General features: G+C 60.4%; 215 protein-coding genes, 1 other RNA gene, 2 pseudogenes and 1 riboswitch (2 of these 219 cut by a window edge). Of the genes and pseudogenes, 103 read left to right on the forward strand and 115 right to left on the reverse strand.

All coding sequences use genetic code 11. From position 1 onward, the window contains the following. Both ASE80_RS10850 and ASE80_RS10855 read left to right on the forward strand, forming a co-directional pair. Positions 1-478 carry the 3' portion of a serine/threonine transporter gene (locus tag ASE80_RS10850; protein WP_056858909.1) on the forward strand. Its footprint begins 827 nt before the window's first position, so only the last 478 of its 1305 coding nucleotides appear in the window; its start codon lies beyond the left edge, outside the window; it ends in the stop codon at positions 476-478. A gap of 286 nt (positions 479-764) precedes the next feature. Continuing rightward, positions 765-1082, forward strand: coding sequence for a DUF3509 domain-containing protein (locus ASE80_RS10855; RefSeq protein ID WP_056858910.1), 318 nt, complete (start codon positions 765-767; stop codon positions 1080-1082). On the opposite strand, the gene ASE80_RS10860 is transcribed toward ASE80_RS10855, so the two are convergent. Beyond that, positions 1079-1567 (reverse strand): phosphate-starvation-inducible protein PsiE, encoded by a 489-nt coding sequence (locus ASE80_RS10860; RefSeq protein WP_056858911.1) that lies wholly within the window; start codon positions 1565-1567, stop codon positions 1079-1081. The two genes, ASE80_RS10855 and ASE80_RS10860, sit on opposite strands and share 4 nt — an antisense overlap. A gap of 299 nt (positions 1568-1866) precedes the next feature. Here ASE80_RS10860 and ASE80_RS10865 point away from each other — a divergent pair, with 299 nt between their 5' ends. After that, complete coding sequence (locus tag ASE80_RS10865) at positions 1867-2127, forward strand: YebG family protein (RefSeq protein WP_003188807.1); 261 nt, start codon at positions 1867-1869, stop codon at positions 2125-2127. A 55-nt stretch (positions 2128-2182) separates the two neighbouring features. Here ASE80_RS10865 and ASE80_RS10870 read toward each other — a convergent pair whose 3' ends face one another. After that, complete coding sequence (locus ASE80_RS10870) at positions 2183-3202, reverse strand: Glu/Leu/Phe/Val dehydrogenase family protein (RefSeq protein WP_056858912.1); 1020 nt, start codon at positions 3200-3202, stop codon at positions 2183-2185. 187 nt (positions 3203-3389) lie between these two features. Here ASE80_RS10870 and ASE80_RS10875 point away from each other — a divergent pair, with 187 nt between their 5' ends. Further along, positions 3390-4193: a SirB1 family protein gene (locus ASE80_RS10875; protein WP_056858913.1), complete on the forward strand. Its 804-nt coding sequence runs from the start codon at positions 3390-3392 to the stop codon at positions 4191-4193. A gap of 195 nt (positions 4194-4388) precedes the next feature. On the opposite strand, the gene ASE80_RS10880 is transcribed toward ASE80_RS10875, so the two are convergent. From ASE80_RS10880 to hmgA, 4 genes are all read right to left on the reverse strand, one after another. After that, positions 4389-5759, reverse strand: coding sequence for an MFS transporter (locus ASE80_RS10880; protein ID WP_056858914.1), 1371 nt, complete (start codon positions 5757-5759; stop codon positions 4389-4391). A 137-nt stretch (positions 5760-5896) separates the two neighbouring features. Further along, positions 5897-6532, reverse strand: coding sequence for a maleylacetoacetate isomerase (gene maiA, locus ASE80_RS10885; RefSeq protein WP_056858915.1), 636 nt, complete (start codon positions 6530-6532; stop codon positions 5897-5899). A gap of 12 nt (positions 6533-6544) precedes the next feature. Next, positions 6545-7831, reverse strand: a complete 1287-nt coding sequence (gene fahA / locus ASE80_RS10890) for a fumarylacetoacetase (protein WP_056858916.1) — start codon at positions 7829-7831, stop codon at positions 6545-6547. 3 nt (positions 7832-7834) lie between these two features. Beyond that, complete coding sequence (hmgA, locus tag ASE80_RS10895; RefSeq protein ID WP_056858917.1) at positions 7835-9118, reverse strand: homogentisate 1,2-dioxygenase; 1284 nt, start codon at positions 9116-9118, stop codon at positions 7835-7837. Positions 9119-9238: 120 nt separating this feature from the next. On the opposite strand from hmgA, the gene ASE80_RS10900 reads away from it, so the two are divergent. Continuing rightward, entirely contained in the window at positions 9239-10018 is a 780-nt protein-coding gene (locus ASE80_RS10900) for an IclR family transcriptional regulator (protein ID WP_056858918.1), read from the forward strand. Between the two features lies 1 nt (position 10019). On the opposite strand, the gene dacB is transcribed toward ASE80_RS10900, so the two are convergent. From dacB to ASE80_RS10935, 7 genes are all read right to left on the reverse strand, one after another. Further along, a complete protein-coding gene (gene dacB / locus ASE80_RS10905; protein ID WP_056858919.1) occupies positions 10020-11477 on the reverse strand; it encodes a D-alanyl-D-alanine carboxypeptidase/D-alanyl-D-alanine endopeptidase in 1458 nt (485 codons plus the stop codon). Between the two features lie 276 nt (positions 11478-11753). After that, entirely contained in the window at positions 11754-14168 is a 2415-nt protein-coding gene (locus ASE80_RS10910) for a TonB-dependent siderophore receptor (protein WP_056858920.1), read from the reverse strand. Between the two features lie 109 nt (positions 14169-14277). After that, entirely contained in the window at positions 14278-15213 is a 936-nt protein-coding gene (locus ASE80_RS10915; RefSeq protein WP_056858921.1) for a glutathione S-transferase family protein, read from the reverse strand. Between the two features lie 75 nt (positions 15214-15288). After that, positions 15289-15564, reverse strand: a complete 276-nt coding sequence (locus tag ASE80_RS10920) for a GIY-YIG nuclease family protein (RefSeq protein WP_025855645.1) — start codon at positions 15562-15564, stop codon at positions 15289-15291. A gap of 36 nt (positions 15565-15600) precedes the next feature. Next, positions 15601-16071, reverse strand: a complete 471-nt coding sequence (locus ASE80_RS10925; RefSeq protein WP_056858922.1) for a nuclear transport factor 2 family protein — start codon at positions 16069-16071, stop codon at positions 15601-15603. A 90-nt stretch (positions 16072-16161) separates the two neighbouring features. Continuing rightward, the gene (locus tag ASE80_RS10930) at positions 16162-16797 is read right to left on the reverse strand and encodes a response regulator transcription factor (protein ID WP_056858923.1); all 636 of its coding nucleotides are present in this window, start codon (positions 16795-16797) and stop codon (positions 16162-16164) included. Positions 16798-16996: 199 nt separating this feature from the next. After that, entirely contained in the window at positions 16997-17815 is an 819-nt protein-coding gene (locus tag ASE80_RS10935) for a response regulator (RefSeq protein ID WP_056858924.1), read from the reverse strand. 393 nt (positions 17816-18208) lie between these two features. Here ASE80_RS10935 and ASE80_RS10940 point away from each other — a divergent pair, with 393 nt between their 5' ends. From ASE80_RS10940 to ASE80_RS10980, 9 genes are all read left to right on the forward strand, one after another. Next, entirely contained in the window at positions 18209-18832 is a 624-nt protein-coding gene (locus ASE80_RS10940; protein WP_056858925.1) for a DUF1120 domain-containing protein, read from the forward strand. A 15-nt stretch (positions 18833-18847) separates the two neighbouring features. Continuing rightward, positions 18848-19465: a DUF1120 domain-containing protein gene (locus ASE80_RS10945; RefSeq protein WP_056859197.1), complete on the forward strand. Its 618-nt coding sequence runs from the start codon at positions 18848-18850 to the stop codon at positions 19463-19465. Between the two features lie 42 nt (positions 19466-19507). Then, complete coding sequence (locus ASE80_RS10950; RefSeq protein WP_056858926.1) at positions 19508-20122, forward strand: DUF1120 domain-containing protein; 615 nt, start codon at positions 19508-19510, stop codon at positions 20120-20122. A gap of 12 nt (positions 20123-20134) precedes the next feature. Continuing rightward, complete coding sequence (locus tag ASE80_RS10955; protein WP_056858927.1) at positions 20135-20752, forward strand: DUF1120 domain-containing protein; 618 nt, start codon at positions 20135-20137, stop codon at positions 20750-20752. Between the two features lie 3 nt (positions 20753-20755). Then, a complete protein-coding gene (locus ASE80_RS10960) occupies positions 20756-21430 on the forward strand; it encodes a DUF1120 domain-containing protein (RefSeq protein WP_056858928.1) in 675 nt (224 codons plus the stop codon). A 33-nt stretch (positions 21431-21463) separates the two neighbouring features. Then, the gene (locus ASE80_RS10965) at positions 21464-22168 is read left to right on the forward strand and encodes a fimbria/pilus chaperone family protein (protein WP_056858929.1); all 705 of its coding nucleotides are present in this window, start codon (positions 21464-21466) and stop codon (positions 22166-22168) included. A 118-nt stretch (positions 22169-22286) separates the two neighbouring features. Then, on the forward strand, positions 22287-24740 hold the full coding sequence (locus ASE80_RS10970; RefSeq protein WP_177336514.1) for a fimbria/pilus outer membrane usher protein: 2454 nt from the start codon (positions 22287-22289) through the stop codon (positions 24738-24740). Positions 24741-24751: 11 nt separating this feature from the next. Beyond that, positions 24752-25891 (forward strand): DUF1120 domain-containing protein, encoded by a 1140-nt coding sequence (locus tag ASE80_RS10975; protein WP_056859198.1) that lies wholly within the window; start codon positions 24752-24754, stop codon positions 25889-25891. Positions 25892-25916: 25 nt separating this feature from the next. Next, positions 25917-26561: a DUF1120 domain-containing protein gene (locus tag ASE80_RS10980; protein WP_056858931.1), complete on the forward strand. Its 645-nt coding sequence runs from the start codon at positions 25917-25919 to the stop codon at positions 26559-26561. On the opposite strand, the gene ASE80_RS10985 is transcribed toward ASE80_RS10980, so the two are convergent. Both ASE80_RS10985 and ASE80_RS10990 read right to left on the reverse strand, forming a co-directional pair. Beyond that, positions 26558-27823, reverse strand: a complete 1266-nt coding sequence (locus tag ASE80_RS10985; protein WP_056858932.1) for a CynX/NimT family MFS transporter — start codon at positions 27821-27823, stop codon at positions 26558-26560. The two genes, ASE80_RS10980 and ASE80_RS10985, sit on opposite strands and share 4 nt — an antisense overlap. Continuing rightward, positions 27813-28472, reverse strand: a complete 660-nt coding sequence (locus ASE80_RS10990; RefSeq protein WP_056858933.1) for a FadR/GntR family transcriptional regulator — start codon at positions 28470-28472, stop codon at positions 27813-27815. The genes ASE80_RS10985 and ASE80_RS10990 overlap by 11 nt, the downstream gene beginning before the upstream one ends. 159 nt (positions 28473-28631) lie before the next feature. On the opposite strand from ASE80_RS10990, the gene ASE80_RS10995 reads away from it, so the two are divergent. Then, positions 28632-28943, forward strand: a complete 312-nt coding sequence (locus tag ASE80_RS10995; protein WP_056858934.1) for a type II toxin-antitoxin system MqsR family toxin — start codon at positions 28632-28634, stop codon at positions 28941-28943. Continuing rightward, on the forward strand, positions 28940-29428 hold the full coding sequence (locus ASE80_RS11000; RefSeq protein WP_056858935.1) for a type II toxin-antitoxin system MqsA family antitoxin: 489 nt from the start codon (positions 28940-28942) through the stop codon (positions 29426-29428). Before ASE80_RS10995 ends, ASE80_RS11000 begins: the two co-directional genes overlap by 4 nt. A gap of 217 nt (positions 29429-29645) precedes the next feature. On the opposite strand, the gene ASE80_RS11005 is transcribed toward ASE80_RS11000, so the two are convergent. The 4 genes from ASE80_RS11005 to ASE80_RS11020 all read right to left on the reverse strand — a co-directional run bounded on the left by ASE80_RS11005 (position 29646) and on the right by ASE80_RS11020 (position 33815). Then, on the reverse strand, positions 29646-30410 hold the full coding sequence (locus ASE80_RS11005) for an amino acid ABC transporter ATP-binding protein (protein WP_003171943.1): 765 nt from the start codon (positions 30408-30410) through the stop codon (positions 29646-29648). 11 nt (positions 30411-30421) lie between these two features. Further along, positions 30422-31519: an amino acid ABC transporter permease gene (locus tag ASE80_RS11010; RefSeq protein ID WP_056858936.1), complete on the reverse strand. Its 1098-nt coding sequence runs from the start codon at positions 31517-31519 to the stop codon at positions 30422-30424. A gap of 10 nt (positions 31520-31529) precedes the next feature. Continuing rightward, positions 31530-32711, reverse strand: coding sequence for an amino acid ABC transporter permease (locus tag ASE80_RS11015; protein WP_056858937.1), 1182 nt, complete (start codon positions 32709-32711; stop codon positions 31530-31532). A 72-nt stretch (positions 32712-32783) separates the two neighbouring features. Further along, a complete protein-coding gene (locus ASE80_RS11020; RefSeq protein ID WP_056858938.1) occupies positions 32784-33815 on the reverse strand; it encodes an amino acid ABC transporter substrate-binding protein in 1032 nt (343 codons plus the stop codon). A 345-nt stretch (positions 33816-34160) separates the two neighbouring features. Between ASE80_RS11020 and ASE80_RS11025 the strand changes: the two genes are divergently transcribed. Together ASE80_RS11025 and rhlB are read left to right on the forward strand one after the other, a co-directional pair. Then, positions 34161-34817: an alpha/beta hydrolase gene (locus tag ASE80_RS11025; RefSeq protein WP_056858939.1), complete on the forward strand. Its 657-nt coding sequence runs from the start codon at positions 34161-34163 to the stop codon at positions 34815-34817. Positions 34818-34913: 96 nt separating this feature from the next. Continuing rightward, on the forward strand, positions 34914-36383 hold the full coding sequence (gene rhlB, locus ASE80_RS11030) for an ATP-dependent RNA helicase RhlB (protein ID WP_026013543.1): 1470 nt from the start codon (positions 34914-34916) through the stop codon (positions 36381-36383). Between the two features lie 86 nt (positions 36384-36469). On the opposite strand, the gene moaE is transcribed toward rhlB, so the two are convergent. The 6 genes from moaE to ASE80_RS11060 form a co-directional block, all read right to left on the reverse strand. Further along, a complete protein-coding gene (moaE, locus tag ASE80_RS11035) occupies positions 36470-36919 on the reverse strand; it encodes a molybdopterin synthase catalytic subunit MoaE (protein WP_056858940.1) in 450 nt (149 codons plus the stop codon). A gap of 2 nt (positions 36920-36921) precedes the next feature. Continuing rightward, complete coding sequence (moaD, locus tag ASE80_RS11040; protein WP_056858941.1) at positions 36922-37164, reverse strand: molybdopterin converting factor subunit 1; 243 nt, start codon at positions 37162-37164, stop codon at positions 36922-36924. After that, the gene (moaC, locus tag ASE80_RS11045) at positions 37161-37634 is read right to left on the reverse strand and encodes a cyclic pyranopterin monophosphate synthase MoaC (RefSeq protein ID WP_056858942.1); all 474 of its coding nucleotides are present in this window, start codon (positions 37632-37634) and stop codon (positions 37161-37163) included. Before moaC ends, moaD begins: the two co-directional genes overlap by 4 nt. A gap of 115 nt (positions 37635-37749) precedes the next feature. Further along, positions 37750-41484, reverse strand: coding sequence for an autotransporter domain-containing protein (locus tag ASE80_RS11050; RefSeq protein ID WP_056858943.1), 3735 nt, complete (start codon positions 41482-41484; stop codon positions 37750-37752). Between the two features lie 308 nt (positions 41485-41792). Next, entirely contained in the window at positions 41793-43187 is a 1395-nt protein-coding gene (locus tag ASE80_RS11055; RefSeq protein ID WP_012722339.1) for a PhoH family protein, read from the reverse strand. A gap of 339 nt (positions 43188-43526) precedes the next feature. Continuing rightward, positions 43527-44651, reverse strand: coding sequence for a polysaccharide deacetylase family protein (locus tag ASE80_RS11060; RefSeq protein WP_056858944.1), 1125 nt, complete (start codon positions 44649-44651; stop codon positions 43527-43529). A gap of 120 nt (positions 44652-44771) precedes the next feature. Here ASE80_RS11060 and yaaA point away from each other — a divergent pair, with 120 nt between their 5' ends. The 16 genes from yaaA to ASE80_RS11140 all read left to right on the forward strand — a co-directional run bounded on the left by yaaA (position 44772) and on the right by ASE80_RS11140 (position 65020). Then, positions 44772-45551 (forward strand): peroxide stress protein YaaA, encoded by a 780-nt coding sequence (gene yaaA, locus ASE80_RS11065; RefSeq protein WP_056858945.1) that lies wholly within the window; start codon positions 44772-44774, stop codon positions 45549-45551. Positions 45552-46429: 878 nt separating this feature from the next. Next, positions 46430-47746, forward strand: a complete 1317-nt coding sequence (locus ASE80_RS11070) for a nucleotide sugar dehydrogenase (protein ID WP_056858946.1) — start codon at positions 46430-46432, stop codon at positions 47744-47746. An 83-nt stretch (positions 47747-47829) separates the two neighbouring features. After that, the gene (alg8, locus tag ASE80_RS11075) at positions 47830-49311 is read left to right on the forward strand and encodes a mannuronan synthase (RefSeq protein WP_056858947.1); all 1482 of its coding nucleotides are present in this window, start codon (positions 47830-47832) and stop codon (positions 49309-49311) included. A 36-nt stretch (positions 49312-49347) separates the two neighbouring features. Continuing rightward, complete coding sequence (locus ASE80_RS11080; protein WP_056858948.1) at positions 49348-50514, forward strand: alginate biosynthesis protein Alg44; 1167 nt, start codon at positions 49348-49350, stop codon at positions 50512-50514. A gap of 9 nt (positions 50515-50523) precedes the next feature. Next, positions 50524-52047 carry an alginate biosynthesis TPR repeat lipoprotein AlgK gene (algK, locus tag ASE80_RS11085; RefSeq protein WP_236708823.1) on the forward strand — a complete coding sequence of 508 codons (1524 nt, stop codon included), beginning with the start codon at positions 50524-50526 and terminating at the stop codon, positions 52045-52047. Beyond that, entirely contained in the window at positions 52044-53531 is a 1488-nt protein-coding gene (locus ASE80_RS11090) for an alginate export family protein (protein WP_056858949.1), read from the forward strand. The genes algK and ASE80_RS11090 overlap by 4 nt, the downstream gene beginning before the upstream one ends. Then, entirely contained in the window at positions 53531-55099 is a 1569-nt protein-coding gene (gene algG, locus ASE80_RS11095) for a mannuronan 5-epimerase AlgG (RefSeq protein WP_056858950.1), read from the forward strand. The genes ASE80_RS11090 and algG overlap by 1 nt, the downstream gene beginning before the upstream one ends. An 11-nt stretch (positions 55100-55110) precedes the next feature. Then, entirely contained in the window at positions 55111-56559 is a 1449-nt protein-coding gene (locus ASE80_RS11100) for an alginate O-acetyltransferase (RefSeq protein WP_056859200.1), read from the forward strand. 8 nt (positions 56560-56567) lie between these two features. Then, the gene (locus ASE80_RS11105) at positions 56568-57677 is read left to right on the forward strand and encodes a mannuronate-specific alginate lyase (RefSeq protein ID WP_056858951.1); all 1110 of its coding nucleotides are present in this window, start codon (positions 56568-56570) and stop codon (positions 57675-57677) included. A gap of 193 nt (positions 57678-57870) precedes the next feature. After that, positions 57871-59403: an MBOAT family O-acyltransferase gene (locus ASE80_RS11110; protein WP_056858952.1), complete on the forward strand. Its 1533-nt coding sequence runs from the start codon at positions 57871-57873 to the stop codon at positions 59401-59403. 11 nt (positions 59404-59414) lie between these two features. Further along, positions 59415-60590 carry an alginate O-acetyltransferase gene (locus ASE80_RS11115; RefSeq protein WP_056858953.1) on the forward strand — a complete coding sequence of 392 codons (1176 nt, stop codon included), beginning with the start codon at positions 59415-59417 and terminating at the stop codon, positions 60588-60590. Positions 60591-60606: 16 nt separating this feature from the next. Continuing rightward, entirely contained in the window at positions 60607-61263 is a 657-nt protein-coding gene (locus ASE80_RS11120; protein WP_056858954.1) for an alginate O-acetyltransferase AlgF, read from the forward strand. Positions 61264-61449: 186 nt separating this feature from the next. After that, positions 61450-62901: a mannose-1-phosphate guanylyltransferase/mannose-6-phosphate isomerase gene (locus ASE80_RS11125; protein ID WP_056858955.1), complete on the forward strand. Its 1452-nt coding sequence runs from the start codon at positions 61450-61452 to the stop codon at positions 62899-62901. A 390-nt stretch (positions 62902-63291) separates the two neighbouring features. After that, entirely contained in the window at positions 63292-63567 is a 276-nt protein-coding gene (locus ASE80_RS11130; RefSeq protein ID WP_017138156.1) for a DUF3077 domain-containing protein, read from the forward strand. 161 nt (positions 63568-63728) lie between these two features. Next, positions 63729-64193, forward strand: a complete 465-nt coding sequence (locus ASE80_RS11135; RefSeq protein WP_056858956.1) for a hypothetical protein — start codon at positions 63729-63731, stop codon at positions 64191-64193. A gap of 14 nt (positions 64194-64207) precedes the next feature. Further along, complete coding sequence (locus ASE80_RS11140) at positions 64208-65020, forward strand: SDR family oxidoreductase (RefSeq protein ID WP_056858957.1); 813 nt, start codon at positions 64208-64210, stop codon at positions 65018-65020. Here the strand turns inward: ASE80_RS11140 and ASE80_RS11145 are convergent. After that, a complete protein-coding gene (locus tag ASE80_RS11145) occupies positions 65017-65874 on the reverse strand; it encodes a LysR family transcriptional regulator (protein WP_056858958.1) in 858 nt (285 codons plus the stop codon). The two genes, ASE80_RS11140 and ASE80_RS11145, sit on opposite strands and share 4 nt — an antisense overlap. A 111-nt stretch (positions 65875-65985) precedes the next feature. On the opposite strand from ASE80_RS11145, the gene ASE80_RS11150 reads away from it, so the two are divergent. From ASE80_RS11150 to ASE80_RS11160, 3 genes are all read left to right on the forward strand, one after another. Further along, a complete protein-coding gene (locus ASE80_RS11150; RefSeq protein ID WP_056858959.1) occupies positions 65986-67164 on the forward strand; it encodes an MFS transporter in 1179 nt (392 codons plus the stop codon). Positions 67165-67166: 2 nt separating this feature from the next. Beyond that, complete coding sequence (locus tag ASE80_RS11155; RefSeq protein WP_056858960.1) at positions 67167-67571, forward strand: hypothetical protein; 405 nt, start codon at positions 67167-67169, stop codon at positions 67569-67571. 143 nt (positions 67572-67714) lie between these two features. Further along, positions 67715-69001, forward strand: coding sequence for a hypothetical protein (locus ASE80_RS11160; RefSeq protein ID WP_056858961.1), 1287 nt, complete (start codon positions 67715-67717; stop codon positions 68999-69001). Positions 69002-69019: 18 nt separating this feature from the next. On the opposite strand, the gene ASE80_RS11165 is transcribed toward ASE80_RS11160, so the two are convergent. The 4 genes from ASE80_RS11165 to ASE80_RS11180 are packed head-to-tail and all read right to left on the reverse strand — an operon-like array spanning position 69020 to position 73777. Further along, positions 69020-69877: an efflux RND transporter periplasmic adaptor subunit gene (locus ASE80_RS11165; protein WP_056858962.1), complete on the reverse strand. Its 858-nt coding sequence runs from the start codon at positions 69875-69877 to the stop codon at positions 69020-69022. 10 nt (positions 69878-69887) lie between these two features. Beyond that, positions 69888-70088 (reverse strand): DUF1656 domain-containing protein, encoded by a 201-nt coding sequence (locus ASE80_RS11170; protein ID WP_003171907.1) that lies wholly within the window; start codon positions 70086-70088, stop codon positions 69888-69890. Further along, positions 70078-72255, reverse strand: a complete 2178-nt coding sequence (locus tag ASE80_RS11175) for an FUSC family protein (protein ID WP_056858963.1) — start codon at positions 72253-72255, stop codon at positions 70078-70080. The genes ASE80_RS11170 and ASE80_RS11175 overlap by 11 nt, the downstream gene beginning before the upstream one ends. Positions 72256-72265: 10 nt before the next feature. Beyond that, the gene (locus tag ASE80_RS11180) at positions 72266-73777 is read right to left on the reverse strand and encodes an efflux transporter outer membrane subunit (RefSeq protein WP_056858964.1); all 1512 of its coding nucleotides are present in this window, start codon (positions 73775-73777) and stop codon (positions 72266-72268) included. 182 nt (positions 73778-73959) lie between these two features. Here ASE80_RS11180 and ASE80_RS11185 point away from each other — a divergent pair, with 182 nt between their 5' ends. The 5 genes from ASE80_RS11185 to ASE80_RS11205 all read left to right on the forward strand — a co-directional run bounded on the left by ASE80_RS11185 (position 73960) and on the right by ASE80_RS11205 (position 78428). Beyond that, positions 73960-74928, forward strand: coding sequence for a LysR family transcriptional regulator (locus tag ASE80_RS11185; protein ID WP_056858965.1), 969 nt, complete (start codon positions 73960-73962; stop codon positions 74926-74928). Positions 74929-75070: 142 nt separating this feature from the next. Continuing rightward, on the forward strand, positions 75071-76045 hold the full coding sequence (locus ASE80_RS11190) for a 2-hydroxyacid dehydrogenase (protein ID WP_056858966.1): 975 nt from the start codon (positions 75071-75073) through the stop codon (positions 76043-76045). A gap of 142 nt (positions 76046-76187) precedes the next feature. Next, complete coding sequence (locus ASE80_RS11195) at positions 76188-77090, forward strand: chemotaxis protein CheV (protein ID WP_017138169.1); 903 nt, start codon at positions 76188-76190, stop codon at positions 77088-77090. 3 nt (positions 77091-77093) lie between these two features. Then, positions 77094-77576, forward strand: a complete 483-nt coding sequence (locus ASE80_RS11200; protein WP_056858967.1) for a GNAT family N-acetyltransferase — start codon at positions 77094-77096, stop codon at positions 77574-77576. Between the two features lie 108 nt (positions 77577-77684). Then, positions 77685-78428 (forward strand): YkgJ family cysteine cluster protein, encoded by a 744-nt coding sequence (locus ASE80_RS11205; protein WP_056858968.1) that lies wholly within the window; start codon positions 77685-77687, stop codon positions 78426-78428. On the opposite strand, the gene ASE80_RS11210 is transcribed toward ASE80_RS11205, so the two are convergent. After that, complete coding sequence (locus tag ASE80_RS11210; protein ID WP_056859201.1) at positions 78406-79224, reverse strand: transporter substrate-binding domain-containing protein; 819 nt, start codon at positions 79222-79224, stop codon at positions 78406-78408. The two genes, ASE80_RS11205 and ASE80_RS11210, sit on opposite strands and share 23 nt — an antisense overlap. Before the next feature lie 168 nt (positions 79225-79392). Continuing rightward, a complete protein-coding gene (locus ASE80_RS11215) occupies positions 79393-79626 on the reverse strand; it encodes a hypothetical protein (RefSeq protein WP_056858969.1) in 234 nt (77 codons plus the stop codon). 215 nt (positions 79627-79841) lie between these two features. Here ASE80_RS11215 and ASE80_RS11220 point away from each other — a divergent pair, with 215 nt between their 5' ends. From ASE80_RS11220 to ASE80_RS11245, 6 genes are all read left to right on the forward strand, one after another. Further along, positions 79842-81008, forward strand: coding sequence for an efflux RND transporter periplasmic adaptor subunit (locus tag ASE80_RS11220; RefSeq protein ID WP_056858970.1), 1167 nt, complete (start codon positions 79842-79844; stop codon positions 81006-81008). Further along, positions 81005-84100, forward strand: a complete 3096-nt coding sequence (locus tag ASE80_RS11225; protein WP_056858971.1) for a multidrug efflux RND transporter permease subunit — start codon at positions 81005-81007, stop codon at positions 84098-84100. Before ASE80_RS11220 ends, ASE80_RS11225 begins: the two co-directional genes overlap by 4 nt. 10 nt (positions 84101-84110) lie before the next feature. After that, the gene (locus ASE80_RS11230; RefSeq protein ID WP_017138176.1) at positions 84111-84788 is read left to right on the forward strand and encodes a heavy metal response regulator transcription factor; all 678 of its coding nucleotides are present in this window, start codon (positions 84111-84113) and stop codon (positions 84786-84788) included. Beyond that, entirely contained in the window at positions 84778-86142 is a 1365-nt protein-coding gene (locus ASE80_RS11235; RefSeq protein ID WP_056858972.1) for a heavy metal sensor histidine kinase, read from the forward strand. Before ASE80_RS11230 ends, ASE80_RS11235 begins: the two co-directional genes overlap by 11 nt. A gap of 358 nt (positions 86143-86500) precedes the next feature. Next, entirely contained in the window at positions 86501-87823 is a 1323-nt protein-coding gene (locus ASE80_RS11240) for an OprD family porin (protein WP_056858973.1), read from the forward strand. A gap of 172 nt (positions 87824-87995) precedes the next feature. Further along, on the forward strand, positions 87996-89492 hold the full coding sequence (locus ASE80_RS11245; RefSeq protein ID WP_056858974.1) for a diguanylate cyclase: 1497 nt from the start codon (positions 87996-87998) through the stop codon (positions 89490-89492). Positions 89493-89682: 190 nt separating this feature from the next. Here the strand turns inward: ASE80_RS11245 and lpxC are convergent, their stop codons facing one another. The 18 genes from lpxC to rsmI all read right to left on the reverse strand — a co-directional run bounded on the left by lpxC (position 89683) and on the right by rsmI (position 109202). Next, a complete protein-coding gene (gene lpxC, locus ASE80_RS11250; RefSeq protein ID WP_003171886.1) occupies positions 89683-90594 on the reverse strand; it encodes a UDP-3-O-acyl-N-acetylglucosamine deacetylase in 912 nt (303 codons plus the stop codon). Between the two features lie 112 nt (positions 90595-90706). Further along, positions 90707-91912 carry a cell division protein FtsZ gene (ftsZ, locus tag ASE80_RS11255; protein ID WP_056858975.1) on the reverse strand — a complete coding sequence of 402 codons (1206 nt, stop codon included), beginning with the start codon at positions 91910-91912 and terminating at the stop codon, positions 90707-90709. 66 nt (positions 91913-91978) lie between these two features. Beyond that, positions 91979-93244 (reverse strand): cell division protein FtsA, encoded by a 1266-nt coding sequence (gene ftsA, locus ASE80_RS11260; protein ID WP_017138181.1) that lies wholly within the window; start codon positions 93242-93244, stop codon positions 91979-91981. Between the two features lie 15 nt (positions 93245-93259). Next, positions 93260-94129: a cell division protein FtsQ/DivIB gene (locus ASE80_RS11265; protein ID WP_017138182.1), complete on the reverse strand. Its 870-nt coding sequence runs from the start codon at positions 94127-94129 to the stop codon at positions 93260-93262. A 4-nt stretch (positions 94130-94133) separates the two neighbouring features. Then, a complete protein-coding gene (locus ASE80_RS11270; RefSeq protein WP_056858976.1) occupies positions 94134-95090 on the reverse strand; it encodes a D-alanine--D-alanine ligase in 957 nt (318 codons plus the stop codon). Next, the gene (murC, locus tag ASE80_RS11275) at positions 95087-96532 is read right to left on the reverse strand and encodes a UDP-N-acetylmuramate--L-alanine ligase (RefSeq protein WP_056858977.1); all 1446 of its coding nucleotides are present in this window, start codon (positions 96530-96532) and stop codon (positions 95087-95089) included. The genes ASE80_RS11270 and murC overlap by 4 nt, the downstream gene beginning before the upstream one ends. After that, positions 96525-97595, reverse strand: a complete 1071-nt coding sequence (gene murG / locus ASE80_RS11280) for an undecaprenyldiphospho-muramoylpentapeptide beta-N-acetylglucosaminyltransferase (RefSeq protein ID WP_056858978.1) — start codon at positions 97593-97595, stop codon at positions 96525-96527. Before murG ends, murC begins: the two co-directional genes overlap by 8 nt. Beyond that, positions 97585-98802 carry a putative lipid II flippase FtsW gene (ftsW, locus tag ASE80_RS11285; protein ID WP_056858979.1) on the reverse strand — a complete coding sequence of 406 codons (1218 nt, stop codon included), beginning with the start codon at positions 98800-98802 and terminating at the stop codon, positions 97585-97587. Before ftsW ends, murG begins: the two co-directional genes overlap by 11 nt. Continuing rightward, positions 98799-100145 (reverse strand): UDP-N-acetylmuramoyl-L-alanine--D-glutamate ligase, encoded by a 1347-nt coding sequence (gene murD / locus ASE80_RS11290; RefSeq protein ID WP_056858980.1) that lies wholly within the window; start codon positions 100143-100145, stop codon positions 98799-98801. Before murD ends, ftsW begins: the two co-directional genes overlap by 4 nt. 6 nt (positions 100146-100151) lie before the next feature. After that, positions 100152-101234: a phospho-N-acetylmuramoyl-pentapeptide-transferase gene (mraY, locus tag ASE80_RS11295; protein WP_017138188.1), complete on the reverse strand. Its 1083-nt coding sequence runs from the start codon at positions 101232-101234 to the stop codon at positions 100152-100154. Beyond that, positions 101234-102604 (reverse strand): UDP-N-acetylmuramoyl-tripeptide--D-alanyl-D-alanine ligase, encoded by a 1371-nt coding sequence (locus tag ASE80_RS11300; protein WP_056858981.1) that lies wholly within the window; start codon positions 102602-102604, stop codon positions 101234-101236. Before ASE80_RS11300 ends, mraY begins: the two co-directional genes overlap by 1 nt. Next, the gene (locus tag ASE80_RS11305) at positions 102597-104060 is read right to left on the reverse strand and encodes a UDP-N-acetylmuramoyl-L-alanyl-D-glutamate--2,6-diaminopimelate ligase (protein WP_056858982.1); all 1464 of its coding nucleotides are present in this window, start codon (positions 104058-104060) and stop codon (positions 102597-102599) included. Before ASE80_RS11305 ends, ASE80_RS11300 begins: the two co-directional genes overlap by 8 nt. Continuing rightward, positions 104060-105802, reverse strand: a complete 1743-nt coding sequence (locus ASE80_RS11310) for a peptidoglycan D,D-transpeptidase FtsI family protein (protein ID WP_164488397.1) — start codon at positions 105800-105802, stop codon at positions 104060-104062. Before ASE80_RS11310 ends, ASE80_RS11305 begins: the two co-directional genes overlap by 1 nt. Next, positions 105802-106095 (reverse strand): cell division protein FtsL, encoded by a 294-nt coding sequence (ftsL, locus tag ASE80_RS11315; RefSeq protein WP_056858984.1) that lies wholly within the window; start codon positions 106093-106095, stop codon positions 105802-105804. Before ftsL ends, ASE80_RS11310 begins: the two co-directional genes overlap by 1 nt. Continuing rightward, entirely contained in the window at positions 106092-107039 is a 948-nt protein-coding gene (gene rsmH / locus ASE80_RS11320) for a 16S rRNA (cytosine(1402)-N(4))-methyltransferase RsmH (protein WP_017138192.1), read from the reverse strand. Before rsmH ends, ftsL begins: the two co-directional genes overlap by 4 nt. Then, positions 107036-107491, reverse strand: coding sequence for a division/cell wall cluster transcriptional repressor MraZ (gene mraZ, locus ASE80_RS11325; RefSeq protein WP_003171868.1), 456 nt, complete (start codon positions 107489-107491; stop codon positions 107036-107038). The genes rsmH and mraZ overlap by 4 nt, the downstream gene beginning before the upstream one ends. 355 nt (positions 107492-107846) lie before the next feature. After that, positions 107847-108200: RNase P RNA component class A (gene rnpB / locus ASE80_RS12705), an RNA gene on the reverse strand. 96 nt (positions 108201-108296) lie between these two features. Beyond that, the gene (gene rsmI, locus ASE80_RS11330) at positions 108297-109202 is read right to left on the reverse strand and encodes a 16S rRNA (cytidine(1402)-2'-O)-methyltransferase (protein WP_162238848.1); all 906 of its coding nucleotides are present in this window, start codon (positions 109200-109202) and stop codon (positions 108297-108299) included. Positions 109203-109367: 165 nt separating this feature from the next. On the opposite strand from rsmI, the gene ASE80_RS11335 reads away from it, so the two are divergent. The 4 genes from ASE80_RS11335 (at position 109368) to ASE80_RS11350 (ending at position 112814) form a co-directional block, all read left to right on the forward strand. Beyond that, positions 109368-111179, forward strand: coding sequence for a penicillin-binding protein activator (locus tag ASE80_RS11335; protein WP_056858986.1), 1812 nt, complete (start codon positions 109368-109370; stop codon positions 111177-111179). Beyond that, positions 111179-111550 (forward strand): YraN family protein, encoded by a 372-nt coding sequence (locus ASE80_RS11340; RefSeq protein ID WP_056858987.1) that lies wholly within the window; start codon positions 111179-111181, stop codon positions 111548-111550. The genes ASE80_RS11335 and ASE80_RS11340 overlap by 1 nt, the downstream gene beginning before the upstream one ends. 92 nt (positions 111551-111642) lie before the next feature. Then, the gene (locus ASE80_RS11345) at positions 111643-112236 is read left to right on the forward strand and encodes a phosphoheptose isomerase (RefSeq protein WP_007904374.1); all 594 of its coding nucleotides are present in this window, start codon (positions 111643-111645) and stop codon (positions 112234-112236) included. Beyond that, complete coding sequence (locus ASE80_RS11350; protein WP_017138196.1) at positions 112233-112814, forward strand: BON domain-containing protein; 582 nt, start codon at positions 112233-112235, stop codon at positions 112812-112814. The genes ASE80_RS11345 and ASE80_RS11350 overlap by 4 nt, the downstream gene beginning before the upstream one ends. 67 nt (positions 112815-112881) lie before the next feature. Here the strand turns inward: ASE80_RS11350 and ASE80_RS11355 are convergent, their stop codons facing one another. Together ASE80_RS11355 and ASE80_RS11360 are read right to left on the reverse strand one after the other, a co-directional pair. Next, the gene (locus tag ASE80_RS11355) at positions 112882-113661 is read right to left on the reverse strand and encodes an OmpA family protein (protein WP_056858988.1); all 780 of its coding nucleotides are present in this window, start codon (positions 113659-113661) and stop codon (positions 112882-112884) included. A gap of 243 nt (positions 113662-113904) precedes the next feature. Next, entirely contained in the window at positions 113905-114549 is a 645-nt protein-coding gene (locus tag ASE80_RS11360) for an MBL fold metallo-hydrolase (RefSeq protein ID WP_056858989.1), read from the reverse strand. Positions 114550-114685: 136 nt separating this feature from the next. On the opposite strand from ASE80_RS11360, the gene ASE80_RS11365 reads away from it, so the two are divergent. The 6 genes from ASE80_RS11365 (at position 114686) to ASE80_RS11390 (ending at position 119752) form a co-directional block, all read left to right on the forward strand. Then, entirely contained in the window at positions 114686-115276 is a 591-nt protein-coding gene (locus ASE80_RS11365) for a paraquat-inducible protein A (RefSeq protein ID WP_056858990.1), read from the forward strand. Further along, positions 115273-115917 carry a paraquat-inducible protein A gene (locus ASE80_RS11370; RefSeq protein WP_056858991.1) on the forward strand — a complete coding sequence of 215 codons (645 nt, stop codon included), beginning with the start codon at positions 115273-115275 and terminating at the stop codon, positions 115915-115917. The genes ASE80_RS11365 and ASE80_RS11370 overlap by 4 nt, the downstream gene beginning before the upstream one ends. Next, positions 115898-117547 (forward strand): PqiB family protein, encoded by a 1650-nt coding sequence (locus tag ASE80_RS11375; RefSeq protein WP_056858992.1) that lies wholly within the window; start codon positions 115898-115900, stop codon positions 117545-117547. The genes ASE80_RS11370 and ASE80_RS11375 overlap by 20 nt, the downstream gene beginning before the upstream one ends. Before the next feature lie 14 nt (positions 117548-117561). Next, on the forward strand, positions 117562-118122 hold the full coding sequence (locus tag ASE80_RS11380; protein ID WP_056858993.1) for a PqiC family protein: 561 nt from the start codon (positions 117562-117564) through the stop codon (positions 118120-118122). A gap of 115 nt (positions 118123-118237) precedes the next feature. Next, positions 118238-118723, forward strand: coding sequence for an SLATT domain-containing protein (locus ASE80_RS11385; protein ID WP_111452778.1), 486 nt, complete (start codon positions 118238-118240; stop codon positions 118721-118723). Positions 118724-118879: 156 nt separating this feature from the next. Continuing rightward, positions 118880-119752: an FRG domain-containing protein gene (locus ASE80_RS11390; protein WP_082463598.1), complete on the forward strand. Its 873-nt coding sequence runs from the start codon at positions 118880-118882 to the stop codon at positions 119750-119752. A gap of 27 nt (positions 119753-119779) precedes the next feature. Here ASE80_RS11390 and ASE80_RS11395 read toward each other — a convergent pair whose 3' ends face one another. From ASE80_RS11395 to ASE80_RS11415, 5 genes are all read right to left on the reverse strand, one after another. Then, positions 119780-122515 (reverse strand): LuxR C-terminal-related transcriptional regulator, encoded by a 2736-nt coding sequence (locus ASE80_RS11395; protein WP_056858996.1) that lies wholly within the window; start codon positions 122513-122515, stop codon positions 119780-119782. A gap of 187 nt (positions 122516-122702) precedes the next feature. Further along, positions 122703-124067: a DUF1329 domain-containing protein gene (locus ASE80_RS11400; RefSeq protein ID WP_056858997.1), complete on the reverse strand. Its 1365-nt coding sequence runs from the start codon at positions 124065-124067 to the stop codon at positions 122703-122705. Positions 124068-124110: 43 nt separating this feature from the next. Next, on the reverse strand, positions 124111-125970 hold the full coding sequence (locus ASE80_RS11405) for a DUF1302 domain-containing protein (RefSeq protein WP_056858998.1): 1860 nt from the start codon (positions 125968-125970) through the stop codon (positions 124111-124113). A gap of 334 nt (positions 125971-126304) precedes the next feature. Beyond that, the gene (locus ASE80_RS11410) at positions 126305-127987 is read right to left on the reverse strand and encodes a fatty acid--CoA ligase (RefSeq protein WP_056858999.1); all 1683 of its coding nucleotides are present in this window, start codon (positions 127985-127987) and stop codon (positions 126305-126307) included. Positions 127988-128250: 263 nt separating this feature from the next. Continuing rightward, entirely contained in the window at positions 128251-128883 is a 633-nt protein-coding gene (locus tag ASE80_RS11415; protein WP_056859000.1) for a LysE family translocator, read from the reverse strand. A gap of 87 nt (positions 128884-128970) precedes the next feature. On the opposite strand from ASE80_RS11415, the gene ASE80_RS11420 reads away from it, so the two are divergent. From ASE80_RS11420 to ASE80_RS11430, 3 genes are all read left to right on the forward strand, one after another. Then, the gene (locus tag ASE80_RS11420) at positions 128971-129933 is read left to right on the forward strand and encodes a 2-hydroxyacid dehydrogenase (RefSeq protein ID WP_056859001.1); all 963 of its coding nucleotides are present in this window, start codon (positions 128971-128973) and stop codon (positions 129931-129933) included. A 30-nt stretch (positions 129934-129963) separates the two neighbouring features. Continuing rightward, positions 129964-130962 (forward strand): class I SAM-dependent methyltransferase, encoded by a 999-nt coding sequence (locus ASE80_RS11425; RefSeq protein WP_056859002.1) that lies wholly within the window; start codon positions 129964-129966, stop codon positions 130960-130962. 50 nt (positions 130963-131012) lie between these two features. After that, positions 131013-131134: riboswitch (yybP-ykoY riboswitch) on the forward strand. Positions 131135-131222: 88 nt separating this feature from the next. After that, positions 131223-131807 carry a TMEM165/GDT1 family protein gene (locus tag ASE80_RS11430; protein ID WP_016974259.1) on the forward strand — a complete coding sequence of 195 codons (585 nt, stop codon included), beginning with the start codon at positions 131223-131225 and terminating at the stop codon, positions 131805-131807. Between the two features lie 117 nt (positions 131808-131924). Here the strand turns inward: ASE80_RS11430 and ASE80_RS11435 are convergent, their stop codons facing one another. Next, positions 131925-132743: a M48 family metallopeptidase gene (locus ASE80_RS11435; protein WP_056859003.1), complete on the reverse strand. Its 819-nt coding sequence runs from the start codon at positions 132741-132743 to the stop codon at positions 131925-131927. Positions 132744-134056: 1313 nt separating this feature from the next. Between ASE80_RS11435 and ASE80_RS31795 the strand changes: the two are divergent. Beyond that, positions 134057-134251 (forward strand): annotated as a pseudogene (locus ASE80_RS31795) (HAMP domain-containing protein); the annotation flags it as partial. A gap of 114 nt (positions 134252-134365) precedes the next feature. Continuing rightward, a complete protein-coding gene (locus ASE80_RS31800; protein ID WP_371919056.1) occupies positions 134366-135109 on the forward strand; it encodes a methyl-accepting chemotaxis protein in 744 nt (247 codons plus the stop codon). 114 nt (positions 135110-135223) lie between these two features. Here the strand turns inward: ASE80_RS31800 and ASE80_RS11445 are convergent, their stop codons facing one another. The 3 genes from ASE80_RS11445 to ASE80_RS11455 are packed head-to-tail and all read right to left on the reverse strand — an operon-like array spanning position 135224 to position 136334. Further along, complete coding sequence (locus ASE80_RS11445) at positions 135224-135844, reverse strand: SOS response-associated peptidase (RefSeq protein WP_056859005.1); 621 nt, start codon at positions 135842-135844, stop codon at positions 135224-135226. A 37-nt stretch (positions 135845-135881) separates the two neighbouring features. Continuing rightward, on the reverse strand, positions 135882-136142 hold the full coding sequence (locus ASE80_RS11450) for a putative signal transducing protein (protein WP_017138212.1): 261 nt from the start codon (positions 136140-136142) through the stop codon (positions 135882-135884). Positions 136143-136154: 12 nt separating this feature from the next. Continuing rightward, positions 136155-136334 carry a CPXCG motif-containing cysteine-rich protein gene (locus ASE80_RS11455; protein ID WP_056859006.1) on the reverse strand — a complete coding sequence of 60 codons (180 nt, stop codon included), beginning with the start codon at positions 136332-136334 and terminating at the stop codon, positions 136155-136157. 131 nt (positions 136335-136465) lie between these two features. Here ASE80_RS11455 and ASE80_RS11460 point away from each other — a divergent pair, with 131 nt between their 5' ends. Beyond that, positions 136466-137629: a 1-acyl-sn-glycerol-3-phosphate acyltransferase gene (locus tag ASE80_RS11460; protein ID WP_026013785.1), complete on the forward strand. Its 1164-nt coding sequence runs from the start codon at positions 136466-136468 to the stop codon at positions 137627-137629. Between the two features lie 124 nt (positions 137630-137753). Here ASE80_RS11460 and ASE80_RS11465 read toward each other — a convergent pair whose 3' ends face one another. Next, positions 137754-138011: a hypothetical protein gene (locus ASE80_RS11465; protein WP_056859007.1), complete on the reverse strand. Its 258-nt coding sequence runs from the start codon at positions 138009-138011 to the stop codon at positions 137754-137756. 183 nt (positions 138012-138194) lie between these two features. Here ASE80_RS11465 and ASE80_RS11470 point away from each other — a divergent pair, with 183 nt between their 5' ends. Further along, complete coding sequence (locus tag ASE80_RS11470) at positions 138195-138404, forward strand: hypothetical protein (protein ID WP_056859008.1); 210 nt, start codon at positions 138195-138197, stop codon at positions 138402-138404. Between the two features lie 72 nt (positions 138405-138476). On the opposite strand, the gene ASE80_RS11475 is transcribed toward ASE80_RS11470, so the two are convergent. After that, positions 138477-139061, reverse strand: a complete 585-nt coding sequence (locus tag ASE80_RS11475; protein ID WP_056859009.1) for a YajG family lipoprotein — start codon at positions 139059-139061, stop codon at positions 138477-138479. A 182-nt stretch (positions 139062-139243) separates the two neighbouring features. Between ASE80_RS11475 and ASE80_RS30055 the strand changes: the two genes are divergently transcribed. Both ASE80_RS30055 and mqo read left to right on the forward strand, forming a co-directional pair. Next, entirely contained in the window at positions 139244-139477 is a 234-nt protein-coding gene (locus ASE80_RS30055) for a hypothetical protein (protein WP_081321407.1), read from the forward strand. Positions 139478-140199: 722 nt separating this feature from the next. Continuing rightward, positions 140200-141708: a malate dehydrogenase (quinone) gene (gene mqo, locus ASE80_RS11480; protein ID WP_056859010.1), complete on the forward strand. Its 1509-nt coding sequence runs from the start codon at positions 140200-140202 to the stop codon at positions 141706-141708. Positions 141709-141800: 92 nt separating this feature from the next. Here mqo and ASE80_RS11485 read toward each other — a convergent pair whose 3' ends face one another. The 4 genes from ASE80_RS11485 to ASE80_RS11500 form a co-directional block, all read right to left on the reverse strand. Beyond that, positions 141801-142088, reverse strand: coding sequence for a PA4642 family protein (locus tag ASE80_RS11485; RefSeq protein WP_056859011.1), 288 nt, complete (start codon positions 142086-142088; stop codon positions 141801-141803). Positions 142089-142277: 189 nt separating this feature from the next. Then, positions 142278-142763 (reverse strand): hypothetical protein, encoded by a 486-nt coding sequence (locus ASE80_RS11490; protein ID WP_056859012.1) that lies wholly within the window; start codon positions 142761-142763, stop codon positions 142278-142280. 36 nt (positions 142764-142799) lie between these two features. Continuing rightward, entirely contained in the window at positions 142800-143267 is a 468-nt protein-coding gene (locus ASE80_RS11495; protein ID WP_056859013.1) for a WbuC family cupin fold metalloprotein, read from the reverse strand. Between the two features lie 3 nt (positions 143268-143270). Continuing rightward, positions 143271-143828, reverse strand: coding sequence for a hypoxanthine-guanine phosphoribosyltransferase (locus tag ASE80_RS11500; RefSeq protein WP_003216150.1), 558 nt, complete (start codon positions 143826-143828; stop codon positions 143271-143273). 164 nt (positions 143829-143992) lie between these two features. Here ASE80_RS11500 and upp point away from each other — a divergent pair, with 164 nt between their 5' ends. Together upp and ASE80_RS11510 are read left to right on the forward strand one after the other, a co-directional pair. Next, positions 143993-144631 carry a uracil phosphoribosyltransferase gene (gene upp / locus ASE80_RS11505; RefSeq protein WP_024073483.1) on the forward strand — a complete coding sequence of 213 codons (639 nt, stop codon included), beginning with the start codon at positions 143993-143995 and terminating at the stop codon, positions 144629-144631. A 2-nt stretch (positions 144632-144633) separates the two neighbouring features. Further along, positions 144634-145908, forward strand: coding sequence for a uracil-xanthine permease family protein (locus tag ASE80_RS11510; protein ID WP_017138224.1), 1275 nt, complete (start codon positions 144634-144636; stop codon positions 145906-145908). Between the two features lie 68 nt (positions 145909-145976). Here ASE80_RS11510 and hisC read toward each other — a convergent pair whose 3' ends face one another. The 10 genes from hisC to ASE80_RS11560 all read right to left on the reverse strand — a co-directional run bounded on the left by hisC (position 145977) and on the right by ASE80_RS11560 (position 153951). Then, a complete protein-coding gene (hisC, locus tag ASE80_RS11515; RefSeq protein ID WP_056859014.1) occupies positions 145977-147029 on the reverse strand; it encodes a histidinol-phosphate transaminase in 1053 nt (350 codons plus the stop codon). A 3-nt stretch (positions 147030-147032) separates the two neighbouring features. Beyond that, a complete protein-coding gene (hisD, locus tag ASE80_RS11520) occupies positions 147033-148352 on the reverse strand; it encodes a histidinol dehydrogenase (RefSeq protein WP_056859015.1) in 1320 nt (439 codons plus the stop codon). Positions 148353-148479: 127 nt separating this feature from the next. Then, the gene (hisG, locus tag ASE80_RS11525; RefSeq protein ID WP_003188599.1) at positions 148480-149115 is read right to left on the reverse strand and encodes an ATP phosphoribosyltransferase; all 636 of its coding nucleotides are present in this window, start codon (positions 149113-149115) and stop codon (positions 148480-148482) included. A 143-nt stretch (positions 149116-149258) separates the two neighbouring features. Beyond that, positions 149259-150524 (reverse strand): UDP-N-acetylglucosamine 1-carboxyvinyltransferase, encoded by a 1266-nt coding sequence (murA, locus tag ASE80_RS11530; RefSeq protein WP_017138227.1) that lies wholly within the window; start codon positions 150522-150524, stop codon positions 149259-149261. A 23-nt stretch (positions 150525-150547) separates the two neighbouring features. Next, a complete protein-coding gene (locus ASE80_RS11535; RefSeq protein ID WP_056859016.1) occupies positions 150548-150802 on the reverse strand; it encodes a BolA family protein in 255 nt (84 codons plus the stop codon). A gap of 114 nt (positions 150803-150916) precedes the next feature. Next, positions 150917-151222 (reverse strand): STAS domain-containing protein, encoded by a 306-nt coding sequence (locus ASE80_RS11540; RefSeq protein ID WP_056859017.1) that lies wholly within the window; start codon positions 151220-151222, stop codon positions 150917-150919. Continuing rightward, entirely contained in the window at positions 151219-151866 is a 648-nt protein-coding gene (locus tag ASE80_RS11545; protein ID WP_056859018.1) for an MlaC/ttg2D family ABC transporter substrate-binding protein, read from the reverse strand. Before ASE80_RS11545 ends, ASE80_RS11540 begins: the two co-directional genes overlap by 4 nt. Positions 151867-151877: 11 nt before the next feature. Then, the gene (mlaD, locus tag ASE80_RS11550) at positions 151878-152345 is read right to left on the reverse strand and encodes an outer membrane lipid asymmetry maintenance protein MlaD (RefSeq protein WP_005784855.1); all 468 of its coding nucleotides are present in this window, start codon (positions 152343-152345) and stop codon (positions 151878-151880) included. Beyond that, entirely contained in the window at positions 152345-153142 is a 798-nt protein-coding gene (gene mlaE, locus ASE80_RS11555) for a lipid asymmetry maintenance ABC transporter permease subunit MlaE (RefSeq protein ID WP_056859019.1), read from the reverse strand. The genes mlaD and mlaE overlap by 1 nt, the downstream gene beginning before the upstream one ends. Beyond that, the gene (locus tag ASE80_RS11560) at positions 153142-153951 is read right to left on the reverse strand and encodes an ATP-binding cassette domain-containing protein (RefSeq protein WP_005784851.1); all 810 of its coding nucleotides are present in this window, start codon (positions 153949-153951) and stop codon (positions 153142-153144) included. Before ASE80_RS11560 ends, mlaE begins: the two co-directional genes overlap by 1 nt. Before the next feature lie 287 nt (positions 153952-154238). On the opposite strand from ASE80_RS11560, the gene ASE80_RS11565 reads away from it, so the two are divergent. The 10 genes from ASE80_RS11565 to ASE80_RS11610 all read left to right on the forward strand — a co-directional run bounded on the left by ASE80_RS11565 (position 154239) and on the right by ASE80_RS11610 (position 161285). Next, positions 154239-155213 (forward strand): KpsF/GutQ family sugar-phosphate isomerase, encoded by a 975-nt coding sequence (locus tag ASE80_RS11565; RefSeq protein ID WP_056859020.1) that lies wholly within the window; start codon positions 154239-154241, stop codon positions 155211-155213. Beyond that, entirely contained in the window at positions 155214-155738 is a 525-nt protein-coding gene (locus tag ASE80_RS11570; RefSeq protein WP_056859021.1) for a KdsC family phosphatase, read from the forward strand. Between the two features lie 8 nt (positions 155739-155746). Then, positions 155747-156319, forward strand: coding sequence for an LPS export ABC transporter periplasmic protein LptC (gene lptC / locus ASE80_RS11575; RefSeq protein ID WP_056859022.1), 573 nt, complete (start codon positions 155747-155749; stop codon positions 156317-156319). Next, complete coding sequence (gene lptA / locus ASE80_RS11580) at positions 156306-156878, forward strand: lipopolysaccharide transport periplasmic protein LptA (protein ID WP_056859023.1); 573 nt, start codon at positions 156306-156308, stop codon at positions 156876-156878. The genes lptC and lptA overlap by 14 nt, the downstream gene beginning before the upstream one ends. Beyond that, positions 156878-157603 carry an LPS export ABC transporter ATP-binding protein gene (lptB, locus tag ASE80_RS11585; RefSeq protein WP_016974288.1) on the forward strand — a complete coding sequence of 242 codons (726 nt, stop codon included), beginning with the start codon at positions 156878-156880 and terminating at the stop codon, positions 157601-157603. The genes lptA and lptB overlap by 1 nt, the downstream gene beginning before the upstream one ends. 184 nt (positions 157604-157787) lie before the next feature. Beyond that, a complete protein-coding gene (locus tag ASE80_RS11590; RefSeq protein ID WP_017138236.1) occupies positions 157788-159281 on the forward strand; it encodes an RNA polymerase factor sigma-54 in 1494 nt (497 codons plus the stop codon). 75 nt (positions 159282-159356) lie between these two features. Then, positions 159357-159662 carry a ribosome hibernation-promoting factor, HPF/YfiA family gene (gene hpf / locus ASE80_RS11595; RefSeq protein ID WP_056859024.1) on the forward strand — a complete coding sequence of 102 codons (306 nt, stop codon included), beginning with the start codon at positions 159357-159359 and terminating at the stop codon, positions 159660-159662. A 9-nt stretch (positions 159663-159671) separates the two neighbouring features. Continuing rightward, a complete protein-coding gene (ptsN, locus tag ASE80_RS11600) occupies positions 159672-160136 on the forward strand; it encodes a PTS IIA-like nitrogen regulatory protein PtsN (protein WP_056859025.1) in 465 nt (154 codons plus the stop codon). A 2-nt stretch (positions 160137-160138) separates the two neighbouring features. Further along, positions 160139-160996, forward strand: a complete 858-nt coding sequence (gene rapZ / locus ASE80_RS11605; protein ID WP_056859026.1) for an RNase adapter RapZ — start codon at positions 160139-160141, stop codon at positions 160994-160996. Between the two features lie 16 nt (positions 160997-161012). Further along, positions 161013-161285 (forward strand): HPr family phosphocarrier protein, encoded by a 273-nt coding sequence (locus tag ASE80_RS11610; protein WP_017138240.1) that lies wholly within the window; start codon positions 161013-161015, stop codon positions 161283-161285. A gap of 37 nt (positions 161286-161322) precedes the next feature. Here ASE80_RS11610 and ASE80_RS11615 read toward each other — a convergent pair whose 3' ends face one another. From ASE80_RS11615 to pmbA, 6 genes are all read right to left on the reverse strand, one after another. Then, positions 161323-162216, reverse strand: coding sequence for a ZIP family metal transporter (locus ASE80_RS11615; RefSeq protein ID WP_056859027.1), 894 nt, complete (start codon positions 162214-162216; stop codon positions 161323-161325). Positions 162217-162248: 32 nt separating this feature from the next. After that, complete coding sequence (locus ASE80_RS11620) at positions 162249-162860, reverse strand: superoxide dismutase (protein ID WP_056859028.1); 612 nt, start codon at positions 162858-162860, stop codon at positions 162249-162251. 1 nt (position 162861) lies between these two features. Further along, positions 162862-163290, reverse strand: coding sequence for a hypothetical protein (locus ASE80_RS11625; RefSeq protein ID WP_056859029.1), 429 nt, complete (start codon positions 163288-163290; stop codon positions 162862-162864). Positions 163291-163317: 27 nt separating this feature from the next. After that, positions 163318-164694 (reverse strand): class II fumarate hydratase, encoded by a 1377-nt coding sequence (locus ASE80_RS11630; RefSeq protein WP_056859030.1) that lies wholly within the window; start codon positions 164692-164694, stop codon positions 163318-163320. Then, positions 164687-165082, reverse strand: coding sequence for a hypothetical protein (locus tag ASE80_RS11635; protein WP_056859031.1), 396 nt, complete (start codon positions 165080-165082; stop codon positions 164687-164689). Before ASE80_RS11635 ends, ASE80_RS11630 begins: the two co-directional genes overlap by 8 nt. Before the next feature lie 134 nt (positions 165083-165216). After that, on the reverse strand, positions 165217-166563 hold the full coding sequence (gene pmbA, locus ASE80_RS11640; RefSeq protein ID WP_056859032.1) for a metalloprotease PmbA: 1347 nt from the start codon (positions 166561-166563) through the stop codon (positions 165217-165219). 108 nt (positions 166564-166671) lie between these two features. Here pmbA and yjgA point away from each other — a divergent pair, with 108 nt between their 5' ends. Continuing rightward, a complete protein-coding gene (yjgA, locus tag ASE80_RS11645; protein ID WP_017138246.1) occupies positions 166672-167193 on the forward strand; it encodes a ribosome biogenesis factor YjgA in 522 nt (173 codons plus the stop codon). 45 nt (positions 167194-167238) lie between these two features. Here the strand turns inward: yjgA and tldD are convergent, their stop codons facing one another. The 8 genes from tldD to mreB all read right to left on the reverse strand — a co-directional run bounded on the left by tldD (position 167239) and on the right by mreB (position 178440). Beyond that, the gene (gene tldD, locus ASE80_RS11650) at positions 167239-168681 is read right to left on the reverse strand and encodes a metalloprotease TldD (protein WP_056859033.1); all 1443 of its coding nucleotides are present in this window, start codon (positions 168679-168681) and stop codon (positions 167239-167241) included. A 16-nt stretch (positions 168682-168697) separates the two neighbouring features. Then, the gene (locus ASE80_RS11655; protein WP_056859034.1) at positions 168698-169546 is read right to left on the reverse strand and encodes a carbon-nitrogen hydrolase family protein; all 849 of its coding nucleotides are present in this window, start codon (positions 169544-169546) and stop codon (positions 168698-168700) included. A gap of 48 nt (positions 169547-169594) precedes the next feature. Beyond that, positions 169595-173410 (reverse strand): YhdP family protein, encoded by a 3816-nt coding sequence (locus ASE80_RS11660; protein WP_056859035.1) that lies wholly within the window; start codon positions 173408-173410, stop codon positions 169595-169597. Positions 173411-173486: 76 nt separating this feature from the next. Continuing rightward, the gene (rng, locus tag ASE80_RS11665; protein ID WP_010213134.1) at positions 173487-174944 is read right to left on the reverse strand and encodes a ribonuclease G; all 1458 of its coding nucleotides are present in this window, start codon (positions 174942-174944) and stop codon (positions 173487-173489) included. Positions 174945-175015: 71 nt separating this feature from the next. Beyond that, positions 175016-175612, reverse strand: coding sequence for a Maf family protein (locus ASE80_RS11670; protein ID WP_056859036.1), 597 nt, complete (start codon positions 175610-175612; stop codon positions 175016-175018). Positions 175613-175663: 51 nt separating this feature from the next. After that, entirely contained in the window at positions 175664-176152 is a 489-nt protein-coding gene (mreD, locus tag ASE80_RS11675) for a rod shape-determining protein MreD (protein WP_017138250.1), read from the reverse strand. Continuing rightward, positions 176152-177216, reverse strand: a complete 1065-nt coding sequence (mreC, locus tag ASE80_RS11680) for a rod shape-determining protein MreC (protein ID WP_370694351.1) — start codon at positions 177214-177216, stop codon at positions 176152-176154. Before mreC ends, mreD begins: the two co-directional genes overlap by 1 nt. 186 nt (positions 177217-177402) lie before the next feature. Then, positions 177403-178440, reverse strand: a complete 1038-nt coding sequence (mreB, locus tag ASE80_RS11685) for a rod shape-determining protein MreB (protein ID WP_002555108.1) — start codon at positions 178438-178440, stop codon at positions 177403-177405. A gap of 210 nt (positions 178441-178650) precedes the next feature. Between mreB and gatC the strand changes: the two genes are divergently transcribed. The 6 genes from gatC (at position 178651) to ASE80_RS11715 (ending at position 183845) form a co-directional block, all read left to right on the forward strand. Beyond that, the gene (gene gatC, locus ASE80_RS11690) at positions 178651-178938 is read left to right on the forward strand and encodes an Asp-tRNA(Asn)/Glu-tRNA(Gln) amidotransferase subunit GatC (RefSeq protein WP_003188556.1); all 288 of its coding nucleotides are present in this window, start codon (positions 178651-178653) and stop codon (positions 178936-178938) included. Positions 178939-178954: 16 nt separating this feature from the next. Next, the gene (gene gatA, locus ASE80_RS11695; RefSeq protein ID WP_056859038.1) at positions 178955-180406 is read left to right on the forward strand and encodes an Asp-tRNA(Asn)/Glu-tRNA(Gln) amidotransferase subunit GatA; all 1452 of its coding nucleotides are present in this window, start codon (positions 178955-178957) and stop codon (positions 180404-180406) included. 10 nt (positions 180407-180416) lie between these two features. Further along, on the forward strand, positions 180417-181862 hold the full coding sequence (gene gatB, locus ASE80_RS11700) for an Asp-tRNA(Asn)/Glu-tRNA(Gln) amidotransferase subunit GatB (protein WP_056859039.1): 1446 nt from the start codon (positions 180417-180419) through the stop codon (positions 181860-181862). Positions 181863-181993: 131 nt separating this feature from the next. Then, positions 181994-182365 carry a septal ring lytic transglycosylase RlpA family protein gene (locus tag ASE80_RS11705; protein ID WP_056859040.1) on the forward strand — a complete coding sequence of 124 codons (372 nt, stop codon included), beginning with the start codon at positions 181994-181996 and terminating at the stop codon, positions 182363-182365. A 56-nt stretch (positions 182366-182421) separates the two neighbouring features. Continuing rightward, positions 182422-183468 (forward strand): calcium/sodium antiporter, encoded by a 1047-nt coding sequence (locus tag ASE80_RS11710; protein WP_081321413.1) that lies wholly within the window; start codon positions 182422-182424, stop codon positions 183466-183468. Then, entirely contained in the window at positions 183465-183845 is a 381-nt protein-coding gene (locus ASE80_RS11715) for a carboxymuconolactone decarboxylase family protein (RefSeq protein ID WP_056859041.1), read from the forward strand. The genes ASE80_RS11710 and ASE80_RS11715 overlap by 4 nt, the downstream gene beginning before the upstream one ends. Before the next feature lie 112 nt (positions 183846-183957). Here ASE80_RS11715 and ASE80_RS11720 read toward each other — a convergent pair whose 3' ends face one another. The 5 genes from ASE80_RS11720 to kdgD all read right to left on the reverse strand — a co-directional run bounded on the left by ASE80_RS11720 (position 183958) and on the right by kdgD (position 190604). After that, complete coding sequence (locus ASE80_RS11720) at positions 183958-184899, reverse strand: AEC family transporter (RefSeq protein WP_017138257.1); 942 nt, start codon at positions 184897-184899, stop codon at positions 183958-183960. 180 nt (positions 184900-185079) lie between these two features. Continuing rightward, positions 185080-186633, reverse strand: a complete 1554-nt coding sequence (gene garD, locus ASE80_RS11725) for a galactarate dehydratase (RefSeq protein ID WP_056859042.1) — start codon at positions 186631-186633, stop codon at positions 185080-185082. Between the two features lie 11 nt (positions 186634-186644). Then, positions 186645-188009 carry an MFS transporter gene (locus tag ASE80_RS11730; protein ID WP_056859043.1) on the reverse strand — a complete coding sequence of 455 codons (1365 nt, stop codon included), beginning with the start codon at positions 188007-188009 and terminating at the stop codon, positions 186645-186647. A gap of 183 nt (positions 188010-188192) precedes the next feature. Next, a complete protein-coding gene (locus tag ASE80_RS11735) occupies positions 188193-189638 on the reverse strand; it encodes an aldehyde dehydrogenase family protein (protein ID WP_017138260.1) in 1446 nt (481 codons plus the stop codon). A 54-nt stretch (positions 189639-189692) separates the two neighbouring features. After that, a complete protein-coding gene (gene kdgD, locus ASE80_RS11740) occupies positions 189693-190604 on the reverse strand; it encodes a 5-dehydro-4-deoxyglucarate dehydratase (protein ID WP_056859044.1) in 912 nt (303 codons plus the stop codon). Between the two features lie 236 nt (positions 190605-190840). Here kdgD and ASE80_RS11745 point away from each other — a divergent pair, with 236 nt between their 5' ends. Then, positions 190841-191995 carry a hypothetical protein gene (locus ASE80_RS11745; protein ID WP_056859045.1) on the forward strand — a complete coding sequence of 385 codons (1155 nt, stop codon included), beginning with the start codon at positions 190841-190843 and terminating at the stop codon, positions 191993-191995. 173 nt (positions 191996-192168) lie between these two features. Here the strand turns inward: ASE80_RS11745 and ASE80_RS11750 are convergent, their stop codons facing one another. From ASE80_RS11750 to rplM, 8 genes are all read right to left on the reverse strand, one after another. Continuing rightward, positions 192169-192918: a FadR/GntR family transcriptional regulator gene (locus ASE80_RS11750; RefSeq protein ID WP_056859046.1), complete on the reverse strand. Its 750-nt coding sequence runs from the start codon at positions 192916-192918 to the stop codon at positions 192169-192171. Positions 192919-193076: 158 nt separating this feature from the next. Beyond that, positions 193077-193496: a ClpXP protease specificity-enhancing factor gene (locus tag ASE80_RS11755; protein WP_056859047.1), complete on the reverse strand. Its 420-nt coding sequence runs from the start codon at positions 193494-193496 to the stop codon at positions 193077-193079. 17 nt (positions 193497-193513) lie between these two features. After that, positions 193514-194131 (reverse strand): glutathione S-transferase N-terminal domain-containing protein, encoded by a 618-nt coding sequence (locus ASE80_RS11760; RefSeq protein WP_017138266.1) that lies wholly within the window; start codon positions 194129-194131, stop codon positions 193514-193516. A gap of 149 nt (positions 194132-194280) precedes the next feature. Next, complete coding sequence (locus ASE80_RS11765) at positions 194281-195060, reverse strand: cytochrome c1 (protein ID WP_017138267.1); 780 nt, start codon at positions 195058-195060, stop codon at positions 194281-194283. Then, complete coding sequence (locus ASE80_RS11770) at positions 195060-196271, reverse strand: cytochrome b (RefSeq protein ID WP_017138268.1); 1212 nt, start codon at positions 196269-196271, stop codon at positions 195060-195062. Before ASE80_RS11770 ends, ASE80_RS11765 begins: the two co-directional genes overlap by 1 nt. Then, positions 196271-196867 (reverse strand): ubiquinol-cytochrome c reductase iron-sulfur subunit, encoded by a 597-nt coding sequence (gene petA / locus ASE80_RS11775; protein WP_003216040.1) that lies wholly within the window; start codon positions 196865-196867, stop codon positions 196271-196273. Before petA ends, ASE80_RS11770 begins: the two co-directional genes overlap by 1 nt. Positions 196868-197132: 265 nt before the next feature. Beyond that, positions 197133-197525: a 30S ribosomal protein S9 gene (gene rpsI / locus ASE80_RS11780; protein WP_003216038.1), complete on the reverse strand. Its 393-nt coding sequence runs from the start codon at positions 197523-197525 to the stop codon at positions 197133-197135. A 14-nt stretch (positions 197526-197539) separates the two neighbouring features. Then, complete coding sequence (rplM, locus tag ASE80_RS11785) at positions 197540-197968, reverse strand: 50S ribosomal protein L13 (protein ID WP_003171742.1); 429 nt, start codon at positions 197966-197968, stop codon at positions 197540-197542. Between the two features lie 248 nt (positions 197969-198216). On the opposite strand from rplM, the gene ASE80_RS11790 reads away from it, so the two are divergent. Then, positions 198217-199257, forward strand: a complete 1041-nt coding sequence (locus ASE80_RS11790) for an NADP(H)-dependent aldo-keto reductase (RefSeq protein ID WP_056859048.1) — start codon at positions 198217-198219, stop codon at positions 199255-199257. A 137-nt stretch (positions 199258-199394) separates the two neighbouring features. Here the strand turns inward: ASE80_RS11790 and ASE80_RS11795 are convergent, their stop codons facing one another. Beyond that, a complete protein-coding gene (locus tag ASE80_RS11795; protein ID WP_056859049.1) occupies positions 199395-200531 on the reverse strand; it encodes an acyl-CoA dehydrogenase family protein in 1137 nt (378 codons plus the stop codon). A gap of 220 nt (positions 200532-200751) precedes the next feature. On the opposite strand from ASE80_RS11795, the gene ASE80_RS11800 reads away from it, so the two are divergent. After that, complete coding sequence (locus tag ASE80_RS11800; RefSeq protein ID WP_177336516.1) at positions 200752-201672, forward strand: GlxA family transcriptional regulator; 921 nt, start codon at positions 200752-200754, stop codon at positions 201670-201672. A 129-nt stretch (positions 201673-201801) separates the two neighbouring features. On the opposite strand, the gene zapE is transcribed toward ASE80_RS11800, so the two are convergent. From zapE to ASE80_RS11815, 3 genes are all read right to left on the reverse strand, one after another. Further along, entirely contained in the window at positions 201802-202896 is a 1095-nt protein-coding gene (zapE, locus tag ASE80_RS11805) for a cell division protein ZapE (RefSeq protein ID WP_056859051.1), read from the reverse strand. Positions 202897-202975: 79 nt separating this feature from the next. Further along, the gene (locus tag ASE80_RS11810; RefSeq protein ID WP_056859052.1) at positions 202976-204331 is read right to left on the reverse strand and encodes a tryptophan--tRNA ligase; all 1356 of its coding nucleotides are present in this window, start codon (positions 204329-204331) and stop codon (positions 202976-202978) included. Between the two features lie 24 nt (positions 204332-204355). Further along, entirely contained in the window at positions 204356-204985 is a 630-nt protein-coding gene (locus ASE80_RS11815; protein WP_056859053.1) for an alpha/beta hydrolase, read from the reverse strand. A gap of 147 nt (positions 204986-205132) precedes the next feature. Here ASE80_RS11815 and ASE80_RS11820 point away from each other — a divergent pair, with 147 nt between their 5' ends. Then, entirely contained in the window at positions 205133-205570 is a 438-nt protein-coding gene (locus tag ASE80_RS11820) for a YhcB family protein (RefSeq protein ID WP_017138275.1), read from the forward strand. 195 nt (positions 205571-205765) lie between these two features. On the opposite strand, the gene ASE80_RS31805 is transcribed toward ASE80_RS11820, so the two are convergent. The 4 genes and pseudogenes from ASE80_RS31805 to ASE80_RS11835 all read right to left on the reverse strand — a co-directional run bounded on the left by ASE80_RS31805 (position 205766) and on the right by ASE80_RS11835 (position 209405). Then, complete coding sequence (locus ASE80_RS31805) at positions 205766-206437, reverse strand: ATP-binding cassette domain-containing protein (RefSeq protein ID WP_442962903.1); 672 nt, start codon at positions 206435-206437, stop codon at positions 205766-205768. 12 nt (positions 206438-206449) lie between these two features. Continuing rightward, positions 206450-207490 (reverse strand): annotated as a pseudogene (locus tag ASE80_RS31810) (ABC transporter ATP-binding protein/permease); the annotation flags it as partial. Positions 207491-207589: 99 nt separating this feature from the next. After that, the gene (locus ASE80_RS11830) at positions 207590-208150 is read right to left on the reverse strand and encodes a response regulator transcription factor (protein ID WP_003171731.1); all 561 of its coding nucleotides are present in this window, start codon (positions 208148-208150) and stop codon (positions 207590-207592) included. Beyond that, entirely contained in the window at positions 208143-209405 is a 1263-nt protein-coding gene (locus ASE80_RS11835) for an ATP-binding protein (protein WP_017138277.1), read from the reverse strand. Before ASE80_RS11835 ends, ASE80_RS11830 begins: the two co-directional genes overlap by 8 nt. A gap of 205 nt (positions 209406-209610) precedes the next feature. Here ASE80_RS11835 and ASE80_RS11840 point away from each other — a divergent pair, with 205 nt between their 5' ends. The 11 genes from ASE80_RS11840 (at position 209611) to ASE80_RS11890 (ending at position 226195) form a co-directional block, all read left to right on the forward strand. After that, positions 209611-210321 (forward strand): SIMPL domain-containing protein, encoded by a 711-nt coding sequence (locus tag ASE80_RS11840; RefSeq protein WP_056859055.1) that lies wholly within the window; start codon positions 209611-209613, stop codon positions 210319-210321. Positions 210322-210762: 441 nt separating this feature from the next. Next, entirely contained in the window at positions 210763-213492 is a 2730-nt protein-coding gene (locus tag ASE80_RS11845) for a hypothetical protein (RefSeq protein ID WP_236708824.1), read from the forward strand. Positions 213493-213593: 101 nt separating this feature from the next. Beyond that, complete coding sequence (locus ASE80_RS11850) at positions 213594-215195, forward strand: ABC transporter substrate-binding protein (protein ID WP_056859056.1); 1602 nt, start codon at positions 213594-213596, stop codon at positions 215193-215195. A 258-nt stretch (positions 215196-215453) separates the two neighbouring features. After that, on the forward strand, positions 215454-217082 hold the full coding sequence (locus ASE80_RS11855) for an ABC transporter substrate-binding protein (protein WP_056859057.1): 1629 nt from the start codon (positions 215454-215456) through the stop codon (positions 217080-217082). Positions 217083-217446: 364 nt separating this feature from the next. Further along, a complete protein-coding gene (locus ASE80_RS11860; RefSeq protein WP_371920493.1) occupies positions 217447-218991 on the forward strand; it encodes an ABC transporter substrate-binding protein in 1545 nt (514 codons plus the stop codon). A gap of 170 nt (positions 218992-219161) precedes the next feature. After that, positions 219162-220556, forward strand: a complete 1395-nt coding sequence (locus ASE80_RS11865) for an OprD family porin (protein ID WP_056859059.1) — start codon at positions 219162-219164, stop codon at positions 220554-220556. 80 nt (positions 220557-220636) lie between these two features. After that, positions 220637-222235: an ABC transporter substrate-binding protein gene (locus tag ASE80_RS11870; RefSeq protein ID WP_056859060.1), complete on the forward strand. Its 1599-nt coding sequence runs from the start codon at positions 220637-220639 to the stop codon at positions 222233-222235. Positions 222236-222312: 77 nt separating this feature from the next. Next, on the forward strand, positions 222313-223323 hold the full coding sequence (locus ASE80_RS11875; protein ID WP_056859204.1) for an ABC transporter permease subunit: 1011 nt from the start codon (positions 222313-222315) through the stop codon (positions 223321-223323). Between the two features lie 10 nt (positions 223324-223333). Beyond that, positions 223334-224245, forward strand: coding sequence for an ABC transporter permease subunit (locus ASE80_RS11880; RefSeq protein ID WP_056859205.1), 912 nt, complete (start codon positions 223334-223336; stop codon positions 224243-224245). A 10-nt stretch (positions 224246-224255) separates the two neighbouring features. After that, positions 224256-225224: an ABC transporter ATP-binding protein gene (locus ASE80_RS11885; protein ID WP_017138287.1), complete on the forward strand. Its 969-nt coding sequence runs from the start codon at positions 224256-224258 to the stop codon at positions 225222-225224. Next, complete coding sequence (locus tag ASE80_RS11890) at positions 225224-226195, forward strand: peptide ABC transporter ATP-binding protein (protein WP_017138288.1); 972 nt, start codon at positions 225224-225226, stop codon at positions 226193-226195. The genes ASE80_RS11885 and ASE80_RS11890 overlap by 1 nt, the downstream gene beginning before the upstream one ends. A 158-nt stretch (positions 226196-226353) precedes the next feature. On the opposite strand, the gene ASE80_RS11895 is transcribed toward ASE80_RS11890, so the two are convergent. The 3 genes from ASE80_RS11895 to ASE80_RS11905 form a co-directional block, all read right to left on the reverse strand. After that, positions 226354-226617, reverse strand: coding sequence for a hypothetical protein (locus ASE80_RS11895; RefSeq protein ID WP_056859061.1), 264 nt, complete (start codon positions 226615-226617; stop codon positions 226354-226356). A 97-nt stretch (positions 226618-226714) separates the two neighbouring features. Beyond that, positions 226715-226960 (reverse strand): hypothetical protein, encoded by a 246-nt coding sequence (locus tag ASE80_RS11900; protein ID WP_056859062.1) that lies wholly within the window; start codon positions 226958-226960, stop codon positions 226715-226717. Between the two features lie 258 nt (positions 226961-227218). Next, positions 227219-228802: a peptide chain release factor 3 gene (locus ASE80_RS11905; protein WP_056859063.1), complete on the reverse strand. Its 1584-nt coding sequence runs from the start codon at positions 228800-228802 to the stop codon at positions 227219-227221. Between the two features lie 332 nt (positions 228803-229134). Here ASE80_RS11905 and ASE80_RS11910 point away from each other — a divergent pair, with 332 nt between their 5' ends. Both ASE80_RS11910 and ASE80_RS11915 read left to right on the forward strand, forming a co-directional pair. Continuing rightward, positions 229135-229851 carry an ABC transporter permease gene (locus ASE80_RS11910; protein WP_017138291.1) on the forward strand — a complete coding sequence of 239 codons (717 nt, stop codon included), beginning with the start codon at positions 229135-229137 and terminating at the stop codon, positions 229849-229851. Positions 229852-229871: 20 nt separating this feature from the next. After that, positions 229872-230686 carry the 5' portion of a glycine betaine ABC transporter substrate-binding protein gene (locus ASE80_RS11915; protein ID WP_056859064.1) on the forward strand. Its footprint extends 79 nt past the window's final position, so only the first 815 of its 894 coding nucleotides appear in the window; its start codon is at positions 229872-229874; its stop codon lies beyond the right edge, outside the window.

A 230686-nucleotide genomic window follows, 5' to 3' on the forward strand; every position in this document is an offset into this window, starting at 1 on the left:
GGCCCTGTCGCCGGCTGACCTGGCAGCCGCCAAGGCGCAGAACATTTCGATCCTGTCGTACCTCGCCAACCACTTCCAGACGCCAGTGATTGCTTACGCCGCGCCGTTGATCGCGCTGGTGGCCATCACCAAGTCCTTTCTCGGCCACTACATCGGCGCCAGCGAAGGCTTTCAGGGTTTGATCGTCAAATCCCTGCGTGGGCGTAACCGTTCGATGTCATCCAAAGGGCTGGAACGCTGCACCGCGCTGTTCATGGTGCTGACCTGCTGGGCCGTGGCGACCTTCAACCCAAGCATCCTGGGCATGATCGAAACCCTGGGCGGGCCGATCATCGCGTGCCTGCTGTTCCTGATGCCGATGTACGCGATCCGCCGCGTGCCCGCTCTGCGCCAGTATTCGGGCCAGGTGTCGAATGTGTTTGTGGTGCTGATCGGGTTGATTGCGCTGTCTGCGATCGTTTTTTCGGTTTTGCCCTGAAATCGAACACAACCCATGACAAATGTGGGAGCGGTCTTGCCCGCGATAGCGGTCTTTCAGCCAGAAATTATTCTGCTGATACACCGCAATCGCGGGCAAGCCCGCTCCCACATGGGTAATGCAGCGCCTGGTAGAGCGCTATACGGCACGCCCCTTGCTGTACAGCTAACGAGGCAAACGGACCTTGTGAAACCTCAGCGACGGAGTGGCCGGTGGTCAGGCAATGCGAACTTAACCAGACACCGGTCGTCAATGACTGCATGTTCTTATCAGGCGGTAACGCACCATGGACAATCCTTTTCAGATCATCACTGACACCTTCACGCCCACCTACCGCGTCAACCTGAGCATCCAACGGCTCGACGGCAGCATCATGCTCACCCTCTCGGACGAGACGGGGGTGGTGGCCAAACGCATGATCAGCGCCGAACAACGCAACGACCCAGAGCGGCTCAAGCGCCTGGTGCAGAGCATTCAGTTCGGCATTGCCATTGAGCAGGGCCACAGCGCCATGGAGATTCTGGCGGTGATGACGGACGGCGACAGCCACAAATTATTGCAGCCACCGCCTACCCGCACCCTGCCGTTCAGCGTCGGGCTTTAAAGCTCGCCCTTCTCGGTTTCCAGGCTCGCCTCGCCCTTGCGACGCGGGCCTTCGACCTTCACCGACGGGAACGCCGACGAAGCGTAGCGCACCACCAGAATCGAGAACGCCAACAGCAGAATGCCGCCGCACAGGTAAATGATGCCGACGTCCGGCGGGTTGTGGTGGGAGACGTTGGAGATCAGCAGGCGCGTCAGCGCCGTGATCGCCACGTAGATCAGAAAGCGCACGGGCATGTGGTTGGTCTTGAAATAAATCCCGACCATTGCGCCCAATTCCAGGTAGATGAACAGCAGCAAGATGTCATCGATCTTGATGTGCCCGTTCTCCAGCATCCCCAAAAACTCCATCACCGCCGCCCAGGCTGTTACGGCACCAATGGCGAACAGCGCCAGGTAATGGAACGTCTCGACGAACAGATTGCCCAGCGACTCGGCCAGCCCATGGACTTGCTGACGCAGCTTTTCGGCCCAGTTGATTTTCACGATGATGCTTCCTTAGGTCGGCTCGACCGGATAATGCGGGGTGGACGTGACGGTTGTTCTGCATGCAGAAAAAAGGCCAGTGGCAGGTAAGTGAGAAGATGCCTGCAGGATATGAGGCACAAGGCCAGGATATAGATCGTTCCTACGCTCTGCGTGGGAACGATCGCAAGGCAAACCTGTATTTACGGGCTACATTAAAAAACTACTACCCAAACCCCGTGGTTTGGCTTACCCTTTTCACTGTATATGAATACAGTAGTCGCAAAAGACAACTATCGTGAAGGCATGTGAGGTGGTGAATGGCCGTCGAAGTGGTATACCGCAGCAGCCGAGATCTGGAGCGTTTGTTCATGGATAAAGCCGAAGCTGACCGTCATGACAAGATGCTTGAACTCGCTGAGTTGCTGGCAGAAGTGTTGCAAAAAGCCGTGCCGTCCCTGAGCGAGCAGCAGGTGGAGGAAGCCGGGATCTACATGGCGAAAAATCGCGATGTGTTTGCCAAGGCGTTCAAGAGCCAGCCGGACGCATTGTCCGAGTTGCTGAACCCGGCGGCAGAATAAAGCCCGAATTGAACAGGCCCTGAATCATTGATTCAGGGCCTTTTTAATGCCTGGGCTATTTGTAGAGCAGGCGCTCTGCCAACTCGTCCGCCACCCGCGCGGGTGAACGTTTTTCGGCTTGGGCGTGGGCGAAGATTTCGGTGAGGCGCGTGCCGATGTTGGACAGGTGTGCGGTGATGGCGGGCAACTCGGTGCCGGCGTGTTTGAGGGCGACGTAGATCAGGCCACCGGAGTTGATCACGTAGTCCGGGGCGTAGAGGATGCCGCGCCCTTCCAGTTGGTCGGCAATGTCCAGGGTGGTCAATTGCGCGCTGGCGGAACCGGCCACGGCGGCGCAACGCAGTTGGCCGACCGTGTGGCGGTTGAACACCGCGCCGACACCGCACGGCGCCAGAATGTCACACGGCGTGCTGAGCAACGCATCATTGGCGATGGGGTGTGCGCCGAGCTGGTCCATGGCCAGTTGCACCTTGCCATGGTCGATGTCGCTGACCAGCAGTTCGGCACCCGCCGCGTGCAGTTGTTCGGCCAGCGCAAAACCGACATTGCCCAGGCCCTGGATCGCGACGCGCAGGCCTTCGAGGTTGTCACTGCCCAGGCGCGCCATGGCGGTGGTGCGGATGCCAGTGAACACGCCCATGGCGGCATGGGGCGCCGGGTCGCCTGCGGCCGTGGTGCTGGTAACGAAACGGGTGTGTTGGGCGATGCAGTCCATGTCGGCGACCGATGTACCGCTGTCGATCGAGGTGACAAAACGGCCGTCGAGTTTTTCGATACAACGGCCGAACGCTTCAAATAACGCCGCGCGGCTTTCCACGTGCACGGGGCGGATAATCACCGCCGTGCCACCGCCCACCGGCAAGCCGGCCAGGGCGGCTTTGTAGCTCATGCCTTGGGCCAGGCGTGCGGCATCGGCCACGGCACTTTCATCGTCTGGGTAAGCAAGATAACGGCAACCGCCCAAGGCAGGGCCGAGGCGGCTGTTGTGGATGGCGATGACGGCCTTTAACCCGGTGACCGGGTCGATGCTCAGGTGCAGCGATTCAAGGCGGGTGCTGTGCATAAGCGCAAACATCAATGGGCTCCCGAATCACTTCTGGTAGAGGCCCCAGTATAGGCCTGCGGTGGAAAACTGCTGAATCACACTGGAATAAGCCGCCAGGTTTCATAGGCATCAGGACATAAGCCCGCAGGACATTTCCTAAGTTACTGGACGAAAATTCACAGCAAGGCTAAAACGTGGGCATCCGCCGGAGAATGCAATGAATCCCCGCACAGCTTTTTTCGCCTGCCTGGACCGCTCACCGCCTGCGCTGTTTGAAGCCGCGCTGTGGATGGCGGCTGAACACGATCCGAGCGTGCAACCCCTGCTGATCCTGCAAGACCTGACACTGCTGCAACAACAGGTCAGCGTAGGCATGCCCATGCTACCGGCGGATGAACTCGGTCAGCCGTTGCTGCGGCGCATGAATGACCTGGGGTTTGCCCAGGATGATTCCACACCGCTACGCCCCACCGCCGCGCTGCTCGACAAGGTACTGCTGCGCAAACGCGGCCAACCCTTGGCCATGGGCCTGATCGCGCTGGAGATGGCGCGACGCCTGGATATCCCCATGGCCGGGGTGAACTTCCCGGGCCATTTCCTTTTGCGCGTGCCTGGTGCCGATCACCTTCTGGACCCGTGTGGCGGGCGGCGCCTGTACCCCAACGACTGCCGCGAGCTGTTGCACCGCCAGTACGGGCCAAACCTCAAGTTGCAGGCCGAGCACCTGCACACCGCCGAACCGCGCGCGATCCTGCAACGGCTGTCACGTAACCTGCGCCAACTGCACCTGGCCAATGACCACCCGCTGTCGGCCCTGATCGACGCCGAGCGCGTGCTGGAGCTGGGCAACGCCAGCGCTGCGGATTACCTGGCGCGTGCCAGCCTTTACCAGCGACTGGACTGCCCGAGCGCCGAGCGCTTTGACCTGGAACACGCCCTGTTGCTGAGCGAAGACCCGATCCAGCGCCTGCGCCTGACCGAGCGGCTGGGGCATTTGCCGCCCAATACCGTGGTGCACTGAAATACTTGTTTTGGCGAGCAAGATTTATTGTGGCGAGCGGGCTTGCCCCGCGTTGGGCTGCGCAGCAGCCCCAATACAGTCACCGCATTTCTCCAGACACACCGCAGTGGCAGGTTTTGGGGCCGCTTCGCAGCCCAACGCGGGGCAAGCCCGCTCGCCACAACAAGCCAACTCCCACACTTGATCGGCATTGAATCAATGATTGGCCGGCGCCTTGAGCATTTCGCTGTGCAACGGGCCCTGCGGCGCGTTGGAGCCCGGCGAGCGCACTTGAATGATCAACAGCGCCGCAATGACCGCTGGAATCGCGCAGAAGAAGAAAATCTGCTCCACCGGGATATGCATCGCCAGCAACAGGCTGCCAAACAGCGGCCCCAGGATTGAACCGAAGCGCCCCACGCCCAAGGCCCAGCCGGTGCCGGTAGCGCGCACGTGCGCGGGGTAGAAATTACTCGCGAAGGCGTTGAGCGTCAGCTGCCCGCCAATAATGCAGAAACCGGCCGCGAACACGCAGGCCACCAGATAACGCGGGTTGTCGTGGTTCAACCCGAGCAAAATCGTGCACACCGCAGCCGCCGCCAGCACGCCGGAGAGCAACCGCACCTTGCTTTTCAGGCGGTCGGCAAACCAGGCCATGCCAATGGCGCCCAAGGTGCCGGCAAACAGGAACATCGAGGTCACAAGGTTCGCTTGCTTCAACGCCAGGCCACTTTCCAGCAGCAGCGTCGGCAGCCAGCTGATCATGAAATACAGCAGGATCAGGCTGACAAAAAAGGTCGCCCAAATCAGCAAGGTCGGACGCGCATAGCCGTTGCGAAACAGCTCCACCACCGTGAGTTTGCTGCCCAGCTCCTGAAGGTTATCCGCCTCACTCGCCGGCGGTGGCTGCCAGTCGGGCAGCATGCGCGCCGTGACCTTTTGCAACCGCGCATACGGCGGCGCATCCCGCAGCAAACGCGGCAAGGATTCCGGGAGCAACCACACCAGGAAAGGGAACAGCAGCAACGGCGTCACCCCGCCCGCCAGGAAAACCGCCTGCCAGCCGTAACCTTCGATAAAACCCGCCGCCACAAACCCACCCGCCGCGCCACCGAACGAAAAGCCGCAGGCGGCCAGGGTCACCATCAGGGTGCGCATGCGCGGCGGGGAATATTCCGACATTAACGCCATGGCGCTGGGCATCGCGCCGCCCATGCCGATGCCGCAGATAAACCGCGCAGCCATCAAGGTGGTCAGGGAATTGGCGAACACCATCAGCACGGTGAGGCTCGCGTAGATCAGCACGCAGGCGAGCAGGATGCGGCGCACGCCGAAGCGGTCGGCCAGCGGCGTTACCAGCAATGAGCCCAGGGTCAGGCCCAACAGGTTGGCGCTGAATACCGGGCCGAACGCGGCTTTTTCCAGCCCCCAATCCTTGGCCAATGCCGGCACTACGTAGCCCAGCACCTGAGCGTCATAGCCGTCGGTTACCAGCAGCAGCGCCAGCAACAGGAGAATCAACCACTGGTAGCGCGACACCGCACGGGCGTCGAGTGCCGCGCGAAAGCTGGCAATCTGATTGTGCATCGCAAGGTACCTGTTATTTTTATAAGGATGACGCGGATCAAACGGTGGGAGCTGGCTTGCTTGCTATAGCGGTGTGTCAGCCAATGAATTATCAACTGATAGACCGCTATCGCAGGCAAGCCAGCTCCTACATTGATTTAGGGGGTGTCAGGTTGATTCGCCGGATGTGCTTGCACAAACGCCGGATGCTGCGCCGCCAGCGCGGCCACTCGCCCGATACGCGGGTACGCGCCCAACGGCACCTTGAAGCGCTCGGCTGCGTACAACTGCGGGATCAGAAACGCATCGGCGATCCCCGGCTGCTCACCAAAACAAAAGCCTTCATCACCAATCAACTGCTCCACCGCGCCCAGGCCCTGGCTGATCCAATGCCCGATCCACTCGAGCACTTGCGCCTCGTCATGCCCCCATTTGCGCAGCAGGTTTTGCGTGCTGGAGTTGTGCAGCGGATGGATATCGCAGCCGATGATTGACGCCACCGCCCGCTCATGGGCACGGGCCGCAAAGTCCTTGGAGAGCAAAGGCGCCTGTGGATAACGCTCTTCCAGGTACTCGATGATTGCCAGTGATTGGATCAACAATTCACCCTCATCGGTACGCAGCGCCGGTACACGGCCCTGCGGGTTGATCGCCAGGTAGTCGGGCTGGCGATTCGCGCCGCCCGGCGGCACCAGCAAATTAACCGGCACGGCGGTAAAGTCCAGGCCCTTGAGCGCCAGGGCAATGCGCACCCGGTACGACGCCGTAGAACGGTAGTAGGTATAGAGTTGCATCGCCCTGCCCTCTTAGCGTGCTGCGCTCACGGTGCCACGGCATTCGCCGAAACCGATGGAGGCAAAACCTTCACGGTTGCAACGGGCACGCAGGATGATTTCGTCACCGTCTTCAAGGAATTTACGCACTTCGCCGGAGGCCAGTTCAATCGGCTTTTTACCGCCTTCGGTGATTTCCAACAGGCTGCCGTACTGCCCCGGTTGCGGCCCGGACAAAGTACCCGAACCAAACAGGTCACCGGCCTGCAACTGGCAGCCGTTGACGCTGTGGTGTGCAACCAACTGCGCTACGGTCCAGTACATGTGCTGGGTATTGCTCAGGGCCAAGCGGTGTTCCGGCAGGTTTTGCTCGCGCATCGCAGCGGTGGTCAGCAGCACTTCCAGCTCGATGTCCAGGCCTCCCGTGGCCTGATCACGCGTGTCCAGCAGGTACGGCAGCGGCTGCGGGTCACCTGCGGGGCGTGCCGGTTGGGCCTTGCGAAACGGCTCCAGGGCTTCGGCGGTGACCACCCACGGCGAGATGCTGGTGATGAAGCTTTTCGACAGGAACGGGCCGAGCGGCTGGTACTCCCAGGCCTGGATATCCCGCGCCGACCAGTCGTTGAGCAGGCAGAAACCGGCAATATGTTCAGCGGCGTCGCCAATGGCAATCGAGTCGCCCATGGCATTGCCCTGGCCGATCCAGATGCCCAGTTCCAACTCATAATCCAGGCGCGCGCACGGGCCGAAGGTTGGCTCGGCCTGGCCGGCTGGCAGCGTCTGGCCTTTAGGCCGACGTACGTCCGTGCCCGAAGGGCGAATGGTCGAGGCACGACCGTGATAACCGATCGGCACATACTTGTAGTTGGGCAGCAACGGGTTGTCGGGTCGGAACAGTTTGCCGATGTTTTGCGCGTGTTCGATGCCGACGTAGAAGTCGGTGTAATCGTTGATCTTCGCCGGCAAATGCATCTGGCAATCCGCCGCGCGGTGCAGTACCTGCGCCTCACGGGTGTGCAGCTTGCTGCCTTCGGCGAGCAGTTCCAGCAGGCGCTCGCGCAAGGCTACGCGTGGGCCACGGCCGAGTTCGAAAAAGCCGTTCAGTTGGCCACCGGCAGTGGCTTCGACCGCACGGCGTGCTTCACCTTCAAACTCGTCCAGCGCAGCGTGCAGGTCGAGAATCGAATCGCCAATCGCCACGCCACTGCGCGGGGCCGAACCATTGATGCTGAACACGCCCAGCGGCAGATTCTGCAAGGGGAAATCGCGGTGGCCGTTGGCGGAGGCTACCCAGCTGCGGGCAAGTGTTGGCTGAGTCATGGGTTATCTCCGGTTCGGGTTGAAGGTGGCGGGCAGCGAGGCCCAGCACGCGTCGTAGGAAGGTTGCAGTTGCGGGCACTCAAGGGCGAACTGTGTGGGGCGCAGCACTTGGCTGGTCTCGAACATGAAGGCCATGGTGTTATCGATCTTGTGCGGCGCCAGGTCCACGTTGATGGCTTTGGTGCAGGTCTCGCCGTCCGGGCCGTGGGCGCTCATGCAGCTGTGCAGTGACGCGCCGCCCGGCAGGAAACCCTCGGCCTTGGCGTCATAGGCGCCCTGGATCAGGCCCATGTATTCGTTCATCAGGTTGCGGTGGAACCACGGCGGGCGGAAGGTGTTTTCGGCCACCATCCAGCGCGGCGGGAAGATCACGAAGTCGAGGTTGGCCAGGCCGTGCACGCTGGTGGGCGAGGTCAATACGGTGAAAATCGACGGGTCCGGGTGATCGAAACTCACCGTGCCGAGGGTGTTGAAGCGGCGCAGGTCGTATTTGTACGGCACGTTATTGCCGTGCCAGGCGACCACGTTCAGCGGCGAGTGGTCCAGCTCGCAGGCCCACAGTTCGCCGAGGAATTTCTGCACCAGCGTGGTCGGCTTTTGGCTGTCTTCGTAGTGAGCGACCGGTGTGAGGAAATCACGCGGGTTAGCCAGGCCGTTGCTGCCGATTGGCCCCAGGTCCGGCAGGCGCAGTGGCGCGCCGTGGTTTTCCGCAACGTAGCCGCGTGCCTGGGCATCCAGCAGTTCGATGCGAAATTTCAGGCCGCGGGGCAGCACCACGATTTCCAGCGGCTCGACGTCCAGCACACCCAACTCGGTGGCGATACGCAGGCGGCCCTGCTCGGGGACGATCAACAGTTCGCCATCGGCGTTGAAGAACACCCGTTCCATCGAACGGTTGGCGCGGTAGTTGTAGACGCTGATGCCGGAGGGTTTTTCCGACCCGGAGTTGGCGACCATGCCGACCAGGCCGTCGACAAAGTCGGTCGGCTCACTCGGAATATCCAGCGGGTTCCAGCGCAAGCGATTCGGCGTGACCGCGCCCAACGGCCCACCGGCCAATTGCCGTTCCAGCTTGATAAACGCCGGGTGGTTGGCCGACGGCTGAATGCGGTACAGCCAGGTGCGGCGGGCTTCGCTGCGCACCATGGTAAAGGCCGTGCCGGAGAACAGCTCGGTGTACAGGCCGTAGGGCGCTTTTTGCGGGGAGTTCTGGCCGACCGGCAATGCGCCAGGCAACGCTTCGCTGGCGAACTCATTGCCGAAACCCGATTGGTACTCGAGGTTCATGGACCGTCCTCTGTGCGGAAGTTGTTTTTATCGTAATCCAGTTACGCATAACGTAATTTGATCATAATTCAACGTCAAGCTATAAAGACGCCCGTTCATCTCTCGGATTCTTGCCCTTCCATGGAAAAGCCCCGCGACACCGGTAAACAGAAAGTCCGCTCGGCCGAAGTGGGCACCGATATCCTCAAGGCGCTGGCCGAACTGTCCCCCGCCACCTCGCTGTCGCGTCTGGCCGAACATGTGCAGATGCCGGCGAGCAAGGTCCACCGCTATTTGCAGGCGCTGATCGCTTCGGGGTTTGCCGAGCAGAACACCGCCACCAACCATTACGGCCTGGGCCGCGAGGCGTTGCGCGTGGGCTTGGCGGCACTGGGCAGCATGGACGTGTTGAAAGTCGGCGCGATGCCCCTGGCAGAACTGCGCGATGAGTTGAACGAAACCTGCTTTCTGGCGGTGTGGGGCAACCAGGGCGCGACCGTGGTGCAGATCGAACCGGCGGTGCGTGCCGTCACCGTGGTGACGCAGTTGGGCTCGGTGCTGCCGTTGCTCAGCTCGTCCACCGGGCTAGTGTTCAGCGCTTACCTGCCCTCTCGGGAAACCGTGGAATTGCGCGAACGCGAGATTCAGGCCGGGACTGCCCATGCCCTGGCGGACGACGAGGCTTACGCCAGCGCCTGTGAACAGATCCGCAGCCGGGGCCTGCACTTTGTGCATGGTTTGCTGATGCCCGGCGTCGATGCGTTGTCGGCGCCGGTGTTCAATGCGGTCGGGCACGTGGCGGCGGTGATGACCGTGGTCGGCCCCACCTCACTGTTCCATGCCGATGAAGATGGCCCGGCGGCGCAGCGCTTGCTGGCGGCGACCCGGGCCGTGAGTTGGCGCATGGGCTATCAGCCCTGAATCACTCGTCCCAGCGTGACAGGGCCAACGCCACGCGGTTTTCCACGGCTTTGACCTGCGCGCCGCCCACCACGTAATTATTGCTCAGCATCGAGAACACCAGCTTGCGCCCTTTGGTATCGGTGATGTAACCGCTCAAGGAAGACACGCCGCCCATGGAGCCGGTCTTGGCATGCAGGTTGTTCTCGGCCGGTGTGCCGCGCAGGCGATACCGCAGGCTGCCGCCGGTCATGCGATCGGTGTTACCGGCAATCGGCAACGCGTTGTACCAGGCGTTGAACCACGGCTGTTTGCTCGCGGCCAGCAGCAGGTCGGTGAGGTTCTGTGACGACACCAGGTTACGCCGCGACAGCCCCGAACCATCGACCTGGCTCAGCGTCGCCGTGTCCAGCCCCTGGCGCTTGAGAAACCCGGCCACCGCCACCGCGCCCGCTGCCGCTGTGCCGCTGTTGGCCGTCTGGCGGCCCATCGCCTTGAGCAAGGCTTCGGACATGTTGTTGTTCGAAAGTTTGAGCAGCGGCGTAATCAATTCCTGCAACGGCGCCGATTTATGCTCGGCCAGTACCGTCACCGCCGCCGGGCTTGCGCCGCCCATCACTCGACGGCCAAGCACCGTGATGCCTTGCTGCGCCAGCGCTTGCTCGAACAGGTTGGCCACCAGTTGCGTTGGCTCCCAGACACTCACCAGTTGCTCGCTCTGTCGCCCCGGCGCCACGGCGCCACTGAGTTGCAGCAGGTTGGTGCCATGGCGACGGTTGATCCCATAGGTGTTGCCCGGCCCGCTGACAGCGCGGTTGCTCAGTTGCAGGTAATTGGTCGGCGGGAAGATATCGACACTCACAGCCTGCCCGGCCCGCGCTGGCGCCTTGGCGGTGACCAGCACGCTGCCGGCATCAAAATCGGTATTGGGCGACACGGTCAACGCCGAAATCTGCGCGCCGTAGTAGGTGGTTTCGTCGTCGTGGGACCAGTCGACACCCAGCCGCTCAGCGTCAAACCAGGTGTCATCAAACACCAGGTCGCCCTGCACCTGACGCACGCCCTGGCTGGCCAACTGCGCCGCCAATGCCTGGTAATCGGCGAACTGCATGGTCGGGTCACCCAGGCCGCGCAGGTACAGGTTGCCGGTCAGACGGTCGCCCTGGCGAATGCCGTTGCTCAACAGTTGCGTGGCGAAACGGTACTGCGGCCCGAGCACATCCATGGCCGCGGCCGTGGTCAACAGTTTGAGGTTGGAAGCCGGCACCAGCCGCGTGCGCGGGTTGTGCTGATACAGAGTGGCGCCACTGTTGGCGTCCCGCACCATCAGCGAGACCGAAGCACCCTGCAGCGCCGGGTCGGCCAGCAATTGGTCGAGGCTCTGGCCAGTAGCCGTCTTCGAAGGCGTGGCGCAACCACTCAGTAACAAACTCAAGCCCACCAGCATCGCGCTGGCGTGTATCCATCGACCCAACTGCATCAGTACCGTTTTCCCGCAAAGTATTCAGTGGCGGCAACGCTACCAGCTCAATGCCGTTGTGGCGAGCGTGGCTGTGGTGGGATCGGGGCTGTTGTGGGAGCTGGGCTGTTGTGGCGAGCGGGCTTGCCCCGCGTTGGGCTGCGTAGCGGCCCCTAGTAAGCCCACCGCATTTTTTCAGGCTTTACGCTGTGCCAGGTTTTGGGGCCGCTACGCAGCCCAACGCGGGGCAAGCCCGCTCGCCACAACAAGCTCCCTCGCCACAGGAGGTCGCTTGCCTTAGAACTGCAGGGTGCTGGAAACCGACACCTGCCGCGCATCGCCGATGGACACAAACTGCGTGTTCACCGACGAGGTGTAGTAGGTGCGATCAAACAGGTTCTTCACGTTGAGCTGGAACTTGACCTTCTGCCCGTCGATTTTGGTGTCGTAGCTGGCAAACGCATCGGCCACGGTGTAGCTCGGCAGATCGAAGCTGTTGGCTGCGTCCCCGGCCCGTTCGCCCACGTAACGTGCGCCGGCGCCCACACGCAGCTGGTCACCACCCAAGAGGCTGCCGAAGTCATACACGGCCGACAACGACGCGGTGTTTTTCGCCACGTTTTGCAGGCGATTGCCTTTGAGCGTCGGGTCTTCGGTCACCTCGGCATCGGTGTAGGCGTAGCTGCCGATCAGGCTCCAGTTGTCGGTCAACTGGCCGCTGGCGTCCAGCTCAAGGCCACGGGAACGTACCTTGCCCGCCACGCTGTAGACAGCGGCCAAACCGTCGCCGACCTGCACCAGCACGTTGCGTTTTTCGATATTGAACAGCGCCGCGCTCGCGGTGATGCGCCCCGGTATGTCGAGCTTGGTGCCCAGCTCCCAGGCCTTGGACTGCTCCGGTTCCAGGCTGCCGTCCAGCACGCTTTTGTTGGCTAACGGCGCGATGGTGGAGTTGGGTTTGAACGACTCGGTGTAGCTGCCGTAGAACGACAGTTGATCGGTGTAGCGATACACCAGACCGGCACGCGGCACCCACTTCTGGCCGTTGCCATCGGTGTTGGCGGTGAACGGCACGCCCTTGCCGGCGTATTGATCGTACATCTGGTAGCGCGCACCGCCGACCAGAATCCACTGGTCATTGAGGTGGATGGCGTCCTGGAAGAACAGCGAATCGCTGCGCAGCAGGTCGGTCTGGTTACTGTCCGGCGCGCTGACTTTGGTGCCTGCGACTTCGTTGCCATACACCGGATCGTTATAGTTGAAGACACCGCGCGGCGCCTGGCGAATCAGGTCGGCACGGTAGATCTTGCGGTACTCGTCATCCAGGCCGAACACCAGGTCGTGCTGCATGCCGCCGACATTGACCTTGCCTTCCAGGCTGGTGGTGGCGAAGCGGTCGGTGGTCAGCGCGCCTTGGGTACCGTCCATGCTGCGGGTCAGGGTGCCGTTGGGGTTGACCTTGACCACGCGCACCTGGCTGGCGTCGTAGGTTTCGCGGTTCCAGCTGTAGCCGAAGTGCGCCTTCCAGTCGTCGTTCAAGTCATGGTCGACTTCCAGGCGATACAGGTCGGAACGGCCTTGCATATTGTTGAACGGTTCATCCAGGCGACGGGTCGCGGGGATGTTCAACGGGTGGTTGGTCTTGGGGTCGATGGCGGTGCCACGGTCGAACGGCGAGAGAAATTCGCGGTGCTCATAGGCGAACACTACTTTGGTAGTGTCGCCGTACCAGGCCAGGGACGGCGCCACCAGCGTTTCGCGGTGGGTGCCGTAATTGCGCCAGTAATCTTCGTCTTCGTGGTCGACGATCAGGCGATAGGCCAGGCCGCTGTCACCAATGGGGCCGGTGGTGTCGAGGTTGCCGCCGCTGCCGTTCTTGCCGTCACCGAAGGTCGAGCCGCGCGCGGTCAACGAGGTGGACTGCACCAGCTCGGGCTTTTTGCTGACGATATTGACCACGCCGCCCGGGTCCTGGATGCCATACAGCAAAGACGACGGGCCTTTGAGCACTTCGACGCGCTCGGCGGTGGCGTTCAGCGCGCGGCCCTGCACCACGGGCATACCATCCTTCATGATCGAGCCGTTACGGTTGTCACCAAAACCGCGCAGCATCACCGCGTCCTGGGTGCTGCCGAGGGTGTTGGCCTGGGTGATGCCACTGATATTGCCCAGGGCGTCATCCAGGTTGCGCGGCTGTTGGTCACGCAGCACTTGGGCCGGCACGACGTTGACGGTTTGCGGGGTTTCCAGCAGCAGGCCGTGGGAGCGCATCACCGAGCTGGTGGGCGGCGGCTGGTAGCTGGTGGTGTCCTGGGCTTGGCTCGCACCGCTGATGGTGGTGGCGCCCAGGTTGACTGCGCCGTCGGTGGGCACAGGCTCAAGCGCCAGAGTACGGGCGTCGATCTGGCGAAAGGTAAAGCCTGAGTTGTCGAGCAGCCGTTGCAGGGCCTGGGTGGCACTCATCTGCCCGCTGACCGCCGGGGCATTGAGACCATAGGGCGCTTCGTCGGTGTAGATCACGCTGATGCCGGTTACCCGGCTGAAATCACTCAGCGCCTGGGGCAGCGGTTTGGCTGCCAGGGCAAAGTTGAACCGGGCACTTTGTTGCTCCTGCGCCTGCGCAATCGCCAGGGGCAGCAACGCCAGCCCTGATACTGCCAATACCGAGGCTCCCAGCCACTGTTTTACCCAACCGCCCGCCGTCGACTTCATGCTGTGAGAACCCGTGTAGAAAACGCTGTTAATGCGAATAGCTCGCAGTTTCAAACACTACACGGATGGGCGGGCGATTTACCTCACCTTTGTTTGCAAATATTTTTATTTATTGCGCCTGAATGCGGAAACCCATGCGCGGGAAGTGCACGTGCACAGTGCCGGCGCGTTCGTCGGTACGGCGCAGGATCAGCTCTTCACGGCCAGCGAACAGCAGCTCACCGGCAACGGGATCAACCCCGTAATCAATGGCCGCAATCGTTACCGACTGACCCGCCTTGAAACCATTCAAGTCCTCGAACTCGTCATCCGGCAATGCCGCAGGCGTGGCATTACGGGCGATCGCCAATGCTTGCTCCGCCGTCATTTGACTCGCACTGCCGTGACCAAAACCCAGTACGCGCGCCAGCCAAGCCAAGATGGCTGGATAAGCATCCACCAATGGAGCCGTCACGGGAGTGGCTTTGAGGAACCACATCGGGTGGGCCAAGGCAAAGTCGGCAATCGACGGTTCACCGAACAGAAAGTCTCCCGGCGCGTGCTGCAGCTGGAACTCCAGACGCGCCATGATCGCCGGCCATTGGTGCTTGGCCAGCTCGGCCGGGAGCTTGCTGGCCGTGCCGCCACTGAACAATGCGGCACGGTCAGCGATAAACGCCTTGATCGCTTCCGGCGGTAATTTGCCAAAGCGCACCGCCACTGACTCCGGCTGGAATACCAGGCTGACGGCATGGGCGAACACCACGCTGTCGGCCCAGGCGGCGAACGTCTGCGTGATCATTTCCTGGCCCAGCGGGAACAGCGCCGGCGAGGACGTTTCCTGCTCAAGGCGACGGGCGATCAGGGCAGTGTCGCAATAGATATCGGCGCCGACTTGCAGTACCGGGGTTTTCCGGTAGCCGCCGGTCAAAGCTGTCAAGTCGGGTTTGGGCATGACGGGTGATATGTGTACGGAGTGCCAGGACAACCCCTTGAAACCCAGCAGCAGCCTAGCTTTTTCTGCAAAGGGTGAGGTCGGGTAATGGTGCAGGATCAACTCAGACATGCCAGGCTCCGCTCGATAGGTGAGCCGCCAGCTTAGCCTGCAAAGCCCTGCGTGGGGACGATGAGAACCTATCAATCAAATCAATGAGCCACTGGCCGCCAGGCATTCCTTGGCGCTCTTCTTCAATTTCTTGATCAGCCGTTCCTGGCGCAGCGCCTCGCCCTTGGAGGCGCACTGCTCGGTGTACACCAGCGCCACGGCCGGGCTGGACAGAAAAAACCGTGCGCCCTTGCCGCTCTGGTGGGAGGCAAAGCGGCGCACCGGGTCATTGCTGATGCCGCAATACAGCGAGCCATTGGCGGCACGTACCAGGTAGACAAACCAGGGTTTGGGTTCAGGAAGATCAGTCACAGTTCATTTCGGCCAACCAGAGGAGCATCCAGCTTATCAACGACCGGCCTGAAATGCCTTCAAGCCTTTAAGCGCCTGGGCGCGCACGGCGTTTTTCAGCGCCGGCGACCAACCCAGCAGCAAGCCCTTCAAACCCAGGGCCTGGCGCGACCAGCGCCACAGGTCGAAGTGGTCGTGATGCTCACAGATCTTGCCATCACGAAACACAAAGCGTGCGCCAATGTCGTTGACCACCGTATTGCCCGTGGCGCTGAACAGGTAGGTCGCCACCCAGTGCGCACTGCCGGTGCTGTCATCGCTGCGCACATGGTCGAAGGTCAGGGAGAAGTCCTTGGCCCGCGTGGTGAGCATGCGCCACATGTCCCCGGCGTCGCGCCCGCGCAACTCGCCAAAGGCCGGGTCGCTGAACACCACGTCAGCGGTGTAGCAGGCGGCCATGGCTTCGGCGTCCAGGCGCTGGAAGGCACTGTAGAACTCGGTGATCAGGGCGTTATGGGCATCACTCATGGGCAGGCTCCGCAGGCGTCGAAAGAATAGGCGCACGATAAGCTGCCCACGCTGCGCTGGCTACTGACATTCGCCACGCAAATGATCAGCCTACGGCACCATTCCAACACTGCGAGCATAGGCGAACAGGTCAACATCGGTGGAAATACTCAGCCGTTGCATGGCCGTGCTTTTCTGCTTGCTGATCGTGGAAATACTGCGATTGACCTGTGCCGCGATCTCGCTGACGGTCATGCCGCTGGCCAGCATACGCACCACCTCGCGCTCCTTGCCGGATAATTGCGGCTCCTGGGACTGATCGCCCGTGCCCGCCTCGACCATTTGCACCCGCAGCGACTCACTGGCGAAGGTCTGGCCGGCACACACAGCCTTGATCGCCAGGGGCAGTTCCTTGGCGGAAGCACTTTTGGCCACCACCGCCTTGGCCCCATGGGCGAAGGAAGCACGCAAGGTGGCGACGCTGGCGAACATGGTCACCAAAATCACCGGCAACTGCGGATACTGGCGGTGCAACAGGCTCAACAAGCCGTAGCCATCGGCCTGCTGGCCGCCCGGCATGGCAAAGTCCGTGACGATCACATCGCACGGCGTGGTACTTAACAGGCAGAGCAGTTGATCGGGGCCATCGGCCTCAGCGACCACTTTGCATCGGCCGTGCGCCTCAATCACGACTTTCTGCCCGATACGAACAATGGGGTGATCGTCAGCAATAATTACTCGAAGCATAAATTCCCACGAATGATGGCAACTTGAATCCGCGCAAAATACCCCCGCAGGCGCTCATCAACAACCGCTAACAAACAGCCGCTGGCAGTCGCCCCCAATGTTCACTAGTTCACATTTTTTTGCCTACAGAACAACAGGAAAAAACCTACAACCAAAACTAGATCGTCGGATTGCAAACGCCTGAAGCAAATACCGTTCTTCACACCTCGGTCAGGTACTCGAGATACACCAGCAACCGGGCCAGGAACAATTCCAATTGCACCTTGTGCGCCGCAACGCCCTGGGACCGGACCTGCTCGATCAGCTTCACGGCACACGACTCAAGGCCGGTCCCGCCCAAAAACACCAGGCTGCCGACCAAACGATGCAGGCGCTCAGCAGTCAGTGGCGCGTTCAACGTCGAGCAGGCATGGCGCAATACACGATGGTCTTCCCACGCTTCCAGCAACAGGGTTTCCAACAACTGATCGACGATATCCCCACTGCCAAAGGTGGCGACCAGCGTGGCCCGGGTTGGCCAGCCGGCGCGCGGCGCAACAGTCTCCTGGGCGACGGCGCAGTCATCCACGCCCGGTAACCAACGCGCCAGCACTGCGTGCAATTGTTCCAGTGTCAGTGGCTTGATCAACCAGGCATCCATGCCGGCATCGCGGCAACGTTTGGGGCTGTCGTTTTGCAGGTTGGCGGTCAAGGCAATGATAGGCACGCGTCTCATCCCCGTGTCGCACTCATGTTGGCGAATGGCGCGGGCCATGCTGTAGCCGTCCATAAAGGGCATCTGGCAATCGCTGATCACCAGATCGAAGGGGCGACTGGTATAGGCCACCAGCCCGAGGTAGCCGTCGGCGGCCACCTCGTGTCCCAGCCCCAGTTTTTGCAATAACCCACCCAGCAACAGGCGATAGGCAGAATGGTCATCCACCACCAGCACGCGCAGGCGCCGCCAATGAAACGGAGGTGTGCCTGGCGGCTTCAGCAGGCGGCTCGCTCTTGTGGTTGAACCTACCAGCGAACCCATCGGTACCTCTATCGCGACTATTGATACGGCAGCAATCCGCAGCACTGGTGCAATAGCCCGTGAGGCCTGTCATGCAGCAATCGTCGACGCATTCTTTTGAATGCTATCGGCCGCAAACAAATAACCTTTCGAGTTAATTGAAGCCCATACAACTACTACGAAAATCCCCCCTGAATCATTGCCTTGGCGCCGCCCGGCCAATGTCGTATTAGTTGTATTTCCCCTGCGCATCCCCCTCGCTAAATTGTGCTCACCCCAAAGAGGGTCGGCTTGCCACTCCCCGGCAACAGCCAATAAACATCGAGACCGCTGCTTGGCCAACCACCCGCTCATACCGGGTCGGGCGTAGCCCTGCACGCGCCTCTATCTGCCAGTTTGCAATGGAACATTAAAATGAAGACCCCTGTATCCCTGTTGAGCAGTGCCCTGCTGCTCGTCATGACTTCCTCGGTATTGGCCGCCAGCAGCGTCGACCTGACCGTCAAAGGGTTGATCACCCCCAGCGCCTGCACACCCAGCCTGCCGGGCGATGTCGACTTCGGGAAAATCGCCTCGAAAGATCTGAATGTCGACACCCGAACCTGGCTTGAGCGCCAGACCTTGCAACTGAGCGTGAACTGCGATGCCGCGACCCTGTTTGCCATTCACCCCGTCGACAATCGCGCAGGTTCTGCCGCTTATGGCTTCGCCTTTGGCCTGGGTTTGATCAACGACACCCAGAAACTCGGCGCCTTCAGCTTGGCGTTCAGCAACCCCGTCGCCGAAACGGCCTCCACGCTGTTGGCGATGTACAACTCGGAGGGCCAGTGGACCGAGCTTTATGACGACGAGGCTATAGCGCCAAACGATTTGGTAGCACTGGGCAGCCGTGGTGACTCCGGTTGGGCACCGCACCCGATCAAGGACGCAATCATGGACGTCACTGTCGTTGCCTCGATCGAGCCTGCCAAAAACCTGACATTGACCAGCGAAGTGGCAATCGACGGTTCCGCGACCTTCGAAGTCAGGTACCTGTAAATGGACACTTTTCACATGAAGACCAGCCTGTCCCTGCTAAGCGGCGCCCTGTTACTCGCCATGACTTCATCCGCGTTTGCAGCCAGCAGCGTCGACCTGACCGTCAAAGGGTTGATCACCCCCAGCGCCTGCACACCCAGCATGCCGGGCGATATCGACTACGGAAAAATCGCTGCCAAAGACCTGAACCCCGACAGCCACACCTGGCTTGAACGCAGAACCCTGAAGCTGAGTGTGAACTGCGAGGCGGCAACGCTGTTTGCAATCAACCCCATCGATAACCGGGCTGGCACTTCAACGTTTGCCGTATTCGGCCTGGGCTTGATAAACGGCTCAGAGAAACTCGGCGGGTATGAGGTGTCGTTCAGCAACCCCGTCGCCGACCTTCCCTCGACCTTACTGACCCAGTTCGAAGGCCGTGCATGGACTGTGCTCGATCCGGAAGACTCCGTACTACCCAACCAGTTGGTCGCCCTGGGAAGCCGTGGCGACAACAGTTGGGCCCCGCACCCGCTTCAGGATGCAATCGTGGACATCTCGGTGCGTGCGGGCATCGCGCCTGCAAACACCCTGACGTTGACCAACGAAGTGGCGCTGGATGGCTCTGCGACCCTGGAAGTCATGTACCTGTAACGCCCCTTAACCCGCCCCCATGCCCGAGGAGACCCACTGACCATGAAGGTTTTTGCCACCCCCTTTATCGGCGCCTTGCTGCTCTGCCCGACAGCGTTCGCCGCCAGTAATACCGAGTTGCTTGTCCAAGGCATTATCACGCCCAGCGCCTGCGCGCCGGTGGTCTCCGGCGGCGGCAACGTCGACTTCGGCAAGGTCTCGGTCAAGGACCTCAATGCCGACACCTACACCGATCTGCCACGGGAAATTCTGCTGTTGAGCGTGCGCTGCGACGGGCCGACGTTCTTCACCCTCAACACCATCGACAACCGCGCAGGCACCACCGCCAACCACTTCAGCTGGCATGGCCTGGGCATGACGCCCAACGATGAAAAAGTCGGTGATGCCGGGCTTGGCCTCTACGCGCCGGTAGCCGACGGCGTGCCGGTGCGCACCATCACTTCCAGGGATGGCGGCGTGACCTGGATGCCCTCGGTAATGCTCAGCCACACCCTGCTGACAGCCGTTGCCAACAACGATGGCGTGATGCCGATTGCGATCCAGGAACTGGACGCCGAGATCCGCCTGATCACCCACATTGCACCCGCAAACGGCCTGACGCTGACCGACGAAGTGCCTATCGATGGCCACGCCACCGTACAAGTCAATTACCTTTAAGGAGCCGCACCGATGAAAGTACGATTGGCCACTCTGGCCGCCAGTGTATTGCTGCTTAACTCGGCGAACACGTTCGCCGCTTCCAGCGTCGACCTGACGGTAAAGGGCCTGATTGTGCCCAGCGCCTGCACGCCCAGCCTGTCCGGTGGAGGCGTGATCGACCATGGCAAAATTTCCGCCAAAGACCTGAACTCAGACCGTAATACCGTGATTGGCAACAATTCGCTGAGCATGGCAGTCAATTGCGACGCCCCTATCCTGTTTGCCTTGCACTCGATCGATAACCGCGCGGGTTCGGGTCTCGCCACGGACTACGGCCTGGGTTTTATCAACGACACCCAAAAACTGGGCCGGTATACGATCACCCTGCGCAACCCGGTCACGGGTGACGGCACAGTGGTGCAAACCATTGGCTCGTATGACCTGGAAACCTGGTACCAGGAAAGGTTCTGGGACCCAGGCATGTACATGTCCGTCGCCGCAATGGATGACGACACCCAACCCGTCCCCGTCCAGGACTTGAGCGTTGATCTGGAGGTGCAGACCATCATCAATCGCGCCGATGGCCTGGACTTGAGCAACGAAGTGAACATCGACGGCTCCGCCACCCTTGAAGTGAAGTACCTCTAACCCATGGCCGCCCATCCCTTGAACACAGTCGGGCATGGGCTGCGCCTACCTGTGCTGGTACTCAACAGGTTTGCCTGTTGCCTCGCCGCCCTGCTGTGCCTGGCCGATGCCCACGCGGCGTCGACTGTCGACCTCACGGTGACCGGCCGGGTCACCCCGGACGCCTGCCTTATCGAGTTGACCAATGACGGCACCGTCGATCACGGCAAGATTCCTTCCCACAGCCTCAACGCCGACGAGTTCACCGTGCTGCCTGTCCAGGTGCTCGACCTGCGCGTGCAGTGCGCCAGGCCGATGCTGTTTGCGCTGGTGGGCATCGATAATCGCGCCGACTCCTCGTCGGCCCCCGATTACTTCTACGGGCTGGGCAGGAACATCCACGTCCCCGAGGAGCGTCTGGGTTCGGTGGCGTTGGCCTATCGCAACGCCGTGGGCGATGCGCAGCCCATGCAGGTATTGGCTTCCAGCGACAACGGCGAAACCTGGTCACAGGAGCCCAACGCCTACCCACGTGTGTTTATGGCCTTTGCGCCAGTCGGGGACCGCCAACCGGACTTCATCGGCCAGTTAACCGTTCAGGTTCAAGTCAGCACCGCCATCAATTTTTCGCAGTACCTGACCCTGGACCAGGAAGTCCCGCTCGACGGCGCGATTGTCCTGGACCTGCGCTATCTCTGAACGATCCTCTTTTGGCCTAATGGAAACCCCGTCATGACGACGATAGTCTCAAACACCGCTGTGGGCCTTGTCGCCCTGCTGCTGATCCTTGGCAATCAAGTCAAAGCCGATGGCATGGTGCCGGATACTTCGGTGGTCATCGTGCATGAAGCCGATGGCGAAGCGGCGGTGTCAGTGACCAACACTGACAGCCAACTCGCGCTGCTGCATGTCACCTTGCAGGACATTCCTGAAGACACCGAGCCATTGCTGGTGGTGACGCCGCCGCTGTCGCGGGTCGAGGCGTCCAAATCCCAGCTGGTGCGTTTCATCCTGCAGAACCAGCAACCGCTACTCACCCAACGGCTTAAACGCGCAGTGTTCGAAGGCATGCCCCAAGGCCGTGCGGCCACCGCCGCCGGGCATGCCCGGGTGGGCGTGACCGTGCGCCAGAACCTGCCGGTGATCGTGCATCCCAAGGGCCTGGCGCCCAACCGCACGCCGTGGACCGACCTGACCTGGACCCTGCGCGACGGCCAATTGCAGGTGCGTAATGACACGCCGTATGTGGTGCGCCTGGCGCAGGAACTGCTGCTGTTGCCGGGTAACCGCAAGGCGATGCTGCCACGCACCTATGTGCTGCCGGGTGAGGCATTGAGTATGCCGGCCGGCAATGACCAGGCCACCACGGTCAGGCTGCAGCCGGCCACGGTGTATGGGTTTGCGGTCAAGGCCTACGACGCACCGATCACCCTCTGACTAAAAACCACAGGCGCCGTATACAGACCGCCGCCTGATAACGAAGTGACGGCTCATTGACCGTCACCGGAACGCCTGGGAGCACCGGGCCTGTGCGTTCACTATTCGAGTACCTTGCGTGAAAACAGTATTGAGCTACCGTGACGGCGAAGCCGTGTCTGACACCCCCGCCAACCCGGCCTTGTCGCTGGTGTTGTTGCTCTGTGCACTCGTGCCTGCCAAGGCCTGGGCCGAAGGCGCCAGCCCGTCCGGCTTCGACGCCCAAACCTTGCATCAGCGCGGCATCGACCCGCAATTGGCCAGCCTGTTGCTGGCGGCACCGCGCTTCGCCGCCGGGCGGCACACCGTCAACCTGCGGGTCAACGGCCAGCGGCGTGGCCGACAAGACCTGACCTTCGACCCACAAGGCAACCTGTGCTTCGACCGTGCGTTACTGGACGCCGCCAACCTGGTCGCCCCCAGTGACACGGTGGGCTGTGAGGATTTCCTCGCGCAGTACCCGCAAGCCCTGGTGGAGCCGGACCCGGCAACACTGACGGTGTCGCTGGTGGTGCCCACCGAAGCCCTGCGCCCTGTGCAGCAGGATATTTCGGGCTACGAGACCGGCGGTTTTGCCGGGCTGCTCAACTACGACCTCAGCGGTTTTTACAACCGCTTCGGCGATGACGCCAGCCGCTTTGGCTCAGCCAATACCGAAGTCGGGTTCAACGCCGGCGACTGGATCGTGCGCAGTCGCCAGGTACAGACCTGGCAGGATGGGCTGTCGCGCAGCACTCACCTGGAAGCCTACGCGCAACGCACCTTCGCCAGCCACCAGGCGGTGCTGCAAGCCGGGCAGATCAACCTCTATAACCCGGTACTGTCCGGTGCGCAGATCACCGGCGTGCAGGTGCTCACCGAACATGCGCTGCAAGAACAGGGCGAAGGCGCGTTGATTCAAGGCATCGCCAACAGCCCGGCACAGGTGGAAGTGCGCCAGAACGGCGCGCTGATTCATTCCACCGTGGTGCCCGCCGGGCCCTTTACCCTGAACGATGTACGCCGCTTGAACACGCGCTCGGACGTCGAAGTCACGGTCAAGGAAAGTGTCGGTGGCGAACGGCGTTTCACAGTGCCCGCGGCGATGCTCGGCCTTGGATTACCGGCGCCGGGCTATTCCGTGGCGGCGGGCCGGGTGCGCAATGTGGGTGACGCCAAGGGCGATGATCCGTGGGTGGTGAGCGCCGGCTGGACCGGCGCCCTGCACCCGCAATTGACCCTGGGCACAGGCGTGCTGGCGGCCAGCGAATACCGCTCGGCGGGCGCCAGCCTGGGTTGGTTGCCGTGGCTGGACAGCCAGATCCAGCTGTCGACTCAGCTGTCCAATTCCCAGGCGTGGGAAAAGGTCTCGGGCGTGCAGACCGACCTGTCATGGTCCCAGCGCCTGGGCGAACAGTGGTCGATCAGCGCCGCCAACTCCTGGCGCAGCGTCGGCTATCGCGAACTGGAAGAAAGCACCTACGAACGCGACGACAGCCCTGGGCGCAACAGCGAGCGTCGCAACTCACGTTATCGCGACCAGCAAAGCCTCAACCTGGGCTGGTCACACCCGCTGTTGGGCGCGTTCAGCGCCGGGGTTTCGCGCTCGGCCAATTTCGCTGGCGACAGCAGCAGTCGCGCCTTGGCGTCCTGGGGCACGAGCATCGGCGCGGTATCGTTGTCGGCCAGTGCCGAGTGGCAAATGGGCGGCAGCCAGCAACAGGACAATGCAGTCTATTTGAACGTCAGCGTGCCGCTGGGCGAAAGCCGAAGAATGCGCAGTTGGGTGCGTAACTCCGGCGGTGAAAACCGCACCGGCCTGGGCGTTACCGAGCAGATCGACGATCAACTCAGCTATCGCGTCAGCGCCGAACACGACAGCAGCGATCATCAGGTGGAAACCACTCTGGGCGTCTCGGCATTGCCGCGCTATAGCCAGCTCGATTTCAGCTACAGCCGCTCCGATGCCGAGCGTTCCAGTTACCAAGGTGGCGCGCGCGGCGGTGTGGTGCTGCACAGCGACGGCATGACCTTTTCCCCCTACCCGGTGCGCGACACCTTCGCCCTGGTGTCGGTCGGCGACATGAGCGGCATCAAGCTCAGCACGCCCAGCGGCCCGGTGTGGACCGACTGGCAAGGCCAGGCCGTGGTGCCGCAAGTCGCCGCTTATGGCCGCAGCCCGGTGGAAGTGCAGACCCGTTCGCTGCCGCGCAATGCCGATATCAACAACGGCCTGGCAATGATCTCGGCCGGGCGCGGCGCCGTGGACCGCGTGGAGTTCGGCGTCGGTCTCACCCGCCGCATGCTGCTTACCGTCAGCAACGACCAGGGTGCGCCGCTGCCGGCAGGCGCCTCCGTCAGCACGGCCAGTGGTGAGTTCGTCACCTTGGTACAGGACGGCAGCCAGGTGTTTCTACCCAATGTACTGGAGCAGCCAACGCTATGGATCACCACGCCGCAAGGCGGGCGTTGCGAGCTGCGCTACGAACTGCCGGCAAAGGCCGATCCGTCGGTGTACTTCGAAACTGCTCCCGCACGTTGCAACGTGCCTTGAGGATGTCCGCCATGCCCGTCACACCTTACTTGTGTCAACTGTGCCTGTGGCTGCTGCTCGGCGTCGCCGGTACTGCCCAGGCCCTGGAAGAATGCCAACTGAACGTCAGCGAAGCGCTGGTGGATTTCGGCCGGATGAGCCGTCTGGCGCAGAACGACAGCGCGCCGCAACGCCTGCTCGGCGAGCGGCGCCTGAGCGTGACCGTCAACTGCCCGCAAGCCGAAGACCTCAGCCTGTTCTACCGCGCCCTGGCCGCCAACCCGCAGCGCCTGCAATTTACCGAGCACGGCAGTTACGCCATCGAAGCCGGCAACGCCCTGCTCGACGGCCGTGCCGTAGAACTGGGTTTGCTGCCGGCCGCCGGCCAGGCGCCCGTCGCTGTTGGCAACGTGCTGGAGTGGCGTCCCGGCCATGGCATCGCGCCGGTCGAGCGCGGCGCGGTACTCACCGGCAACACGCTGTCGCTGCAACTGACCTTACGTGCCTGGGCCGACCTCGCCGCCACACAAGTGCGCGATGCCACCACCTGGGAAACCACCGCAGTGGTGTACGGCGCACAGCACGGGCGCTACCGCGAACTGACACTGCGTGCGCACTTTGCGCCGATCGCCTGCCTGCCCTCGCTGTCGGACCACGGCGTGGTGGACTACGGCACCCTGTATGCCAAGGACTTGAGTGCCACCAACGAATCGCCGCTGCCCACCCGCACCCTGCGCTTGAATGTGACCTGCGACGCGCCGATCCCCTTCGCCCTGCGCATGAAAGACAACCGCGACGGTTCGGCCACCGGCGGCACCGATGAAACCGCCTATGGCCTGGACCTGGACGCCAGTGGCAACAAGATCGGACGTTTTTACCTGACCATCGACCCGGCGGAGTTCAGCGCCGATACCTTTCCCACGCTGTACCGCACCGACTCCACCAGCAATGGCGTGGCGTGGAGCAGTTCCACCGCACGCCAAATCCCCATGGCCGCCAACAGCATCCTCGGTTTTACCGACAAGACCGGTGTCACCACCGGCCCGGTCGCCATCCAGACCCTGACCGGCACCCTGCGCATCAAGACTTACCTGGCGCCCATGCAAAGCCTGGATCTGCGCGAGGTAGTGCAAATCAACGGTTCCGGCACCCTTGAAATCATCTACCCCTAACCCGTCACTGCAAGGAGTCCGACCCATGAAAACCCACGTCCTCTACAGCTTGTTGTTACTGGCCTGCGCCCCCTCGTTGCTGGCTGCCTCGGCAGTGGACTTGAGCGTCAAAGGCCTGATCACGCCCGCCGCCTGTTTGCCGCAGTTCCCCGGCGGCGCCTTGATCGACTACGGCAAGATCGCCCAGCAAGACTTGAACCTGGCGACCGCCACGCGCCTGCCCGTCCAGACCCTGCGCATCGGCATCGCCTGCAACGGCCCTACCCGCTATGCCCTGCGCATGCGTGACAACCGCGACGGCTCGGCCATGGTCAACAGTGAGATTTACTACGGGCTGGGGTTTGATATCAGCGGCAACCGCTTGGGGGTGTACTCCATGACCTTCGACCCGCGCCAGACACAAGCCAGCAACACCGCGCAGATCTTCGGCACCGAGTCCACCACCGGCGGCCTGGCATGGCGCACGTCCAACCTCAACCCTATCGACATCGGCTCGCGAAGCTACCTGGGCTTTACCGAGGTCGAGGGCAGCGTCAGCGGGCCCACGGCCATCGGCACCCTGGTGGGCACCGTCACGGTGCAAACCGTGATCAACGCCCGGCAGAACCTCGATTTGAGTGTGGAAACCCCACTCGATGGTTCGGCCACGCTGGAGGTGGTGTACCTCTAGAGTTTCTCGCTGGTGACTTGGACGTAGCGCGCACGCCCGGCGCCAAGGCCCGCGACAATCGCGCCCAGGCCAATCACCGCGAAAATCCAGCCGATAGCCGTCCAGCCGCCGGTCCAGTCATGCACCAGGCCGACCGCAAAGGGGCCCATCGACGCCAGGGTGTAACCAATGCCCTGGGCCATGCTCGACAGGTTCGCGGCCACATGGGAATCACGCGAGCGCAGCACGATCAAGGTCAGCGCCAGGCTGAAGGTGCCACCCTGCCCAAGGCCGAGCAGAATCGCCCAGCCCCACAAACCGTCCAGCGGCGCATACAGGCAACCGAACAGGCCGCCGAGGGTCAGCAGCATCACCACCACAATCGCCAGGCGCTGGTCCTTGCCGCGGGTGGCCAGCCACGGTGCGGCCAGGCTACTGAGCAGTTGCACGATGATCGAGCCTGAGAGCGCCAGGCCCGCTTCGGTGGCACTCAGGCCGCGCCCAATGAGGATCGACGGCAACCAGCCGAACACGATATAGGCCAGGGACGATTGCAGCCCCATGTACAAGGTCACCTGCCAGGCCAGCGGGTCACGCAGCAAGCCCTTGACCCGATAAGCCACCTGATGGGCGCCGTGCTTTTGCCTCACTTGCGGCAACCAGAACAGGGCCGCCAGCAACGCCGGGACAACCCAGAACCCCAGGCCGATGGCCCAACTGTCGGCGAAGTGCTGACTCAGGGGCACCGTGGCCCCGGCTGCCAACGCGGCGCCCAGACACAACGCCATGGTGTAGACGCCGGTCATGGCGCCCGCCTGCCTGGCAAAATCACGCTTGACGATACCCGGCAGCAATACACCGATAATGCCGATGCTCGCGCCAGCGATCAGGCTGCCCGCGAACAAACCCACTTCACCGAACGCACTGCGCAAAATGATGCCGCAGGCCAGGGTGATCAGAATCCCCAGCACCACGCGCTCGGCGCCAAAACGTCGGGCCAGGATCGGCGCAGTCGGCGCGAACAGCCCCAGGCACAACACCGGCAAGGTGGTCAGCAACCCGGCCTTGGCCGCCGATAACCCCAGGCTGCTGGAGACTTCAGCCAGCAACGGCGACATGCTCGACAGCGCCGGCCGCAGGTTCAACGCCACCAGCACCAGGCCCAGCAGCAACAGCCACGGGCGAGCCACCGGCGGCGGGGCCTGCTGGACGGCTTCGTCATCGGCTTCGGCGTCGATCAGCAGTTCTTCGAGTTCAGTCGTACGTTTGGCTTCAAGGTTCATTGATCAACTGCCGGCAGAGGGATTTGGCGCGTTCGGGGTCTTGGTTTTCTACCGCGTCGAGCAAGGCGATATGCAGGTCGAATACCGCCTGGCGACGGGGTGAGATGTTCAGGGTCTGACGCAACTGGGCGCCGACGATGCTGGAAAAATACTGATACAGCTCGCTCAACGCCGGGTTGCGCGCGGCATCCACCAGGCGCTTGTGAAACACCAGGTCGGCGCTGATATAGGCTTCCAGATCACCGTGGTACAGCTCGCCGCTGCGCTCAAGGGCTTCACGCAACCCTTTGAGGTCGTCCTCGGTACGGCGCAATGCCGCCAGGCCGATGGCCTCCACTTCGAGAATCTGCCGCGTCTCCTGCGCCTGCGCCAGTGTGCAGTGGGACAGCGCACGCATTGTGCCCAGCGGGTCGGTCATCGAGCGCAGGTAACTGCCGTCGCCCTGGCGGATTTCGATCAGACCCGAGAACGCCAGGACGCGCATGGCCTCACGCACGGTATTACGGCTGATGCCCAGTTCGGCGGACAACTCCGGCTCGGTGGGCAGGCGTTCACCGATAGCCCATTTGCCTTCGGTAATACGCCAGCGCAGTTGCTCCAACGCTTGATCGACCAGGGAGCGTTTGATCAGAGGGGCGATGTCTGTCATGGATTTTTCACTTTCGTCCAATCATAGGATGAATTTTCCTACAGCCTATTCAGACTTGCCTACAAAGGCAACGCACTAGGGTTCATAAGCAGCAAAAGGAGCAGTATTTTCGATTGGTAAAATTACCCATATAGGGTAATTATTGGACTCAGGTGTCTTATGGAAAAGTACACACCTCACTACGATTTGGCGGTGATCAAGGCGGATGTCAGGCGACTGGGTGCAAAAGCATTCACCCGTGCAGCCAAGGAGGCGGGAAAGAATCTCGACCTCGACATCAGCGAGATGCAGGCGGTCGTTTTCAAGCTACAGAACAGGATGCTGTACAAGTCGATGACCACCTATGCGGATCACCGCGTCTGGCAGGACGTCTACCACATCCATTCACACGGTCTGGAGATTTACATCAAGGTCACTTACTGCTCCGGCAGTAACCCACCGGTGATCTCCTTCAAAGGGATGAACCTATGAACACCCAACATTGCTTCATATGCGGTGCCCCCGACGCCATGGTGCGTTTTGAGGGCCGCAGTGAAACCCTGCGCATCAAAGGCCTGGAACAGCACATTGAGGATCTGTCCGGCTGGGAGTGCCAACTGTGCGAGGACGGCATGTATGACCCCGACAGCAGCGAACGCCATGCCAAGGCAAGTGATGAGTTGCTTCACGCCGCTCGGCGGATGGTCGGCGCCGAACTCAAGCGTATCCGCCGCAAACTGCACCTCACGCAAAAAGAAACCGTGCAGTTGCTGTCCGGTGGCGGGCACAACGCATTCTCACGTTACGAACGCGGCGAAATAACGCCGCCCAAACCGTTGATGGTGTTGATGCGCCTGCTGGACCGTTACCCGCATTTGCTCGCCGACGCCAAAGAGCTGGCCGAAGGCGCAGACCTGCGCAACGCCTTTACCTGCACTACCCATAACCAAACACAGGAAGCCCTCAAAGCCTCTTGAGCGGCAAAAATAAACCCGGCACCAGGCCGGGTTTATGGGTGTTCTGCAGAGCAATGGCGATCAAATGTGGGAGCCGGGCTTGCCCGCGATGGCGGTGGGTCAGCAGCAGATGTACGCACTGCTGTACCGCTATCGCAGGCAAGCCAGCTCCCACATTGGTTTGTGTTCGCCAAAGGTTATGCAGCCTGCAGGCTGGGTTTATTGTTTCAAGCTTCGATCAATGCAGAATCTGGCTCAAGAACAACTTGGTCCGGTCATTCTGCGGGTTGTCGAAGAAATCATTCGGCGCCGCCTGTTCAACGATCTCGCCCTTGTCCATGAAGATCACGCGGTTGGCCACGGTGCGCGCAAAGCCCATTTCGTGGGTGACGCACAACATGGTCATGCCGTCTTCGGCCAGGCCGATCATGGTGTCCAGAACCTCTTTGACCATTTCCGGGTCGAGTGCCGAAGTCGGCTCATCGAACAGCATGATTTTCGGTTTCATGCACAGGGCACGGGCGATGGCCACACGCTGTTGCTGGCCGCCGGACAGTTGCCCCGGAAACTTGTGCGCCTGCTCCGGAATGCGTACACGCTCCAGGTAGTGCATGGCAATTTCTTCGGCCTTGCGCTTGGGCATCTTGCGCACCCACATCGGCGCCAGCGTGCAGTTCTGCAGGATGGTCAGGTGCGGGAACAGGTTGAAGTGCTGGAACACCATGCCGACTTCACGGCGGATCGCTTCGATCTGCTTGAGGTCGTTGGTCAGTTCCACGCCATCGACCACGATGCGGCCCTGCTGGTGCTCTTCCAGGCGGTTGAGGCAGCGGATGGTGGTGGATTTGCCCGAACCCGACGGGCCGCACAGCACGATACGCTCGCCCTGCTTGACGTTGAGGTTGATGTCTTTCAACACATGGAACTGGCCGTACCACTTGTTGACGCCCTGCATCTGGATAATGCCTTCAGGGCTCACAGGCTGTTTGATTGCTTCGCTCATAACAACAACTCCTAACGCTTGTGGCCTGTGTCGAGCTTGTGTTCCAAATGAATGGAATAGCGCGACATACCAAAACAGAAAATCCAGAACACCAGGGCGGCGAACACGTAGCCTTCAGTGGCCATGCCCAACCATTTAGGGTCGGCGGCGGCTTGCTTGACGCTGTTGAGCAGGTCGAACAGGCCGATGATGATCACAAGGCTGGTGTCCTTGAACAACGCGATAAACGTGTTGACGATGCCGGGGATCACCAGCTTCAGGGCTTGCGGCAGAATCACCAGGCCCATGCTGCGCCAGTAACCCAGGCCCATCGCCGCGGCCGCTTCGTACTGACCTTTGGGAATCGCTTGCAGGCCACCACGCACCACCTCGGCCACGTAGGCCGACTGGAACAGGATCACGCCGATCAAGGCACGCAGCAGCTTGTCGATGCCCATGCCTTCGGGCAGGAACAGCGGCAGCATCACCGAGGACATGAACAGCACGGTGATCAACGGCACGCCGCGCCAGAACTCGATAAAGGTCACGCAGACCACCCGAATCGCCGGCATGTTCGAGCGTCGCCCCAGTGCCAACACAATGCCCAGCGGCAAGGCGCCGGCGATGCCGACAGTGGCGATCACCAGGGTCAGCATCAAGCCGCCCCATTGGCTGGTGGGCACGTTGGTCAGGCCCAGAACCCCACCGTGCAGCAGGCAGTAGGCGATGATCGGGTACAGCACCAGGAAACCCAGGCCGTACACAGCCTTGCGTTGAAACCGCGAGATGAACAACGGCGCCACGCCCACGATAGCCAGCCACACGGTGAGGTCCACGCGCCAGCGCAGGTCGCCGGGGTAGTAGCCATACATGAACTGCCCGAAGCGCTGTTGAATAAACACCCAGCAGGCGCCCTCTTTGGTGCAATCGGCGCGCGTGGTCCCGACCCAGTTGGCATCGAGGATGGCCCAGTGCAGGATGGGCGGCACGATCAGGTAAATCAGGTAGAACGCCAACAGTGTCAGCAAGGTGTTGAGCCAGCTGGAAAACAGGTTGGCGCGCATCCAGGCCATCGGTCCGAAGACTTTGTTCGGCGGCGGCATATCGGGTTTGAAAGTATGCGAACTCATGTGCGTTTCCTCACCGCTCGATCAGCGCAATGCGCTTGTTGTACCAGTTCATCAGCAGGGAAATGCTGATGCTGATCGCCAGGTACACGCTCATGGTGATGGCAATGACTTCGATGGCCTGGCCGGTCTGGTTGAGCACCGTGCCGGCAAACAGCGAAACCATTTCCGGGTAACCGATACCGGCGGCCAACGACGAGTTTTTCGCCAGGTTCAGGTATTGGCTGGTCAGCGGCGGAATGATCACCCGCAGGGCTTGCGGAATGATGACCTTGCGCAGCGTCGGCCCGGGGCGCAGGCCCAGGGAGCGTGCGGCTTCGGTCTGGCCGTGGCTGACGGACTTGATGCCCGAACGCACGATCTCGGCAATAAACGCCGCCGTGTACACGGTAAGCGCCAGGGTCAGCGCCAGCAGTTCAGGGATCAGTACCCAGCCACCGACAAAGTTGAAGCCCTGCAACTTGGGCATTTCCCAATGCAACGGCGCGCCGAAGACCAAGGCACACAAGGCCGGGATCACAATGAGCAGCGCCAGGCCCGCCCAGAACTTATGGAACGGTACGCCGGTGGCCTCGAAGCGTTTGTTGGCCCACCGCGCCATCAGCACGATCGCCACAATGGCAACCACCACACTGGCCACAAACGGCCAGAACCCATCGGCAGCCAGCGCCGCCGGCATGTTCAGGCCACGGCTGCTGACAAAAAAGGTGTCACCGAAGTTATGGCTGTTGCGCGGCCCCGGCATGGTCAGGAACACCGCAAAGTACCAGAACAGGATTTGCAGCAACGGCGGGATGTTGCGGAACACTTCCACGTACACCGTCGCCAGCTTGTTGATCATCCAGTTGGGCGACAAGCGCGCCACGCCGATGATGAAGCCCAGGATAGTCGCCAGGACCACACCGATCACAGTCACCAGCAAGGTGTTAAGCAGCCCGATTACAAAAACGCGGGCATAGCTGTCCGATTCGGTGTAGTCGATCAGATGCTGAGCGATGCCGAAGCCGGCACTGCGCTCAAGAAAGTCGAAACCCGAGGTAATGCCCCGGTGTTGCAGGTTGGTCTGCGTATTGTTGAAGAGGTACCAGCCCAGCGCGACGACCGCCACAATGGTGATGATCTGGAAGAGCCACGCACGCACTTTAGGGTCGCTGAAGCTGAGCTTCTGCTTGGGTGCGCCGATTTGATTTTGCATGAAGTGCCCCGGAAAGAATGGAACAGAACATCACCCGGTGGTTGGCCCACCGGGTGATAGAACCATCAGCGATCAGCGCACAGGGGGTGCGTATTGAATGCCACCGTTGGTCCACAGTGCGTTCAGGCCACGGTCAATTTCCAGCGGGGTGCTCTTGCCCAGGTTGCGCTCGAACACTTCACCGTAGTTACCGACTTGCTTGACGATCTGTACAACCCAATCTTTTTTCACTTTCAGGTCTTTGCCGTATTCGCCATCAGCACCGAGCAGACGAGCAACGTCCGGGTTCTTGGTGGACTTGGCTTCAGCTTCAACGTTTTTCGAGGTGATACCGGCTTCTTCAGCGTTGAGCATGGCGTAGCCAACCCAGCGCACGATGGCCAGCCACTCGTCGTCGCCGTTACGCACGACCGGGCCCAGTGGCTCTTTGGAGATGGTTTCCGGCAGAACCACGTAGTCTTTCGGCGAAGCCAGTTTGCTGCGCTGTGCGTAGAGCTGGGATTTGTCCGAGGTCAGCACGTCGCAACGACCGGATTCCAGCGACTTGGCGCTTTCATCGGAGGTGTCGAAGGTGATCGGCGTGTACTTGAGGTTGTTGGCGCGGAAGTAGTCGGAAACGTTCAGCTCAGTAGTGGTACCGGCCTGGATGCAGATGGTTGCACCGTCCAGTTCCTTGGCGCTTTTAACACCCAGCTTGTTGTTCACCAGGAAGCCAACACCGTCGTAGTAGGTGATGAAGCCTGGGAATTTCAGGCCCATGCCCGCATCGCGCGAACTGGTCATGGTGGTGTTGCGCGACAGTACGTCGACTTCGCCGGACTGCAGGGCGGTGAAACGCTCCTTGGCGTTCAACTGGCTGAATTTGACCTTGGTTGCGTCACCGAACACGGCAGCGGCCACAGCGCGGCACACGTCAGCGTCGATCCCGAGGATCTTGCCGCTGGCATCCGGCACCGAGAAACCCGGCAAGCCATCACTCACGCCACATTGCACAAAGCCTTTCTTCTGCACGGCGTCCAGGGTGGCGCCAGCTTGGGCAAAACCACTGACACCCAGTACAGCAGCCGCGGAAACGATGGCCAGGGTGGATTTCAATACCTTCATTCAAACCTCCAGTTGCTCTTGTTGTGTCGGAGCTCGAACCTCAGCGCACCCTTATGAGGCGATATCGACCCGTGTTGGCTTTTTTTGGGGTCAAGCGGCATGAGGTTTTCGCGGTAATTCCAGTTGCTATCCCACAAGCGGCAGTCACTGATAGTGTTACCGTCCTAAGATAGTTCTGACATCGACCTACACATAGCAAAGCGCGTACCAGAGTGGTGGCTGAGTCGTTTCAGCCCATGGTCAATAGCAAAACATTCAACGTTGCGACATTCTCTTAACAGATCAACCCGTCGCGCACCGTTCCGACGCACCCAATCGGAGCGCACGCACATATATGGAGCAGACATGACCGAACCCTTGATTCTTCAGCCCGCCAAGCCCGCAGACGCCTGCGTTATCTGGTTGCATGGCCTGGGTGCCGATCGCTACGACTTTTTGCCGGTGGCCGAAGCGTTGCAGGAAAACCTGCTGAGCACGCGCTTCGTTTTGCCCCAGGCACCGACACGCCCGGTAACCATAAATGGCGGCTACGAGATGCCGAGTTGGTACGACATCAAGGCCATGAGCCCGGCCCGATCGATCAGCCTGGAAGAGTTGGAAGCTTCTTCCAAAATGGTTACGGATTTGATCGAAGACCAGAAGAGAACCGGAATAGACGCTTCGCGAATTTTCCTCGCGGGTTTCTCCCAGGGCGGCGCCGTGGTTTTCCACACCGCCTTCCTTAACTGGCAGGGTCCGTTGGGCGGCGTGATCGCCCTCTCGACGTATGCACCGACCTTCAGCGATGAGCTGGAGTTATCCGCCAGCCAGCAGCGCATTCCAACGCTGTGCCTGCACGGCCAATACGACGACGTGGTGCAGAACGCCATGGGCCGCAGCGCCTACGAGCATTTAAACAGCCGTGGTGTCACCGTGACATGGCAGGAATACCCAATGGGTCACGAAGTGTTACCCGAAGAGATACGCGATATCGGTGCCTGGTTGGCCGCCCGCCTGGGCTGAACACTCGCCTTTATGTAGCTGTATGACAGACGCACTACGCCGCGCCCGTTTCTTGCATTACACTGGCCGGCGTACATTCCTTAACCAATTAATGAGATCACCGTGCTCAAAGCACTTAAGAAGATGTTCGGCAAAAGCGAGGCTGAGCCGCTCGCGCCAGTTCCCAGTGCTCCCGTGCCCTCCTCCGGCAGCCGCAATGACGGCCAACAGCCCGGCCGGACCGCACCTGCCGCACAGCCGCAGAAGCCCAAGGTGACCGCGCCCGAACAGGCCCAACCTGTCGAGGCAGCCCCCGCGCCGGCACCGAAAGCGCCGCGTCGTGAACGTGCACCGAAGCCGCCCGTGACCCCGTGGAAACTCGAGGACTTCGTGGTCGAGCCCCAGGAAGGCAAAACCCGCTTCCATGACTTCAAACTGGCCCCGGAACTGATGCACGCCATCCAGGACCTGGGCTTCCCGTACTGCACGCCGATCCAGGCGCAGGTGCTGGGTTTCACCCTCGCCGGCAAAGACGCCATCGGCCGCGCGCAGACCGGCACCGGTAAGACCGCCGCGTTCCTGATCTCGATCATCACCCAGCTGCTGCAAACGCCGCCGCCCAAAGAACGCTACATGGGTGAGCCGCGCGCACTGATCATCGCCCCGACCCGCGAGCTGGTGGTGCAGATCGCCAAGGACGCCGCCGACCTGACCAAGTACACCGGCCTCAACGTCATGACGTTCGTAGGCGGCATGGACTTCGACAAGCAGCTCAAGCACCTCGAAGCCCGTCACTGCGACATCCTGGTGGCCACGCCAGGCCGCTTGCTCGACTTCAACCAGCGCGGCGACGTGCATTTGGACATGGTTGAAGTGATGGTACTGGACGAAGCCGACCGCATGCTCGACATGGGCTTCATCCCGCAAGTACGCCAGATCATTCGCCAGACCCCGCCGAAAAACGAGCGCCAGACCCTGCTGTTCTCCGCGACCTTCACCGAAGACGTGATGAACCTCGCCAAGCAGTGGACCACCGACCCGTCCATCGTCGAGATCGAAGCGCTGAACGTTGCCAGCGAAAACGTTGAGCAACACATCTATGCCGTGGCCGGGGCCGACAAGTACAAGCTGCTCTACAACCTGGTCAACGACAACGGTTGGGAGCGCGTGATGGTGTTCGCCAACCGCAAGGACGAAGTGCGCCGCATCGAAGAACGCCTGGTGCGTGATGGCGTCAACGCCGCGCAACTGTCTGGTGATGTGCCGCAGCACAAGCGTATCAAGACCCTGGAAGGTTTCCGCGAAGGCAAGATCCGCGTGCTGGTAGCCACCGACGTGGCCGGGCGCGGCATTCACATCGACGGCATCAGCCACGTGATCAACTTCACCCTGCCGGAAGTACCGGACGACTACGTGCACCGCATTGGCCGTACTGGCCGTGCCGGGGCGGCGGGTGTGTCGATCAGCTTTGCCGGCGAGGATGATTCGTACCAGCTGCCGTCGATCGAGACGTTGCTGGGTCGCAAGATCAGCTGCGAAACGCCGCCGACGCATTTGCTGCGGGCTGTGGAACGCAAACGCCCGTAAGCTGGATGCAGTAGGAAATGTGGGAGCCAGCTCCCACACAAGCCCGGCTCCCACATTTGGATCTCCTCACACCTTTAGTCAGATGCTCACTTCCAGCGCTCCGCCGCCGCGTGATCACTGCCCCGCCCTTCCACCCAGCGCGGGCCTTCAGGCGTGTTTTCCTTCTTCCAGAACGGCGCCCGCGTCTTCAAGTAATCCATCACAAACGCACAGGCATCAAACGCCGCCTGGCGATGGGCGCTGGCTGCCGCGACAAACACAATCGGCTCGCCCGGCTCCAACGCGCCGATGCGGTGCAGCACTTCCAGCTTGAGCAACGGCCAGCGCTGCTCGGCTTCCACGCTGATCTTGGCCAGGGCTTTTTCGGTCATGCCGGGATAGTGCTCAAGGAACATCCCGGACACATCGCGGCCGTCATTGAAGTCGCGTACATAGCCGACAAAACTCACCACCGCGCCCACGCCGACATTGGCGGCGTGCATGGCGTTGACCTCTGCGCCGGGGTCAAATGCCTCGGCCTGTACGCGAATGGCCATGCTCAGCCTCCAGTCACGGGCGGGAAAAACGCCACTTCATCACCGGCCTGCACCGGCTCGTCGAGGTCGCACAGTTCCTCGTTACGCGCGCACATCAAGCTGCTTTCGGTGAGCACCGCAAATTCCGGGTCAGCGGCCAACGCCAGGCGCACCTCTTCGACGGTTGCGAACTCGCCTTCCACCTCCAGCGAATCGAAGCCTGTGGCTTCGGCATAGCGCGCAAAAAACAATACGTTGATGCTCATGCCTGGTCCGCCTTGAAATGCCCGCTTTTGCCGCCAAGCTTTTCCAGCAGGCGAATGCTTTCGATGGTCATGCCACGGTCCACGGCCTTGCACATGTCGTAGATCGTCAGCGCCGCAACACTGGCGGCGGTCAGCGCTTCCATCTCTACGCCAGTCTGGCCGCTGAGTTTGCAGCGCGCGAGGATATGCACGGCGTCCACACCGTCGGCGCGCAGTTCGACCTTGACGCCGGTCAGCATCAGCGGATGGCACAACGGGATCAGGTCACTGGTTTTTTTCGCCGCCTGGATCCCGGCGATGCGGGCCACGGCAAACACGTCGCCCTTGGGGTGGGCGCCGTCGACAATCATTTTCAAGGTGTCGGGCAGCATGCGCACCCGCGCTTCGGCCACGGCTTCACGGAACGTCACAGCTTTGTCAGTGACGTCGACCATGTGGGCGCGACCTTGGGAATCGAGATGAGTCAGCACAGAGATACTCCTGATCAGGAGCGGCAATTGTAAACCTGTGAGTCAATTTTGCGCAGGGCTGTTTATCCCATGAAAAAAGGGGCGCAAAGCGCCCCTTCAAATACCAACACTTGCGTTAGAACCGGAAAGTAAACCCGGCATTGATCCCGTTGTTGTTACCCCGGTTGGACAGCAAACCGCTGTAGTTCAACGACACCAGCGTGTCCTTGGTCAGGGCCATTTCCGCACTGGCCTTGATCACTGCGCCATCGCGGGCCACAGGCACGCTGTTGACCGCAAACGCGTTGTCGCTGCCGGCAAACTTCAGCGAGGCGTCGCGATCGGTGTCGCCAAACTGATGCTCCCAGCCCAGCTCACCGCGCAACGTTACCGCCGAGGTCGAGCTGACCGGCAGTTGGGTATGTGCGCGCAGGCCCAGGGTGGAAAGCGTGGCGTCCTGGCTTTGCTTGCCGGCATGCAAGGCTGCGGCGCCGCCTTTTTCCTTGAACGAATCACTTTGGTAGTTCAGGTAGGTCAGGTTGGCGAAGGGTTCGAACTGGTTCCACTGGGTGTAACCGATCTCGGCAAACACCTGGTCGGTGCGCGCGTTGTAGTCGGCTTTGTCGTAGTCCGACTGGTTGGCGTAAGCCACGCGGCGCGAGCTGTCGATACGGTGCCAGGTGGTTGCACCGCCCATGCGCAAAGCGATCGCGTCGAAGCGTTTGCCGCCGTAGACCGACAGGTGATAGTTGTCACTGTCCGCCGATGCCGACTCGCCATTGAGATGGCTTTGGGTGTAGCCGGTGGCGGCGCCCACACGCCAGCCGTCGCCGACCTCGGTGTCGAGGCCCAGCAGCACGCCGCTGGTAGACGAGGAGTAACCGCTGGCGTTGTTGTCTCCGCTGACGTTATTGCGACCGCCCAGCAGCTGGACCCAGCCGCCGTTGTCGTGGGTGTCGATCTGCGCGCTGGAATCCAGCGCCTGAGCCTGTTGCAGACGGCCGTTGACCGCTTCACGAATGTAACGGCTGTCGGCCATTTGCGCCGCCGCCACATCCGAGTGCAGTTGCCCCGACAGTTGCTTGAATGCGGCCTGCGCCTGGGCCGCCGAGTCCGAGGCCAGCAGGCTTTCATACACCGGGCTGCCAGCGCCCAAGGCTTCGGCCGCCGTCGCCACGGCGCGTTCATTGCGGGTTTGCGCGATGCTGGCAAAGGTCGTCTGGTTACGCGCCACGGCCAGGCTGAGTTGGTTCGGCTGATAGCTCAGCTGAGTGCCGATAAACAGGTAGTTGGGCGTGATCGCTGCAAACTGGCCGTTGATGCCTTGGCTGGCGGTGAGGATGTTGAACTGCTGGCCCACCAGGCTACGGGCCTCAGTGGCCGACAGCAGGTTCGGGCTGTTTTCCAGGGACACGGTCACCACACCACCATTGAGGGTGGCGACGCCGCTGCTCTGAATCTGGTCGCTTCGCCCGTTCGGGCCGACTTCCACGGCGTATACCGAACCAGGGTTGAAGGTCACGTCGCCAGTGTGCAGCGTACCGATCGAATGGCCCGGTGCCACACGCCCGCCTGTATTCACGGTCAAGGCGCCGACCGTGCCGTTACCGGCGAGGGTGCCGCCCAACGTGGTCAGTACGCCGTTATCCGCATTGCGGGTGCCCATTGCGCTGCCATCCACGGTCACGGCGGAGGTCAACGAGCCGTCTACCGACAGCTTGCCGCCACGCACCCAGGTGCTGCCCGAATAGGTGTTCTGGCCCTCGAGCACCAGTTCGCCGTCGCCCGACTTGGCCAGGCTGCCGACGTAGGTCGCGCCGGTGAGCAAATCCTTGCCGCGTGCCAGCGTCGCCTGTTCCCGAGCGTGGCCGATTTCGTATGCAAACTGGTCATCATCAGAGGCATTGGCGGGCAAGCCGTTGACCCAGCCTTTCTGTTGCTTGGTGGCGGCCCAGGTGGCTTGTTCGGCGGTGTCTTCTACACGGCGGGCGCGGATCGCCTCATCGGAAATCGGGTTGGCCCAGATATCCCGCGTGCCGGTGGGCAATGCCACCGCCATCGAGCCGAGGAACTGCCCCGGCCCCTGCATGGCTTTTTGCAGGTTGGGCAAGCCCCAACCGCTGACCACGCCCGGCACTTGCGGCGTGCCCGGCGCGGCGTCGTGCACGGGTTGCAGGTTGTCATAGGTGCGGCCACCGGTGAGGTCGCCTACCGGCGTATCGGGACCGTCCGGCGCCTGCAGGCTGGAGGTGGTCAGCAACACATCCCGAGCCTGGCTGGCGGTCATATAGGGAAAGCGCTGAATCACCAGCGCCAGCGCCCCGGAGACGCTCGGCGCAGCGGCAGAGGTGCCGTTGGCATTGGGGATGATTCCCCCTTCAGGCCCGGTGGACGGGATGCCCGAAACGCCCATCACACACCACCACTTCGACGTGCCACAGCGGTTGTAGACCTGGGCGCTGGTCTCGTCGTAACCGGTGATCGAGAGGAACTTGCTCTCGATGTCGGGCTTGAAAAACGGCAGGTTGGCGTTGGTGTCCGGGTTGGCACCGTGGCTGTCGTTGCCGGCCGAGATAATCTGGATAAAGGTGTTTTGCCGCGCGGCGTCAGCCATCGCGTCCATCCAGGTTTTTTGCCCGGCGTGGGCCTTGTCCCAGAACGGGCGATAGGCGGCAGTCATGTCGCGCAAATTATCGGCCGCGCTGTCGCCAACGTTGCCGAAGTGGTTTTCCACGTCATTGCGCGAATTCTGCCCCCAACTCTGGTTGACGATCGACACGTTCTTCGCCGCCAGCGCGTTGTAGCTGGCCATGAACGCGTTGTAGTCCAGGTCATTGGAGCCCTGGAAACGGTTGTCGTCAGTGCCGCCGGTATTGGCGACAAAAATATTCGCGTCAAACGCGATGCCATGCATGCCGGTGCCGTTGCGGCTGGCGCCCAGCACGCCGGACATCTCGGTGCCGTGACCGTCATTGATGGTCGGGTCGTACTCACCGGAAATACTGAAGTGCTCGCCCTTCTGAAACTCGCCGTCCGGCGTGTCATGAAGGTAACGCGGGTGGGTGGCGTAATACTCGCCGGTGGAGGTCACTGCCTGCACACGGTCCTGGCCCTGGGCATTCTTGCCCTGGAACTCGACGTGTTCAGTGAGGATGCCTGAGTCGAGCACGCCGACGTTCACACCCTTGCCGGTCATGCCCAAGGCATAGGCGTAGTACGCGTTGGTGCGGTCCAGGCCGGAGTTGACCTGGGCTTCGGGGGTTTTCCAGGTTTGCGCGTTGGCGCTCCAGTCACGGGTGGCGCCAGCCCAGGATTGGCCGGCATTCAGTTGCGCGTTGAGGTTGCTGCTCACGCCAGGCTCTACGTAGGTGTAGGGCTTGGCCGCCGGCAGGTTGGCGATAATGGCCTTGGAGAAGTCGAGAATATTGGTGGTATAGCGCCCGCTGTTGCTGAACAGCCGGCTGCGGTAGTAATCCAGGCGCGAGGCGTAGTCCAGCGGTCGTTTGGTATCGCCGAGCATGGCGCCGATGGTGAGGTTTTCCGGTTGCAGCTCGTAGTTTTGCTTGAGGGCCGAATCGAACTTGCCGGACTGTGCGGCAAAGTCCTTGGCGGCCAGGTCGACGATATCGGCGTAGGCAAACCGCAGGTTTTTATACACGTCGGTATTGGGGCCAAACGAGGCGACGGCTTTCCGGAAGGCCGACTCCAGCACTGGCGAGGTGTAGGGGTTGGCGTCATCCGCCCAGGCCATGGAACCCTGGCCCAGCCACAGGGCCAAGCCAAGTGCGATGGGGCTCAGAGGTATCGATTTGAAGTCTGTAGCGCGCTTGCGTTTTTGCGACAAAGTGAAGCCATTACCTGCTGCGTCCATTTTCCTTTCCCTTTGGATATGTGCTTCGTCAATGAGCGATGTATCGGGCTTTTTGTAATAGGCAGGGTCACGCACAAGACCAACGCCGGGTCTTGAATAATCGTCGAATCAAAGCGATCGCGTTTCGACGGGGTTACGCGGTTTTCTTATAGTTTTCGGCGATAAAAAATGTAACAAAATAATTACAAAGCCTACAAGCACCCAGGACGCATTAACGAAGACAAATGTCGCCCATAACAAAAACCCCGAATTTCGCGAGAAATTCGGGGGGTTTTGTGGCATTTAGCCACTAACTACAGCATGGGCGATTACAGATGGGATTCGGCGTACTCGGCCAGAATCGAACGTGGCACCCCTTGCAGCGCGATGTGCACGCCGTTGGGGAAGTCTTTGAAGCGTTCCGTCAGGTAGGTCAGCCCGGAGCTGGTCGCGGACAGGTAAGGGGTGTCGATCTGTGCCAGGTTGCCCAGGCACACCACTTTGGAACCGGCGCCGGCACGGGTGATGATGGTTTTCATCTGGTGCGGTGTAAGGTTCTGGCATTCATCGATCAAAATCAGGCTTTGCTGGAAGCTGCGACCTCGGATGTAGTTGAGGGATTTGAACTGCAACGGCACTTTGCTGAGGATGTAGTCGACGCTGCCATGGGTGTTTTCGTCATCCATGTGCAAGGCTTCGAGGTTATCGGTGATCGCCCCCAGCCACGGCTCCATTTTTTCCGCTTCGGTGCCGGGCAGAAAGCCGATCTCCTGGTCCAGCCCCTGCACGCTGCGGGTGGCGATGATGCGGCGATAGCGTTTGGTCACCATGGTCTGTTCGATGGCGGCCGCCAGCGCGAGGATGGTTTTCCCCGAGCCCGCAGCGCCGGTCAGGTTGACCAGGTGAATGTCCGGGTCGAGCAGCGCATACAGCGCCAGGCTCTGGTAGATATCACGCGGTTTCAGGCCCCAGGCTTCCTGGTGCAACAGGGGTTCCTGATGCAGGTCGAGAATCAGCAGCTTGTCGACCTGGATCTCTTTGATCCAGCCCACAAACCCCTGTTCGTCGATAATGAATTCATTGATGTGCACGGCCGGCAGGTTGTCGATCAACTGCACCTGGTGCCAGGTACGGCCATGGTCCTGACGGGTCTCGACCTTGCTGACCAGATCCCAGAAGGAACCGGTCACGGTGTGATAACCCCGCGACAGCATCGACACGTCGTCGACGAGCTGGTCGGTACTGTAGTCCTCGGCAGCGATCCCACACGCTCGTGCCTTGAGGCGCATATTGATGTCTTTGGTCACCAGCACCAGGCGCAGGTCCTTGTCGCGCGCGTGCAGGTCGATCAATTGGTTGATGATTTTGTTGTCGTTGAGGTTTTCCGGCAGCAGGCTGTTGGGCTCGCTGCGTTTGCTCATCAGAATCGACAGCAAGCCCTTCGGCCCGCTTTTGCCACGCTGGATCGGTACGCCGACTTCAACGTCCTCGGGCGAGGCTTCACCCAGGGTCTTGTCGATCAGGCGGATCGCCTGGCGGCATTCGGCAGCCACGCTGTGGTGCCCGCTTTTGAGTTTGTCGAGCTCCTCAAGCACGATCATCGGGATGGCGACGTGGTGTTCTTCGAAGTTAAGCAGTGCGTTTGGATCGTGGATCAATACGTTGGTATCAAGCACATAAAGGATTGGCTGGTCGGAAGAAGGGTTACGTCCATGATCATCCATACTCGGTCACCTTTGTGGGAGCCATTCGACGCAATACCTGGGCGGTGCTGCGCCTCGATTCGACCACCGACTGCACCTGAGTGACGTCAAGTGCAGTGCCCACATGAGGAGTCTTGGAAGACGCCACCTGTGTTGCAGGGTTCGGCGATCTGACTTCGTAATACCGCAAAACCCATGACAGGAAAAAGCACTTTGACGTTTTTTTGAAGTTTATTTTTCAGGATGACGAATAGCACTAGCCGAGTGCCAGTGACCCCGTTAAAGTCGGAAGTCCGCCTGCATCGAAATGTCGCACAAAATCACCCCTGAAATCCCCCATCCCTAACAGGGCCGGGCACTTCAGCGAAATGCCTCCCGGCAGTCCTGCCACCCCAAGCCACTTTGCGCCGTTGCCTGCAATAACATCGGCAATGCCACCCGCGCCTTGTCCTGGGTGTCGTGAAACACGATCACGCCCTTGCGCCACAACAGCATCAACGTCAGCACCCGTTGCGCCGACTCATCGGCCTTGAGTTTGCCCGGTTCGTCCTGGGAGTCGATGTCCCACAACGCCACCTGCAAACCCTGGGACTGGAAGAAACCCTGGCTGTCGGCACGGCGCTGGCCATAGGGCGGGCGAAACAGCGGCACATAGTTTTCCGGCATCAGGTTCTGCACCAGCGCAGCGCTGCGCGTAATCGAGCTTTGCCATTCGACCCAATGGCTATGGGACCGGTATTGCCAACCCTGGGTGCCCACGCACTGGCCCTGGTACAACGCCTGCACGTCACTGGCGGAACTGCGCTCCACACGGGTTTGCAGGCTGCTGCCAAGGGCAAAGAACATAGCGTTCATCTTCTGCTTGCGCAGGTAGTCGGTGAGCCAGTCGGTATTGCCGCTGACCGGCGCCGGGCCGCCGTCGAAGGTCAGCAGGAACAGCCGGTCGTTCAACTCGTCGCCATTGCGTTCGTGGTCACCAAAACGCAGCACTTCGCTGCTGATCTGCGGGAACAGCGCGGCTTTGCGCAACAGTTCGTCCAGGTAGCGTTCATGGAAGTTATGGCTGGGCCCGGCCCAGCCTATATAGAAGGAGTTATCACTGACCTGAAACTTGCCGGCCTGCTCGCGCAGGTCGTCCATGTTTTCCACCAGGTAGCAGAACGAGGCGTCCTCTTCGCAGCTTTGCTGGGCGGCCGTGTAGTTTTCCAGCAAGCGCTGCCAAAGCTGGCGACGCAGGTCGTCGATGGCGGCCAGGTTGATGATCTTCAGGCCCAGGCGTTGTTTGAGGGCGGCCTCATCCTGGTTTTCGCTGGCCAGCAGGCTATGGGAGAACATCAGGATTTCGGCGCGTGAGGCGACATCGAACAGTGCCGGGCTGCTGAGCTTTTCGGGCCAGGTGCCACGGTCCAGGCTGGCCAGATCCACCGGCGCGGCGTTGGCGTTCAGGCACAGTAAGCAGGCTGACAATAAAAGTGCTAGGCGCACGCAGGGTCTCCCTCTCCAGAGTTACCGCCCATCATAGCGGATCGTGCCTATCGCCATCATAGGTGGAGTCAAACCACTCAACCCCCTAGAATCCCTGCCACGATTACAGGAGCCAACTTCATGCTGATGGTGATTTCCCCCGCCAAAACCCTCGACTTCGAGTCAAAGCCGGTCACCCCGCGCTTTACCCAACCGCAATACCTCGACCACTCCCAGGAACTGATCGAACAATTGCGCGAACTGAGCCCGGCGCAAATCAGCGAGTTGATGCACGTCTCCGACAAAATCGGCGGCCTCAACGCCGCCCGTTTCGGCAGCTGGACCCCGGCCTTCACGCCGGCCAATGCCAAGCAGGCGCTGCTGGCATTCAAGGGCGACGTGTATACCGGCCTGAATGCCGAAACCTTCAGCGATGCCGATTTCAGCTACGCCCAGGACCATCTGCGCATGCTCTCGGGCCTCTACGGCCTGCTGCGCCCGCTGGACCTGATGATGCCGTACCGCCTGGAGATGGGCACCAAACTGCCCAACGCCCGTGGCAAAGACCTCTACGCATTCTGGGGCACGCGCATCAGCGAATGGTTGAATGAAGCGTTGGCCGAACAAGGCGACGACGTGCTGCTCAACCTGGCCTCCAACGAGTACTTCTCGGCGGTCAAGCGCACGGCCCTGAACGCACGCATCATCAACACCGAGTTCAAGGACCTGAAGAACGGCCAGTACAAGATCATCAGCTTCTACGCCAAAAAGGCGCGGGGCATGATGAGCCGTTTTGTGATCGAAGAGCGCATCAATGATCCTGCCAAGCTCAAAGCATTTGACGTGCAGGGTTATCGCTTCAATGCGGAGCAGTCCAAGCCGGATAATTTGGTGTTCCTGCGCGATCACGCACCGGAATAGGGCCCGCTCTCACTCCGCACTCGAACTGTGGGAGCTGGCTTGCCTGCGATGGCGGAGTGTCAGGTAAAGAAATACTGACCGATCCACCGCTATCGCAGGCGAGCCAGCTCCCACAGTTTTGTCTGCATTCCACGCCTGAAAAGTCATTTGTTTGACGTCAAAAAATCCGCAGGCAGATTCCTAACGAATGTTTCACTCGACATTCGTCATTTTTTTTCGTAGTGGCACCACTTTTTTCAAACACTAGTGGCACAAAACTATCCCCTCTCTTCAACTCCCCATAACCACTCACCCAAATAGCAAGTGCTATCAATATAGTACCAGTGCCATCTTTTCTAATATTTCAAGAAATTTCCGGAAACAGGATGAGCGGCCAGGAACTTCACCCTCAAGCACCGCTCATACCACCGGTAACGAAATTCTCTGTTGCTGTAAGAGATGACTTACATGACCAACCCACGGAAGTAGCGAAGTTGTCATATTTCAACTTTGACTCAGGAGTCATATTGCCAATTGATTAGTTGATAGCGGCGACAAGGATGAATTGCCACGCACTATAAGGCCAAGGCCAAGCTTCCCCTAATGGGTCAGTGAGAGAACCCAAGGCATTGATATTTAAAGGCTATCAGCCTCTATCAAGGCCCTGAGGCACTGACGCCAGGCCCTTCTCCCAGGAAGGCCGGCTGCATTTGAGGGCAAGCTCCAATAACAAGGCCACGTTGCGCACACCTTGGGTGCACTTATTAGTCACTCGTCATTAAACATGCCTGCACGCGGTAAGTCGGCGTCTATTCGCCCAACTTTCGCGGCATCAGTGACGCTTGCAAACATGAACTCCAGCCATCTAATGGCCTGTATTAAACAAAGAGGTAATTGCGATGCGCATCAGCATATTTGGTTTGGGTTACGTTGGCGCAGTCTGTGCCGGTTGCCTGTCTGCCCGTGGCCACGAAGTGGTCGGCGTAGACATCTCCAAGGATAAGATCGACCTGATCAACGCGGGTAAATCGCCGATCGTTGAACCGGGTCTGGGCGAACTGTTGAGCCAAGGCATCGCAAACGGTCGACTGCGCGGCACGACCAACTTCGCCGACGCCATCCGCGATACCGACCTGTCGATGATTTGCGTGGGCACGCCGAGCAAGAAAAACGGCGACCTGGAACTCAACTACATCGAAGCGGTATGCCGCGAGATCGGTTTTGTCCTGCGTGACAAAACCACCCGTCACACCATCGTGGTGCGCAGTACCGTACTGCCAGGCACCGTGGCCAACGTAGTGATCCCGATTCTGGAAGACTGCTCCGGCAAAAAAGCCGGTGTCGACTTCGGCGTTGCAGTGAACCCTGAGTTCCTGCGTGAATCCACGGCCATCGCCGACTACGACTTGCCGCCGATGACCGTTATCGGCGAATTCGACAAAGCCTCCGGCGATGTCCTGCAGTCGCTGTACGAAGAACTCGATGCACCGATCATCCGCAAGGACATCGCCGTCGCCGAGATGATCAAGTACACCTGCAACGTGTGGCACGCCACCAAGGTCACGTTCGCCAACGAGATCGGCAACATCGCCAAGGCTGTCGGCGTCGATGGTCGTGAAGTGATGGAAGTGGTGTGCCAGGACAAGACCCTCAACCTGTCCCAGTACTACATGCGCCCAGGTTTCGCCTTCGGCGGTTCGTGTCTGCCCAAAGACGTGCGCGCCCTCACCTACCGCGCCAGCACCCTGGACGTGGAAGCGCCGCTGCTCAACTCGCTGATGCGCAGCAACGAATCCCAGGTGCAGAACGCCTTCGATATCGTCGCCGGCCACGACAAACGCAAAGTCGCCTTGCTGGGCCTGAGCTTCAAGGCCGGCACCGACGACCTGCGCGAAAGCCCGCTGGTGGAACTCGCGGAAATGCTGATCGGCAAGGGCTTTGACCTGAGCATCTACGACAGCAACGTCGAATACGCCCGTGTCCACGGCGCGAACAAGGACTACATCGAAGGCAAGATCCCGCATGTGTCGTCGCTGCTCAACTCTGACTTCGACGACGTGATCAACAACTCCGATGTGATCATCCTCGGCAACCGTGACGAGAAATTCCGTGCCCTGGCGCACAACGCTCCCCACGGCAAACAGGTGATCGACTTGGTGGGCTTCATGTCCCAGGCCACCAGTGTCAGTGGCCGTACCGAAGGCATTTGCTGGTAACAGCGACGGCAAGTTTCGCGCTGCACGTGTCCTGATCCCCAGCACGTGCAGTGCGGAGCCTTCTTCACCTTCGGATGACGCTCATGTCCAAGTTAAAACACGTGCTACTGCAATCCGCCGGCTGGCTGTTCTTTCTCAGCCTGCTGATGGGCCTCGCCCTGCTGCTGCCGGCGAGTACGTTCGACTCCGAGTCGAAAAATTTTATTTTCCTGATTGGCGCCGTCGGCATCTGGCGCTACTCGATGGGTGCTACGCATTTCTTTCGCGGCATGCTGTTCCTGTACGTGGTCTACCCGCACTTGCGCCGCAAGGTGCGCAAGCTGGGCAAGGCGGCCGACCCGTCCCACGTATTCCTGATGGTCACCAGTTTCCGTATCGACGCGCTGACCACCGCGCAGGTCTACAGCTCGGTGATTCGCGAAGCCATCGAGTGCGGCTTCCCAACCACCGTGGTGTGCTCGCTGGTGGAAATGTCCGATGAGCTGCTGGTGAAAAGCCTGTGGGAACGCATGAACCCGCCGGAGCGCGTAAAGCTCGACTTCGTGCGCATCGCCGGCACCGGCAAACGCGACGGCCTGGCCTTCGGTTTCCGCGCTATCTCGCGCCACCTGCCGGATGACCGCGCCGTGGTGGCGGTGATCGATGGCGACACCGTGCTCGCCGAAGGCGTAGTGCGCAAGACCGTGCCGTGGTTCCAGCTGTTCGGCAATGTCGGTGGCCTGACCACCAACGAATTCTGCGAAGTACGCGGCGGCTATATCATGAGCGAATGGCACAAGCTGCGCTTCGCCCAGCGCCACATCAACATGTGCTCCATGGCCCTGTCCAAGCGCGTGCTGACCATGACCGGGCGCATGTCGGTGTTCCGTGCCAACGTGGTCACCGACCCGGGCTTTATCGCCGACGTGGAAAGCGACTCGCTGCAACACTGGCGCCTGGGCCGCTTCAAGTTTTTGACCGGTGACGACAAGTCGAGCTGGTTCAGCCTGATGCGCCTGGGCTACGACACCTTCTACGTGCCGGACGCCGCGATCCACACCGTGGAACACCCACCGGAAAAGAGCTTTATCAAGGCCAGCCGCAAGCTGATGTTCCGCTGGTACGGCAACAACCTGCGCCAGAACTCCCGCGCCCTGGGCCTGGGAATGCGTCGGCTGGGCCTGTTCACCAGCATCGTGTTGTTCGACCAGCGCGTATCGATGTGGACCTCCCTGCTCGGCCTGACCGTGGCGATCATCGCCACCTTCAAATACGGCGGCGCGTTCATCCTCGCGTACCTGCTGTGGATCGGCATCACCCGCCTGATCCTGACCCTGCTGCTGTCGTGCTCCGGCCACAAGATCGGCCCGGCCTACCCGGTGATTCTGTATTACAACCAGATCATGGGCGCGCTGGTGAAGATCTACGTGTTCTTCCGCCTTGATCAACAGTCCTGGACCCGCCAGGACACCAAACTGACCCGCGATTTGGCCAGCTTTCAACGTTGGTTCAACACCTGGTCGTCTCGGACCATGACCTTCTCCGCCGGCAGCATTTTCGTCGCCGTGTTGCTGATGATGGTCTGACCCAGCCAAGCCTGAATTAACTAGGAAATCGAACATATGAACAGCCCAGTAAACGCCAACGTTGTCCACGAATCCGAAGCCCAGCGCCAACATGCCCGGGTCAAAATCCCGGCCAAGCTGCGTTTCTTCAACACCGACCGCACCCAGACCGAAGCACGGGTGATCGACCTGTCCGCCGGTGGCCTGGCGTTCACCGCCACTCAGCCGCTGACCGTCGGTGAAGTGCACAAGGGCCGCCTGCAGTTCGTGATCGATAACCTCGGTCTGGCGATGGATGTAGAGCTGCAGATTCGCTCCTACGACCGCCAGAGCGGCCGCACCGGTTGCCAGTTCCAGAACCTCGACGCCCAGGATATTTCCACCCTGCGCCATCTGATCACTTCGCACCTGTCCGGCGACATCGTGACCATGGGCGACGTGCTGGCCACCCTGCAACGCGACAACTTCACCAAGGCGCGCAAGGTCAAGGACGGCGGCAGCGGCATGACCGCGTTCGGTCGCTTGCGCGCGGTGGTGTTCAGCGCCGGGATCTTCATTGTCGGCCTCGCCGCGTTCGGTTTTGTGTTCAAGTCGGTGTACGGCATGTACTTCGTCAGCCACGCCCAGGCCGGCCTTGTCAGCGTGCCCGGCATGAACGTGACCATGCCGCGCGACGGCACTGTGCAGAGCCTGCTCAAAGGCGACGCGGTTGCAGCCAAAGGCGCGCCACTGGCGACGTTCAGCACCAGCATGCTCGATGTGCTCAAGGGCCATCTGGACGAAGACCAGCTGCAACCGGCCAAGGTTGAAGAGCTGTTCGGCAAGCAAATGACCGGCACCCTGACCTCGCCGTGCGATTGCGTGGTCGCCCAGCAATTGGTCGCCGACGGCCAATACGCCAGCAAGGGCGATGTGATCTTCCAGCTGGTGCCACGCGGCAGCCAGGCCAATGTGGAAGCGCGCTTTACCTATCGCCAGTTCGCTGACGTACGCCCAGGTACACAGGTGAGCTTCCAGGTCGCCGACGAAGAACAGCTGCGCACCGGCACCATCGTCAGCAGCACCAGCCTGAACAGCGCCGACTTGTCCTCCGACATTCGCGTGCAGATCAAGCCGGATGCACCGCTGGACAGCACCTATGCCGGCCGCCCAGTGGAAGTCACCAGCGACCGCGGCCCTTCGCTGAACTGGCTGATCGATAAAGCCATGGCTCACGGTCTGTAAGCGGAGGACATGCCTGTGAACCCTATTTCAAGCACAACACAGAGCACTGTGGGAGTCGGGCTTGCCCGCGATGGGATCGACTCGGTGCACCTGAAAGACCGAGTTGCCCGCATCGCAGGCAAGCCAGCTCCCACACAGAGCGGGTCGCACTTCGCCTCTGCATTCTGCACATTGGCACTGGCAGTCTCTCTGGCCGGTTGCGCCGGCCTGCCCGACCAACGCCTGGCCAACGAAGCGTTGAAGCGTGGCGACACCGTCACCGCCCAGCAGAACTACCAGCAGTTGGCAGACCTGGGCTACAGCGAAGCCCAAGTCGGCCTCGCTGACATCCAGATCACCACCCGCGATCCCGAGCAAATCCGCCAGGCCGAGGCCACTTACCGCGCGGCCGCCGATACGTCGCCGCGTGCCCAGGCACGTCTGGGCCGCCTGCTGGTGGCCAAACCCGGCGCTACCGAAGCCGAACAGCACGAAGCCGAAGGCCTGTTGAAAAAAGCCTTTGCCAATGGCGAAGGCAACACCCTGATCCCGCTGGCGATGCTGTACCTGCAATACCCGCACAGCTTCCCCAACGTGAACGCCCAGCAGCAGATCAGCAAATGGCAAGCGGCGGGTTATCCGGAAGCCGGCCTGGCCCAAGTGCTGCTATACCGCACCCAGGGCACCTACGACCAGCACCTGGATGATGTGGAGCGCATCTGCAAGGCGGCGCTGAACACCACCGATATCTGCTACGTCGAACTGGCCACGGTCTACCAGAAAAAAGCCGAGCCGGAAAAACAGGCCGAACTGCTCAAGCAGCTCGAAGCCGGCTACGCCCGTGGCACCGTCACCGCCCAGCGTGTCGACAGCGTAGCCCGCGTCTTGGGTGATGCGACACTCGGCCAGCCGGACGAAAAAACCGCCCAGGCCCTGCTGGAAAAAATCGCCCCCGGCTACCCGGCCTCCTGGGTCAGCCTGGCGCAACTGCTCTACGACTTCCCCGAACTGGGCGACGTCGACCAGATGATGAAGTACCTGGACAACGGCCGCGCCGCCGACCAGCCGCGCGCCGAGCTGTTGCTGGGCAAGCTCTACTACGAAGGCAAGTGGGTGCCGGCCGATGCCAAGGCTGCCGAAGCGCATTTCGAAAAAGCCGTGGGCCGTGAAGTCGCCGCCGATTACTACCTCGGCCAGATCTATCGCCGTGGCTACCTGGGCAAGGTCTACTCGCAAAAAGCCCTCGACCACTTGCTGACCGCTGCGCGCAACGGCCAGAACAGCGCCGACTTCGCCATCGCGCAATTGTTTTCCCAGGGCAAGGGCACCAAGCCCGACCCATTGAACGCCTATGTCTTCAGCCAACTGGCCAAAGCCCAGGACACGCCAGAGGCCAATGACCTGGCCACGCAGCTCGAAGGCCCGCTCACGCCAGAGCAACGCGCCGAAGGCCAACGCCTGGTGCAACAGGAACTGGCTACGCGCGGCACCCTGGCCCAGAGCACGCTGCAACTGCACGCCCTGCAAGAAGAAGACGGCGAGGAATCCCTATGAAGCTCAACCCATTCGTCAAGGCCGGTATCGGCCTGACCTTCGCCCTGCTGTGGTCGTGCCCGACCCTGGCTGCGCTGACCGAAGCCAAGAACTTCGGCCTGGAAGTCAAAGCCACCGCACAGTCCGAAGATGACCGAGACCTCGGCACGCAAAAAGGCGGCAACGTCAACGGCATCGGCCTCGACCTGCGCCCGTGGGTCTACGGCGAAAGCGGCGCGTGGAGCGCCTACGCCATGGGGCAGGCGGTCGTGTCGAGTGACATCATCGAGACCGACCCCCTGCAACAATCGGCCGATGACGAAAATCAGCAAACCAGCAACAACGACCGCAAGTCCAAGAAAAACTACCTGGCCATGCGCGAGTTCTGGGTCGGCTACAGCGGTTTCACGCCTTACCCGGGCGAGCTGCTCAAGCTGGGTCGCCAACGCCTGCGCAATGACGACGGCCAATGGCGCGACACCAATATCGAAGCGCTGAACTGGACCTTCGATACCACCCTGCTCAAGGCCAATGTCGGCGTTGCCGAACGCTTCAGCGAATACCGCACCGACCTCAAGGAGCTGTCGCCCAAGGACAAGGACCGCCAGCACCTCTACGCCGACGCCGCCTACCAGTGGACCCCAGGCCAGTGGATCGGCTTGCGCGCCCACCACACCCATGACAACGGTAAGCTCGACTACCCGGAACCGGGCGTAGCGACCGACTCGTTGGACAAGCGTGAAAACGGCGACCTGACCTGGCTCGGAATCGAAGCCAACAGCGATGCCTACAACTGGCGCAACACCAATACGGTTAACTACTGGGCCAGCGTCACCGGCATGAAAGGCAACCGCGACACGGTCAACGCCCTCAACGCCGACGGCACCCGCCCAACCCAGGCCAAGCGCAGCGACGACGTGAATGGCTGGGCCACTGATATCGGTGTGCGCCTGCGCCTCGACCCGCAGTGGCAAGTCGGTGCGGCTTATTCCCGTGCCAGCGCCGAGTACGAGCAGAACGGCCTGCAAAGCAACCGTTCGAACTGGACCGGCACCCAGTCACGCGTGCATCGCTTTGGCGAAGCGTTTCGCGGCGAGATGAACAACATGCAGTCCATGAGCCTGTTCGGTTCCTGGCAGCTGCGCGAGGACTACGACGCAAGCCTGGTCTATCACAAATTCTGGCGCGTCGACGGCAACAAGCCGGTGGGCAGCAACGGCATCGATGCGGTGCAGAACAACACCGACGACGTGACCGGCGCGATCCTGTCCAGCACCTCGTTACCGCTGGAAGACGGCAAAAAAGACCTGGGTCAGGAGATGGACCTGGTGGTCACCAAGTACTTCAAAAAGGGCCTGTTGCCGGCCGCCCTCAGCCAGTCAATCGACGAGCCGTCGGCGCTGGTGCGCTTTCGTGCAGGCGTGTTCAAGCCGGGTGACGCCTACGGCAGCCAGGTCGACTCGTACATGCACCGCGCGTTTGTCGACGTGATCTGGAAATTCTGATGGGAGCCTGCGCAATGAATGCTCAAAGCCTACTCGTCGCGGCAATGCTGATGGCCAGCGCCACAGCCTTTGCCGATACGGCGGCCAAGGCGCCGACCATCGCCAAGGAACTGCAACAGGCCAAGACCTACACCATTTCCAGCCCGCCGACCGCGCCGCTGGAACTGCCCAAGCCTGCGCTGCCCGACCTGACTGGCTACACCGCGGCGGCGATGGAAAAGAAGATCGTGCGCAGCAAGCCGGGCAAAGTCAGCATCCGCCGCATGATGCAGGAAGACGCGCTCAAGGACTTTATCGGTGGCGATAACAAGATGGCCGAATGGGTGGTGCGCCAGCACGGCATTCCCCAGGCGATCTTTGTCGACGACGGCTACATGAACCTCAAGGACCTGCTCGGCAAAGTGCCCAAGCAGTACCTCAGCGAAACCTCGCCGGGCGTGTTTTTGGCCAAGCTGCCGATTGTGGTCGGGCGCAAAGGCATCCTCGACATCGACAAAAAGACTCAGGAGCTGCGCCTGTCCCAGCAAGCCGGTTCGTTCCTGATCAACGACGGCCAGCTGTTTGTACGTGACACCAAAATCACCGGCTGGGACGAAAAGACCAACGGCCCGGCGCTGTTCAAGTCGCCCAAGGAGTTCCGCCCGTTCCTGCTGGCCTGGGGCGGCACCGAAACCTACATCTCCAAGACCAAGATGGCCAGCTTTGGCTACGCCAACAGTAAGTCGTACGGCGTGAGTATTTCCCAGTACACGCCGAACATGGCCAAGGTGCTCAAGCGTGCGGAACCGACCGGCTGGATCATCGATTCCGAGTTTTCGGACATGTGGTACGGCTTCTATTGCTACGAGACCACGGGGTTTGTGATCAAGGGCAACACCTACAAAGACAACATCGTCTACGGCATCGACCCGCACGACCGTTCCCACGGCCTGATCATTGCCGACAACACCGTCTACGGCACCAAGAAGAAGCACGGGATCATCATTTCCCGTGAGGTCAACGACAGCTTCATCTTCAACAACCGCAGCTACGACAACAAGCTCTCGGGCCTGGTGATCGACCGTAACAGCGTCAACAACCTGATCGCCGACAACGAGATCTACCGCAACCACACCGACGGCATCACCCTCTATGAGAGCGGCGACAACCTGTTGTGGGGCAACAAGGTCATCGCCAACCGTCGCCACGGCATCCGCGTGCGTAACAGCGTGAACATTCGCCTGTACGAGAACTCCGCCATGGCCAACGGGCTGACCGGCGTGTACGGGCACATCAAGGATTTGACCGACACCGACCGCGACATCGCCCTCGACCCGTTTGACGCGAAGGTCTCGCTGATCGTGGTCGGCGGCGAGCTGGCCGGCAACGGCAGCGGGCCGCTGTCGATTGATTCGCCATTGAGCATCGAGCTGTACCGCGTATCGATGCTGGCGCCGACCAAATCCAGCGGCATCAGCTTTGCCGGCGTGCTGGGCGATCGCCAGGAAGAGATTCTCGACCTGCTGGTGCGCCAGCAGAAAGCCGTGCTGATCGACCCTGTCGAACGCCAGACCCAAATGCAGGACTGAGGATGACCCTTATGCACCCACACATGATCAAACTGCTGAGCCTCTCGGGTCTGACCCTCGGCCTGCTGGCGGCCAGCCAGGGCGTGCGCGCCGACGAGATCAAGGCGCCGACCTTTACCGCCGAACCGTGCTGCAGCCTGTGCCCGGCCGCCCATGACGCAAAAAACTACACCACGCGTTACCAGCAGAACTTCACCACCCTGGTGCAAGCCCAGGGCGACTGGCTGTTCCGTACCCAGGAAGATTTGCGCACCGAATTCGACACCAGCCCCGCCGGCTACAAACGCATGCAGCAACTGCACGATGCGTTCAAGGCCAAGGGCGTGGAACTGGTGGTGGTCTATCAGCCGACCCGAGGCCTGGTGAACCGCAACAAGCTCAACCCCGAGGAAAAAGCCGCGTTCGATTTCGACAAGGCGCTGGGCAATTACAAAACCATGCTCGGCCGCTTTGCCAAGATGGGTTATGTGGTGCCGGACCTGTCGCCGCTGACCAACGAACAGTTGCCCGATGAACTGCCGGCCCACGATTTCTACTTCCGTGGTGACCAGCATTGGACGCCATATGGCGCCCAACGCACGGCAAAAATCGTCGGCGCCAAAGTGCGTGCGATGCCCGAATTTGCCGATATTCCCAAGCGCGAGTTCGAAACCAAACGCTCCGGGCGCATGGGCAAGACCGGCACCCTGCACAACATGGCCGGGCAACTGTGCGGCACCAGCTACGCGATCCAGTACATGGACCAATTCACCACCGAGCCTAAAGGCGAAGCCAGTGACGGTGACTTGTTCGGCGATTCGGGTAACCCGCAGATCACCCTGGTGGGCACCAGCCACAGCGGCAAGAACTACAACTTCGCCGGCTTCCTGGAACAGGAAATCGGTGCCGACATCCTCAACGTTGCCTTCCCTGGCGGCGGCCTGGAAGGCTCGATGATCCAGTACCTGGGCAGCGACGAGTTCCAGAAGACGCCGCCGAAAATCCTTATCTGGGAATTCTCGCCGTTGTACCGCCTCGACCAGGAAACCATCTACCGCCAGATGATGGCGCTGCTCGACAACGGCTGCGAAGGCAAGCCTGCGCAAATGAGCGCCAGCACCACGCTCAAACCCGGCAAGAACGAGTTGATGGTCAACAGCTCGAACAAAGACCTGCGCAACGCCAACCATCAGGTCGATATCCGCTTCGCCGACCCGTCGGTGAAAACCCTGCAAGCCACCCTCTGGTATATGAACGGGCGCCACGAGGACATCAAGATCGAGAAACCCGAAACATCCGATACAGACGGGCGTTTCGCCTTTGAACTGCGCACCGATGAAGACTGGGCCTCGCAGAACTTGCTGGCCGTGGAAGTGCAAGGCCCCGAAGCGGGCACTGCCGCGCAGAAAGTCGAAGCGAAAATTTGCACACGCAACGTGTTCCCGGCGAGCGGTCAACAGACCGCCCAGCTTGGGAAGTGAGGTTACTTATGCAGAAATTATTGATTCCAACGCTGCTGGGCCTGGCGATGTTCGCCGGTACAGTCAACGCCGCCGCACCACTGCGTCCACCCCAGGGCTATTTCGCCCCGGTGGAAGCGTTCAAGACCGGCGACTTCAAGAATGACTGCGACGCCATGCCGGCGCCGTACACCGGCTCGCTGCAATTTCGCAGCAAGTACGAAGGCTCGGACAAGGCCCGCGCCACCCTGAATGTGCAATCGGAAAAAGCCTTTCGCGACAGCACTGCCGACATCACCAAGCTGGAAAAAGACACCAGCAAACGCGTGATGCAGTTTATGCGCGACGGCCGCCCGGAGCAGCTGGAATGCACACTCAACTGGCTTACGAGCTGGGCCAAGGCGGATGCGTTGATGTCCAAGGACTTCAACCACACCGGCAAGTCCATGCGCAAATGGGCGCTGGGCAGCATGGCGTCAGCCTATGTGCGCCTGAAGTTCTCCGACTCGCACCCGCTGGCCAACCATCAGCAGGAATCGCAATTGATCGAGGCCTGGTTCAACAAGCTCGCCGATCAAGTCGTCAGCGACTGGGACAACCTGCCCCTGGATAAAACCAACAACCACTCCTACTGGGCCGCGTGGTCGGTGATGGCAACGTCCATCGCCACCAACCGTCGCGACCTGTTTGATTGGGCGGTGAAGGAATACAAGGTCGGCGCCAACCAGGTGGACGCCCAGGGCTTCTTGCCCAACGAACTGAAGCGCCAGCAACGCGCCCTGGCGTACCACAACTACGCGCTGCCGCCGCTGTCGATGATCGCCAGCTTTGCCCTGGTCAACGGTGTGGACCTGCGCCAGGAAAACAACGGCGCGCTCAAACGCCTGGGCGACAAGGTGCTGGCCGGGGTGAAAGACCCGGACATCTTCGAGCAGAAGAACGGCAAAGAGCAGGACATGAAGGATCTCAAGGAAGACATGAAATTTGCCTGGCTTGAGCCCTTCTGCACCCTCTACACCTGTGCGCCGGAGGTGATCGAGCGCAAGCACGGCATGCAGCCGTTCAAGACGTTCCGCCTCGGCGGTGACCTGACCAAGGTCTACGACCCGACGCACGAAAAAGGTAACAAAGGCAGCTGATACACAGCTGATCGTTCTCACGCTCCGCGTGGGAATGCAGCCAGGGACGCTCCGCGTCCCAAAAGCGGACGCAGAGCGTCCAGTGAGGCATTCCCACGCAGAGCGTGGGAACGATCACACAGCCTGCCCATTTCGATGGGGGGTTTGGGGGGGCTCTGGCCCTTGACTGTTGGTTAAACATGGAGAGATCGGGATGGTTTTCTCGTCCAATGTGTTCCTGTTTCTGTTCTTGCCGATCTTTCTCGGCTTGTACTACTTGAGCGGGCAACGCTATCGCAATCTGCTGCTGCTGATTGCCAGCTACGTGTTCTACGCCTGGTGGCGAGTGGACTTCCTGGCGCTGTTCGCCGCCGTGACGCTGTGGAATTACTGGATCGGCCTCAAGGTCGGTGCCGCCGGCGTGCGCACCAAACCGGCGCAGCGCTGGCTGTTGCTCGGCGTGGCTGTCGACCTGTGCATCCTCGGCTACTTCAAATACGCCAACTTCGGCGTCGACAGCATCAATGTGATGATGAAGTCGGCGGGCCTGGAGCCGTTTATCCTCACCCACGTGCTGTTGCCGATTGGCATCTCGTTCTACATCTTCGAGTCCATCAGCTACATCATCGACGTGTACCGTGGCGACACCCCGGCAACCCGCAACCTCATCGATTTTGCGGCGTTCGTGGCGATCTTCCCGCACCTGATTGCCGGCCCGGTGTTGCGCTTTCGCGACCTGGCCGACCAGTTCAACAACCGCACCCACACCCTCGACAAGTTCTCCGAGGGCTGCACGCGGTTCATGCAGGGTTTCATCAAAAAGGTCTTCATCGCCGACACCCTGGCGGTGGTGGCCGACCACTGCTTCGCCCTGCAAAACCCCACCACGGGCGATGCCTGGCTGGGCGCGCTGGCCTACACCGCGCAGCTGTACTTCGACTTCTCCGGCTACAGCGACATGGCCATCGGCCTGGGCTTGATGATGGGTTTCCGCTTTATGGAAAACTTCAAGCAGCCGTACATCAGCCAGTCGATCACCGAGTTCTGGCGCCGCTGGCACATCAGCCTGTCCACCTGGCTGCGTGACTACCTGTACATCACCTTGGGCGGCAACCGTAAAGGTACGCTGACCACCTACCGCAACCTGTTCCTGACCATGCTGCTCGGCGGTCTGTGGCACGGTGCGAACATTACCTACATCGTGTGGGGCGCCTGGCACGGCATGTGGCTGGCGATTGAAAAAGCCATCGGCCTGAATACCGCGCCACGAAGTTTCAACGTGGTGCGCTGGGCCTTCACCTTCCTGCTGGTGGTGATGGGCTGGGTAATCTTCCGCTCGGAGAACCTGCACGTCGCAGGCCGTATGTACGGTGCGATGTTCAGCTTTGGCGAGTGGTCGCTGTCGGAACTCAACCGCGCCAGCCTCACTGGCCTGCAAGTGGCAACCCTGGTGGTGGCCTACGCAACATTGGCGTTCTTTGGCCTGCGCGACTTCTACACCAACCGCCCTGCCGAGAAAGCCAAGCCTGCCGACCCGAGCCTGATCAAGGCCGTGCCTGGCGACAACCCGGACAGCATTCGCCAGCCAGGTTTCACCGTCGGCCAGGACGCCGCCGTACAACCGGCCTACTGGACCGCTGACTGGCCACGCTACGCGATGCGCGCTGCGGTGCTGCTGCTGTTCGTGGCCTCGATTCTGAAACTGTCGGCGCAGAGTTTCTCGCCGTTCCTTTACTTCCAATTCTGAGGGAGCCGACCATGACCCGTTCATTTCGCGTCCTCTATATCACGCTGTTCCTGCTGGTGCTGCTGGCCTTGGGCGCCTGGTCGACGCGCAGCTTCTTCGGTTTCAGCACCAACGCCGACGCCACCGTGCTCAACGGCCGCTGGACCAAGGCCGTCGAGACCCACTACGACGATGAGTTCCCGATCAAACGCCTGGGCACCAACCTCTGGGCGGCGCTGGACTACAAGCTGTTCAATGAAGGCCGCCCCGGCGTGGTGCTGGGCCGCGACCACTGGTTGTACAGCGACGAGGAATTCAACCCCATCGTCAACGAAGACCAGAACCTGCAAGGCAACTACGCGCTGGTCGAAGGCGTGCGCCAAAAGCTCAAGGCCCAGGGCATCCAACTGGTGATGGCGATCGTGCCGGCCAAGGTGCGCCTGTACCCGGAACACCTGGGTGAAGTGAAACCGGCGAGCATCCACGCCAATCTGTATGAGGACTTCCACGCCCGTGTGGCGGCCGACAAGATCATTGCCCCTGACCTGCTTGGCCCGCTGCAACAGGCCAAGCTGGGCGGCACGCAAGTATTCCTGCGCACCGACACCCACTGGACCCCGGACGGTGCGGAAATCGCTGCCAAACAGTTGGCCAAGACCATTGCCGACAAGACGCCGCTGAGCGGTGAGCCACAGCGCTTTGTCACCGAAGCCGAAAAAACCGAACCGCACAAAGGTGACCTGCGCCTGTTCCTGCCGCTGGACCCGCTGTTCGAAAACCTGATGCCGCCTAAAGAGCCGCTGCAAAAACGCGTCACGCACCTGGCGCAAAACAAAGGCGACGACGACCTGTTCAGCGACAGCGAAACCCCTGTGGCCCTGGTGGGCACCAGCTACAGCGCCAACCCCAACTGGAACTTCGTCGGCGCCCTCAAACAAGCCTTGCACAGCGACGTCATCAACTACTCCGAAGACGGCCACGGCCCGATCCTGCCGATGCTCAGCTACCTGAAAAGCGATGACTTCAAGAACAGCCCGCCCCAAGTGCTGATCTGGGAGTTTCCGGAACGTTATCTGCCCGTCAACAACGAAATCGGTGATGCCGACCCGCAGTGGGTTGCGCAGCTTAAACAAGCCGGTTCGCGCCAACAGAACATGGCAATCAACACCTTCAAAAAATCCGAGACGCCCGACCGGGCGCAAAACTGAAAGAGAGGTAACTCACATGACTTTCACTACAACTCCTCGTCGTCTCGCTAAAACCCTGGCTATCGCAGCCGGCATGAGCTTCGTATCGATGTCTGCCTTCGCCGGGGGCGACGCCGCCCTGTACGGCCCGACGGCACCAAAAGGCTCCAGCTTCGTGCGGATCTACAACGCATCGAACCAGGAAGTCAGCGCTACTGTCGGCGCGACCAATTTGAGCGATGTTGCGCCGCTGGCCAGCAGTGACTTCAGCTTCATGCCGGGCGGCGACTACAGCGCCAAGGTCGGCAGCCAGACCGTACCGGTCAAGCTCGCGGCCGATCACTACTACACCCTGGTTAACAGCGGCAGCGGCCAGCCGCAGCTGATCGAAGAGCCGCCGTTCAAGAACAAGCAAAAATCCCTGGTGCGTGTGCAGAACCTCAGCGACAAGGCCCTGACCTTGAAAACTGCCGACGGCAAGACCGACGTGGTCAAGTCGGTGGCCGCCAAAGGCCGTGGCGAGCGCGAAATCAACCCGGTGAAAGTGAGCCTGGCGTTGTACGACGGTGACAAGAAAGTCGGCGATGTGAAGCCGGTGGCTTTGGAACGGGGTGAAGCGGCGGTGCTGTATGTGACCGGCTCGGGTTCGAGCATTTCGCCAGTGTGGGTCAAGCGCCCCGTGTCGACCCGCTGATGATTTCCCTGAGTTGACACGCCCCTTGTGGGAGCTGGCTTGCCTGCGATGGCGGTCTTGAAGGCGCCATCGCAGGCAAGCCAGCTCCCACACTGTGCGCGTTTCGACTCAGGACCGAGACAAAAACAAGAGTGAAACGACAAACCTTCGTAGCTCTGACCCAAATCGATTCAAGGAGAAACACCCATGATCCCAGTAATCCTTTCCGGTGGTAGCGGCTCACGTCTTTGGCCGCTTTCCCGCAAACAGTTCCCCAAGCAATTCCTGGCCCTGACCGGCGAGCACACGCTGTTCCAGCAAACCCTGGAGCGCCTGGTGTTCGAAGGCATGGACGCGCCGATCGTGGTCTGCAACAAGGACCACCGCTTTATCGTCAACGAGCAACTCAGCGCCCGCAAGCTCGAATGCCAACGCGTGCTGATGGAACCCTTCGGCCGCAACACCGCGCCGGCCGTGGCCCTGACTGCGATGATGCTGGTCAACGAAGGCCGCGACGAGCTGATGCTGGTGCTACCCGCCGACCACGTGATCGACGACCAGAAAGCCCTGCAACGCGCCCTGGCCCTGGCCACCGTAGCGGCCGAGCGTGGCGAGATGGTGCTGTTCGGCGTTCCGGCAACCCGTCCGGAAACCGGTTACGGCTACATCAAGTCCAGCAACGATTCGCTGCTGCCCGAAGGCGTCAGCCGCGTGCAACAGTTCGTGGAAAAACCCGATGAAAAACGCGCCGTCGAGTTCGTCAAAAGCGGCGGTTACTTCTGGAACAGCGGCATGTTCCTGTTCCGCGCCAGCCGCTTCCTCGAAGAGCTGAAAAAACACGACCCGGACATCTACGACACCTGCGTGCTGACCCTGGAGCGCAGCGAACAGGATGCCGACACCGTAACCTTCGACGAAGCTACCTTCGCCTGCTGCCCGGACAATTCCATCGACTACGCGGTGATGGAAAAAACCCAGCGCGCCTGCGTGGTGCCGCTGAGTGCCGGCTGGAGCGACGTGGGTTGCTGGGCCTCGTTGTGGGCGGTCAATGACAAAGACGCCAACGGCAACGTCAGCAAAGGCGATGTGGTGATCCAGGACAGCCGCAACTGCATGGTGCATGGCAACGGCAAACTGGTGTCAGTGATCGGCCTGGACAACATCGTGGTGGTGGAAACCAAGGACGCGATGATGATTGCCCACAAGGACAAGGTCCAGGGCGTCAAGCAGATGGTCAACACCCTCAACGAGCAAGGCCGCAGCGAAACCCAGAACCACTGCGAAGTCTACCGCCCGTGGGGCTCCTACGACTCGGTGGACATGGGTGGGCGCTTCCAGGTCAAGCACATCTCGGTCAAGCCGGGCGCGTGCCTGTCGCTGCAGATGCACCACCACCGCGCCGAACACTGGATCGTGGTCAGCGGCACCGCTGAAGTCACCTGTGACGAAAACGTGTTCCTGCTCTGCGAGAACCAGTCCACCTACATCCCGATCGCCTCGGTGCACCGCCTGCGCAACCCGGGCAAGATCCCGCTGGAGATTATTGAAGTGCAATCGGGCAGCTACCTGGGCGAAGACGATATCGAACGCTTTGAAGATATCTACGGGCGCTCCACCCCGGTTGAACGTGGCGTGTCGGTGAAAACTATCGCGCAGTAACACGGTCGTACAAGAAGCCCTCATCCAGCCCGCTGCGTCCCCTATCCGCAGTGGGCTGGGTGGGGGCTGCTCGTTCCCACGCTCCGCGTGGGAATGCCGCCTGGGACGCTCCGCGTTCCGATTCACGCCCGGTGCATGGGTGACGCAGAGCGTCACGGGATGCATTCCCACGCAGAGCGTGGGAACGATCGACAACATTCGACTGCATTCCAAGGTTGTACCCGGTCCAACTGTGGGAGCTGGCTTGCCTGCGATGGCGTCCGAAAGCACCCCGCCAGCATTGACCCCTGCCCCCTTCCTGCCTATCCTCGCGCCTGTCACGACTCATTCGTGATGAGGTTTGACGGCCTCGCAAACTCATAGGATCCCATTTTCATCAGGAGATCCACCATGTCCAAACAAACCACCCGCCCCACCCCCTTCGGCCCCAGCGACCGCAGTGAAGAACCTCTTTTTTGCGTACAACCCGGCATTCCCATCGAACATGCACTGGAACATGCCAGCTATGTTTTAGGCACCGCGCGCGTGCTCACCTTGGCAGCTCAAGACCTGTGCACCGAACACCAGAGCTACCTGAATTGGGCCAGCCTGCAATTAGCCGAAACCGGCTTGGCATTGGTTGAGGCTTCCATCGAAGGCTTGCAGGCGGATTCTTCTGCTCAGTAAGTAAGTCTTCGCAGGCAAGCCAGCTCCCACAGTGGAACGCATTCCAACTGTGGGAGCTGGCTTGCCTGCGATGGCGCCCGCCCGATCAACACTTATCTCAAGCTACCCAATCCCACCTACGCTTAAGTTAGGATGCTCGCTCCCTATTCGAGGTGGTCTCCATGTTCTTCGGCGTTCTCCTGATCATCACCTGGCTGATCCTGCTGCTGCGCTACCCCGCCAAAGCCTTGCCGGTGTCGCTGGCCGCCGCCGTCGGCCTGGGTTGCGTCGCCATCTGGGTGGTGTGGCTGGACAGCCGCGAAGCGTCACAACTGGCGCGCCTGGAACTGCGCATCAGCTACGCGCCGCAGGAATGCCCGGCCGACCGCCCGTTGAAACTGCTGCTGATCAACGGCAACAACGTGCCGCTCACCGAGTTGCGCTGGCGCCTCGCGGCCTATGCGCCGGGCGACACGGTGAACCTGGCCGATAACGTTTATGCTGCCCCGCGCTATCGCGGCCCCGGCGAATTACAGGCCGGCGCCACCTGGGACGACTGTTTGCCCACGCCGCCCCTGCGCCCCGGCTACCGCCCGCAAACCCTGGAATTTCGCGCCGAGCACCTGCAAGGCAGTTTCTCGGACTGACAAAGGATTGATCCATGCCCAACGTACTCATCACCGGTTGCTCCAGTGGCATTGGCCGCGCCCTGGCTGACGCCTTCAAATCCGCCGGCTTCGACGTGTGGGCCAGCGCCCGTCGCGAAGCAGACGTCGCCAGCCTCGCGGCTGCCGGCTTCAATGCCGTGCTGCTGGACGTCAACGACAGCGCGGCCTTGCAGCGCCTGGCCGAACAACTCGGTGAACTGGATGTGTTGATCAACAATGCCGGCTACGGAGCCATGGGCCCGCTGCTCGACGGCGGCACTGAAGCCATGCAGCGCCAGTTCGAGACCAATGTATTTTCCATCGTCGGCGTCACCCAGGCGCTGTTTCCCGCGCTGCGGCGCAGTAAAGGTTTGGTGGTGAATATCGGCAGCGTTTCGGGTGTGCTGGTCACGCCGTTTGCCGGTGCGTACTGCGCCTCGAAAGCGGCGGTGCATGCCTTGAGCGATGCATTGCGTATGGAACTGGCGCCATTTGGCGTGCGCGTGCTGGAAGTACAGCCGGGAGCCATCAACACAAGCTTCGCGAAAAACGCCGGCGCCCAGGCCGAACTGCTGATCAACGAACAATCGCCCTGGTGGCCCTTGCGCGAAGGCATTCGTGCACGCTCCCAGGCCTCGCAGGGCAACCCGACTTCGGCCGAGCAGTTTGCAGCTCAAGTGCTTAAGGCTGTGCAACAACCAACACCGCCCCGGATGTTGCGTGCGGGCAATGGCAGCCGGGCGTTGCCGTTGATGGCGGCGTTGTTGCCCAAGGGATTGCTGGAGAAAGTCCTGAAGAAGCGCTTTGGACTATCGGGCTCACTCTAGCCCTTCATAAAATCAATAAACGCCCGCACCTTCAGCGGCAAATGCCGTGTATCCGGGTACATGGCATAAATGCCTTGCGGGGCAAACCGATGATCCGCCAGTAAGCGCACCAACCGCCCGGCGTCCAGATCGCCCTGCACCAACCATTGCGGCAACACCGCCACACCATGCCCACGCACGGCGAAGGCCTGGAGAACCGATGCACTGTCGGCCACCAGCGCAGCAGGGCCGGAACGGTATTGATGCTCGCCGCCGGCCGGGTCAGTCAGGCTCAGCTCCGTCAGGCGGCCATGGCCCAGCTTGGGCACGCGCTCCAACGCATCCAGGGTTTGCACCAGGGCAAACTTCGGCGCGGCTACGGCAAATACCTCAAAGGTCGACAGCTGCACTGCCCGGTGATTGGAGTCGAGCAGCCGCCCCAGCCGAATCGCCACGTCAAAGCGCTCGGAGATCAAGTCGGCATGGGTGGAGGATGTGGATAAGTGAATGTTCAAGTCCGGGTGCAGACGACGGAAAGCTTCGACCGCCGGGGCAACCACCGCCAGCGCGTACTCCACCGTGGTGGTGATGCGTAAGGTGCCTTTGAGTTGGGCATGTTCAGAGCGGGCTTCTTCCACTGCCAGCCGGGCTTCTTCCAGCATGCGCGTGCAACGCAGGTAAAAGCGCTCGCCGGCATCCGTCAACGCCAATTGGCGGGTGTTGCGGGTTAACAGGGTCACGCCCAGTTCTGCCTCAAGGCGCTTGAGGTTGAAGCTGACCACGGCGCGGGTCTGGCCCAGCCGGTCGGCGGCGGCGGTGAGCGAGCCGGCCTCGACCACGGCCTTGAAGGTGTCGAATCGGTCCAGGCTGACCATTGGCAGCCGCCTCCTTTGTCAAAATATTTTTGACAAACTAACAGGCAAACCGGCGTATCCCAAACCCTGCATCACGCCTACCCTGCCCGCTTCACTCGCAGAATCGCGTTTATGACCTACCGCTCGAAAGTCGCCTGGATCTTTCTACTGGGCTTTGCCCTGGACCTGGTGAACATGTTTGTCGCCACCGTCGCCTACCCGGATATCGCCCTGGAGCTGCACGCCTCGGTGACGCAATTGGCCTGGGTCAGCAACGCCTACATGCTCGGGTTGACCGTGATCATTCCCTTCAGTGTGTGGCTGGCCGCCATGCTGGGCGAACGCAACCTGATCGCCGTCAGCCTGTTGCTGTTCGCGGGAGCCTCGGTGATGGTTGGCCAGGCGGGTTCGATTGAAGCGCTGATCGGTTGGCGGTTGCTGCAAGGTTTGGGCGGTGGCCTGCTGATCCCAGTGGGGCAGGCCTTGGCGTATCGGCATTTTCCGCCCGCAGAACGCAGCCAGCTCACCGCGCGGGTGATGTCGGTGGCATTGCTGGTGCCAGCCTTGTCTCCGGCGTTAGGGGGATTGATCGTCGACAGCGTGTCCTGGCGCTGGATCTTCTACGCCAACCTGCCGCTGGCGTTGATCACCTTGCTGCTGGCAGTACTGTGGATAAAACCCGACGTGCCCGCAACGGAGCGACTGGCACTGGATGTAGGGAGTATCTTCAAGCAAATCCGCAGCCCGATGCTGCGCGTGGCGATGCTGGTTTACCTGTGCATCCCCGGCGTGTTTATCGGTACCAGCCTGATCGCCATTCTCTACCTGCGCGGCCTTGGTTATGACGCCACACAGACCGGTGCGCTGATGCTGCCGTGGGCAGTGGCGTCGGCGCTGGCGATTTACTTGAGTAAAAAACTGTTCAACCGTTGCGGTCCAAAACCTTTGTTGCTGGTGGGCATGGCTCTGCAATGCATTGGCATCCTGCTGTTGAACCAGCCAACCTGGGTGATTCCCGCCTACGCGTTGATGGGTCTGGGCGGAAGCCTGTGCAGCAGCACCGCGCAGACGCTGGCGTTTCTCGACATTGGCGCCGAGCGCATGGGCCACGCCAGCGCCCTGTGGAACATCAACCGGCAGGTAAGTTTTTGCCTGGGCGCGGCGCTACTCAGCGCGCTGTTGTCGGCCTTGGATTCCTTCGCCACAACCTTCACGATAGCCGCAGCCCTGACACTGCTGCCCCTTTTCGCGGTGCTGCGCCTGGATGCGTCCAGAGTACGGACACTGCTTCACCCTGCCAGCGAGGCATAGCCATGATTGATTACAGCGATTTTTTTGAAGAAGTGATCCAGACCCACGTCGAGATCGAACAATGGTTTGCCGGGGTTGCGCCTGAAGGCACGTTGCAGAACTTGCTCGCGCGGTTTTCGCCTGAGTTCAGCATGGTTGCGCCTGCCACCGGTGCACGGGTCAATGCGGCAGGAGTGAATGCGCTGTTCACCCGCTTGGGCGGCATGCGCCCAGGACTGAAGATCACCCTGAGCGAAATGGCCGGGATTGACCGGCATGCGCGCGGCGCCACGGTGACTTATCGCGAACACCAGATTGATGACAGCGGCACGCAGACCGATCGACGCGCAACCGTGGTGTTCGAGAAGCAGGCGAGTGGCGCGCTGTTGTGGCGGCATTTGCATGAGACCTATGTGTTACTCCCTTGAGCAAGCAATAACCCTTTAATACCTGTCAGATCTGACAGTAGACGAGGTATGCCCCCAAAGAACAGACTCAAAACTGTTGCTTCGGCTATGAACGTCCTGTGCCGACATGGCAGCGCTCCGCTGACAGATAGAGGCATACCAACATGAATGTGGCTAACGGCTCCGGCACTAAGGACCCAAGCTTTGGCGTCAATGGAGAAATCACATTATATGAGATCCTGGCGGAGCATCCTGAACTGGTCGTGTTGCATCTCTTCAAAGGGCTGACGACCGATAAGGAAGGCAACATTCTGTTCTGTGCCAACTTATTTCAACACGGCCTCAATAACATATTTGGCTTAGGCCGCTTAGACGCCAATGGCAAACTTGATAAAACGTTTGGCAACAAGGGGCTGGTTACCGGTAACTTCTTCCCCTCAGTGCCGGCCGGAGGTTCGAGGCTGACAGTCCAACCCGACGGAAAAATCCTGATGGTGGGCTGGACATGGCGTGACAAGGGCAATGGTTGGGCAGACGTGGTCGTTGCGCGCTTCGAAAGCAACGGCGCATTTGACACAGCTTTTGCCAATCAAGGCATGCGCACTCTACTCACCCATAAGGACGAAGGGTTGACGGCAGACTCGACGACCGTGCACGTACAGGATGATGGGTACATTCTGGTCAGCGCCAATTACTCCAAGCGCTACAATTCGCACTCGACAGTGGGCACTGTGTTTCGCTTGCAGCCCAATGGTAAGTTGGACACCGTTCTTAACGGCAATGGCAGACTGGACTTCAAACTGAAGAATACCGCTGCCGCGACTGCCGTTAACGCCTGTATCAGCCAGGGCCACGACCAGAAAATCGTTATTGCCGGCCATGCCCGATTCACCCCTGCACTCCATACCGCAATGTTCGCCCGCCTCAACCACGACGGCACGTTGGACGAAACCTTTGGTGATCCGCAAAACCCGGGTGTCTACCGCATACTTGACATTACCGACCACACTACCTTCAACGGTCTCACGGAGCGCGCAGACCGCAGTCTTGTAGGTGCCGGCCAAGTGGGCATGAACTATGTCGACGCTACACGCGGGTTACTGTGTGCCATTACCCCCAATGGCGCGGCGCATCAGTTGTTCAATAATGGCAAGCCCTTGGTCAGCCAATTCAATAGCGCTTACGACAATGGCTGGCACGCCATCATGAGTACAGCCGCAGGCGACCTTGTCACGGCCTCATCGGGCAACTTGATCTACATAGCCAAATTCAGCGCCGACGGCACACTGAATAATGCCTTCAACAACCAAGGCTATAACGACTTGGGTTCCCCCGCCCGAAACGACCCTGTGCTGCTAACCGAACTAGCCGAACAGAGAATCCTCATCGGTGCCAACATAATCGGTGTAGAACCAGAGGGCATAGGGTCTCTGCAGTGTTTCTTTGGATAACTTGAATATCAAGGCGACTCACAGGTCGCGATCGACAATCACGGTGCAGGTGATGCCGGCGGCCAACAACACACCCTCCGGCACTTCATCAATGTGTATCCGCACCGGCACGCGCTGGGCCAGGCGCACCCAGTTGAACGTCGGGTTCACATCGGCGATCAGCTCACGGCTTTCGGGGTTGTCGCGGTCGTAGATACCCCTCGAGATGCTTTCCACATGGCCCTTGAGCGTCTCGCCGCTCATCAGTTGCATATCGGCTTTGTCGTCGACTTTGACGTGCGGCAGCTTGGTCTCCTCGAAGAAGCCGTAGACCCAGAACGAGTTCATATCCACCACGGCCATTTTCGCCTCGCCGATGCGTGCGTAGTCGCCACGATGCACATTGAGGTTGGTGACATAGCCGTCCACTGCCGCCACCACGTGTGTGCGTTTCAAATTCAGCTCGGCGGCTTCCAGTTGCGCCAGCGCGTGCTGGTAATCGGCCAGGGCCGAGTCGGCGATGTTGCTGGCGTCGTCGCGGTTTTCCCTGGAGATCACCAGGGCGTCGAGGTCGGCACGGCGATGGGCGTTGACCTTGCGCATCTCCCAGGTGGCTTTTCGTGAAGCCACCAGCGACTGCGCCTGCTTGACTGCGATGCGGTAGTGCTCAGGGTCGATCTGCATCAGCAAGTCGCCCTTTTTCACCAGTTGGTTATCGCGCACCGGCACGTCGACCACTTCACCCGTGACGTCCGCCGCCACATTGATAATGTCGGCGCGCACGCGGCCGTCGCGGGTCCAGGGCGTTTGCATGTAATGCACCCACAGCGTGCGGCCAATCCAGATCGCCAAAGCCAGTACCAGCAAGGTCGCGAGCAGGCTGAAAAACTTTTTCATCGGGGCATTCTCAACGGTAGACGCTCAGCGCCAAGGCGCCGAACAGGCAAACGAACAGGCTCAGGCGCAACAACGCCGGGTGCCAGAAAAAACGGTACAGGTCGAACCCGGCCAGGAAGCGGTCCAGCGCCCAAGCCAGCACGGCCGCAATCAAAAACATCAGGGTCATGGTCGGCATGTACAGGCCGTGGAACGCGATTTCACGGGGCATGCGGGGCTCCTTTAAGGGCCGCCAGTGGCGATTGCGGGTCGAGCAACGAGGTGCGGATAAAGTGCAGGTAGCTCTTCACTCGGCGCAGGGCCGAGGTGTCAAAGTGCGGGGCGAAGGGTTCGTCGGTGGCCTGTACGCGGCTGATCGCGTGGTCGACGGCGATCAGGCCGCGCTCCAGGTTGCTCGCGCTGGGTTGCAGAAACAACCGCACCAGCGAGCGGCCCATCACGCGGATCGCCTGGCGCCACGGCTGGGATTCGGCATACGCCGGGTGCACCGGCAAAATCGCCTGTTCCTTGCGCAGCTCGATGATTGCGTGGCCGACCTCCAGCACCACGAACATCCAGCGCAGCAAATCACGCTGCACGTGCGGTTGGCCGGCGGCGAGGCCGTAGGCCTGGTGCAGCAAATCGCGGGTGCGGCTTTCAAAACTCGAGGCCAGGCCCTTGAGCTTGCCGCTGATCGCGTACACCACTTGCTCGCGCAGGTCCTGCTCCAGGCGGCGCCACAGCCAGCGGCTGTTGGGCGGCAGGATGATCGCGCCCGCCGCCGCGCACACCAGCATGCCGATGATCATGGCGATGTAGTCGTTGATAAAGGTGTAGGGGTTGTAGACCGTGAGGTTGTCCGGCACCGAGCCGGTGCTGAAGAAGATCAACAGGCCGACGCCCACGCCGGCATATTGCGGGCGTGAGGCCAGGAACGCGCCGAAGATGATCACCGGTGCGAGCATCACGCACAGCAGCGGGAAGCCGTCGATCCAGGGGAACACGAAGAACATTTCGACAAAGCCCACCAGTGCGCCGATCAAGGTGCCGCAGGCCATCTGGAACGCCATGCGCTTGGGGTTGGGCGTGGCGGCGGACAGGCCGACCGTAGCGGCGGCAATCAGGGTCATGGTTGCGCCGCTGGGCCAGGCGGTGGCCACCCAGTAGCTGCCCAGCACGATCAGAATGAACGACGCACGAATACCCGAAGCCGCGCAGGCCAGCCAATTGGTCTTGGGGATAAAGGTCTCGTTCCACTGTTCGCGTGCATGGCTGTGGTCGGCCAGGGAGGCGTGGGTCAGCGCGTAGTTGTGCAAGTCATCGACAAAGCGATAAAGCAGCTCATAGGCGGTATGAAAATCCAGCTGCTCGGCTTCGCTCGGGTTGCCCTCTTCAAAGGCCGCACGCAGAGCACGCACCTTGGCGGGCAGGCCGTCCTTGTAGGCGCTGAGCTGGTTGACCAGCCGTGCGGCGTCGGGGCTGGTAAGTGCCCGGCCGGAGAAGCCGTCGAGCACTTCGGCAAGGTCCTGCAGGCCGGGCCTGATCGCTGCAACCACGTGATCGGCCTCATCGGCGCGCAACCGTTCGAGCAACTGGTGCAGGGCGTTGAAACGCGTGGTGATGCTCATGAATTCGCTGTTGAGGCGGCTGAGCCGACCATTGCGCCGACGCATGTGCGGGTCTTCGAACACGGTGACGCTGCGCAACCCTTCCAGGCCCACCGCTTCAGCGATAAAGCGCACATTGCTGGCCTCGAAACCTTCACGCTGGCTGCGCCCACGCAGGCCGTCGGTGACGAACAGCGCGAACACGCCAAAACGTTGATACAAGGCGTTGCGCATCGCCGCGCTGGAGGTTTGCGGCAGGATCGCGGCGCTGACCACGGTGGAGCAGATAATCCCCAGGGAGATTTCCAACACCCGCCAGACCGCCGCCATAAACGCGCCGTCCGGGTTCGCCAGCGCCGGTAAACCCACCATCGCCGCCGTATAACCGGCCAGCACAAACCCGTAGGCGCGAAAGTTGCGATTACGCGTGGCACCCGCGGTGCAGATACCCACCCAAATCGCCAACGCGCCAAGAAACAACTCGGTGTTCTGCGCAAACAAGGCAATCAACAAGACCATCACCGCCGAGCCCGCCAAGGTGCCGAGGAAGCGATAGAAACTCTTGGCAAACACCTGGCCGCTCTGCGGTTGCATCACGATAAATACGGTGATCATCGCCGTGCGCGGTTGCGGCAACTCCAGGCGCATGGCCAGCCACAACGTCAGGAACGCAGCGATCAGCACCTTGAAGATATACACCCAGGTCACGCCGTCGCTGCGTGCCCAGTCGAAAAAACCACGGCGCCACTCAAGCGAGTGCAACCAGCGCAGCGGTGCAGGCAAGGGAGTCATTACAGTCTACTCAGTGATCGAACACGGCGAGCGCCGCCGGGGTTTTGCTCGGAAGTGTCTTGGCGTCCTGTGGTACGTCGTTGCCGGCGCCGAGCCCGCCGCCCAATGCCGTAACCAGCTCGGCATGGGCACTCAGGCGCGCGGCCTGCACCTGTTGCTCGACCTGTTGCTGGCGGAACAGCAGGGTCTGGGCGTTGAGCACATTGAGGTAATCGGTGAGGCCGCGCTGGTAAGCGATCATGGCGATGTCGTAGGTTTTCTGCGCCGAGGCCACCGACTGCGCGGCAAAGGTAGCTTGCTTGTCCATGGATTCGCGGCGGATCAACTGGTCGCTGATGCCCTTGAGCGCATTGACCAGCGTCTGGTTGTACTTGGCCACGGCGAGGTCATAACCGGCGCTGGCTTCGCCCAATTGCCCGCGCAAACGGCCGCCATCGAAGATCGGCAAGCTGATCGCCGGGCCGACGGTGTAGTTGAACTTCTGCCCGCTGAGAAACCCCAGCATCGTACCGCCGGTGGCCACATAGCCGAGGCTGCCGACCAGATCGACATTGGGGTAGAAACCGGCGTGCGCCACATCGATGCCGCGCGCCTGGGCGGCGACCTGCCAGCGGCTGGCGACCACGTCCGGGCGTTGGCCGAGCAATTGCGCGGGCAGGCTTGAGGGCAGCTTCAGCGGTGCAGCCAAGGATAAACTCGGGCGTTGCAGTTGCGCGCCTGCGCCTGGGCCTTTGCCGGCCAATGCCGCGAGTTGGTTACGGCTCAGGGCGATTTCTTCGTCGAGGGCGTCGAGCTGGCGATGGGTTTCGGGCAGCGGCGTTTCGGCCTGGCTCACGTCGAAATGCGTGCCGATCCCGGCGTTCAGGCGTTTGTTGGCCAGGTCGAGAATCTGCTGTTGCTGGGCCAGGGTGGCGGCGACGATATCGCGGTTGGCGAAGTGCAACGACAGTTGGATATAGGCGCGTACCACATTGTTCTGCAGTTCGAGCTGGGCCTGGCGCGCTTCGGCGGCGCTCATGTGCGCCAGGTCGACGGCGCGTTCGCTAGCATTGCTTTCGCGGCCCCACAGGTCGAGGGCGTAGCTCAGGCCCAGGGACGAAGTGTTGTCCCAGGTATTGGCACCGCTCAACGCGCCCGGCCCGTAGAACTGATCTTTCGGCCAGCTGTGGCGCTTGAGGGTGGTGTCACTGTTGATCTGCAACGACTCGGCCGACTCGGCAATCCCGGCCATGGCCCGCGCTTCCCGCACCCGCGCGGCGGCCATGGCCATGCTCGGGCTGTTTTGCGTGGCGAGGTCGACCCAGCGGTTGAGTTGCGTGTCGCCATAGGCTTGCCACCATTGGGTGGTGGGCCAATGGGCGTCCTGCGCGGCGCTCTGGATGGCGGCGTCGGTGGCCAGGGTATTGGCGTTGAGGGCCTGGCCTTGGGGGGCGATTCCTCCGGTTCCGATGCAGCCGCTGATTGCTAACGATAAGGCCAAAACACTGAGAGCCTTAAGCTCTCTGCTGATGCGACGCGGCACGGCGAACGAATTCCTGAGGTGGTGAGGCGGGGAAGGTGGCGCAATTCTAGGGGGCGCCATGGGGAACGATAAGCTGGCATTCCTGTGAATCTTTGTTACCGTTCAGGCGATAATCCGTTGGTAGGGATCACTGGTCGGCGTAACTTTCTGTCACAATTTGCTATCTCCCTTGAGAACACTCCATGGACACTTTGCAAAATATGCGCGCCTTCAGTTGCGTGGCCGAGGCCGGCAGCTTCACCGCCGCCGCCGTGCAACTGGACACCACCACCGCCAACGTTTCGCGCGCGGTCTCCAACCTTGAGGCCCATCTGCAAACCCGCTTGCTCAACCGCACCACTCGCCGTATCGCGCTGACCGAGGCCGGCAAGCGCTATTTGCTGCGTTGTGAGCAGATCCTGGCTTATGTCGAGGAAGCCGAGGCCGAAGCCAGCGACGCCCACGCACGCCCCGCCGGGCAGCTGAAAGTGCATACCATGACCGGCATCGGCCAGCATTTCGTGATTGACGCCATTGCCCGTTACCGTCGCACCCACCCCGACGTGACCTTCGACCTGACCCTGGCCAACCGCGTGCCGGACCTGCTCGACGAGGGTTACGACGTGTCCATCGTGTTGGCCAGTGAACTGCCGGATTCGGGTTTTGTGTCCCAGCGCCTGGGCATCACCTACAGCATCGCGTGTGCCTCGCCGGATTACGTCAAGGCCAAAGGTTGCGCACAGCGGCCCCAGGATTTGCTCAACCACGCCTGCCTGCGCCTGGTCAGCCCGGTGATCCAGCTGGACAAATGGACCTTCAACGGCCCCGAAGGCCAGGAAAGCGTGGCGATCAACACTTCGCCGTTTCTGGTCAACTCGGCCGACGCGATGAAAACCGCGATCACCAGCGGCATGGGCGTCGGCCTGCTGCCGGTGTATGCGGCTATTGAAGGTTTGCGCAACGGCTCGCTGGTACGGGTGATGCCCACCTATCGCTCGCAGGAACTGAACCTGTACGCCATCTACCCGTCGCGTCAGTACCTGGATGCGAAGATCAAGACTTGGGTGGAATACCTGAGAGGGTCGTTGCCGGAGATTCTGGCGGCGCATCAGGCTGAGTTGGTGGCGTATGAGTTGAGCGGCAGCCTCGGCGGCACACGCCTGGCGAACTGATTTTGGAAAACGGCCCCACAAACACCATCCATTTACTGTGGGTGCTGGCTTGCCTGCGATAGCATCGCCTTGGTACTGCTGATACACCGAGGCGCCAGCATCGCAGGCAAGCCAGCTCCCACATTTTGAGCGGAGTTCTGCAATGAAAAAGACTGTCCTCGCCTTCAGCCGCGTCACCCCGGAAATGATCGAACGCCTGCAACAGGATTTCGAGGTGATCGCGCCGAACCCCAAGCTGGGTGACCTCAACGCTCAATTCAATGAAGCCCTGCCTCACGCCCATGGCCTGATCGGCGTAGGCCGCAAGCTGGGGCGTGCGCAGCTGGAAGGCGCGAGCAAGCTGGAAGTGGTGTCCAGCGTGTCGGTGGGCTACGACAACTACGACGTGCCGTACTTCAACGAGCGCGGGATCATGCTCACCAACACCCCCGACGTGCTCACCGAAAGCACCGCCGACCTGGCCTTCGCCCTGCTGATGAGCAGTGCGCGCCGCGTGGCCGAGCTGGATGCCTGGACCAAGGCCGGCCAGTGGAAAGCCAGCGTTGGTGCACCACTGTTTGGCTGCGATGTACACGGCAAGACCCTCGGCATCGTCGGCATGGGCAATATCGGCGCAGCCGTGGCCCGGCGTGGGCGCCTGGGCTTCAATATGCCGATTCTGTACAGCGGCAACAGCCGCAAGACTCAGCTGGAGCAGGAGCTGGGCGCGCAGTTTCGCAGCCTGGACCAGTTGCTGGCCGAGGCGGATTTCGTCTGCCTGGTGGTGCCGTTGAGCGACAAGACCCGCCACTTGATCAGCACACGCGAATTGGGGCTGATGAAGTCCAGCGCGATCCTGATCAATATTTCCCGTGGGCCTGTGGTGGACGAACCGGCACTCATTGAAGCGCTGCAAACCCGGAAAATCCGTGGCGCCGGGCTGGATGTGTATGAGCAGGAGCCGCTGGCCGAATCGCCGCTGTTTAAGCTGAGCAATGCGGTGACCCTGCCGCATATCGGCTCGGCCACCCATGAAACCCGTGAAGCCATGGCCAACCGTGCCCTGGACAACTTGCGCAGCGCCTTGTTGGGGCAGCGCCCGCAGGATCTGGTCAACCCACAGGTCTGGAAGGGCTGACACCGATCTCATAGGGGATGGGGGCTTGTATGGGAGCTGGCTCCCACACAAGCCCAGCCCGACACAAAATCCGGTTAAAGCCTGGCTCCCCCAAGTCGATAACCTTCCATAGATCGTCATCCCTGATCCACAGAAGGTTTTTATGTCCACCACCAAAGCCCGCGCAGATTCACTCTCGCTTCTGCTCTTTACCTTGCGCAGCGGCAAGCTGATGGCCATCAACCTGCTCAAAGTCAGTGAGATCATCCCCTGCCCGCCGCTGACCAAGCTGCCGGAGTCGCACCCGCACGTCAAAGGTATCGCCACCCTGCGCGGCGCCTCGCTGTCGGTGATCGACCTGAGCCGCGCCCTCGGCGAGATGCCGCTGCAAGACCCGAACGGTGGCTGCCTGATCGTCACCGATGTCAGCCGTTCCAAGCAGGGCCTGCATGTGCAGGCAGTGAGCAAGATCGTGCACTGCCTGACCACCGACATCCGCCCGCCGCCCTATGGCTCCGGCGGCAATCGCTCGTTTATCACCGGCGTGACGCAGGTCGAAGGCGGCCTGGTGCAGGTGCTGGATATCGAAAAGGTCATCCACGGCATCGCCCCGGCCCCCGTTGAAGCGGCGCCGACCGACTTGACCATGGAAGAAGCCGAAGTACTCGGTAACGCGCGCATCCTGGTGGTGGACGACAGCCAGGTGGCCCTGCAGCAATCGGTGCACACACTGCGCAACCTCGGCCTGACCTGCCACACCGCGCGCAGTGCCAAGGAAGCCATTGATGTGCTGCTGGAGCTGCAAGGCACGGTCGAGCAGATCAACGTGGTGGTGTCGGACATCGAGATGTCCGAAATGGACGGTTACGCCCTCACCCGCACCCTGCGCGAAACCCCGGACTTCCAGGAGCTTTACGTGCTGCTGCACACCTCTTTGGACAGCGCGATGAACAGCGAGAAAGCCCGCCTGGCCGGTGCCGACGCGGTACTCACCAAGTTCTCGTCGCCCGAACTGACCAAATGCCTGGTGGTAGCCGCGCAAACTGTGGCGCAAAAAGGCCTGTAAGCGGTGGCGGAGTATTTTCAACTGCTGCGCCGCGACCTTACTACCAGCCTGCCAGCCCCGCAGTGGCCGGCCAATACCCGGCTGGATCATTACCGCGATGAGCTGGCCCCGGCCATCCATGCCGTATTGCGCATGACCCAGGAACAGGGCGGCGGCCGTGTCCCCAGCCTGACAGAGTGGCGCCGGCAGTTCATCACCGACGCCGAGTTCGATCCCACACTATGCCTGGTGGCCAGTAATGCAGACGGCATTCTGGGTGTGGCCCAGTGCTGGACCAGCGCGTTTATCAAGAACCTCTCGATCCATCCGTGCGCCCAGGGCCAGGGGCTGGGGCGTGCCTTGTTGCTGCATACCTTCCACGTGTTCAAGCAACGCGGCGAGCCCTATGTGGACCTGAAGGTACTGGAAACCAACCAGCGCGCCCGACAGTTGTATGAAAGCGCCGGCATGGTGTTTGTGCTGCGCGACCAGGTGCCCGAGGACTGACCGGCACTGGCGCATAACTTGCTTCCACTGAGCCTGAACAGTGAACAGAGGCAAAAAACCGTCACCGTTCAAGAGTGCCCTCTGACCTTGCCTGGTGACAGATCCTCCATGAACACTCACTTTTCCTGCGTCGGTTGCGGCAAATGCTGCAGCGACCATCACGTCCCCCTGACCCTCGAAGAAGCCCGCAGTTGGGCGGCTGACGGCGGTGACGTCATCGTTCTGGTAGAAGGCTTTCTCGCCAGCGGCCTGGGCTTGCCGGTGCAACAACGCGAGCATGCCCAGTTGCGCTCAGTGATGGTCCCCAGCGGCAATACCGAGGCGTTTGTGGCAATTACCTTTGCCGCCTACAACGCCGGGCGTTGCCGGAATCTTGACGAAGACAACCGTTGCCGTATCTATGAACGTCGCCCGCTGGTGTGCCGCATCTACCCGATGGAAATCAACCCGCACATTCCATTGAACCCCGCCGCCAAGGATTGCCCGCCAGAGTCCTGGGAACAGGGGCCGGCGCTGATCGTCGGCGGTGAGTTGATGGATGCCGAGCTGGCGGAACTGATCCGCCGTTCACGCCAGGCCGACCGTGACGATGTGCAGACCAAGGAGGCCGTTTGCGCCTTGCTGGGTATTCGTACTACGGCGCTCAAGGGCGATGGGTTTACCGCGTACCTGCCGAACATGGCTGCCTTCGCCCAGGCGATCGAGTGGGCGATTGGGCAACCCTCGGTGGCTAATGAGTGGGTGTTTCATGTGTCCGGCATGGACATCGCCGAGCAGGTGCTGGATGCGGGGGCGCAGATTGCCACTGAGGTGCCGGCCAACTATGCCTTTATTTCGTTGAGAGCGGCTTAGGCTCGATACGGTCAGTGTGGATGTGGGACGGTTCGTCCAGATGATAAGGCGCGAGGATCCGCTGGTATTCGCCGTTGTGCATCAATTGTTCAAGCGCGTGGTTGAGGTCGTTGCGCAAGCTGGAGTCAAACTTGCGCACCGCAATGGCAATGCCGTTGCCTAACAGCTCGCCGGACAAGGGCGGCCCCAGGAAGTCGAAATCCTGGCCATCCGGGGTGTCGAGCAGCGCCCTGCGAATTTCCACAGTGCCTTGCAGCGTCGCATCGATAGTGCCGGCCACCAGGCTGCGCGCCAGTTCGTCGTTGAGCCAGAAACTCTTGATGATGACGCCCGCCGGTGCCCACTGCGACCGCGCAAAGGCTTCGCGGTTGCTGCCCAGCAGTACACCGACACGCTTGCCCTTGAGCGAGCGTGTGTCGGGCAACAAGCCGGAATCCCTGCGGGCGACCAGACGCGTGGTAAAGGGATACAGATTATCGGTGAACCCCACCGACCGACGCCGCCCGGAGGTGGCGGCCATGCCCATGATCGCATCGAACTGCCGGGCTTCGAGGGCCGGGAAGTCTTCGACAAGCACCTGGTCGACCCAGGTGCAGCGCACATTCAACTGTGTACACAGGGCATTGCCCAAGTCGATGTTCAAGCCCACCAATTGACCTTGCGGGCTGCGACTCTGAAACGGCGGGAACTGCGCGGCAACGGCGAAGCGGATTTCGCGCCGGGGTTGATCATCGTCGGCCACGGCGTCGATCGACAGCAAGAGAGCAAGTGCTGCACACAGAGGTATCAGAGCCACGGGAAACATCCTTTTCCAGAAAGACCAGCCCTGACCACCCGGCGCGATCTAAACGGTCGGGGTGGAATCAAGGCTGTGCAAGCTTTCTAGAAACGGTCGTGGGTCTTCAATCAGAAATATCAGCAGGCGTTGTAGTCCACACCTGATAAAACGCTGATGGTTCTATTCTCAGCGTTTACCCATCGAGCGGCGAGTGCCCGGCGGTGCCATGCCTGGCGACTTGGTGTGACCGTTCTTGGCGCCATTCTTGTACCAAGGCTGGGCGGCGTTTTTGGCCCCGGCCAGTTCACCCGGCTTGAACGGAAACTTGAACGCAGGGATCTCGGCTTTTTCAACGCTTTGAGCGTCCGCCGGATCGACGAGGTCGGCCGCTTCAACAGGGGGTTGTGTCGGGGAAGTCATGGAAGCTCCGGAGCGTGCAGAAAATGAGGCGGCGGCCGGCTTGCGGGCCACGCTGGCGCGCAGTATACCTGCGCGCCTCGGATCTTTAACCACCGCCGGTACGAATGGTCGGACTTTACTGACAGCGCTGTCAGTTAGCAGTCACCGTGCTGACCGGGTTGGCGAGCTATAAAGAACCCTCACACTCCCGACCCTTTGCCCCGGCGCCACACCCCATGCACATTCAACGAAAAAACGCCCTGATCGTGGCTGCCCTGGTGGTCGTGGCAATTGCAGCCTGGGCCTTCAATCGACCGGCCAAAACCAAACTGGCGGTGCCCACCGCGATCCCGGTACGGGTGGTGAGCGTCACGCAGCAGGACATTCCGCGATTTGTCAGCGGTATCGGCTCGGTGCTGTCGTTGCACAGCGTGGTGATCCGCCCGCAAATCGACGGCATTCTCACCAAGCTGCTGGTCAAGGAGGGCCAACTGGTCAAGGCCGGTGACCTGCTGGCGACCATCGATGACCGTTCTATCCGCGCCAGCCTCGATCAGGCCAAGGCGCAGTTGGGTGAAAGCCAGGCGCAGTTGCAAGTGGCGTTGGTAAACCTCAAGCGCTACAAAGAGCTGAGCGTCGACGACGGCGTGTCCAAGCAGACCTATGACCAGCAGCAAGCCCTGGTCAACCAGCTCAAGGCCACGGCGCAAGGTAATCAGGCCGCGATTGATTCGGCCCTGGTACAGCTTTCCTACACTCAGATTCGCTCGCCGGTCACCGGCCGTGTCGGCATTCGTACCGTGGATGAAGGCAACTTCCTGCGCATGAGTGATACCCAAGGCTTGTTCTCGGTGACGCAAATCGATCCGATCGCCGTGGAGTTTTCGTTGCCGCAACAGATGCTGCCGACCCTGCAAGGCTTGATCGCCGCGCCCACAAAGGCCAGCGTCGATGCCTACATGGGCGCCGACACCGACGGCCAGACCGGCGACCTGCTCGGCGAAGGCCACTTGAGCTTGATCGACAACCAAATCAGCTCCACCACCGGCACCCTGCGCGCCAAGGCTGAATTCAATAACGCCTCGCAGCGCCTGTGGCCGGGGCAGCTGGTGACTATCAAGATCCAGACCGCCCTGGACAAAAATGCCCTGGTGGTACCGCCGACCGTGGTGCAACGTGGGCTCGACGCGCATTTTGTGTACCGCGTCAACGGCGACAAGGTTGAGATAGTGCCGGTGCAGGTGGCGTATCAGGACAGCGACGTGAACATCATCAAGGGCGTACAAGCCGGTGACGTGCTGGTCAGCGATGGCCAGTCACGGCTCAAGGCCGGCGCGCAGATCGAGGTGCTCAAAGAACCACCGCAAGTGATCCAGACCGTGCAAGCCAAGGTGCAACCATGAGCGGCAGCCGTTCGCCGTCCGCCTGGTGCGTCGACCACCCGGTTGCCACCCTGCTGCTGACCTTTGCGCTGGTGCTGTTGGGGCTGATTGCCTTCCCGCGCCTGGCGGTGGCGCCACTGCCGGAAGCGGAATTCCCGACCATCCAGGTCACCGCCACCTTGCCCGGCGCCAGCCCGGACACCATGGCCTCATCCGTGGCCACGCCCCTGGAGGTGCAATTCAGCGCCATCCCCGGCATGACCCAGATGACCTCCAGCAGCGCCTTGGGCTCAAGCCTGCTGACCCTGCAATTCACCCTGAACAAAAGCATCGACACCGCCGCGCAGGAAGTGCAGGCGGCGATCAACACCGCCTCCGGCAAGCTGCCCAGCGACATGCCGAGCCTGCCGACCTGGAAGAAGGTCAACCCGGCCGACAGCCCGGTGCTGATCCTCAGCGTCAGCTCCGACAGCATGCCCAGCACCGAGCTGAGCGACTATGTGGAAACCCTGCTGGCGCGGCAGATCAGCCAGATCGACGGCGTTGGCCAGATCAACATCACCGGCCAGCAACGCCCGGCGATTCGGGTACAGGCTTCGCCGGACAAACTCGCGGCCATCGGCCTGACCCTCGCCGACGTGCGCCTGGCCATCCAGCAGTCCAGCCTGAACCTGGCCAAGGGTGCGATTTACGGCGAGAACAGCGTGTCGACGTTATCCACCAACGACCAGCTGTTTCACCCGGAGGAATACGGCCAACTGATCGTTTCCTACAAGAACGGCGCGCCGGTGCAACTGCGTGATGTCGCCAAAGTCATCAACGGTTCGGAAAACGCCTACGTGCAGGCCTGGTCCGGTGACACGCCCGGGGTCAACCTGGTGATTTCGCGCCAGCCCGGCGCCAACATTGTCGAGACCGTGGACCGCATTCAAGCCGAGCTGCCGCGCCTGGAAGGCATGTTGCCCGCCTCGGTGCAGGTCAGCGTGTTGACCGACCGCACCAAGACTATCCGCGCGTCCTTGCATGAAGTGGAAGTGACCCTGCTGATCGCCATCTTGCTGGTGGTGGCGGTGATGGCGCTGTTCCTGCGCCAATTGTCAGCCACGCTGATTGTGTCCAGTGTGCTCGGCGTGTCGCTGATCGCCAGTTTCGCGCTGATGTATGTGCTCGGCTTCAGCTTGAACAACCTGACGCTGGTGGCGATCGTGATCGCAGTGGGCTTTGTGGTCGACGATGCCATCGTGGTGGTGGAGAACATTCACCGTCACCTGGAGGCGGGCCTGGATAAGCGCGAGGCGGCGATCAAGGGCTCCGGCGAAATCGGTTTTACCGTGGTATCCATCAGCTTCTCGCTGGTGGCGGCATTTATTCCGCTGCTGTTCATGGGCGGCGTGGTCGGGCGGCTGTTCAAGGAGTTTGCGCTGACGGCCACCTCGACCATCCTGATTTCGGTGGTGGTTTCGCTGACATTGGCGCCGACCCTGGCCGCGCTGTTCATGCGCGCGCCGACTCATCATGCCCATGACAAGCCGGGTTTCAGCGAGCGCCTGCTCGCCGGCTACGCGCGCAACCTGCGCCGCGCGTTGGCGCATCAACGCAGCATGGCGGCGATCTTCATGGTGACCCTGGCGCTGGCCGTGGTCGGCTACGTGTTTATCCCCAAGGGCTTCTTCCCGGTGCAGGACACCGGCTTTGTACTCGGCACCAGCGAGGCGGCAGCCGACGTGTCGTACCCGGACATGGTCGCCAAGCACAAGGCCCTGGCCGAGATCTTCAAAGACGACCCGGCGGTGGCCGCGTTTTCCCACTCGGTGGGCGTGACCGGCAGCAACCAGACCATCGCCAACGGGCGTTTCTGGATCGCCTTGAAAGACCGCGGTGACCGCGACGTGTCCGCCAGCCAGTTCATCGACCGCATCCGCCCCAAACTGGCCAAGGTGCCCGGCATCGTCTTGTACCTGCGCGCCGGCCAGGACATCAACTTGAGCTCCGGCCCGAGCCGCGCCCAGTACCAATATGTACTCAAGAGCAACGACGGCCCGACGCTCAATACCTGGACCCAACGCCTGACCGAAAAACTGCGCGCCAACCCGGCCTTTCGCGACCTGTCCAACGACCTGCAACTGGGCGGCAGCATCACCCACATCAGCATCGACCGCCAGGCGGCGGCACGCTTTGGCCTCACCGCCACCGATGTCGACCAGGCGCTGTATGACGCGTTCGGCCAGCGCCAGATCAACGAGTTCCAGACCGAGATCAACCAGTACCAGGTAGTACTGGAACTCGACACCCAGCAACGCGGCAAGGCCGAAAGCCTGAATTACTTCTACCTGCGCTCACCGCTGACCAACGAAATGGTGCCGCTGTCGGCACTGGCCAAGGTCGACCCGCCCAGCGTGGGGCCGTTGTCCATCAGCCATGACGGCATGTTCCCGGCGGCCAACCTGTCATTCAACCTGGCACCCGGCGTGGCATTGGGCGATGCGGTGATCATGCTCAACCAGGCCAAGAACGAAATCGGCATGCCGACCACCCTGATCGGCACCTTCCAGGGCGCCGCCCAGGCGTTCCAGAGTTCGCTGGCCAGCCAACCGTGGCTGATCCTGGCGGCGCTGGTGGCGGTGTATATTATTTTGGGTGTGCTGTATGAGAGCTTCGTGCACCCGCTGACCATCATCTCCACCTTGCCTTCGGCGGGCTTGGGCGCGTTGATCATGCTGTGGTTGCTGGGCCAGGACTTTTCGATCATGGCCTTGATCGGGCTGGTGCTGCTGATCGGTATCGTCAAGAAAAACGGCATCCTGATGATCGACTTTGCCCTGGAAGCCCAGCGCGTGCGCGGGCTGCCACCTGAGGAGGCGATTTATGAAGCCTGCGTCACCCGGTTCCGGCCGATCATCATGACCACCCTCGCCGCCCTGCTCGGCGCCGTGCCGTTGATGCTGGGCTCCGGGCCAGGCGCGGAACTGCGCCAGCCGCTGGGGATCGCGGTGGTCGGCGGCCTGTTGGTGAGCCAGGCGCTGACGCTGTTCACCACACCGGTCATATACTTGTACCTTGAGAAGTTTTTCCACAGGCCCAAACCAGCGCCGGCGCTGGCGACCACATACTAAAGGCGGGGTCATGCGCGTCCTGATTATTGAAGATGAAGAAAAAACCGCGGACTACTTGCACCGCGGCCTGACGGAGCAAGGCTACACCGTCGATGTGGCACGCGAAGGCGTCGAGGGTTTGCACCTGGCATTGGAAAACGACTACGCGGTGATCGTGCTCGACGTGATGCTGCCCGGCCTCGACGGCTTTGGGGTGTTGCGCGCACTGCGGGCACGCAAGCAGACGCCGGTGATCATGCTCACCGCCCGCGAGCGTGTGGAAGACCGCATTCGTGGCCTGCGTGAAGGCGCCGATGATTATTTGGGCAAACCGTTTTCGTTCCTCGAACTGGTGGCGCGCCTGCAAGCGCTGACCCGTCGCAGTGGCGGGCACGAGCCGGTGCAGGTCACCGTGGCCGACCTGTGGATCGACCTGATCAGCCGCAAGGCCAGTCGCAATGGCCTGCGCCTGGACCTGACCGCCAAGGAGTTCTCGCTGCTCAGCGTATTGGCACGGCGTCAGGGTGAGATCCTGTCCAAGACCGCGATTGCGGAAATGGTCTGGGACATCAATTTCGACAGCGACGCCAATGTGGTGGAAGTGGCGATCAAGCGACTGCGCGCCAAGCTCGACGGGCCGTTCGAACACAAGTTGCTGCACACCATTCGTGGCATGGGGTATGTGCTGGAGAGCAGAAGTGTCGGCTAACTCCATCGCCCTGCGCCTGAGTGGCATGTTCACCTTGGTGGCGCTGCTGATCTTCGTGTTGATCGGCGGCGCGCTGTACCAGCAAGTGGATCGCGGCCTGGGCTTGTTGCCGGGCGCCGAACTGGATGCGCGCTACAGCGTGCTGGAGTCCTCGGTGAACCGCTTTGGTACACCCGATCACTGGGCAAAAATCACCGCCAAATTGAAGTTGCTCGGCGAAGAAGACACGCGCATCCGCTTCTGGGTGGTGAGCAGCGACCCGAGCTACGAATACGGCAACCCCACTGCGCAGATCCGCGCATTCGCCCAGGGGCCGACCGGCAAGCGCGACCTGCGCCTGCCTGGGCATGAATACCCGTTTAAGGTATTGGTGAGCCAGTTCGCGGCCAAGGATCAACGCCCGTCACTGCGTTTTATGATCGCCATCGACACCGAGAACTTCCGCGCCACTCAGCACCATCTGTTGATGGTCTTGATCGGCCTGGCCTGTGTCGGCGTCGCGCTGGCGGCGCTGCTGGGCTTTTGGGTCTCGCGTATCGGCCTCAAACCGCTGGGCAAGCTCTCGGACGAAGCGCAAAAACTCGCCCCGCCCAAACTCTCCGGGCGCTTGCAGTTGTCGCCCTTGCCGCCGGAGCTGAGCCAGTTCGTCAACTCATTCAACGCCACGCTGGATCGGGTCGAACAGGCGTATTCACGCCTGGAGTCGTTCAATGCCGATGTGGCCCACGAACTGCGCTCGCCGCTGACCAACCTGATCGGCCAGACCCAAGTGGCCCTCACCCGTGGTCGTTCGGCCGAGCATTACTTCGAGGTGCTGCAATCGAACCTCGAAGAGTTGGAACGTCTGCGCTCGATCATCAATGACATGCTGTTCCTGGCCAGCGCCGACCAAGGCAGCAAGGCCACCAAACTGATCGAAAGCTCCCTGGCCGATGAAGTCGCCACCACCCTCGACTACCTGGACTTCATCCTCGAAGACGCCCAAGTCAACGTGCGCGTGCGCGGCGACGCCTTGGTGCACATCGAAAAAGCCCACCTGCGCCGCGCGCTGATCAACTTGCTGAGCAATGCGGTGCAGCACACCGCGCCGGGGCAGAACATCGACGTGAGCATTGATGTGCAGGAGCAGTGGGTGGCGATCGGGGTTACCAACCCCGGCGATGAAATTGCCAGCGAGCATTTGCCGCGCTTGTTTGAACGCTTCTACCGGGTGGACGCGTCGCGCAGTAACAGCGGCGCGAATCACGGGCTGGGGCTGGCGATCGTCAAGGCGATTGCGCTGATGCATGGCGGCGATGTGTTTGTGCGCAGTGAGGGTGGCGGTAATACCTTTGGCATTACCCTGCCGGTCTAACTCACCAGAACACCTCAAGCCAGCTCCCACACAAACCATATCCCACATGAGCCAGCTTCCCACGTAAGCCAGCTTCCACACCGGATCTCCAGCATCCTGACTGTTGCGGTTTGGGCAACAGTCATTATCTTGTTACACTCTATATCGCACCGCTCACCTGCGTTACTTTGACGCACCGATGAGCGCGACGGCGAGGCAGCTTCCCGCTCACCCGAATTTCCCTCGACTTATTTCCAGGGCTCTACACTGGGAATCTGTTCAAAGCCGCTGACTTCAGCGGCTTTTTTTTGCCGTAAAAAAAGGCCAGGCACACCCTCACGACATTGGCCGTTTTCGATTGACCAAAGGAGCTAAACCGGTGAAGAACTCGCTGACGTTCACCCCGTTATTCCTCGCGATTGCAGCAACGATCGTCCCCCTTGCCCACGCGGCAGACTCGGCCCCCGCTGACGATTTCGTCGAAGGCTCAAGCCTCAAGATCAATACCCGCAACTACTACATGAACCGCGACCGCCGCGACATTCACACCGACGACAGCAAAGAATGGGGCCAGGGTTTTATCGGCACCTTCGAATCCGGCTACACCCAGGGCACCGTCGGTTTTGGCCTGGACCTCAATGCCATGCTCGGCCTCAAGCTCGACGGCGGCGGCGGCACTGACGGTTCCAGCATCCTGCCTTACGGCAGCGGCAACGGCAAAGCGCCTGGCTCGTTCTCCACCGCAGGCGGCACCTTGAAAATGCGCGCCTTCGACACCGAGCTCAAAGCCGGCGACCTGTTCCTTAACAACCCGGTGATCGCCGGCGGCATGACTCGCATGTTGCCGCAGACGTTCCGGGGGGTGAGCCTGGCCAACCACAGTTTCGACGGCTGGATGCTCGAAGGCGGCCAGGCGAGTTTTACCAAGCTCTACAACCAAAGCGGCCACCGGCGCATCGGCACCAGCTACGGCACGTTGCCCGCCAACGCCGACAGCCAGCACCTGAACTGGGCCGGTGTGTCCTTCAGCGGCGTTCCGGGCCTGACCAGCAACCTGTACGCCTCCGAACTCAAGGATGTGTGGCACCAGTACTACTACGACCTGGACTACACCTACGCGCTGAACGACCTGGTCAGCCTCAACCCGGGCCTGCACTACTACCACACCCAGGACACCGGCCAGTCGTTGCTGGGCAGCATCGACAACAACACCTACAGCCTGCATTTCACCGTGGGCGTGGGCAACCACAGCGTCACCGCCGCGTACCAGCGGGTCAACGGCAACACACCGTTCGACTACATCACCCAGGGCGACAGCGTGTACCTGGACAATTCCCAGCAATACTCCGACTTCAACGGCCCCAACGAGCGCTCGTGGAAGCTCAAGTATGCCTACGACTTTGCAGGCCTCGGCATGCCGGGGCTGACGTCCGCCGTGTCGTACATCAGCGGCAAGACCGACCTGACCAAGGTCGACCCCAACAGCCGTGGCTACAGCGCCTGGTACAGCGCCGACGGCAAAGACGCCAAGCACTGGGAACGCGACATCGACTTGAAATACGTGGTGCAAGGCGGCAAGGCCAAGGACCTGGCCGTGCGCCTGCAATGGGCAACCAACCGCGGTGGCAACGGCTACTCGGCAGTGGACCGGGATGTGGATGAATACCGCGTGATTGTGGATTACCCAATCAACGTGTTCTGAGCTAAATCTGTCTGACGATGAATAGCTGATGTGGGAGCTGGCTTGCCTGCGATGCAGACACCTCGGTAAATCTGCAACACCGCAGCGATGCTATCGCAGGCAAGCCAGCTCCCACACCAAACCTGCGTTTGCCTACTACGCTATTGGCATCCTCGAAGCAGAAGTACGCCCGATGAGCCCAAGTCTCAACCGACCCACCCGTCGCCCGGAACGCTTGTTGATTCTGGGCAGTTGCCTGACGGTGTTCCTGATCGTGGCGATCGTCACCGCGCTGCTGATTCGCGAACATGCCAACACCTTGCAGACCGCCAAGCGTACTGCCAATAACATCACCCAACTGATCGACGCCGATGTACTGCGCAACGTCGAACTCTATGACATGGCCCTCAAGGGCTTGATCGCCGCCACCGAACGCAGCGACTTGCAGGGTGTGTCCGCCAGTATCCGCCACCTGGTGCTGTTCGATCGCTCGGCCGCCGCCCCCTTCAAGGGCGACATTCTGCTGCTGGACCCCAGTGGTGAAGTGATCGCCGACTCCTCGCTGCTCACACCCAAGACCGGTAACTTCGCTGATCGCGACTATTTTCAGGCACACCGCAGAAACCCTGAGCTGGGGCTGTATATCAGCCGCCCCTTCCTGGCCCGTTGCGTGTGTGATGACCAGTGGCGCATCGCATTCAGCCGCCGCGTGTCATCCCCGGACGGGCGCTTTCTGGGCGTGGCGGTGGCCTCGATGCGTCTGTCGTACTTCAAGCAGTTGTTCAGCGGCCTGAACATCGGAAGCAATGGCACCATCAACCTGATCAACCACCAGGGCATCCTGCTGGCGCAACAACCGCTGCTGGAAGCGGACATGATCGACAAGGACTTGAGCCAGCGCCCCAATGTGGCGCGCATGCTGCGTGAACGCGATGGCAGCTTTCGTGGCGTCTCCAGCGTCGACAACCAGCCACGGCTGTATAGTTTCTCGAATGTGGGCACCTTGCCGTTAATTGTCGCGGTGGCGTTATCCAGCGATGAAGTGTTTGCCCCATGGCGGCGTGCAGCGTGGCTGGTCAGCATGGCCACGGGCGTGTTGTGCATCGGCCTGTTGTGGCTCACCTGGATGCTGAGCAAGGAGCTGCGCCGCCGTCATCGTGCCGAGCAAGTGCTGTCAGAACTGGCAGCCACCGACGCCCTCACCGGTCTTGCCAACCGCCGCACCCTGGACCAACGCCTGCGCCTGGAATGGGACCGCGCACAACGCTCGACCGAGCCGCTGAGCCTGCTGATGATCGACGTGGACCACTTCAAGGCCTTCAATGACCTGCATGGCCATCACGGCGGTGATGAAGCATTGCGTGCAGTCGCCCAAGTCATCGAAGACAACATCCGCCGACCGGCTGACCTGGCGGCGCGCTACGGTGGCGAAGAGTTTGCGGTGGTGCTGCCGCATACCGACGCCAAGGGCGCCTGGTTGATTGCCGAACACATCCGCAGCAGCGTCGAGCATTTGCCACGGGTGGCCGGTGCGGACGGGCCGATCACGGTGAGTATCGGCATGGGCACGTGGCAAAAACGCAGCCGCATGGCACTTGAGGACTTGCTGCTCAATGCTGATCAGGCGTTGTATGAGGCCAAGCACACCGGGCGTAATCGGATTGTCGAGGCCGCAGCCGGCCAAGTCTGATCGTTCCCACGCTCCGCGTGGGAATGCAGCCCTGGACGCTCCGCGTCCCAAAGCGTGACGCAGAGCGTCAGAAGAGGCATTCCCACGCAGAGCGTGGGAACGATCGGCGCTCGGGGCGTGGGAACGATCGGCATAAAAAAAAAGGCCACCCGAAGGTGGCCTTTCAAAACTAAAGAAAGAGAGATGTTACTTACACCGCCGCAACGGGACGCATGTAAGAGATCGGTGCGGTGCTGGCATCTTCGAAGGTCACGACTTCCCAAGCGTCTGTCTGCTCAATCAACTTGCGCAGCAGCTGGTTGTTAAGGGCGTGGCCCGACTTGAAGCCTTTGAACTCGCCTATCAGGCTATTGCCCAGCAGGTAGAGGTCACCGATTGCATCGAGGATCTTGTGCTTCACGAATTCGTCTTCATAGCGAAGGCCGTCTTCGTTCAGTACACCATCCGCGTCGACCACAATGGCGTTTTCAACGCTGCCGCCGAGTGCGAGGTTGTGCTTGCGCAGGTACTCGATGTCACTCATGAAACCAAAGGTACGGGCGCGGCTGACTTCTTTTACGAACGAAGTGCTGGAAAAATCCACGCTTGCACTTTGGGTGCGGTCACGGAATACCGGGTGATCGAAATCGATCTCAAAGCTCACTTTAAAGCCTTCGAACGGAACGAAGGTGGCGCGCTTGTCGCCGTCTTCTACTGTCACTTCCCGCAGAATGCGAATGAACTTCTTGGCTGCGTCCTGTTCTTCCAGGCCGGCAGATTGAATCAAGAATACGAAGGGTCCAGCGCTGCCATCCATGATGGGGACTTCGGACGCGGAGAGCTCGACGTAGGCGTTATCGATGCCCAGGCCAGCCATGGCCGAGAGCAAGTGCTCCACCGTGTCCACTTTGACGTCACCGTTGACCAACGTGGTCGACATCGTGGTTTCGCCAACATTTTCCGCGCGAGCAGGAATCTGCACCACAGGGTCCAGGTCGGCACGAACAAACACGATGCCGGTGTCGACAGGTGCAGGTTTGAGAGTCAGGTATACCTTCTCCCCGGAGTGCAGACCTACACCTGTGGCACGGATAATATTCTTCAGGGTGCGTTGTTTAATCATGGCTTGGACCGCTTCAGCGCAAATTGCGAACTGGTATCAACAAAGGCTGGCGATAATAGCAGACCAGACCTTTGCTGAACACCAATCACCTTCATAGCCCTGATACATTCCATTAATCGGCCTGACGACGCAAGAATGCCGGGATGTCCAGGTAGTCCAGATCATCTTGCGGATTCAGGCTACGGGACGCCGCAGCACCGGCCTGAGCCTGGTTGCGCATCACGGTCGGACGGTCCAGGTCACGGTAGTTCACAGACGGCAGTTCCTGGCGCGCAGGCGCTGGAGCGGCAGCTTGCTGGCTGGCGTGGCTGTTGTGGCTGGTATGAACGGTATTGTCGATGACCTTCACAGGCTTCTCGATTTTTGCGCCCAGGCCGGTAGCAACCACGGTCACGTGCAGTTCATCGCGCATGTCCGGATCAATAACGGTACCGACTTTGACCATGGCGTGCTCGGAAGCGAAAGCTTCGATGATGCTACCCACGTCGGAGTACTCACCCAGGGACAGGTCAGGGCCGGCGGTGATATTCACCAGGATGCCGCGTGCACCTTGCAGGTTCACGTCTTCGAGCAACGGGTTGCGGATCGCCGCTTCAGTGGCTTCGCGTGCACGGTTCGGACCGCTGGCGCAGCCAGTGCCCATCATCGCCATGCCCATTTCGCTCATCACGGTACGCACGTCGGCAAAGTCGACGTTGATCATGCCTGGGCGCTTGATGATGTCGGAGATACCGCGAACGGCACCGGCCAGTACATCGTCAGCCTTGGCGAACGCGGACAGCAGGCTGGCGTCCTTGCCCAGGATGGTCAGCAGCTTCTCGTTGGGAATGGTGATCAACGAGTCGACGCTTTCAGACAGCAGACGGATACCTTCGTCAGCGATCTGCATACGCTTGCGACCTTCGAACGGGAACGGACGCGTCACGACAGCAACGGTCAGAATCCCCATTTCCTTGGCCACTTCGGCAATGATCGGGGCTGCACCGGTACCGGTACCGCCGCCCATGCCGGTGGTGATGAACACCATGTTGGTGCCTTGCAGCACTTCAGCAATACGCTCGCGGTCTTCCAGCGCGGCTTGACGGCCGACTTCCGGGTTGGCGCCAGCGCCGAGGCCCTTGGTCACGGCTGTGCCCAATTGCAGGATGGTCCGCGCGCCGATGCTTTTCAGCGCCTGGGCATCAGTGTTGGCGCAGATGAATTCAACGCCTTCAATGTTGCTCTTGACCATGTGATTGACAGCGTTGCCGCCGCCACCGCCAACACCGATTACTTTGATAACCGGGCTTGCGGGGATGTTGTCTACGAGTTCGAACATGTTCCCTCTCCTTTCGTTTTCTCTAGTTTTTTCGCCTACTACTGACTGCGGTGTTGCGGTAAATCTTTAGAAATTGCCTTTTACCCAAGCCTGCAACCGCTCGAACAACGGCGCTTTGGCTTCGTCGTCGCCGCCACGGTAGCTGTCACGGATGCTCGGGCCCGACAGGGAAATGCCGTCGGTCTGCTTTTGCAGCCCGTACAACAGCAAGCCCACGCCGGTGGAGTAAATCGGGTTGCGCACCACGTCGCCCAGGCCTTTGACGCCATGGGGCACGCCCAGGCGCACTGGCATATGGAAGATTTCCTCGGCCAGTTCGACCGCACCTTCCATCTTCGAGGTGCCACCGGTCAGCACGATGCCGGCCGGGATCAAATCTTCGTAGCCGCTGCGGCGCAGTTCAGCCTGGATCAGGGTGAACAGCTCGTCGTAGCGTGGCTCGACCACTTCGGCCAGGGCCTGGCGCGACAGTTCGCGCGGTGGACGGTCGCCCACGCTCGGCACCTTGATGGTTTCACCGGCACCGGCCAGTTTGGCCAGGGCGCAGGCGTAGCGGATCTTGATTTCTTCGGCGTACTGGGTCGGTGTACGCAGCGCCATGGCGATGTCGTTGGTGACCTGGTCGCCCGCAATCGGGATCACGGCGGTGTGACGGATCGCACCTTCGGTGAAGATCGCGATGTCGGTGGTGCCGCCGCCGATGTCGACCAGGCACACGCCCAGCTCTTTTTCGTCGTCGGTGAGTACCGAGTAGGCCGAGGCCAACTGCTCAAGAATAATGTCGTCGATTTCCAGGCCGCAGCGGCGCACGCATTTTTCAATATTCTGTGCGGCGTTGACGGCGCAGGTCACCACGTGAACCTTGGCTTCCAGGCGCACGCCCGACATGCCCAGCGGCTCGCGCACGCCTTCCTGGTTGTCGATCACGTAGTCCTGCGGCAGGGTGTGCAACACGCGCTGGTCAGCCGGGATCGCCACGGCCTGGGCGGCGTCGAGTACGCGCTCAAGGTCGGCCGAGCTGACTTCACGGTCGCGGATCGCCACGATGCCGTGGGAGTTCAGGCTGCGGATATGGTTGCCGGCCACGCCGACGAACGCCGAGTGAATCCGGCAACCGGCCATCAGCTGCGCTTCTTCAATAGCGCGCTGGATCGACTGCACGGTGGACTCGATGTTCACCACCACGCCCTTCTTCAGGCCCCGGGACGGATGCGTGCCGATACCGACGATTTCGATCACACCGTCTTCCCCGACCTCGCCGACCAGCGCCACCACCTTGGAGGTGCCGATATCGAGACCGACGATCATTTTTCCGCTTTGCACGTTTGCCATGGGTCCTGCCTCTTCTTAATTCTTCGCGACAGCGGGTTTGGCTGTCGTCGGCGCAGCTGGTTCACGCCAGCCGACGGCCAGGCCGTTGGCGTAACGCAGGTCGACGCTCGCAATGTTCGTAATCTGTTCTTTCAAGGTCTTGTCATAGATGGCAATAAAGCGGCGCATCTTTTCCACCAAGCGGTCGCGTCCCAGCAACAACTCGATGCCCGGGCCGGAACTGCCTGCCCCGGTGGTCAAAAACCAGCTGCCCCGCTCACGCAATTCCAGGCGTGCGATGGAGAAACCCAGTGGCCGCAGCATCTGGCTCAGCGCCTGGTACTGCTGCATCACTTGCTGCTGCGCCCGCTGTGGCCCGAACAACTGCGGCAGGTGCTCATAGTTGGCCACCTCACGCGGCGCGAACGCCTGGCCCTGGTTGTTCAACAGTGCGCCATCGCCCCAACGGGCCACGGGCAGTTGTTCTTCCAGACGAATCGTCACTTGGTCCGGCCATACACGACGGACTTCGGCGTGGGCGATCCACGGCATCTGTTCCAGCTCTGCGCGCATGCCCGCCAGGTCGATGGTAAAGAAGCTCGCCGCCAGGTACGGGCCGATGCGCTGCTGTACCGCTTGCTGGCTGATGTAGCTCAAGTCGCCCTGCACGCTGATCTTGGTGATCGGCCGGTCGGCATACGGCAACAGGCGTTGTGCGCCCTCGTAAGTGCCGAAGCCCAACGCCACCAGCAATACCGGCCAGAACAGCGCTTTGAGAAAACCAAAGTTGGCTTTCGGCAGGCGCGCCGACATCGGCTCTTTAGCCACCATTCGGCTGGCACCTCGAGGCACCGGCTTGCGGCTGGGCACTGGAGGTTGCTGATGACGAAGCGATGCGCCGTTCATGGGGTTAGCCTCTTGGCTCAATGCTTGCGGCCAGGATCGCCAGCACTAACTGCTGGAAGTCCAGACCGGCAGCACGGGCTGCCATAGGTACCAGGCTGTGATCGGTCATGCCCGGAGCGGTGTTGACTTCAAGGAACCAGAAATTCCCTTGGTCATCCTGCATCACGTCTGCCCGCGCCCAACCGGCGATACCCAGTGCCTCACAGGCTTTCGCCGTGAGGTCCATCAATTCCTGTTCCTTGGTTGCGTCGAGGCCACACGGGATCCGGTACTGAGTATCGGAAGCCACGTACTTGGCGTCGTAGTCGTAAAAGGTGTGGGGCGTGCCCAATGCGATAGGCGGCAATACCTGGCCACGCAGGGTGGCGATGGTGTACTCGGGACCCTGGATCCACTGTTCCACCAACACTTGCGAATCGTAGGTACTTGCCGCTTTCCATGCGTCGATCAATTCGGCGGCCGAGTTCACTTTGGCCATGCCGATACTGGAGCCTTCATGGGCAGGTTTGACGATCAAAGGCAGGCCCAGTTCCTTGGCTGCAGAAATACAATCGTCTTCGCTGCACAGCACGCTGTGACGCGGGGTTGGAATACCCAGGCTGTGCCACACCTGCTTGGTGCGCAACTTGTCCATGGCCAGTGCCGACGCGAGGATGCCGCTGCCGGTGTAAGGGATGCCAGCGCACTCCAGCAAGCCTTGCATGCTGCCGTCTTCACCGCCACGGCCGTGCAGAATGATGAAGGCACGGTCGATCTTCTCGGCCTGCAAGCGGGCGAGGAAATCGTCGCCCACATCGATACCAAATGCATTTACGCCGGCGCTTTGCAGCGCTTCGAGCACGGCATTGCCGGACTTGAGCGAGACTTCGCGCTCAGCGCTTTTACCGCCGAACAACACGGCCACGCGACCGAAGTCGGCAGGCGTGATGGTCGAGAACAGGGAGGCGTAGTCAGTGATCATTTCGACTTCCCCTTCGCAACCGCAAACAGCGGGCTGGCGAGCAGCTTGGGCGCAAGGCCACCGATATCACCGGCGCCCTGGCACAGCAGGATGTCACCGGCACGCAGCAGCGGCTTGACGATCGGCGCCAGGTCCACACCGCGTTCGATGTAGATCGGGTCCAACTGGCCGCGCTGACGGATGCTGTTGCACAGCTTGCGGCTGTCGGCGCCCGGAATCGGCTCTTCACCGGCCGGGTAAACTTCCATCAGCAGCAGCACGTTGGCATCGGCCAATACATTGACAAAGTCGTCGTACAGGTCGCGGGTGCGGCTGTAGCGATGCGGCTGGTACACCATCACCAGGCGGCGCTCCGGCCAGCCACCGCGCACGGCTTTGATAACGGCTGCAACTTCAGTCGGGTGGTGACCGTAGTCGTCCACCAGCATCACGTCGCCGCCTTCTACCGGCAGTTGGCCGTAGACCTGGAAGCGCCGACCGACACCGGCGAAACGCGACAGGCCTTCGACGATGGCCTCATCGCTGACGCCTTCATCGGAGGCAATGCAGATGGTCGCCAGCGAGTTCAATACGTTGTGATTGCCCGGCATGTTCACCGACACGTCCAACGGCTCGCGGTCAGGGCGCAGCACGGTGAAGAAGGTTTGCATGCCTTCCTGGCGCACATTGATCGCGCGCACGTCGGCGTCTTCGCTGAAGCCGTAGGTCACGGTCGGGCGTTTGACCGATGGCAGAATCTCACGCACCACCGGATCGTCCAGGCACACCACGGCCAAACCGTAGAACGGCAGGTTGTGCAGGAACTCGACGAAGGTTTTCTTCAACTTGTTGAAGTCACCGTCGTAGGTGGCCATGTGGTCTTCGTCGATGTTGGTAACGACAGCGACCAGCGGCTGCAGGTGCAGGAAGCTCGCATCACTTTCATCGGCTTCGGCGATCAGGTAACGGCTGGTGCCGAGCTGGGCATTGGTGCCGGCTGCATTCAGGCGGCCACCAATCACGAAGGTCGGGTCCAGGCCACCGGCGGCGAACACCGAGGCGATCAGGCTGGTGGTGGTGGTTTTGCCGTGCGTACCGGCCACGGCAATGCCATGGCGATAGCGCATCAGCTCGGCCAGCATCTCGGCGCGTGGCACCACTGGAATACGGCGCTCAAGGGCGGTGGCCACTTCCGGGTTGGAGGTGTTCACGGCGCTGGACACCACCAGCACGTCAGCCTCGGAGGCGTTCTCGGCGCGGTGGCCGATGAAAATCTGCGCGCCAAAAGACTTGAGGCGATCAGTGACCGGCGACTCTTTCAAGTCCGAGCCGGACACCTGGTAGCCCAGGTTCAGCAGTACTTCGGCAATCCCGCACATGCCCACGCCGCCGATGCCGACGAAGTGAATACGACGGATGCGGCGCATTTCGGGCTGCGGCATGGCTTTCTGATTCTCAACCATGGGCCACCTCCAGGCAGATATCGACCACGGTGCGGGTTGCGTCAGGTTTAGCCAGGCGGCTTGCGGTGCTCGCCATGCTGTTGAGTCGTTCCGGTTGCATCAAAACCTCGGTCAGGCGTGCGGCCAAATCGGCGGCGCCAGTCGTTCTTTGCGGCAGCAGGAAGGCAGCGCCCTCCCCGGCCAAATATTCGGCGTTGCGGGTCTGGTGATCGTCGATGGCGTGGGGCAAAGGCACCAGCAAGGACGGCAGACCGGCGGCGGCCAGTTCACTGACGGTCAGCGCACCAGCGCGACAGACCACCAGGTCGGCCCAGCCATAGGCATGGGCCATGTCTTTGATGAAAGGCTGTACGTTCGCCTCGACACCGGCCTCGCGATAGCGAGCAGCGGTGATTTCATCGTGGTTTTTACCGGCCTGGTGGAACACCTCGGGACGCAGGTCCACGGGCAGCAGCGCCAGGGCTTCGGGCAGCAATTTGTTCAGCGGCTCGGCGCCCAGGCTTCCGCCCAGGATCAGCAAGTGCGGCTTGCGCCCTTCCAGGGCCTGACGAGCAATGGCCATGAACAGTTCGGTGCGCACCGGGTTACCGGTGGTACGCAATTTGTCCGAGGCGCCGAAGGTCTTCGGGAACGCCTCGCACACCCGGCTGGCCAACGGCACCAGCAGGCGGTTGGCCGTACCGGCGACGGCGTTCTGTTCGTGCACGATCACCGGTACGCCGGCGAGCCTGGCGGCAACGCCACCCGGGCCGGTCACATAACCACCGAAACCGAGCACGCACACCGGCTTCAACTCACGAATCACTTTGCGCGCCTGCCACACCGCCTTGAGCAACACGAACGGTGCCTTGAGCAGGGACAACTTGCCCTTGCCACGCAAGCCGGTGACGTTGATCAAGTGCAGCGGCAAGCCGGCATTCGGGACCAGTTCGTTTTCGATGCCACGTGGCGTACCGAGCCAATGCACGGTGTAGCCACGGTTCTGGAATTCACGCGCACACGCCAGGGCCGGGAACACATGGCCCCCGGTGCCGCCCGCCATGATCAGCACGTTAGCGCCCATGGTTCGGCTCCTCGGCAAAATCGCTCTCGCTGAATTCCATCTCTTCGCTGCCCAGGTGAGTACGGCTCTCCCACTCGATGCGCAGCAGCAAGCCCAGGCACACGCAGCAGATAACCAACGAGCTGCCGCCGTAGCTGAGAAACGGCAGGGTCAAACCCTTGGTCGGCAAGCGACCGATGTTTACCCCGATGTTGATCAGCACCTGACCAATCCACAAAAACGCCAGGCCGTAGGCGACATAGGCTGCGAAAAACTGCTTGGCCTTCTCGGCCCAGAGACCGATGTAAAGCGCTCGCACGCAGACGAACATGAACAGTGCAACGGTGCACAGCGAACCCACGGCACCGAGTTCTTCGGCAAGCACGGAGAACACGAAGTCGGTATGCGCTTCCGGCAGGTAAAACTGCTTCTGCACGCTATTGCCCAGGCCCACACCCAGCCATCCGCCGCGACCAAAGGCGATCAGCGCCTGGGTCAACTGGTAGCCGGAGCCGAACTGATCGGACCAGGGGTCGGTAAAGGTAATCAGGCGCGCCATACGGTACGGTTGTGCTTCCACCAGCAGGTAAACCGCGACCACCGCCAGCACCACCATCATGGCGAATCGGAACAAGCCCACACCGCCGAGGAACAGCATCGCTGCCGCCGCGCCCATCATGACGACGGTGGCACCGAAGTCCGGTTCCATCAGCAACAGGCCAGCCATGGGCAGCAGCACGATGAACGGCTTGAAGAAGCCCATCCAGCTTTCGCGCACTTCTTTCTGGCGACGGACCAGGTAACCGGCGAGGTAGATCACCACGAACACCTTGGCGATTTCCGACGGCTGCACGTTAAACGCACCGAAGCCGATCCAGCGCATCGAACCGTTCACCTCTCGGCCGATGCCGGGCAGGATCACCATGATCAACAAACCAAACGCTCCGATCAGCATCAGCCAGCCCAGGCGCTGCCAGGTGGCGATGGGGATCATCATGGTGACGATGCAGGCACCGAGGCCAATCACCAGGTACACCAGGTGACGGATCATCATGTACAGGGTGTTGCCCGACTGCACCGCGGCCACTTCCGAAGACGCCGAGGTGATCATGACCAACCCCAGGCCCAGCAGCGCCAGGCAGCCGGCGAGCATCGGGAAGTCGAGGTCGATACCACGACCGGTGATGATCGGCGATGGGTACGGCTTGATGATATTTCTGAAATTCATGCCAAGGCCTCCACGGCGCGAGCGAACAGCTGGCCGCGCTCTTCGTAGTTCTTGAACATGTCGAAACTGGCGCACGCCGGGGACAGCAGCACCGCATCTCCCGATTGGGCCAGGGCCTTGCATTGAGCAATAGCATCGTCCAGCGAGGTGGCGCGCACCTGCGGTACCGCGTCGCCCAACGCGGCGGCGATCAAGTCCGAGTCACGGCCGATCAGCACCACGGCGCGGCAATGTGCAGCCACCGGGCCTTTAAGGTCTTTGAAGTCGGCACCCTTGCCGTCGCCACCGGCGATCAGCACAAGCTTGCCGTCGATATCAGCGCCAAGCCCTTCGATAGCTGCCAGTGCGGCGCCCACGTTGGTGGCCTTGGAATCGTTGTAGTAGCTCACGCCATTGAGGTCGCGCACCCACTGGCAGCGATGCTCGAGGCCGCCGAAGGTGCGCAGGCTCGAGAGCATTGCATCAAATGGCAGGCCGACGGCGTGCCCCAACGCCAATGCCGCCAGGGCATTGGATTGGTTGTGCGCGCCACGGATTTTCAGCTCGCGCACTGGCATCAGGTTCTGGAATTCGAAGGCCAGGTATTTCTCGCCGTTCTCTTCGCGAATGCCGAAGGCTTTGAAATCAGGTTTGCTCAGGCCAAAGGTCCAGCAAGGCATGCCTTCGCCCATCAACGGACGGCTCAGGGCATCCTGGCGGTTGACCACAAATTGCCTGGCACCACGGAAAATCCGGTGCTTGGCCAAGTGGTACGCCGGCAGGCCGCTGTAGCGGTCCATGTGGTCTTCACTCACGTTCAACACGGTGGCGACTTCTGCCCCCAGGTCGTGGGTGGTTTCGAGCTGGAAGCTCGACAGCTCCATCACGTACAACTCGATATCGTCACTGAGCAGGTCCAGCGCCGGCGTGCCGAGGTTGCCGCCCACGGCCACGCGCTTGCCGGCCGCAGCCGCCATCTCGCCGACCAGGGTGGTCACGGTGCTTTTCGCGTTGGAGCCGCTGATGGCCACGATCGGTGCCTTCGCGTGACGCGCAAACAGGTCGATGTCGCCGGACAGCTTCACGCCACGGGCTGCAGCGGCTTGCAGGGCCGGTGTCGCCAGGGCCAGGCCGGGGCTCACGTAGAGCTCGTCGGCACGGCACAGAAACTCGACATCCAGCTCGCTACAACGCACTTCCACGTGCGGGTAGTCACGGCGCAGCGTGACCAGCTCCGGTGGATTTTCCCGCGTATCGGCCACGGCAAACGACGTGCCCCGGTTCGCCAGGAAGCGAACCAGGGACATGCCGCTCTTGCCGAGGCCGACAACGATGCGGAAGTGGTCTGAAGCGATCAGGGACACTCGTTTCTACCTCAGTTTCAGGGTGGCAAGGCCGACCAGTACCAGAATCACGGTGATGATCCAGAAGCGGACAATCACGCGTGGCTCGGGCCAGCCCTTGAGTTCAAAGTGGTGGTGAATCGGCGCCATGCGGAACACACGACGCCCGGTCAATTTGAAGGAAGCCACCTGGATGACCACCGACAGGGTTTCCATCACGAACACACCGCCCATGATGAACAGCACGATTTCCTGGCGGACGATCACCGCGATGGTGCCCAAGGCTGCGCCCAGCGCCAGCGCGCCGACGTCGCCCATAAAGACTTGTGCGGGGTAGGTGTTGAACCACAGGAAGCCAAGGCCGGCACCGATCAGCGCGCCGCAGAACACAATCAATTCACCCGCGCCCGGCACATACGGGATCAGCAGGTATTCAGCGAATTTCACGTTACCCGACAGGTAGCAGAAGATACCCAGCGCACCACCGACCATCACGGTCGGCATGATCGCCAGACCGTCGAGGCCGTCCGTCAGGTTCACCGCGTTGCTGGAGCCGACGATCACGAAGTAGGTCAGCACCACAAAGCCAACGCCCAGTGGAATGCTGGCGTCCTTGAGCATCGGAATGATCAAGGTGGTTTCGACGGCGCTTGGCGCGGTCATGTACAGGAAGATCGCGGCGCCAAGGCCAAACACCGACTGCCAGAAGTACTTCCAGCGGCTGGGCAAACCCTTGGAGTTTTTCTCGATCACTTTGCGGTAGTCATCGACCCAGCCGATCGCGCCGAACAACAGGGTCACCAGCAGCACTGTCCACACGTAGCGGTTATGCAGGTCGGCCCACAGCAAGGTGCTGATGCCGATGGAAGACAGGATCAGCGCACCGCCCATGGTCGGGGTGCCGGATTTGGACAGGTGCGACTGCGGGCCGTCATTACGAACCGATTGACCAATTTGCAGGTTCTGCAGGGTGCGGATCATCCACGGCCCCAGGAACAGCGACAAAGACAGCGCAGTCAGCACACCCAGGATCCCGCGCAGGGTCAGGTACTGAAAGACCGCGAAGCCTTTGTGGAACTGTTGCAGATACTCAGCCAGCAGCAGCAGCATTAATGTTTCTCCGTACTTGAGCCACACAAGGCCGCGACGACGTTTTCCATCACCGCGCTGCGCGATCCCTTGATCAAAATGGTTGTTTGTTTGTCGTGTTCAGCCGCCACCAGCGCCTGGATCAGCTCGGCCTGGGTAGCGAAATGCCGCGCACCGAGGCCGAAGGCGTCAACGGCGTGGGCCATGTTCGGGCCGACGGCGTACAGCGCGTCGACTTTGCCGCTCGCGTAGGCGCCGACTTCACGGTGGGACTGTTCAGCCCAGTCGCCCAATTCGGCGATATCGCCCAGCACCAGCACCTTGCGCCCGGCGAAGCTTTTAAGCAGGTCAATAGCGGCGCAGACGGAGGACTGGTTGGCGTTGTAGGTGTCATCAATCACACGCATGCCATTGGTCGCCAGTTGTGCCACGGTGCGGCCCTTGACCGGCTGCACCGCGCCCAGGCCGGTGGCGATACCGAACAGCGATACGCCCAGGGCGCAGGCGGCAGCGGCGGCGGCCAAGGCATTGGCGACGTTATGGTTGCCCAGCAGGTTCAGTTGCACGTGCTCGCTGCCTTGCGGTGTGTGCAAGGTGAAGGACGGGCAACCACGGGCGTCGACGGTGATATCGGCTGCGTGGAAATCAGCGGCCGCGTTGAGCACGGCAAACGTCAGCACCTTGCGACCGGCGGCGCGTACACGCCAGGTCTCGAAGGCCTTGTCGTCGAGGTTCAACACAGCCGTGCCCGAGGCATCCAGGCCTTCGAGAATCTCGCCCTTGGCTTCGACGATTTTTTCCGGGCCTCCGAACTCACCCACATGGGCGGTACCGGCATTGTTGATGATCGCCACGTGGGGCTTGGTCAGCGCCACGGTGTAAGCGATTTCGCCGACGCGCGAAGCGCCCAGCTCGATGACCGCCGCCGTATGTTCCGGGGCCAGTTCGAGCAAGGTCAGCGGCGCGCCGAAATCATTGTTCAGGTTGCCACGGGTGGCGAGTACCGGCCCGCGCGTGCGCAACACGCCGGCGAGCAGTTCCTTGACCGTGGTTTTGCCGCTGGAGCCGGTGATGGCCGCAACCGGCTTATCAAATGCGGCGCGGTTCAGTGCGCCCAACTGGCCGAGGGCCAGACGGGTATCGGCAACCAGCAATTGCGGCAGCGTCGAGTCCGTCACTTCACGCTGCACTAAGGCCCCCACGGCACCTTTGGCGGCGACTTCATTCAGGTAGTCGTGCCCATCGAAACGCGGACCGGCCAGTGCAACAAACAATTGCCCCGGCTTGATGTTACGACTGTCGATACTGACGCCGTCGAAGCTGCAATCGCTCGACACTACGCGGGCCGACAAGGCCTGGGTCAGTTCGCTGAACTTCATCGCCTTAAGCATGGGCGACCTCCCAGGCAGTCAGGGCGTGATCAGCCTCGACCAGATCAGAGAAGGCATGGCGTTCGCCGTTGATTTCCTGATAGTCCTCGTGACCTTTACCGGCCAGCACCACCACGTCGTCAGCACTGGCGCTGGCGATCAATTGGGCAATGGCTGCGCCGCGACCGGCGACGAAGGTGGCCTTGGTGGCGTCTTTAAAGCCGACACGGATGTCGTCGAAAATCTGGCTCGGCTCTTCGCTGCGCGGGTTGTCGTCGGTGACGAGCACGCCATCGGCCAGGCGCTCGACGATTTCAGCCATCAGCGGGCGCTTGCCGCGATCACGGTCACCGCCGCAGCCGAACAGGCAGAGCAATTTGCCCTTGGCGTGTGGACGCAGGGCTTCGAGGACTTTTTCCAGCGCGTCCGGGGTGTGGGCGTAATCGACCACCACCAGTGGTTGCGAGCCGCCACCCAAACGCTGCATGCGACCGGCCGGGCCTTCGAGCTTGGGCAGTACACGCAGGATTTCGTCCAGGGCGTAATCCAGGCCAAGCAATGCGCCAACCGCCGCGAGCACGTTGCTCAGGTTGAAACGCCCAAGCAAGGTGCTGCGCAAGTGATGTTCGCCCTGGGGCGTGACCAGCGTGGCGAGCACGCCTTCGTCATTAAATTGGGCTTCGCGGCAATACAGATACGCGCTGGCGTCTTCCAGGCTGTAGGTGATCAGGCGCGCTTCGCTGTCTTCGGCAGCCAGTTGGCGGCCGAAGGCATCATCCAGGTTGACCACCCGGCACTTCAAGTCATTCCAGGCAAACAGCTTGGCCTTGGCAGCGGCGTACGCCTCCATGGTGCCGTGGTAGTCGAGGTGGTCGCGAGACAGGTTGGTCATCACCGCCACGTCAAACGCCAAGGCCGTCACCCGGCCCTGGTCCAGGCCGTGGGAAGAGACTTCCATGGCCACCGCCTTGGCACCGGCCTTTTTCAGGTCGGCCAGGGTCGCTTGCACGGCGATCGGGTTCGGCGTGGTGTGCAGGCCGCTTTGCAGCGCGCCGTAAAAACCAGTGCCCAGGGTGCCGACAATGCCGCAATGCTGGCCCAGGAGGTCGAGTGCCTGCGCAACCAATTGGGTCACGCTGGTCTTGCCGTTGGTACCGGTCACACCGACCAGGTTCAACTGACGGCTCGGGTCACCATAAAAACGCCCGGCGATGTCCGACAGTTGCGCGGCCAGGCCCTTGACCGGAATCAATGGCACATCGGTGATCGGCAGCACGGTGGCGCCATCCACTTCATAAGCCACGGCGGCCGCGCCACGTTGCAGGGCATCGGCGATGTGCGCACGGCCATCGAGCTTGCCGCCCGGCACCGCCAGGAACAGGTCACCGGCGCGTAAATTACGGCTGTCCAGGCTCAGTTCACGAATCAGCAGATCGCGTCCGGCGTGGGCAAAAATCTTGTTCAGGCTAAGAGACATCAGCCGCGCCCTCCATTGGCTTTGACAGCTGCGGCCGGTGGCCCGGCGTTCGCTTGTTGGGTCGGCGGCAGGTTGTCCGGCGTGATGTTCATCAGGCGCAGGGTGCCGGACATCACTTTGCTGAACACCGGCGCCGATACCAGGCCGCCGAAGTAGCCGGCCTTGCTGGGTTCATCAATCACTACGACGATGGCGAAGCGCGGATCGCTCATCGGGCCGAAGCCGGCGAACAGCGAGCGGTAAGAGTTTTCGGCGTAGCCCTTGGTGCCGACCGAGGTTTTACGTGCAGTACCGGACTTGCCGGCCACGTGATAAGCCGGCACCTGCGCCCGGAACACACCGCGCGGGGCTTCGATCACTTGTTGCAGCATGCCTTGCATGGTCTTGGCGACGTTTTCCGGGATCACCTGGGTGGCTTTTGGCGCTTCGTCGACGTGGATCAAGCTCAGTGGAACCATTCGGCCATTATTGGCCAATACAGAGAAAGCATGGGCCAGCTGGATCGCGGTGACCGACAGGCCGTAACCGTAGGAGAGCGTGGCAGTCTCGGCTTTTTTCCAGTCGCGGTAGTTCGGCAGGTTGCCCACGCGTTCGCCTGGGAAATCCAGGCCGGTGGGTTGGCCCAAACCGATTTTTTGCGCCAGGTGATAGATGGTCTCGCCGCCGATATCGAAGGCGACCTTACTCATGCCGACGTTACTGGAGTTGATCAGAATACCTGTCAGATCCAACACCGGACCTTCGCTGCGGGACACGTCACGAATGGTGTATTTGCCCAACTGCAAGGTGCCTGGGTAAACCTCGACCTTGTCGCTCGGCTTCCAGCGCCCGGTTTCCAGGGCGGCACTCATGGAGATGGCTTTCATGGTCGAACCCGGCTCGAACACGTCGATCATGGCGCGGTTACGCATCATCGCCGGTTGCAGGTTGCGACGGTTGTTCGGGTTGTAGGTCGGCTGGTTGACCATGGCGAGAATCTCGCCGGTCTTGACGTCCATGATCACCAGGCTACCGGCCTTGGCGCCGTTCTCGATGATCGCGTTACGCAGCTCGCGGTTGGCCAGGTACTGCAGACGCAGGTCAATCGACAACGCCAAGGGCTTGCCGGCCTTGGCGTTTTTGGTCACCTGGACATCTTTGATCAGTCTGCCGCGTCGATCCTTGATGACCTGCCGTTTGCCGGGCACGCCGGCCAGCCATTCGTCGTAGGCCAGTTCCACACCTTCACGGCCGTGGTCATCAATGTCGGTGAAGCCAACCATATGCGCGGTGGTTTCACCGGCCGGGTAGAAACGACGAAACTCCTCGATGCCATAGACACCGGGGACTTTAAGGTCGAGCACTTGCTGGCCCTGCTCAGGCGTCAGCCCACGCACCAGGTAGATGAATTCTTTGTTGGCCTGGGCTTCCAGGCGCTCGCTCAAGGCTTTAGGGTCCTGGCCCAGCGCGGCAGCCAGCTCAGGCCATTTGTCCTTGGCGGTTTGCAGTTCCTTGGCATTGGCCCACAGGGTGGTCACCGGCGTACTCACGGCCAGAGGCTCGCCGTTACGGTCGGTGATCAGACCGCGGTGCGCAGGAATCGGGATATGCCGCAGGCTACGGGCGTTACCCTCGCCGATCAGGAAGTCGCGGTCGATCACTTGCAGGTCGATAATCCGCCAGGCAATCGCGCCGGCCATCAGGGCCAGGATGCCGAGCATCAGGCGGAAGCGCCACGGATAGAGTGCGCCTTCGAGTTTCATCATGGCGCCACCATCCGCACTTCAGCTGCGCCCGGAATGTGCATTTTCAACTGCTCGGTGGCGAGCGTTTCGATGCGGCTATGGGCCGTCCAGGTGCTTTGCTCAAGAATCAACCGACCCCATTCCGCCTGCGCTTTATCACGCACACTCAATTCCCCGTAAAGGGTGTTGAGCAGTTGACGGTTGTAGTGGGCGCTGTAAGACACCGCAATCGCGGACACCAGGACGCCGACAAACAGCAGCAACATAAAGAAGCTGCCGCCCGGGAGGGGCTTGGCGAAAAGCTTGCTCACCGCAGCTTCTCCGCGACGCGCATAACTGCGCTACGGGAACGTGGGTTGGCCTTGAGTTCGGCTTCGGAGGCGAACTGCGCTTTGCCATGGATTTTGATTTTCGGCACAAAGGCTTCGAAACGCACCGGCAGGTTGCGCGGCAGGTTATCGGACTCGCCCTTGACCAGACGACGCATGAACAGTTTGACGATGCGGTCTTCCAGGGAGTGGAAGCTGATCACCACCAGGCGACCACCCACTTCCAGGGCGTCCAGTGCGGCTTCGAGGCCGGCTTCCAGATCGCCCAATTCGTTATTGACGTGAATGCGCAGGCCCTGGAACGCACGGGTCGCCGGGTTCTTGCCCTTTTCCCAGGCAGGGTTCGCGACCTTGAGCACTTCAGCCAGGTCGGCGGTGCGCTCGAACGGCTGGATTTCACGGCGCTCAACCACGGCACGGGCCATGCGGCCGGCGAAGCGTTCTTCACCGTATTCCTTGAACACGCGGGTGATTTCTTCATGGGGCGCAGTGGCGATGAACTGCGCAGCGCTGATGCCACGGGTCGGGTCCATGCGCATGTCGAGCGGGCCGTCGTTCATGAAACTGAAGCCGCGCTCGGGGTCGTCAAGCTGTGGCGAAGATACGCCCAGGTCGAGCAAAACCCCGGCCACCTTGCCTGCCATGCCGCGCTCGGCGACTTCGGCACCCAACTCGGCAAAGCTGCGCTGCACAACGACAAAGCGGCCGTCTTCGGCCGCTAGCGCTTGCCCGGTGGCAATCGCTTGAGGGTCTTTGTCAAACCCGAGGAGTTTACCGTCGGACCCGAGCTGGCTGAGTATCAACCGGCTGTGCCCGCCCCTGCCGAAGGTGCCATCTACATAGCAGCCATCCGCGCGTACGGCGAGAGCCTCAACGGCTTCGTCAAGCAGTACGGTGATGTGGTTAAAGCCGCTATCAATAGTCACAGGATCAAATCACGCAGTTCATCAGGCATGGCGCCCGGTTGTTGAATAGCAGCCAGGTCTGCTGCAGAAACAGCATCCCAGGCATCTTCGTCCCACAATTGGAACTTGTTCAGTTGGCCCACCAGCATTGCGCGCTTATCCAGCTTGGCGTACTCGCGCAAGCGCGGAGGCACCAGGAAACGACCACTGCCATCGAGCTCAAGGTCGACGGCATTGCCTATCAGCAGACGCTGGAGGCGGCGGTTTTCTTCACGCAATGAAGGCAGAGCGCGCAACTTGGTTTCGATCAACTCCCACTCATCGAGGGGGTAAACACACAAACAAGGGTCAACGGCGTCAATCGTGATGATTAACTGGCCTGAACTTCGCGAAATGAGCTCGTCACGATACCGGCTCGGCATGGCGAGACGGCCTTTTGCATCGAGACTGATAGCGTTAGCTCCGCGAAACACAGATGCGTTTCTCCAAATTTTAGCGTTTTACGTTCAAAAAACCCACTTTGTGCCACTTTCCGCCACTTGCGCACACTATAGGAATGCGCCCACCACACCGTCAAGGCACGGATTCAAGGAAAAGCCTTACAGAACGGAGATTTAGGAACGTAAAAGGAGGAGAAACGCGAGTTCAGCGATGTTTTTGACTCAACAACCGCAAATAGCTCATGGAGCTATGGCTTAAAGTTAAAGTGATTTATTAAGAGTAAGATTTTTTTGGTATTACGAAGATGCATCTGCCAATGATTTGGCAGGGAGGGATTCTTGCGTTACTACCGGTTTTCTGCCCGAGACTCGGACAGAAGGAAAAAAGGTGGAGAGTCGATCTGTAAGCCGGGTTCTGTCTTGAACAGTCATTCGTCTACGATGGCCATCACTGGACATCTTTAGCAACCTACCCGGTCCCAGCGCGGGCCACGCCTTGGGACCCTATTTGGTCTTGCTCCAAGTGGGGTTTACCTAGCCACGAACTGTTGCCAGACGTGCGGTGCGCTCTTACCGCACCTTTTCACCCTTACCGGCACCGAAGTGCTTAGGCGGTTATTTTCTGTGGCACTTTCCGTAGGCTCACGCCTCCCAGGCATTACCTGGCACTTCGCCCTATGGAGCCCGGACTTTCCTCCCCCCCCTAATTTTCATAGAGGGCAGCGACTGTCCAATCGACTCTCCGCCGCGCAGGTTAACGGCACGACGGCTTCAGGACAAGTATTAAAAGTGCAGCAATGCCATCACGTTCGGACGGAATACCGGTTTAACCCCGGAACTATTCGGCCTTCTGCTTATCGAGCGCGACTTGATACAGCACATTCTTACGCAAGCCGGTAATTTCAGCCGCCAGGGCTGCCGCACGCTTAAGGGGCATTTCTTTAAGCAATAAATCGAGAATACGCATGGGCTCGCTGCCCACCGCGCCTTCATTTTCCGGTGCGGTCCAGCCGGCTACCAGCACCACACACTCACCGCGCTGCTGGTTGCTGTCGCCCTCGACGAACGCCCTGAGTTCTTCCAGTGGCAAGCCCTTGAGGGTTTCAAAGGTCTTGGTCAGCTCCCGGGCCAACAACGCCAGGCGTTCGCCGCCGAACACCAGCTCCATGTCCTGCAAACACTCGAGAATGCGATGCGGCGCCTCGTAAAAGATCAACGTACGCGGTTCTTCCTTTAACGCTTGCAGGCGCGCACGGCGCCCAACCGCCTTGGCGGGCAGGAAACCTTCGAAGATAAAACGGTCCGACGGCAACCCGGCAGCCGATAATGCCGCAATCAGCGCGCACGCTCCCGGAACTGGCACTACATTGATACCAGCGGCACGCGCCTGGCGGACCAGGTGGTAGCCAGGGTCGGAAATCAACGGAGTGCCGGCATCCGAGATCAACGCCACATCGTCGCCCGCCAGCAAGCGCGTGATAAAACGGCTGCCTTCTTCGCGTTCATTGTGCTCATGGCACGCAGCTAATGGCGTGCTGATACCAAAATGCTGCATCAATCGCTGGGAGTGCCGCGTGTCTTCAGCCGCGACCAATTTTACTTCGCGCAACACTTTCAGCGCCCGAGCACTGATGTCGTCCAGGTTGCCAATGGGCGTCGCCACGACAAAAAGCGAGCCTGCAGTGGAATTCAAAGGACCTGGAGCAGTCAAAACGCACACCTCGATGGTAAGGAAAAGTCGCATTGTAGCGCGTAGGCGCCTCGATAATATGCCCTCGAGGTCGGCCATGGATGCCGGCTCGCAACATTTACACGACCTAAATCGATGGTTTCACGCCAGTAACATCGCGCCTGGGCCAGTGCTTGGGTACAATTCCACGCTAATTTGATCGGTATCAGGAACACTTACATGATCGCTTGCCTGCGGCTGCTCTCCGCCCTCTGCCTCGCTGCCTTACTGGCCGCGTGCGCCAGCTCGCCCTCGTCCAGCCTTGGCGACCTCCCCCGGACCCCGGATGCCAGTATCGAGCAACTGCTCGAACAGGCTACCAAAGCCAGTACGCCAGAAAAGGCCGCGATGTTGCGCCTGAGTGCGGCAGACCTGGCCTACCACCAGAACAACCCTGGCCGTTCGTCGCAGATTCTTGCGCAGGTGCCCCTGGATGTCCTGAAGCCGGCCGCCCAAGTGTTTGCCAGCACCCTGGCTGCGGAACTGGCCATGGCACGCAATCAGCCCAAAGCGGCGCTGGCAGCCCTGAACCACCCCAGTTTGCAAAGCCTCAAAGAGCTGCCGGCTGACCAGCAGGTGCGGACCGGCACCGTGCATGCCCGCGCCTATGAAGCCGATGGCCAGACCCTGGCCGCCGCGCGTGAGCGGGTCGCCATGGCGCCCTTGCTGACGGGTGATGCCGCCAAGGACAACCACGAAGCCATCTGGGCGCTGGTCGCCGCGCTGCCTGCCGAGCAACTGCAAGCCAGCGGCAACCCGACTCTCGACGGCTGGATCACCCTGGCCCAGGCCATCAAGGGCGCCGGCACCCTGGAGCAACAGCAAGCCGCCATTGATACCTGGCGCGCGCAGAACCCTGGCCACCCGGCGGCAGTCAACCTGCCGACCCCGCTGACCAAACTCAAGGAGCTGGCCAGCCAGCCGCTGACCAAGATCGCCCTGCTGCTGCCGCAGGAAGGCCCTTTGGCGGCGGTCGGCAAGGCGCTGCGCGAAGGCTTCATGGCGGCGCACTTCCAGGCTGAACAAGCCGGACAGAAGCCGCCGGTCATCGAGTTCTATGACAGCTCGCGCCTGACCTCCCTCGACGACTTCTATGCCAAGGCCCAGGCCGCCGGTGTGCAACTGGTAGTCGGCCCGCTGGAGAAGCCACTGGTCAAGCAACTCGCCTCCCGCGGGCAATTGCCGATCACCACCCTGGGCCTCAACTACAGCGAACTTAACGAAAACCCGCCGCAATTGTTCCAGTTCGGCCTGGCCGCTGAAGACGAAGCCCGCGAAGTCTCGCGTCGCGCCCGTGCCGACGGCCTGCACCGCGCCGCCGCCATGGTGCCGCGTGGCGAATGGGGTGAGCGTGTCTATAAAGCCTTCCGTCAGGACTGGGAAGCCAATGGCGGCACCGTGGTGGGTGTCGAGTACGTCGATCAGCCGGTGGCCCTCGCCCAGCAAATTGCCGACCTGTTCCAGCTGCGTAAAAGCGAAGGTCGTGCCAAGAGCCTGCAAAGCACCGTCGGCACCGACGTCGCCGCGCAACCTTCGCGCCGCCAGGACATCGAGTTCATCTTCCTGGCTGTGACCCCGCAACTGGCCCAGCAGATCAAACCGACCCTGAACTTCCAGTACGCCGGTGATGTGCCTGTGTATGCGACGTCCCACGTGTTCAGCGCCAGCGGCGACAAAAACCAGTACCTGGACATGACCAATGTGATGTTCTGCGAAACCCCATGGCTGCTCAACACCACCGACCCGCTGCGCAACCAGGTTGCCGCGCAATGGCCGCAAGCCAATGGCAGCCTTGGCCGCCTGTATGCAATGGGCGTGGACGCCTACCGCCTGGCACCGCGCCTGGGCCAACTCAAGGCGCTGCCGGACACCCGCATTGACGGCCTGTCGGGAAACCTGGGCATCGGCGCCTACCAGCGCGTTGACCGCCAGATGCCATGGGCAAAATTCGTCGGTGGCGAGATTCAACGCCTGCCGGACACCCCGCGCTGATGCCCGAGCGGTCCAGCGCACAAAGCGGCAAGGATGCCGAACTGCACGCTCTGAACTATCTGCAACAACAGGGTCTGCGCCTTCTGGCGCAGAACTGGTTATGCAAACGCGGTGAGCTTGATCTGGTCATGCTTGACGGCGATACAGTAGTATTCGTCGAAGTCCGCTACAGAAAACACGCACAATGGGGTGGCGCGCTCGCCAGTATCGACGGGCGCAAGCGTCAGAAGCTGATACTCGCCGCGCAGTTTTTCCTGCAAAAAGAGCATCGCTGGGCTGACAGCCCTTGCCGTTTCGATGTGGTTGCCATGGAAAGCACACCGGCAGGCCCAGCTGATTTGAACTGGCTCAAGAATGCCTTCGACAGCTGATTGCCCGGATATCTTCACCACACACTTTTGCTCTTTGCTTTGCGGGCTGCACATTACTGTGCCAAACAGCCGCGCTACTTAAGGTCACACAGATGGACATGCAATCCCGAATTCGCCAGCTTTTCCAGGCCAGCATCGACACCAAGCAACAGGCGATGGACGTACTTGCACCGCACATCGAGCAAGCCAGTCAGGTCATGGTCAATGCCTTGCTCAACGAGGGCAAAATGCTTTCGTGCGGCAACGGCGGTTCGGCCGGTGATGCCCAGCACTTCTCCTCCGAGCTGCTCAACCGCTTCGAGCGCGAGCGCCCGAGCCTGCCGGCCATTGCCCTGACCACAGACTCGTCGACGATCACCTCGATCGCCAACGACTACAGCTACAACGAAATCTTCTCGAAGCAGATCCGCGCCCTGGGCCAACCCGGCGATGTATTGCTGGCGATTTCCACCAGCGGCAACTCGGCGAACATTATTCAAGCGATCCAGGCCGCACATGACCGCGAAATGATTGTCGTAGCCTTGACCGGGCGCGACGGCGGCGGCATGGCCTCGCTGTTATTGCCTGAGGACGTGGAGATCCGTGTCCCGGCCAACGTCACTGCACGCATTCAAGAAGTCCACCTGCTGGCGATCCACTGCCTGTGCGATCTGATCGACAGCCAACTGTTCGGGAGTGAAGAATGACCGTTAACCGCCTCAGCCTTTTGGCCATTACGCTGTGCCTCGCCATCAGCGGGTGCAGCACGGCAATCACTGCGACACGTGACACACCCATTCAGGATGACCGGGGCACACGCACATTCGGCAGCACCATCGATGATTCGCTGATCGAAACCAAGGTCAAGGTCAACGTCGCCAAGGCCGCTACCGACCTGGGCAACGGCGCCTCGCGCATTGTGGTCACCAGCTTCAACGGCGTGGTACTGCTGGCCGGGCAGACGCCGCGTGCCGACCTCAAGGCCCAGGCCGAACAAGCCGCCTCGACGGTTCAGCGGGTCAAGAAGGTCCACAACGAGCTGCAGGTCATGGACCCGATCACCCTGCTGGCCATCAGCAACGATGCGTTGCTGACCACCAAGATCAAGGCGCAGATGCTCACCGACAGCGGTGTACCCGGCTCGCGCATCAAGATCGTCACCGATAATGGCATCGTCTACATGATGGGCCTGCTGACCCAGGCGGAAGCCACCCGTGCGGCCAACCTGGTACAGGGCGTGTCCGGCGTGCAGAAGATCGTGAAGGTGTTCGAATACATCGACTGATGTAATCGCCAGCCACAAAAAGGGCGCCGTGCATTGACTGCACGGCGCCCTTTTTAATGCCCAGGGTTTACTGGTATTGCTGGTACGGGTTGCCCTGGAACTGGTTGTTCTGCTGCGGTGCCTGTTGTTGTTGCTGCTGACCAGGCTGGCCGTATTGCTGGCCGGGGATCGGGCCGAGGTTAACTTCTACGCGACGGTTCTGGGCACGGCCATTGACGTCAGCGTTGCTGGCAATCGGGTTATCCGGGCCGGCACCGCGGGCGCTCAGGTTGGTCGGGCTGACGCCCTGGGAAGTCAGGTAGTTGGCCACGCTCTGGGCACGACGCTGGGACAGGTCCATGTTCAACTGGCGGCTGCCCGTGCTGTCGGTGTAGCCGACGATCTGGATGGTGTTCTGGTTGAACTGCTTCAGCGAACCCGCCAGGTTATTGAGCGGCGTGTAGAAGCTACTGGCGATGGCATCGGAGTTGGTCGCGAAGGTGATATTACCCGGCATGATCAACTTGATCTGGTCGCCCTGGCGCTGCACCTCAACACCGGTGTTGGCCATGCTTTCACGCAGTTTCTTTTCCTGCTGGTCGGCGTAGTAGCCATAACCGGCGGCGCCCAGGCCTGCAATGGCACCACCGATCAGTGCGCCCTTGCCACGGTTGTTATGGTCAATGGCAGCACCTGCCAGCGCACCGGCCAGGGCACCCAGGCCGCCGTACTTGGCGGTTTTGCTGATGCCCCCTTCGGAACCGTTGCTGGCCTGTCCCTGGCTGCCGTCATAAGGATTAGGTGAAGCGCAGCCGGACAACAGGGCTACGGCGGTAGCGACAACAAGCAGACGACGCGGAGTAAACATGAAGGGAGCTCCTACTTTTGCATTCTGTGGTGCAGAGGACATTGGCAATCGACCTGTGCGGAGTTTGGAACGCGACAAGCGGTAAAAATTCCGTGGCCGCGTCCCGCGCCAGAACAAACTACTGGCCGCTATCACCGCCAGGGAAACCGTAGCAGACGCAGGCTGAACGCGACCTGCGTTTTTTGCTACTGCGGTGCTTGAGAGAGAACAGCGCCGGTAAACGAAATCTTGCCAGGCGTACCCTCAAGCCCGCACAAATGGGTTTTCGCGCATCTCATCGCCCAAGCGGGTGTCCGGGCCATGCCCTGTCACCACGGTCGCGCCCTCATCCAGGGTGTACAACCGCTGCTTGATCGAGCGCACTATCGTCGCCTGGTCGCCACCCCACAGGTCGGTACGCCCTACGCCGCGCTTGAACAACGTATCGCCGGCGATCAGCAGCTTGGCATCGGCAAACCAGAAACTCATCGAACCCGGTGTGTGCCCCGGCGTATGCAGCGCCACCCCGCAGCCACAGGCCAGCTCCTCGTCGTCCTCCAGCCAGCGGTCTGGCGACGGCACCGGCGTGTAGGGCACACGAAACATTTGGCATTGCATTTCCAGGTTATCCCAAAGAAATTGGTCTTCTTTGTGCAAATGCAGCGTGGCGCCGGTCTTCTCTTTCAACTGGCCGGACGCCAGGAAGTGATCCAGGTGGGCGTGGGTGTGGATAATGCTCACCACCTTGAGGCCCAGCGCATCGAGGCGCGCCAGGATCAGCTCGTGATTGCCGCCCGGGTCGACCACAATGGCTTTTTTGCTGATCGGGTCGCCGATGATGGTGCAGTTGCACTGCAACGGGCCGACGGGGAAGGTTTCGCGGATCAGCACGGGTTTTTCGATATTCATGGGCGTTCCTGCAAGCTCTATGGCACATTCCAGGCGCAGTATGGTGGAGCTTGCTCCGGATTCGAAGAGTCTCAACTGCTAAGCTACTCAAGCGCCATGGAACCCGCACCGCAGCGTCGCATTTGGAGCAAGACGTATGGCCAATTCTCGGATCATCTGCGAACACTGCGATTGCGTGTACGAAAAGGTCACGCTCGCCAAACATCAAAAAGCCCTGTGCACCCGTTGCGCAGGCGTGTTGCAGCGTTACAACGGGTTGTCGGTGCAACAGCGCCTCGCGCTGACCGTCACCGCAGCGGTGCTGTGGACCTTTGCCAATTTCTATCCGGTGATGAGCATCAGCCTGCAGGGCCTTAAAAACAGCGCGACCCTGTGGGACTCGGTGGTCGCGCTGAGCCTGGGGCCGATCACCTTTATTGCGCTGGTGGCGGCGATCTCGATCATCATCGCGCCGGTGTTTCAGTTGCTCTTGCTGATGTGGGTGCTGAGTTTCGCCCTGGCCGGCAAGCGCTCGCCAGCGTTCAAAGTGTGCATGCGCTGGCTGGAAGCGCTGAGGCCGTGGAGCATGCTCGAAGTCTGCCTGCTGGGCGCCATGGTTGCGGTGTTCAAGCTGGCCGGCATGCTCGACGTGATCCCCGGCACCGGCCTGTTCGCCCTCGCCGCCCTCGCCTTGTTGCTGATTCGCATCGCCGGGCGTGACGTACGCGACTTGTGGGACGCCGTATGAACTCGCCACCGACCGCCCGCGAACTCAACCTGTGCCTGTGCCATACCTGCGGCCAACCATGCGACATGCGCGACGAACCCAGCGAGTGCGAGCGCTGCGGCGCGCCGCTGCATCGGCGCAAACTCCACTCACTGACCCGCACCTGGGCCTACATGCTCACGGCACTGGCGTTTTATATCCCGGCGAATTTATTGCCGGTGATGAACACCACCATGCTCGGTTCCGGCGCCGACAGCACCATCATGAGCGGCGTGCTGGAGTTCTGGCAGCATGGCGCCTGGGACATTGCCCTGATCATTTTCATTGCCAGCATTGCGGTGCCGGGCATCAAGTTTCTCTCGCTGACCCTGCTGCTGGTCACCGTGCAACGCAACAGCCAGTGGGCGCGCAAAGAGCGCTCGAAGCTGTTTCGGTTCGTCGAGCTGATCGGGTACTGGTCCATGCTCGATGTCATTGTGGTCGCGCTGGTGGCCGCGCTGGTGAAGTTCCAGGCGCTGGGCACCATCGAGCCACGCCTGGGCATTTTGTTTTTTGGTCTGGTGGTGGTGTTCACCATGCTCGCGGCCATGAGTTTCGACCCGCGCCTGATCTGGGAAAACCCACACAACGAGGAGATCTCGGATGAGTTCACACAACACTGACACGCCTGCCGGCTCACCGGCCATCAAGACGCGGCGCTTCAGCGTTTCGCTGGTGTGGATCGTGCCGATCGTGGCAGTGCTGGTGGGCATCTCGCTGGTGGTGCACAACGTGCTGCAACAGGGCCCGGTCATCGTCCTCAACTTCAAGACCGGCAACGGTCTGGTTGCCAATAAAACCGAGGTCAAATACCGCAACGTGGTGATCGGCCAAGTCTCGGATGTGGCCTTGAGCGATGACCAGAAAAGCGTCAACGCCACCATCAAACTGGCCAAGCAGGCGGAAAGCTTCACCCGTGAAGACTCCAAGTTCTGGGTGGTACGCCCGCGCATCGGTGCCGGTGGCGTGTCCGGCATCGATACCTTGCTGTCCGGTGACTATATCGGCGCCGATATCGGCCAATCCGATACGCGCGCCAAACAGTTCAAAGGCCTGGAAAACCCGCCGCCCATCACCTATGGCGAGCCGGGCAAGCGCTTCACGTTGCATACCCAGGGCCTGGGCTCGCTGGATATCGGCTCGCCGGTGTACTACCGCAAGATCCCGGTGGGCCAGGTAGTGGCCTACGAGCTGGATGACGATGGCAAGGGCGTGAAGATCGAGGTTTTCGTGCATGCGCCCAATGATGTGTACGTCACCGAAAACACGCGCTTCTGGAATGCCAGCGGCATTGACCTGAGTGTCGGCGCCAATGGTTTCGCGCTGAAAACCGAGTCCTTGTCATCGATGTTGGCCGGCGGCATCGCGTTCCAGGCACCGCCCTACAGCCCCAACGACAAACCGGCCAACGAAGATCACCCCTATGAACTGTTCGACGACCAGCAAAGCGCCCTCGCCCCGCCCAGCGGGCAAGGGCAATACATGGCGCTGCGTTTTGATCAGGCATTGCGTGGGCTCAAGGTCGGCGCGCCGGTGGAATTTCTTGGGGTCGAGTTCGGCAAAGTGGTGTCGATCAACCTGGACTTCGATGCCAAAAAACGCAGTTTCCCGATCAACGTCGGCATCGTGATTTACCCGCAGTTGCTCGGTGAAGCCAACACCAAGCTGCTCAAGGCCACCAACCATGACCCCAATGATGAAGCGGGCGGCGTGCGCCTGATTGGCACCTTTATCGAAAACGGCCTGCGCGCTCAGGCCCGCAGCGGCAACCTGCTGACCGGCCAGCTGTACATCGCCCTGGACTTTTTCCCGAAAGCCGACAAAGTCACGTTTGACCCGAACCTACGCCCGGTCAACATTCCGACCATCCCCGGCAATCTGGAACAGTTGCAGGAGAAACTCGAAGGCATCGTCAACAAGGTCAACCAACTGCCGATCGAACGCATCGCCGGCAACCTCGACGGCAGCCTGGTGGAGCTGCGCAAAAGCCTTGCCCAGTTCAACGCCAAGACCCTGCCTGGCGTGCAGAGCACCCTGGGTGACGTGAGCAAGACCTTGCAGTCGGCCAACTCAACCCTGGCCGAAGACTCGCCGCAGCGTGAACAACTGACCCAGACCCTGGATGAACTGGCCCGCATGTCGCGCTCCTTGCGCGAACTGTCGGACTACCTGGGCCGGCATCCGGAATCGCTGATCCGCGGTCGCCCTGACAACGCCGCGCCAACAGACCTGCAAGGGCCACCGCGCAAATGACCATTGGAGCCGCCATGACCTTTCCCTTGAAACTCACCCTGGTCGCCGCGCTGGTGTTGCTCGCGGCCTGTCGCAGTGAGCCGATTGCCTTCCACACCCTGACCCCGGTGCACTGGAATAACAGCACTCAGGCACAGGCCAGCGATATCCGTATTGAAAGCATCAGCGTGCCGCCCCAGGTGGACCGCGCGCAAATCGTGATTCGCCAGGGTGACAGTGGGCTGGCGATCCTTGAAACCCAATGGTGGGCCGCAACCCTGGCCGATGAGCTGAAAAGCGCGCTGGTGGACCAACTGGCCAACAGTCGCTCCCGGCAGGCCCTGTCGTTGCGCGTTGAAGTGCAGCGATTTGACTCGGTGCCGGGCCAATACGCACTGCTCGACGTGCGCTGGCGCCTGCGGTCCACCAGCGGCGCAGATGCCGCACCGCTGACCTGCCGCACCACCTTGCAGACACCCGCAGGCCCGAGCATTGATGACTTGGTGGCGGCGCATCAGAACAACCTCAAGCGCTTTGCCGCCCTGGTCAGCAAAACCGCTGACACGTCGATCAAAGCGTGCCCGGGCATGCGGTGATGTCACCCGGCGTGAACTGGACAACAATGATGGCAATTAAGTATCATCGAGAGTCAATCGGGCGATAGTATTCGACCGCTCGCACACTTTCACCGAGCCATCAATTCGAGCCGTTATGGAAAACCCAGGATGCTGTACCGAATCAAAAATAGAACGGAAGCTCAAGGAGTGGGAAACTCGACTTAATGCGGCTCAAACAGGCCATTTCATAATGGCTGAACGGTACCTGTGGTGGAACTTTTTCATCGCCATGCCCTTGGTCACTTGCTCAGTCATCGTCGCCTCATTCATCTTTTACCAAGCGCCACCGGAAGACATGTGGTCTATTTCATTAAAAGTCGCGGCTATCGCCGTTACGATTCTATCCTCGTTGCAAATATTGATACGCCCTTCCGAAAAAGCCGAGCAGCATAGAACCAAGGCTTCTCGTTACGGTTGCCTGAAAAGAAAAATCGAAATGTTGTCGTTGAAAAGCAATCTCACCACAGAGTGGGAAGGTACAACCAAGGAACTCATGCACGAATGGAACAGCATTGCGGAAGATTCTCCCCTGACGCCAAACTACGCCAGAAAGAAGATCAAGAAGCTGAGTGAGCAGTAGCACTGCACAGCCCTTCTAAACATTGACAGCAACTTCACCGCGTAGGCAGCTGCACAACACGCGCAGGGCTCGCAAGGCAGAGTGTCCCGGTGCTCGGCTCTTCTACACAGTTGAGCATCGAACAATCAACCACGCGCTTAAACAATCAGGCACCCCATGAAAAACCACAGCCCTGTTTCTGCCACGCTTAGCGCACACGATGTAGAGTCGTACTTAAGCGGCATATTTAACCTGACAAAAAAAATGCCGCATGTAAGGTGCTATCGAGGTGAAGCAAATGCTGCGTGGGATCTCAAACCTTCTATAACCAGAGGACTCAAGCCGGAGGCAGAAAGTCAGATTTTGAGTGAGCTGTTACTTGAAGTACCGGGAGAGTTTACTGCAGAAAAATCAATGTTTGACAAACTCGTAAAGGCGCAGCATTACGGGCTCCCTACCCGACTTTTAGATGTTTCTCTAAATCCATTAGTCGCGCTGTACTTTGCCTGCGCAGACCCCCTGCACGCCGAAGAAGATGGGGCTGTGCGCATTCTCGACTTCTCCAGCCGACGCGTTAAATTTGCAGACAGTGATACCGTCAGTCTTATTTGTAACCTGGCCAGACTCAGTGATAACGAAAGGGCACATCTTTACAGGCAGCGAACCCCCTCAAGACGCTGGAATAAAAAAGACGCTACTGCGTTTAGAAAGCTCAAACCTATGAATCGGTTATTGCAATTTATCAGAATAGAGAAGCCCTACTTCTTAGATAAGGCAAAACCCGGCGACTTGTTCAAATACTTTTTTGTACACCCTGCCAAGGCCAATCGCAGGGTGATCGCTCAATCAGGGGCTTTTGTAGCGGCTGGACTGCTGGAATATCGTACTCCAGAAAAATCCAAAGAGCTAAAAATGACAAAAATCGACATCGCTGCAGCTCATAAACTATCCATCCTCAAACAACTGGACATCCTGAATATAAATTCTCGATCACTGTTTCCGGAAATAGAGTTCGCCTCGAAATACATCAAAGAAAAGTGGCGCATCTGACCATTTCACAACGCAACTAAATTAGTTTTACACCTGCCTGAACAACCCCATTTCCTGCGCCCGAGCCACGGCTTGGGTACGGCGCTCCACTCCCAGTTTGCTGTTGATATGGCTGGCGTGGGTTTTCACGGTGTGCAGGGAGATAAACAACTGATTGCTGATTTCCTGGTTCGAGCAGCCTTGGGCGATGAGTTGCAGCACCGCCAGCTCACGTGCGCTCAAGGTTTCATGATTAGGCAAGGCCTCAACCATCGCAGCCACCGGCAACAGCGCCAACAGGCTCTGGTTCAGCAAGCCATGAGCCTCCCGGCCAAGCTGTTCACGCATCCAATCCGGATAACTCTCCAGCAGCCGCTGAAAGGGTTGCAGGGCCCCACCAGCGCCCGCCTCAAGGGCGCGGGCCAGTGCCAGTCGGGCCTGGTCTTGCTGCCCGCACTCCAGCAACAACTGCACTTGCTGGGTCAGGGCCATCAAGGCAATCATTTGTCGCCCACTGTTATGCGCCTGCTGCGCCAGTTCTTCGAGGCGTTGCAACGCGGCGGCCGGTTGATGACGGGTGGCGTCCAACGCAGCCTGTTGCAGCCCGATATGTTGCGGCAAGTGCGGGTGAAATTCCGGCGCGGCGGCTGCGTGTTCGCCGTTGTAGGTTTGCCCCAGCCGGGTCAACCAGGCCTCTGCCAGGTCAGTGCGGCCTTGAGCCAGCCACAGCTCGCATTTGATCAGGGTGATCATCGCCAGGTAGTAGATCGGCGGCACATCCCAGATGTGCATCAAGCGCTCAGCTTCGGCAAGCTCGGCAAACGCCGTGGGAAAATCCCCACGGCGCCCTTCAAAGTTGGCAATCACACAATGCCCGATCAGCACGCTGATATCCCGGCAGGCACGGGCTTCGTTCAGACCCGCGCGTAAACGGACAAGGCCGGCCTCGGGCTGATAGCGCACCAGCAGCAGATAGCCCTCGTACAGCGACAACCGCGCGCGCACCGCGTACAGCCGCTGCGGCGCCAGGCCGTGCAGGCGTTGCAGGCCTTGGCGCACTTCATCCAGGGAACGCAGGATTTCGCCGCGCGCCTGCAACACCCGCGCCCGATCGTAATGGGCCAGCGCCTCGAACAGCGGGTTGCCGACGCGCTGCGCCAGCTCCAGGGATTCGCGATTCAGGCCACGGGCACGCCACAAATCGGCATCGACGATGGCCAGGTTGGACAAGGTCGACAGGCACATCAGGCGCTGGCCATAGCGTTTTTGCGGCAAGCTTTCCAGCGCCTCGCTGCAATAACGCAGGGTCAACTCACGATCGCCTCGGCCGCGAGCGATAATCCCGCTCAGCGCCAACCATTGGGCCAGCATCGACTTTTGCGCAGTGGCCGACGGCGCCGGCAGGAAGCGGCTGAGATAGCTGGACAGTTCTTCGGCCGCATCCAGTTGGCAGGCCAGCCCCAATGCCCAGCTGTAGAGCACGATCAAACGCGGCGTGCTGATCAGCAGGCTGTCGGGCAAGTCCATCTTCCAGCGCAGCAGCATGCCGACATTCTGCTCGGCCAGCAGTTGCTCCTCCGATAGGTTCTGCACCAGGTTCGCCGCCACATCCAGGTGGCCGGCGCGCAACGCCTGTTCCACCGCTTCATCGATCAGGCCCTGGGTATTGAACCAGCGACAGGCACGCAGGTGCAGGCTGGCAATCGGCACGTTGGCACTGCTGGCACGGCGGGTACGCAGCAGGTCGGAAAACAGATGGTGGTAGCGATACCAGTGGCCCTGCTCATCCAGCGGCACCAGAAACACTTGGTGGGCCTGCAAATAACCGAGGATATGCGCGCTGTCGTGGGCTTCGCGTACGGCGTCACACAGCTCGCTGCAAAAACGATCCTGTGGGGCGGTGTCATACAAAAAGGCTTGAACGTCTGCCGGCAGGCAATCGATGACTTCTTCGAGCAGGTAGTCGCGGATCAGCCCTTCGCCACCGTGCAAATGTTGCGGCAACGCGGCGTCATTGCCGGCTTCGGAAAGGGCCAGCAACCAGAAGCGCAGGCCAGCCACCCAACCCTCGCTGCGGCGGATCAGGTTGTCCAGGGCTTCGCCGCGCAACGAACTGCTGTGTTTGTCGAGTACCGCCAGCGATTCGTCATGGGTCAGGCGCAGGTCTTGTTCATGCAGCTCCAGCAGGTGGCGCGAGAGCCGCAGGCGCGCCAGGTGCCAGTCCGGGCGCTGGCGGCTGGTGACCATCACCAGCAGACCATCGGGTAGATGATTGAGGAAAAATTGCAGGCAGCGATCCAGCACCGGGCCCTGGGCCAGATGGTAGTCATCCAGCACCAGCAGCAATGGCGATTGGGTGGACAGGTGCAGCGTCAGCTCGTCGAGCAAGCCGTCGAGCCATTCTTCAAAGGCAAAGGGTTGGTGACGCTGACGCATCTTCAGCAGGCCCAGGGATTGGCCACCCAGTTGCGGGAAGTATTGCTGCAAGCCGTCGAGCAGGCGCTCAAGGAAGCGGCCGGGGTCGTTATCCCGTGGGCTCAGGCCCAGCCACAGGCTTTGCCAATGCGCCGGCAGACTCTGGCAGAACTCCACCGCCAGCGAACTCTTGCCGAACCCGGCCGGGGCGCTCACCAGCAACAGTCGTCCCGCAAGGCCGGCACTCAGGCGTTCGCACAGGCGCGGGCGCAGCACATAGCCGTCAGGCAGCGGTGGCCTGTAGAAGCGCGATTCCAGAGTCGGAATCACCGCGCTCGCAGGCCCTTGGATTCGGGACAGATCAGTCATCGCCGGGCTCTTGTAGAAGGCTGTTGTCGGCACTGCAGATGTCCGCAGACTAGCGGTAAAAGCGGCGGGTTTGTAGATCTTTGCGGCATTTGCCTGAAAAAGAACTGCGACAAAAAATATCCCCACATAAAAAAGCCCCGAACCAGTCGGGGCTTCACGCTGAGGATGCGGCCTCAGTTAAAACAGCTTAGCGAACCCCATCCTGGCGCAGGGCCGCCGGGGAGAAGTCTGCGGTGGAGGCGGTGAAGCCGAAGTCATAGGCCTGCTTCTCTTCGTTCTTCATGCCCAGCGCCAGGTAGCGGCCGGACTGCAGGTCGTAGAGGGTTTCGATGGCGTACCACGGCACTTGCTTGTCGTAGTAGTTCTCGGCATGGGCTTCGGCGACGCGCCACAGTTGGCCGCGACCGTCGTAGTGGTCGATAACCGCTGCTTGCCAGGTGTCTTCGTCGATGAAGAAATCACGCTTGGCATAGATGTGGCGCTGGCCTTCCTTCAGGGTCGCGACCACGTGCCAGACGCGGCGCAGCTCATAGCGCGCCAGGTCCTGGTTGATGTGGCCGGCCTTGATGATGTCGGCGTACTTGAGCTTCGGATCGTCTATCTTGTAGCTGTTGGACGCGATGTAGATTTCTTTCTTGCCTTCAAGCTTCCAGTCGTAGCGGTCCGGGGCACCGTTGTACATGTCGAGGTTGTCGGAGGTACGCAGGCCATCGGCGGCGGTACCCGGCCCGTCATAGGACACTTGCGGCGCCCGGCGCACACGGCGCTGGCCGGCGTTGTAGACCCACGCCGAACGCGGCTCTTTCACCTGGTCCAGAGTTTCGTGCACCAGCAGTACACCACCGGCCAGACGCGCCGGCGCGGTGACTTGCTGCTTGAAGTAGAACAGCACGTTGCCCGGGTTTTTCGGGTCGTAGTCCTTCATCTTGTCGCGGAACACGAACTGATCGCGGAAGTACACCAGGCTGAACGAGCCGTTGGTTTGCGGCGTGGCCTGGGTCACCAGACGGGTCACGCTACCGCCGCGATAGCGGGTGATGTGGTTCCAGATAACTTCCACGCCGCTTTTCGGAATCGGGAACGGAACCGCGGTTTCGAAGTTTTCCAGGCCGTTACCGCCGGACACCAGGTTGGTGTTGGTGGCGTTCTTCTTGATCGAGGCAAACACATCAGCCGGCACGGTAGCGCCACGATGGGTCGGGTACACGGGCATCTTGAAGGTGTCCGGGTAGCGCTTGAACATCGCGTACTGCCCCGGCGCCAGCTTGTCCTTGTACTGCTCGACGTTCTGCGCGGTGATAGTGAACTGCGGCTGTTCGCTGGCATACGGGTTGGCCAGGAAGCCACGGGCATCCACGGCGCCGGCATTGGTTGGCAGCGGCGACCATTTAGGAATGGTGCCGGCCGCGTTACCGGCCATTTCGGCGCCCATCGGCGTCAGGGTCGTGCCCAACTTGGCGGCTTCATCCGCCGTCACTGCCGCCATGACGTTGCTCGCCAGGATCGACAGCCCAAGCACACCCACATGCAACAAACTTCTAGTTATTTTCATGTTCTGGTTCTTCCTGAAAACAGACTGCTTAAAGAGGTTGTGCTTAGAAGTTCACGCCGGCGCTCAGCGCGATGAAGTCACGGTCATCCACGGTGGTGAACTTGCCACCGAAGAAGTTGGTGTAGTTGAGGCCGACGGTGTAGGTGTTCTGGTACTCGGCATCCACACCCAGGCTGACGGCCTTGCGACCTTCTTCAAAGTTGCCGCCAGGACCAGGCGAATAACCTTTGACGTCGTGGGACCAGGCCACGTTGGGCTTGAGGTTCACACCGGCAAACACATCCGGGTATTCCCAGATGGCCCGGGCGCGATAACCCCAGGACGTGGCGGTGGTGTAGCCGTCGTTGTTGCAGTTGGTGTTCAGGCCGGACGCATTCGGCAGGCCTGCGCCGTTGGCTGTCGAATTGTTAAGCGCATTGCAGAAACCGCCGGGCAGCGTGCCGGGGCCGAAGACCGGATCACGGCCATAACGTGCCTGGTTTTTGCTCTCCAGGCCGCCGACGTGGGTCACGCCGATTTCGCCCACAGTCGTCAGGCGAGTAGCGCCCATGACCTGGTCGAAGAAGTGCGTGAAGGTGGTCTGGAACTGGGTCACTTCCTTACGGTTGTAGCCGTGCAGGTCCTGGCCCGGTGTGCCCTTGAGCACCGACGCATTGCCAAAGCCCGGAATCGGCGTGACGCCCGCGTACAGGATATCGGTGGTGCTCAGTTGTACCGGCGCATTTGGCCGGTAGCTCAGTTCACCACTCCACGCGGTGCCGGTAGGCAACGTGGTGGAGAAGCTCAAGCCGTAGAGGCGGATATCTTCCGGGTACTCGACAAAGTACTGGGAGCTGCCTGCCACGATCAATGGGCGCAAAGCCCCCAGCGGCCCCAGCGGACGGGTGTAGGCCGAGTTTGGCGCACCGGTGGCGCTGAAGATCGGCGCACGGCTGTGGTAGTTCATGAAGTACGCACCGAACTCCGTGTCCAGCGGCTCGAAGTTGTAGTGCATGGCCACGCCGAACTGGCCGCTGTCGCGTGCATCACGGTCACCGCCGCGACGTACCAGCACCCCTTCGTTGTTCACATCCACGCCCAGGGCATTAAGGGTCGGCAAGGCCGCGCCAGGGATGGTGGAGCGCTTGTTCAGCACCCGCAGGTTATTGCTGCAACCATCCGAGATGACGTCCGGCTGGGAGAAGAATGTGCCGCAGTTATCGGTGACGGTCTGGTCCCATTCCAGCTGGTAGAACGCTTCGGCCGAGAGGTTATCGGTGAGGGTTTGCGACACGTAGAACATGTTGACCGGAATCAAGCCTTCCTTGATTTCGGCGCCCGGACGACGGAACGCGGACACATCGATAGGGTTGATGGAGTTGATACCGCCACCGATGAAGGTGCTTTCACCCCAGCTCACCACCTGTTTACCGAACCGCACGTTACCCGGCTGATCGGCGATGGTGTAGTTGTGGTAGATGAAGGCATCGAGGATCTGCCCGCCAGAAGACTTGGCGCCTTCTTTGCGGTTGTTGTTGCTGACGTTCTTGAAGTCCAGGTCTTCGTTTTGCAGCGCGAAGTCGTACCAGTACTTGCCACGCACAAAGATGCCGGTGTCGCCGTATTTCAGCTCAAGGTCATGGATACCCTTGAAGATCTTCGAGAAGGAATCACCCTTGTCAAAGTTCAAGTGGCCGTCATCGGAGGTCTGCGATAACCCCCTGCCACCGTTGTTGGCACCGATCAGGTCTTTATTGCGACCGGCAGTCGACCAGCTCGCCCCCACCGACAGGGATGAGTCGAAGCTGCCTTCGATTTCACCGATGTTGAAACTGACGCCGAATGCGGGCCCGGCGAGCGTAGAAGCGAGACTGACGGCCAGGGGCAGTCTTGCCCGGCGCCAGAACTGGTTTACTGAGGTCATCGACGCTACTCCATGTGCATTATTGTTATGGCAGTGAGCTCTTTCGTCTGGATGCATGTAACGGCCGGAATACAACGACTCCAATGCCGAACGGCAACCGGGCCCCCATGGCCCGCAGCGCAACATCCGTGAAAAACTCTGAGTGGGACTATAGCCAGCAGGGGGTACCGCTTGATCCCTCTAAAGTGTGATTTGCATCACCAACCCGTCTGCCACAGTCCTTTTCGCCACGCCGACGAAGGCCGGCGAGGCAAGGATGGCTGAAAATCCCAAAATCACAAGTGAAGCCGCGAGTTAGAGCATTGCCGCGCCCGGACGGGCGCGGCGAAGGGGGTCAGAGCGTGGACAGGAACGTGCTGTTGTTGGCCTGCCATTCAATGATGTCAACGCGGATACGTTTTTTGTCGAGTTTGCCGACACTGGTCTTGGGAATTTCAGTAACAACGGCGATCTGGCTTGGAATCGCCCACTTGCTCAAGTGTCCCAACTCCACGAACGGCTTGAGGTGTTCCTTGAGCTCGCGGGCACCTATCACATGGCCATCACGCACTACCAGCAACGCAAACGGGCGCTCGCCCCACTGTGGGTCGGCGATGCCCACCACCGCTACTTCGCGTACCGCCGGGTGACGGCTGACCAAATCTTCGAGGGCCAATGACGAGATCCACTCGCCGCCGGTCTTGATCACGTCCTTGATGCGATCGCGAATATCGATCACCCCAAACGCGTCCAGCGTGGCCACGTCACCGGTGTGCATCCAGCCGCCTTCCCACAGCTCGGCGCCCTTTTGCGGCTCGTTGAAATACCCTTCGCTGAGCCACGGCGCACGCAGCACCAGCTCGCCCTGGGATTCGCCGTCGGCGGGCAAAAAGTTGCCGTCGCCGTCGATAATTGCCGCTTCCACCAACGGCCCGGGCACGCCGGCCTTGATGCGGTAGGTGGTGCGCTCGTCCTCGGTGCCCGCCATCAACTCTTCGTTGAGGTGAGCGCAGGACACCAGCGGCCCGGTCTCGGACATGCCATACGCGGCAGTCAACTGAATGCCCCGCGCCTTGGACGCTTCATACAACGTGCGGTTAAGCGCGCTGCCGCCGATGACGATTTTCCAGCCGCCAAAATCCACGCCCTGGGCGGCCTTGGCGTTGAGCACCATTTGCAGGATGGTCGGCACGCAGTGAGAGAAGGTGACCTTTTCTTTGCGCCACAACTCCACCAGGTATTCCGGGTCGTAGCGGCCAGGGTAAACCTGCTTCAGGCCAAGCATGGTTGCCACATACGGCAGGCCCCAGGCGTGCACGTGGAACATCGGCGTGATCGGCATGTACACGTCGTTGGTGCCCAGCAGGCGCACGCTGTCGACACTGCCCATTATGGTCGCCACGCCGATGGTGTGCAGCACCAGTTGGCGGTGGGTGAAGTACACGCCTTTTGGGTTGCCGGTGGTGCCGGTGGTGTAGAAGGTGGTGGCGACGGAATTTTCGTCGAAGTCCTGGAACTCGTACTTGGGGCTGGCGGCCGCCAGCAGGGTTTCGTACTCGCCGACCAGGTTCGGCAACTCGGCAGTCTTGGCCTCAGCGTCGGTGAGCAGCAGGGTTTTGTCGATCGTGGTCAGATGCCCGGCAATCGCCTGGTAGAGCCCCACGAACTCGCTGTTGACCAGCACAAAGCGGTCTTGGGCGTGGTTCATGGTGTAGAGAATCTGTTCCGGCGACAGACGCACGTTGATGGTGTGGATCACCGCGCCGATCATCGGGATGGCGAACATGCACTCCAGGTAACGGTGGCTGTCCCAGTCCATCACGGCAACCGTGTCACCGGCCTTGACCCCGGCTTCAGTCAGCACATTGGCCAGGCGCGCGACCCGCTCGATCAGGGTTGGGTAGGTGTAGCGCAGCTTGTCGCGGTAGATGATTTCCCGGGTCTTCTCGTAACGCGCCCCGGACATCAGCAGGCGTTTGATCAACAGCGGGTATTGGTAAGCGCCTTCGGCGGGCGGGATAACACGGGTCTGCAACATACGAATCCCTTATCTGACTGCACGGTCTTGGCTAAGACCTGCACTGTAGAGCGCTAATGTTTCAGCCAAATCAGCCAAAGGAATGATTTGCAGCGGCCAATGAATGCTAGCTTTGCGCCAGCATCCAGGATTTACATAGATCGAAATGTGGGAGCGGGCTTGCTCGCGAAAGCGGTGGGTCAGTCAACTTTTCTGCCACTGATACACCGCCTTCGCGAGCAAGCCCGCTCCCACATTTTGTCCGTGCCCACTCAGGTACAGCTTTATTTCATGCTGGTAAACGCCAACTTCACACCAATGGCAATCAGCACCGCGCCCATGGTCCGATCAAACCAATGCCCCATCCGCGCAAACCCGGCGCGTACGCGCTGCTGGCTAAACAGCATGGCCACCAGGCAGAACCACAACGCCGTCGCCACCGCCAGGTACACACCGTAACCGGCCTGGATCGCCAGCGGCGTGTGCGGGTTGATCACCACCGTAAACAGCGACAGGAAAAACAGTGTGGCCTTGGGGTTCAAGCCATTGGTCACAAACCCTGCGGTAAACGCCCCGCGTGGGGTGCGCTCGCCCACTTCACGGTGCAATTCGCCCTCGGCGGGCGGCTTGGCCGGCTGCGCGCGCAGGGCCTTGAAGCCGATGTACAGCAGGTACGCAGCAGCGGCCCATTTGAGCGCGTTGAACAGCACAATGGACTGCGACACGATCAAACCGATGCCCAGCAGCGAGTAACCCACGTGCAGGAAAATCGCCGAGCCCACGCCCAGCGCGGTCCAGGTGCCGGCGCGACGGCCATGGGTAACACTTTCACGCACCACCACGGCGAAATCCGGCCCGGGGCTGGCCACCGCCAACAAGTGAATCAGGGCTACGGTCAAAAACTCGGCGACGTACATGCTCACTCCATTAAGTAACTGATTATTTCATCTGATAGGCTCGGCAGATTACGCCTTCGAACCTCGTCGCAAAAGGTACAGTTGAGAATGAACAATCGCCGCGCCGTCTTCCTTGATCACCCGTCCCTGGACCTGGGCGACCTCGACCTCAGCGAGCTGCGCAACAGCTTCAGTGACTTGCAGTTGTTCACCGACACCACGCCGCAGAATGTGCTTGAACGCGTGCAAGGCGCCCAGGTGGTGATCAGTAACAAGATCCCCCTCAACGCGCAAACCCTGGCGGCCTGCCCTGAGCTCAAGCTGATCCTGGTGTCGGCCACCGGCACCAACAACGTCGACCTCGACGCCGCCCGCGCCCACGGCATTACCGTGAGCAATTGCCACGGCTACGGCACGCCGTCGGTGGCGCAGCACACGATTATGCTGCTGCTCAACCTGGCGACGCGTCTGAAGGACTATCAACAGGATGTGGCGGCAGGCAAATGGCAACAGGCCAAGCAGTTCTGCCTGCTGGACTATCCGATTGTCGAGCTGGAAGGCAAAACCCTCGGCCTGCTCGGCCATGGTGAACTGGGCGGCGCGGTGGCACGCCTGGCCGAAGCCTTTGGCATGCGCGTGGTGCTCGGCGCCATTCCCGGGCGCCCTGTCCGCGCCGACCGCGTGCCGCTGGATGAACTGCTCGCACAGGTCGACGCACTGACCCTGCACTGCCCGCTCAATGACCACACGCGCGACTTTATCGGCGCCCGCGAACTGGCGCTGCTCAAGCCGGGCGCGTTTATCGTCAACACGGCACGCGGCGGTTTAATCAACGAACAGGCGCTGGCAGATGCCTTGCGCAGCGGCCATTTGGGCGGCGCGGCCACCGACGTACTGAGCGTGGAACCGCCCGTGAATGGCAACCCGCTGCTGGCCGGCGACATTCCTCGCTTGATCGTCACCCCCCACAATGCCTGGGGCAGTCGCGAAGCGCGCCAGCGTATCGTCGGCCAACTGGCTGAAAACGCCCGAGGCTTTTTCAGCGGTGCCCCGCTGCGCGTCGTCAGTTGATAAACTGCGCCCCTTTTCAAGGAGCAGACTATGGATCCGCGCAGTGAAGTACTGCTTCGTCAGGCCGAACTTTTTCAAGGCAACCTGCTGCTGGTAGGTTTGCCTGCCGACGACTTGCTCGGCCGCCTGCCCAATGCCCACGGCTGGAGCTGGCATGCCGGCGACCAGGCCGCACTGGATGCGCGCTTTCCCGAGCGCAGCCAGTTCGGCGTGAACGTGCCCGAACGCGGGTTTGATGCGGCGGTGATTTTCCTTCCAAAATCCAAAGACCTCACCGACTACCTGCTCAACGCTGTGGCCGCACGCTTGCCCGGCGCCGAGCTGTTTCTGATCGGGGAAAAAAAGGGCGGCATCGAAAGCGCCGCCAAGCAGATGATCCCGTTCGGCAAGCCGCGCAAGCTCGACAACGCGCGGCACTGCCAACTGTGGCAAGTCACCGTGGCCAACGCCCCGCAAGCGGTCGAGCTGGAAAGCCTGGCGCACGTCTTCGAGGTGCCGCTGGCCGAAGGGCCGCTCAAGGTGGTGAGCCTCCCCGGCGTGTTCAGCCACGGCCGCCTGGATCGCGGCACCGAGCTGCTGCTGGAGCATCTGGATAAGCTGCCGAGCGGGCATCTGCTCGACTTTGGTTGCGGCGCCGGCGTGCTTGGGGCGGCGGTCAAACGCCGCTACCCGCATAACAGCGTGACGATGCTCGACGTGGACGCCTTCGCCGCCGCCAGCAGTCGCCTGACCCTGGCAGCCAATGGTCTGGAAGCCGAGGTGTTGACCGGTGATGGCATCGACGCCGCGCCGATGGGTTTGAACGCGATTTTGAGCAACCCGCCGTTCCATGTCGGCGTGCACACGGATTATTTCGCCACAGAGAACTTGCTGCGAAAAGCGGCGAAACACCTGGCAAAAGGTGGTGAACTTCGCCTGGTCGCCAACAGCTTCCTCAAGTACCAACCGCTGATCGAAGAGCACTTGGACGTGTGTGCAGTGAAGGCCGAAGGCAATGGTTTTCGCATTTATCGTGCCAAACGCGGCTGATGGCGATTTGAAAAAGAACGCTTGCCGAATGGATTTTGCCTAGGCAGAATCCGCTCCGTCCTAGGGGAGTAGTCTCCCACGAGCGCCATGCTCGTCCGGCATACGTCAACATACTTGGTCAACAGACCATGGCGTATGCGACCCAGGAGTCCGCACAGACGGACCGGGGTTTGACAAGACCTATGACACGCACACCTTACCCGGGGCGGGAAGGCTGTACGTGTCATAGCCGTGTCGACCCGCCCCTGGAAACCTACCTGATGCTGGATTCATTACTCGTTCCTACCGCAATCGTTGCCTTGGCCGAAATCGGCGACAAGACGCAACTGCTCGCGCTCATCCTTGCCGCACGCTTTCGCAAACCCTGGCCGATCATCGCCGGCATTGTCGCCGCGACCCTGGCCAACCATGCGGCCGCCGGTGCCGTGGGGGCCTGGTTCGGCAGTTTCTTCTCGGATGCGGTATTGCACTGGATCCTCGCAGCGAGCTTCTGTGCCACCGCGCTGTGGACTTTGGTGCCGGACAAACTCGACGATGACGAAGCCAGTACCACGCGCAAGTTCGGGCCGTTCCTGACCACACTGATTGCGTTCTTCCTCGCCGAAATCGGTGACAAGACCCAGATCGCCACGGTGATGCTGGCGGCGCAGTACCCGGAGTTGTGGCTGGTGATTATCGGCACCACGCTGGGCATGCTGATTGCCAACGTGCCGGTGGTATTGGCGGGGAATTTCGCGGCGGAAAAACTGCCGCTGACCTTGATTCGTCGACTGGCGGCTACGGCGTTTTTCGTGCTGGCGGTGGTGGCGGTGTACAAGGCCATGCAGAGCAGCGGCTGGATATAAACCCGATGTAAACCTGTGGGAGCTGGCTTGCCTGCGATGGCATCACCTCGGTACACCTTACAAACCGAGTCGCCTGCATCGCGGGCAAGCCCGGCTCCCACACTGGACCGCGTTAACTCAGGATTTTTTGGCCTGCTGGTAAAGCGGCATCACCTTCGGAATCGCCGCCTGCAACGAGGCGATTCGGCTGTCGGAAGCCGGGTGAGTGCTCATGAACTCCGGTGGCGCGCCTTCCGACGCCTTGGCCATCTTGTTCCACAAGGTGATCGCGGCATTCGGGTTGTAGCCGGCGCGGGCCGAAAGCTCGAGGCCGATCAGGTCGGCTTCGTTTTCATTGGCACGGCTGTTAGGCAAGGTCATACCGTAGTTGGCCACGGTATCGGCCAACGCCAGGCTGTCCTGACCCAGGCCGAACAACGCACCGGCGCCCTGCTTGGCCATCTGGATACCATAGGCCTTGGACATGGCCTCACGCCCGTGTTCACGCAAGGCGTGGGCGATTTCATGGCCCATCACGGCGGCCAGTTCGTCGTCGGTGAGCTTGAGCTTGTCGATCAACCCGCTGTACACGAAGATCTTGCCGCCAGGCCCGCAGTTGGCGTTCATCTCATCGCTTTTGATCAGGTTCACTTCCCACTTCCACTGCGCCGCATCCGGGCGGAAAGTCGGCGCCTGGGCGATCAGGCGGTTGGCGATGGCCTGCACGCGCTTGGCGTTGGCACTGGTCTTGTCGAGCATGCCCTTGCCGCTCGCCTCGCCCAGCGTCTGCTGGTAGGACTGGGCATACATCTGGTCGACTTCCTGGCTCGACAGCATGCTGAACATGTACTGCTTGCGCTCCACGCCAACGGCACCGCCGCTGGTGGTGTTAACCGACTGGCAACCTGCCAGCAGCATCGCTGCACTGAGTACGCTTACTGCCAATGACTTTTTCATGACGCTCTCCCTGAAACCTGGTGCGTATCCTAGGCGGTCATTTGTATCAACGCCAGATACACGCGACGTTTAACCACTAACTTTCAGATACATCCCACACCCCCACAGCGGCGGCGAATAGCTCGTTTGCGACATCTCGCACTATTTTGCCGGCCAAGCCTTAAGCCTCCAGAGTCCATGGCCGATACATAAAAGGCAGCCCACCTGCCCCTGCGCCTGGAGCCTCCATGAAATTCAAGTCGATTCAGTTTTCTGTCGCCGCATTGACCGGGGCCATCGTGCTGAGCGTGGTCGCGGTGCTGGTGCTCTATGCGGTGTTTGCCGGTGCCCGCACCCAGGAGCTGGTGCAGGAGCGCACCCAGGCGCAATTTGAGCAGATCATCGAGCAGCGTCTGACCGCCCTGGCGCAAACCCAGGCCACGCTGGTCCAGCGCGAACTGGAAGCACCGCTGGTGACCGCCAAAGGCCTGGCCACCGCCAACGCCCTGCTGGCGATGAAAGACGCCAAGGGCGAACCCGCGCTGCAGGTTGGCCGTGAGCAATTGATCAACCTGCTGCATGAAACCGTGGCGCGCAACCCGAAAATCCTCGGCGCCTACATCGGCTGGGAACCCAATGCCATCGACCATAACGACGCCGCCTACGTAAACACCCCAATTGTCGGCATGGCCGCCGACGGCCGTTTCCTGCCGTGGTGGTACCGCAACGCCGATGGCAGCCTGGGCCTGGATAAGCTCGCCGACGTCAACGACCAGAAAATCCTGTCCACCGGCGTGCGCGCCAGTGAGTACTACCTGTGCTCCAAAGAGAGCAAGAAACCCTGCGCCATCGACCCGGCGCCTTACAAGGTCGGGAATGCGATGGTGATGCTCGCCTCGTTTATCGAACCGATCATGGTCGACGGCACGTTCCAGGGCATCGTCGGCGCCGACCTGTCGGTGAACTTTATCCAGGACATGCTCACCCGCGCCGATCAGAACCTCTATAACGGCGCCGGCGAAATCGCGCTGATCTCCAGCAATGGCCGCCTGGTGGCCTACACCAAGGACGCCAGCAAGCTCGGCGAAAAAGCCAGCGACCTGCTCGACAGCAACGAACTGGCCAACCTCCGCCAGTTGAAAGTCGGCGAAGTGCGCTACGACATCGACAAGGAACACGGGCATATCGAACTGTTCCTGCCCTTCAACATCGGCCAGACCGAAGCGCGCTGGACCTTGATGCTGCAACTGCCGCTGAGCGCAGTGATGGCCGACTCGCAGAAGCTGCAAAGCGACCTGCAAGCCCAGCGCAAGACCGACACCTTCGGCATGGCCATGGTCGGCCTGTTGATCGCCGGTATCGGTTTGCTGGTGATCTGGCTGGTGGGCCATGGCATCGCCCGCCCGCTCAAGCAGATGGTGGCGATGCTTAACGATATCGCCCAGGGTGAAGGCGACCTCACCCGCCGCCTCACCAGTGATCGCGCCGATGAGCTGGGCGCGATTGCCAACGGCTTCAATACCTTCCTGATCAAGTTGCAGGGCATGATCACTCAGGTGGTGAGTTCGGTGCAGAAGGTCAGCGACTCATCGGAACACACCGCCGACATCGCGATTCGCACCAACCAGGGCGTGCATAAACAAATGGTCGAGATCGACCAGGTGGCCACCGCTGTGCACGAAATGACCGCCACTGCGCAAGACGTGGCACGCAACGCCACCCAGGCCGCGCAAGCTGCCAGCCACGCCGACCAGGCCGCGAGCCAGGGCATGCGCATTGTGCGCGAGACGTCCACGTCCATCGGCGCGCTGGCTGAAGAAATCGGCAAGGCCGTGGGCGTGGTGCAAACCCTGGCCAAGGACAGCGAAAACATCAACGCGATCCTCACGGCGATTCGCGGAATTGCCGAGCAGACCAATCTGCTGGCGCTCAACGCCGCCATTGAGGCGGCCCGTGCCGGCGAACAAGGCCGTGGTTTTGCGGTGGTGGCCGATGAGGTGCGCAACCTGGCGCAGAAAACCCAGAAGGCCACCGAAGAAATCCAGACCATGATCCAGCAGCTGCAACAAGGCACGCGGGATGTGGTGCGGGTGATGGAAGACAGCCAGAACCGTACCGACGAAAGCGTGCAGCACGCGGCGAAGGCGGCCCAAGCGCTGGAGACCATTACCCAGGCGGTGTCGGTGATCAACGACATGAACACGCAGATCGCCAGTGCGGCCGAAGAGCAGAGTGCGGTGGCCGAGGACATCAATCGCAATGTGATCAATATTGGCCAGGTGGCCAATGAGGTGGCGGGCGGTGCGGATGAGTCCAGTGCAGCGAGTGCGGATTTGACCAAGCTGGCTGAGCAGCAGCGGCGGTTGATCAATCAGTTCAAGGTTTAGCGATCTGCGGTGGTTTTGAGGCCGCCTTCGCGAGCAAGCCCGCTCCCACATTTGACGGTGTTCACAAATCAAAATGTGGGGGGCTTGCTCGCGAAGAGGCCAGCACATTCAACCTCAACCTGGGGTCAGACACTCCGGCCCATTGAGCTTGGGATCATTGACCATATTGGCCAACACCCGCTCGCGCAACGCGGCAGGCTCGCTGGCCAACAAGCCCTGCAACACGTGCAGCGGCGTCTCAGGATTGAGCCACGCCTCTTGCCCCGCCGCATCCAGAATCAACGGCCGCCGCTGGCTCTGCGCGGCCTGGGTCACCACCGCTGTACTCAGCCACACCTGCTCCTGCACCGGATAAGCCTCCCAGATTGCCGCAAAAAACAGCGTCGAGCCTTCGCCCGGCGTCAGCCAGTAGGGGCGTTTGCGCTGGGTGCCGCGCCATTCGTAGAAACCGTTGGCCGGCAGCAGGCAGCGGCGCTGGCGCAAGGCTTCGCGAAACATCGGTTGTTCGGCCAGGGTTTCGGCGCGCGCATGGGCTGGCGTGCGCGACAGGTCGGTGAGCCACGGTGGCGTGAGACCCCAGCGCGCACGGGCCAGGGTGCGCTGGCCTTCGCTCAGGCGCTGGATCAGCACCGAATCATTCGGGGAGATGTTCCACTGGGCCTGCTGATCGGCCGGGAAGCCCGGCAAGGCAGCAAAAGAAGGGTTCCAGCGAAACAGGGCATAACGTCCACACATGGGGCAACACGACTCTTGGGGTAAACCGACCGACAGCCTAACAGACCAACACGTCGGGGAAGCTGTCGGGTTCATCGCCGGGCATGGGTTGCGCGCCGTTATAGGCCGTAATCAATTCACGGGCGTAGGCGGCCTGGTCGTTATCCACTTCCAGCCCCAGCAGCCCGAAGATCGGCAATTCGCCAGTGCCACCCAGCAAATGGCGCCCCACCAGGTGCGCCTCGATGCCTTCGCTGGCAAGCATCTGCTGCAGCAGCTCGCCTTCCATCAGGTTTTCCGGTTCGTAGATTCGCTGCATGGGGTGTACCTGTTACTCGTTTTCGCTGCGCACGCTCAGCATCCATTCGTCCTCGTGCACCTGTAGCTCGAAAGTAATGGGCCGGCAGCACACCGGGCAATCCTCTATATATTGCTGATCACCTCCCGACAGGTCCAGCAACGCCGTGACCACCTCTCCACAATAAGGACATTCGTACGACTCCTCTTCCATCGCGGTCTCCCAGGTGACTTGTGCGTATAATCGCCGGTCTATTTACAGGGCTATTCACGGCAGCGCCAATATTGCGGCCGCACCCTGATATTTCCTTTACTTACCCTAGCCGTTTCTAACAAGAGAGCATGATGGGCGAATTCGATACCATCCGACCTTACAACGACAGCGAAGTCCCGGCCGTGCTGGCGCGTCTGTTCAGTGACAAGGCCTTTCTGGACATCCTGACTCACTTTCGCTTCCCGCGCTTTGCCGGCGCCCTGGGCTGGCTGCTCAAGCCGATGATCGCCCGCAAGCTGCGCCGTGAATTTGCCGGCGTCACCACCGTGGCCACGCTGCAGGACAAAGTCGAGTACTACGTCGATCACACCATAGATCGGGCCACCGACGGCGTGACCTATACCGGCGTCGAGCAGCTCAAGTCCGGCACCGCCTATCTGTTTCTGGCCAACCACCGCGATATCGTGATGGACCCGGCCTTCGTCAACTATGCCGTGTACCACGCCGGCCTGCCGACGCCACGCATCGCCATCGGCGACAACCTGCTGCAAAAGCCGTTTGTCAGCGACCTGATGCGCCTGAACAAGAGCTTCATCGTGCACCGCTCGATCACTGGGCGAAAGGAGAAGATGGCGGCGTATAACCTGCTGTCGGCCTATATCAACCATTCGATTCGCAACGACTGCCAGTCGATCTGGATCGCCCAGGCCGAAGGCCGCGCCAAGGATGGCGATGATCGCACCGAGTCGGCAATCCTCAAGATGTTCCACGTCAGCCGCAAGGACGAGCCGTTTGCCGAGGTGATCCAGTCGCTGAACCTGACACCGGTGTCGATCAGCTATGAATACGACCCGTGCGACAGCGCCAAGGCCCGCGAGCTGTACATCCGCGCCACCACCGGCACCTACAGCAAGGCGCCAGGTGAAGACGATGTGAGCATTGCGCTGGGCATTACCGGCTACAAGGGCCGTGTGCACGTTAACTTCGCCCCGCCGATCACCGAGCGTTTCGAAGACACCAAGCTGCTGGCCGTGGAAATGGACCGGCAGATTCTCGGCGGTTATCGCCTGTTCCCGGTGCACTACCTGGCGTATGCGCAGTGGAGCGACGCCGACCCGCAATTGCAGGTGCCGGCGGCAGCCGAGGTGTTCCCGGCCGATGAGTTGGCCAAGGCCAAGGCGGAGTGGGAGCGGCGTTTGAATGAGTGCCCGGTGGAACACCGACCGTACCTGGTGACGCAGTATGCGACGCCGGTGAGGAATCAATACCGGGTCAAGGCCGGGATTCCCCTCTAAACACCGAAGCAAAAAATGTGGGAGCGGGCTTGCCCGCGATAGCGGCGTGTCAGAACCGAATTTATCGACTGACACACTGCTATCGCGGGCAAGCCCGCTCCCACATTTTGGTTTTTCGGTGGTTTTAGAGGCGGGTGCTGAGCCAGGACACGGCCAGCGCCAGGCCGAGGCAGGCAAACCCGACGCGGTAAGCCAGGCGATGCGACCGTTCGGTACGCACATCCAGAAACAACATCGGTTGGTCGATCGCGCGGTCTTCGCTTTGGGCGGTCAGGTCGGCCAGCGCTCGCTGCTCGCGCAGGCGGGTAATGAACAGCAGCGCTGCACCCAAGCAGGCCACCAATAAAGCCACAGCATTGATCAACAGTGCGGGCAGCGCCATCGCAAACCTCGGTAGACGAGTGTCCTGGTATCAATTCAGATACAAACCTGAATGATATTGGCCTCCTGCCGCTGAAACGTTCCGTCCCCCATGTACGGCTAATGTATCCAGTAATTTACAGCGTCACCTGAACGTCACCTTAAMAAGCCACTCTGTTGCCCTTCGAACGCTTGGGAGCTTGTCATGCTGCACGCACAAAACCAGGATCGGCTGTACCTGATGGCCCAGAACGATGAGCAGGAAGCGCTGGTCGGCGGCCTTGCATTCAACGTCCAGGACCGCCACTGGCTGGTGTATTGCGCCCTCGGCGGGCACCAGCATGCCGACCTGCCGGAGCTGGACCTGCTCACAGGCGTGAGTGTGCTGGACTTTTATGTCGAAACGGCTGCATGAAGGCTACAGGCATAAAAAAACCGGGCTCATTGCTGAGCCCGGTGATCGGGGCGTTGCGCGCCCGCCTGACGCTTACTGCGCGTTGAGCAGCGAACCGATGCTCGGGTCTTTGAACAAGCGCGTCAGGGCGTCGCTCAACACGTCGCTGACCAGCTTGGTGTTGGTTTCCTGGTTCGGCGACATACCGAAGCGCTGGTTCAGGGACGCGCCGTAGCGGCCACTGTAGCGGCGTGTACCGGCGCTGACGTCGGACTTGAAGGTCGCGCCGATGGAGGCTTCCGTCACATACAGGCCTTCTTTGGGCGACTGGTACTTGAGCTCAGCCAGGGTGACGGTCAACTGCGGCGCGCCCGGCGAGTTGGCCGGGGTAAAGCCCAGCAGGCGCACGGCGGCTTCAGCCTGGGCTTGCAGCTTGGGCAGCACGTCCTGGCCCTGGACTGAAATCAGCGCAGTCTCAGGGTACAGGCCACCACGGGAACCCAGGGTGGGCGAAGGACGACCATCTACCACACGCACCGACACCGGCTGGCCATGGCCGACAGGCGCCAGTTGCGCCGTGACTTTAGGTTGCGGGCTGAGTTGTTGCGGGCTGTTGGCGCAGCCAACCAGGGTCAAACTGGTCACAGTGATCAAACCGAACAGCAGGCGTTGCAACATACTCATTTCTCCAGGACTGGGTGCAAACAGGCCGCCAGTATAACGGCGCATGTGGGCCACTCACCAGCCATCCTGAACGGCAGCTGAAGGCGGGCTGAAATTACAATTTCGCATAATTTCGTCACTCCACTGTCATGGCACACTGGCAACCTTCGAGCATGTAACGTAACAGGTACAAAGCCATGCGCCTTCTTAAATCATTGTTCATGTCCCACCCCCGCCATCGCCACTACGCACGGCTCGATGCCAACGGCCATTGCGTGGCGTTCAAGCAGTGCAGCCTGCCACCCGTGGGCGATGGCTGGGTGGAAGTCTCGGAGACTCACCTGGGCTGGATGCACCGTCCACTGCCGATGAGTGCCCGAATCAGCCCGCAGGTTGCTCACAGGCATTCGCGGCACGCACTGGCTTCCTGAACAGCCCTAATAAAAGTCACAAAACACGCCCATTTCCCCGACGTTCTTCGCTACAATCTCCCCCCGATTATAAGGACGTCTCCTGATCGGGCCCCGCAGCACCGTTAATGCCTCGGTATTAACCCCCCAATCGCCCACAGAGAGCCGCCCACACAGATCGAGTGAAGCTGGCGCGCTTGCTGATTTCTTTGCAAACCACCCCTCTTTGCCGAATCTGCCAGAGCTGCCATTGCGCTCGGCCACTTGAGTTGTTTGCCCGTCTTGCCGCGTGTCGGCAGGGGTTTACGGGCCAGGTGCCAGGCTGGGGCAGCCCTTTTTTGAGGTTCACGTCTTCAAAAGAGCGTGAAAAAACGGGTTTTCACAACTTCACAAGAGTGTGGCGAGCAAATGAATAGTTTGGCGTTTGTACAAGCACCATCAGCGTCTGGAACAGCCCAACCACACAGGACCGAGTACTCCTCAAACACCGGAGCTTGAGCCTGTCCGCTACGGATTGGTTGCACGAATCGCACGCTTTGACCATAAGTCGAATTGCCACAGGCGCCCATGAATGCGTTCATAGGCAGATTAGCCGGCAGGAAGCGTGTGCTGAAGTTGCAAAGAATTGCGAAACGGACATGGCGATCCTGGCCATGGGTAACCTGGGGCAACACGTGAACCGCCCCGTCACTCCTGGCAGCCATGCCGTCAATTTGGTGCTGCAGATTTTGGAGACGCGTTAAATGGCGCATAACGAAGCAGTCGACGTAGTACTGGTAGGGGCCGGCATCATGAGTGCCACCCTGGCCGTATTGCTCAAAGAGCTCGACCCCGGCCTCAAGCTGGAAGTCGTTGAGCTGATGGATTCGGGTGCCGCGGAGAGTTCCAACCCGTGGAACAACGCCGGCACCGGCCACGCCGGGCTGTGTGAGCTGAACTACACGCCGCAGGCCGGCGACGGCTCCATCGACATCAAGAAAGCCGTGCACATCAACACCCAGTTCGAGGTATCGAAGCAGTTCTGGGCGTACCTGACCAAAAAGGGCACCTTTGGCTCGTCCAAGTCCTTTATCAGCCCGGTGCCGCACCTGAGCTTCGTGCAAGGCGACAAAGGCGTGTCCTTCCTCAAGAAGCGCTTTGAAACCCTCAGCCAGCACCATGCGTTCTCGGACATGCATTACACCGAAGACCGCAATGAGATGGCCGAGTGGATGCCGCTGATGATGCCGGGCCGCCCGCTCGACGAAAAAATCGCGGCCACCCGCGTGATGAACGGCACCGACGTCAATTTCGGCGCCCTGACCAACCAACTGCTGTCGCACCTGACCAGCGCACCCGATGCCCAGGTCAAGTACAGCAAGCGCGTTACCGGCCTCAAGCGCAATGGCGCGGGCTGGACCGTGAGCATCAAGGACGTCAACAGCGGCAACAGCCGCGAAGTCGACGCCAAGTTCGTCTTCCTGGGCGCCGGTGGCGCGGCCCTGCCGCTGCTGCAAGCTTCGGGCATCGAAGAGAGTAAAGGCTTCGGCGGCTTCCCGGTCAGTGGCCAGTGGCTGCGTTGCGACAACCCGGAAGTGGTCAAGCACCACCAGGCCAAGGTTTACAGCCAGGCCGCCGTGGGCTCGCCGCCGATGTCGGTGCCGCACCTGGACACCCGCGTGGTCGACGGCAAGAAATCCCTGCTGTTCGGGCCATACGCCGGCTTTACCACCAAGTTCCTCAAGCACGGCTCGTTCCTCGACCTGCCGCTGTCGGTTCGCGCCGGCAACATCGGCCCGATGCTGGCAGTCGCTCGCGACAACATGGACCTGACCAAGTACCTGGTCAGCGAAGTGATGCAGTCCATGGAGCAGCGCCTGGAATCCCTGCGCCGCTTCTATCCTGAAGCCAAAGCCGAAGACTGGCGCCTGGAAGTGGCCGGCCAACGGGTACAGATCATCAAGAAAGACCCGAAAAAAGGCGGCGTGCTGCAATTTGGCACCGAGCTGGTCGCGGCCAAAGACGGCTCGCTGGCAGCCCTGCTGGGCGCATCCCCAGGTGCTTCGGTGACGGTTTCGATCATGCTGGAACTGATCGAGCGCTGCTTCCCGGCCAAGGCTGCCGGAGAGTGGGCGGCCAAGCTGCACGAGATCTTCCCGGCGCGGGAAAAAGTGCTGGAGACGGATGCTGAGCTGTATCGCAAGATCAATGCGCAGAACAACATCAGCCTGGAGCTGGTTGAGCAAAGCAACGAGGCTGAGAGCTACGCTTGAGGTCGTGACGCGCAGCGTCAGTGGAGGCATTCCCACGCGGTGCGTGGGAACGATCAAACGCCCCTCGGGGCGTTTTTTTGTGGCTCGAATAATCAGCCGCGAGCGTTTTCGATCAGCTCGATGTACTCAGGTGCGTTGCGCTGGTCCTTGATAATCTCGACGAAGGTCTGGCCATGCTCATCCTTGCCGTCCAGGTCCAGGCCTGCTTCCTTGAAAAAGCCCAGGAAGCGCTCGAAGTCGTGGATACGCAGGCCACGGTAAGCCTTGATCAGCTTGTGCAGGGACGGTGAGGTCGCGTCGACCGGCTCGAAGTCCAGGAACAACTTGATCTGGTCGTCGCCGATCTCGTCACCAATCACCTGTTTCTTATCTTTACGCATTACCGACTCCAGCCTGCAGACATTACACGGGAGAGGAAGTCTACCTGCCAGACACCACCTTCGAAAACAACCAAACACACATGTGGGAGCTGGCTTGCCTGCGATGGCGGTGCATCAGTGATAGTTGGGCCAACTGACCCGCCGCCATCGAAGGCAAGCCAGCTCCCACATTGACTGCATTCGGCTTAATTACTTTGCGCGAACGGCCCCTGTGTGCAAATCCGCCCAGATATGCCCATTGGCATAACTGAGGAACTGTACATACACCGTGTCATTGCGCAGCAGGTCGACAATCACTCGATATTGCGCCATCGGGTAAGAAAGGGTCAGGGTCTTGCTGGCGTCATCAAACAGCGGCTTTTTCAGGCTTTTGCTTTCGGCGTCGAAATTGAGCACTACCTGGGCGATGGTCGCGCCTTTGTTCAAGGATTTACCCTTGAGGCGGATCATCAACGGCGAAGTCACTGGAATCGGCTGTTGCGTTGATTGCCGCTGGTTACCCACCACCACTGCATATTCGGTAACTTGCAGCAGTTGCTGCTGGTCGGGCGTTTGCGCGCGCAGGGTGAGGTCATCCGGCGGCAGGAACTGGCTGTGCATCGGCGCGGGCGCGGCAGCCAGTGGCAAACTGAGAGTCAACGCCAGGGCGGCGCAGGTGCGTGTCAACAGGCTCATGGGCCGCTCCGTAGAAAGATAGCCGAGCACTGTAGCTCAATCGAACTGGGCGAGCATCCAGCGTTGATACTCGGCCACACCGGCATCGCCTTCGCGGGGCGCCCAGTCGGGTGACTCGCCCTCGCCTATCGGTCGATACGGCCCGGCCTTGCATTCAAACATCACGCTATCGGGTTCCAGCACCACCAGGCCATGAAACACGCCTGGCGGCAGATCGACGCCTGCGCACTCGCCGCCCGCCTGCAAAATGCGCTTGGCAATCACCTCGCCGGTGTCGCTGAACACCAGGATGCCGAGGCTGCCCTTGAGCACCAGCAAGGTTTCCGCCTTGTCGGCACTCAGGTGACGATGCGGCGGCACATAGGTGTCGGGTTGCAGGCCGACGGCCAGGCGATGGCAGGGCTCTTCCATCTGATGCAAGTTGTGATGGTGCCGGCCACGAGGGCTGGCGGCCGCTTTCTCGGCCAATTGCGCGAACAACGTCTGGTCAAGAAAGCGCACCATGGTTTACATCCCTTTAACCGCGTAGATGCCATTGGCGTTACGCCAGTAGCCTTTGTAGTCCATACCGTAGCCGAAAATGTAACGGTCGATGCACGGCAGACCGACGTAATCGGCTTTGAGGTCCGGGCGGGCCTTGCGGTCGTGGTCTTTGTCGATCAATACGGCGGTGTGCACTTTGCGCGCACCGGCGTGTTTGCAGAAGTCGATGATCGCGCCCAGGGTGTGACCTTCATCGAGGATGTCGTCGATGATCAGCACGTCGCGGTCGATGAACGACACTTCCGGCTTGGCTTTCCAGAACAGGTCGCCGCCGCTGGTCTCGTTGCGATAACGGGTGGCATGCAGGTACGAGGCTTCCAGCGGGAATTGCAGATGAGTCAGCAATTTGCCGGCGAAAATCAGGCCGCCATTCATCACGCAGAAGACCACCGGGTTGGTGTCGGCCATTTCGCGGCTGATGTGTGCGCCGACCTTGGCGATCGCTTCTTCGACTTGCGCTTCGGTGTACAGGCAGTCAGCCTCGCGCATGATTTGACGGATATGCTCGAGATCAGCGGACATGGCGCTCTCCAAGGGGGTGCTGTGGCAAGAAAAGCGGGCAAAGGTACGCATGTGAGGCGCAACGATCAAGCCTTAATGGACTAACGTACTAGATGTCTATAGGACAACACCCTCGGATAGATTAATCTAGGCCGGTTTTTTTGCCCGCCGCCGGAGCCTTTCCCATGCCCACTCGCGAGATCCGCCACCCGCTGATCCGACACAAACTCGGCCTTATGCGCCGTGCCGACATTAGCACGAAGAATTTCCGTGAGCTTGCTCAGGAAGTCGGAGCGCTGCTGACTTATGAAGCGACCAAGGATTTGCCGCTTGAAAGCTACGAGATCCCCGGTTGGGCCGGTCCCGTACAAGTGGAGAAAATCGCCGGTAAGAAAATCACCGTAGTGCCTATCCTGCGCGCCGGTATCGGCATGCTCGAAGGCGTGCTCAGCCTGATCCCGGGTGCCAAAGTCAGCGCCGTGGGCGTGGCCCGCAATGAAGAAACCTTGCAGGCGCACACCTACCTGGAAAAACTCGTCCCGGAAATCAACGAACGCCTGGCAATGATCATCGACCCGATGCTCGCGACCGGCAGTTCCATGGTTGCCACCATCGACCTGCTGAAAAAAGCCGGTTGCAAGGACATCCGCGCCATGGTGCTGGTGGCTGCGCCCGAAGGCATCGCTGCCGTCGAAAAGGCTCACCCGGACGTGCAGATCTACACCGCCTCCATCGACGAGCGCTTGAACGAACACGGCTACATCATCCCAGGCCTGGGCGATGCCGGTGACAAGATCTTCGGCACCAAGCAGAAGGACGCGTGAGCATGCAGGATGAATTCAACGACCCGCTTTGGCGCCAGATCCTGTCTGGCGCACAAATGCTGTTTGTAGCATTTGGCGCGCTGGTGTTGATGCCACTGATCACAGGTCTTGATCCAAACGTCGCACTGTTTACCGCAGGCCTGGGCACGTTGCTGTTCCAGGTGGTGACAGGGCGGCAGGTGCCGGTATTCCTGGCATCGAGCTTTGCGTTTATCACCCCGATCATTCTCGCCAAGGGCCAGTTCGGCCTCGCGGCGACGATGGGCGGAGTGATGGCGGCCGGTTTCGTTTATACCTTCCTGGGCCTGGCTGTTAAGGTCAAAGGCACGGGCTTCATCGACCGCCTGCTGCCGCCGGTGGTGATTGGCCCGGTGATCATCTCGATTGGCCTGGCCATGGCGCCGATTGCCGCCAACATGGCGATGGGCAAAGCCGGTGATGGCAGCGAGCTGATCCATTACCAGACGGCGATGCTGATTTCGATGCCGGCACTGCTGACCACCCTGATCGTCGCGGTATTCGGCAAAGGCATTTTCCGCCTGGTGCCGATTATCTCCGGCGTGCTGGTCGGCTTTGCCATGTCGTTCTACTTTGGTGTGGTCGACACCGCGAAAATCGCCGCAGCGCCGTGGTTCGCCCTGCCCCACTTCACCGCGCCGGAGTTCAACTGGCAGGCGATTCTGTTTATCGTCCCGGTGGCCCTGGCCCCGGCGATCGAACATATCGGCGGTGTGATTGCGGTGGGCAGCGTGACCGGTCGCGATTACCTGAAAAAGCCCGGCCTGCACCGCACCTTGCTGGGTGACGGGATTGCCACCACCGCTGCCGGCCTGTTCGGCGGCCCGCCAAACACCACCTACGCCGAAGTGACGGGCGCAGTGATGCTGACCAAGAACTACAACCCGAAAATCATGACCTGGGCGGCCGTGTTTGCCATCAGCCTGGCGTTTATCGGCAAGTTCGGCGCGTTGCTGCAAAGCATCCCGGTACCGGTGATGGGCGGGATTCTGTGCCTGCTGTTCGGCTCGATTGCGGCGGTGGGCATGAACACGCTGATTCGCCACAAGATCGACCTGGGCGAGGCGCGCAATCTGGTGATTGTGTCGGTGACCCTGGTGTTCGGGATTGGCGGTGTGCTGGTTGGCACCGGCACTGGCCCGGATGACTTCGGCCTCAAGGGCATCGCCCTGTGTGCGGTGGTAGCGATTGGTTTGAACCTGCTGCTGCCAGGCAATGATGGCTGGAAGAACAAGAAGCCGGATGAGCCGTTGATCTAACTGGCTCAACGCAAAACAAGTGTGGGAGCTGGCTGCCAGCTCCCACATTTTTTTATCTTCAGTGTGGCTTAGAGCTCGCCAAGGCCATCGATCAGCGCCTGGTTCTGCTCCGGCGTACCGATGCTGATCCGCAGGAACTGGGCAATCCGCTCCTGCTTGAAGTGCCGCACAATCACCCCTTGCTCACGCAGCTTTGCGGCCAAACCCGCGGCGTCGTGCCGTGGGTGACGGGCAAAGATGAAGTTGGCCGCAGAAGGCAACACTTCAAAACCCTTGCCCTCCAATTGCGCGACCACCGTGTTGCGGCTGTCGATCACCTGCTTGCAGGTCTTCTCGAAATATTCACGGTCCTCAAACGCCGCCGCCGCCCCGACAATCGCCAGGCGATCCAGCGGGTAGGAGTTGAAGCTGTTCTTGACTCGCTCCAGCGCTTCGATCAGGTCCGGGTGGCCCACGGCCAGGCCCACACGCAAACCGGCCAGTGAGCGCGATTTGGACAGGGTCTGGGTCACCAGCAGGTTCGGGTAGCGATCCACCAGGCTGATGGCGGTTTCGCCGCCGAAGTCGATATAGGCTTCATCCACCACCACCACCGAATCCGGGCTGGCCTTGAGGATCTGCTCTACCGCGTCCAGCGCCATTACGCAGCCAGTCGGCGCGTTCGGGTTGGGGAAGATGATCCCGCCGTTGGGCTTGGCGTAGTCGGCCACGCGGATCTGGAATTGCTCGTCCAGCGGCACCGGGGCGGACTTGATGCCGTAAAGTCCGCAGTACACCGGGTAGAAGCTGTAGCTGATGTCCGGGAACAGCAGTGGCAAATCGTGCTGGAACAAACCGTGAAAGATGTGCGCCAGCACTTCGTCGGAGCCGTTGCCGAGGAACACTTTGCCGGCGTCAACGCCGTAGTACTTGGCCACGGCCTGCTTGAGCAGGTCGCTGTTGGGGTCGGGGTACAAACGCAGGTTGTCGTTCAACTCGGCCTGCATCGCCGCCAGCGCCTTGGGCGATGGGCCGTAGGGGTTTTCATTGGTGTTGAGCTTGACCAGTTTGGTCAGCTTCGGTTGTTCGCCGGGTACGTAAGGCACGAGGTCCTTGACGAAGGGGCTCCAGAATTTGCTCATGCCTCATTTCCCCTCTTCAAGGATGCGATATTCGGCGCTACGCGCGTGGGCGCTCAGCGATTCACCACGGGCCAGCACCGAGGCAGTCTTGCCCAGTTCGGAGGCGCCTTGTGGCGAGCAGAAGATAATCGACGAGCGCTTCTGGAAGTCATACACCCCCAGCGGCGAGGAGAACCGCGCGGTGCCGGACGTCGGCAGCACGTGGTTGGGGCCGGCGCAGTAGTCGCCCAGGGCTTCGCTGGTGTGGCGACCCATGAAGATCGCACCGGCGTGGCGGATCGATGGCAGCCAGGCCTGCGGGTCGGCTACAGATAATTCCAAGTGCTCCGGCGCAATGCGGTTGGCCACTTCGATGGCCTGTTCCATGTCACGCACCAGAATCAGCGCACCACGGCCATTGATCGACTTCTCGATGATCTCGGCGCGGTCCATGGTCGGCAGCAGCGTATTGATGCTGGCGGCGACCTTGTCGAGGAACTCGGCGTCCGGGCTGACCAGAATCGCCTGGGCGTCTTCGTCATGCTCGGCCTGGGAAAACAGGTCCATGGCGATCCAGTCCGGGTCGGTCTGGCCGTCGCACACCACGAGGATTTCCGAAGGGCCGGCGATCATGTCGATACCGACCTGGCCAAACACGTGGCGCTTGGCGGTGGCGACATAGATGTTGCCTGGGCCAACCACCTTGTCGACCTTCGGCACGCTTTCGGTACCGTAGGCCAGGGCTGCAACGGCTTGCGCACCCCCAATGGTGAACACACGGTCGACGCCGGCGATGCAGGCAGCGGCCAGCACCAGCTCGTTGATTTCACCACGCGGGGTCGGCACCACCATGACCACTTCGGTCACGCCCGCCACTTTGGCCGGGATCGCGTTCATCAGCACCGATGAAGGGTACGAGGCCTTGCCGCCGGGCACGTACAGACCGGCGCGGTCCAGCGGCGTGACCTTTTGGCCCAACACGGTGCCGTCGGCTTCGGTGTAGCTCCAGGAATCCTGTTTCTGTTTTTCGTGGTAGCTGCGCACCCGCGCCGCCGCCACTTCCAGGGCTTGGCGCTGGGGTGCAGTGATGCGTGTCAGCGCCAGCTCCAGGCGTTCACGGGGCAGGATCAGGTCAGCCATGGACTTCACGTCCAGGCCGTCGAACTGACGGGTGAAATCCACCAGCGCCGCATCACCGCGCTCACGCACGGCCTTGATAATGTCGAGCACTCGCTGGTTGACCGAGTCGTCAGACACGCTTTCCCAGCTCAGCAGATGATCCAGATGATGGGCGAAATCCGGGTCGGCAGCGTTGAGTCGGGCAATTGCAGTGGACGTGGTCATAGCGAGGGCCTCAATAGAATTGGCAAAAACTCAGGCGCCCTAAACTAGCAGTCATTTCCGCTTGGGCACCTGAGAATTCTGGCTATGAGGCGGATAGACGGGCGCGGCCTAAGGCCGCGCGGGTGAGTCAACCGCGGTGTCGAGACTCCACTGCCTTGCGCAGGGTGTCGATCAACGCCTGGATACGGGCGTGCTGCATTTTCATGGAAGCTTTGTTGACGATCAGGCGGGAGCTGATGTCAGCAATGAAATCCTGGGGTTCGAGGCCGTTGGCACGCAGGGTGTTGCCGGTGTCGACCACATCGATGATCTTGTCGGCCAGGCCGATCAGCGGCGCCAGCTCCATCGAGCCGTAGAGCTTGATGATGTCGACCTGACGGCCTTGCTCGGCGTAGTAGCGCTTGGCGACGTTGACGAACTTGGTGGCCACGCGCAGGCGGCCTTTGGGCTCAACATCACCGACACGGCCGGCGGTCATCAGCTTGCACAGCGCAATACGCAGGTCCAACGGCTCGTACAGGCCCTGACCACCGTATTCCATCAGCACGTCTTTACCGGCCACACCGAGGTCGGCGGCGCCATGTTCAACGTAGGTCGGCACGTCGGTAGCCCGTACGATCAGCAGGCGTACATCGTCCTGGGTCGTGGGGATGATCAGCTTGCGGCTCTTGTCCGGATTCTCGGTCGGCACGATGCCCGCTTCAGCCAGAAGCGGCAAAGTGTCGTCAAGGATGCGGCCCTTGGACAGTGCGATGGTCAACATGGGAAACGTCAGTCCTTCATCAGGCTATTGCTGTCCGGTCGCAAACGGCGCCAGACACAGATCGAGGCCATTACAGCCTCGATTTGAAACAAATTCAGCTAACAGCAAACACAGCCCAGTGGCGGTGTTTGCTGCTTCAGGAACTAGCCCGGTACGCGGCGGATTTTAGCGCCGAGCATCTGCAGTTTTTCTTCGATGCACTCGTAACCACGGTCGATGTGGTAAATGCGGTCGATCAGGGTGTCGCCGTCCGCGCACAGCGCCGAAATCACCAGGCTGGCCGAGGCACGCAGGTCGGTCGCCATCACTGGCGCGCCCTTGAGCTTGTCGATGCCGGTAACGATGGCGGTGTTGCCTTCGACCTGGATCTTGGCGCCCATGCGGTGCAGTTCATACACGTGCATGAAGCGGTTTTCGAAGATGGTCTCGATCACGGCGCCTGTGCCTTCGGCAATCGCGTTCAAGGAAATGAACTGCGCCTGCATGTCGGTCGGGAACGCCGGGTAAGGAGCCGTACGCACGTTTACGGCTTTTGGCCGCTTGCCGTGCATGTTCAGCTCGATCCAGTCTTCACCGGTAGTGATTTCAGCACCGGCTTCCTTGAGTTTTTCCAGCACGGCTTCCAGGATGGTCGGATCGGTGTCCTTGACCTTGACGCGGCCACCGGTAACGGCGGCGGCAACCAGGTAGGTGCCGGTCTCGATACGGTCCGGCATCACTTTGTAGGTGGCCGAGTGCAGGCGCTTCACACCGTCGATAGTGATGGTGTCAGTGCCGGCGCCGGTGATGTTGGCACCCATGGCGATCAGGAAGTTGGCCAGGTCGACCACTTCCGGCTCGCGCGCAGCGTTTTGCAGCACGCTGCGACCGTTCGCCAGGGCGGCGGCCATCATGATGTTCTCGGTACCGGTGACGCTGACGGTATCAAAGAAGAAGTTGGCACCGCGCAAACCGCCTTCCGGCGCCTTGGCCTTGATATAGCCACCTTCTACGTCGATGACCGCGCCCATGGCTTCAAGGCCACGGATGTGCAGGTCGACAGGGCGCGAGCCAATCGCGCAACCGCCAGGCAGTGCGACTTCAGCTTCGCCGAAACGGGCAACCATCGGGCCCAGCACCAGGATCGAGGCACGCATGGTTTTCACCAGTTCGTACGGAGCGATCAGGGTCTTGATGGTGCGCGGGTCGATTTCGACAGACAGCTTCTCGTCGATCACCGGCTCAATACCCATGCGACCGAACAGCTCGATCATGGTGGTGATGTCGTGCAGGTGCGGCAGGTTGGCCACGGTTACCGGGCCATCGCACAGCAGGGTCGCTGCCAGGATCGGCAAGGCGGAGTTTTTTGCACCGGAAATGCGGATCTCGCCATCAAGGCGGGCACCACCGGTAATAATCAATTTATCCATAAGAATCTCGACGCCTTGGGGGCTCAGGGGCGCTCGGCCCAGGCCGCGCGGCTGAAAAATTTCATAGTGACCGCATGGATGCTGCCATCGGTGATCCACGGGTTCAAATGGGCATAGATCTGCTGTTGACGCTTGACCGGGCTCAATGCCGCCAGTTCATCGCTAATCACGTTCAGCTGGAAATTGCAGCCTTCGCCTTCAACTTCTACCTGCACTTGTGAAGAAAGGCTTTCGGGCAGCTTTTCTTCAAGGAAGCTCTTAACTTCGTAGGCCTGCATGCTCAACCTCTATCGGCGCCCAGTGCGCACGGGTCGCACATCATACAAAAAAGCCCCGCGCCTGCGAACCCCGCATAGCAGGACTCTGACGGGGGGCTTCTTTAATAATGTGTATTAAGGATGCGCCAACAGCTCGGTAATACCGGAAACCTCAGCGATTTCACGCATGTCTTCGGGCATTGAGCGGATACTGACCGGTTTCTTGGCCGCTTGCGCATCACGCATAAAGCACAGCAACAACGACAAGCCGACACTGCTGGACTTGGTCACCGCCGAGCAATCAAGCACCAGCGCAGGCGCATTACTGCTGTTGATCAGCGCCTGGCCCTGCTTGCGCAGGTCAGGCCCGGTGCGGTAATCCAGCACGCCACTGAGGAACAACTCGCCGGCGTCACCAAGACGAACAGCCGACTCGGTCATTGCGCAGGCTTCCCGGCTTGTTTGTCGGTTTCTTCCTTGGCCTTGGCGACTTCACCGGCCCAACCATTGATGGTTTTGTCCAGGTTATTGCCATTACGCTGCATCGCATCAGCGAACTGATCGCGGAACAGCTTGCCGATGTTGATGCCGTTGATGATCACGTTGCGCAGTTTCCACTCGCCGTTGACCTTCTCCAGCGTGTACTGAACCGGGTAAACCGCGCCGTTGTTGCCTTTAACGGTCATGTTGACGCTGGTGCGGTCGCCCGACTCATCCCCGGCTGGAGCGACGGTAATACCTTGGTTGTTGTACTCAAGCAGGGCATTGCCATAGAACTGGAACAGGCCCTTCTTGAAGTTTTCCTGGAAGGTCTGCATCTGCGCAGGCGTGGCCTTGCGCGAATACTTGACCGTCATGATGCTGCGGGAAATGCCCTCGGCATCGACCACAGGACCCACAATGGTGTTGAGCGCTTCGTAGAACCTGGTGGGGTCTTGCTTGTACTGCTCTTTGTTGGCAGTCAGGTCAGCCAGCATCTTGTTGGTCGTGTCCTGCACCAGATCGTGCGCAGAACCCGCCGCGTTGGCCATCAACGGCAGCGCTGCCAGCAGCACCAGCAGGCCACGTCGCAAGGTAGAGATCATGAACAGGTTCCTCATTTGGCGTCTTTATTGACCGTATTGAGCAGGAATTTACCGATCAAGTCTTCAAGCACCAACGACGACTGTGTGTCGTGGATTGTCGAACCATCCTTGAGCAGGGCTGTTTCCCCACCCACGCTGACGCCGATGTACTTCTCGCCCAGCAGCCCAGCAGTGAGGATAGATGCAGTGGAGTCAGTCGGCAGATTATCTACCTTCTTGTCGACTTGCATGGTCACCCGGCCAGTGAAGCTGTCGCGATCCAGATCGATTGCCGTGACCTTGCCGATGGTTACACCGGCCATGGTCACTTTAGCTCTGACCGTCAAACCGGCGATATTGTCGAAGTACGCGTAAAGTTTATAAGTATCGGCGGTGGGGCTGGCCGAAAGGCCGCTGACTCGCAGGGCGAGCAACAGTAAAGCCAGGATGCCAGCCAGCAAGAAAAGGCCGACACCGATTTCCACAGTGCGGTTTTGCATCAGAAATCTCCAAACATCAAGGCGGTCAAAATGAAGTCAAGGCCCAGTACCGCCAGCGAGGCGTACACAACGGTCTTGGTGGTGGCGCGACTGATCCCTTCTGAAGTGGGCTCACAGTCATAGCCTTGGAATACGGCGATCCAGGTCACTACAAAGGCGAAAACGATGCTTTTGATGATGCCATTGAGCACGTCGCCGCTGAAGGTCACGCTGTTTTGCATGTTGCCCCAGTACGAGCCGTCATAAACGCCCAACCAGTCAACCGCCACCCACGAACCGCCCCAGATGCCCACCACGCTGAAAATCATCGCCAGCAGCGGCAGAGATATGAAGCCGGCCCACAGGCGCGGGGCAACAATATATTTGAGCGGGTCCACGCCGATCATTTCCAGGCTGGACAACTGCTCGGTGGACTTCATGTTGCCGATCTCGGCGGTCAATGCAGAACCCGCTCGCCCGGCGAACAGCAACGCGGTGACCACCGGCCCCAGCTCACGCAGCAGCGTCAGGGCAACCATCTGCCCGACTGCCTGCTCCGAACCGTAGCTGGAGAGGATATTGAACCCCTGCAACGCCAGCACCATGCCGATGAATATCCCGGACACCACGATGATGACCAGGGACATCACTCCCACCGAATGCAGCTGCTTGATCAGCAGGCCGAAACCGCCGCCAATGCCGCCACGCCCGAGCAGCGCGTGAAACAGGAAAATCGTCGAACGCCCCAGAACCTCGATCAAGTCGATGCCGGAGCGGCCGAAAAGGCGAACCTTCTCGATTAAAGATGTCTTGCGCATCAGCGCTTCCCCAGAAGATCTGAGCGGTAGTCCGCTGCCGGAAAATGAAAAGGCACCGGGCCATCGGGATCGCCGGTCATGAATTGGCGAATGCGCGGGTTGTCAGCGTTCATCAGCTCTTCAGGCGTACCCTGCCCCAGCACCTGGCCATCGCCGACCACATAAAGGTAGTCAGCAATGCTCGCGGTTTCGGCCAGGTCGTGGGAGACCACGATGCTGGTGATCCCCAACGCATCATTGAGCAGGCGGATCAGGCGCACCAGCACGCCCATGGCGATCGGGTCCTGGCCTACGAACGGCTCGTCATACATGAGAATCTGCGGATCGAGGGCAATCGCTCGCGCCAGCGCAACTCGGCGCTTCATGCCACCGGACAACTCGTCGGGCATCAGGTCGATAGCACCGCGCAGGCCCACGGCCTGCAATTTGAGCAGCACAATGTCACGAATCATTTCATCGGACAGCTGGGTATGCACCCGCAGCGGAAACGCTACGTTTTCGAAAACGTCGAGGTCGGTAAACAGGGCACCGCTCTGGAACAGCACGCCCATATGCTTGCGCGCATCGAACAGATCGCTGCGCGACAGGGTCGGCAGGTTCTGGCCGTTGACCCACACTTCGCCGGCGCTGGGCCGCAATTGCATGCCCATCAGGCGCAACAGAGTGGTCTTGCCGCAACCGGAAGGCCCCATGATGCCCGTGACTTTGCCGCGGGGAATGCGAATATCGACGTTATTGAAGATGCTGCGCGAACCGCGCTTGAAGGTAAGGCCCTTCAGCTCGACCGCGTAGGCGTTATCGGCACTCATCTAATCTCCTTGGGATGCAGCCTTTCACTCAGACACCATGCTTGCGACTTTCGTTTGCAACCGATGCACAAAAGTTAGCGGCATGGCTTGGGCCGACCGAACTGGCGGCGAACTATATCACTGCTGGTACAGAGCCCCCAAGGCCGGAACAGCGCTTGTTCAGATTCGGGACAGGGAAAACACCTGACTTAGCATCAATAGCAGGCACCTGCTGAATAACTAGCGTGAGGGATTTGATCATTACCGCTATAATCGCCGACTTTTCGTCAGGCTATACGATTTCAGACATGAGCCAATCCAGCGACCTTATTCAATCCGCACAACGCACCATCCGCCTCGAGCTTGAAGCCGTAGAAGGTTTACTGGCCCATATCGACGCAGATTTCGTACGCGCCTGCGAGATGATTCTGGCCAGCAAGGGCCGCGTGGTGGTGGTCGGCATGGGCAAATCCGGCCACGTCGGCAACAAGATCGCCGCCACCCTGGCCAGCACTGGGACCACGGCGTTTTTCGTGCACCCGGCCGAAGCCAGCCACGGCGACATGGGCATGATCACCAAGGATGACATCATCCTGGCGCTGTCGAACTCCGGCACCACCAACGAAATCGTGACCTTGCTGCCCTTGATCAAGCGCCTGGGCATCAAGATGATCAGCCTCACCGGCAACCCGGAATCCACGCTGGCCAAGGCTGCCGAAGTCAATTTGAACGTGCATGTGGCCCACGAAGCCTGCCCGCTCAACCTGGCACCGACCTCCTCCACCACCGCGGCCCTGGTGATGGGCGACGCCCTGGCCGTGGCGTTGCTCGAAGCCCGTGGTTTTACCGCTGAAGACTTCGCGTTTTCGCACCCGGGCGGCGCCCTGGGTCGTCGCCTGCTGCTCAAAGTGGAAAACGTCATGCACTCGGGCGATGAACTGCCCCACGTACAACGCGGCACCCTGCTCAAAGACGCACTGATGGAAATGACCCGCAAGGGCCTGGGCATGACCGTGATCCTGGAAGCCGACGGGCGCCTGGCCGGGGTCTTCACCGACGGCGACCTGCGCCGCACCCTGGACCGCACCATCGATATCCACACCGCGACTATCGATGCGGTGATGACGCCCCACGGCAAGACCGCCCGCCCCGAGATGCTTGCAGCCGAAGCGCTGAAGATCATGGAAGACCATAAGATTGGCGCGCTGGTGGTGGTCAATGGTGACGACCGCCCGATCGGCGCCCTGAACATGCACGACTTGCTGCGTGCAGGAGTGATGTAAATGACCAGCGACCTGCTGCAACGCGGCAAAAACATCAAACTGGCGATTTTCGACGTGGACGGCGTGCTGACCGATGGCCGCCTGTACTTCCTCGAAGATGGCAGCGAATTCAAGACCTTTAATACCCTCGACGGCCAGGGCATCAAAATGTTGATGGCCGCCGGTGTGCAAACGGCGATTATCAGTGGTCGAAAGACACCGGTTGTGGAACGCCGCGCACAAAACCTGGGGATTCCTCACCTGTATCAAGGCCGTGAGGATAAACTGGTGGTTCTGGACGAGCTTCTTGGCCAACTCAACCTAAGCTATGAGCAGGTTGCGTACCTGGGTGATGATCTGCCTGACCTGCCGGTCATTCGCCGAGTGGGCCTGGGCATGGCCGTCGCCAATGCGGCGGCATTTGTGCGTGAACACGCCCATGGCATTACTGTCGCACGTGGCGGTGAAGGCGCAGCCCGCGAGTTCTGCGAATTGATCCTGCGTGCCCAGGGCAGTCTTGAAGCGGCCCACGCCGCCTACTTATAGAGCGTTTTATGCTGAGCAAAAAGATTCGCAACTTCCTGTTATTCGGGGTCATCGCCGCGCTGTTCCTGGCGGTGGGCTACTGGAATATCAGCCCGGAGCGCTTTCTCGACAAGCCTGTAGCGCAGGTTGACGAGGGGCTGATCGACAATTTCGCCACCAATGCCTATACGGTGCAGTTCATGCCTGACGGCAAGGTCCAATACGAGATGACCTCCGATAAGGTAGAGCACGTCAAAGCCTCCGACGTCAGCCTGCTGACCAACCCGGACCTGAACCTGTTCCGCGGCACCGACTTTCCGTGGCACGTCACCAGCAAACGTGGCGAGGTCAATGCGGACGGCACCCAGGTTGAATTGATCGACTCGGTACGCGTCGCGCGCACCGACGAACAGAAGCGTGACACCATCATCACCAGCAGTCGCATGACCGTTTTCCCACAACAGCAATATGCGCAGACCGAGCAAGACGTTAGAATTGACGGCGCTGGCGGTGTATCGACTGGCAAGGGAATGAAAGCGTATTTGAAAGAAAGCAGGATACACCTGCTATCGAACGTAAGAGGACAGTATGAGGCTCGTTAAAACCCTCCCTATTTTGCTCGGTCTGGGCGCAGCACTGGGAAGCGTGAGCGCCTGGGCTCTGCCGAACGATAGCCAGCAGCCGATCCACATTCAGGCTGACGACGCGCAGCTGGATGACAAGCAAGGTGTTGCGACCTACACGGGTAGCGTGATCATCACCCAGGGCTCGATGAAGATTACCGGCAACACGGTAACGCTGACTCGTACCCCGGCTGGCGATATCGACGTGGTGACTTCGGTGGGCAACCTGGCTTACTTCGAACAGAAGCAGTCGGCTGCCGACACCGGACCGATGAAGGGCTACGGCAAAACCATTCAGTATCACGCCCAGCAAAACCGCATTATCCTGATTGACCAGGCACGGGTTGTCAGCACTGACGGCAACACCACCGACGGTGAAAAAATCACCTACGACACCGTCAAACAGATCGCTACCGCCGGTCGAGCCAATGGCACAAAAATCGGCACGCCGAAGCCGCGCATCGACATGGTTATCCAGCCGAAGCAGAAAGACGCTGCCGCCCCTGCGCCTAAACCCGCTGCGAAGAAGACGAACTGATGGCAACCCTGAAAGCCCAGCATCTGGCCAAAGCTTATAAAAGCCGTCAGGTCGTACGCGACGTCAGCCTGTCGATCGACAGCGGCCAGATCGTCGGCTTGCTCGGCCCTAACGGCGCCGGCAAGACCACCTGCTTCTATATGATTGTTGGCCTGGTCCAGGCGGATCAGGGCCGTGTATTGATTGACGATCTGGACGTAAGCCACCAGCCGATGCACGGTCGTGCACGCGCGGGTATCGGCTATCTTCCCCAGGAGGCGTCGATCTTCCGCAAACTGTCGGTGTCCGACAACATCATGGCGATCCTCGAGACCCGCAAGGAGCTCGACCGTGACGGCCGTCGCAAAGAGCTGGAAAGCCTGCTGCAGGAGTTCCACATCAACCACATCCGCGACAACCTCGGCATGAGCTTGTCCGGTGGTGAGCGTCGCCGTGTGGAAATCGCCCGTGCACTGGCTACCGCGCCGAAGTTCATCCTGCTGGACGAACCTTTTGCCGGTGTCGACCCGATCTCGGTTGGCGATATCAAGCAGATCATCCATCACCTCAAGGCCAAGGGCATCGGTGTATTGATCACCGACCACAACGTGCGTGAGACGCTCGATATCTGCGAAACCGCCTATATCGTCAACGATGGGCAACTGATTGCAGAAGGTGATTCCGCCACTATCCTGGCCAATGAACTGGTGAAGGAAGTGTACCTGGGTCACGAGTTCCGCCTGTAAACACGGTGGTATCAGGCCATTGCCAGGGGCGCGTGCAAGTCAATAAGAACCTCAGTTTTTTTATTGTTACCGCGCTCTAGGCAAAGCCCCTGATATCAGGCATATAATTTGCTTATGTTTGGCGCTCACGCGCCCTGTCGTGGATGGCGCATTGCGCCGGCGAATAAGGTGTTAAGCCCCTGCCATGAAACCATCGCTAGTCCTGAGAATGGGCCAGCAGCTGACGATGACACCGCAGCTGCAACAGGCCATCCGCCTGCTCCAATTGTCGACCCTGGACCTGCAACAGGAAATCCAGGAGGCCCTGGAGTCCAATCCGATGCTCGAACGCCAGGAAGAAGGCGACGACTTCGATAATGCAGACCCGCTGGCCGACAACATCGAGCAAAAACCCAACCCCGACGTGCAGGAACCGTCCTATCAGGAAACCGCCCCTACGGTGGATAACCTGGAAGAAGGCGAATGGAACGAACGTATTCCCAACGAGCTTCCCGTCGATACCGCCTGGGAAGACGTCTACCAGACCAGCGCCAGCAGCCTGCCCAGCAATGACGACGACGAGTGGGACTTCACCACCCGCACGTCCGCCGGCGAGAGCCTGCAAAGCCATTTGCTGTGGCAACTGAACCTGGCGCCGATGTCCGACACCGATCGCCTGATCGCCGTAACCCTGATCGACTGCATCAACAATCAGGGCTACCTGGACGAAACGCTCGACGAGATTCTGGAAGCCTTCGACCCGGAACTGGACATCGAGCTGGACGAAATCGAAGCCGTCCTGCATCGCATCCAACAGTTCGAGCCTGCCGGCATCGGCGCTCGCACCTTGAGCGAATGCCTGTTGCTGCAACTGCGCCAACTACCGGCCAAGACCCCGTGGCTCGCCGAGGCCCAGCGCCTGGTCACCGACTACATCGACCTGCTGGGCAGCCGTGACTACAGCCAGTTGATGCGCCGCATGAAGCTCAAGGAAGACGACCTGCGCCAGGTCATCGAGCTGGTGCAGAGCCTCAACCCGCGCCCCGGCTCACAGATCGAGTCCAGCGAAGCCGAATATGTCGTGCCTGACGTGATTGTGCGCAAAGACAACGAACGCTGGCTGGTAGAGCTGAACCAGGAGTCGGTGCCACGCCTGCGGGTCAACCCGCAGTACGCAGGCTTTGTACGCCGCGCCGACACCAGCGCCGACAACACCTTCATGCGCAACCAATTGCAGGAAGCGCGCTGGTTCATCAAGAGCCTGCAAAGTCGCAACGAAACCCTGATGAAAGTGGCCACCCAGATCGTCGAGCACCAGCGCGGCTTCCTGGAATATGGCGACGAGGCGATGAAGCCGCTGGTGCTGCATGACATTGCCGAGGCTGTGGGCATGCATGAATCGACGATTTCCCGCGTGACCACACAGAAGTTCATGCATACCCCACGGGGTATTTATGAGCTGAAATACTTTTTCTCCAGCCACGTCAGCACCTCCGAAGGCGGTGAATGCTCGTCCACGGCGATCCGCGCGATCATCAAAAAACTGGTTGCGGCGGAAAATCAGAAAAAGCCATTGAGTGACAGTAAGATCGCTGGTTTACTGGAGGCACAAGGCATTCAGGTCGCCCGTCGAACCGTCGCCAAGTACCGCGAGTCCCTCGGGATCGCGCCTTCCAGCGAGCGTAAGCGTTTGATGTGACGGGCGGGCCATAGCGTTCCAGTGGCAGGCGCTTTTGCCTGTCGCTTTATGCACTGGCAACGAAGGAGAAGCTGTATGCAAGTCAACATCAGTGGACAACATGTGGAAGTCACCCCACCACTTCGCGACTACGTCGTGCAGAAGCTGAAGAAGCTTGAGGGCCATTTTGACAAGATCACCAACGCGGAGGTCATCATGAAGGTCGACAAGCTTCAGCAGAAAATTGAAGCGACCCTCCAGATTCCAGGTGGTGAAGTGCAGGCCAAGGCCGAGCATGAAGACATGTATGCATCGATCGACTTGCTCACCGACAAGCTTGACCGCCAACTCTTAAAGCATAAGGAAAAGAATCTGCACCTGATGCAAGGTACAGGTCGTTAACTCTCCCCCATGATCCAACTTGAAACCATCCTGACCCCCGGCCGTTCCCTCGTGAACGCGCCGGGCGGCAGTAAGAAAAAAGCCCTCGAACACATCGCCAACCTGATCAGCCGTGAAGTGCCTGAGCTGGATGAGCAAGTCGTGTTCAAGGCCCTGATTGACCGTGAAAAACTGGGCTCCACCGGTTTTGGCAACGGCATCGCCATTCCTCACTGCCGCCTTGAAGGCTGCACGTCTCCCGTCAGTGCGCTATTGCACCTGCAGGAGAAAATCGATTTCGACGCCATCGACGGCGCCCCGGTTGACCTGCTGTTCGTTCTGCTGGTCCCGCAAGCCGCCACCGATGCGCACCTGGAACTGCTTCGGCAGATAGCCAGCATGCTCGACCGCAAGGAAGTACGCGACAAACTGCGCAGCGCCAGCAGCAACGAGGCGCTATATCAGGTTGTACTCGATGAGCAAAGCGGGCAGTAACCATGCGTTTGATCATCGTGAGCGGCCGTTCCGGCTCGGGTAAAAGCACCGCCCTCAACGTCCTTGAGGACAACGGTTTCTATTGCATCGACAACCTGCCGGCGGGCCTGCTGCCGGAGTTGGCCGAACGCGCCCTGATCCACACTGAACTGGCGCAGCCACTGGTGGCCGTCTCGATTGACGCCCGCAACCTGCCCAGCCACCTTGAGCGCTTCCCGCAACTGCTCGAGGAAGTACGCGCCAAGCATATTCATTGCGATGTGCTGTACCTGGATGCCGACGAGGAGACGCTGCTCAAGCGTTTCTCCGAAACCCGCCGACGTCACCCCCTCAGCAGCCCGCATCGCTCCCTGGCCGAAGCCATCGAGGACGAAACCTCGCTGTTAGGGCCGATCATTGACCTCGCTGATCTCAAGATCAACACCACGGACCTCAACCTGTATCAGTTGCGCGATGCTATCAAGCTGCGCCTGCTGAACCAGCCGGAGCCAGGCACGGCCTTCCTGGTTGAGTCGTTCGGGTTCAAGCGCGGTATGCCGGTGGATGCCGACCTGGTGTTCGACGTGCGCTGCCTGCCCAACCCTTACTGGAAGCCGGAGCTGCGCGACCAGTCCGGTTTGGACCAGCCGGTGGCCGAGTACCTGGCGGCGCAACCGGATGTCGAGGAGATGTTCCAGGATATCTCCAGCTACCTGCTCAAATGGTTACCGCGCTTTGCCGCAAGTAATCGGGCTTATGTCACCATTGCCATCGGCTGCACCGGCGGCCACCATCGCTCCGTCTACCTGACCGAACGCCTGGGCCAGGTGCTGCAACAAACCCTCAAGAACGTCCAGGTTCGCCACCGCGACCTTAGCTGAAAGGAACACCCCCGCGATGCCCGCTCTGGAAATTGAAATCATCAACAAGCTGGGCTTGCATGCCCGCGCCTCGGCTAAATTCGTCGGCGTTGCCGGGCAGTTCCCTTGCCAGATCCGCGCCGGTCGCACGCCGGAGTCCATGGTCGACGGTAAAAGCATCATGGCCATGATGATGCTGGCTGCGGGCAAGGGCACTAAAATTCACTTGAAGACGGAAGGCGAACAAGAGCAGGAAGCGATGGACGCCCTGGTTAAGTTGATCAATAACTACTTTGACGAGGGTGAGTAAACCCACCCTTTGAGAGCGGTGTGAGGCTGCAATGGCCTCACCCTAGCGCGGTATCCATCACCATCATCAAACAAAACCCGATGCACAACCCCAGGCTGGCAAGCTTTTCGTGACCGTTGCGGCGCGATTCCGGGATCACTTCGTGAGTCACCACCAGCAACATAGCCCCCGCCGCCAGCGCAAGCCCCAATGGCAACAGAACCTCAGCCAGACTTACCAGCCATGCACACAGCACGGCAAATACTGGCTCGACCAATCCTGACGCAGCGCCGATCAAGAACGCTTTTACCCGCGACATGCCCGCCCCTGCCAGCACCAGCGCGATCACCAACCCTTCCGGCACATCCTGCAGGGCAATGCCCATGGCCAGGCTGTCGGCATCCGGCATTCCGCCACCGGCAGAAACCCCCACCGCCATGCCTTCCGGAATGTTATGGGCAATGATGGCGAACACAAACAGCCAGATACGCGGCGGAATCACCGGTTTATCCGGCGTACCCACCAGCATTTCAGGGCTCGCGCCGGAGACCTTGCGGTCCACCAGATACAACCCGAACGCGCCGAGCATGATGCCGAAGCTGATCAACCCACTGGCGCCCCAAGGTGAGAGCCCGAGGCCTTCGGCGGCTGCAATACCGGGAACGATCAGCGAAAACGCAGTCGCCGCCAGCATTACCCCGGCACCAAAGCCCAGCAAGGTATCGCTCAGCGCCACCGGCATGCGGCGTATTACCAAAACGGGCACCGCGCCCAGCGCAGTGCCGAGCGCGCAGATCGCCCCGCCCTGCAAGGCGCGCAGAATACGCGGCTCAAGGTTCAGCCAGGACAGCCCGTGGGCCACCAGCAATGCAGTCCCTGCCAACAGCAACAGCGAGCCAAACGCATAACGAAACATTCGCCCGCTGCTGATCGCCAGTGTTTCAGTGCCCATAGTCGGCCTTAGATCTTGTTATAGAGTGAAAATCAGGCCAAAGCGGCCTTGTAGCGTGCGGCGACTTCCGGCCAGTTGATGACACTGTAGAAGGCGTTGATGTATTCCGGGCGACGGTTCTGATACAGCAGGTAATAGGCGTGCTCCCACACGTCCAGGCCCAGGATTGGCGTGTTGCCGCTCATTAACGGGCTGTCCTGGTTGCCACTGCTTTCCACCACCAGCGTCTTCTGTGGGGTGACGCTCAGCCAGGCCCAGCCGCTGCCGAAGCGGGTCAAGGCGGCCTTGGTGAAGGCCTCTTTGAAACTGTCGAAGCCACCCAGTTGCTCATCGATGGCTTTGCCCAGTGCACCTTCGGGTTTGCCGCCGCCCTTTGGCGACATCACCGCCCAGAACAACGAGTGGTTCGCATGACCACCGCCTTGGTTGATCACGGCAGCACGCAGTTTTTCCGGCAGTTGCTGCACGCTGGACACCAACTTCTCTACCGGCCAGCCCGCAAACTCCGTGCCTTCGACCGCAGCGTTCAGGTTGTTGATGTAGGTCTGGTGATGCTTGGTGTAGTGGATCTCCATGGTTTGCGCATCGATATGCGGTTCCAGGGCATCGTAGGCGTAAGGCAGGGCAGGCAAGGTGTAGGTCATATCAATGTGCTCCGTAGTGTGGAGTGATCGGTTGCGCCGCAGCACCACCCAGCAGGCGATGGGTACGCGGGTATTCGCCGTGATCGCTGATGAAATTCAACAGTTCGACATAGGTCTTGCTGCTCTGGCGCAGCGCCGCCTCGCGCAGTTGCGGGCTCAGACGCGGGTCCTGCATGGTCTGCAACAGCCGCTGGTGAATGGCGCAGAGGTATTCCGCACTTTCCTCCGGCTGGTTGAGGCGTAGATGCAGGTCTGCCAGGTTGTGATGGGAAATAACGCAGGCCGCCACTGCTTCGTCGGCATCCGCCCAACGCGCGAACAACACTTGAGCCAGGGCCAGGGCTTGCAGATAGGCTTCGCGAGCGTCGACCAGCTCGCCCGCCATAAAACAGCGATTGGCCCGTTCGATCGTGCGTTTCCAGTGCTCCATGGTGAGCCTCCAAAGCAGGGTCGGTGATTACACGCCGCCGGCCGTGAGCTTTTCCGGGTCCAGCAGGATCTCCAGCTGGCTACGTGGCAAGTCGGTGTGCTCGATGGCGACATCGATCACCGGGCGGCCTTGCTGATAGGCCTTCTTGGCGATTTCAGCGGCCTTTTGGTAACCAATGATCGGGTTAAGTGCGGTGACCAGGATCGGGTTGCGCGACAGCGCTTCCTTAAGCTTGGCTTCGTTGACCTTGAAGCTGGCAATGGCCTTGTCGGCCAGCAGGCGGCTGGAATTGGCCAGCAGTTCGAGGCTGCTGAGCAGATTCTGGGCGATGATCGGCAGCATCACGTTCAACTCGAAGTTGCCGGACTGCCCCGCCACAGTGATCACCGTGTCATTGCCGATCACCTGCGCCGCAACCATGGCGGTGGCTTCCGGAATCACCGGGTTGACCTTGCCCGGCATGATCGAGGAGCCTGGCTGCAAGGCTTCCAGTTCGATCTCACCCAAGCCTGCGAGCGGGCCGGAGTTCATCCAGCGCAGGTCGTTAGCGATTTTCATCAGCGACACCGCGGTGGCTTTCAACTGGCCGGAAACGGCGACGGCAGTGTCCTGGGAGCCGATCAGCGCAAACAGGTTTTTGCCTGGGGTGAATTTCACCCCGGTCAGGCTGCTCAGTTGCTGACTGAAACGTGCTGCAAATTCCGGGTGTGCATTGATCCCGGTACCGACCGCTGTGCCACCCTGTGCCAAGGCCTGCAAGCTCGGCAGCAAATCCTGCAAGTGGCCGATATTGGCCTTGAGCTGTTGCGCCCAACCATTAAGCACCTGGCTCATGCGCACCGGCATGGCGTCCATCAGGTGCGTGCGGCCGGTCTTGATGAACGGGTGAACTTCTTCGGCCTTTTGCTCGATGACCTGTACCAAATGCAGCAAGGCCGGCAGCGTTTGCTCATGCAGCACCAAGGCGGCGCTGACGTGGATAGTGGTCGGGATAATGTCGTTACTGCTCTGGCCACAGTTCACGTGGTCATTGGGGTTGACCGGCTCGCCCAGCAAGCGGCTGGCCAGGGTCGCAATCACCTCGTTGGCGTTCATGTTGGAACTGGTGCCGGAGCCGGTCTGGAAGATATCCACCGGGAAGTGCGGCATGAAGTTGCCTTCGAGCAGGCCCTGGGCCGCGTCAACGATGGCCTTGCCCTGCCCTTCGCTGATTTGCTTGAGGTCGACGTTGACCTTGGCGGCGGCGGCCTTGGCCAGGATCAGGGCGCGAATGAATTGCGCCGGCATGCGTTGATGGCTGATCGGAAAATTGTTCACCGCGCGCTGGGTTTGCGCGCCATACAGGGCCTCGGCGGGTACTTGCAGCTCGCCCATGCTGTCGCGTTCGATACGGGTGTTACTCATCGTTTGATCCTTGCACCAGGTCGGAGTGAGAAATAGACGGCAGCAATTCGCAGGCCGCCAATTGCCAGGCAAAGGTCTGCCAGCGCTTGAGGCGGCAGGCACAGTGGGACAGTTTTTCCAGGTCGCGCAGTGGGCGCCAGGCCTGGTCCAGGCACATGGATCGCCAGTGCCAGGGCAAGGCGATGTCGCTGGCGGTGTCGATCAAAAGACGGAATGACGTTTCGGCGATCGTCCACGGATGGGTCGCGGTACAGCACGCCAGGTATCGCCCCTCGTTGAGGTAATGTTCGATCAGGCGCGGCTCATTGGGATCGAGACCGCAGCGAATCTGACGACTCATCCAACGCCAACTTTCCAGGTACGGATCCTCATGCAGGACAGAACTCATGATCCACGCTCATTCGGTAATGATATTTATTATTAAATGATATTGAGAATCAAAACAAGCGTGGCAAATCGCAGCCATAAAAAAAGGCACGCCATCTCGAGGATGGCGTGCCTTTTTTTTAAAGCATCGCGCGGTTAACTGCCGGCGACGGTCATACGCTCAATTAGCACCGAACCGGTGCGAATGTTACTGCGCAGCTCCAGGTCATTCCCCACTGCGACGATCTGCTTGAACATATCGCGCATGTTGCCGGCAATCGTCACTTCCTGGACAGCGAACTGAATCTCGCCATTTTCTACCCAGAAACCCGCCGCGCCGCGCGAGTAATCACCGGTCACCATGTTCAGGCCACTGCCCATCAGCTCGGTGACCAGCAGACCGCGCCCCATACGACGCAACAGCGCTGCCTGGTCTTCGTCGCCATGGGTGACGAACAGGTTGTGCACGCCACCGGCATTCGCCGTGCTTGGCAGGCCCAGCTTGCGACCGGCGTAAGTGCCCAGTACGTAGGACACCAACTCGCCGTTCTCGACGAACGGTTTGGCATAGGTGGCCAGGCCATCACCGTCGAATGCCGAACTGCCCATGGCACGCATCAAGTGCGGGCGCTCATCGAGGGTCAGCCATTCAGGAAACAGCTTCTGGCCAATCGCGCCCTCAAGGAACGAGGATTTTCGGTACAGGTTGCCGCCGGAAATCGCGCCCAGGAAGCTGCCGAACAAACCACCGGCCAGCTCAGCCGAAAACAGCACCGGCACTTCACAGGTTGGTACCGGGCGCGCGCCCAGGCGGCTGGCGGCACGTTGCGCGGCGCGTTGGCCGATGCTGACCGGATCGGCCAGCAATTCGCCCTGACGGCTCACGTCGTACCAGTAATCGCGCTGCATCTGGCCATTGGCTTCGGCGATCATCACGCAGCTCAAGCTATGCCGAGTGGAGGCATAACCACCGATAAAACCATGGCTGTTACCGTAGACACGGCAGCCTTGATGAGTGCTCAACGTGGTGCCATCGGCGTTCTTGATGCGGGCATCGGCATCAAACGCGGCGGCTTCGCAGATCAGCGCCTTTTCGATCGCTTGCTCGGGCGTGATGTCCCAGGCGTGAAACAGATCGAAGTCCTTCAAGTCCTTGGCCATCAGCGCTTTGTCGGCCAGGCCCGAGCTTTCATCTTCGGAGGTGTGCTTGGCAATCGCCAGCGCCGCCGCGACGGTTTCACGAATCGCTTCCGGCCCACTGGCGGAAGTACTGGCCGAGCCTTTGCGCTGCCCGACATACAACGTGATACCAAAACCCTGGTCGCGATTGAATTCGACGGTTTCCACCTCACGCTGGCGCACCGACGTCGACAGCCCCTGCTCCAGCGAAACGGCTACCTCACAGGCACTGGCCCCCTGGCGCTTGGCCTCGGCAAGGATCTGCTCGACTTGTTCCTGCAGTGCCGGTAACGCTTGCGGACCGACGCTTTGGGCTGCACTCATGGTTTTCTCCACTCAAATTCTGCTTTCGGTTAAGGCCATCGAGCGACCGGGCCGGACAAGCGGCCCCCGACTGGTTATCATGGCGGCGTTTCTTTGCGGACTGCCACCATGGTTGATTCTTACGACGACTCCCTCGATGGGGAGAAAAGCAAAACCCAGGTCAAACGCGAGCTGCATGCGCTGGTTGACCTCGGCGAGCGCCTTACAACGCTCAAGAAAGACTTGATTGCCAAATTGCCATTGACCGACGAAATGCGCCGGGCGCTTGCGGATGCTCCCAAGCACACCGCGAATATCGCGCGTAAACGGCACATCATGTTTATCGGCAAGCTGATGCGCGATCAGGACACTGACGCGATTCTGGCGTTGCTTGATCAAACCGATGCCTCCACTCGCCAATACAACGAACGCTTCCATAACCTGGAGCGTTGGCGTGACCGCCTGATTTCGGGCGATGACGCGGTGCTGGAGAAATTCGTGCTGGACTACCCGGACGCGGACCGCCAGCAACTGCGCTCCCTGATCCGTCAGGCCCAGCACGAGCAGGCGCATAACAAGGCACCGGCCACCAGCCGTAAAATCTTCAAGTACATCCGTGAGCTGGATGAGACTCAACGCGGCCTGCGTTGATCCTCTTCCCCGGGTGGCGTTCTTCGCCACCCGAAGCTCCGGCCATTACGACCCCGTGCCACCCACGGTGATCGCATCGATTTTCAAGGTTGGCTGACCGACGCCGACCGGCACCGATTGCCCATCCTTACCGCACGTGCCCACGCCGCTGTCCAGCGACAGGTCGTTACCGACCATCGACACCTTGCTCATCGCTTCCGGCCCATTGCCAATCAACGTCGCCCCTTTGACCGGCGCGGTAATCTTGCCGTCTTCGATCAGGTACGCTTCGCTGGTGGAGAACACGAACTTGCCGCTGGTGATATCCACCTGGCCGCCGCCGAGGTTGGCGCAGTAGATCCCGCGCTTTACCGAGGCGATGATTTCTGCGGGGTCGCTTTCGCCACCGAGCATGTAGGTGTTGGTCATGCGCGGCATCGGCAGGTGCGCGTACGATTCGCGACGGCCGTTGCCGGTGCGTGCCACACCCATGAGGCGAGCATTGAGCTTGTCTTGCATGTAGCCCTTGAGCACGCCGTTTTCAATCAGCGTGGTGCATTCGGTCGGCGTGCCTTCGTCGTCGACACTCAGCGAGCCACGCCGACCAGCCAGGGTGCCGTCATCGACAATGGTGCAGAGCTTGGACGCAACCATTTCACCCATGCGCCCGCTGTAGGCCGAACTGCCTTTGCGGTTGAAGTCACCTTCCAGGCCATGGCCAACGGCTTCGTGCAGCAGCACGCCGGACCAGCCCGAGCCCAACACCACCGGCAAAGTACCGGCCGGCGCTGGAATGGCTTCCAGGTTGACCAGCGCCTGACGCAGCGCTTCACGGGCATAACCCATGGCGCGGTCGTCAGTGAGGAAATAACGGTAGTCGGTACGCCCGCCACCGCCATGGCCACCGCGCTCACGGCGACCGTTCTGTTCAACAATGACACTCACGTTGAAACGCACCAGCGGCCGCACGTCCGCCGCCAGCCCGCCGTCCGTGGACGCCACCAGAATGCGTTCCCACACCCCGGCCATGCTCACGGTCACCTGCTGAATACGCGGGTCGAGTGCACGAGTGGCGGCGTCGATACGCTTGAGCAAATCAACCTTTTCCGCGCGGCTGATCACCTCCAGCGGGTTATCCGGTGCGTACAGCTGGGCCACGTCCTGAGTGCTGAAGGCCTGCACCGTGCCGTTCTGGCCAGCGCGGGAAATCGAGCGCGCCGCACGCGCCGCCAGGCCCAGGGCTTCAAGGGTGATGGCGTTGCTGTAGGCAAAACCGGTCTTTTCACCGGATTGCGCGCGCACGCCTACGCCTTGGTCAAGATTGAAACTGCCTTCCTTGACGATGCCGTCTTCGAGGGCCCACGACTCGGAAATCTGGCCCTGGAAATACAGGTCGGCCGCGTCGATGCCTGGCCCGGCCAGATCACCGAGCACGGTTTGCAAACTTTCGATGGTCACGCCACCGGGTGCCAGGAGGTGTTCACTGACTGAGGACAACAACTCGCTCATAGGTTTGGCCTTAAATTCATCGTTCTGAAGCAGGCCGCTGCGCGCCCTGCGAGAAAAAGCGCCGATGATTGACCACCGGCATGCGCGCCCGTATCGACGCCTGTTCACTGCTATCGCGTTCGGCCAACAACACCGCTTCGCCTTGATCCTGTTGTGTCAGCACACGCCCCCAGGGGTCGACAATGGCTGCGTGGCCAAAAGTTTCCCGTGGCCCCGGGTGCCCACCGCCTTGAGTGGCGGCCAGTAAATAGCACTGGGTTTCGATGGCTCGTGCCCGAATCAGTACATCCCAATGTGCAGCGCCGGTCACCGCCGTAAAGGCCGAAGGCGCGGTAATCAACTCCGCCCCCGCTGCACGCAGTTCGCTGTACAACTCGGGGAACCGCAGGTCGTAGCACACCGTCAGGCCCAAGCGCCCCACCGGCGTGTCCGCCACCACCACATTGCTGCCGAAAGCATAGTCGTCGGATTCACGATAACGCCCCCTGGCATCTGCAACATCGACATCAAACAGGTGCAGTTTGTCGTACCGGGCAACGATTTCGCCCCGATCATCGATCAATAGCGAGCAAGCGTTGGACTTGGCGTGCGGTTGGTCCTGGGGCGGCAACGGCAAAGTGCCGGCCACTATCCATAAGGTGAGGTCGCGGGCGGTCTGTTTCAACCAGGGCAGGATCGGGCCTTCGCCCAAGGCTTCGGCACGACCGATATCGGCCACGTCGCGGCGGCCCATGGCGGCGAAGTTTTCCGGCAGTACCGCAAGCTTCGCTCCGCCCGCAGCCGCTTGCTCCAGCAAGCGCCGGGCCTGTGCCAGGTTGGCCAGCACATCGCTCTGGCTGACCATTTGAATTACCGCAAAGGACATGGGCCGACACTCCGTAATAGGCATGCGGCCATGCTACTCCACAGGCTCTCAGTTTGGCTTTTCAAATGGCTTGTCGAAGGTGATTTTTGGATCCTTCCACGGGCCTTGCACCTTGTATTGCACGCTGGCGAAGCGCGAAACACGGTCACCGATCAGCTTGTCGATCAGGAACAACGCGCCACCAATGGCGGGCGCGCCGACAATCAGCGCTGCAATCGGCAGGTTGTTGGTCACCGGCAACGTGACCAGCAGCTTGGCGTCGACACGGTCAGCCACCAGGTCCAGGGTGCCATTGAGCTCCAGGTTGGTGGAAGGCCCGGTCATGGTGATGGGCTCACGGGTGACGAACACCCCATCACTGGCGGCCAGCAAGCCTTTGACCCGGTCATAACTCAAGCCTTTGCCGAGCAGGTCCGAAAAGTCCAGGCGCAACCGGCGACCGATGGAATTGAAGTTGAGCAAACCAAACACCCGCAGGGCCTGGGCGCCACCTTCAACTTCGACAAACTGGCCTTTACGGAATGACGCATCCAGGCTACCGGAGAAACGCTTGGGGCCCACCCACGCCGGCGAACCCGGCCAACGGCCATCCACATCCAGATGGAAGTCTTCGCTGGTCACTGTCGGCGCAAAGCCCCAGCCCTTGAGCACGTCGGCGATGTTCTTGCCGTCCAGGCGGCCCTTGTACCAGCTGCTGCTGGCCCCCGGCGCGCCTTCCCAACCACCGGCGCCATTAAGCTGCATGCCCTTGAGGCCGAGGTTGAGGTTGTTGAAGGCCAGGCCTTTGGCTGTCGGGCGGATCTTCAGCGACCAGGCGCCCACCAGATCGGGGCCCTGGAACAGCTGATTGATCGCGATATCCAACGCGGGGATGTCCTTGGGGTCGATATCCGCCAACGGGTCCGGTGCGTTTTCGTCGGCCTGCACGGTCGGGTCCACCGCTGGCAGTTTCACGTATTGCAGGTTGATCGCAATCGGCGCGCCTTTGGCGTCCGGCAGGTTGACCGTGCCCTTGGCTTGCTGGCTGTCGAGCTGCAAGCCCCAGGCGCCCGGCTTGCGGTCGAGCTGAAGATTGGCCTGATCCAGCTGGGTGCCAAAACCGGTCAGCTTGCCGACTTTGAAGTCGGCACCACTGAGCAATTGCTTGGCGCTGCCGCCTGGGTCGTTACCGGCGTAGCGGTTGGCCAGTTTTTTCCACGGGTCAATGTCCAGTTCCGACAGCACACCGCGAATACGCAAGCCTTTGGCTGCGGGCAATACGGCATTGCCGGCGCCAAGGAACAACTCCCCGCGCCCGTCATTGAATTTGTCCGGCGGCGAGGCAAAGGTAAAGCTCGCCAATTCACCATAGTCGAACCAGTAACGCCGCTCCGGACCCTGCAAGGTCATGCGGAACACACTGTCACGGCCTTGGCTGGCAGGCATGCCGAAGGGCGCCGGAAGGTCTACCGCCACGCCTTTCATACTGGAGCTGACCATCAGTTGGCTGTCGGCGCCGTCCAGTGTCAGCTGCAGTTGGTACGGAATATCACCGGACACCGGCAACGGCTGGCTGATTTTTAACCAATCGGTCAGGCGCTTGACCGTGACCTGCCCCTTGGCGGTGACGCGGGTACTGATGTTGCCCGGTTTGCCATCGGCAACAATTTGCGCGGTGATTGGCCGATCGAATGCCTGGGCCGAGATGTTCTGGCCACTCAAGCCCTTGCTGCTGTCGAAGCGGAAGTCGCCCTTGAGCTGTGTCAGGTCCAAGGTCGGCTCCGCCAATTGCAAACGGGCTTTGTCGGTCTTGAAGTCCACCACGATCTTGGGCTCGGTGCCTTTGACCAGCGGAATGTCCAGGTCCAGGTTGCCTTGCAGGTCACCGTCGCCCTTCCAGCCGGCAAAGGTTGACCCTGTACCTATCGGCGCATCCTGCAGGATCTTCAGACCATCACCCAGGCCGCCCGAAAACCCGCCGGTGATCAGCAAGTGGCTGTCTTTACCGGCCGGTGCGTGGGGAATATTGACGTAGACGTCCTTGACCTTGGTGTCGAGCAACTGGCCCTTGCTGGCCAGGATGCGCACGCCGCTCTCCTCGACAAACACTTCGCCATTGACCTTGCTCACATGCGGCCAACCCGGCTGGAAGGCCAGTTCGGCGTCATGCACCTTGAAGAACAAGCTGATGTTGCGCGCAGCGGGCAGCGCGTCATGGTTGAGCGAGCCCTGGTACTGGAAGAATCCTTGGTCCACCGCACCTTTGAGAATTGCGGTGCGCAGCCATTCATCCAGGGACGGGCTCAACACGGCCGGCAAATACTTGGGCGTGAAACGGCCATCGCCATCGACCATACCGACCCGCAGGTCCATGTAATCTTCCTGGGCATGGTCAAAATGCAGGCGAATCAAGAAGTCGGCAGCCACTTTGCCCTCTTCGCCCAGCACCTTGATGTACGGGGCTATCAGGGTGAAGCCTTCTTTATCCAGCTTCCATGTCAGGCGTGCGTTGGCCTGGATGTACTGCCACGGCTTGGCGAAGATCGGGTCCAGGTGCAGGGAAAAATCCTTGCTGTCCATACGCAACTCACCCTGGCCCAAATCGCCACTGATGCTCCCGGATACGTTCCGTGCGGCTGGCGCACCGAAGTACGCGTCAAAACCGATACGCTCAAGGTTGGCGGCGAAGCTGACTTTTTTATCGGTGGTGTCCTGCGGGCGGAAATCCACCAACACATTGCGTAGCACGCCCGTGGCCTTCAGGTGCTCAATGGTCTTGGCAAAGCCTTCCGGCAATGGCGCCAGGGCATTCAACAGCGGGGTAATCGGGGTCAGGTCAAGACGGTCAGCCTGAAGCTTCCAGGTTTCCAGGTCTTTGTCGGTTGCCAAGCTTTGTTGCAGTTGCAGGCGTGTTTCCCAACGGGTGTCGCCGATGTTCATCGCCAGCGAATCGAGCAACACCTTAAGGCCACTGTCACTGCGTTGCAGGTAGGCGGTCAGGGCGAGGTTTTCGATATGCACAGGTTTGCGGTCGGCGTAACTGCCCTTTACTTGCGCTGAGTTGAGGCGCACCACGGCACTTTGCACGGTGCCCTTGCCCCAATTGAGCCAGAACTCGCCACCGGCTTTGAACTGGGTGAGTTTCCATTGCTGGGTCAGCCTGGCGGGAATCCATTTGGCCCAGTCACTTTGGGGCAGGCTCAGGTAGGCTTCGACTTCGCCGTCCTTCCACGCACTGGCGCGAATACGGCTGCGCAGGCTCAGGGCCAGGGGCTGACCGTCCGGCAGGGTGAGGCGCGCATCCAGGCGTTGGCGGGTGTTGCCGGTATGCAGGCTCAGGCCCACATAGGTCAGGGTCAATGGCGCCTGGTCGAACGGCTGCAACGTCACCTGGCTGTCGAGCAACGACACACGCTTGACCATCTGCATGCGCGTGAGCAACTGCTGTGGGTCCAGCGGCTGGTCGTCCTGTACCGGCAAACCTTGCAGCGCCCAGCGGCCGTCCTGGTCTTCCTTGACACTCAACTGCAGGCCGCTGACTTCGAGGTGGGCGATACGCACTTCCCGCGCCATCAGGCTGGCCCAGATATCCGGCACCACTTCAACCTGATCCAGGCGCAAGGCGCTGTTGCCTTCGCCGACCATCACGTCATGGGCCATCAATATCGGCGCGAAACCACTCCAGCGCCCTTCGAGGCTGCCGATGTGCAGGGGCATTTGCACCGCAGCCTGCGCCTTGGCTTCAACTTCGGCGCGGTACTCCGCCACCAGTGGGACCAACTCACGACCCAGGCTCACGTACACCGCCGCCAATACCAGCAGCAAGGCGCACAGGCCCAGGCCCCAACGGGTCAAGGTGGCAAAAAAGCGTGTCAGACGCTCCATGTCAGGCGACCCTCAAGGCAGTTAGCGGACGGCAGATCAATGCCTGCCGGTCTCGAATAAAGAAAGCGATTGGGGATCAGAGCAGCACCACGTCGTATTGTTCCTGGGAATACATGGTTTCGACCTGGAAACGAATAGTGCGCCCGATAAAACCCTCCAGCTCAGCGACGTTACCGGACTCTTCATCCAGCAATCGGTCGACCACTTTCTGGTTGGCAAGCACTCTATAGCCTTCCGCCTGGTAGGCACGTGCCTCCCGTAAGATTTCGCGGAAAATCTCGTAGCAAACCGTTTCCGGGGTCTTCAATTTGCCACGCCCCTGGCAACTGCTGCACGGCTCGCACAGTACTTGCTCAAGGCTTTCGCGGGTGCGCTTGCGGGTCATCTGCACCAGGCCAAGCTCGGTGATGCCGATGATATTGGTCTTGGCGTGGTCGCGCTCCAGTTGCTTCTCCAGGGTACGCAGCACTTGGCGCTGGTGCTCTTCGTCTTCCATGTCGATGAAGTCGATGATGATGATGCCGCCCAGGTTGCGCAGGCGCAGCTGACGGGCAATCGCAGTGGCCGCTTCGAGGTTGGTCTTGAAGATGGTTTCTTCGAGGTTGCGATGGCCCACGAACGCGCCAGTGTTGACGTCGATGGTGGTCATGGCCTCGGCCGGGTCCACCACCAGATAGCCGCCGGACTTGAGCGGCACTTTACGCTCCAGGGCCTTCTGGATTTCATCTTCGACGCCATACAGGTCGAAGATCGGCCGCTCGCCAGGATAATGCTCCAGGCGGTCGGCAATTTCCGGCATCAGCTCGGCGACAAATTGCGTAGTGCGCTGGAAGGTTTCCCGCGAGTCGATGCGAATTTTCTCGATCTTGGGGCTGACCAGATCACGCAAGGTACGCAACGCCAGACCGAGGTCTTCATAGATGACGCTCGGCGCACCAATGGTTTTGATCTGTGCGCCGATCTGGTCCCACAGCCTGCGCAGGTAGCGGATGTCCATGAGGATTTCGTCGGCGCCGGCGCCTTCAGCGGCGGTGCGCAGGATAAACCCGCCGGCTTCCTTGATGCCTTCGGCCGCTACGCAGTCGCTGACCACCTTTTTAAGGCGCTCACGCTCGGCTTCGTCTTCGATCTTGAGGGAAATACCCACATGCGCGGTACGCGGCATGTACACCAGATAGCGCGAAGGAATCGACAGTTGCGTAGTGAGCCGCGCGCCTTTGGAGCCGATGGGGTCCTTGGTGACCTGCACCACCAGGCTCTGCCCTTCGTGCACCAGGGCGCTGATGCTTTCCACTGCCGGGCCTTCACGCAGGGAGATTTCCGAGGCGTGGATAAACGCAGCACGGTCCAGGCCGATGTCGACGAAAGCCGCCTGCATGCCCGGCAGTACGCGCACCACCTTGCCTTTATAGATATTGCCGACGATCCCGCGCTTCTGGGTGCGCTCGACGTGCACTTCTTGCAGAACACCGTTTTCTACCACCGCCACGCGCGATTCCATCGGCGTGATATTGATCAGAATCTCTTCACTCATGGCTGGGTCTCGTTCAGGCGTTTTCACAATAGTGACCGATCGCTTAAGGCTTGGCGCGCAAATAAAGGCGTTCAGCGCGCGGTAAGGTTTTGCCAACAGGGTATGCCGAATTGGTCGAGCAGTTGCGCGGTTTCGCACACCGGCAGGCCGACCACAGCGGAATAGCTGCCATTGAGCCCGGCGACAAACACCGAACCCAGCCCCTGGATAGCATAGCCGCCCGCCTTGTCCGCAGGTTCGCCACTGTGCCAGTAGGTTGTAGCTTCCTCGACAGAAATAGTGCGAAAACCTACACGACTGCTTACACAACGGGTTTCGCAGCGCTGGCCGTCGGTGAGGGCAATGGCGGTGAGCACTTCATGTTCACGACCGGAAAGCGCCATCAGCATCGCCAAGGCATCGGCCTGGTCGACGGGCTTGCCAAGGATCTGGCCATCCACGATCACCGCCGTATCCGCACCCAGCACACAGGCGCCCGAGGCGTGTTCAAGCGCAGCAAAACCCGCCGTGGCCTTGCCGCGCGCAAGGCGCTCGACGTAGGCAACGGCGGGTTCATTGGTAAGAGGGGTTTCATCAATGGCAGCGCTGACCACGGTGAACGGCACACCGATCTGGGTCAACAGTTCACGCCGCCTCGGTGAGCCCGAGGCCAGGTAAAGCGAATTCATTGCAGACTCTCCCTGTAGGGTTTGATAACCAGGCAGAGCCTCGCAATCCATTCAATTGATTTTATAGCGACGACGTAACCCACGCAGGCCGAAACTGACCCAAGGCCACAGCAGCGCGCTGACCAACGCCGGCAACACCAGCGCCAAGGTCGGTTGGCGGTTGCCGGTCAAGGCGCTGAGCCACAGTTGCACCAACTGCGCCAGGCCGAAGATCACCAGGATCACCAGGCATTGTTGCCACATCGGGAACATGCGCAAACGCTGCTGCAACGACAGCACCAAAAAGGTAATCAGCGTGAGGATCAATGCGTTCTGACCCAGCAAGGTGCCATAGAGCACGTCTTCCGCCAAGCCCAGGCACATTGCCGTAACCATCCCGACTTTGTGCGGCAGGGTCAGTGACCAGAAGGCCAGCAGCAACGCCAGCCAGAGCGGTCGCAGGATCTCCATGAATTGCGGCAGCGGCGAGACGCTGAGCAGCAAACCGATGGCGAACGTCAGCCAGACAATCCAGCCATTACGCGAATGAGTACCGGCCATTATTCCTCCCTCTGCCGCGTGGTTGCCGGGGCTGCGGCCGCTGGCCGAGCGGCGGGTGTGGCGGCAGGCGTTGTCGCAGGCGGTTTGGCTGCGGCGGGTTTAGCCGGGCGGGCGTTGTGAGCGGCAGGTTTGACGGGCGTCGCCACCGGCGCTGCCGGCGTTGCCACCGGTGCAGGCGGCCCGACGAAGGCTGGCTTGGGCACCGTTGCGGGAACGATCGGCGTTGTACCGTTCTGCTTGTCTTCCGCTTCCTGGGCTTGAGCGGCGTCGTTGGCGCGCTCTTCCGGGGTGCGGTTGTCGCTGAACACCAGCAGCAGGTAGCGGCTGCGGTTCAAGGCAGCGGTCGGGACTGCCCGCACAATGGCAAACGGCTGGCCGGAATCGTGGATCACTTCCTTGACCGTCGCCACCGGGTAACCCGCCGGGAAGCGCTGGCCCAAACCGGAGCTGACCAGCAGGTCGCCTTCCTTGATGTCGGCGGTGTCGGCCACATGCCGCAATTCCAGGCGTTCCGGGTTACCGGTGCCGCTGGCAATGGCGCGCAGGCCGTTACGGTTGACCTGTACCGGAATGCTGTGGGTGGTGTCCGTCAGCAACAATACCCGCGAGGTGTAGGGCATAAGCTCCACTACCTGGCCCATCAGGCCACGGGCATCGAGCACCGGCTGGCCCAGTACGACGCCGTCGCGCTCACCCTTGTTGATGATGATGCGGTGGGTAAAGGGGTTGGGGTCCATGCCGATCAACTCGGCCACTTCGACCTTCTCGTTGACCAGTGCCGAAGAGTTGAGCAACTCGCGCAGCCGAACGTTCTGCTCGGTGAGGGCCGCGAGCTTTTGCATGCGCCCCTGCAACAGCAGGTTTTCAGTCTTGAGTTTTTCGTTCTCGGCGACCAGCTCGGTGCGGCTGCCGAATTGGCTGGCCACGCCCTGGTAGAGACGTTGCGGCAGGTCGGTGATCCAGTAAGTCTGCATCAACACCAGCGACATCTGGCTGCGCACGGGCTTGAGCAGTGCAAAACGGGCATCGACCACCATCAGCGCGACCGAAAGCACGACCAGCACCAATAAGCGCACGCCCAATGAGGGGCCTTTGGCGAAAAGCGGTTTAATAAGCCGCTCCTCCCAGGCAAATGTTCTCTTTATTCATACGGCATCAAACCGGCCTGGATGCAGATTGAAGAAGATAAACGCCAACAGGCAGCACTGCAAAGTGCTGCCTGCGGGCGAAGCATGGTGCAACCAACGATCTTATTCGCTGGAAAGCAGGTCCATGGTGTGTTTATCCATCATTTCCAGTGCACGACCACCGCCACGGGCAACGCAGGTCAGCGGGTCTTCGGCGACGATCACCGGCAGGCCGGTTTCCTGGGCCAGCAGCTTGTCGAGGTCGCGCAGCAAGGCGCCACCACCGGTCAGCACCAGGCCGCGCTCGGCGATATCGGAAGCCAGTTCCGGCGGCGATTGCTCCAGGGCGCTTTTCACAGCCTGAACGATGGTGGCCAGGGACTCTTGCAGAGCTTCCAGCACTTCATTGGAGTTCAGGGTGAAGGCACGTGGAACGCCTTCGGCCAGGTTGCGACCGCGAACATCCACTTCGCGAACTTCGCCGCCCGGGTATGCGGTGCCGATTTCCTGCTTGATGCGCTCAGCGGTAGATTCACCGATCAGGCTGCCGTAGTTGCGACGCACATACGTGATGATCGCTTCGTCGAAACGGTCGCCGCCTACACGCACGGATTCGGCATACACCACACCGTTCAGGGAAATCAGGGCGATCTCGGTAGTACCACCACCGATATCCACCACCATCGAACCGCGCGCTTCCTCAACCGGCAGGCCGGCGCCGATTGCGGCAGCCATAGGCTCTTCGATCAGGAACACTTCGCGGGCACCGGCGCCAAGGGCCGATTCACGGATGGCACGACGCTCCACCTGGGTGGACTTGCACGGAACGCAGATCAGCACACGAGGGCTGGGCTGCAGAAAACTGTTTTCGTGAACCTTGTTGATGAAGTACTGCAGCATCTTTTCGCAGACGCTGAAGTCGGCGATCACGCCGTCTTTCATCGGACGAATGGCAGCAATATTGCCTGGTGTACGGCCGAGCATGCGCTTGGCCTCGGTGCCTACGGCAACGACACTTTTCTGATTACCATGGGTCCGAATGGCCACAACCGATGGCTCATTCAGAACGATACCGCGCTCGCGCACGTAAATAAGGGTGTTGGCAGTGCCCAGGTCAATGGAAAGATCGCTGGAAAACATGCCACGCAGTTTCTTGAACATGGGGAAAGGACCCTAGGCAACGCGTGGGTAAAAAAGTGCGGCAAACTCTAACAACGACAGGGATTTTGGGCAAGGCGCCAATGTGCTAAATTGGCCGACTTTCTGTGCACCAACCCCCACAATCGCGGCCTTATGACCGTAGAAATGCGGTAGTGTTCCGACAATCTAACACACGGATGCCCTCCGTTCTGTTTTCCACTGGAGAAACCCATGGCGCTTGAACGCTCCGACGTGGAAAAAATCGCGCATCTGGCCTCGCTTGGCCTGAATGACGCCGATCTTCCACAGACCACCGCAGCCCTGAACAGCATTCTCGGGCTGGTCGACCAAATGCAGGCCGTGAATACTGACGGCATCGAGCCCCTGGCTCACCCGCTGGAAGCCAGCCAGCGCCTGCGCGCAGACGTTGTGACCGAGCGAAATAATCGCGAGGCCTACCAGTCCATCGCGCCAGCGGTCGAAAACGGCCTGTACCTGGTTCCGAAAGTCATCGACTAAAGGGAAAGAGCCTTTCATGCATCACATGACTCTGGCCGAGATCGCCCGCGGTCTCGCCGACAAAAAGTTTTCTTCCGAAGAGCTGACCCAGACCCTGCTGGCGCGTATTGCCGCGCTGGACCCCAAGGTCAACAGCTTTATCAGCCTCACCGAGGAGCTGGCCCTGAGCCAGGCCAAGGCCGCCGACGCACGTCGCGCCAACGGTGAAAACGGCGCACTGCTGGGCGCACCGATCGCCCACAAAGACCTGTTCTGTACCCAGGGCATTCGCACCAGCTGCGGCTCGAAGATGCTCGACAACTTCAAGGCGCCCTACGACGCCACTGTGGTGTCCAAGCTGGCTGCCGCCGGGGCCGTGACCCTGGGCAAGACCAACATGGACGAATTCGCCATGGGTTCGGCCAACGAGTCGAGCTACTACGGCGCGGTGAAAAACCCGTGGAACCTGGAACACGTGCCCGGCGGTTCATCGGGTGGTTCGGCTGCTGCCGTTGCTGCGCGCTTCCTGCCTGCTGCGACCGCCACCGACACCGGCGGCTCGATCCGCCAACCCGCAGCCTTCACCAACCTCACCGGTTTGAAGCCGACCTACGGTCGCGTTTCCCGCTGGGGCATGATTGCCTACGCCTCCAGCCTCGATCAGGGCGGCCCGCTGGCACGCACGGCAGAAGACTGCGCAATATTGTTACAAGGTATGGCCGGGTTCGATAAACAGGACTCCACCAGCATCGATGAGCCGGTGCCGGACTACAGCGCCAGTCTTAATACCTCGCTTAAAGGCCTGCGTATCGGCGTGCCGAAAGAGTATTTCAGTGCCGGTCTCGACCCGCGCATCGCCGAACTGGTGCACAACAGCATCAAAGAGCTGGAAAAGCTCGGCGCCGTGATCAAGCAAATCAGCCTGCCGAACAACCAGCACGCGATTCCTGCGTACTACGTGATCGCGCCGGCAGAAGCCTCCTCGAACCTGTCGCGTTTCGACGGCGTGCGTTTCGGCTACCGCTGCGAAAACCCGAAAGACCTTACCGACCTGTACAAACGCTCCCGTGGCGAAGGCTTCGGCGCCGAAGTACAACGCCGGATCATGGTCGGTGCCTACGCGCTGTCCGCCGGTTACTACGACGCGTACTACCTCAAGGCGCAAAAGATCCGTCGCCTGATCAAGAACGACTTCATGGCTGCCTTTGAAGAAGTCGACGTGATCCTCGGCCCGACCACGCCGAACCCGGCCTGGAAGATCGGCGCCAAGACCGGCGACCCGATCGCCGAGTACCTGGAAGACCTCTACACCATCACCGCCAACCTCGCGGGCTTGCCGGGCTTGTCCATGCCCGCAGGTTTCGTCGATGGCCTGCCGGTCGGCGTGCAATTGCTCGCCCCGTATTTCCAGGAAGGCCGCCTGCTCAATGTGGCGCACCAGTACCAGTTGAACACCGACTGGCACACTCGCACCCCTACCGGCTTCTGAGGAGAACACTATGCAATGGGAAGTTGTGATCGGGCTGGAGATTCATACCCAGCTCGCCACCCAATCGAAGATTTTCTCCGGTAGCGCCACCACGTTCGGCGCAGAACCCAACACCCAGGCCAGCCTGGTCGACCTGGGCATGCCTGGCGTACTGCCGGTACTGAACGAGGAAGCAGTGCGCATGGCGGTGATGTTCGGCCTGGCGATTGACGCCGAGATCGGCCAGCACAACGTGTTCGCGCGCAAGAACTACTTCTACCCGGACCTGCCCAAGGGCTACCAGATCAGCCAGATGGAATTGCCGATCGTCGGCAAGGGCTACCTGGACATCCCGCTGGAAGACGGCACCATCAAGCGTGTCGGCGTGACCCGTGCGCACCTGGAAGAAGATGCCGGCAAGAGCCTGCACGAAGAATTCAACGGCGCCACCGGCATCGACCTGAACCGTGCCGGCACGCCGCTGCTGGAGATCGTTTCCGAGCCGGACATGCGCAGCGCCAAGGAAGCCGTGGCCTACGTCAAGACCATCCACGCGCTGGTGCGCTACCTGGGCATCTGCGACGGCAACATGGCCGAAGGTTCGCTGCGTTGCGACTGCAACGTGTCGGTGCGGCCAAAAGGCCAGGCCGAGTACGGCACACGCTGCGAGATCAAGAACGTCAACTCGTTCCGTTTCATCGAGAAGGCGATCAACACCGAAGTGCGTCGCCAGATCGAGCTGATCGAAGACGGCGGCAAGGTGATCCAGCAAACGCGCCTGTACGATCCGAACAAAGACGAAACCCGCGCCATGCGCAGCAAAGAGGAAGCCAACGACTACCGTTACTTCCCCGACCCGGACCTGTTGCCGGTGATCATCGAGGACTCGTTCCTTAATGACGTGCGTGCCACCCTGCCGGAATTGCCGCCGCAAAAACGCGAGCGTTTCCAGGAACAGTTCGGCCTGTCGGTCTACGATGCCAGCGTATTGGCCTCCAGCCGTGAGCAAGCCAACTACTTCGAAAAAGTCGTGAGCATTGCCGGCGACGCCAAGCTGGCGGCCAACTGGGTGATGGTTGAGCTGGGCAGCCTGTTGAACAAACAGGGCCTGGAGATCGACGAAGCCCCGGTGACCGCCGAGCAGTTGGGCGGCATGTTGCTGCGCATCAAGGACAACACTATCTCCGGCAAAATCGCCAAGACCGTGTTTGAAGCGATGGCCGCAGGCGAAGGCAGCGCCGACGACATCATCGAGAAGCGTGGCCTCAAGCAAGTTACCGACAGCGGCGCTATTTCGGCCGTGCTCGATGAGATGCTCGCCGCCAATGCCGAGCAAGTTGAACAATACCGTGGGGCAGACGAAGCCAAACGCGGCAAGATGTTCGGCTTCTTTGTCGGCCAGGCGATGAAAGCCTCCAAAGGCAAAGCCAACCCGCAACAGGTGAACGAACTGCTCAAAAGCAAGCTCGAAGGCTGACACTTGATCGTTCCCACGCTCCGCGTGGGAACGCCTCACTGGACGCTCCGCGTCCGCTTTTGTGACGCGCAGCGTCACGGGCTGCATTTCCACGCAGAGCGTGGGAACGATCAATTGGGGGTTTGTTGAACATGAAGCGTCTACTCGGCCTCCTGGCCCTGTTCTCTCTGCTGGCCGGTTGCGCCAGCGGCCTCATCGACCCCAACGGCTACGACGAAACCGGCACCGCCTCCTATTACGGCGCCAAGCACCATGGCAATAGAACCGCCAGCGGTGAACCCTTCAACCAGAACGCCCTGACCGCCGCCCATCGGCGCTTGCCCTTCGGCACGCGGGTCAAGGTGACCAATCTCGACAACAACAGATCCGTGGTGCTGCGTGTGAATGATCGCGGCCCGCACACCCGTGGGCGCCTGATCGATGTTTCCCGCAAGGCGGCTGAGCAGCTCGGTATGCTGGGCCGTGGCACCGCGCGGGTTCGCGTGCAAGCGCTGAGCAACTGACAGGAGCCTTGGCCATTTCCGCACTCACCTCCCTCTCCCCCTTCAGCCTGCTCGAATTGGTCAGCGGCCTGCTGCTGCTGATTCTCGGCGCCGAAATCCTGGTGCGCGCCGCCGTGCGCCTGGCGGCCAGCCTCAAGGTGCGGCCGCTGATCATCGGCTTGAGCATCGTCGCCTTCGGCAGCAGCGCGCCGCAGATGACCGTCAGCCTGCAAGCCACCCTGGCCGGCAATACCGATATCGCCGTGGGCAGCGTGATCGGCAGCAGCATTTTCAACATCCTCGTCACCCTGGGCCTGTCTGCGTTGATCATCCCGCTGCGGGTGTCGCGGCAACTGGTGCGCCTGGACATCCCGGTGATGATTTGCGCCGCGCTGCTGGTGTTTACCCTGTCGGCCAATGAAGAGCTGACGCCCGCTGACGGGCTGGTACTGCTTGCGGCGCTGGTGGCCTACCTGGGTGTGCTGCATTACCAGACCCGCCATTCCCGGCGCCCGCGCACGCTGGACACCGTGGCCAGAGCGCCGTGGTTGAGCAGCGTGTTGCTGATGCTCGGTGGGCTTTTGATTCTGGTGCTGGCCGGGCACTTGCTGCTGGGCGCGGCGGTGGACGTGGCGAGCGACCTGGGCCTGTCGGAACGCATCGTTGGCCTGACCTTGATCGGCGTCGGCACTTCGTTGCCGTGCCTGGCCACCTCATTGATTGCCGCCGTGCGCGGCGAGCGCGAGATTGCCGTGGGCAATGTGATCGGCAGCAGCCTGTTCAACCTGCTCGGTGTGTTGGGGTTTACTGCATTGGTAGCGCCATCACCGCTGTCGGTATCGCCCAATGCCCTCGATTTCGACTTGCCGGTGATGCTCGCCGTGGTGGCGCTGTGCCTGCCGGTGTTCTACACCGGTTACCGGGTCACCCGCGCCGAAGGCCTGGTATTGCTGGGCCTGTACCTGGTGTACGCGTTGCATGTGGTCTCGTTCACGTTCGGCATGCCCTTGGCTACCCGGCTTGAAAAACTGATGCTGTATTACGTCCTGCCGGCGCTGATGGCGTTTCTGCTACTGAGCACGCTGCGAGCCTGGCGCCGCCAACACAAGAGGGAAGCGCAATGACCGATCAGAAAAAGCCCGGAGTTGAGATGCGTCGCCAGGTAATGGGCGACGTGTTCGTCGATCGCGCCCTGGGCAACGCCACCGAGTTCACCCAGCCGCTGCAGGACTTTGTCAACGAACATGCCTGGGGCAGTGTGTGGAATCGCGAAGGCTTGCCCTTGAAGACTCGCAGCCTGATCACCCTCGCGGCCCTGACCGCACTCAAATGCCCACAGGAACTCAAGGGCCACGTGCGCGGCGCACTGAACAATGGCTGCACGGTGGAAGAGATTCGCGAAGCGCTGCTGCATTGCGCGGTGTATGCGGGTGTGCCGGCGGCGATTGATGCGTTTCGGGCGGCGCAGGAAGTGATTGAGGCGTATCAGGCAGACCGGTAGTGACTGTTAGATAGCCATCGCAGGCAAGCCAGCTCCCACATTCTGAATGTATTCACAGTTCAAATGTGGGAGCTGGCTTGCCTGCGATTGGCCCTAAAACACACTACAAAGCTTAGATCCACCCACCCGCCTGCAACACAAAAATCCCGATATTGGTGGTCACCGCCGCCATCAACGTAGTGATCACAATAATCGCCGCCGCCAATTCATGGTTACCCTCGGCGGCCCTGGCCATGACAAAACTCGCGGCCGCCGTCGGCGCGCCGAAATACAGAAACAAAATCCCCAATTCCGGCCCGCGAAAGCCCAACAGCCACGCGCCCAGCGTCGCGAATAGCGGCAGGCCGATCATCTTCACCAGGCTCGCACTCAGGGCCATGCTGCCGCTTTTGCGCAAGGCTGCCAATGACAAGGTGCCGCCAATGCAGATCAGTGCCAGCGGCAAAGTCATGTCCGCCAGATACTGCCCGGACGACTCCAACCACCCCGGCAAGCCGATCTTGAAGATCGCGAACGGCGCGGCGACGATCACGCTGATGATCAGCGGGTTGGCTATCACGCTTTTGAAGATGCTCCACGGGTCAGACTTGATCACCGGGCTGTACACCGCCAGCACAATGGTCGACAGCGTGTTGTAGAACAGGATCACCAGCGCCGCGAGGATGGCGCCAAGGGAGATGCCGTAGTCGCCGTACATGCTGGCCGCCAGCGCCAGGCCGATCACGCCGTTGTTGCCGCGAAACGCGCCCTGGGCATAAATGCCACGGTCTTCACGCGGGCAACGAAAGATCGCCCAGCCCCAGGCCAGGGCAAAGCTCAGCAGCGTGGCGACGGCAAAGTAGATCAGCAAACCGGGCTTGAGCGCCGAATGCAGGTCGGCGTGGAGGATGCCGAGAAACAGCAGCGCCGGCATGGTGACGTTGAACACCAGCGACGATGCAACGTGGATGAAGTTGTCGTTGATCCAGTTGATGCGCTTGAGCAGCACCCCCAGAAACAGCATGGCAAACACCGGCGCGGTGATGGTCAGGGTGGTGAGGAAGATAGCCAGCATGCCGGGGAGAACCTTGGTGGGTGTCGTCAGGTGGCTAATGATAAGCCAGATTCACCTGGATCGTTCCCACGCTCTGCGTGGGAATGCAGCCCGGGACGCTCCGCGTCCCATTCACAGCGGACGCAGAGCGTCCAAAGAGGCATTCCCACGCGGAGCGTGGGAACGATCGGTGACTTGGTCTCAGGTGATGGGCGCGGGGTTGAACAGGGTGATGTCGTTATGCAGCTTATGCCGCTCCGCCCACGTCTGTTTCTTGCCGCTGGCCACATCCAGGTAGAAGTGGAACAGCTCCCAGCCCAGCTCCTCGATGGTCGCGCGCCCGGTGGCGATGCGCCCGGCGTCGATATCGATCAAGTCCGGCCAGCGCTGCGCCAGTTCCGTGCGCGTCGACACCTTCACCACCGGCGCCATCGCCAGCCCGTAAGGCGTGCCACGCCCGGTGGTGAACACATGCAGGTTCATCCCGGCCGCCAGTTGCAGGGTGCCACACACAAAGTCGCTGGCCGGCGTGGCGCAAAAGATCAGGCCCTTGCCCTTGAACCGCTCACCCGGGCCCAGCACGCCATTGATCGCACTGCTGCCGGATTTGACGATGGAGCCCAGGGACTTCTCGACAATGTTCGACAACCCGCCCTTCTTGTTGCCCGGCGTGGTGTTGGCGCTGCGATCCGCCTCACCCTTGGCCAGGTAACGGTCATACCAGTCCATTTCCCTGACAAGCTCCTCGGCAACTGCCTTGCTCTCGGCGCGCGACGTCAGCAGGTAGATGGCATCGCGCACTTCGGTGACTTCGGAAAACATCACCGTCGCTCCGGCGCGCAACAGCAAATCCGAGGCATAGCCCAACGCCGGGTTGGCGGTGATGCCGGAAAACGCATCACTGCCGCCACATTGCATGCCCAGGATCAGCTCGGACGCCGGCACGGTTTCCCGGCGACGCTGGTCGAGCTTCTTCAAGCGGGTTTCGGCCAGTGCCATGATCTGCTCGATCATTTCGGTAAACCCGTGGCTGGAGTCCTGCAAGCGGTACAGCCAGGGCTCACTGAGGTCGACGGAACTGTCGTTGTCGTGCATCACCTGCCCGGCCTGCAACTTCTCGCAGCCCAGGCTGATCACCAGCGCTTCACCGCCCAGGTTCGGGTTGCGTGCCAGGTTGCGCACGGTGCGAATCGGGATGTAGGCATCGGTCGCGGTGATGGCCACGCCACAGCCGTAGCTGTGGGTCAGCGCCACCACGTCATCAACGTGCGGGTACTTGGGCAGCAACTCATCCTTGATGCGCTTGACCGCATGGTCCAGCACACCGGTGACGCACTGCACCGTGGTGGTAATGCCGAGGATATTGCGCGTGCCGACGGTGCCGTCGGCGTTGCGGTAGCCCTCAAACGTGAAGCCTTCCAACGGCGCCTGGGTGGCAGGCACCTCGGTGGACAGCGGCAAGCTGTCCAGCGGCGGCGCAGTGGGCATGCGCAACTGGTCTTCCTGCACCCAACTGCCGCGCGGAATCGGCGCCAGCGCGTAACCGATGGTCTGCCCGTAGCGAATAATCTCACCACCTTCGGGGATGTCTTCCAGGGTCACCTTGTGGCTCTGCGGGATGAAATCCACGGTGACCAGGCCGTCCGGAAACTCGGTGCCGGCCGGCACGCCCTGGTCGTTCACCACGATCACCACGTTGTCGCGCGCGTGCAAACGGATCGAGCGCGGCGAGTCGGCATGTTCAATCAACTGCATTACATCGCCCCTCAGGAGTGCGCTTGGGTAAGGTTAGTCAGTTCCGGCCCTTTGCTTGGCGGCTCTTTGAGCACCACGCGCTTGATCGGGCCGACGATCACCAAATAGCTGAACACCGCCAGCAGCGCGTTGGCGCCGACGAACACCAAGGCCCATTTGAACGAGCCGGTGGTGGCGATGATGTAACCAATCACGATCGGCGTGCTGATGGACGCCAGGTTGCCAAACATATTGAACAAGCCGCCACTGAGCCCGGCGATTTGTTTCGGCGAGGTGTCGGATACCACCGCCCAACCCAGTGCGCCAACACCTTTGCCGAAGAAGGCCAAAGCCATGAAGCCCACCACCATCCATTCAACGTCAACGTAGTTACACGCGATGATGCTGCTGGAGACCAACAAGCCGGCAATGATCGGCGCCTTGCGCGCGAACGTCAGCGAATGGCCTTTGCGCAGCAGGTAGTCGGAAATCACGCCACCGAGTACGCCACCGATAAAGCCGCAGATGGCCGGCAACGAGGCGATGAAACCCGCCTTGAGAATGGTCATGCCACGCTCCTGCACCAGGTACACCGGGAACCAGGTCAGGAAGAAATAGGTGATGCCATTGATGCAGTACTGGCCCAGGTACACGCCGAGCATCATGCGGTTGGTGAGCAGTTGGCGGATGTAATCCCATTTCGGCCCGTCGGTTTTCTGGCCTTTGGTCTTGTCCTGGTCCATGTCGACCATCGCACCGTTGGCCGCGATATGGTTGAACTCGGCTTCGTTGATCATCGGATGCTGGCGCGGGCTGTGGATAAGTTTGAGCCAGATCAGCGAGAACAGGATGCCGATGCCGCCCATCACAATAAACACGTGCTGCCAGCCGAAGGTGTAGACGATCCAGCCCATCAGCGGTGCAAACAGCACCGTGGCGAAGTACTGCGCCGAGTTGAAAATCGCCGACGCTGTGCCGCGTTCTGCCGTAGGAAACCACGCCGCCACAATACGGGCGTTCCCGGGAAACGAAGGCGCCTCAGCCAGGCCCACCAAAAAGCGCAGCATGAACAGCGCCACAATCGCGGTGGAGACCCCAAATTCACCCACGTAGCCTTGCAGCACGGTGAACAGCGACCAGGTGAAAATGCTCAGCGCATAGATTTTTTTCGAGCCGAACCGGTCCAGCAGCCAGCCACCGGGAATTTGCCCGGCCACGTAGGCCCAACCGAATGCAGAGAAGATGTAACCGAGGGTGACCGCGTCAATGCCGAGGTCTTTTTGCAGGCTGGAGCCGGCGATGGCGATAGTGGCTCGGTCGGCGTAGTTGATCGTGGTCACCAGGAACAGCATGAGCAGGATCAAATAGCGGACGTGAGTCGGCTTGGTCGCTTGCATGAAGAAGTACTCCCACTAATTATTTTTTTTGCGGGTAATCATTTCTGTTTTAAGTGCAGGAACCGCTTTGTGTGGGAGCTGGCTTGCCTGCGATACAGGCACCACGGTGTGTCAGTTACACCCTGGTGATGCAATCGCAGGCAAGCCAGCTCCCACATAAGCCGGTGCCTACCGGGCCATTTCCTACGACCCGATGTAGCTGGTTTTCACCACTGTGTAGAACTCTTGCGCATAGCGGCCTTGCTCACGCGAACCATAGGACGAACCCTTACGGCCACCGAACGGCACGTGATAATCCACACCGGCGGTTGGCAGGTTGACCATCACCATCCCGGCCTGGGAGTGGCGCTTGAAGTGGTTGGCGTACTTGAGCGAAGTAGTGGCAATGCCCGCCGACAGGCCGAACTCGGTGTCATTGGCCATGGCCAGCGCCGCCTCGTAATCCGCCACGCGCACCACGTTGGCCACCGGGCCGAAGATCTCTTCACGGCTGATACGCATGGCGGCTTCGCTGTCGGCAAACAGCGTCGGCGCCAGGTAGTAGCCTTCGGTGTCACAGGTCACCAGGCCGCCACCGCTGACCAGCCGCGCGCCTTCGCTTTGGCCGATGTCGATGTACTTCATGTCCTGGTCCAACTGGGCCTGGGAGACCACCGGGCCAATGTCAGTGCCGCTTTTGAGCGCGTGGCCGACTTTGATCGACTTCATGCGCTCGGCCATGGCCGCGACGAACTGGTCGTGGATACCGGCGGTGACGATCAAGCGGCTGGAGGCCGTGCAACGTTGGCCCGTGGAGTAGAACGCGCTCTGTACCGACAGCTCGACGGCCTGCTTGAGGTCGGCGTCATCGAGGATGATCTGCGGGTTCTTACCGCCCATTTCCAACTGCACCTTGGCCTGGCGCGACACGCAGCTGACGGCGATCTGGCGACCGACGCCAACCGAACCGGTAAAGCTGATGCCGTCGACTTTCGGGCTGTTGACCAACACATCGCCAACCACACGGCCGCTGCCCATCACCAGGTTGAACACACCGGCCGGGAAACCCGCGCGGGAGATGATCTCGGCCAAGGCCCAGGCGCAACCCGGCACCAGTTCGGCCGGTTTGATCACCACACAGTTGCCGTAGGCCAGGGCCGGGGCGATTTTCCACGCGGGGATGGCAATCGGGAAGTTCCACGGCGTGATCAGGCCGACCACACCGAGGGCTTCGCGGGTGACTTCCACATTCACGCCTGGGCGCACCGAAGGCACGTAATCGCCAGACAAGCGCAGGCACTCGCCGGCGAAGAATTTGAAGATGTTACCGGCGCGGGTCACTTCGCCGATGGCTTCGGGCAGGGTCTTGCCCTCTTCACGGGCCAGCAAAGTGCCAAGCTCTTCGCGGCGGGCGAGGATTTCGCTGCCGACTTTATCCAGTGCATCGTGGCGCGCCTGGATGCCGGACGTCGACCAGGCCGGGAACGCGGCGCGGGCGGCATCGATGGCGGCGTTGACTTGGGCTACATCGGCCTTGGCGTATTCGCCAATGACATCGGACAACTCCGACGGGTTGATGTTGTTGCAGTAGTCGGCACCGGCCACCCACTCGCCGTTGATGTAGTTTTCAAAACGTTTGGCTTGGGACACACATTCTCTCCTGACGCAAAAGGCCGCTGATTGCTCAGCGGCCTTGTGGATAAGTTACTGCGGACCTTGCTTGTCGATCAGCGCGGCCAGGGCTTCGTACTCTTCCGGCAGCAGGTCGGTCAGCGGCGTGCGCACCGGGCCTGCGTCGTAACCGACGATTTTGGCGCCGGCCTTGACGATGCTCACCGCGTAACCGGCTTTACGGTTGCGGATATCGAGGTAAGGCAGGAAGAAGTTGTCGATGATCCTGGCAACAGTGGCGTGATCGTCCTGGGCAATCGCGTGGTAGAAGTCCATCGCGGTTTTCGGGATGAAGTTGAACACCGCCGAGGAGTACACCGGTACACCCAGGGCCTTGTAGGCAGCGGCGTAAACCTCTGCAGTCGGCAGGCCGCCGAGGTAGCTGAAACGATCGCCGAGACGGCGGCGGATCGACACCATCAGCTCGATATCGCCCAGGCCGTCTTTATAGCCGATCAGGTTCGGGCAGCGTTCGGCCAGGCGTTCGAGCAAGGGCGCGGTCAGGCGGCAAACGTTGCGGTTGTAGACCACTACGCCGATTTTGACTGACTTGCACACGGCCTCAACGTGGGCGGCGACACCGTCCTGGCTGGCTTCGGTCAGGTAGTGCGGCAGCAGCAGCAAGCCTTTGGCGCCAAGACGCTCGGCTTCCTGGGCGTATTCGATGGCCTGGCGGGTCGAACCGCCGACACCGGCCAGAATCGGCACGCTGGTGGCGCAGGTATCAACAGCAGTCTTCACCACTTGGGAATATTCGCTGGCGGCCAGGGAGAAAAACTCACCGGTGCCGCCGGCGGCGAACAAGGCGGTGGCGCCGTAAGGGGCCAGCCATTCCAGACGCTTGATGTAGCCCGCCTGGTGGAAGTCACCCTGGGCATTAAAATCGGTTACCGGAAAAGACAGCAAACCGTGGGAGAGGATGGACTTCAGTTCTTGTGGATTCATTATTCGAACACCCTGGATGAAGACTTTCTGTCGAAAGGTTGTTGTTGGTTTTGGTGATGTCGTACGTCATCGTACAACTATAAAAAGATTCGTCAACTGCAATTCATCGGTCCTCATTCGTAGGCACGTGTTTAAACGCAGCTTCTTGACGCAGGAAATTATTCCTCTATGCTCCGAACAACTGTATATACATACAGTTATTACGGAAGATTCCTACGACATAGCAAGGAGCTAACATGTCAGGTCTTGAACTCGCAGCCCCCGAAAAAACACCACCCACCCTACGTTTTGAAGGCGGTGAGCACACTGCCATCGGCGATGACACGCTGCTGCGTTTCGCCAAGGACGCCCCGGCGATTCCTGCGCGGCAAGTTGAACTGCACCTGCCCAATGGCCTGGCACTGACCTACGGCCAAGTGATTGCCCTGGGCGGTGATTTCTATGGCATTCCGGGCCAGGCCATCAGCGATGGCGCCTCCCCGGCCGAGCGTGTGCAACGTTTTACCGCGGCCTTCAACTCGCTGGCGGTGCTACCGGCCTCGCGTGAAGAAGCCGGGAAAATCCTCGCGGTCATGCAAAAGGAGATCAACGCGGTCAACCAGGCGATCCGCGACGGCAAACAACCCCATGAAGCCTATGACGCGCTGGGTGATACGTTGTCCGAGGAATGGAACCGCATCACCGGCGGCGGCAGTGCGGTTTCGGCGCTGATTCCACTGGGGCGTTACTTGAAGCTGGCCGCAGACAACGCCGACCACTTTGGCGAATGGGCGCTGTCGGCGTACCTGGCCGGCCATACGGCGGCGCTGCAACAGGCGGTCATCGCGCACCAGACCGGCACCGACCAGGCGCTGGAACTGGCGTATGCGATGAACAGCTTTGCCGATCACTTTTTGACCGATCTGTTTTCTGCCGGCCACCTGCGCGTGCCGCGCAAGCAATTGGCGGCGGTGGTCACACCCGGAGAATTAGGCTCGCTGATCAGCCGCTTCATGCACGACGAAGACAGCAAGTTCGGGCTCAAGGTAAGCAATGCCAAGGGTGATCAATGGCATGCCTATGGGGACAAACGCTACTTCGATGCGATCGACGCGGACAATCGGGCCATGGTCAAACGTGCGGTGCAGGCCTCGGCTGATGAGATCTTCGAGACCTTTATCAGCGGTATCGCGCCCTCCCCGGCCAGCTTCAAGGCGCCGTTGTATGTGCCGGACCTGAATGCTGCGCAGAACCCGGCGAACAACTTTTCGCCGCTGTTCAAGATGGAGGGTGACAAGGTGCTGCGCCGCAAGGACGTGAATGACCTGAACGACAAGCGCTGGACCAATGATTGGTGGGGTTGGAGCACTTATCTGCTGCTCAAGGACTACAAGCCCAACCAGCCCGCCTGACACTGATCGTTCCCACGCTCTGCGTGGGAATACATCCTGTGACGCTCTGCGTCACCTTGCGCGGGGCTTGAGATACTCGCGCACATCGGGACGCGGAGCGTCCAGGGCGGCATTCCCACGCTGAGCGTGGGAACGATCAACAGCCAGCTCCCACATTAGAGCGTGTCTGGCGGTTAACCGCGCTGCGCCTCCGCCTCTTCATGGGCATGGCGCAGCCGCTCACGGCTGTTGGTCAAATGCAGGCGCATGGCTGCGCGGGCCGCGTCCGAATCCTGGCGGGCAATCGCCTCATAAATCTCTTCGTGTTCGCGGCTCAGGCGGCTCATGTAGTGCTGCTGGTCGTCATGGGCCAGGCGCGCCGAATTCAGGCGGGTACGCGGAATAATGCTGGTGCCCAGGTGGGTCATGATGTCGGTGAAGTAGCGGTTGCCGGTGGACAGCGCGATTTCCAGATGGAACGCGAAATCCGACGCCACCGCGTCCCCTGCATGGGCCGCGCTTTCATTCAGCGCATCGAGGGCTGCGCGCATCGCCGCCAGTTGTTCGTCGCTGCGGCGCAACGCAGCAAGGCCAGCGGACTCCACTTCCAGGCTGATACGCAGCTCCAGAATCGCCAGCACATCCCGCAGCGTTACCACCGTGGCCGGGTCGATCCGGAAACCGCTCGGGCTTGGTGTATCCAGCACAAAGGTGCCGATGCCGTGGCGGGTTTCCACCTGCCCCGCCGCCTGCAAACGTGAGATGGCCTCGCGCACCACGGTGCGGCTGACCCCATGGGCTTCCATGATGGCCGACTCGGTGGGCAACTTGTCGCCGCGTTTGAGCTGGCCGTCGCGGATCTGCTCGGACAACACCGTGACCAATTCCTGGGCAAGGCTGCGGCGCTTGCGGGGAAGACGAGGGGCGGTGTTGGCGTTTTCCATGACGAATGATCTTTCTCGGCGAACTTGAGCCCGCATCATAGCCCATGGCGGTTGTACGATCACCGTTCTGACACGACTTTCATCCATATCCGTTGCGCAAAAAAATGCCCCGGCAAAGGCCGAGGCATTTTCAGGGCTCACACGAAGGTGAACGCCGCTTACTTCACCACTTTCAGGCTCGGCCGACCGCTTGGACGCGGCGGCTCGGAGTCCGGTGGCGGTAGATCATCACCGTCTTCGCCTTCAATCGCTTCGTCATCCTCGAAAGGCGACTCCAGATCAAACACCATGCCCTGGCCATTTTCCCGGGCATAGATCCCGAGGATGGCACCAATCGGCACGAACAGCGTATGTGGCACGCCGCCAAAACGCCCTTCGAAGCTGACGGCTTCATTGTCCATGTGCAGGTGGCGCACAGCACTTGGCGAAACGTTCAGTACGATCTGCCCGTCACTGGCAAAACCCTGCGGCACGTCAACCTTGGGAAATTCAGAGTTGACCAGCATGTGCGGGGTGCAATCGTTGTCCACAATCCACTCATAGAGCGCGCGGACCAAATAGGGTCGACTGGAGTTCATCAGCGGCTCCTTAAGCCTTAGCGCATATCGCGTTCGACACCAGACAGACTCGCCTGGAAAGCCTCACGCGCAAACTGGCGCTCCATGTAATCAAGCAACGGCTTGGCCGGCCGTGGCAGTTCAATGCCCAGGATCGGCAAGCGCCAGAGTATGGGTAATAGGCAGCAATCCACCAAGCTTTGTTCCTCACTGAGGAAAAAAGGCTTGTCGGCGAACAGCGGCGAAACGCCGGTCAGGCTCTCGCGCAATTCCTTGCGCGCTTGCACACGAACGGCTTCTTTACTGCGTGTATCCAGGATCACATCCACCAGCCCGCACCAGTCACGCTGGATCCGATGGATCAGCAGGCGGCTGTTGGCACGCGCCACCGGATACACCGGCAGCAAAGGTGGATGCGGGTAACGCTCATCCAGGTATTCCATCACCACGGTTGACTCCCACAACGCCAGGTCACGATCGACCAGGGTGGGCAAGCTGCCGTAAGGGTTCACTTCGATCAGTTTCGGCGGATGACGACCTGCCTCCACACTGATGATCTCGGCGCTGACACCCTTCTCTGCGAGCACGATGCGTACTCGGTGGGAATAGTGGTCGGCGGGGTCGGAGTAACAGGCCAACCGATTGGTCACGCCCATGGCGGTCCTCCTCGCTTGTTGAAATTATGGAAAGCTCAAAAACGAGCGCGCCCAGAGAGCATCCCTGTAGTGCCTGGTTCAACCAGACCGCTACGTATTCAGAGATGCCGCTGGGCGCGCAAGATTAACAGCAATTGCTTACGGTTGGATCAATGCACATCCTTCCAGTATTCGCGTTTGAGCAGATAAGCGAACACGAAGAAGAAGGCCAGGTACAGCAACACATACGTACCGATGCGCTGATGCTGCAATTTGACCGGGTTGGCCGAGTAGGCCAGGAAGGTCACCAGATTCTTGACCTTCTCGTCGAACTGCTCTTCGTTCAGCGTACCGGTCTTGGGCACGATGGTCAGTTGATCGCACGCTTCGTGTGTCAGAGGCGTGCCGGTCAGCGGATCATATTGCTTCTTGCCGTCTTCAACGACCTGAACCTGCTTGCATCCTACCACTTGGCGACCCTGCAGGCCGACCAGAACGTTAGGCATGCCGACGTTCGGGAAGACTTTGTTGTTCACGCCGTAAGGGCGCGCCGGGTCTTCGTAGAAGGATTTGAGGTAGCCATACAGCCAATCGGTACCGCGCACACGCGCCACCAGGGTCAGGTCGGGCGGCGCAGCGCCGAACCAGGCCTTGGCATCCGCAGGCTGCATGCCGATGTTCATGTGGTCGCCGATCTTGGCGCCCGTGAACACGGCGTGGCTGAGCATCACGTCATGGGGAATGCCCAGGTCATCGGCAACCCGCTCGTAACGCTGGAACTTGGCGCTGTGGCAGCCCATGCAGTAGTTGGTGAACGTACGCAGGCCATCTTGCATGGCGGCCTTGTCGGACACGTCGATATCGACTTTTTCCAGCTCCGCGCCGTGCTCGGCCGCGAAGGACAGTAGCGGCAGCGCCGCAAGGATCAAAGCAACGAATAACTTTTTCATCAGCCAGTCACCCTTTCCGGAACCGGTTTGGTCTTCTCGAGCCGGGTGTAGAACGGCATCAGAATGAAGTAGGCGAAGTACAGGAAGGTGCAGACCTGCGACAGCAGCGTGCGCTCAGGGGTCGGCGCCAATACGCCCAATACGCCCAGGATCACGAATGCAATGCAGAACACCCACAGCCAGATCTTGCTCAGCCAGCCTTTGTAGCGCATCGACTTGACCGGGCTGCGGTCGAGCCACGGCAGTACGAACAGCAGCGCAATTGACGCGCCCATGGCCATTACGCCCATGAGCTTGTCGGGGATCGCCCGCAAGATCGCGTAGAACGGCGTGAAGTACCAGACCGGGGCAATGTGCTCAGGCGTCTTGAAGGCGTTGGCCTGTTCGAAGTTAGGCTTCTCGAGGAAATAACCGCCCATCTCCGGGAAAAAGAACACGATCGAGCAGAAGATGAACAGGAAGACCACCACGCCGACAATGTCTTTGACGGTGTAGTACGGGTGGAACGGAATGCCGTCCAACGGGATGCCGTTTTCGTCTTTATGCTTTTTGATGTCCACGCCATCGGGGTTGTTGGAACCCACTTCGTGCAGTGCCAGGATATGCAGCACCACCAGGCCCAGAATCACGATAGGCAATGCAACGACATGCAACGCAAAGAAGCGGTTCAGGGTGATGCCGGAGATCAGGTAGTCACCACGAATCCACTGGGTCAGGTCGTTGCCGATCACCGGGATCGCACCAAACAGCGAGATGATCACCTGGGCGCCCCAGTACGACATCTGGCCCCACGGCAGCAGGTAGCCCATGAAGGCCTCGGCCATCAGCGCCAGGTAGATCAGCATGCCAAACACCCACACCAGCTCGCGTGGCTTCTGGTACGAACCGTAGAGCAGGCCACGGAACATGTGCATATAGACGACGATGAAGAACGCTGACGCGCCGGTGGAGTGCAGCAGACGCAGGATCGAGCCGTACTCGACGTCACGCATGATGTACTCGACGGAGGCGAACGCCTCTTCCGCCGACGGCGTGTAGCTCATCGTCAGCCACACACCGGTGACGATCTGGTTGACCAGCACCAGCAAGGCCAGCGAGCCGAAGAAGTAGAAGAAGTTGAAGTTTTTTGGCGCGTAATATTTGCTGAGATGGTCTTCCCACATTTTAGTGGCGGGGAAGCGCGCATCCACCCAATCCATGAACTTGCTCATCAGGCTTTCTCCCCCTCGTCGACGCCAATGACAATGACACTGTCAGTCTCGTAGTGATGTGGCGGCACTGGCAGGTTCAGTGGTGCGGGTTGTGACTTGTAGACGCGACCGGCGAGGTCGTAATGGGAGCCGTGGCAAGGGCAGAAATAGCCACCGACCCAATCCTTGCCAAGGTCGGCAGGAGCAACTTCCGGGCGGAAGGTAGGCGAGCAACCCAAGTGGGTGCAGATACCGATCAGCAGCAGGATCTCTGGCTTGATCGAACGGATTTCCTTATCGACGTAGGCGGGCTGGTCGGAGTTCTTAGAGTCGGGGTCAGACAGCTGACCTTCGATTTTCTTCAGATTCCCCAGGATCTCCTCAGTACGACGAACGATGAAGACCGGCTGACCGCGCCACTCAGCAATCATCTGCTGGCCTGGGTCGATCTTGCTGACATTCACCTTCACCGGTGCACCTGCGGCTTTCGCCTTGGCACTGGGAAACCATGACCCCACGAACGGGACCGCAGCCCCCACCGCTCCTGCAGCACCCACCACGGATGTGGCTGCTACCAAGAAGCGACGCCGGCCTGCATTCACGCCGTCATTGCTCATTCAGTCCTCTCCCATCAGCTTTTTGGCCTGTTAAATCAGGCGTCTACTAAGTGTTGAATCTTTACTTATAAAAATTTTGTCGGATGGTAATGAAAAGCCCCACGTATGACAAGGGAATTGCCCTGGGCTCAGCCTCCAGGCCTTGTAGTATAGGGGGTCTACGGATGTGGCAAGTTGTCACGGTAAAATTTATGCATAAATCGCAGGCAATAAAAAACGCCCAGCTCCGTAAGGAGTTGGGCGTTTTTGTGGAACGTAAAGCGAATTAACGCTTCGAGTACTGCGGACGCTTACGCGCTTTACGCAGACCGACTTTCTTACGTTCTACTTCACGAGCATCGCGAGTTACGAAGCCAGCTTTGCGCAGAGCGCCACGCAGGGTTTCGTCGTACTGCATCAGAGCGCGAGTGATACCGTGGCGGATTGCGCCAGCTTGACCACTTACACCGCCACCGATAACGGTGACGTAGATGTCGAACTTTTCAACAGTCTCGGTCAGTTCCAGCGGCTGACGAACTACCATGCGGGCAGTTTCGCGACCGAAGAAATTTTCCAGAGTGCGGTTGTTGATCGAGATGTTACCAGTACCCGGACGCAGGAAAACGCGAGCGGTAGCGGTTTTGCGACGGCCAGTGCCGTAATTTTGAGTCGCCGACATAATGAACTATTCCGTTAAAACTTCAGTTCTTGGGGCTGCTGAGCAGCATGAGGGTGTACAGCGCCCGCATAGACTTTCAGCTTGCGAAACATATCGCGACCCAGTGGGCCCTTAGGCAGCATACCTTTGACCGCGATTTCGATCGGGGCTTCAGGCTTCTTGGAGATCAGGCCTTCGAAGTTCGAAGACTTGATACCGCCTGGGAAACCGGAGTGACGGTAGTACATTTTGTCTTGCGCTTTGTTGCCGGTAACACGTACCTGCTCGGCGTTGATGATGACAATGTAGTCACCGGTGTCAACGTGAGGGGTGTACTCAGGCTTGTGCTTGCCACGCAGACGGCTGGCGACTTCAGTGGCCAGACGACCCAGGGTCTGACCAGCGGCGTCGACGACAAACCAGTCGCGCTGAACTGTTTCCGGTTTTGCAGTAAAAGTTGTCATTCTTTAATAGCCTCAGGGGCCGCCCTGTAAATTAGACGGCGGATCTTACTGAATAGTGCGTACTTTGACAAGTCAAAGGCAGCCGGATACAGACGCTATCGGGGGCTCGGGTCGGCGCGTCCGTTCAACGGCAAGATTCTTCGGCAGGCGGCGCATCACTTCCACTGCAGAAAGAGGTGGGCAATTATGCAGATTGCGAAAAAAAATTCAACCTGCTTTTATGATTGTTTTCCCCGAAGGAGTACCCGATGGATTATCGACAGCTGGGCCGCACCGATCTGAACGTAAGCGCGATCGCCTTGGGCACCATGACCTGGGGTGAGCAGAACAGCGAGGCAGAGGCCTTCGCACAGATCGAACGGGCCAAGGCCGCAGGGATCAACTTCCTCGACACCGCCGAAATGTACCCGGTGCCGCCTAAAGCCGACACCTATGCCACCACCGAGCGTTATATCGGTAATTACTTCAAGAGCCGCGGCGACCGTGCCGACTGGATCCTCGCCAGCAAGATCGCCGGCCCCGGCAATACCATCGACTACATCCGCGACGGCCACCTGCGCCACAACCGCAAGCACATCGTCGACGCCCTGGATGCCAGCCTCAAGCGCCTGCAAACCGATTGGATCGACCTCTACCAGCTGCACTGGCCGGAGCGCAGCACCAACTTCTTTGGCCAACTGAGCTACAAGCACAAGGACGAAGACGACCTGACCCCGCTGGAAGAAACCCTCGAAGCGCTGGACGAACAGGTCAAGGCCGGCAAGATCCGCCACATCGGCCTGTCCAACGAAACCCCGTGGGGCACCATGAAGTTCCTGGCCCTGGCCGAAGCCCGTGGCTGGACCCGCGCCGTGTCGATCCAGAACCCCTACAACCTGCTCAACCGCAGCTTTGAGGTGGGTTTGGCGGAAGTGGCGATTCGCGAGCAATGCGGCTTGCTGGCCTATTCACCGCTGGCCTTCGGCATGCTCAGCGGCAAATACGAAAATGGCGCACGCCCGGCCAAGGCGCGCCTGACCGAGTACAGCCGCTTCAGCCGCTACTTCAACCCGCAGTCGCAAGCTGCGTGCAGCCGTTATGTGGCCCTGGCGCGGGAACATGGCCTGGACCCGGCGCAGATGGCTTTGGCGTTTGTGACGCAGCAGCCGTTTGTGACCAGCAACATTATTGGCGCCACGAGCCTGGAGCAGTTGGACAGCAACATTGCCAGTGCTGATTTGAAGCTGTCCAAGGAAGTGCTGGAAGGGATTGAGGCGATTCAGAAGGATCATCCGAACCCTGCGCCTTGATTGATTTGTAGATAGCTATGATCGTTCCCACGCTCTGCGTGGGAATGCCGCCCTGGACGCTCCGCGTCCGCGCTTGTATGACGCAGAGCGTCACCGGATGCATTCCCACGCAGAGCGTGGGAACGAGCCGATGGGCGTCAAAGCGCCCGCGCAATAATCTCCTTCATGATCTCATTGGTCCCCGCATAAATGCGCTGCACCCGCGCATCCGCCCAGGCCCGCGCAATCGGGTATTCCCACATGAAGCCGTAGCCACCGTGCAACTGCACGCACTCGTCGAGCACCTTGCATTGCAGGTCGGTGGCCCAGTACTTGGCCATCGCAGCGGTGGGCACGTCGAGCTTGCCTTCCAGGTGCAGCGCCATGCATTTGTCGACAAACACGCGGCCGATCTGAATCTCGGTGGCCATCTCCGCCAGTTTGAAGCGGGTATTCTGAAAGTCGGCAATCGCCTTGCCGAACGCTTTGCGCTCGCGGGTGTAGTCCAGGGTCCACTGCAGCGCAGCTTCGGCGGATGACAACGCGCCAATCGCCACCGTCAGGCGCTCCTGAGGCAGCTCCTGCATCAAGTAGGCGAAGCCCATGCCCGCCTGGCCCAGCAGGTTTTCCTTGGGCACGCGTACATCCTGAAAGAACAGCTCCGAAGTGTCCTGGGCCTTCATGCCGACCTTCTCCAGGCGCTTGCCCTTGTCGAAGCCCGGCGTGTCGGCTTCCACCAGAAACAGGCTGGTGCCCTTGGCGCCGGCCTTGGGATCGGTCTTGGCCACCACGATTACCAACTCGGCGAGGTAGCCATTGGTGATGAAGGTCTTGGAGCCGTTGATCACATACTCATCGCCATCCAGCACGGCGGTGGTCTTCACACCCTGCAGGTCAGAACCGGCACCCGGCTCGGTCATGGCGATGGCCGTGACCATCTCGCCGGAGATCAGTTTAGGCAGGTACTTTTGCTTCAGCGCCTCACTGCCGTAATGCAGGATGTAGGGCGCGACGATGTCCGAATGCAGCGAGAAACCGATGCCGGTAAGGCCCAGGCGACTGATCTCTTCGATCACTACCGCGCTGTACAAAAAGTCCGCGCCCAGCCCGCCGTATTCTTCCGGCAGGTGGGAACACAGCATCCCCGCCTCCCCCGCTTTGCTCCAAAGATTACGGTCGATGTAACCCTGCTTTTCCCACTGTCCGTGGAACGGCGCAGCGTGTTTTTCAAGGAAGGTGCGCACGCTCTCGCGGAAGAGTTCGTGCTCCGAGCTGAACAAGGTTCTGGGGATCATGGGTCACCTGCGTGGATTGTCGGACAAAGACCAGACCACAGAGCCTATGCCGCGAAGGCGTCACAGGACACTGGACACATGCGACAAAAAATAAGACGATCCAGCCGTCTGGTGACCACTTTCCCCTATAAGAATAAATGAAATTATGTCTAACCAAATCTCCACGCCCTTGCGGCGCGTCAGCATTTTGGCCATTGATCGGGTATTCGCTTCCACCCTCATGCAAGCCAAGGATTTCTTCCACCTCGCCAGCCTGCGTTACGGCAAGCAGCAAGGCCTGGGCCTGACCCCGGCATTCGAAACGCGCCTGGTCAGCCCTGACGGGCAATCGGTACGCAGCTTCAGCGATGTGATCATGCCGGTGGACGGCGGCCTGGAAAACGCCGACATCATTGTGTTGCCGGCCTTCTGGGATGACTTCGAAGCCCTGTGCAGCCGCTACCCGCAAGTGCTGCCGTGGTTGCGCGAACAACATGCGCGCGGCGCGGTGCTGTGCGGCGAAGCCACCGGGGTGTTCTGGCTGGCCGAAGCCGGGCTGCTCGATGGCAAGGAGGCGACCACTTACTGGCGCTTCTTCAACGCCTTCAGCGAGCGTTTCCCCAAGGTGCAACTCAACCAGGACAAGCACCTCACCGACGCCGACAACCTGTACTGCGCCGGCGGCACCACCTCGGCGTGCGACCTTTACATCTACCTGATCGAGCGCTTCTGCGGCGCCAACATCGCCCAGGCGGTGGCCCGCGACATCCTTTACGAAGTGCAGCGCAACTACGCGCCAGGGCGCATCGGTTTTGGCGGGCAGAAGCTGCACCAGGACGTGATCATCCTGCAGATCCAGCACTGGCTGGAAGAGCACTTTGCCGACAAGTTCCGCTTCGAAGACGTCGCCCGGGAACACGGCATGAGCATTCGCAACTTCATGCGCCGCTTCCAGACGGCCACGGGTGACAAGCCGCTGCATTACCTGCAAAGGCTGCGCATCGAAACGGCCAAAGGCCTGCTGTCGGGCAGCCGCAAGAGCATCAAGACCATCAGCTATGAAGTGGGTTACGACGATGCAAGCTTCTTTGCGCGGCTGTTCAGGCAGCACACCGAGCTGTCGCCGAACCAGTATCGCCAACAGTTCCAGCAAGCCGCGTAAGCCAGACTCAACTCGGTGAAAAATGTGGGAGCGGGCTTGCTCGCGAATGCAGTGTGTCAGTCAATGCATCTTTAACTGATCCACCGCATTCGCGAGCAAGCCCGCTCCCACATTTGATCTGAGTTGCCTTTAGGGTTTATGCCCACGCGACAGGAACTCGTGGGACTGCATTTCGAGCAAGCGGCTCAGGGTGCGTTGGAATTCGAAGTTCAAGCGACCGCCCGTGTAGAGGTCCTTGAGTTCGACTTCCGCCGAGATAATCAGCTTGACATTGCGGTCATAGAACTCGTCGACCATGTTGATGAACCGCCGCGCGATGTCATCGGTAGTAACGCTCATCTGCTCCACGCCGCTCAAGATCACCGCGTGGAAGATCTTGCCCAGCTCGATGTAGTCGTTCTGGCTACGCGGGCCGTCGCACAGCTGGCGGAATTCGAACCAGGCCACGTCATCGCAGGTACGCAGGGCGATGATTTCGCGGTTCTCGATCATCAGCTTGTCGTTTTCCACTGCCTGGGTGCATTCCGGCGTCAGCGCGCGGAAGCTCTTTTTCAGGCTTTCATGCGCCGCTTCGTTCAGCGGGAAGTGGAACAGTTCAGCCTGCTCAAGATGACGCAAACGGTAGTCGACACCGCTGTCGACGTTGACGATCTCGGTGTTCTGCTTGATCAGCGCGATGGCCGGCAGGAAGCGCGCACGTTGCAGGCCGTCCTTGTACAAGCCGTCAGGCACGATGTTCGAGGTGGCGACCAGGGTCACGCCGTTCTTGAACAGTTCTTCCATCAAGGTGCCGAGGATCATGGCGTCGGTAATGTCGGAGACGAAGAACTCATCGAAGCAGATGACCCGCGCTTCGTCGGAGAAGCGCTTGGCGATAATGGTCAGCGGGTTCTTCTCGCCCGGCAGCGTCTTCATCTCTTCGTGCACACGCTTCATGAAGCGGTGGAAGTGCGTACGCACCTTGTCCTTGAACGGCAGTGCTTCGAAGAAGGTGTCGACCAGGTAGGTCTTGCCACGGCCCACGCCACCCCAGAAATACAGGCCTTTGACCGGCGTGTGGTCTTTCTTGCCAAACAGCTTGCTGAACATCCCTGGCTTGTTGTGCGAGGCCGCGACCAGGTCGTCATACAGGCGCTGCAAATGACGCACCGCATTTTCCTGGGCCGCGTCATGGAAGAACTCAGGGCGTTTCAGATCAGCTTGATATCGTTCTAGGGGCGTCATAATTTCGTTAGCAAGGCAACAAAAACGGGCCGTCACTGTAACGACGGCCCTGGATAATGGCAATCAACCCTTGGTCGGGTTAATCCTCGATGGGGGTCAACGCAACGCGCAAGGCGGCGATGGCTGCATCGCGCGACGCTTCGTCGGCAAAGTCAGCGCTGTCGGCCACGGCAGCACCGTCCAGCCATACGCTGAAACCTGTGGCCTCAGTGCGTAGATCCAGCGCGTCGCCGTTTTGCAGTTGCTTGGTCACGGCGCCCGCTGTTTTGCCGTCGGCAAAGTTGCGCGACAACAGCAATTGCTCGCCCTCGGCCGACAGCAGGCGGAAGCGGAAGCTGCCGTCGTCTTCACGAAAGCTCACGAAGCGCGCAGCTTTGGCGGTTTTCTTCTTGGCCGTCACTGGCGCGGCGGCCTGGTTGACGAACGAACGCAGGCCCACGGCTTCACGCAGCTCGGCAAGGAACGGTGCGGCCACGGCGCGGGCTTTCTTGGCGCCGATCAGCAGCAGGTCTTCCATGTCCGAGGGGCGCGACATCAACTGGTGGTAACGCTCGCGCGGCTCGCTCAACTGGCTGTCGAGCAGTTGGAACAGACGATTCTTCGCCTCGCCCCAACCCAGGCCTTGCAGCAGCTCGGCGCGGAACTCTTGTTCCTGAGCCTTGCTGGCAAATGCCTGGAACAAGGTGAACAGGTGCGAGTTGTCCGGGTCTTTGGCTTCGCCAGGCGCGCGCGAATCGGTGACGATCCGCGAGATGGCGTCCTTCATGTCCTTGGCGCTGGTGAATAACGGAATGGTGTTGTCGTAGCTCTTGGACATCTTGCGGCCGTCCAGGCCCGGCAAGGTGGCGACGCTTTCTTCGATCAACGCCTCGGGCATGGTGAAGAATTCTTTACCGTTGCCGAACAGGTGGTTGAAACGCTGGCCGATGTCGCGGGCCATTTCCACGTGCTGGATCTGGTCACGGCCGACCGGCACCTTGTGCGCGTTGAACATCAGGATGTCCGCCGCCATCAGCACCGGGTAGCTGTACAGGCCCATGCTGATGCCGGCGTCCGGGTCTTCACCGCTTTCGACGTTCTTGTCCACCGAGGCCTTGTAGGCGTGGGCGCGGTTGAGCAGGCCCTTGGCGGCAACACAGGTCAGCAGCCAGGTCAGCTCGGGAATTTCCGGGATGTCGGACTGGCGATAGAAGGTCACCCGGTTCACATCCAGGCCACCGGCCAGCCAGGTCGCGGCGATTTCCATGCGCGAGCGCTGGATGCGCTGCGGGTCATCGCACTTGATCAGGGCGTGGTAGTCGGCCAGGAAGTAGAAGGAATCGGCATTCGCGTCCTGGCTGGCGAGGATCGCAGGGCGGATCGCACCGGCGTAGTTGCCCAGGTGCGGCGTGCCGGTGGTGGTGATGCCGGTGAGGATACGGGTACGAGTCGTCATGGGTAATCGCTTATCAGACTGCTATCAATTCGAGAGGCGCGGCAGCACCAGATCCTTGAGATCGGTGAGCTTGCCATGAAAAAAGTGTCCGCATTCTGCCACTTTCAGCAGCTCATGGGGGCGTTTGAGGGCGGCGGACCAATCGTAGACCAGCTGCGGGTCGACCACTTCATCGGTTTCCGGCTGGATCAGGGTCAATGGGCAGCCTTGGGGCAGCACATCGCTATCGCGCAGGCGCATCACCGCAGCGGCGACCATGAACAGGTGCGCAAGCTTTTCGCCCTTGGCTTCCAGGCGGCCGCCGAGGCTGGCCGCGACATAGCCGCCGAAGGAAAAGCCGAGCAGGGTAATCGGCAGCTCAGGGTGTTTTTCCCGCAGCCAGGTGGCCGCCGCTTCGGCATCGTCCACTTCACCGGTGGCCATGTCGTGAGTACCGGCGCTCGCGCCGACGCCACGGTAATTGAAACGTAAAGTAATCAAACCAGCATCGCGGGCAGTGCGTTGCAGGGTCGAAACGACTTTATTGAGCATGGTCCCGCCTTGCACCGGGTTAGGGTGGCAGATCAGCGCCAGGCCACGTGGCTCGGGGTGATCCAGGTACAAGGCTTCCAATTGGCCTACCGGGCCGGCGATCAAAACGGGGGTTTCACGCATGAGCAAGGAATGAACTCCGTGACCTCTCAAAGGGTCGACTCGTCTAGCTAAAAGTCTGTGCATGGCATCATTGCGAGCTTAATCGCGGTATACAGCGCAGGTTTGAGCCGTTAACGTAAAGCAAAGCCGTTTATAGAGGAAGGACTCGTGGAACACTCGCTCTTAGTTTGGTTGTTGCCGACTCTTGCCCTGGTTGCCGGTGTCGCCATTGGATTCCTGGTTGCCCGCTTGCTGCCGAATGCCGCGCCTAACCGCACGCAGCGTCAGCTGGATGACATTCAGGAACGTTTTGACAGTTATCAGAACGAGGTTGTTACCCACTTCAACAGCACCGCGACCCTGGTCAAGAAGCTCACTCAGAGCTACCAGGAAGTACAGGATCATCTCGCCGATGGCGCCAACCGCCTCGCCCTCGACGACATCACCCGCCAGCGCCTGCTGGCCGCGCTGCATTCCGATGCACCGCAAGCCCCACGGGAGCGCTTGACGCCGCCGCGGGAAAACCAGGAGCCACCACGGGACTACGCGCCAAAAACGCCGAACGCCCCAGGCATGCTGGATGAGCATTACGGCTTGAAGAAGTAAGTTATTTTCAAGCACTAAAAAGCCCGGCTGATCGATGATCAGCCGGGCTTTTTTGTGGGTGCTCAATCAAGCAGGCGACACTAATCCAATGTGGGAGCTGGCTTGCCTGCGATAGCGGTGTACCAGCAAAGTATCTGTTGCCTGACCCACCGCCATCGCGGGCAAGCCCGGCTCCCACATTGACCGCGTAAGACCTTAAGCCGATTGTTGCTCCTGCAACAGCCCACCCTCAATCCGCACATGCCGCCCATGGAAGCGTTTGAGGCTGCTGCGATGGCCGACACTGACGATACTCAGCCCCGGCAATTCATCGATCAGCGCTTGATACAGGTTCGCTTCATCCTCTTCATCCATGGCCGAAGTGGCTTCGTCCATGTACAGCCATTGCGGCGCGAACAACAAGGCGCGGGCAAAGGCCAGGCGCTGCTGCTCACCGGGTGAGAGCATGCGCTGCCAGTGGTTGGCCTCATCCAGACGGCTGACCAGATGGGGCAAGCGGCAGGTTTCCAGGACCTGTGCATAACGTTCGGCCGGGTAGGTGCTGTCGTCTTGTGGATAACTCAACACCGCCTTCAGGCTGCCAATCGGCAAGTAGGGCTTTTGCGGCAGGAACAGATAACGCGCCGCCGGCAGGCGAATGCTGCCGTGGCCCGCGGGCCACAAGTTACCCATGGCGCGCAGCAACGTACTTTTACCGCTACCGGAACGCCCACTGAGCATCACGCGCTGGCCAGGCTCTACCGTCATGTCGGCGTCGGTGAGGAGGCGGCGGCCGTCGGCCAGGTCCATGCCCAGGTCTTTGACCACCAGTTGCTCGCCGTGCGGGCGCACATCGATGGCCGGAGCACGTTGCTCGTTGCGGCTCATGGCCTCATGGAAACTCAGCAGACGGTCACTGCTGGCACGCCAGCTGGCGAGGTCGGAGTAAGCGGTGATAAACCAGCTGAAATTGCCCTGCACATTGCCGAATGCCGAGTTGATTTGCATCAGCTCGCCCAGCTCGATCTTGCCGGCGAAATAGCGCGGTGCCGCCACGATAAATGCAAAGACCACCGCGATCTGCTCATAGCCTGCGGTGAAGAATGTCAGGCGCTTGGACACCTTCATGATGTCCCAATAGTTGTGCCAGACCTTACCGAACCGCGCACTCAAACGTTGATTCTCGTTTGACTCGCCATTGTACAAAGCAATGCTTTCGGCATTTTCCCGCACGCGCACCATGGAGAAACGCAAGTCGGCTTCGAACCGTTGCTGCTGGTTGCTCAAGCCGATCAAACGACGGCCGATCAGGTGCGTCAGCCAACTGCCGACGGCGGCATACAGCAGTGCGCACCAGAACATGTAGCCGGGGATGGTGATACCGAACACTTCGATGCTGCCCGACACGCCCCACAAGATAATCGAGAACGACACCAGACTGACCACATTGCGTAGCAAACCCAACCCCAGCGTTAACGTGTTCAAGGTAAAGCTATTGAGGTCTTCGGAAATCCGCTGGTCCGGGTTATCGGTATAGCCGCCCTGCTCCAACTGGTAGTAGTTCTTGTTGTTGAGCCAGCGTGCAAAGTGCTTTTCGGTGAGCCACGCGCGCCAGCGAATGGTCAACATCTGGGTCAGATAGAGGCGGTAGACCGCGCCGAGAATAGCCACCGCAGCGATGCCGCAGAAATAGATGATCTGTTGCCAGAAGGCCGCAGTGTCCTTTTTTTCCAGGGCGTTGTAGAAATCCTTGTACCAGTGGTTGAGCCACACGGAAATCGCCACGCTGAACAGCGTCAGACCAATCACCACAGCCAGCAACAACCAGGCCTTGCCCTTCTCTTCACTGCGCCAATACGGTGTGATCATCGCCCAGGTTCGGCGCAAGAATTGCCCACGCACCGCGTCGTTGACCGCGGAATACTCAGCGTTCTGATTCATCGTTCAGGCTCTGTAAGAAAATGTGACAGGCGTTTGAACCGATCATAGACGATCGGTTCAGCGCGCTGTGCAGCCTGAAGCGGATTGTTCAGACTTTGTTCAGCGCCGTACCGGGCGTTTCTGCAACTTGCGTTGCAGCGTACGTCGGTGCATGCCCAACGCGCGGGCGGTAGCGGAGATATTGCCTTCGTGTTCGGTCAGCACGCGCTGGATGTGTTCCCACTGCAGGCGGTCCACCGACATCGGGTTTTCCGGCACCAGGGTGTCGAGGTCGGCGTGCTCGGAAAGCAAGGCGGCCAGCACGTCGTCGGCATCCGCCGGCTTGCACAGGTAGTTGCAGGCGCCGCGCTTGATGGCCTCGACGGCGGTGGCGATGCTGGAGTAACCGGTGAGGATTACCACGCGCATTTCCGGGTCCAGCTCCAGCAGCTTGGGCAGCAGCACCAGGCCGGAGTCACCGTCCATTTTCAGGTCGAGCGCGGCGTAGTCCGGCAGGTCGGCCTGGGCGATGGTCAGGCCTTCTTCAGCCGAACCTGCCGTGCTCACGCGAAAGCCACGACGGCTCATGGCGCGCGCCATCACGCGGGTAAAGGTGGCGTCGTCATCTACCAGCAACAGGTGCGGCAGTTCTTCGCCTTCGACTTGGATCTCGTCACTCATCGATATCTCCTCGTGCGACACGGGGCAGGCGCAGCTCGGTGAGCGTGCCACCTTCCTCATGACTATAGAGCTTCACTGAGCCGCCCGCGCGGGTCACGCTGGCCTTGCTCAAAAACAGGCCGAGGCCGAAGCCTTTGCCCTTGGTGGTAAAGAACGGTTTGCCGATCTGTTCGGCAATGGCCAGCGGCACGCCCGCGCCGTGGTCACGAATACTGATGGTGACGTTTTCCGCGTCCCAGTCCAACTGTACGCCCAGGCCTTCGGGGCAAGCGTCGGCGGCGTTGTTCAGCAGGTTAAGCAAGGCCTGGGTCAGGTCCGGCGGCGGCGCCATGCGCGGCACACTGCCCTGCCCTAATAGATGAAAACGGTAACTGGCTTCGGGACGCATCAGGTGCCAGCGGTTCAGGGCTTCGTCGAGCCACTGGGTCACGTCCTGCATCTCAACCGCCAGGCGGCGATTGGCTTCGGCGGCGCGCACCAGTTGCTGCAAGGTCTGCTTGCACTGCTTGACCTGTTCGCGCAACACACCGAGGTCTTCTTGCAGCACCGGGTCGTGATGGTCCTGGGTCATTTCGTTAAGCAGCACGCTCATGGTCGCCAGTGGTGTGCCCAATTCGTGGGCGGCGCCGGCGGCTTGAGTGGCGACGGCCAGCAATTGCTGGTCGCGCAGGCCTTCTTCGCGGCGAATAGCGCGCAGTTCTTCCTGACGGCGCAGTTCCTCGGCCATGCGTGCAGCGAAAAATGTGATCACTGCAGCAGACAGCGCGAAGCTCAGCCACATCCCGTAGATCTGCAGGTTTTCGCGGGCGATGGGAAAGGTTTGCAGCGGATAGAACTGCGCCAGCAGCAAGGTATAGAGCGTCAGCGCAATACCCGACAGCACCACCGAGTAGCGCCATGGCAAGGTCACGGCGGCGATGGTCAGTGGCACCAGGTAATAAGAAACGAATGGGTTGGTGGAACCACCGGAGAAATAAAGCAACACACTGTGGATAAACAGGTCGCAGGCCAACTGGAGCGCATATTCCAACTCGGTCACCGGCCACGTAGTGCGCAAACGGATGGCGGTGAACGCGCACAGCACCGTGGAAAACGCCAGGGTCACACCCAGTTGCAGCCACGGCAGCGGCAGCAGGTCGAACCAATAGGCAAGCCCGACGGAGCCGGCCTGTGCGGCCAGTACCAGGGTACGGATGAACGTCAGGCGCCAGAGGTTCTGGCGTGTGGCGGAAGTCAGTTTTACGGCGGCGAGCATGAGCTCTCCCGGTGAGCGCTGCAGGCGGATCGGCACGAGTATAAACGAAGCAGACCCGCTGGCACGGCGCGTGTGGCTCTTTGACGCAGGCCGGGCAAATGACCGTTCGTCGGCACCCCCACCACTTGTAGCGAATGTGTAAACCCGAAGAACCCGATGCCACCGTCTACAGTCTTAACCAACACGACTACCTCAAGGAGCTTCCATGTCTCGTTTCACTCGCAGTGCAGCTGTTATCACCCTCGGCGTCGCCACCCTGGCCAGCCTGCCTGTGCTGGCAGCCGAAGGGCTGAACTACAACCAGATTTCCCTGCGCGCCGAGGTCAGCCAGGAGGTTGCCCGCGACAAGATGATCGTCACCCTTTACACCGAGTCGCAAAACGCCGACCCGGCCAAGCTCGCGGCCGAAATCACCAACACCATGAACAAGGCCCTGGGCGAGGCGCGCGAAGTCAAAGCGGTGACCCTGCGCCAAGGCAGCCGCAACAGCTACCCGATCTACGACAGCAAGAACCAGAAGATCACCGGCTGGCGTGAGCGCGCCGAACTGCGCCTGGAAAGCGCCGACTTCCCGGCATTGTCCAAGCTCACCGGCGAGCTGCTCAACACCCTGAAAATGGAAAACATGGACTTCGCCATCGCCGATGCCACGCGCAAGGCCAGCGAAGATGCGTTGCTCAAAGAGGCAGTGGCCGCATTCAAAGCGCGCGCTCAACTGGCTACCGATGCACTGGGCGGCAAGGGTTACAAGATCGTCAATCTGAACTTCAACACCAATGGCTACCCTATGCCTTACGCGCGTGGCGGCATGATGATGAAAGCGGCCATGGCCGATTCGGCACCGACACCGGAAGTTGAAGCCGGCACCAGCCAGGTGAACATGAGTGCTGATGGCGTGATTGAAGTCCTGCAGTAAGCTTCTCGATTCCAAACAAACGGCGCAGCCCTGAGGGCTTGCGCCGTTTTTTTATACCTTGGTTTCCAATACCACGAGCGGTAAGTTTTTCCCCGTGGCTGTAGGCCGCTCCTTATGAGCGCTTTTTTCGGACAGAGCACACGTATAACGTGGAACCTTGCGCACGCTTTTAGCCACGCAGTGATAAGTAACGCCATGCGGACATTTCAAAAGCTTAGCAAGTAAGTTCTGTACAAAAGATAGACCAACAAAATTAATTTTATCCTTTGGCTTATGTAAATCACACACTCGCAAACGTGACTTAATCAGTGTCAAGAGAACACTGATCAGGCCCTCGTAAAAATCATGACATGGCGTACTGGCGCGGTGCACGCACTGCCAGCCGTACTGTTTCGCGCCCAGAAAACATCGTTAATCACTGATCAATAAAGCGACCCGATAATGAATACACTCTCGCCTCTGCTACCGCCGCCTATTACAACGCCCGCTCAACACAGCCGCCCGACTCGAGCCACTGACACTGCGCCAACAGTAGAAAATACACCGTCGGGCATGCCGACCCGTTCAGAAGATAAAGCCTCAGGCCTGGTACAAAAACCGAACTCGGCTCCAACCCCCAACCATGAACTGGATTTCGCCAAGGGCGTCATTTATGGGGCGCTCGGCGTTTCCCCACCCACAGCAAGTTACACGCTACAGGAGCGCCTACAGCGGATCGACGCTTATGCCGGTCGCGTCGTAACGCAAATCAAGCACATAGAAAGCGGCGAGGAAGGCGAAAGCAATATCAGGTTCCAGAAGACTCGCCAGTTTCTGGAGCCTGCCGGCTACTTCAGCGGTGGGTTATTGGCCGCCGGGTTAGACCCACATGAAAAAATCACCGTGACATTCAACGCTTACGTGGGGAAATGGAAACCGGAAGTCAAGACCAACACCGAGACACGCACCTATTTTGCCTGGGAAATTGCCGCGGGTGCCCTGAAGCACGATAGACCAGCGGAAGGCGGCCTGCTCAACTTCCAAACCATGGAAATCCAGCCCCAGGACCGCAGCAAGATCAACGATCTGGAAGCGCTGGGTGCGAAGCTTCAAGATCACTGGAAAGATGACATAGCCAAGCCCATGCACGACGAGTCAGGCGCATTGGCAAAGCGCTCGGGGAAAGCCGATGCCTATGTTGTGAAGGGCATCTTGCAAGGCCTGCGCAATGATAAAGATATCTATAAAACGCTAACGCCTGAAGGTCAAATAGCTGTTGACCGCACGCTGGACAAGAAAGGCAACGTGCTCATCCCAAACATATACGGCTATCCAATGGCCGGGTACGCGTTCATCCCTTACGTCAATTATCACGGCAACTATGATACCCGCCCCAATCAAGGCCTGATGATTGACTTGAAGAATGGTACGGTCAATGAAATAGACGGGGATGATGATTTTGCCCGCTGGGCCGGTAATAATCGTGAGGCATTGCGGGCCAGCTTTAACGCCCAGGACAAGCAAGGCGGAAAAGATGCTCATTGGCCAGCCGCAGGCAATGTACTCGAAAACATTATTGAGGGTAATCATGCTCATTACCCAGGACGTCATAACTTCCTCAGTTATAAACAGGTCCCCGTAAAGGAGACATTTAATTACACCCAATCCCGAACACAAAGTTACCATTTAAAGTTCGGAGATCTGAAATCCGGCATTGCTGCAGATTACCAAGAGCTCAACGCCAACAACGCAAAGTGGGCCGATCAAACCGAGGTATTTGGCGCCTCGCAGCAAACATGGAAGGAAGCCAAAGAATTGTGGGGGCGCACGTTCGGCTACGTGCCCATCCTTGGCAACGCGGGCAATATTTACTTCGGTGTCCATGACTCCATTTATGGCATGACCGCCGACGATCGTGTGGGCGGCACGGCCGCTGCAGTCATATCGGGCCTGCAACTTGCGCACGAAATTGCACCCTCTGTGGCAGAGGCGGGGCTGGGTGAGCCTGCAATCGCTACCCGCGCCTCGACGCCGCGGCCGTACAGCTGGAAATACAATGAGCAGACGCGCGATTTTGAGTTCGTGCGAGCGCCAGAAACTTCGAACAAGGCTGACACAAACGCCACCAAACCTGCGAGCACAGTTGTAACCCCGCCGACGAAGACCGCCTCATCCTTTCCGGGGATGCAGGAAATAGAGTTCAGGGGCAAAACGTATTTCGTCGCGGATAAACCCGATGCGTGGGACGGCACGGCTTACTTGTTGCGCGTAAAAGATCCGAGCGACCCAACAAAATTGGTGAGCAGTGGAATTGTTGCCAACCCTGATGAGACAGGCGCGTGGAAGAAAGCCGGGGAAACGGGTGGCGGAAGGTGGCCATGGCAACGCCCCGAATCACCCACCCCAAGTATCGAACCCAAGACCCCGTTGATGTCGGATCAGTTTCTGGAATTAGACGGGACAAAAATGCGAGGCTCTACGACGCTGGATCAATACCTCAATGGTGAGGAGCACGCCTATACCTATGGTGTTGCTATTAACGATAACGGTGAGACCGTACCGCAGGTTTCCTGGACAGTTGACGAGAACCCAGCCCACGCCACACCACACCCGACAGCTGGAAAATCAACGTTCGGGACGAGTGAATACAGTGAGCAATTTATTAAAGATATAAACCGCAGCCGGTTCACAGTGAACACGCCAGAGGGCATCACACTGGAAATCAACATCCCCGAACAGGTCCGGTTGCTTCAACAGCAAAAAGGCGCCACGTTGTCAACTGCCGAACTCAACAGCGTCATACAAGAAAACATTGAAAAGTTTGAGATCGCTATACCAGATGCCGCGTTAAGAGCCCGAATTTCTGAAGTTGCCCATCAATGGTTGCTCGGCGCTGCCCCCGATGAGTTTCGAACCTCTCGTTTCAACGGCACAGTATTTGGTAGCGGTCGAGACCCCCACTACATTATCGAGTATGCGGGAGAAGGAAAAACGGCCACCGTCACAGGGAAATCTGACTTTATACTTACCCGACTAGACGAAAGTAATGGCGAACTTGAAACACTGACTGATGTAAATGTAAAAGCGTCAAGAACAATCACTATAGACACCAGCAATGAAATTGACAGCGACGGTTATGTCATCAACCCCTCAGCGCCTACCCGTATAGAGATCACGGCTGTACTGGACTGATCAGTACTCCCCTCTATCTGCCCTTACTGAACGGCGGTAACCTCGGTGACCGCCGTTTTCGTTTGGGCAATTTTTGGCTGCCAGCCACTTCAGGGGACTCCATGGAAAGAATCGCGTTTAAACCACTGCTACTCGCCGCCAGCCTCCTGGCCTGTATGCCCATGGCTCACGCCGCCAGCACCCTGGTCTACTGCTCCGAAGCCAGCCCCGCCGGTTTCGACCCCAGCCAGTACACCAGTGGCACCGACTTTGATGCCTCCGCCGAAACCGTATTCAACCGCCTGACCCAGTTCAAGCGTGGCGGCACCGAGGTGGAACCTGGCCTGGCAACACGCTGGGATGTCTCCAAAGACGGCCTGACCTACACTTTCCACCTGCGCGACGGGGTCAAGTTCCACACCACTGACTACTTCACCCCGACCCGCGACTTCAATGCGGATGATGTGCTGTTTACCTTCAATCGCCTGCTGGATGCCGACAGCCCGTTTCGCAAGGCTTATCCATCAGAATCGCCGTACTTCACCGACATGGGCTTGAACACCACGATCAAAAACGTCGAAAAACTCGACGACCACACCGTGCAGTTCAACCTCAACAACGTCGATGCCTCGTTCGTACAGAACCTGGCCATGAGCTTCGCCTCGGTGCAATCAGCCGAATACGCCGCTCAACTGCTCAAAGAAGGCAAAGCCGAGGAAATCAACCAGAAACCGGTAGGCACCGGGCCGTTTGTGTTCAAGCGCTACCAGAAAGACTCGCAGATTCGTTTCGTGGCCAATAAACAGTATTGGAAGCCCGAGGATGTGAAACTCGACAACCTGGTATTCGCCATTACCCCGGATGCCGCTGCGCGCCTGCAAAAACTCAAGGCCGGTGAATGCCAGGTCAGCGGTTACCCACGCCCATCGGACATTGAAGTAATGAAGCAGGACCCGAACCTGCGCGTGCTGCAACAGGCCGGTTTCAACCTGGGGTTTCTGGCCTACAACGTGACGCATCCGCCGCTGGACCAGCTCAAAGTGCGCCAGGCGCTGGATATGGCCATCGACAAGCCCGCGATCATCAAAGCCGTTTACCAAAGCGCCGGACAATTGGCGCAGAACGCGCTGCCACCGGCGCAGTGGTCTTATGACCCGACGATCAAGGATGCACCTCACGATCCGGCCAAGGCTCGGGCGCTACTAAAAGAAGCAGGGGTTGCACCAGGTACCACCATCAACTTGTGGGCGATGACAGTACAGCGTGCCTCCAACCCCAACGCGCGCATGTCGGCACAAATGATCCAGCAAGACTGGGCAAAGGTGGGTATCAAAGCCAACATCATCAGCTACGAATGGGGCGAATACATCAAGCGCGCCAAAAATGGCGAGCATGACGCGATGATTTACGGCTGGACTGGCGACAACGGCGACCCGGATAACTGGCTCGGCGTGCTCTACAGTTGTGCCGCCGTAAAGGGCAGCAACTACGCCAAATGGTGTAACCCGGCCTACGACAAACTGGTGCAGCAGGCCAAGGTCAGCAACGATCGCGAGCAACGCATCAAGTGGTATCAACAGGCGCAAAAAATCCTTAAGGAACAAGTACCTATAACGCCTATTGCGAACTCGACGGTTTTCCAGCCACTGCGTAAAGAAGTGCAAGACTTCAAGATCAGCCCGTTTGGGCTGACGCCGTTCTACGGTGTCAGTCTAGATAAGTAACAAGGGCGCCCCAACCGAGTGCGCCAGACGCCTCGGTTGGGCTTTTTTGGTGCGCTCAATGCACCGAAAAAACCCTCTATATATATGCATTTATGTACAAACTTTCATAAATGCGACATTCCTGTACGTTCGTACCACAGTTTGCCTCTCGCAACGGTTCAGCATCTTGCAATGGGTATGGCCCCTGCATAAGTATCCGCAGGCCGACTCACGAGGTCGCCCTCACCACCAAAAATGACAACAAATCATGAGGCCAACATGCTTAAACACGCAGTCCTTCCGCTTTTAGTGAGTGCTGGCCTTATGGCCGCAGCTCCATTCGCCCAAGCGGCGACTAACCTGGTGTTCTGCTCCGAAGGGAGCCCGGCCGGTTTCGACCCAGGCCAGTACACCACCGGAACAGACTTCGATGCCTCGGCCGAAACCATGTTCAACCGTCTGACCCAGTTCGAACGCGGCGGCACCGCTGTGATTCCTGGGCTGGCCACCAGCTGGGACGTTTCCCCGGATGGCCTGACGTACACCTTCCACTTGCGTGATGGCGTGAAGTTCCACACCACCTCGTACTTCAAGCCGACCCGTACCTTCAATGCCGATGACGTGCTGTTCACGTTCAACCGCATGATCAACAAGGACGACCCGTTCCGCAAAGCCTACCCCACCGAGTTCCCGTACTTCACGGACATGGGGATGGACACCAACATCAAGAACATCGAGAAAGTCGATGACCACACCGTCAAGTTCACCCTTGGCACCGTGGACGCCGCTTTCATCCAGAACCTGGCGATGAGCTTCGCTTCCATCCAGTCAGCCGAATACGCTGCTCAGCTGTTGAAGGAAGGCAAAGCTGCGGACATCAACCAGAAGCCAATCGGCACTGGCCCGTTCGTGTTCAAGAGCTACCAGAAAGACTCGAACATTCGTTACACCGGCAACAAGGACTACTGGAAGCCGGATGACGTGAAGATCGACAACCTGATCTTCGCCATCACCACCGACCCGTCGGTGCGTATCCAGAAGCTCAAGAAAAACGAATGCCAGATCACCCTGTTCCCACGTCCGGCCGACCTTAAGGCACTGGGCGAAGACAAGGACCTGAAACTGCCGCACCAGGCCGGTTTCAACCTGGGCTACATCGCTTACAACGTCATGCCGGTACTCAAGGGCCAGACCGCCGCCAACCCACTGTCTGACCTGCGCGTACGTGAAGCGCTGGACATGTCGGTGAACAAGCAGCAGATCATCGACTCCGTGTACCAGGGCGCAGGCCAACTGGCCGTCAACGCCATGCCGCCGACCCAGTGGTCCTACGACACCACCATCAAGGATGCGAAGTTCGATCCGGCCAAGGCCAAGGAACTGCTCAAGGAAGCCGGCGTTAAGGAAGGCACCGAGATCACCCTGTGGGCCATGCCGGTTCAACGTCCGTACAACCCGAACGCCAAGCTGATGGCCGAGATGCTGCAGAACGACTGGAAACAGATCGGCCTGAAGGTCAACATCGTCAGCTACGAGTGGGGCGAGTACATTAAGCGCTCCAAAGGCGGCGAGAACCAGGCCATGATCATTGGCTGGAGCGGCGACAATGGTGACCCGGACAACTGGCTGAACGTGCTGTTCGGCTGCGACTCGCTGGCCGGTAACAACTTCTCCAAATGGTGCGACAAGAAATTCGACGGCATCGTGAAAGAAGCCAAGGCCACATCGGATGTCGCCAAACGCACCGAGCTGTACAAGCAGGCGCAACATATCCTTAAAGATGCAGTCCCGATGACACCTATCGCGCACTCGACGGTGTATCAACCCATGCGCAACACCGTGCAGGACTTCAAGATCAGCCCGTTTGGCTTGAACTCCTTCTACGGCGTTAGCGTAAGCGGCAAGTAAGGCTCAGTAACGGCGACGTTTCATAACGTCGCCGTTATTGCATCCGCCTAGACCATAGGAAACAGACCACAACCGCAACATTGCCGTCCTACAGCAATGAACTGCGACTTGTGTATCCGTTACCTACAAGGTCAATCCGTTTTGGCGCATTTACTGCAAGCTCCGCGACCCATACCGTCGTAGGACCGCAGAAGCTTCAATACAGGAAGGGCACTTGCTGCGTGTGGGATCAGTGATGTCCACCAGGCCTGACGCCTGGGTGATTGCTCGCTGATGACAACAACAAACAAGGATCGGGATCGTCATGCGCCATACCACTGTTCTATCCGCAATTTTTGGCACCAGCCTGCTGGCTGTGGCCACGATGGGCCAAGCCGCCGAAAAGAAGAGCCTGGTGTTCTGCTCCGAAGGCAGCCCGGCCGGGTTCGACACCGCGCAGTACACCACCGCCACCGACAACGATGCGGCGGAACCTTTGTACAACCGCCTGGTTGAATTCGAAAAAGGTGCGACTGACGTGGTGCCTGGGCTGGCAACCAAGTGGGATATTTCCGAAGACGGCCTGACTTACACCTTTCACCTGCGTGAAGGGGTGAAGTTCCACAGCAACAAGGAATTCAAGCCGACGCGCGACTTCAATGCCGACGACGTGCTGTTCACCTTCAACCGCATGCTTGACCCTGAACACCCGTTTCGCAAGGCCTACCCTACCGAGTTTCCGTACTTCAACGGGATGAGCCTGAACAAGAACATCGCCAAGGTCGAGAAGACCGGCCCTTACACCGTGGTGATGACCCTGAACACGGTCGACGCCGCGTTTGTACAGAACATCGCCATGAGCTTTGCCTCGATCCTGTCGGCCGAGTACGCCGAACAGTTGCTCAAAGAAGGCAAACCCAGCGACATCAACCAGAAGCCGATCGGCACTGGGCCGTTTGTATTCCAGCGCTACCAGAAAGACTCGCAGATCCGTTATGTGGGCAACAAACAGTACTGGGACCCAAGCCGCGTCAAGCTGGACCAACTGATTTTCGCCATCAACACCGACGCCTCGGTGCGCGTGCAGAAGCTCAAGGCCGGCGAGTGCCAGATCACCCTGCATCCGCGCCCCGCTGACGTCGACGCGCTCAAGGCCGATCCAAACCTGCAACTGTTGACCAAGCCAGGGTTCAACCTCGGTTACATCGCCTACAACGTGCGCCACAAACCCTTCGACCAGCTCGAAGTGCGCCAGGCGCTGGACATGGCGGTGAACAAGCAGAGCATCCTCAATGCGGTGTACCAGGGCGCGGGCCAACTGGCGGTCAACGCCATGCCGCCCACCCAATGGTCCTACGACGACAGCATCAAGGACGCCGCCTACAACCCGGAAAAAGCCAAGCAACTGCTCAAGGCCGCCGGCGTTAAAGAAGGCACCGAGATCACTCTGTGGGCCATGCCGGTGCAGCGCCCGTACAACCCCAACGCCAAGCTGATGGCCGAGATGCTGCAAAGCGATTGGGCCAAAATCGGGCTCAAGGTCAAGATCGTCAGCTATGAATGGGGCGAATACATCAAGCGCACCAAAAACGGTGAGCACGATATCAGCCTGATCGGCTGGACCGGCGACAACGGTGACCCGGACAACTGGCTGGGCACCCTCTACAGCTGCGACGCCATCGGCGGGAACAACTACTCCATGTGGTGTGACCCGGCGTACGACAAGCTGATCAAGCAAGCCAAGGTCGTGACCGACCGCGAACAAAGGACTGTTCTGTACAAACAGGCGCAGCAATTGCTTAAACAGCAAGTGCCGATCACGCCAGTCGCCCACTCGACGGTCAACCAGCCGTTAAGCGCCAAAGTCGAAGGTTTCAAGGTCAGCCCCTTCGGCCGCAACGTGTTTTCGGGCGTCAGTCTCAACCCATAAGAAAATAACCGGATGATGGGGAGCCAACTGGGCTCTCCCGCAAACGTGCAGCCTTTTGTTGGGATTTATCCTACGGCAAACGTTTGCACTAGCTTGAACGAGTTACACACCCAATAGCCGGTTCACCTAAAAAGACCGGCATTAAAAAGAGAACCAAAGGAGCTCCACCCATGAAACTGAGCAGCAAAGCGCTTCTGGCCCTGGCCATCAGCAGCATCACGGCCACCGCATTTGCGGAAACCCAGAGCCAGGACTTCGTCCCCACCACACTGGCCGGCACCAGCGCCCAAAGCGAGGCCAAGGGCTTTGTCGACGGCGCAAGCCTGGGCGGTACCACCCGTAACTGGTTCTCCAACGAACAGAAGTTCCGTGGCGGCAAGTTCACCTACCAGAAGCACGGCGAAGCGCGCACTGACGCTTACCGTACCAACTGGGTGCAGGGCACCATCCTCAACCTGAGCTCGGGCTTTACCCAAGGCACCGTGGGCGTCGCTACCGAAGTCGCGGCCTACAACGCTATCGTGCTGGACCGCAGCAAGCGCGACATCAAGGGTGGTTCCAACCGTACCCTGGCTGACTCCGACGGCGATGCAGTCGACCAGTGGAGCAAACTGGGCCTGGCCAACGTGAAGTTCCGTGTGTCGAACACCACCTTGACCGCCGGTCGCCAGAACTTCAGCAGCGGCATCGTCGACACCATCGGCAACCGTGCACTGCCATCGAGCTTCGAAGGTTTCGCTCTGAACAGCGAAGAATTCAGCAACCTGTCGTTCCAGGGCGCGTACTTCGACCGCGTGTCGCCACGTACCGAACAGAGCCTGTCGAAATTCCGCAGTGAATACGGCAATGGCCAGGAAGCGGATCACGTCTACACCGCCGGTGTGAACTACCAGCCGTTCAAGAGCCTGAAAACCAGCTTCTTCGGCGCTCAAGTCAAAGACTTCTGGAACCAGTACTACTTCGGCGCCACCCACGAACTGGGTGATGCTCAGACCCTGGCCCTGACCACCGGCCTGAACTACTACAAAACCGTCGACGAAGGCAAAAAGTTGATGGGCAAGATCGACAACGACACCTACTCGCTGTCGCTGGGCCTGACTCACCAGGCTCACAGCCTGACCTTCTCGTACCAGGAAGTGAACGGTAACGAATACTTCGACTACCTGCACGAAACCAACGGCATCTACCTGGCCAACTCCCTGACGTCCGACTTTAACGGTCCGAACGAGAAATCGTTCCAGGTCGCTTACGGCCTCAACATGGCCGAATACGGCGTGCCGGGCCTGAAGTTCAACATCTACTCGGCTCGCGGCTGGGGCATCGACGGCACTCACTACACCGGCGACGGCGGCCGTGCCGGCTTCGCTTACAACGGCATCCAGTCCCAGGATGGCGAGAAGCACCAGGAATACGGCATCGGCACCTCGTACGCCCTGCAAAGCGGCCCACTCAAGGCCACCACCATTCGTGGTACCTACGTGACTCACCGTGCCAGCGCCAACCAGGCTGACGGCAACATCCGTGAGTTCCGCCTGGTCACCACCATCCCGTTCAACATTCTTTAATTAGCGCCAGGTAGACGGCGGGCTCATCACGAGCCCGCCGTCTACGCTTGTCTGGTTTAATCGATTGCAGAGGGCTCTGAATGAAAATGCTCCCGCTACAAGCTGCCATTGCCGCTGCGCTGTTGAGCGTTGCGATCGGCGTTTCGGCCAAACCGCTGGTGGTCTGCACCGAAGCCAGCCCTGAAGGGTTTGACCCGGTGCTGTACACCACTGCCGTAACCGCTGACGCCGCCGCTGAAACCATGTTCAACCGCCTGGTGGACTTCAAGCCCGGTACCACCGAAGTTGTACCGGCACTGGCCAAGGCCCTGCCCGAGATCAGCGCTGATGGCCTGACCTACACCTTCCACCTGCGTGACGATGTAAAGTTCCACACCACCGACTATTTCAAACCCACGCGCAACATGAATGCCGACGACGTGCTTTGGAGCTTTCAGCGCCAGCTGGACCCGAATCACCCTTGGCACAACAAGTCTCTCGTGGGCTACCCATACTTTGAAAGCATGGGCTTCAAGGAACTGCTCAAGAGCGTAGAGAAGACCGACGATCACACCGTCGTCTTTACCCTGACCCGTCCTGAAGCACCGTTTTTGGCCGACCTGGCCATGGCGTTTTCCTCGATTCACTCCGCTGAATACGCCGACCAGTTGCTCAAGTCCGGCAAGACCGATGACCTGAACGCCAAGCCCATCGGCACCGGCCCGTTCATCTTCACCCGTTACGCCAAAGACGCCCAGGTGCGTTTCAAGGCCAACCCGGACTACTTCCGCGGCAAACCGCCAGCTGACCCGCTGATCCTGGCGATCACCACCGACAACAATGTGCGCCTGCAGAAGCTCAAGGCCAACGAGTGCCAGATCGCGCTGTATCCGAAACCGGATGACGTGCCGAGCATGAAAGCTGACCCGAACCTGAAGGTTGCGGAGCTGGCGGCGATGACCACCGCCTACACTGCGCTGAACACCACCCACAAGTACATGAGCGACGCCCGCGTACGCCACGCGATCAACATCGCGTTCGACAAAAAAGGCTACAACGAATCCCTGTACGGCAAAGGCAATGCCATTGATGCCACTGGTCCGTATCCGCCAACGCTGCTGGGTTTCAGCGACAAGCTGAAAAACCCAACCCGTGACCTCGACAAGGCCCGCGCCCTGCTCAAGGAAGCCGGCGTACCGGAAGGCACCGAGTTCACCCTGTTCACCCGTAACGGCGGCGGCCCGACCAACCCGAACCCGATGCTCGGCGCCCAGCGCATGCAGGCGGATCTGGCGCAGATCGGCCTGAAGGTGAACATCAAAGTGATGGAATGGGGCGAGATGCTCAAGCGCGCCAAAAACGGCGAGCACGACATGGTTTCCGCCGGTTGGGCAGGGGATAACGGGGACCCGGATAACTTCCTTACGCCAAACCTGAGTTGCGATGCAGCGAAAAACGGCGAAAACTACGCCCGCTGGTGTAACAAGGAGTTTCAAGACTTGATCGACAAAGCGCGCGCCATCGAGGAACCCTCGAAACGGGCCGCACTCTACGAACAAGCCATGGATGTCTTCGAAAAAGACCAACCGTGGATTCCAATGGCTTACCCGAAAATGTTCACCGCCATGCGCAAAAACGTCGAAGGCTTTACCCAAAGCCCTCTGACCACAAATAACTTCGCCACCACCCAGGTGAAGTAAATAAGAGAAGACGCTCGGCACCGTCGACATTGACGGTGCCGAACCTGCCTAACCGGCTGATTGAGGTACACAACAAGATGTTTAGTTTTATTGCCCGCCGATTGGGGTTATTGATCCCCACGTTTTTCGGCATCACGTTGCTCACGTTTGCGTTGATTCGCATGATTCCCGGCGACCCCGTAGAAGTCATGATGGGCGAACGCCGTGTCGACCCCGAGATGCACGCACAGGCAATGGAACGCCTTGGCCTGAACAAGCCGCTCTATGCGCAATACTTTGACTATGTAGGCAAGCTCGCCCACGGCGACCTCGGCGAATCGCTGCGCACACGCACCAGCGTGTGGACCGAATTCACCGCCCTCTTCCCTGCGACCCTGGAACTGTCCATGGCCGCCCTGTTGTTCGCCGGTATCCTGGGCCTGTTGGCCGGGGTGATCGCGGCCCTTAAACGAGGATCCCTGTTCGACCATGGGGTGATGGGCATCTCCCTCGCGGGATATTCGATGCCGATCTTCTGGTGGGGCCTGATCCTGATCATGTTCTTCTCGGTGAGCCTGGGCTGGACCCCGGTTTCCGGGCGTATCGACCTGCTCTACGACATCGAGCCGCGCACCGGCTTCATGCTGATCGACACCCTGCTGGCTGACGAGCCGGACGCATTCTGGGATGCCCTGCACCACCTGATCCTGCCGGCCATCGTGCTCGGCACCATCCCGCTGGCGGTGATTGCGCGGATGACCCGTTCGTCGATGCTCGAAGTGCTGCGCGAAGACTACATCCGTACCGCCAAGGCCAAAGGCCTGTCGCCGGCGCGCGTGGTATTCGTGCACGGCCTGCGTAACGCGCTGATTCCGGTGCTGACCGTGGTCGGCTTGCAAGTCGGCACCCTGCTGGCCGGTGCGGTACTGACCGAAACCATCTTCTCGTGGCCCGGCATCGGCAAATGGCTGATCGAAGCCATTGGCGCGCGGGACTACCCGGTGGTGCAAAACGGCATTTTGTTGATCGCCTGCCTGGTGATCCTGGTGAACTTCGTGGTGGATATCCTCTACGGCTTCGCCAACCCACGCATCCGTCACCAGCGCTGAGATCATGACCATGACCACACCTACTCAAGTGTCAGCAGTCGATCAAAGCCTGCTGTACCCGTCCCCGTACAAAGAATTCTGGCAAGCCTTCTCCAAGAACAAAGGCGCGGTTGCCGGCCTGCTGTTCATGTTGCTGGTGGTGTTTTGCGCGCTGTTTGCCCCGTGGGTGGCGCCGCATAACCCGAGCGAGCAATACCGCGACTTCCTGCTCACCCCGCCAGCCTGGCTGGAAGGTGGGCAGATGCAGTTCCTGCTGGGCACCGACGAACTGGGCCGTGACCTGCTCTCACGCCTGATCCAGGGTTCGCGCCTGTCGTTGCTGATCGGCTTGTCGTCGGTGGTGATGTCGCTGATCCCGGGCATCCTGCTGGGTCTGTTCGCCGGGTTCTTCCCGCGCATGCTCGGCCCAACCATCATGCGCTTGATGGACATCATGCTGGCCCTGCCGTCGCTGCTGCTGGCTGTAGCCATCGTCGCAATCCTCGGCCCTGGCCTGATCAACACCGTGATCGCCATCGCTATCGTGTCGCTGCCGTCTTATGTGCGCTTGACCCGCGCCGCGGTGATGGGCGAACTGAACCGTGACTACGTGACCGCCGCCCGCCTCGCCGGCGCCGGCCTGCCACGCCTGATGTTCATCACCGTGCTGCCCAACTGCATGGCGCCGCTGATCGTACAGGCTACCTTGAGCTTCTCTTCGGCGATCCTCGATGCTGCGGCCCTGGGCTTCCTCGGCCTTGGCGTACAACCGCCAACCCCTGAGTGGGGCACCATGCTGGCTTCGGCCCGTGACTACATCGAACGCGCCTGGTGGGTGGTGAGCCTGCCTGGTTTGACCATTTTGCTCAGCGTGCTGGCAATCAACTTGATGGGTGACGGCCTGCGCGATGCGCTGGACCCGAAACTCAAGAACGCCGCCTGAGGAGATTCCCATGTCACTGTTAGAAATCAAGAATCTCAACGTGCGCTTCGGCGACAAGACCGCCGTGCCGGTGGTCGATGGCCTCGACATTTCGGTCGACAAAGGCGAAGTACTGGCGATCGTTGGCGAGTCGGGCTCGGGTAAATCCGTGACCATGATGGCGCTGATGGGCCTGATCGAACACCCCGGCATCGTCACCGCCGACGCGCTGAACTTTGACGGCAAGGACATGCTCAAGCTGAGCAACCGCCAGCGCCGCCAAATCGTCGGCAAAGACCTGGCGATGGTGTTTCAGGACCCGATGACCGCGCTGAACCCCAGCTACACCGTGGGTTTCCAGATCGAAGAAGTGCTGCGTCTGCACCTGAAGATGTCCGGCAAGCAAGCACGCAAGCGCGCCATCGAACTGCTCGAAAAGGTAGAAATCCCGGGCGCTGCCAGCCGTATGGATGCCTACCCGCACCAACTGTCCGGTGGTATGAGCCAGCGTGTGGCCATCGCCATGGCCATTGCCGGCGAGCCGAAACTGCTGATCGCCGATGAACCGACCACGGCACTGGACGTGACCATTCAGGCGCAGATCATGGAACTGCTGCTGGCCCTGCAAAAAGAGCAGAACATGGGCCTGGTGCTGATCACTCACGACCTCGCGGTCGTGGCTGAAACCGCCCAGCGCGTGTGCGTGATGTACGCCGGCCAGGCCGTGGAAGTCGGCCAGGTGCCGCAACTGTTCGACATTCCGGCGCACCCGTACAGCGAAGCACTGCTCAAGGCGATCCCCGAGCACAGCCTGGGCGCCACGCGCCTGGCCACGCTGCCGGGTATCGTGCCCGGTCGTTATGACCGCCCGCAGGGTTGCCTGCTGTCGCCGCGCTGCCCGTATGTGCAGGAATCCTGCCGTGCCCAGCGCCCCGGCCTTGACCCGAAAAGCAACAGCCTCGCGCGCTGCTTCTACCCCTTGAACCAGGAGGTGGCGTAATGGCCGTCGTTCTTACCGCCCGCGACCTCACCCGTCACTACGAAGTGTCCCGTGGCCTGTTCAAGGGCCACGCACTGGTACGCGCGCTCAATGGTGTGTCGTTTGAACTGGAAGCCGGCAAGACCCTCGCCGTGGTAGGCGAATCGGGTTGCGGCAAATCCACCCTGGCCCGTGCATTGACGCTGATCGAAGAGCCGTCGTCCGGTTCCTTGAAAATCGCCGGCCAGGAAGTGGCCGGCGCCGACAAGGCCCAGCGCAAGCAATTGCGCAAAGACGTGCAGATGGTGTTCCAGAGCCCGTACGCCTCGTTGAACCCGCGCCAGAAGGTCGGTGACCAGCTCGGCGAGCCGCTGCTGATCAATACCAACCTGTCCGCCGCCGAACGCCGCGAGAAGGTGCAGGCGATGATGAAGCAAGTGGGCCTGCGCCCTGAGCATTATCAGCGCTACCCGCACATGTTCTCCGGCGGTCAGCGCCAGCGCATCGCCCTGGCGCGCGCCATGATGCTGCAACCCAAGGTGCTGGTGGCGGATGAGCCGACCTCGGCGCTGGACGTGTCGATCCAGGCCCAGGTACTCAACCTGTTCATGGATTTGCAGCAGGAATTCAACACCGCCTACGTGTTCATCTCCCACAACCTGGCGGTGGTGCAACACGTCGCCGACGACGTGATGGTGATGTACCTCGGTCGCCCGGTGGAAGTCGGCCCCAAGGAAGACATCTACGCGCGCCCGCTGCACCCGTACACCCAGGCGCTGCTGTCGGCCACCCCGACCATCCACCCGGACCCGAACAAGCCGAAGATCAAGATCGTCGGCGAACTGCCCAACCCGCTGAACCCGCCGCCTGGCTGCGCATTCCACAAGCGCTGCCCGTATGCCACGGCGCGTTGCAGCAGTGAGGAGCCGCAGTTGCGCGCATTGGATAACCGTCAGGTGGCTTGCCACTATGCGGAGCAGTTTGTGGCCTGACGAGGTCGCTGGATCGTCGCTCGATTAAGGCGTGACGCAGAGCGTCACAGGATGCATTCCCACGCGGAGCGTGGGGACGATCGACTTAGAGGAGTTCTACCGCCCCACCCGTCGGATTGCGCATCAGTCCGGCAGGCGGGGCTTTTTTTCATCTCGACTCAGGTATCGCTGTCACCTTCAGGGGTGTCATCGTCATCTGGCGGCGCTTGCTGGTCATCGTCATCCTTGGAACCGCCCTGGTCTTCATCACCAGGCTCTGCCTCGCTCTTGGCCAACTGCAAGCCACCCACCTGCGCCGTCTTCGCCGCCACATAACCCGGCGCCTGGCTCTGCACAGCCGTACTGGCCCACGCCGATGAAGCGCCCAGCGATAACATCACCAACACTTTCAGCAACAGCACCAAACGTTGAAAGATAGTCATGGTCGATTTCCGTCCAGTCAGTGAAACACGTGCGCCAGCGTTCGACCGGCGCTGTGAATGAAGCTAGTTCCGTTCTCGGGTTTATGCCAATAAGGCCTCAGGTATCGCCGTCATCGTAGGTTTCGCTGTCCTCACCTTCGTTGTAGGGGTTTTCTTGATCTTCCTTGGGGGCCGGCTGAGCCTGGGGCTGCCAACTGCCGGAGTTGGCTTCCTTCTGCTTTTTCTTGGTGACCGGGCCCGTGTCTTTCCACTGTGGCGTGCCGGTATCCGCCAGCGCCGCTGCGCCGGCCAGGCCCAAAGCCGCCAGCAACATCAGTTGGACGGCACGTTGAGTTATACGCAAGGTCGCCTCCGGATCCGTCGGTGAATGGGTGAAGTATTTGAATACGCTAGCCCGAATGCGGGGTTCTCGCCAATGCCACTGACAGATGAAGATCAACGGTGGGAGCTGGCTTGCCTGCGATGGCGGTCTGTCAGTAACCCTATTAGTGACAGACACACCGCTATCGCAGGCAAGCCAGCTCCCACATCAGGTCGGCAGCGCGCGCACAAAAAAGGGCGAAGCCATGACAGCTTCGCCCTTTGGTGTACCGCGCGGACCTTAGTGGTGTTCGCGCGTCGCACGGAATTTCACATCCGGCCAGCGCTCTTCCATCAGCGCCAGGTTGACCCGCGTCGGCGCCAGGTAGGTCAGGTGACCACCGCCGTCGATCGCCAGGTTTTCCACGGCTTTGTTGGAGAACTCTTCCAACTTCTTCTTATCGCTGCAATCGATCCAGCGCGCGGAGTACACGGTGATTGGCTCATAGGAGCATTCGACCTTGTATTCCTCTTTCAAGCGGCTGGCGACCACATCGAACTGCAGCACACCGACGGCGCCGAGGATGATGTCGTTGCTGCGCTCGGGGAAGAACACCTGGGTGGCGCCCTCTTCCGCCAGCTGCTGCAAACCTTGGCGCAGTTGCTTGGATTTGAGCGGGTCACGCAGGCGTACGCGGCGGAACAGTTCCGGGGCGAAGTGCGGGATACCGGTAAAGCCCAGGGCTTCGCCTTCGGTGAAGGTGTCGCCGATCTGGATGGTGCCGTGGTTGTGCAGGCCGATGATGTCGCCGGCAAACGCCTCTTCCAGCTGTTCACGCTCGGAAGAGAAGAACGTCAGGGCGTCGCCGATGCGCACGTCCTTGCCGGTGCGCACGTGGCGCATCTTCATGCCTTTTTCGTATTTGCCGGAGCAGATACGCATAAAGGCGATACGGTCGCGGTGTTTGGGGTCCATGTTCGCCTGGATCTTGAACACGAAGCCGGTGAATTTATCTTCGACCGGTTCCACGGTGCGCTCGTTGGCAACACGGGCCAGAGGCTTGGGTGCCCAATCCACCACGGCGTCGAGCACGTGGTCGACACCGAAGTTGCCCAGGGCAGTACCGAAGAACACCGGCGTCAGCTGGCCGTCGAGGAATTCCTGCTGGTTGAACTCGTGGCAAGCGCCCTGCACCAGTTCCAGCTGGTCGACAAAACGGTCGTACTCGTCACCCAGGTGGGCGCGGGCTTCGTCCGAGTCGAGTTTTTCGATGATCTTGGTTTCGGTGCGTTCGTGACCGTGGCCGGCGGTGTAGACAATGATGTAGTCATCAGCCAGGTGGTACACGCCCTTGAAGTCGCGGTAGCAGCCGATCGGCCAGGTGATCGGCGCGGCCTTGATCTTCAGGACCGCTTCGATCTCATCCAGCAACTCGATCGGGTCGCGAATGTCGCGGTCGAGTTTGTTGATGAAGCTGACGATAGGCGTGTCACGCAGGCGGCACACGTCCATCAGCGCGATGGTCCGTGGCTCAACGCCTTTACCGCCGTCGAGGACCATCAAGGCCGAGTCCACCGCAGTCAGGGTGCGGTAGGTGTCTTCGGAGAAGTCTTCGTGGCCGGGGGTGTCGAGCAGGTTGACCATGTGGTCGCGATACGGGAACTGCATGACCGACGTGGTAATGGAAATACCCCGTTGCTTCTCCATCTCCATCCAGTCGGATGTCGCATGGCGGTCGGATTTGCGGGATTTCACCGTGCCGGCCACAGCGATTGCCTTGCCCATCAGCAACAGCTTCTCGGTGATGGTGGTTTTACCGGCATCGGGGTGGGAAATAATGGCGAAAGTGCGGCGTTTCGCGACTTCGGCGGCCTGGTGGGTCATGGGAAATCGCCTGGCAGGTGAGTCAAAAAAGGGCGGCGAGTATAGCGCAAACCCCAGGCGCCGGACCACCGTTCACCCGATTGGGGGTGGCTAAATGCTGCCAAGTGTGGAACCTTTTAAAAGGTAGAGACGTCCACTCCCCTGCTGCCGCACTCGGAACAGGGGCTGAAAAATCAGCAAGTTAGCCTGACGAGGCTGCGCTCATGGCTCGATCGCATACCGCGTTGCCGGTATCGGCGAGCTGCTTTTCGCGAACACATTCGAAGGCAGCCAGCAATGGCATTGCCGCCGGAGAATGTGTTCGCCGACAAAAGAAAAAAAGGAGTCCGCCTGTGGCTATTCGCTATGGCAAAGGGCTGATAGGAGGTGCGGTTGTCGTCGCACTCCTGGCCCTGCTGGTCCACTGGATCGGCATCAACACGATCGAACTGTACCGCGACGATTTGTTGTTTTACCTGCAGGCACACCTGATCCTCGTTCTAGTCTCCATGCTGGCCGCCCTCGTTGTGGGCATCCCCGCCGGTATCCTGCTCAGCCGACCGAACATGGTAGGGCGCGCAGAACGCTTCATGCAGATATTCAACATCGGCAACACCGTCCCTCCCCTGGCCGTACTGGCCATCGCCCTCGGCGTCCTCGGCATCGGCAGTGGCCCGGCCATCTTCGCGTTGTTCCTCGCCTCGTTGCTGCCCATCGTGCGCAACACCTACGAAGGCCTCAAAAACGTTCAAGGCTCACTCAAAGAAGCCGCCACCGGCATCGGCATGACGCCGCGCCAGGTGCTGTTTCGGGTGGAACTGCCTAACGCCGTACCGATCATCATCGGCGGCGTGCGCGTGGCCCTGGCGATCAATGTGGGTACTGCGCCACTGGCGTTCCTGATTGGCGCCAACAGCCTTGGCAGCCTGATTTTTCCCGGCATCGCCCTGAACAATCAGCCGCAACTGCTGCTCGGCGCAGCGTGCACCGCGCTGCTGGCCTTGCTGCTCGACGGTCTGGTGACCATGGCCAGCCGCCTCTGGCTGGAACGCGGAGTGCGTGCGTCTTAAGGCTTGGCAAAGGAAATCACATGAAAAAACTGACCTTGATATTGAGCTGCGTCCTGCTGTTTGCAGGCATTGCGCAAGCCGCCGAACAACCGGTAATTCGCATCGGCGCCCGGGTGTTCACCGAACAGACCCTGCTCGCCGAAATCACCTCCCAATACCTGCGCACCAAAGGCTACGACACCCGCGTGACCGGCGGCCTGGGCAGTAACCTGGCGCGCAGTGCCCAGGAAAGCGGGCAGCTGGATTTGATCTGGGAGTACACCGGCGTGTCGCTGGTGGCTTACAACCACGTCGATGAGAAGCTCGACAGTGAACAGTCCTACGCTCGGGTGAAAGAACTCGACGCGAAAAAAGGCCTGGTCTGGCTCTCTCCGTCGCACTTCAGCAATACCTACGCCCTGGCACTGCCTGAAAAAGTGGCCAAGGAACACCCTGAGATCAACAGCATCAGCGACCTCACCCAAGCCATGGCGCAACACACCAAGGAAAACCGCCTGGTGGCCCTGGACACCGAGTTCGCCAACCGCTCCGACGGCCTGGCGGGCATGGTCAAGCTGTACGACATGAACCTCACGCGCAAAAACACTCGGCAGATGGACGCCGGCCTGGTCTACACCGCGCTGCGTAATGGCCAGGTGTTTGCGGGCTTGGTCTACACCACCGACGGTCGCCTGAATGCCTTCAAATTGAAGCTGCTGGAAGACGACAAGCACTACTTCCCGGACTACACCGCCGCGCCGGTGGTGCGTCAGGTTTATCTCGACGCCCACCCGCAATTGGCCGCCGACCTGAAACCACTGGCCGCGCTGTTCGACGACGAAACCATGCGCCAGTT

The organism is Pseudomonas sp. Leaf15 (assembly GCF_001421425.1).
GTDB classification, from domain to species: domain Bacteria; phylum Pseudomonadota; class Gammaproteobacteria; order Pseudomonadales; family Pseudomonadaceae; genus Aquipseudomonas; species Aquipseudomonas salomonii.

What these genes read in the sequence shown, in the direction of transcription:
- moaE (WP_056858940.1), bottom strand. Translation starts at nt 36,919, where the DNA reads ATGGCCATTCGCGTACAGGCCGAGGCATTTGACCCCGGCGCAGAGGTC.
- ASE80_RS11345 (WP_007904374.1), top strand. Translation starts at nt 111,643, where the DNA reads ATGGACATGCAATCCCGAATTCGCCAGCTTTTCCAGGCCAGCATCGAC.
- ASE80_RS11470 (WP_056859008.1), top strand. Translation starts at nt 138,195, where the DNA reads ATGCTGCACGCACAAAACCAGGATCGGCTGTACCTGATGGCCCAGAAC.
- ASE80_RS11655 (WP_056859034.1), bottom strand. Translation starts at nt 169,546, where the DNA reads ATGTCCTTTGCGGTAATTCAAATGGTCAGCCAGAGCGATGTGCTGGCC.
- ASE80_RS11365 (WP_056858990.1), top strand. Translation starts at nt 114,686, where the DNA reads ATGGCCAATTCTCGGATCATCTGCGAACACTGCGATTGCGTGTACGAA.
- ASE80_RS11020 (WP_056858938.1), bottom strand. Translation starts at nt 33,815, where the DNA reads ATGAAGGTATTGAAATCCACCCTGGCCATCGTTTCCGCGGCTGCTGTA.
- ASE80_RS11350 (WP_017138196.1), top strand. Translation starts at nt 112,233, where the DNA reads ATGACCGTTAACCGCCTCAGCCTTTTGGCCATTACGCTGTGCCTCGCC.
- ASE80_RS11560 (WP_005784851.1), bottom strand. Translation starts at nt 153,951, where the DNA reads ATGAGTGCCGATAACGCCTACGCGGTCGAGCTGAAGGGCCTTACCTTC.
- ASE80_RS11895 (WP_056859061.1), bottom strand. Translation starts at nt 226,617, where the DNA reads ATGACTATCTTTCAACGTTTGGTGCTGTTGCTGAAAGTGTTGGTGATG.
- ASE80_RS11435 (WP_056859003.1), bottom strand. Translation starts at nt 132,743, where the DNA reads ATGAAAAAGTCATTGGCAGTAAGCGTACTCAGTGCAGCGATGCTGCTG.
- mreD (WP_017138250.1), bottom strand. Translation starts at nt 176,152, where the DNA reads ATGGCCGGTACTCATTCGCGTAATGGCTGGATTGTCTGGCTGACGTTC.
- ASE80_RS11000 (WP_056858935.1), top strand. Translation starts at nt 28,940, where the DNA reads ATGAACACCCAACATTGCTTCATATGCGGTGCCCCCGACGCCATGGTG.
- murG (WP_056858978.1), bottom strand. Translation starts at nt 97,595, where the DNA reads ATGGGCGCTAACGTGCTGATCATGGCGGGCGGCACCGGGGGCCATGTG.
- ASE80_RS11890 (WP_017138288.1), top strand. Translation starts at nt 225,224, where the DNA reads ATGGCCGTCGTTCTTACCGCCCGCGACCTCACCCGTCACTACGAAGTG.
- zapE (WP_056859051.1), bottom strand. Translation starts at nt 202,896, where the DNA reads ATGACGCCCCTAGAACGATATCAAGCTGATCTGAAACGCCCTGAGTTC.
- kdgD (WP_056859044.1), bottom strand. Translation starts at nt 190,604, where the DNA reads ATGAATCCACAAGAACTGAAGTCCATCCTCTCCCACGGTTTGCTGTCT.
- lpxC (WP_003171886.1), bottom strand. Translation starts at nt 90,594, where the DNA reads ATGATTAAACAACGCACCCTGAAGAATATTATCCGTGCCACAGGTGTA.
- ASE80_RS11720 (WP_017138257.1), bottom strand. Translation starts at nt 184,899, where the DNA reads ATGCTGGCTATCTTCCTCACCACCCTGACCATCACCGCGCCGGTGTTT.
- ASE80_RS11050 (WP_056858943.1), bottom strand. Translation starts at nt 41,484, where the DNA reads ATGGACGCAGCAGGTAATGGCTTCACTTTGTCGCAAAAACGCAAGCGC.
- ASE80_RS11455 (WP_056859006.1), bottom strand. Translation starts at nt 136,334, where the DNA reads ATGGAAGAGGAGTCGTACGAATGTCCTTATTGTGGAGAGGTGGTCACG.
- ASE80_RS11745 (WP_056859045.1), top strand. Translation starts at nt 190,841, where the DNA reads ATGTCAGGTCTTGAACTCGCAGCCCCCGAAAAAACACCACCCACCCTA.
- rsmI (WP_162238848.1), bottom strand. Translation starts at nt 109,202, where the DNA reads ATGCGACTTTTCCTTACCATCGAGGTGTGCGTTTTGACTGCTCCAGGT.
- ASE80_RS11540 (WP_056859017.1), bottom strand. Translation starts at nt 151,222, where the DNA reads ATGACCGAGTCGGCTGTTCGTCTTGGTGACGCCGGCGAGTTGTTCCTC.
- ASE80_RS11150 (WP_056858959.1), top strand. Translation starts at nt 65,986, where the DNA reads ATGACCTACCGCTCGAAAGTCGCCTGGATCTTTCTACTGGGCTTTGCC.
- yaaA (WP_056858945.1), top strand. Translation starts at nt 44,772, where the DNA reads ATGCTGATGGTGATTTCCCCCGCCAAAACCCTCGACTTCGAGTCAAAG.
- ASE80_RS10940 (WP_056858925.1), top strand. Translation starts at nt 18,209, where the DNA reads ATGAAGACCCCTGTATCCCTGTTGAGCAGTGCCCTGCTGCTCGTCATG.
- ASE80_RS10900 (WP_056858918.1), top strand. Translation starts at nt 9,239, where the DNA reads ATGGAAAAGCCCCGCGACACCGGTAAACAGAAAGTCCGCTCGGCCGAA.
- ASE80_RS10910 (WP_056858920.1), bottom strand. Translation starts at nt 14,168, where the DNA reads ATGAAGTCGACGGCGGGCGGTTGGGTAAAACAGTGGCTGGGAGCCTCG.
- ASE80_RS11355 (WP_056858988.1), bottom strand. Translation starts at nt 113,661, where the DNA reads ATGTTTACTCCGCGTCGTCTGCTTGTTGTCGCTACCGCCGTAGCCCTG.
- ASE80_RS11630 (WP_056859030.1), bottom strand. Translation starts at nt 164,694, where the DNA reads ATGAGTAACACCCGTATCGAACGCGACAGCATGGGCGAGCTGCAAGTA.
- ASE80_RS11215 (WP_056858969.1), bottom strand. Translation starts at nt 79,626, where the DNA reads ATGACTTCCCCGACACAACCCCCTGTTGAAGCGGCCGACCTCGTCGAT.
- yjgA (WP_017138246.1), top strand. Translation starts at nt 166,672, where the DNA reads ATGGTTGATTCTTACGACGACTCCCTCGATGGGGAGAAAAGCAAAACC.
- hmgA (WP_056858917.1), bottom strand. Translation starts at nt 9,118, where the DNA reads ATGAACCTCGAGTACCAATCGGGTTTCGGCAATGAGTTCGCCAGCGAA.
- maiA (WP_056858915.1), bottom strand. Translation starts at nt 6,532, where the DNA reads ATGCAACTCTATACCTACTACCGTTCTACGGCGTCGTACCGGGTGCGC.
- ASE80_RS10870 (WP_056858912.1), bottom strand. Translation starts at nt 3,202, where the DNA reads ATGTTTGCGCTTATGCACAGCACCCGCCTTGAATCGCTGCACCTGAGC.
- ASE80_RS11395 (WP_056858996.1), bottom strand. Translation starts at nt 122,515, where the DNA reads ATGACTGATCTGTCCCGAATCCAAGGGCCTGCGAGCGCGGTGATTCCG.
- tldD (WP_056859033.1), bottom strand. Translation starts at nt 168,681, where the DNA reads ATGAGCGAGTTGTTGTCCTCAGTCAGTGAACACCTCCTGGCACCCGGT.
- ASE80_RS11420 (WP_056859001.1), top strand. Translation starts at nt 128,971, where the DNA reads ATGAACAATCGCCGCGCCGTCTTCCTTGATCACCCGTCCCTGGACCTG.
- ptsN (WP_056859025.1), top strand. Translation starts at nt 159,672, where the DNA reads ATGATCCAACTTGAAACCATCCTGACCCCCGGCCGTTCCCTCGTGAAC.
- ASE80_RS11510 (WP_017138224.1), top strand. Translation starts at nt 144,634, where the DNA reads ATGCAGGATGAATTCAACGACCCGCTTTGGCGCCAGATCCTGTCTGGC.
- mqo (WP_056859010.1), top strand. Translation starts at nt 140,200, where the DNA reads ATGGCGCATAACGAAGCAGTCGACGTAGTACTGGTAGGGGCCGGCATC.
- ASE80_RS11110 (WP_056858952.1), top strand. Translation starts at nt 57,871, where the DNA reads ATGGTTTTCTCGTCCAATGTGTTCCTGTTTCTGTTCTTGCCGATCTTT.
- ASE80_RS11245 (WP_056858974.1), top strand. Translation starts at nt 87,996, where the DNA reads ATGAGCCCAAGTCTCAACCGACCCACCCGTCGCCCGGAACGCTTGTTG.
- ASE80_RS11610 (WP_017138240.1), top strand. Translation starts at nt 161,013, where the DNA reads ATGCCCGCTCTGGAAATTGAAATCATCAACAAGCTGGGCTTGCATGCC.
- ASE80_RS11565 (WP_056859020.1), top strand. Translation starts at nt 154,239, where the DNA reads ATGAGCCAATCCAGCGACCTTATTCAATCCGCACAACGCACCATCCGC.
- ASE80_RS11145 (WP_056858958.1), bottom strand. Translation starts at nt 65,874, where the DNA reads ATGGTCAGCCTGGACCGATTCGACACCTTCAAGGCCGTGGTCGAGGCC.
- ASE80_RS11015 (WP_056858937.1), bottom strand. Translation starts at nt 32,711, where the DNA reads ATGCAAAATCAAATCGGCGCACCCAAGCAGAAGCTCAGCTTCAGCGAC.
- ASE80_RS11205 (WP_056858968.1), top strand. Translation starts at nt 77,685, where the DNA reads ATGAACACTCACTTTTCCTGCGTCGGTTGCGGCAAATGCTGCAGCGAC.
- ASE80_RS10995 (WP_056858934.1), top strand. Translation starts at nt 28,632, where the DNA reads ATGGAAAAGTACACACCTCACTACGATTTGGCGGTGATCAAGGCGGAT.
- ASE80_RS11615 (WP_056859027.1), bottom strand. Translation starts at nt 162,216, where the DNA reads ATGGGCACTGAAACACTGGCGATCAGCAGCGGGCGAATGTTTCGTTAT.
- ASE80_RS11875 (WP_056859204.1), top strand. Translation starts at nt 222,313, where the DNA reads ATGTTTAGTTTTATTGCCCGCCGATTGGGGTTATTGATCCCCACGTTT.
- ASE80_RS11055 (WP_012722339.1), bottom strand. Translation starts at nt 43,187, where the DNA reads ATGGATGATCATGGACGTAACCCTTCTTCCGACCAGCCAATCCTTTAT.
- ASE80_RS10880 (WP_056858914.1), bottom strand. Translation starts at nt 5,759, where the DNA reads ATGCACAATCAGATTGCCAGCTTTCGCGCGGCACTCGACGCCCGTGCG.
- gatA (WP_056859038.1), top strand. Translation starts at nt 178,955, where the DNA reads ATGCATCACATGACTCTGGCCGAGATCGCCCGCGGTCTCGCCGACAAA.
- ASE80_RS11860 (WP_371920493.1), top strand. Translation starts at nt 217,447, where the DNA reads ATGGGCCAAGCCGCCGAAAAGAAGAGCCTGGTGTTCTGCTCCGAAGGC.
- alg8 (WP_056858947.1), top strand. Translation starts at nt 47,830, where the DNA reads ATGTCCAAGTTAAAACACGTGCTACTGCAATCCGCCGGCTGGCTGTTC.
- ASE80_RS11165 (WP_056858962.1), bottom strand. Translation starts at nt 69,877, where the DNA reads ATGAAAAAGTTTTTCAGCCTGCTCGCGACCTTGCTGGTACTGGCTTTG.
- hpf (WP_056859024.1), top strand. Translation starts at nt 159,357, where the DNA reads ATGCAAGTCAACATCAGTGGACAACATGTGGAAGTCACCCCACCACTT.
- lptB (WP_016974288.1), top strand. Translation starts at nt 156,878, where the DNA reads ATGGCAACCCTGAAAGCCCAGCATCTGGCCAAAGCTTATAAAAGCCGT.
- lptC (WP_056859022.1), top strand. Translation starts at nt 155,747, where the DNA reads ATGCTGAGCAAAAAGATTCGCAACTTCCTGTTATTCGGGGTCATCGCC.
- ASE80_RS11155 (WP_056858960.1), top strand. Translation starts at nt 67,167, where the DNA reads ATGATTGATTACAGCGATTTTTTTGAAGAAGTGATCCAGACCCACGTC.
- ASE80_RS11425 (WP_056859002.1), top strand. Translation starts at nt 129,964, where the DNA reads ATGGATCCGCGCAGTGAAGTACTGCTTCGTCAGGCCGAACTTTTTCAA.
- ASE80_RS11310 (WP_164488397.1), bottom strand. Translation starts at nt 105,802, where the DNA reads ATGAAACTCGAAGGCGCACTCTATCCGTGGCGCTTCCGCCTGATGCTC.
- ASE80_RS11120 (WP_056858954.1), top strand. Translation starts at nt 60,607, where the DNA reads ATGACTTTCACTACAACTCCTCGTCGTCTCGCTAAAACCCTGGCTATC.
- pmbA (WP_056859032.1), bottom strand. Translation starts at nt 166,563, where the DNA reads ATGAGTGCAGCCCAAAGCGTCGGTCCGCAAGCGTTACCGGCACTGCAG.
- ASE80_RS30055 (WP_081321407.1), top strand. Translation starts at nt 139,244, where the DNA reads ATGCGCCTTCTTAAATCATTGTTCATGTCCCACCCCCGCCATCGCCAC.
- ASE80_RS11765 (WP_017138267.1), bottom strand. Translation starts at nt 195,060, where the DNA reads ATGAAAAAGTTATTCGTTGCTTTGATCCTTGCGGCGCTGCCGCTACTG.
- murA (WP_017138227.1), bottom strand. Translation starts at nt 150,524, where the DNA reads ATGGATAAATTGATTATTACCGGTGGTGCCCGCCTTGATGGCGAGATC.
- lptA (WP_056859023.1), top strand. Translation starts at nt 156,306, where the DNA reads ATGAGGCTCGTTAAAACCCTCCCTATTTTGCTCGGTCTGGGCGCAGCA.
- ASE80_RS11800 (WP_177336516.1), top strand. Translation starts at nt 200,752, where the DNA reads ATGCAAGCCAAGGATTTCTTCCACCTCGCCAGCCTGCGTTACGGCAAG.
- algK (WP_236708823.1), top strand. Translation starts at nt 50,524, where the DNA reads ATGCCTGTGAACCCTATTTCAAGCACAACACAGAGCACTGTGGGAGTC.
- ASE80_RS31800 (WP_371919056.1), top strand. Translation starts at nt 134,366, where the DNA reads ATGGTCGAGATCGACCAGGTGGCCACCGCTGTGCACGAAATGACCGCC.
- ASE80_RS10930 (WP_056858923.1), bottom strand. Translation starts at nt 16,797, where the DNA reads ATGCTTCGAGTAATTATTGCTGACGATCACCCCATTGTTCGTATCGGG.
- ASE80_RS11855 (WP_056859057.1), top strand. Translation starts at nt 215,454, where the DNA reads ATGCTTAAACACGCAGTCCTTCCGCTTTTAGTGAGTGCTGGCCTTATG.
- ASE80_RS11625 (WP_056859029.1), bottom strand. Translation starts at nt 163,290, where the DNA reads ATGGAGCACTGGAAACGCACGATCGAACGGGCCAATCGCTGTTTTATG.
- ASE80_RS11185 (WP_056858965.1), top strand. Translation starts at nt 73,960, where the DNA reads ATGGACACTTTGCAAAATATGCGCGCCTTCAGTTGCGTGGCCGAGGCC.
- ASE80_RS11125 (WP_056858955.1), top strand. Translation starts at nt 61,450, where the DNA reads ATGATCCCAGTAATCCTTTCCGGTGGTAGCGGCTCACGTCTTTGGCCG.
- ASE80_RS11170 (WP_003171907.1), bottom strand. Translation starts at nt 70,088, where the DNA reads ATGCCCCGTGAAATCGCGTTCCACGGCCTGTACATGCCGACCATGACC.
- ASE80_RS11130 (WP_017138156.1), top strand. Translation starts at nt 63,292, where the DNA reads ATGTCCAAACAAACCACCCGCCCCACCCCCTTCGGCCCCAGCGACCGC.
- mlaD (WP_005784855.1), bottom strand. Translation starts at nt 152,345, where the DNA reads ATGCAAAACCGCACTGTGGAAATCGGTGTCGGCCTTTTCTTGCTGGCT.
- ASE80_RS11870 (WP_056859060.1), top strand. Translation starts at nt 220,637, where the DNA reads ATGAAAATGCTCCCGCTACAAGCTGCCATTGCCGCTGCGCTGTTGAGC.
- ASE80_RS10865 (WP_003188807.1), top strand. Translation starts at nt 1,867, where the DNA reads ATGGCCGTCGAAGTGGTATACCGCAGCAGCCGAGATCTGGAGCGTTTG.
- ASE80_RS11115 (WP_056858953.1), top strand. Translation starts at nt 59,415, where the DNA reads ATGACCCGTTCATTTCGCGTCCTCTATATCACGCTGTTCCTGCTGGTG.
- ASE80_RS10990 (WP_056858933.1), bottom strand. Translation starts at nt 28,472, where the DNA reads ATGACAGACATCGCCCCTCTGATCAAACGCTCCCTGGTCGATCAAGCG.
- ASE80_RS11620 (WP_056859028.1), bottom strand. Translation starts at nt 162,860, where the DNA reads ATGACCTACACCTTGCCTGCCCTGCCTTACGCCTACGATGCCCTGGAA.
- ASE80_RS11830 (WP_003171731.1), bottom strand. Translation starts at nt 208,150, where the DNA reads ATGAGTGACGAGATCCAAGTCGAAGGCGAAGAACTGCCGCACCTGTTG.
- rpsI (WP_003216038.1), bottom strand. Translation starts at nt 197,525, where the DNA reads ATGTCGGCGACTCAAAATTACGGCACTGGCCGTCGCAAAACCGCTACC.
- ASE80_RS11715 (WP_056859041.1), top strand. Translation starts at nt 183,465, where the DNA reads ATGACCGATCAGAAAAAGCCCGGAGTTGAGATGCGTCGCCAGGTAATG.
- ASE80_RS11270 (WP_056858976.1), bottom strand. Translation starts at nt 95,090, where the DNA reads ATGATCACTGACTACGCCTCCCTGTTCTCGACCATCACGCCTGCCGAC.
- ASE80_RS10965 (WP_056858929.1), top strand. Translation starts at nt 21,464, where the DNA reads ATGACGACGATAGTCTCAAACACCGCTGTGGGCCTTGTCGCCCTGCTG.
- hisG (WP_003188599.1), bottom strand. Translation starts at nt 149,115, where the DNA reads ATGTTGACCATCGCACTGTCCAAGGGCCGCATCCTTGACGACACTTTG.
- ASE80_RS10980 (WP_056858931.1), top strand. Translation starts at nt 25,917, where the DNA reads ATGAAAACCCACGTCCTCTACAGCTTGTTGTTACTGGCCTGCGCCCCC.
- ASE80_RS11770 (WP_017138268.1), bottom strand. Translation starts at nt 196,271, where the DNA reads ATGAGCAAGTTCATGGATTGGGTGGATGCGCGCTTCCCCGCCACTAAA.
- ASE80_RS11670 (WP_056859036.1), bottom strand. Translation starts at nt 175,612, where the DNA reads ATGAATTCGCTTTACCTGGCCTCGGGCTCACCGAGGCGGCGTGAACTG.
- garD (WP_056859042.1), bottom strand. Translation starts at nt 186,633, where the DNA reads ATGCAGTTGATTGAACATGCCGACTCGCCGCGCTCGATCCGTTTGCAC.
- ASE80_RS11810 (WP_056859052.1), bottom strand. Translation starts at nt 204,331, where the DNA reads ATGACGACTCGTACCCGTATCCTCACCGGCATCACCACCACCGGCACG.
- ASE80_RS10855 (WP_056858910.1), top strand. Translation starts at nt 765, where the DNA reads ATGGACAATCCTTTTCAGATCATCACTGACACCTTCACGCCCACCTAC.
- ASE80_RS11705 (WP_056859040.1), top strand. Translation starts at nt 181,994, where the DNA reads ATGAAGCGTCTACTCGGCCTCCTGGCCCTGTTCTCTCTGCTGGCCGGT.
- ASE80_RS11375 (WP_056858992.1), top strand. Translation starts at nt 115,898, where the DNA reads ATGAGTTCACACAACACTGACACGCCTGCCGGCTCACCGGCCATCAAG.
- ASE80_RS11135 (WP_056858956.1), top strand. Translation starts at nt 63,729, where the DNA reads ATGTTCTTCGGCGTTCTCCTGATCATCACCTGGCTGATCCTGCTGCTG.
- ASE80_RS11465 (WP_056859007.1), bottom strand. Translation starts at nt 138,011, where the DNA reads ATGGCGCTGCCCGCACTGTTGATCAATGCTGTGGCTTTATTGGTGGCC.
- ASE80_RS10950 (WP_056858926.1), top strand. Translation starts at nt 19,508, where the DNA reads ATGAAGGTTTTTGCCACCCCCTTTATCGGCGCCTTGCTGCTCTGCCCG.
- ASE80_RS11175 (WP_056858963.1), bottom strand. Translation starts at nt 72,255, where the DNA reads ATGACTCCCTTGCCTGCACCGCTGCGCTGGTTGCACTCGCTTGAGTGG.
- ASE80_RS11445 (WP_056859005.1), bottom strand. Translation starts at nt 135,844, where the DNA reads ATGTGTGGACGTTATGCCCTGTTTCGCTGGAACCCTTCTTTTGCTGCC.
- ASE80_RS11815 (WP_056859053.1), bottom strand. Translation starts at nt 204,985, where the DNA reads ATGCGTGAAACCCCCGTTTTGATCGCCGGCCCGGTAGGCCAATTGGAA.
- ASE80_RS11400 (WP_056858997.1), bottom strand. Translation starts at nt 124,067, where the DNA reads ATGAAAATAACTAGAAGTTTGTTGCATGTGGGTGTGCTTGGGCTGTCG.
- ASE80_RS11230 (WP_017138176.1), top strand. Translation starts at nt 84,111, where the DNA reads ATGCGCGTCCTGATTATTGAAGATGAAGAAAAAACCGCGGACTACTTG.
- ASE80_RS11105 (WP_056858951.1), top strand. Translation starts at nt 56,568, where the DNA reads ATGCAGAAATTATTGATTCCAACGCTGCTGGGCCTGGCGATGTTCGCC.
- ASE80_RS11265 (WP_017138182.1), bottom strand. Translation starts at nt 94,129, where the DNA reads ATGAACGGCGCATCGCTTCGTCATCAGCAACCTCCAGTGCCCAGCCGC.
- moaD (WP_056858941.1), bottom strand. Translation starts at nt 37,164, where the DNA reads ATGAGCATCAACGTATTGTTTTTTGCGCGCTATGCCGAAGCCACAGGC.
- ASE80_RS11450 (WP_017138212.1), bottom strand. Translation starts at nt 136,142, where the DNA reads ATGCAGCGAATCTACGAACCGGAAAACCTGATGGAAGGCGAGCTGCTG.
- algG (WP_056858950.1), top strand. Translation starts at nt 53,531, where the DNA reads ATGGGAGCCTGCGCAATGAATGCTCAAAGCCTACTCGTCGCGGCAATG.
- ASE80_RS11885 (WP_017138287.1), top strand. Translation starts at nt 224,256, where the DNA reads ATGTCACTGTTAGAAATCAAGAATCTCAACGTGCGCTTCGGCGACAAG.
- ASE80_RS11835 (WP_017138277.1), bottom strand. Translation starts at nt 209,405, where the DNA reads ATGCTCGCCGCCGTAAAACTGACTTCCGCCACACGCCAGAACCTCTGG.
- ASE80_RS11225 (WP_056858971.1), top strand. Translation starts at nt 81,005, where the DNA reads ATGAGCGGCAGCCGTTCGCCGTCCGCCTGGTGCGTCGACCACCCGGTT.
- ftsZ (WP_056858975.1), bottom strand. Translation starts at nt 91,912, where the DNA reads ATGTTCGAACTCGTAGACAACATCCCCGCAAGCCCGGTTATCAAAGTA.
- ASE80_RS11340 (WP_056858987.1), top strand. Translation starts at nt 111,179, where the DNA reads ATGCCCGAGCGGTCCAGCGCACAAAGCGGCAAGGATGCCGAACTGCAC.
- ASE80_RS11495 (WP_056859013.1), bottom strand. Translation starts at nt 143,267, where the DNA reads ATGGTGCGCTTTCTTGACCAGACGTTGTTCGCGCAATTGGCCGAGAAA.
- ASE80_RS11140 (WP_056858957.1), top strand. Translation starts at nt 64,208, where the DNA reads ATGCCCAACGTACTCATCACCGGTTGCTCCAGTGGCATTGGCCGCGCC.
- ASE80_RS11545 (WP_056859018.1), bottom strand. Translation starts at nt 151,866, where the DNA reads ATGATCTCTACCTTGCGACGTGGCCTGCTGGTGCTGCTGGCAGCGCTG.
- ASE80_RS10875 (WP_056858913.1), top strand. Translation starts at nt 3,390, where the DNA reads ATGAATCCCCGCACAGCTTTTTTCGCCTGCCTGGACCGCTCACCGCCT.
- hisC (WP_056859014.1), bottom strand. Translation starts at nt 147,029, where the DNA reads ATGAGCAAATTCTGGAGCCCCTTCGTCAAGGACCTCGTGCCTTACGTA.
- ASE80_RS11880 (WP_056859205.1), top strand. Translation starts at nt 223,334, where the DNA reads ATGACCACACCTACTCAAGTGTCAGCAGTCGATCAAAGCCTGCTGTAC.
- ASE80_RS11535 (WP_056859016.1), bottom strand. Translation starts at nt 150,802, where the DNA reads ATGCAGGCCTACGAAGTTAAGAGCTTCCTTGAAGAAAAGCTGCCCGAA.
- ASE80_RS11475 (WP_056859009.1), bottom strand. Translation starts at nt 139,061, where the DNA reads ATGTTGCAACGCCTGCTGTTCGGTTTGATCACTGTGACCAGTTTGACC.
- gatC (WP_003188556.1), top strand. Translation starts at nt 178,651, where the DNA reads ATGGCGCTTGAACGCTCCGACGTGGAAAAAATCGCGCATCTGGCCTCG.
- ASE80_RS11750 (WP_056859046.1), bottom strand. Translation starts at nt 192,918, where the DNA reads ATGGAAAACGCCAACACCGCCCCTCGTCTTCCCCGCAAGCGCCGCAGC.
- ASE80_RS11500 (WP_003216150.1), bottom strand. Translation starts at nt 143,828, where the DNA reads ATGTCCGCTGATCTCGAGCATATCCGTCAAATCATGCGCGAGGCTGAC.
- ASE80_RS11850 (WP_056859056.1), top strand. Translation starts at nt 213,594, where the DNA reads ATGGAAAGAATCGCGTTTAAACCACTGCTACTCGCCGCCAGCCTCCTG.
- ASE80_RS10955 (WP_056858927.1), top strand. Translation starts at nt 20,135, where the DNA reads ATGAAAGTACGATTGGCCACTCTGGCCGCCAGTGTATTGCTGCTTAAC.
- dacB (WP_056858919.1), bottom strand. Translation starts at nt 11,477, where the DNA reads ATGCAGTTGGGTCGATGGATACACGCCAGCGCGATGCTGGTGGGCTTG.
- ASE80_RS11025 (WP_056858939.1), top strand. Translation starts at nt 34,161, where the DNA reads ATGACCGAACCCTTGATTCTTCAGCCCGCCAAGCCCGCAGACGCCTGC.
- ASE80_RS11380 (WP_056858993.1), top strand. Translation starts at nt 117,562, where the DNA reads ATGACCTTTCCCTTGAAACTCACCCTGGTCGCCGCGCTGGTGTTGCTC.
- hisD (WP_056859015.1), bottom strand. Translation starts at nt 148,352, where the DNA reads ATGACCACGTCCACTGCAATTGCCCGACTCAACGCTGCCGACCCGGAT.
- ASE80_RS11635 (WP_056859031.1), bottom strand. Translation starts at nt 165,082, where the DNA reads ATGAGTTCTGTCCTGCATGAGGATCCGTACCTGGAAAGTTGGCGTTGG.
- ASE80_RS11760 (WP_017138266.1), bottom strand. Translation starts at nt 194,131, where the DNA reads ATGGGCGTGACCAATCGGTTGGCCTGTTACTCCGACCCCGCCGACCAC.
- ASE80_RS11460 (WP_026013785.1), top strand. Translation starts at nt 136,466, where the DNA reads ATGGGCGAATTCGATACCATCCGACCTTACAACGACAGCGAAGTCCCG.
- ASE80_RS11335 (WP_056858986.1), top strand. Translation starts at nt 109,368, where the DNA reads ATGATCGCTTGCCTGCGGCTGCTCTCCGCCCTCTGCCTCGCTGCCTTA.
- mlaE (WP_056859019.1), bottom strand. Translation starts at nt 153,142, where the DNA reads ATGCGCAAGACATCTTTAATCGAGAAGGTTCGCCTTTTCGGCCGCTCC.
- petA (WP_003216040.1), bottom strand. Translation starts at nt 196,867, where the DNA reads ATGAGCAATGACGGCGTGAATGCAGGCCGGCGTCGCTTCTTGGTAGCA.
- ASE80_RS11840 (WP_056859055.1), top strand. Translation starts at nt 209,611, where the DNA reads ATGTCTCGTTTCACTCGCAGTGCAGCTGTTATCACCCTCGGCGTCGCC.
- ASE80_RS11100 (WP_056859200.1), top strand. Translation starts at nt 55,111, where the DNA reads ATGCACCCACACATGATCAAACTGCTGAGCCTCTCGGGTCTGACCCTC.
- ASE80_RS11660 (WP_056859035.1), bottom strand. Translation starts at nt 173,410, where the DNA reads ATGGAGCGTCTGACACGCTTTTTTGCCACCTTGACCCGTTGGGGCCTG.
- rplM (WP_003171742.1), bottom strand. Translation starts at nt 197,968, where the DNA reads ATGACAACTTTTACTGCAAAACCGGAAACAGTTCAGCGCGACTGGTTT.
- ASE80_RS11390 (WP_082463598.1), top strand. Translation starts at nt 118,880, where the DNA reads ATGAAAAACCACAGCCCTGTTTCTGCCACGCTTAGCGCACACGATGTA.
- ASE80_RS10925 (WP_056858922.1), bottom strand. Translation starts at nt 16,071, where the DNA reads ATGAGTGATGCCCATAACGCCCTGATCACCGAGTTCTACAGTGCCTTC.
- mreB (WP_002555108.1), bottom strand. Translation starts at nt 178,440, where the DNA reads ATGTTCAAGAAACTGCGTGGCATGTTTTCCAGCGATCTTTCCATTGAC.
- ASE80_RS11080 (WP_056858948.1), top strand. Translation starts at nt 49,348, where the DNA reads ATGAACAGCCCAGTAAACGCCAACGTTGTCCACGAATCCGAAGCCCAG.
- ASE80_RS11730 (WP_056859043.1), bottom strand. Translation starts at nt 188,009, where the DNA reads ATGCAAGCGACCAAGCCGACTCACGTCCGCTATTTGATCCTGCTCATG.
- ASE80_RS11190 (WP_056858966.1), top strand. Translation starts at nt 75,071, where the DNA reads ATGAAAAAGACTGTCCTCGCCTTCAGCCGCGTCACCCCGGAAATGATC.
- ASE80_RS11415 (WP_056859000.1), bottom strand. Translation starts at nt 128,883, where the DNA reads ATGTACGTCGCCGAGTTTTTGACCGTAGCCCTGATTCACTTGTTGGCG.
- ASE80_RS11090 (WP_056858949.1), top strand. Translation starts at nt 52,044, where the DNA reads ATGAAGCTCAACCCATTCGTCAAGGCCGGTATCGGCCTGACCTTCGCC.
- ASE80_RS11070 (WP_056858946.1), top strand. Translation starts at nt 46,430, where the DNA reads ATGCGCATCAGCATATTTGGTTTGGGTTACGTTGGCGCAGTCTGTGCC.
- ASE80_RS11405 (WP_056858998.1), bottom strand. Translation starts at nt 125,970, where the DNA reads ATGACCTCAGTAAACCAGTTCTGGCGCCGGGCAAGACTGCCCCTGGCC.
- upp (WP_024073483.1), top strand. Translation starts at nt 143,993, where the DNA reads ATGCCCACTCGCGAGATCCGCCACCCGCTGATCCGACACAAACTCGGC.
- ASE80_RS10985 (WP_056858932.1), bottom strand. Translation starts at nt 27,823, where the DNA reads ATGAACCTTGAAGCCAAACGTACGACTGAACTCGAAGAACTGCTGATC.
- ASE80_RS11790 (WP_056859048.1), top strand. Translation starts at nt 198,217, where the DNA reads ATGGATTATCGACAGCTGGGCCGCACCGATCTGAACGTAAGCGCGATC.
- ASE80_RS11005 (WP_003171943.1), bottom strand. Translation starts at nt 30,410, where the DNA reads ATGAGCGAAGCAATCAAACAGCCTGTGAGCCCTGAAGGCATTATCCAG.
- gatB (WP_056859039.1), top strand. Translation starts at nt 180,417, where the DNA reads ATGCAATGGGAAGTTGTGATCGGGCTGGAGATTCATACCCAGCTCGCC.
- ASE80_RS11360 (WP_056858989.1), bottom strand. Translation starts at nt 114,549, where the DNA reads ATGAATATCGAAAAACCCGTGCTGATCCGCGAAACCTTCCCCGTCGGC.
- ASE80_RS11160 (WP_056858961.1), top strand. Translation starts at nt 67,715, where the DNA reads ATGAATGTGGCTAACGGCTCCGGCACTAAGGACCCAAGCTTTGGCGTC.
- ASE80_RS11010 (WP_056858936.1), bottom strand. Translation starts at nt 31,519, where the DNA reads ATGAGTTCGCATACTTTCAAACCCGATATGCCGCCGCCGAACAAAGTC.
- ASE80_RS10975 (WP_056859198.1), top strand. Translation starts at nt 24,752, where the DNA reads ATGCCCGTCACACCTTACTTGTGTCAACTGTGCCTGTGGCTGCTGCTC.
- ASE80_RS11305 (WP_056858982.1), bottom strand. Translation starts at nt 104,060, where the DNA reads ATGTCTCTTAGCCTGAACAAGATTTTTGCCCACGCCGGACGCGATCTG.
- ASE80_RS11865 (WP_056859059.1), top strand. Translation starts at nt 219,162, where the DNA reads ATGAAACTGAGCAGCAAAGCGCTTCTGGCCCTGGCCATCAGCAGCATC.
- ASE80_RS10960 (WP_056858928.1), top strand. Translation starts at nt 20,756, where the DNA reads ATGGCCGCCCATCCCTTGAACACAGTCGGGCATGGGCTGCGCCTACCT.
- ASE80_RS11195 (WP_017138169.1), top strand. Translation starts at nt 76,188, where the DNA reads ATGTCCACCACCAAAGCCCGCGCAGATTCACTCTCGCTTCTGCTCTTT.
- ftsW (WP_056858979.1), bottom strand. Translation starts at nt 98,802, where the DNA reads ATGAATTTCAGAAATATCATCAAGCCGTACCCATCGCCGATCATCACC.
- fahA (WP_056858916.1), bottom strand. Translation starts at nt 7,831, where the DNA reads ATGACTCAGCCAACACTTGCCCGCAGCTGGGTAGCCTCCGCCAACGGC.
- ASE80_RS11570 (WP_056859021.1), top strand. Translation starts at nt 155,214, where the DNA reads ATGACCAGCGACCTGCTGCAACGCGGCAAAAACATCAAACTGGCGATT.
- ASE80_RS11385 (WP_111452778.1), top strand. Translation starts at nt 118,238, where the DNA reads ATGGAAAACCCAGGATGCTGTACCGAATCAAAAATAGAACGGAAGCTC.
- ASE80_RS11795 (WP_056859049.1), bottom strand. Translation starts at nt 200,531, where the DNA reads ATGATCCCCAGAACCTTGTTCAGCTCGGAGCACGAACTCTTCCGCGAG.
- ftsA (WP_017138181.1), bottom strand. Translation starts at nt 93,244, where the DNA reads ATGGCAAACGTGCAAAGCGGAAAAATGATCGTCGGTCTCGATATCGGC.
- murC (WP_056858977.1), bottom strand. Translation starts at nt 96,532, where the DNA reads ATGGTTGAGAATCAGAAAGCCATGCCGCAGCCCGAAATGCGCCGCATC.
- rapZ (WP_056859026.1), top strand. Translation starts at nt 160,139, where the DNA reads ATGCGTTTGATCATCGTGAGCGGCCGTTCCGGCTCGGGTAAAAGCACC.
- ASE80_RS11590 (WP_017138236.1), top strand. Translation starts at nt 157,788, where the DNA reads ATGAAACCATCGCTAGTCCTGAGAATGGGCCAGCAGCTGACGATGACA.
- mraY (WP_017138188.1), bottom strand. Translation starts at nt 101,234, where the DNA reads ATGCTGCTGCTGCTGGCTGAGTATCTGCAACAGTTCCACAAAGGCTTC.
- ASE80_RS10945 (WP_056859197.1), top strand. Translation starts at nt 18,848, where the DNA reads ATGAAGACCAGCCTGTCCCTGCTAAGCGGCGCCCTGTTACTCGCCATG.
- ASE80_RS11370 (WP_056858991.1), top strand. Translation starts at nt 115,273, where the DNA reads ATGAACTCGCCACCGACCGCCCGCGAACTCAACCTGTGCCTGTGCCAT.
- ASE80_RS11300 (WP_056858981.1), bottom strand. Translation starts at nt 102,604, where the DNA reads ATGCTTAAGGCGATGAAGTTCAGCGAACTGACCCAGGCCTTGTCGGCC.
- ASE80_RS11490 (WP_056859012.1), bottom strand. Translation starts at nt 142,763, where the DNA reads ATGAGCCTGTTGACACGCACCTGCGCCGCCCTGGCGTTGACTCTCAGT.
- ASE80_RS11220 (WP_056858970.1), top strand. Translation starts at nt 79,842, where the DNA reads ATGCACATTCAACGAAAAAACGCCCTGATCGTGGCTGCCCTGGTGGTC.
- ASE80_RS11410 (WP_056858999.1), bottom strand. Translation starts at nt 127,987, where the DNA reads ATGTTGCAGACCCGTGTTATCCCGCCCGCCGAAGGCGCTTACCAATAC.
- ASE80_RS11755 (WP_056859047.1), bottom strand. Translation starts at nt 193,496, where the DNA reads ATGAACTCCAGTCGACCCTATTTGGTCCGCGCGCTCTATGAGTGGATT.
- ASE80_RS10935 (WP_056858924.1), bottom strand. Translation starts at nt 17,815, where the DNA reads ATGGGTTCGCTGGTAGGTTCAACCACAAGAGCGAGCCGCCTGCTGAAG.
- ASE80_RS11485 (WP_056859011.1), bottom strand. Translation starts at nt 142,088, where the DNA reads ATGCGTAAAGATAAGAAACAGGTGATTGGTGACGAGATCGGCGACGAC.
- ASE80_RS11845 (WP_236708824.1), top strand. Translation starts at nt 210,763, where the DNA reads ATGAATACACTCTCGCCTCTGCTACCGCCGCCTATTACAACGCCCGCT.
- ASE80_RS10915 (WP_056858921.1), bottom strand. Translation starts at nt 15,213, where the DNA reads ATGTCTGAGTTGATCCTGCACCATTACCCGACCTCACCCTTTGCAGAA.
- rng (WP_010213134.1), bottom strand. Translation starts at nt 174,944, where the DNA reads ATGAGTGAAGAGATTCTGATCAATATCACGCCGATGGAATCGCGCGTG.
- ASE80_RS11905 (WP_056859063.1), bottom strand. Translation starts at nt 228,802, where the DNA reads ATGACCCACCAGGCCGCCGAAGTCGCGAAACGCCGCACTTTCGCCATT.
- ASE80_RS11430 (WP_016974259.1), top strand. Translation starts at nt 131,223, where the DNA reads ATGCTGGATTCATTACTCGTTCCTACCGCAATCGTTGCCTTGGCCGAA.
- ASE80_RS31805 (WP_442962903.1), bottom strand. Translation starts at nt 206,437, where the DNA reads ATGAGCCGCAACGAGCAACGTGCTCCGGCCATCGATGTGCGCCCGCAC.